Source organism: Phenylobacterium sp. FG114 (genome assembly GCF_057809855.1).
In genome coordinates this window covers 1-219,269 of the sequence record NZ_JBMDKU010000008.1, presented here as the reverse complement: position 1 = coordinate 219,269, position 219,269 = coordinate 1, and the positions used below count along the sequence as shown (strand labels likewise).

At 69.7% G+C, this 219,269-nt stretch carries 220 protein-coding genes and 1 tRNA gene (1 of these 221 running past the window's edge); 102 read left to right on the top strand and 119 right to left on the bottom strand.

The window, feature by feature from the left end; genetic code table 11:
* Window positions 1-183: the start of an FxDxF family PEP-CTERM protein gene (locus tag ACODSY_RS15755; protein ID WP_488952715.1), read on the bottom strand. 336 nt of this gene lie to the left of the window's left edge; only the first 183 of its 519 coding nucleotides appear in the window; its start codon is at window positions 181-183; its stop codon lies off the left edge, out of view.
* Window positions 184-451: 268 nt separating this feature from the next.
* Here ACODSY_RS15755 and ACODSY_RS15750 point away from each other — a divergent pair, with 268 nt between their 5' ends.
* The 4 genes from ACODSY_RS15750 to recR are packed head-to-tail and all read left to right on the top strand — an operon-like array spanning window position 452 to window position 3,600.
* Window positions 452-2,260: a DNA polymerase III subunit gamma/tau gene (locus ACODSY_RS15750; protein WP_488952714.1), complete on the top strand. Its 1,809-nt coding sequence runs from the start codon at window positions 452-454 to the stop codon at window positions 2,258-2,260.
* A 3-nt stretch (window positions 2,261-2,263) separates the two neighbouring features.
* Window positions 2,264-2,590 carry a YbaB/EbfC family nucleoid-associated protein gene (locus tag ACODSY_RS15745; protein ID WP_488952713.1) on the top strand — a complete coding sequence of 109 codons (327 nt, stop codon included), beginning with the start codon at window positions 2,264-2,266 and terminating at the stop codon, window positions 2,588-2,590.
* Window positions 2,590-2,997: a nuclear transport factor 2 family protein gene (locus tag ACODSY_RS15740; protein ID WP_488952712.1), complete on the top strand. Its 408-nt coding sequence runs from the start codon at window positions 2,590-2,592 to the stop codon at window positions 2,995-2,997. Before ACODSY_RS15745 ends, ACODSY_RS15740 begins: the two co-directional genes overlap by 1 nt.
* Complete coding sequence (recR, locus tag ACODSY_RS15735) at window positions 2,998-3,600, top strand: recombination mediator RecR (protein WP_488952711.1); 603 nt, start codon at window positions 2,998-3,000, stop codon at window positions 3,598-3,600.
* Window positions 3,601-3,816: 216 nt separating this feature from the next.
* Here recR and ACODSY_RS15730 read toward each other — a convergent pair whose 3' ends face one another.
* Complete coding sequence (locus tag ACODSY_RS15730; protein WP_488952710.1) at window positions 3,817-4,014, bottom strand: hypothetical protein; 198 nt, start codon at window positions 4,012-4,014, stop codon at window positions 3,817-3,819.
* A gap of 188 nt (window positions 4,015-4,202) precedes the next feature.
* On the opposite strand from ACODSY_RS15730, the gene ACODSY_RS15725 reads away from it, so the two are divergent.
* Window positions 4,203-5,114 (top strand): helix-turn-helix domain-containing protein, encoded by a 912-nt coding sequence (locus ACODSY_RS15725; protein ID WP_488952709.1) that lies wholly within the window; start codon window positions 4,203-4,205, stop codon window positions 5,112-5,114.
* Here the strand turns inward: ACODSY_RS15725 and ACODSY_RS15720 are convergent.
* Window positions 5,111-6,361, bottom strand: coding sequence for an MFS transporter (locus tag ACODSY_RS15720; protein WP_488952708.1), 1,251 nt, complete (start codon window positions 6,359-6,361; stop codon window positions 5,111-5,113). The two genes, ACODSY_RS15725 and ACODSY_RS15720, sit on opposite strands and share 4 nt — an antisense overlap.
* A gap of 126 nt (window positions 6,362-6,487) precedes the next feature.
* Between ACODSY_RS15720 and ACODSY_RS15715 the strand changes: the two genes are divergently transcribed.
* Window positions 6,488-7,705 carry a DNA recombination protein RmuC gene (locus ACODSY_RS15715; RefSeq protein ID WP_488952707.1) on the top strand — a complete coding sequence of 406 codons (1,218 nt, stop codon included), beginning with the start codon at window positions 6,488-6,490 and terminating at the stop codon, window positions 7,703-7,705.
* A 56-nt stretch (window positions 7,706-7,761) separates the two neighbouring features.
* Entirely contained in the window at window positions 7,762-8,271 is a 510-nt protein-coding gene (def, locus tag ACODSY_RS15710) for a peptide deformylase (RefSeq protein WP_488952706.1), read from the top strand.
* On the opposite strand, the gene ACODSY_RS15705 is transcribed toward def, so the two are convergent.
* Window positions 8,268-8,582: a hypothetical protein gene (locus tag ACODSY_RS15705; RefSeq protein WP_488952705.1), complete on the bottom strand. Its 315-nt coding sequence runs from the start codon at window positions 8,580-8,582 to the stop codon at window positions 8,268-8,270. The genes def and ACODSY_RS15705 overlap by 4 nt on opposite strands.
* 87 nt (window positions 8,583-8,669) lie before the next feature.
* On the opposite strand from ACODSY_RS15705, the gene fmt reads away from it, so the two are divergent.
* Both fmt and truA read left to right on the top strand, forming a co-directional pair.
* Entirely contained in the window at window positions 8,670-9,596 is a 927-nt protein-coding gene (fmt, locus tag ACODSY_RS15700; RefSeq protein ID WP_488952704.1) for a methionyl-tRNA formyltransferase, read from the top strand.
* Window positions 9,596-10,333 (top strand): tRNA pseudouridine(38-40) synthase TruA, encoded by a 738-nt coding sequence (gene truA / locus ACODSY_RS15695; RefSeq protein WP_488952703.1) that lies wholly within the window; start codon window positions 9,596-9,598, stop codon window positions 10,331-10,333. The genes fmt and truA overlap by 1 nt, the downstream gene beginning before the upstream one ends.
* On the opposite strand, the gene dapE is transcribed toward truA, so the two are convergent.
* Entirely contained in the window at window positions 10,330-11,475 is a 1,146-nt protein-coding gene (dapE, locus tag ACODSY_RS15690; RefSeq protein WP_488952702.1) for a succinyl-diaminopimelate desuccinylase, read from the bottom strand. The two genes, truA and dapE, sit on opposite strands and share 4 nt — an antisense overlap.
* Before the next feature lie 44 nt (window positions 11,476-11,519).
* Between dapE and ACODSY_RS15685 the strand changes: the two genes are divergently transcribed.
* The 4 genes from ACODSY_RS15685 (at window position 11,520) to ACODSY_RS15670 (ending at window position 14,326) form a co-directional block, all read left to right on the top strand.
* A complete protein-coding gene (locus ACODSY_RS15685) occupies window positions 11,520-11,984 on the top strand; it encodes a cupin domain-containing protein (protein WP_488952701.1) in 465 nt (154 codons plus the stop codon).
* Between the two features lie 109 nt (window positions 11,985-12,093).
* Window positions 12,094-12,699, top strand: a complete 606-nt coding sequence (locus ACODSY_RS15680; RefSeq protein ID WP_488952700.1) for a hypothetical protein — start codon at window positions 12,094-12,096, stop codon at window positions 12,697-12,699.
* An 11-nt stretch (window positions 12,700-12,710) separates the two neighbouring features.
* Window positions 12,711-13,553, top strand: coding sequence for a cytochrome b/b6 domain-containing protein (locus ACODSY_RS15675; RefSeq protein WP_488952699.1), 843 nt, complete (start codon window positions 12,711-12,713; stop codon window positions 13,551-13,553).
* Window positions 13,550-14,326 (top strand): molybdopterin-binding protein, encoded by a 777-nt coding sequence (locus tag ACODSY_RS15670; protein WP_488952698.1) that lies wholly within the window; start codon window positions 13,550-13,552, stop codon window positions 14,324-14,326. The genes ACODSY_RS15675 and ACODSY_RS15670 overlap by 4 nt, the downstream gene beginning before the upstream one ends.
* Here the strand turns inward: ACODSY_RS15670 and ACODSY_RS15665 are convergent.
* The 4 genes from ACODSY_RS15665 to argB all read right to left on the bottom strand — a co-directional run bounded on the left by ACODSY_RS15665 (window position 14,323) and on the right by argB (window position 17,276).
* Entirely contained in the window at window positions 14,323-14,799 is a 477-nt protein-coding gene (locus tag ACODSY_RS15665) for a MarR family winged helix-turn-helix transcriptional regulator (RefSeq protein WP_488952697.1), read from the bottom strand. The genes ACODSY_RS15670 and ACODSY_RS15665 overlap by 4 nt on opposite strands.
* A gap of 70 nt (window positions 14,800-14,869) precedes the next feature.
* Complete coding sequence (gene dapD, locus ACODSY_RS15660; protein WP_488952696.1) at window positions 14,870-15,700, bottom strand: 2,3,4,5-tetrahydropyridine-2,6-dicarboxylate N-succinyltransferase; 831 nt, start codon at window positions 15,698-15,700, stop codon at window positions 14,870-14,872.
* Window positions 15,701-15,702: 2 nt separating this feature from the next.
* The gene (locus tag ACODSY_RS15655; protein WP_488952695.1) at window positions 15,703-16,365 is read right to left on the bottom strand and encodes a pyrimidine 5'-nucleotidase; all 663 of its coding nucleotides are present in this window, start codon (window positions 16,363-16,365) and stop codon (window positions 15,703-15,705) included.
* Window positions 16,362-17,276 carry an acetylglutamate kinase gene (argB, locus tag ACODSY_RS15650; RefSeq protein ID WP_488952694.1) on the bottom strand — a complete coding sequence of 305 codons (915 nt, stop codon included), beginning with the start codon at window positions 17,274-17,276 and terminating at the stop codon, window positions 16,362-16,364. The genes ACODSY_RS15655 and argB overlap by 4 nt, the downstream gene beginning before the upstream one ends.
* Before the next feature lie 105 nt (window positions 17,277-17,381).
* On the opposite strand from argB, the gene ACODSY_RS15645 reads away from it, so the two are divergent.
* Window positions 17,382-18,647: a Xaa-Pro dipeptidase gene (locus ACODSY_RS15645; RefSeq protein WP_488952693.1), complete on the top strand. Its 1,266-nt coding sequence runs from the start codon at window positions 17,382-17,384 to the stop codon at window positions 18,645-18,647.
* Between the two features lie 41 nt (window positions 18,648-18,688).
* Here the strand turns inward: ACODSY_RS15645 and ACODSY_RS15640 are convergent, their stop codons facing one another.
* From ACODSY_RS15640 to ACODSY_RS15580, 13 genes are all read right to left on the bottom strand, one after another.
* Window positions 18,689-19,444 carry a Crp/Fnr family transcriptional regulator gene (locus ACODSY_RS15640; protein ID WP_488952692.1) on the bottom strand — a complete coding sequence of 252 codons (756 nt, stop codon included), beginning with the start codon at window positions 19,442-19,444 and terminating at the stop codon, window positions 18,689-18,691.
* An 82-nt stretch (window positions 19,445-19,526) separates the two neighbouring features.
* On the bottom strand, window positions 19,527-20,669 hold the full coding sequence (locus ACODSY_RS15635) for an acyl-CoA dehydrogenase family protein (RefSeq protein WP_488952691.1): 1,143 nt from the start codon (window positions 20,667-20,669) through the stop codon (window positions 19,527-19,529).
* Window positions 20,670-20,751: 82 nt separating this feature from the next.
* Window positions 20,752-21,462, bottom strand: coding sequence for a hypothetical protein (locus tag ACODSY_RS15630; protein ID WP_488952690.1), 711 nt, complete (start codon window positions 21,460-21,462; stop codon window positions 20,752-20,754).
* On the bottom strand, window positions 21,459-22,955 hold the full coding sequence (locus ACODSY_RS15625; RefSeq protein ID WP_488952689.1) for a tetratricopeptide repeat protein: 1,497 nt from the start codon (window positions 22,953-22,955) through the stop codon (window positions 21,459-21,461). Before ACODSY_RS15625 ends, ACODSY_RS15630 begins: the two co-directional genes overlap by 4 nt.
* A gap of 3 nt (window positions 22,956-22,958) precedes the next feature.
* Window positions 22,959-23,582, bottom strand: coding sequence for a ribosome biogenesis GTP-binding protein YihA/YsxC (gene yihA, locus ACODSY_RS15620; RefSeq protein WP_488952758.1), 624 nt, complete (start codon window positions 23,580-23,582; stop codon window positions 22,959-22,961).
* 65 nt (window positions 23,583-23,647) lie between these two features.
* The gene (gene yidC / locus ACODSY_RS15615) at window positions 23,648-25,429 is read right to left on the bottom strand and encodes a membrane protein insertase YidC (RefSeq protein WP_488952688.1); all 1,782 of its coding nucleotides are present in this window, start codon (window positions 25,427-25,429) and stop codon (window positions 23,648-23,650) included.
* Window positions 25,426-25,845, bottom strand: a complete 420-nt coding sequence (gene rnpA, locus ACODSY_RS15610) for a ribonuclease P protein component (protein WP_488952687.1) — start codon at window positions 25,843-25,845, stop codon at window positions 25,426-25,428. The genes yidC and rnpA overlap by 4 nt, the downstream gene beginning before the upstream one ends.
* Before the next feature lie 25 nt (window positions 25,846-25,870).
* Window positions 25,871-26,005: a 50S ribosomal protein L34 gene (rpmH, locus tag ACODSY_RS15605; RefSeq protein ID WP_068877158.1), complete on the bottom strand. Its 135-nt coding sequence runs from the start codon at window positions 26,003-26,005 to the stop codon at window positions 25,871-25,873.
* A gap of 74 nt (window positions 26,006-26,079) precedes the next feature.
* Window positions 26,080-26,832 (bottom strand): type I methionyl aminopeptidase, encoded by a 753-nt coding sequence (map, locus tag ACODSY_RS15600; protein ID WP_488952686.1) that lies wholly within the window; start codon window positions 26,830-26,832, stop codon window positions 26,080-26,082.
* Between the two features lie 104 nt (window positions 26,833-26,936).
* Window positions 26,937-27,917 carry an NADPH:quinone oxidoreductase family protein gene (locus tag ACODSY_RS15595; RefSeq protein ID WP_488952685.1) on the bottom strand — a complete coding sequence of 327 codons (981 nt, stop codon included), beginning with the start codon at window positions 27,915-27,917 and terminating at the stop codon, window positions 26,937-26,939.
* A gap of 4 nt (window positions 27,918-27,921) precedes the next feature.
* The gene (locus tag ACODSY_RS15590) at window positions 27,922-28,953 is read right to left on the bottom strand and encodes an alpha/beta hydrolase (RefSeq protein WP_488952684.1); all 1,032 of its coding nucleotides are present in this window, start codon (window positions 28,951-28,953) and stop codon (window positions 27,922-27,924) included.
* Window positions 28,953-29,576, bottom strand: coding sequence for a TetR/AcrR family transcriptional regulator (locus ACODSY_RS15585; RefSeq protein ID WP_488952683.1), 624 nt, complete (start codon window positions 29,574-29,576; stop codon window positions 28,953-28,955). Before ACODSY_RS15585 ends, ACODSY_RS15590 begins: the two co-directional genes overlap by 1 nt.
* Window positions 29,577-29,742: 166 nt before the next feature.
* The gene (locus ACODSY_RS15580) at window positions 29,743-31,668 is read right to left on the bottom strand and encodes a methyl-accepting chemotaxis protein (RefSeq protein ID WP_488952682.1); all 1,926 of its coding nucleotides are present in this window, start codon (window positions 31,666-31,668) and stop codon (window positions 29,743-29,745) included.
* Between the two features lie 169 nt (window positions 31,669-31,837).
* Between ACODSY_RS15580 and ACODSY_RS15575 the strand changes: the two genes are divergently transcribed.
* Window positions 31,838-32,146 carry a hypothetical protein gene (locus ACODSY_RS15575; RefSeq protein ID WP_488952681.1) on the top strand — a complete coding sequence of 103 codons (309 nt, stop codon included), beginning with the start codon at window positions 31,838-31,840 and terminating at the stop codon, window positions 32,144-32,146.
* A 78-nt stretch (window positions 32,147-32,224) separates the two neighbouring features.
* Here ACODSY_RS15575 and ACODSY_RS15570 read toward each other — a convergent pair whose 3' ends face one another.
* Entirely contained in the window at window positions 32,225-33,142 is a 918-nt protein-coding gene (locus tag ACODSY_RS15570; RefSeq protein WP_488952680.1) for an SDR family oxidoreductase, read from the bottom strand.
* Window positions 33,143-33,381: 239 nt separating this feature from the next.
* Here ACODSY_RS15570 and ACODSY_RS15565 point away from each other — a divergent pair, with 239 nt between their 5' ends.
* Window positions 33,382-34,596, top strand: coding sequence for a hypothetical protein (locus tag ACODSY_RS15565; protein WP_488952679.1), 1,215 nt, complete (start codon window positions 33,382-33,384; stop codon window positions 34,594-34,596).
* 3 nt (window positions 34,597-34,599) lie between these two features.
* Here ACODSY_RS15565 and ACODSY_RS15560 read toward each other — a convergent pair whose 3' ends face one another.
* Entirely contained in the window at window positions 34,600-35,424 is an 825-nt protein-coding gene (locus ACODSY_RS15560; RefSeq protein WP_488952678.1) for a DUF72 domain-containing protein, read from the bottom strand.
* Window positions 35,425-35,574: 150 nt separating this feature from the next.
* Here ACODSY_RS15560 and ACODSY_RS15555 point away from each other — a divergent pair, with 150 nt between their 5' ends.
* Window positions 35,575-36,306, top strand: a complete 732-nt coding sequence (locus ACODSY_RS15555; protein ID WP_488952677.1) for a glutathione S-transferase family protein — start codon at window positions 35,575-35,577, stop codon at window positions 36,304-36,306.
* 9 nt (window positions 36,307-36,315) lie between these two features.
* On the opposite strand, the gene ACODSY_RS15550 is transcribed toward ACODSY_RS15555, so the two are convergent.
* Together ACODSY_RS15550 and ACODSY_RS15545 are read right to left on the bottom strand one after the other, a co-directional pair.
* Window positions 36,316-37,983, bottom strand: coding sequence for a M28 family metallopeptidase (locus ACODSY_RS15550; protein WP_488952676.1), 1,668 nt, complete (start codon window positions 37,981-37,983; stop codon window positions 36,316-36,318).
* 60 nt (window positions 37,984-38,043) lie between these two features.
* Window positions 38,044-38,826: a TetR/AcrR family transcriptional regulator gene (locus ACODSY_RS15545; protein ID WP_488952675.1), complete on the bottom strand. Its 783-nt coding sequence runs from the start codon at window positions 38,824-38,826 to the stop codon at window positions 38,044-38,046.
* A 171-nt stretch (window positions 38,827-38,997) separates the two neighbouring features.
* Here ACODSY_RS15545 and ACODSY_RS15540 point away from each other — a divergent pair, with 171 nt between their 5' ends.
* The 5 genes from ACODSY_RS15540 to ACODSY_RS15520 all read left to right on the top strand — a co-directional run bounded on the left by ACODSY_RS15540 (window position 38,998) and on the right by ACODSY_RS15520 (window position 46,632).
* Window positions 38,998-40,416 carry an efflux transporter outer membrane subunit gene (locus ACODSY_RS15540; protein ID WP_488952674.1) on the top strand — a complete coding sequence of 473 codons (1,419 nt, stop codon included), beginning with the start codon at window positions 38,998-39,000 and terminating at the stop codon, window positions 40,414-40,416.
* An 8-nt stretch (window positions 40,417-40,424) separates the two neighbouring features.
* On the top strand, window positions 40,425-41,489 hold the full coding sequence (locus ACODSY_RS15535; protein WP_488952673.1) for an efflux RND transporter periplasmic adaptor subunit: 1,065 nt from the start codon (window positions 40,425-40,427) through the stop codon (window positions 41,487-41,489).
* Window positions 41,490-41,495: 6 nt separating this feature from the next.
* Complete coding sequence (locus ACODSY_RS15530) at window positions 41,496-44,624, top strand: efflux RND transporter permease subunit (protein WP_488952672.1); 3,129 nt, start codon at window positions 41,496-41,498, stop codon at window positions 44,622-44,624.
* Window positions 44,625-44,672: 48 nt separating this feature from the next.
* The gene (locus ACODSY_RS15525; RefSeq protein WP_488952671.1) at window positions 44,673-45,578 is read left to right on the top strand and encodes a hypothetical protein; all 906 of its coding nucleotides are present in this window, start codon (window positions 44,673-44,675) and stop codon (window positions 45,576-45,578) included.
* Between the two features lie 97 nt (window positions 45,579-45,675).
* The gene (locus tag ACODSY_RS15520) at window positions 45,676-46,632 is read left to right on the top strand and encodes a radical SAM protein (RefSeq protein WP_488952670.1); all 957 of its coding nucleotides are present in this window, start codon (window positions 45,676-45,678) and stop codon (window positions 46,630-46,632) included.
* On the opposite strand, the gene ACODSY_RS15515 is transcribed toward ACODSY_RS15520, so the two are convergent.
* The 4 genes from ACODSY_RS15515 to ACODSY_RS15500 are packed head-to-tail and all read right to left on the bottom strand — an operon-like array spanning window position 46,629 to window position 49,349.
* A complete protein-coding gene (locus ACODSY_RS15515) occupies window positions 46,629-46,913 on the bottom strand; it encodes an EscU/YscU/HrcU family type III secretion system export apparatus switch protein (protein WP_488952669.1) in 285 nt (94 codons plus the stop codon). The genes ACODSY_RS15520 and ACODSY_RS15515 overlap by 4 nt on opposite strands.
* Window positions 46,910-47,899: a flagellar hook-length control protein FliK gene (gene fliK / locus ACODSY_RS15510; RefSeq protein WP_488952668.1), complete on the bottom strand. Its 990-nt coding sequence runs from the start codon at window positions 47,897-47,899 to the stop codon at window positions 46,910-46,912. Before fliK ends, ACODSY_RS15515 begins: the two co-directional genes overlap by 4 nt.
* Before the next feature lie 44 nt (window positions 47,900-47,943).
* A complete protein-coding gene (locus ACODSY_RS15505; protein ID WP_488952667.1) occupies window positions 47,944-48,933 on the bottom strand; it encodes a threonine ammonia-lyase in 990 nt (329 codons plus the stop codon).
* Window positions 48,930-49,349, bottom strand: coding sequence for a VOC family protein (locus tag ACODSY_RS15500; RefSeq protein WP_488952666.1), 420 nt, complete (start codon window positions 49,347-49,349; stop codon window positions 48,930-48,932). The genes ACODSY_RS15505 and ACODSY_RS15500 overlap by 4 nt, the downstream gene beginning before the upstream one ends.
* 144 nt (window positions 49,350-49,493) lie before the next feature.
* Here ACODSY_RS15500 and ACODSY_RS15495 point away from each other — a divergent pair, with 144 nt between their 5' ends.
* Complete coding sequence (locus ACODSY_RS15495) at window positions 49,494-50,780, top strand: adenylosuccinate synthase (RefSeq protein WP_488952665.1); 1,287 nt, start codon at window positions 49,494-49,496, stop codon at window positions 50,778-50,780.
* Between the two features lie 118 nt (window positions 50,781-50,898).
* Window positions 50,899-51,687, top strand: a complete 789-nt coding sequence (locus ACODSY_RS15490) for a response regulator (RefSeq protein ID WP_488952664.1) — start codon at window positions 50,899-50,901, stop codon at window positions 51,685-51,687.
* On the opposite strand, the gene ACODSY_RS15485 is transcribed toward ACODSY_RS15490, so the two are convergent.
* The 3 genes from ACODSY_RS15485 to ACODSY_RS15475 all read right to left on the bottom strand — a co-directional run bounded on the left by ACODSY_RS15485 (window position 51,684) and on the right by ACODSY_RS15475 (window position 57,397).
* Complete coding sequence (locus ACODSY_RS15485; protein WP_488952663.1) at window positions 51,684-53,333, bottom strand: hypothetical protein; 1,650 nt, start codon at window positions 53,331-53,333, stop codon at window positions 51,684-51,686. The genes ACODSY_RS15490 and ACODSY_RS15485 overlap by 4 nt on opposite strands.
* Window positions 53,334-53,479: 146 nt before the next feature.
* Window positions 53,480-54,559, bottom strand: a complete 1,080-nt coding sequence (locus ACODSY_RS15480) for an alkaline phosphatase family protein (RefSeq protein WP_488952662.1) — start codon at window positions 54,557-54,559, stop codon at window positions 53,480-53,482.
* Between the two features lie 72 nt (window positions 54,560-54,631).
* Window positions 54,632-57,397 carry a CHAT domain-containing protein gene (locus tag ACODSY_RS15475; RefSeq protein WP_488952661.1) on the bottom strand — a complete coding sequence of 922 codons (2,766 nt, stop codon included), beginning with the start codon at window positions 57,395-57,397 and terminating at the stop codon, window positions 54,632-54,634.
* Between the two features lie 184 nt (window positions 57,398-57,581).
* Here ACODSY_RS15475 and ACODSY_RS15470 point away from each other — a divergent pair, with 184 nt between their 5' ends.
* Window positions 57,582-58,745 carry a S1C family serine protease gene (locus ACODSY_RS15470; RefSeq protein WP_488952660.1) on the top strand — a complete coding sequence of 388 codons (1,164 nt, stop codon included), beginning with the start codon at window positions 57,582-57,584 and terminating at the stop codon, window positions 58,743-58,745.
* Window positions 58,746-58,799: 54 nt separating this feature from the next.
* Here ACODSY_RS15470 and ACODSY_RS15465 read toward each other — a convergent pair whose 3' ends face one another.
* Entirely contained in the window at window positions 58,800-59,735 is a 936-nt protein-coding gene (locus tag ACODSY_RS15465) for a DUF808 domain-containing protein (protein ID WP_488952659.1), read from the bottom strand.
* 122 nt (window positions 59,736-59,857) lie between these two features.
* Here ACODSY_RS15465 and ACODSY_RS15460 point away from each other — a divergent pair, with 122 nt between their 5' ends.
* Entirely contained in the window at window positions 59,858-61,660 is a 1,803-nt protein-coding gene (locus ACODSY_RS15460) for a DUF885 domain-containing protein (protein WP_488952658.1), read from the top strand.
* A gap of 3 nt (window positions 61,661-61,663) precedes the next feature.
* Here the strand turns inward: ACODSY_RS15460 and ACODSY_RS15455 are convergent, their stop codons facing one another.
* On the bottom strand, window positions 61,664-64,801 hold the full coding sequence (locus ACODSY_RS15455) for a hypothetical protein (RefSeq protein WP_488952657.1): 3,138 nt from the start codon (window positions 64,799-64,801) through the stop codon (window positions 61,664-61,666).
* Window positions 64,802-65,122: 321 nt separating this feature from the next.
* Between ACODSY_RS15455 and ACODSY_RS15450 the strand changes: the two genes are divergently transcribed.
* A complete protein-coding gene (locus tag ACODSY_RS15450) occupies window positions 65,123-66,766 on the top strand; it encodes an alkaline phosphatase family protein (protein ID WP_488952656.1) in 1,644 nt (547 codons plus the stop codon).
* Between the two features lie 7 nt (window positions 66,767-66,773).
* Here ACODSY_RS15450 and ACODSY_RS15445 read toward each other — a convergent pair whose 3' ends face one another.
* Window positions 66,774-68,093, bottom strand: a complete 1,320-nt coding sequence (locus tag ACODSY_RS15445; protein WP_488952655.1) for a sensor histidine kinase — start codon at window positions 68,091-68,093, stop codon at window positions 66,774-66,776.
* Window positions 68,083-68,622, bottom strand: a complete 540-nt coding sequence (locus tag ACODSY_RS15440; protein WP_488952654.1) for a response regulator transcription factor — start codon at window positions 68,620-68,622, stop codon at window positions 68,083-68,085. Before ACODSY_RS15440 ends, ACODSY_RS15445 begins: the two co-directional genes overlap by 11 nt.
* A 198-nt stretch (window positions 68,623-68,820) precedes the next feature.
* On the opposite strand from ACODSY_RS15440, the gene ACODSY_RS15435 reads away from it, so the two are divergent.
* Genes ACODSY_RS15435 through ACODSY_RS15425 form a run of 3 tightly spaced genes read left to right on the top strand, consistent with a single transcriptional unit; the run spans window position 68,821 to window position 73,263 of the window.
* The gene (locus tag ACODSY_RS15435) at window positions 68,821-70,089 is read left to right on the top strand and encodes an efflux RND transporter periplasmic adaptor subunit (protein WP_488952653.1); all 1,269 of its coding nucleotides are present in this window, start codon (window positions 68,821-68,823) and stop codon (window positions 70,087-70,089) included.
* A 12-nt stretch (window positions 70,090-70,101) separates the two neighbouring features.
* Entirely contained in the window at window positions 70,102-70,782 is a 681-nt protein-coding gene (locus ACODSY_RS15430) for an ABC transporter ATP-binding protein (protein WP_488952652.1), read from the top strand.
* Window positions 70,783-70,797: 15 nt separating this feature from the next.
* Complete coding sequence (locus ACODSY_RS15425; protein WP_488952651.1) at window positions 70,798-73,263, top strand: ABC transporter permease; 2,466 nt, start codon at window positions 70,798-70,800, stop codon at window positions 73,261-73,263.
* Window positions 73,264-73,326: 63 nt separating this feature from the next.
* Here ACODSY_RS15425 and rpoH read toward each other — a convergent pair whose 3' ends face one another.
* Window positions 73,327-74,214, bottom strand: a complete 888-nt coding sequence (gene rpoH, locus ACODSY_RS15420) for an RNA polymerase sigma factor RpoH (RefSeq protein WP_488952650.1) — start codon at window positions 74,212-74,214, stop codon at window positions 73,327-73,329.
* A gap of 304 nt (window positions 74,215-74,518) precedes the next feature.
* Between rpoH and ACODSY_RS15415 the strand changes: the two genes are divergently transcribed.
* Entirely contained in the window at window positions 74,519-75,001 is a 483-nt protein-coding gene (locus ACODSY_RS15415) for a VOC family protein (protein WP_488952649.1), read from the top strand.
* Between the two features lie 46 nt (window positions 75,002-75,047).
* On the top strand, window positions 75,048-75,779 hold the full coding sequence (locus ACODSY_RS15410) for a CPBP family intramembrane glutamic endopeptidase (protein ID WP_488952648.1): 732 nt from the start codon (window positions 75,048-75,050) through the stop codon (window positions 75,777-75,779).
* On the opposite strand, the gene ACODSY_RS15405 is transcribed toward ACODSY_RS15410, so the two are convergent.
* Window positions 75,774-76,760 (bottom strand): RluA family pseudouridine synthase, encoded by a 987-nt coding sequence (locus ACODSY_RS15405; RefSeq protein ID WP_488952647.1) that lies wholly within the window; start codon window positions 76,758-76,760, stop codon window positions 75,774-75,776. The two genes, ACODSY_RS15410 and ACODSY_RS15405, sit on opposite strands and share 6 nt — an antisense overlap.
* The gene (locus ACODSY_RS15400; RefSeq protein ID WP_488952646.1) at window positions 76,760-77,653 is read right to left on the bottom strand and encodes a helix-turn-helix domain-containing protein; all 894 of its coding nucleotides are present in this window, start codon (window positions 77,651-77,653) and stop codon (window positions 76,760-76,762) included. Before ACODSY_RS15400 ends, ACODSY_RS15405 begins: the two co-directional genes overlap by 1 nt.
* A 163-nt stretch (window positions 77,654-77,816) precedes the next feature.
* Between ACODSY_RS15400 and ACODSY_RS15395 the strand changes: the two genes are divergently transcribed.
* Together ACODSY_RS15395 and ACODSY_RS15390 are read left to right on the top strand one after the other, a co-directional pair.
* Window positions 77,817-78,218, top strand: coding sequence for a hypothetical protein (locus tag ACODSY_RS15395; RefSeq protein WP_488952645.1), 402 nt, complete (start codon window positions 77,817-77,819; stop codon window positions 78,216-78,218).
* 59 nt (window positions 78,219-78,277) lie between these two features.
* Window positions 78,278-79,057 (top strand): ADYC domain-containing protein, encoded by a 780-nt coding sequence (locus ACODSY_RS15390; protein ID WP_488952644.1) that lies wholly within the window; start codon window positions 78,278-78,280, stop codon window positions 79,055-79,057.
* Between the two features lie 9 nt (window positions 79,058-79,066).
* Here ACODSY_RS15390 and ACODSY_RS15385 read toward each other — a convergent pair whose 3' ends face one another.
* The gene (locus ACODSY_RS15385) at window positions 79,067-79,384 is read right to left on the bottom strand and encodes a ferritin family protein (RefSeq protein WP_488952643.1); all 318 of its coding nucleotides are present in this window, start codon (window positions 79,382-79,384) and stop codon (window positions 79,067-79,069) included.
* A 64-nt stretch (window positions 79,385-79,448) separates the two neighbouring features.
* Here ACODSY_RS15385 and ACODSY_RS15380 point away from each other — a divergent pair, with 64 nt between their 5' ends.
* On the top strand, window positions 79,449-81,098 hold the full coding sequence (locus tag ACODSY_RS15380) for an alkaline phosphatase D family protein (RefSeq protein ID WP_488952642.1): 1,650 nt from the start codon (window positions 79,449-79,451) through the stop codon (window positions 81,096-81,098).
* 212 nt (window positions 81,099-81,310) lie between these two features.
* Here ACODSY_RS15380 and ACODSY_RS15375 read toward each other — a convergent pair whose 3' ends face one another.
* The 4 genes from ACODSY_RS15375 to folE form a co-directional block, all read right to left on the bottom strand.
* Window positions 81,311-81,676, bottom strand: a complete 366-nt coding sequence (locus ACODSY_RS15375) for a hypothetical protein (protein ID WP_488952641.1) — start codon at window positions 81,674-81,676, stop codon at window positions 81,311-81,313.
* Between the two features lie 121 nt (window positions 81,677-81,797).
* Entirely contained in the window at window positions 81,798-82,424 is a 627-nt protein-coding gene (locus ACODSY_RS15370) for a LysE family translocator (RefSeq protein ID WP_488952640.1), read from the bottom strand.
* Window positions 82,421-82,804 carry a phosphoribosyl-AMP cyclohydrolase gene (gene hisI, locus ACODSY_RS15365; protein WP_488952639.1) on the bottom strand — a complete coding sequence of 128 codons (384 nt, stop codon included), beginning with the start codon at window positions 82,802-82,804 and terminating at the stop codon, window positions 82,421-82,423. The genes ACODSY_RS15370 and hisI overlap by 4 nt, the downstream gene beginning before the upstream one ends.
* A 202-nt stretch (window positions 82,805-83,006) precedes the next feature.
* Window positions 83,007-83,636, bottom strand: a complete 630-nt coding sequence (gene folE / locus ACODSY_RS15360) for a GTP cyclohydrolase I FolE (RefSeq protein WP_488952638.1) — start codon at window positions 83,634-83,636, stop codon at window positions 83,007-83,009.
* 171 nt (window positions 83,637-83,807) lie between these two features.
* Here folE and cysS point away from each other — a divergent pair, with 171 nt between their 5' ends.
* The 10 genes from cysS (at window position 83,808) to ACODSY_RS15310 (ending at window position 95,117) form a co-directional block, all read left to right on the top strand.
* A complete protein-coding gene (gene cysS / locus ACODSY_RS15355; RefSeq protein WP_488952637.1) occupies window positions 83,808-85,238 on the top strand; it encodes a cysteine--tRNA ligase in 1,431 nt (476 codons plus the stop codon).
* Window positions 85,238-85,810: an SRPBCC family protein gene (locus ACODSY_RS15350; RefSeq protein WP_488952636.1), complete on the top strand. Its 573-nt coding sequence runs from the start codon at window positions 85,238-85,240 to the stop codon at window positions 85,808-85,810. The genes cysS and ACODSY_RS15350 overlap by 1 nt, the downstream gene beginning before the upstream one ends.
* Before the next feature lie 106 nt (window positions 85,811-85,916).
* Window positions 85,917-88,151, top strand: a complete 2,235-nt coding sequence (locus tag ACODSY_RS15345) for a sulfatase-like hydrolase/transferase (protein WP_488952635.1) — start codon at window positions 85,917-85,919, stop codon at window positions 88,149-88,151.
* Window positions 88,152-88,160: 9 nt separating this feature from the next.
* On the top strand, window positions 88,161-89,420 hold the full coding sequence (locus ACODSY_RS15340; RefSeq protein ID WP_488952634.1) for an aminotransferase class V-fold PLP-dependent enzyme: 1,260 nt from the start codon (window positions 88,161-88,163) through the stop codon (window positions 89,418-89,420).
* 194 nt (window positions 89,421-89,614) lie between these two features.
* Complete coding sequence (locus tag ACODSY_RS15335) at window positions 89,615-90,847, top strand: cytochrome P450 (protein ID WP_488952633.1); 1,233 nt, start codon at window positions 89,615-89,617, stop codon at window positions 90,845-90,847.
* Window positions 90,848-90,942: 95 nt separating this feature from the next.
* Entirely contained in the window at window positions 90,943-91,377 is a 435-nt protein-coding gene (locus ACODSY_RS15330) for an iron-sulfur cluster assembly scaffold protein (RefSeq protein WP_488952632.1), read from the top strand.
* On the top strand, window positions 91,377-91,667 hold the full coding sequence (locus tag ACODSY_RS15325) for a hypothetical protein (protein ID WP_488952631.1): 291 nt from the start codon (window positions 91,377-91,379) through the stop codon (window positions 91,665-91,667). Before ACODSY_RS15330 ends, ACODSY_RS15325 begins: the two co-directional genes overlap by 1 nt.
* Window positions 91,668-91,933: 266 nt before the next feature.
* Window positions 91,934-92,215 carry a membrane protein insertion efficiency factor YidD gene (gene yidD, locus ACODSY_RS15320; protein ID WP_488952630.1) on the top strand — a complete coding sequence of 94 codons (282 nt, stop codon included), beginning with the start codon at window positions 91,934-91,936 and terminating at the stop codon, window positions 92,213-92,215.
* Window positions 92,212-94,182, top strand: a complete 1,971-nt coding sequence (gene thrS / locus ACODSY_RS15315) for a threonine--tRNA ligase (protein ID WP_488952629.1) — start codon at window positions 92,212-92,214, stop codon at window positions 94,180-94,182. Before yidD ends, thrS begins: the two co-directional genes overlap by 4 nt.
* A complete protein-coding gene (locus ACODSY_RS15310; RefSeq protein ID WP_488952628.1) occupies window positions 94,179-95,117 on the top strand; it encodes a glycosyltransferase family 2 protein in 939 nt (312 codons plus the stop codon). Before thrS ends, ACODSY_RS15310 begins: the two co-directional genes overlap by 4 nt.
* On the opposite strand, the gene ACODSY_RS15305 is transcribed toward ACODSY_RS15310, so the two are convergent.
* Window positions 95,114-96,037: a hydroxymethylglutaryl-CoA lyase gene (locus ACODSY_RS15305; RefSeq protein ID WP_488952627.1), complete on the bottom strand. Its 924-nt coding sequence runs from the start codon at window positions 96,035-96,037 to the stop codon at window positions 95,114-95,116. The genes ACODSY_RS15310 and ACODSY_RS15305 overlap by 4 nt on opposite strands.
* The gene (locus tag ACODSY_RS15300) at window positions 96,034-97,713 is read right to left on the bottom strand and encodes an ArnT family glycosyltransferase (protein ID WP_488952626.1); all 1,680 of its coding nucleotides are present in this window, start codon (window positions 97,711-97,713) and stop codon (window positions 96,034-96,036) included. Before ACODSY_RS15300 ends, ACODSY_RS15305 begins: the two co-directional genes overlap by 4 nt.
* 56 nt (window positions 97,714-97,769) lie before the next feature.
* Between ACODSY_RS15300 and ACODSY_RS15295 the strand changes: the two genes are divergently transcribed.
* A complete protein-coding gene (locus ACODSY_RS15295) occupies window positions 97,770-98,507 on the top strand; it encodes a glycosyltransferase family 2 protein (protein WP_488952625.1) in 738 nt (245 codons plus the stop codon).
* On the opposite strand, the gene ACODSY_RS15290 is transcribed toward ACODSY_RS15295, so the two are convergent.
* The gene (locus ACODSY_RS15290) at window positions 98,504-98,905 is read right to left on the bottom strand and encodes an SRPBCC family protein (RefSeq protein ID WP_488952624.1); all 402 of its coding nucleotides are present in this window, start codon (window positions 98,903-98,905) and stop codon (window positions 98,504-98,506) included. The two genes, ACODSY_RS15295 and ACODSY_RS15290, sit on opposite strands and share 4 nt — an antisense overlap.
* A 212-nt stretch (window positions 98,906-99,117) precedes the next feature.
* On the opposite strand from ACODSY_RS15290, the gene ACODSY_RS15285 reads away from it, so the two are divergent.
* On the top strand, window positions 99,118-99,438 hold the full coding sequence (locus tag ACODSY_RS15285; protein WP_488952623.1) for a helix-turn-helix domain-containing protein: 321 nt from the start codon (window positions 99,118-99,120) through the stop codon (window positions 99,436-99,438).
* Here the strand turns inward: ACODSY_RS15285 and ACODSY_RS15280 are convergent.
* Window positions 99,435-99,767: a hypothetical protein gene (locus ACODSY_RS15280; RefSeq protein ID WP_488952622.1), complete on the bottom strand. Its 333-nt coding sequence runs from the start codon at window positions 99,765-99,767 to the stop codon at window positions 99,435-99,437. The two genes, ACODSY_RS15285 and ACODSY_RS15280, sit on opposite strands and share 4 nt — an antisense overlap.
* A 33-nt stretch (window positions 99,768-99,800) precedes the next feature.
* A complete protein-coding gene (phaR, locus tag ACODSY_RS15275; protein ID WP_488952621.1) occupies window positions 99,801-100,430 on the bottom strand; it encodes a polyhydroxyalkanoate synthesis repressor PhaR in 630 nt (209 codons plus the stop codon).
* 171 nt (window positions 100,431-100,601) lie between these two features.
* On the opposite strand from phaR, the gene ACODSY_RS15270 reads away from it, so the two are divergent.
* The 3 genes from ACODSY_RS15270 (at window position 100,602) to ACODSY_RS15260 (ending at window position 103,451) form a co-directional block, all read left to right on the top strand.
* Entirely contained in the window at window positions 100,602-101,777 is a 1,176-nt protein-coding gene (locus tag ACODSY_RS15270) for an acetyl-CoA C-acetyltransferase (RefSeq protein ID WP_488952620.1), read from the top strand.
* A gap of 51 nt (window positions 101,778-101,828) precedes the next feature.
* Complete coding sequence (locus ACODSY_RS15265) at window positions 101,829-102,554, top strand: beta-ketoacyl-ACP reductase (RefSeq protein WP_488952619.1); 726 nt, start codon at window positions 101,829-101,831, stop codon at window positions 102,552-102,554.
* Between the two features lie 150 nt (window positions 102,555-102,704).
* Window positions 102,705-103,451, top strand: a complete 747-nt coding sequence (locus ACODSY_RS15260) for a DUF4908 domain-containing protein (RefSeq protein WP_488952618.1) — start codon at window positions 102,705-102,707, stop codon at window positions 103,449-103,451.
* Between the two features lie 14 nt (window positions 103,452-103,465).
* Here ACODSY_RS15260 and gloB read toward each other — a convergent pair whose 3' ends face one another.
* Complete coding sequence (gloB, locus tag ACODSY_RS15255; protein ID WP_488952617.1) at window positions 103,466-104,227, bottom strand: hydroxyacylglutathione hydrolase; 762 nt, start codon at window positions 104,225-104,227, stop codon at window positions 103,466-103,468.
* A gap of 71 nt (window positions 104,228-104,298) precedes the next feature.
* Between gloB and ACODSY_RS15250 the strand changes: the two genes are divergently transcribed.
* From ACODSY_RS15250 to ACODSY_RS15240, 3 genes are read left to right on the top strand one after another with little or no spacing between them, the layout of a single operon-like run.
* A complete protein-coding gene (locus tag ACODSY_RS15250) occupies window positions 104,299-105,087 on the top strand; it encodes a class I SAM-dependent methyltransferase (RefSeq protein WP_488952616.1) in 789 nt (262 codons plus the stop codon).
* Between the two features lie 43 nt (window positions 105,088-105,130).
* Entirely contained in the window at window positions 105,131-105,475 is a 345-nt protein-coding gene (locus ACODSY_RS15245; RefSeq protein WP_488952615.1) for a P-II family nitrogen regulator, read from the top strand.
* A 22-nt stretch (window positions 105,476-105,497) separates the two neighbouring features.
* Window positions 105,498-106,247 carry a hypothetical protein gene (locus ACODSY_RS15240; RefSeq protein ID WP_488952614.1) on the top strand — a complete coding sequence of 250 codons (750 nt, stop codon included), beginning with the start codon at window positions 105,498-105,500 and terminating at the stop codon, window positions 106,245-106,247.
* Window positions 106,248-106,282: 35 nt separating this feature from the next.
* Here ACODSY_RS15240 and metW read toward each other — a convergent pair whose 3' ends face one another.
* Window positions 106,283-106,993 carry a methionine biosynthesis protein MetW gene (gene metW / locus ACODSY_RS15235; RefSeq protein ID WP_488952613.1) on the bottom strand — a complete coding sequence of 237 codons (711 nt, stop codon included), beginning with the start codon at window positions 106,991-106,993 and terminating at the stop codon, window positions 106,283-106,285.
* Complete coding sequence (gene metX / locus ACODSY_RS15230; RefSeq protein WP_488952612.1) at window positions 106,990-108,147, bottom strand: homoserine O-acetyltransferase MetX; 1,158 nt, start codon at window positions 108,145-108,147, stop codon at window positions 106,990-106,992. Before metX ends, metW begins: the two co-directional genes overlap by 4 nt.
* A gap of 89 nt (window positions 108,148-108,236) precedes the next feature.
* Here metX and ACODSY_RS15225 point away from each other — a divergent pair, with 89 nt between their 5' ends.
* The 5 genes from ACODSY_RS15225 to ACODSY_RS15205 all read left to right on the top strand — a co-directional run bounded on the left by ACODSY_RS15225 (window position 108,237) and on the right by ACODSY_RS15205 (window position 111,929).
* Window positions 108,237-108,728, top strand: coding sequence for a SixA phosphatase family protein (locus tag ACODSY_RS15225; protein ID WP_488952611.1), 492 nt, complete (start codon window positions 108,237-108,239; stop codon window positions 108,726-108,728).
* A 2-nt stretch (window positions 108,729-108,730) separates the two neighbouring features.
* Entirely contained in the window at window positions 108,731-109,063 is a 333-nt protein-coding gene (locus ACODSY_RS15220) for a DUF952 domain-containing protein (RefSeq protein WP_488952610.1), read from the top strand.
* Window positions 109,060-110,103, top strand: coding sequence for a quinone-dependent dihydroorotate dehydrogenase (locus ACODSY_RS15215; protein WP_488952609.1), 1,044 nt, complete (start codon window positions 109,060-109,062; stop codon window positions 110,101-110,103). Before ACODSY_RS15220 ends, ACODSY_RS15215 begins: the two co-directional genes overlap by 4 nt.
* Window positions 110,104-110,162: 59 nt before the next feature.
* On the top strand, window positions 110,163-111,638 hold the full coding sequence (locus tag ACODSY_RS15210; RefSeq protein ID WP_488952608.1) for a sensor histidine kinase: 1,476 nt from the start codon (window positions 110,163-110,165) through the stop codon (window positions 111,636-111,638).
* Between the two features lie 96 nt (window positions 111,639-111,734).
* Window positions 111,735-111,929: a hypothetical protein gene (locus ACODSY_RS15205; protein ID WP_488952607.1), complete on the top strand. Its 195-nt coding sequence runs from the start codon at window positions 111,735-111,737 to the stop codon at window positions 111,927-111,929.
* Between the two features lie 22 nt (window positions 111,930-111,951).
* Here ACODSY_RS15205 and ACODSY_RS15200 read toward each other — a convergent pair whose 3' ends face one another.
* Window positions 111,952-113,703, bottom strand: coding sequence for a gamma-glutamyltransferase family protein (locus tag ACODSY_RS15200; RefSeq protein ID WP_488952606.1), 1,752 nt, complete (start codon window positions 113,701-113,703; stop codon window positions 111,952-111,954).
* Between the two features lie 51 nt (window positions 113,704-113,754).
* Between ACODSY_RS15200 and ACODSY_RS15195 the strand changes: the two genes are divergently transcribed.
* The 3 genes from ACODSY_RS15195 (at window position 113,755) to ACODSY_RS15185 (ending at window position 116,376) form a co-directional block, all read left to right on the top strand.
* A complete protein-coding gene (locus ACODSY_RS15195; RefSeq protein ID WP_488952605.1) occupies window positions 113,755-114,777 on the top strand; it encodes a P1 family peptidase in 1,023 nt (340 codons plus the stop codon).
* 110 nt (window positions 114,778-114,887) lie between these two features.
* Window positions 114,888-116,192: a hypothetical protein gene (locus ACODSY_RS15190; RefSeq protein WP_488952604.1), complete on the top strand. Its 1,305-nt coding sequence runs from the start codon at window positions 114,888-114,890 to the stop codon at window positions 116,190-116,192.
* Window positions 116,193-116,299: 107 nt separating this feature from the next.
* Window positions 116,300-116,376, top strand: a tRNA-Arg gene (locus tag ACODSY_RS15185).
* A gap of 412 nt (window positions 116,377-116,788) precedes the next feature.
* Here the strand turns inward: ACODSY_RS15185 and ACODSY_RS15180 are convergent.
* The 4 genes from ACODSY_RS15180 to ACODSY_RS15165 all read right to left on the bottom strand — a co-directional run bounded on the left by ACODSY_RS15180 (window position 116,789) and on the right by ACODSY_RS15165 (window position 120,935).
* Entirely contained in the window at window positions 116,789-117,472 is a 684-nt protein-coding gene (locus ACODSY_RS15180) for a PEPxxWA-CTERM sorting domain-containing protein (protein WP_488952603.1), read from the bottom strand.
* Window positions 117,473-118,077: 605 nt separating this feature from the next.
* Window positions 118,078-118,260 carry a hypothetical protein gene (locus ACODSY_RS15175; RefSeq protein WP_488952602.1) on the bottom strand — a complete coding sequence of 61 codons (183 nt, stop codon included), beginning with the start codon at window positions 118,258-118,260 and terminating at the stop codon, window positions 118,078-118,080.
* Between the two features lie 136 nt (window positions 118,261-118,396).
* On the bottom strand, window positions 118,397-119,629 hold the full coding sequence (locus tag ACODSY_RS15170; RefSeq protein ID WP_488952601.1) for a glycosyltransferase: 1,233 nt from the start codon (window positions 119,627-119,629) through the stop codon (window positions 118,397-118,399).
* Between the two features lie 88 nt (window positions 119,630-119,717).
* The gene (locus ACODSY_RS15165; RefSeq protein ID WP_488952600.1) at window positions 119,718-120,935 is read right to left on the bottom strand and encodes a DJ-1/PfpI family protein; all 1,218 of its coding nucleotides are present in this window, start codon (window positions 120,933-120,935) and stop codon (window positions 119,718-119,720) included.
* Between the two features lie 167 nt (window positions 120,936-121,102).
* Here ACODSY_RS15165 and ACODSY_RS15160 point away from each other — a divergent pair, with 167 nt between their 5' ends.
* The 4 genes from ACODSY_RS15160 to ACODSY_RS15145 all read left to right on the top strand — a co-directional run bounded on the left by ACODSY_RS15160 (window position 121,103) and on the right by ACODSY_RS15145 (window position 122,922).
* On the top strand, window positions 121,103-121,939 hold the full coding sequence (locus tag ACODSY_RS15160; RefSeq protein WP_488952599.1) for a carbonic anhydrase: 837 nt from the start codon (window positions 121,103-121,105) through the stop codon (window positions 121,937-121,939).
* A 141-nt stretch (window positions 121,940-122,080) separates the two neighbouring features.
* Complete coding sequence (locus tag ACODSY_RS15155; protein WP_488952598.1) at window positions 122,081-122,299, top strand: hypothetical protein; 219 nt, start codon at window positions 122,081-122,083, stop codon at window positions 122,297-122,299.
* A gap of 132 nt (window positions 122,300-122,431) precedes the next feature.
* The gene (locus tag ACODSY_RS15150; RefSeq protein WP_488952597.1) at window positions 122,432-122,656 is read left to right on the top strand and encodes a hypothetical protein; all 225 of its coding nucleotides are present in this window, start codon (window positions 122,432-122,434) and stop codon (window positions 122,654-122,656) included.
* 80 nt (window positions 122,657-122,736) lie between these two features.
* A complete protein-coding gene (locus tag ACODSY_RS15145; protein ID WP_488952596.1) occupies window positions 122,737-122,922 on the top strand; it encodes a hypothetical protein in 186 nt (61 codons plus the stop codon).
* 33 nt (window positions 122,923-122,955) lie between these two features.
* Here ACODSY_RS15145 and ACODSY_RS15140 read toward each other — a convergent pair whose 3' ends face one another.
* On the bottom strand, window positions 122,956-123,801 hold the full coding sequence (locus ACODSY_RS15140; RefSeq protein ID WP_488952595.1) for a terminase small subunit-like protein: 846 nt from the start codon (window positions 123,799-123,801) through the stop codon (window positions 122,956-122,958).
* 339 nt (window positions 123,802-124,140) lie between these two features.
* Here ACODSY_RS15140 and ACODSY_RS15135 point away from each other — a divergent pair, with 339 nt between their 5' ends.
* Window positions 124,141-124,362: a hypothetical protein gene (locus tag ACODSY_RS15135; protein ID WP_488952594.1), complete on the top strand. Its 222-nt coding sequence runs from the start codon at window positions 124,141-124,143 to the stop codon at window positions 124,360-124,362.
* Window positions 124,359-124,688, top strand: a complete 330-nt coding sequence (locus ACODSY_RS15130; protein ID WP_488952593.1) for a hypothetical protein — start codon at window positions 124,359-124,361, stop codon at window positions 124,686-124,688. The genes ACODSY_RS15135 and ACODSY_RS15130 overlap by 4 nt, the downstream gene beginning before the upstream one ends.
* Window positions 124,689-125,116: 428 nt before the next feature.
* Here ACODSY_RS15130 and ACODSY_RS15125 read toward each other — a convergent pair whose 3' ends face one another.
* Window positions 125,117-125,416 (bottom strand): hypothetical protein, encoded by a 300-nt coding sequence (locus tag ACODSY_RS15125; protein ID WP_488952592.1) that lies wholly within the window; start codon window positions 125,414-125,416, stop codon window positions 125,117-125,119.
* A gap of 116 nt (window positions 125,417-125,532) precedes the next feature.
* On the opposite strand from ACODSY_RS15125, the gene ACODSY_RS15120 reads away from it, so the two are divergent.
* The 3 genes from ACODSY_RS15120 (at window position 125,533) to ACODSY_RS15110 (ending at window position 132,885) form a co-directional block, all read left to right on the top strand.
* Window positions 125,533-128,913, top strand: a complete 3,381-nt coding sequence (locus tag ACODSY_RS15120; RefSeq protein ID WP_488952591.1) for a type ISP restriction/modification enzyme — start codon at window positions 125,533-125,535, stop codon at window positions 128,911-128,913.
* Window positions 128,914-128,991: 78 nt separating this feature from the next.
* Window positions 128,992-131,793 carry an ATP-dependent DNA helicase gene (locus ACODSY_RS15115; protein WP_488952590.1) on the top strand — a complete coding sequence of 934 codons (2,802 nt, stop codon included), beginning with the start codon at window positions 128,992-128,994 and terminating at the stop codon, window positions 131,791-131,793.
* A gap of 126 nt (window positions 131,794-131,919) precedes the next feature.
* Window positions 131,920-132,885, top strand: a complete 966-nt coding sequence (locus ACODSY_RS15110; protein WP_488952589.1) for a hypothetical protein — start codon at window positions 131,920-131,922, stop codon at window positions 132,883-132,885.
* On the opposite strand, the gene ACODSY_RS15105 is transcribed toward ACODSY_RS15110, so the two are convergent.
* The 9 genes from ACODSY_RS15105 to ACODSY_RS15065 all read right to left on the bottom strand — a co-directional run bounded on the left by ACODSY_RS15105 (window position 132,882) and on the right by ACODSY_RS15065 (window position 144,092).
* The gene (locus ACODSY_RS15105; protein WP_488952588.1) at window positions 132,882-133,301 is read right to left on the bottom strand and encodes an SRPBCC family protein; all 420 of its coding nucleotides are present in this window, start codon (window positions 133,299-133,301) and stop codon (window positions 132,882-132,884) included. The two genes, ACODSY_RS15110 and ACODSY_RS15105, sit on opposite strands and share 4 nt — an antisense overlap.
* Complete coding sequence (locus tag ACODSY_RS15100; protein ID WP_488952587.1) at window positions 133,294-133,599, bottom strand: ArsR/SmtB family transcription factor; 306 nt, start codon at window positions 133,597-133,599, stop codon at window positions 133,294-133,296. The genes ACODSY_RS15105 and ACODSY_RS15100 overlap by 8 nt, the downstream gene beginning before the upstream one ends.
* 70 nt (window positions 133,600-133,669) lie before the next feature.
* Entirely contained in the window at window positions 133,670-133,930 is a 261-nt protein-coding gene (locus ACODSY_RS15095) for an EF-hand domain-containing protein (RefSeq protein ID WP_488952586.1), read from the bottom strand.
* Between the two features lie 75 nt (window positions 133,931-134,005).
* On the bottom strand, window positions 134,006-134,938 hold the full coding sequence (locus ACODSY_RS15090) for a prephenate/arogenate dehydrogenase family protein (protein WP_488952585.1): 933 nt from the start codon (window positions 134,936-134,938) through the stop codon (window positions 134,006-134,008).
* Between the two features lie 2 nt (window positions 134,939-134,940).
* On the bottom strand, window positions 134,941-136,068 hold the full coding sequence (locus ACODSY_RS15085; RefSeq protein WP_488952584.1) for a pyridoxal phosphate-dependent aminotransferase: 1,128 nt from the start codon (window positions 136,066-136,068) through the stop codon (window positions 134,941-134,943).
* A 10-nt stretch (window positions 136,069-136,078) separates the two neighbouring features.
* Window positions 136,079-136,882, bottom strand: coding sequence for a chorismate mutase (locus ACODSY_RS15080; protein ID WP_488952583.1), 804 nt, complete (start codon window positions 136,880-136,882; stop codon window positions 136,079-136,081).
* 97 nt (window positions 136,883-136,979) lie between these two features.
* Window positions 136,980-138,086, bottom strand: a complete 1,107-nt coding sequence (locus ACODSY_RS15075) for a response regulator (protein ID WP_488952582.1) — start codon at window positions 138,084-138,086, stop codon at window positions 136,980-136,982.
* Window positions 138,087-138,315: 229 nt separating this feature from the next.
* Entirely contained in the window at window positions 138,316-140,799 is a 2,484-nt protein-coding gene (locus ACODSY_RS15070) for a TonB-dependent receptor (RefSeq protein ID WP_488952581.1), read from the bottom strand.
* 431 nt (window positions 140,800-141,230) lie between these two features.
* Window positions 141,231-144,092, bottom strand: coding sequence for a TonB-dependent receptor (locus ACODSY_RS15065; protein ID WP_488952580.1), 2,862 nt, complete (start codon window positions 144,090-144,092; stop codon window positions 141,231-141,233).
* Window positions 144,093-144,387: 295 nt separating this feature from the next.
* On the opposite strand from ACODSY_RS15065, the gene queC reads away from it, so the two are divergent.
* Genes queC through ACODSY_RS15050 form a run of 3 tightly spaced genes read left to right on the top strand, consistent with a single transcriptional unit; the run spans window position 144,388 to window position 146,148 of the window.
* Window positions 144,388-145,113 (top strand): 7-cyano-7-deazaguanine synthase QueC, encoded by a 726-nt coding sequence (gene queC, locus ACODSY_RS15060; protein ID WP_488952579.1) that lies wholly within the window; start codon window positions 144,388-144,390, stop codon window positions 145,111-145,113.
* Window positions 145,110-145,742 carry a 7-carboxy-7-deazaguanine synthase gene (queE, locus tag ACODSY_RS15055; protein WP_488952578.1) on the top strand — a complete coding sequence of 211 codons (633 nt, stop codon included), beginning with the start codon at window positions 145,110-145,112 and terminating at the stop codon, window positions 145,740-145,742. The genes queC and queE overlap by 4 nt, the downstream gene beginning before the upstream one ends.
* 34 nt (window positions 145,743-145,776) lie before the next feature.
* Window positions 145,777-146,148 carry a 6-carboxytetrahydropterin synthase gene (locus tag ACODSY_RS15050; protein WP_488952577.1) on the top strand — a complete coding sequence of 124 codons (372 nt, stop codon included), beginning with the start codon at window positions 145,777-145,779 and terminating at the stop codon, window positions 146,146-146,148.
* On the opposite strand, the gene ACODSY_RS15045 is transcribed toward ACODSY_RS15050, so the two are convergent.
* From ACODSY_RS15045 to ACODSY_RS15025, 5 genes are all read right to left on the bottom strand, one after another.
* Complete coding sequence (locus ACODSY_RS15045) at window positions 146,145-146,645, bottom strand: response regulator transcription factor (RefSeq protein ID WP_488952576.1); 501 nt, start codon at window positions 146,643-146,645, stop codon at window positions 146,145-146,147. The genes ACODSY_RS15050 and ACODSY_RS15045 overlap by 4 nt on opposite strands.
* Before the next feature lie 187 nt (window positions 146,646-146,832).
* Window positions 146,833-147,951 carry a chorismate synthase gene (aroC, locus tag ACODSY_RS15040; RefSeq protein WP_488952575.1) on the bottom strand — a complete coding sequence of 373 codons (1,119 nt, stop codon included), beginning with the start codon at window positions 147,949-147,951 and terminating at the stop codon, window positions 146,833-146,835.
* Between the two features lie 48 nt (window positions 147,952-147,999).
* Window positions 148,000-148,335 (bottom strand): hypothetical protein, encoded by a 336-nt coding sequence (locus tag ACODSY_RS15035; RefSeq protein WP_488952574.1) that lies wholly within the window; start codon window positions 148,333-148,335, stop codon window positions 148,000-148,002.
* Window positions 148,336-148,424: 89 nt separating this feature from the next.
* Window positions 148,425-149,351 carry an SDR family NAD(P)-dependent oxidoreductase gene (locus ACODSY_RS15030; protein ID WP_488952573.1) on the bottom strand — a complete coding sequence of 309 codons (927 nt, stop codon included), beginning with the start codon at window positions 149,349-149,351 and terminating at the stop codon, window positions 148,425-148,427.
* Window positions 149,352-149,392: 41 nt separating this feature from the next.
* On the bottom strand, window positions 149,393-150,652 hold the full coding sequence (locus ACODSY_RS15025; protein ID WP_488952572.1) for an MFS transporter: 1,260 nt from the start codon (window positions 150,650-150,652) through the stop codon (window positions 149,393-149,395).
* 212 nt (window positions 150,653-150,864) lie between these two features.
* Between ACODSY_RS15025 and ACODSY_RS15020 the strand changes: the two genes are divergently transcribed.
* Window positions 150,865-151,374, top strand: a complete 510-nt coding sequence (locus ACODSY_RS15020) for a GNAT family N-acetyltransferase (protein ID WP_488952571.1) — start codon at window positions 150,865-150,867, stop codon at window positions 151,372-151,374.
* Here ACODSY_RS15020 and ACODSY_RS15015 read toward each other — a convergent pair.
* Complete coding sequence (locus ACODSY_RS15015; RefSeq protein WP_488952570.1) at window positions 151,371-152,156, bottom strand: hypothetical protein; 786 nt, start codon at window positions 152,154-152,156, stop codon at window positions 151,371-151,373. The two genes, ACODSY_RS15020 and ACODSY_RS15015, sit on opposite strands and share 4 nt — an antisense overlap.
* Before the next feature lie 167 nt (window positions 152,157-152,323).
* On the opposite strand from ACODSY_RS15015, the gene ACODSY_RS15010 reads away from it, so the two are divergent.
* From ACODSY_RS15010 to ACODSY_RS14985, 6 genes are all read left to right on the top strand, one after another.
* Complete coding sequence (locus ACODSY_RS15010) at window positions 152,324-152,893, top strand: DUF1285 domain-containing protein (RefSeq protein ID WP_488952569.1); 570 nt, start codon at window positions 152,324-152,326, stop codon at window positions 152,891-152,893.
* Between the two features lie 2 nt (window positions 152,894-152,895).
* Window positions 152,896-153,537, top strand: coding sequence for a CoA pyrophosphatase (locus ACODSY_RS15005; protein ID WP_488952757.1), 642 nt, complete (start codon window positions 152,896-152,898; stop codon window positions 153,535-153,537).
* Window positions 153,530-153,793, top strand: a complete 264-nt coding sequence (locus ACODSY_RS15000) for a hypothetical protein (protein ID WP_488952568.1) — start codon at window positions 153,530-153,532, stop codon at window positions 153,791-153,793. The genes ACODSY_RS15005 and ACODSY_RS15000 overlap by 8 nt, the downstream gene beginning before the upstream one ends.
* A complete protein-coding gene (locus tag ACODSY_RS14995) occupies window positions 153,790-155,040 on the top strand; it encodes a CCA tRNA nucleotidyltransferase (RefSeq protein WP_488952567.1) in 1,251 nt (416 codons plus the stop codon). The genes ACODSY_RS15000 and ACODSY_RS14995 overlap by 4 nt, the downstream gene beginning before the upstream one ends.
* Complete coding sequence (locus ACODSY_RS14990) at window positions 155,041-155,739, top strand: glutamine amidotransferase-related protein (protein WP_488952566.1); 699 nt, start codon at window positions 155,041-155,043, stop codon at window positions 155,737-155,739.
* A gap of 93 nt (window positions 155,740-155,832) precedes the next feature.
* On the top strand, window positions 155,833-156,507 hold the full coding sequence (locus ACODSY_RS14985) for a PEPxxWA-CTERM sorting domain-containing protein (RefSeq protein ID WP_488952565.1): 675 nt from the start codon (window positions 155,833-155,835) through the stop codon (window positions 156,505-156,507).
* Here the strand turns inward: ACODSY_RS14985 and ACODSY_RS14980 are convergent.
* From ACODSY_RS14980 to ACODSY_RS14965, 4 genes are read right to left on the bottom strand one after another with little or no spacing between them, the layout of a single operon-like run.
* A complete protein-coding gene (locus tag ACODSY_RS14980) occupies window positions 156,504-157,103 on the bottom strand; it encodes a GNAT family N-acetyltransferase (RefSeq protein ID WP_488952564.1) in 600 nt (199 codons plus the stop codon). The genes ACODSY_RS14985 and ACODSY_RS14980 overlap by 4 nt on opposite strands.
* Complete coding sequence (locus tag ACODSY_RS14975) at window positions 157,100-157,933, bottom strand: ChbG/HpnK family deacetylase (RefSeq protein WP_488952563.1); 834 nt, start codon at window positions 157,931-157,933, stop codon at window positions 157,100-157,102. Before ACODSY_RS14975 ends, ACODSY_RS14980 begins: the two co-directional genes overlap by 4 nt.
* Before the next feature lie 5 nt (window positions 157,934-157,938).
* Window positions 157,939-158,820: an oxygen-dependent coproporphyrinogen oxidase gene (gene hemF, locus ACODSY_RS14970; protein WP_488952562.1), complete on the bottom strand. Its 882-nt coding sequence runs from the start codon at window positions 158,818-158,820 to the stop codon at window positions 157,939-157,941.
* Window positions 158,817-159,296, bottom strand: a complete 480-nt coding sequence (locus ACODSY_RS14965; protein WP_488952561.1) for a tRNA (cytidine(34)-2'-O)-methyltransferase — start codon at window positions 159,294-159,296, stop codon at window positions 158,817-158,819. The genes hemF and ACODSY_RS14965 overlap by 4 nt, the downstream gene beginning before the upstream one ends.
* 203 nt (window positions 159,297-159,499) lie before the next feature.
* Between ACODSY_RS14965 and petA the strand changes: the two genes are divergently transcribed.
* The 3 genes from petA to ACODSY_RS14950 are packed head-to-tail and all read left to right on the top strand — an operon-like array spanning window position 159,500 to window position 162,232.
* Window positions 159,500-160,054 carry a ubiquinol-cytochrome c reductase iron-sulfur subunit gene (gene petA, locus ACODSY_RS14960; RefSeq protein ID WP_488952560.1) on the top strand — a complete coding sequence of 185 codons (555 nt, stop codon included), beginning with the start codon at window positions 159,500-159,502 and terminating at the stop codon, window positions 160,052-160,054.
* A 5-nt stretch (window positions 160,055-160,059) separates the two neighbouring features.
* The gene (locus ACODSY_RS14955; RefSeq protein WP_488952559.1) at window positions 160,060-161,379 is read left to right on the top strand and encodes a cytochrome b; all 1,320 of its coding nucleotides are present in this window, start codon (window positions 160,060-160,062) and stop codon (window positions 161,377-161,379) included.
* Between the two features lie 7 nt (window positions 161,380-161,386).
* Window positions 161,387-162,232, top strand: coding sequence for a cytochrome c1 (locus ACODSY_RS14950; protein WP_488952558.1), 846 nt, complete (start codon window positions 161,387-161,389; stop codon window positions 162,230-162,232).
* 61 nt (window positions 162,233-162,293) lie between these two features.
* Here the strand turns inward: ACODSY_RS14950 and ACODSY_RS14945 are convergent, their stop codons facing one another.
* Window positions 162,294-163,079 (bottom strand): pepsin/retropepsin-like aspartic protease family protein, encoded by a 786-nt coding sequence (locus ACODSY_RS14945; RefSeq protein WP_488952557.1) that lies wholly within the window; start codon window positions 163,077-163,079, stop codon window positions 162,294-162,296.
* A 60-nt stretch (window positions 163,080-163,139) separates the two neighbouring features.
* On the opposite strand from ACODSY_RS14945, the gene ACODSY_RS14940 reads away from it, so the two are divergent.
* Entirely contained in the window at window positions 163,140-163,607 is a 468-nt protein-coding gene (locus ACODSY_RS14940; protein ID WP_488952556.1) for a hypothetical protein, read from the top strand.
* Here ACODSY_RS14940 and ACODSY_RS14935 read toward each other — a convergent pair.
* The 10 genes from ACODSY_RS14935 to ACODSY_RS14890 all read right to left on the bottom strand — a co-directional run bounded on the left by ACODSY_RS14935 (window position 163,604) and on the right by ACODSY_RS14890 (window position 173,595).
* Window positions 163,604-164,290 (bottom strand): dienelactone hydrolase family protein, encoded by a 687-nt coding sequence (locus ACODSY_RS14935; RefSeq protein WP_488952555.1) that lies wholly within the window; start codon window positions 164,288-164,290, stop codon window positions 163,604-163,606. The two genes, ACODSY_RS14940 and ACODSY_RS14935, sit on opposite strands and share 4 nt — an antisense overlap.
* 2 nt (window positions 164,291-164,292) lie before the next feature.
* On the bottom strand, window positions 164,293-164,964 hold the full coding sequence (locus ACODSY_RS14930; protein WP_488952554.1) for a dienelactone hydrolase family protein: 672 nt from the start codon (window positions 164,962-164,964) through the stop codon (window positions 164,293-164,295).
* 24 nt (window positions 164,965-164,988) lie between these two features.
* Entirely contained in the window at window positions 164,989-166,086 is a 1,098-nt protein-coding gene (gene ychF / locus ACODSY_RS14925) for a redox-regulated ATPase YchF (RefSeq protein ID WP_488952553.1), read from the bottom strand.
* A gap of 172 nt (window positions 166,087-166,258) precedes the next feature.
* A complete protein-coding gene (locus ACODSY_RS14920; protein ID WP_488952552.1) occupies window positions 166,259-167,092 on the bottom strand; it encodes a TIGR00266 family protein in 834 nt (277 codons plus the stop codon).
* A gap of 141 nt (window positions 167,093-167,233) precedes the next feature.
* Window positions 167,234-168,979, bottom strand: a complete 1,746-nt coding sequence (locus tag ACODSY_RS14915; RefSeq protein WP_488952551.1) for an ABC transporter ATP-binding protein — start codon at window positions 168,977-168,979, stop codon at window positions 167,234-167,236.
* A gap of 284 nt (window positions 168,980-169,263) precedes the next feature.
* Window positions 169,264-170,019 carry a tetratricopeptide repeat protein gene (locus ACODSY_RS14910; protein ID WP_488952550.1) on the bottom strand — a complete coding sequence of 252 codons (756 nt, stop codon included), beginning with the start codon at window positions 170,017-170,019 and terminating at the stop codon, window positions 169,264-169,266.
* A gap of 2 nt (window positions 170,020-170,021) precedes the next feature.
* The gene (gene pth, locus ACODSY_RS14905; RefSeq protein WP_488952549.1) at window positions 170,022-170,645 is read right to left on the bottom strand and encodes an aminoacyl-tRNA hydrolase; all 624 of its coding nucleotides are present in this window, start codon (window positions 170,643-170,645) and stop codon (window positions 170,022-170,024) included.
* A 27-nt stretch (window positions 170,646-170,672) separates the two neighbouring features.
* A complete protein-coding gene (locus ACODSY_RS14900) occupies window positions 170,673-171,284 on the bottom strand; it encodes a 50S ribosomal protein L25/general stress protein Ctc (RefSeq protein WP_488952548.1) in 612 nt (203 codons plus the stop codon).
* A gap of 216 nt (window positions 171,285-171,500) precedes the next feature.
* A complete protein-coding gene (locus ACODSY_RS14895) occupies window positions 171,501-172,502 on the bottom strand; it encodes a hypothetical protein (protein ID WP_488952547.1) in 1,002 nt (333 codons plus the stop codon).
* Window positions 172,503-172,659: 157 nt separating this feature from the next.
* Window positions 172,660-173,595: a ribose-phosphate pyrophosphokinase gene (locus ACODSY_RS14890; protein WP_488952546.1), complete on the bottom strand. Its 936-nt coding sequence runs from the start codon at window positions 173,593-173,595 to the stop codon at window positions 172,660-172,662.
* Between the two features lie 180 nt (window positions 173,596-173,775).
* On the opposite strand from ACODSY_RS14890, the gene ybaL reads away from it, so the two are divergent.
* Window positions 173,776-175,722 (top strand): YbaL family putative K(+) efflux transporter, encoded by a 1,947-nt coding sequence (gene ybaL, locus ACODSY_RS14885; RefSeq protein ID WP_488952545.1) that lies wholly within the window; start codon window positions 173,776-173,778, stop codon window positions 175,720-175,722.
* Here the strand turns inward: ybaL and pgeF are convergent.
* The 3 genes from pgeF to lgt form a co-directional block, all read right to left on the bottom strand.
* A complete protein-coding gene (pgeF, locus tag ACODSY_RS14880; protein WP_488952544.1) occupies window positions 175,716-176,483 on the bottom strand; it encodes a peptidoglycan editing factor PgeF in 768 nt (255 codons plus the stop codon). The two genes, ybaL and pgeF, sit on opposite strands and share 7 nt — an antisense overlap.
* Before the next feature lie 143 nt (window positions 176,484-176,626).
* Window positions 176,627-177,676, bottom strand: coding sequence for a class I SAM-dependent methyltransferase (locus ACODSY_RS14875; RefSeq protein WP_488952543.1), 1,050 nt, complete (start codon window positions 177,674-177,676; stop codon window positions 176,627-176,629).
* Window positions 177,673-178,569, bottom strand: coding sequence for a prolipoprotein diacylglyceryl transferase (gene lgt / locus ACODSY_RS14870; RefSeq protein ID WP_488952542.1), 897 nt, complete (start codon window positions 178,567-178,569; stop codon window positions 177,673-177,675). Before lgt ends, ACODSY_RS14875 begins: the two co-directional genes overlap by 4 nt.
* A gap of 119 nt (window positions 178,570-178,688) precedes the next feature.
* Between lgt and ACODSY_RS14865 the strand changes: the two genes are divergently transcribed.
* The 4 genes from ACODSY_RS14865 (at window position 178,689) to ACODSY_RS14850 (ending at window position 181,674) form a co-directional block, all read left to right on the top strand.
* Window positions 178,689-178,937, top strand: coding sequence for an accessory factor UbiK family protein (locus ACODSY_RS14865; protein WP_488952541.1), 249 nt, complete (start codon window positions 178,689-178,691; stop codon window positions 178,935-178,937).
* Window positions 178,938-179,076: 139 nt separating this feature from the next.
* Entirely contained in the window at window positions 179,077-179,580 is a 504-nt protein-coding gene (locus ACODSY_RS14860) for a type III secretion system chaperone family protein (RefSeq protein WP_488952540.1), read from the top strand.
* 217 nt (window positions 179,581-179,797) lie between these two features.
* Window positions 179,798-180,076 carry a hypothetical protein gene (locus tag ACODSY_RS14855; RefSeq protein ID WP_488952539.1) on the top strand — a complete coding sequence of 93 codons (279 nt, stop codon included), beginning with the start codon at window positions 179,798-179,800 and terminating at the stop codon, window positions 180,074-180,076.
* Window positions 180,077-180,084: 8 nt separating this feature from the next.
* Window positions 180,085-181,674 (top strand): methyl-accepting chemotaxis protein, encoded by a 1,590-nt coding sequence (locus ACODSY_RS14850; RefSeq protein WP_488952538.1) that lies wholly within the window; start codon window positions 180,085-180,087, stop codon window positions 181,672-181,674.
* A 2-nt stretch (window positions 181,675-181,676) separates the two neighbouring features.
* On the opposite strand, the gene ACODSY_RS14845 is transcribed toward ACODSY_RS14850, so the two are convergent.
* Entirely contained in the window at window positions 181,677-183,608 is a 1,932-nt protein-coding gene (locus ACODSY_RS14845) for a S9 family peptidase (protein ID WP_488952537.1), read from the bottom strand.
* Between the two features lie 125 nt (window positions 183,609-183,733).
* On the opposite strand from ACODSY_RS14845, the gene proC reads away from it, so the two are divergent.
* Window positions 183,734-184,528 (top strand): pyrroline-5-carboxylate reductase, encoded by a 795-nt coding sequence (gene proC / locus ACODSY_RS14840; RefSeq protein ID WP_488952756.1) that lies wholly within the window; start codon window positions 183,734-183,736, stop codon window positions 184,526-184,528.
* A 38-nt stretch (window positions 184,529-184,566) separates the two neighbouring features.
* Here proC and ACODSY_RS14835 read toward each other — a convergent pair whose 3' ends face one another.
* The 5 genes from ACODSY_RS14835 to ACODSY_RS14815 are packed head-to-tail and all read right to left on the bottom strand — an operon-like array spanning window position 184,567 to window position 188,934.
* On the bottom strand, window positions 184,567-184,809 hold the full coding sequence (locus ACODSY_RS14835) for a DUF4170 domain-containing protein (RefSeq protein WP_488952536.1): 243 nt from the start codon (window positions 184,807-184,809) through the stop codon (window positions 184,567-184,569).
* Window positions 184,810-184,842: 33 nt separating this feature from the next.
* Window positions 184,843-185,631: an inositol monophosphatase family protein gene (locus ACODSY_RS14830; RefSeq protein ID WP_488952535.1), complete on the bottom strand. Its 789-nt coding sequence runs from the start codon at window positions 185,629-185,631 to the stop codon at window positions 184,843-184,845.
* A complete protein-coding gene (locus ACODSY_RS14825; RefSeq protein WP_488952534.1) occupies window positions 185,628-186,959 on the bottom strand; it encodes a TldD/PmbA family protein in 1,332 nt (443 codons plus the stop codon). Before ACODSY_RS14825 ends, ACODSY_RS14830 begins: the two co-directional genes overlap by 4 nt.
* A gap of 37 nt (window positions 186,960-186,996) precedes the next feature.
* Window positions 186,997-187,398, bottom strand: coding sequence for an MAPEG family protein (locus ACODSY_RS14820; RefSeq protein ID WP_488952533.1), 402 nt, complete (start codon window positions 187,396-187,398; stop codon window positions 186,997-186,999).
* Between the two features lie 9 nt (window positions 187,399-187,407).
* Window positions 187,408-188,934, bottom strand: coding sequence for a UbiD family decarboxylase (locus ACODSY_RS14815; RefSeq protein WP_488952532.1), 1,527 nt, complete (start codon window positions 188,932-188,934; stop codon window positions 187,408-187,410).
* Window positions 188,935-188,979: 45 nt separating this feature from the next.
* Between ACODSY_RS14815 and ACODSY_RS14810 the strand changes: the two genes are divergently transcribed.
* Window positions 188,980-189,201 (top strand): hypothetical protein, encoded by a 222-nt coding sequence (locus ACODSY_RS14810; RefSeq protein ID WP_488952531.1) that lies wholly within the window; start codon window positions 188,980-188,982, stop codon window positions 189,199-189,201.
* 55 nt (window positions 189,202-189,256) lie between these two features.
* The gene (locus ACODSY_RS14805) at window positions 189,257-189,817 is read left to right on the top strand and encodes a lipocalin family protein (protein WP_488952530.1); all 561 of its coding nucleotides are present in this window, start codon (window positions 189,257-189,259) and stop codon (window positions 189,815-189,817) included.
* Here ACODSY_RS14805 and ACODSY_RS14800 read toward each other — a convergent pair.
* The 3 genes from ACODSY_RS14800 to ACODSY_RS14790 are packed head-to-tail and all read right to left on the bottom strand — an operon-like array spanning window position 189,814 to window position 191,116.
* Window positions 189,814-190,155, bottom strand: coding sequence for an MmcQ/YjbR family DNA-binding protein (locus ACODSY_RS14800; protein WP_488952529.1), 342 nt, complete (start codon window positions 190,153-190,155; stop codon window positions 189,814-189,816). The genes ACODSY_RS14805 and ACODSY_RS14800 overlap by 4 nt on opposite strands.
* The gene (locus ACODSY_RS14795; protein WP_488952528.1) at window positions 190,152-190,496 is read right to left on the bottom strand and encodes an MmcQ/YjbR family DNA-binding protein; all 345 of its coding nucleotides are present in this window, start codon (window positions 190,494-190,496) and stop codon (window positions 190,152-190,154) included. The genes ACODSY_RS14800 and ACODSY_RS14795 overlap by 4 nt, the downstream gene beginning before the upstream one ends.
* Window positions 190,493-191,116 (bottom strand): YdeI/OmpD-associated family protein, encoded by a 624-nt coding sequence (locus ACODSY_RS14790; RefSeq protein ID WP_488952527.1) that lies wholly within the window; start codon window positions 191,114-191,116, stop codon window positions 190,493-190,495. Before ACODSY_RS14790 ends, ACODSY_RS14795 begins: the two co-directional genes overlap by 4 nt.
* 28 nt (window positions 191,117-191,144) lie before the next feature.
* Between ACODSY_RS14790 and ACODSY_RS14785 the strand changes: the two genes are divergently transcribed.
* Entirely contained in the window at window positions 191,145-191,888 is a 744-nt protein-coding gene (locus ACODSY_RS14785) for a class I SAM-dependent methyltransferase (RefSeq protein ID WP_488952526.1), read from the top strand.
* A 50-nt stretch (window positions 191,889-191,938) separates the two neighbouring features.
* Here the strand turns inward: ACODSY_RS14785 and ACODSY_RS14780 are convergent, their stop codons facing one another.
* From ACODSY_RS14780 to ACODSY_RS14755, 6 genes are all read right to left on the bottom strand, one after another.
* Window positions 191,939-193,702 (bottom strand): gamma-glutamyltransferase family protein, encoded by a 1,764-nt coding sequence (locus ACODSY_RS14780; protein ID WP_488952525.1) that lies wholly within the window; start codon window positions 193,700-193,702, stop codon window positions 191,939-191,941.
* Window positions 193,703-193,805: 103 nt separating this feature from the next.
* The gene (locus ACODSY_RS14775; RefSeq protein ID WP_488952524.1) at window positions 193,806-194,426 is read right to left on the bottom strand and encodes a terminase small subunit-like protein; all 621 of its coding nucleotides are present in this window, start codon (window positions 194,424-194,426) and stop codon (window positions 193,806-193,808) included.
* Window positions 194,427-194,498: 72 nt separating this feature from the next.
* Window positions 194,499-194,990 (bottom strand): OsmC family protein, encoded by a 492-nt coding sequence (locus ACODSY_RS14770; protein ID WP_488952523.1) that lies wholly within the window; start codon window positions 194,988-194,990, stop codon window positions 194,499-194,501.
* 72 nt (window positions 194,991-195,062) lie between these two features.
* A complete protein-coding gene (locus tag ACODSY_RS14765; protein WP_488952522.1) occupies window positions 195,063-196,349 on the bottom strand; it encodes a S1C family serine protease in 1,287 nt (428 codons plus the stop codon).
* A gap of 43 nt (window positions 196,350-196,392) precedes the next feature.
* On the bottom strand, window positions 196,393-196,746 hold the full coding sequence (locus ACODSY_RS14760) for a VOC family protein (protein WP_488952521.1): 354 nt from the start codon (window positions 196,744-196,746) through the stop codon (window positions 196,393-196,395).
* 47 nt (window positions 196,747-196,793) lie between these two features.
* Window positions 196,794-197,456, bottom strand: coding sequence for a class I SAM-dependent methyltransferase (locus tag ACODSY_RS14755; RefSeq protein ID WP_488952520.1), 663 nt, complete (start codon window positions 197,454-197,456; stop codon window positions 196,794-196,796).
* 126 nt (window positions 197,457-197,582) lie between these two features.
* On the opposite strand from ACODSY_RS14755, the gene ACODSY_RS14750 reads away from it, so the two are divergent.
* Entirely contained in the window at window positions 197,583-199,481 is a 1,899-nt protein-coding gene (locus ACODSY_RS14750) for an ATP-binding response regulator (RefSeq protein WP_488952519.1), read from the top strand.
* Window positions 199,482-199,484: 3 nt separating this feature from the next.
* On the opposite strand, the gene ACODSY_RS14745 is transcribed toward ACODSY_RS14750, so the two are convergent.
* The 3 genes from ACODSY_RS14745 to ACODSY_RS14735 all read right to left on the bottom strand — a co-directional run bounded on the left by ACODSY_RS14745 (window position 199,485) and on the right by ACODSY_RS14735 (window position 201,651).
* Window positions 199,485-200,474 (bottom strand): fatty acid desaturase family protein, encoded by a 990-nt coding sequence (locus ACODSY_RS14745; protein WP_488952518.1) that lies wholly within the window; start codon window positions 200,472-200,474, stop codon window positions 199,485-199,487.
* Window positions 200,474-201,091 carry a TetR/AcrR family transcriptional regulator gene (locus ACODSY_RS14740; protein ID WP_488952517.1) on the bottom strand — a complete coding sequence of 206 codons (618 nt, stop codon included), beginning with the start codon at window positions 201,089-201,091 and terminating at the stop codon, window positions 200,474-200,476. Before ACODSY_RS14740 ends, ACODSY_RS14745 begins: the two co-directional genes overlap by 1 nt.
* 110 nt (window positions 201,092-201,201) lie before the next feature.
* Window positions 201,202-201,651: a hypothetical protein gene (locus ACODSY_RS14735; RefSeq protein ID WP_488952516.1), complete on the bottom strand. Its 450-nt coding sequence runs from the start codon at window positions 201,649-201,651 to the stop codon at window positions 201,202-201,204.
* Window positions 201,652-201,868: 217 nt separating this feature from the next.
* Here ACODSY_RS14735 and ACODSY_RS14730 point away from each other — a divergent pair, with 217 nt between their 5' ends.
* On the top strand, window positions 201,869-202,006 hold the full coding sequence (locus tag ACODSY_RS14730) for a hypothetical protein (protein ID WP_488952515.1): 138 nt from the start codon (window positions 201,869-201,871) through the stop codon (window positions 202,004-202,006).
* Between the two features lie 5 nt (window positions 202,007-202,011).
* On the opposite strand, the gene ubiA is transcribed toward ACODSY_RS14730, so the two are convergent.
* Window positions 202,012-202,929 (bottom strand): 4-hydroxybenzoate octaprenyltransferase, encoded by a 918-nt coding sequence (ubiA, locus tag ACODSY_RS14725; protein ID WP_488952514.1) that lies wholly within the window; start codon window positions 202,927-202,929, stop codon window positions 202,012-202,014.
* A 391-nt stretch (window positions 202,930-203,320) separates the two neighbouring features.
* On the opposite strand from ubiA, the gene ACODSY_RS14720 reads away from it, so the two are divergent.
* Together ACODSY_RS14720 and ACODSY_RS14715 are read left to right on the top strand one after the other, a co-directional pair.
* Complete coding sequence (locus tag ACODSY_RS14720; protein WP_488952513.1) at window positions 203,321-205,111, top strand: ABC transporter ATP-binding protein; 1,791 nt, start codon at window positions 203,321-203,323, stop codon at window positions 205,109-205,111.
* Window positions 205,112-205,165: 54 nt separating this feature from the next.
* Complete coding sequence (locus ACODSY_RS14715) at window positions 205,166-205,318, top strand: hypothetical protein (RefSeq protein ID WP_488952512.1); 153 nt, start codon at window positions 205,166-205,168, stop codon at window positions 205,316-205,318.
* A gap of 27 nt (window positions 205,319-205,345) precedes the next feature.
* On the opposite strand, the gene ACODSY_RS14710 is transcribed toward ACODSY_RS14715, so the two are convergent.
* Both ACODSY_RS14710 and ACODSY_RS14705 read right to left on the bottom strand, forming a co-directional pair.
* The gene (locus tag ACODSY_RS14710) at window positions 205,346-206,545 is read right to left on the bottom strand and encodes a winged helix-turn-helix domain-containing protein (protein ID WP_488952511.1); all 1,200 of its coding nucleotides are present in this window, start codon (window positions 206,543-206,545) and stop codon (window positions 205,346-205,348) included.
* Window positions 206,546-206,703: 158 nt separating this feature from the next.
* Window positions 206,704-207,459: a polyphosphate kinase 2 family protein gene (locus ACODSY_RS14705; protein WP_488952510.1), complete on the bottom strand. Its 756-nt coding sequence runs from the start codon at window positions 207,457-207,459 to the stop codon at window positions 206,704-206,706.
* Window positions 207,460-207,506: 47 nt separating this feature from the next.
* On the opposite strand from ACODSY_RS14705, the gene ACODSY_RS14700 reads away from it, so the two are divergent.
* From ACODSY_RS14700 to ACODSY_RS14685, 4 genes are all read left to right on the top strand, one after another.
* A complete protein-coding gene (locus tag ACODSY_RS14700) occupies window positions 207,507-208,220 on the top strand; it encodes a 16S rRNA (uracil(1498)-N(3))-methyltransferase (protein WP_488952509.1) in 714 nt (237 codons plus the stop codon).
* Window positions 208,221-208,499: 279 nt separating this feature from the next.
* Entirely contained in the window at window positions 208,500-209,855 is a 1,356-nt protein-coding gene (locus ACODSY_RS14695) for a glutamate--cysteine ligase (protein ID WP_488952508.1), read from the top strand.
* Between the two features lie 66 nt (window positions 209,856-209,921).
* The gene (locus tag ACODSY_RS14690) at window positions 209,922-210,317 is read left to right on the top strand and encodes a GFA family protein (protein ID WP_488952507.1); all 396 of its coding nucleotides are present in this window, start codon (window positions 209,922-209,924) and stop codon (window positions 210,315-210,317) included.
* Window position 210,318: 1 nt separating this feature from the next.
* Window positions 210,319-210,822, top strand: coding sequence for a CYTH domain-containing protein (locus tag ACODSY_RS14685; protein ID WP_488952506.1), 504 nt, complete (start codon window positions 210,319-210,321; stop codon window positions 210,820-210,822).
* Here ACODSY_RS14685 and ACODSY_RS14680 read toward each other — a convergent pair.
* Window positions 210,819-211,331 (bottom strand): DUF427 domain-containing protein, encoded by a 513-nt coding sequence (locus ACODSY_RS14680; RefSeq protein ID WP_488952505.1) that lies wholly within the window; start codon window positions 211,329-211,331, stop codon window positions 210,819-210,821. The two genes, ACODSY_RS14685 and ACODSY_RS14680, sit on opposite strands and share 4 nt — an antisense overlap.
* 211 nt (window positions 211,332-211,542) lie before the next feature.
* On the opposite strand from ACODSY_RS14680, the gene ACODSY_RS14675 reads away from it, so the two are divergent.
* On the top strand, window positions 211,543-213,351 hold the full coding sequence (locus ACODSY_RS14675) for a peptide MFS transporter (RefSeq protein ID WP_488952504.1): 1,809 nt from the start codon (window positions 211,543-211,545) through the stop codon (window positions 213,349-213,351).
* 31 nt (window positions 213,352-213,382) lie between these two features.
* On the opposite strand, the gene ACODSY_RS14670 is transcribed toward ACODSY_RS14675, so the two are convergent.
* From ACODSY_RS14670 to ACODSY_RS14655, 4 genes are all read right to left on the bottom strand, one after another.
* The gene (locus ACODSY_RS14670; RefSeq protein ID WP_488952503.1) at window positions 213,383-215,398 is read right to left on the bottom strand and encodes a TonB-dependent receptor plug domain-containing protein; all 2,016 of its coding nucleotides are present in this window, start codon (window positions 215,396-215,398) and stop codon (window positions 213,383-213,385) included.
* A gap of 139 nt (window positions 215,399-215,537) precedes the next feature.
* Window positions 215,538-217,598, bottom strand: coding sequence for a TonB-dependent receptor plug domain-containing protein (locus ACODSY_RS14665; protein ID WP_488952502.1), 2,061 nt, complete (start codon window positions 217,596-217,598; stop codon window positions 215,538-215,540).
* 129 nt (window positions 217,599-217,727) lie between these two features.
* The gene (locus ACODSY_RS14660; protein ID WP_488952501.1) at window positions 217,728-218,150 is read right to left on the bottom strand and encodes a GFA family protein; all 423 of its coding nucleotides are present in this window, start codon (window positions 218,148-218,150) and stop codon (window positions 217,728-217,730) included.
* The coding region (locus tag ACODSY_RS14655) for a metallopeptidase TldD-related protein (protein WP_488952500.1) at window positions 218,147-219,269 on the bottom strand (1,123 nt) is incomplete at its 5' end. The genes ACODSY_RS14655 and ACODSY_RS14660, both read right to left, overlap by 4 nt.

Genomic DNA, 219,269 nt, shown 5'->3' with positions numbered 1-219,269 from the left:
CGGCATGCTGAAGTCGAACGTGTCGGTGAAGTTGGTGTCCGTGATGCCCGTGTTGCCGAAGGTGATGGTGAAGCCGCCGTCCGAGCCGACGGGGCCGTAGTTGATATAGGTCGCCGCCGCGGCGGCCGACGCCGAGAAGGCGACGGCGATCGAGGCTGCGATGGAACAGGCAAGCCGTTTCATACTGTTACTCCAAATGGTGGGCTTCGGCCGCGCGCCACCGCTCTTCGCCGCTCGCGGGCGGGCGGAGGAGGGCGGTGATGTGGGCTGACCGCCCGTGACGCCGGAAAATGCCTCGGCGGCGCGCAGGAGTCCAGTAATTATGAAACAAGTACTAATAAGTCAATTCTGTAAATATACCGACGTGCGGCGAACGCGGTCAGCGGCGCTTTCCGGGCTGGGCCCGGCTTTCCCCTTCCCCCGCACCGGGGCGTCCCGTTAGATGGTCGCCATGGGTGACGACGACCTCACGCGCGACGATTCTCCGCCCGAGCGCGACCCCAACACGGGCGACATGTTCGGCGGTGCGCCGCCGCCGCCGCCCAAGCCGGCCGATGACGAAGGCGCGGCCTATACCGTCATCGCGCGGAAGTACCGGCCGCGGTCGTTCGAGGACCTCTATGGCCAGGAGGCCATGGTCCGCACCCTGCGCAACGCCTTCGCCACGGGCCGGATCGCGCACGCCTTCATGCTCACCGGCGTGCGGGGCGTGGGCAAGACCACCACGGCGCGCCTGCTCGCCCGCGCCCTGAACTACGAAACCGCCACGGTCCACGAGCCGTCTTTGGACCTGCGGGAAGAGGGCCTCCACTGCCGCGCCATCATCGAGGGCCGGCACATGGACGTCCTGGAGCTGGACGCCGCCAGCCGCACCGGCGTGAACGACATCCGCGAGCTGCTGGACGGCGTGCGGTATGCGCCGGTCGAGGCCCGCTACAAGGTCTACATCATCGATGAGGTCCACATGCTGTCGACCGGGGCGTTCAACGCGCTCCTGAAGACGCTGGAGGAGCCGCCGCCGCACGCCAAGTTCATCTTCGCGACCACCGAGATCCGCAAGGTGCCGGTGACCATCCTCTCGCGCACCCAGCGGTTCGACCTGCGCCGGGTGGAGCCCGAGGTGCTGGTCAAGAACCTGGAGATGATCTGCGAGAACGAAGGCGCGCGCGTCGAGGCCGAGGGCCTGATGCTGATCGCCCGCGCCGCCGAGGGCTCGGTTCGCGACGGCCAGTCGATGCTGGACCAGGCGATCGTCCAGGCCGAGCCGGGCCAGACCGTCACCGCCGCTTCGATCCGCGACATGCTGGGCCTCGCCGACCGCGCCCAGACGATCACCCTGCTGGAACAGATCATGCGCGGCGAGGCCGGCGGGGCCATCGAGACCTTCCGCCAGCTCTATGGCTATGGCGCCAATCCCGACCAGGTCGTGATGGACCTCTTGGACCACACTCACGGCGCCTCGGTGGCCAAGGCCATTGGGCCCAACGCCCTGGTGATGCCCAAGGAACAGGCGCTGCGGCTGGCGGCCATCGGGGCGGCTGTGTCGGCCGGGACTCTGTCGCGGATCTGGCAGCTCACGCTCAAGGCCTACGACGAGGTGCGGCGCGCGCCCGACGCGGCGGCGGCGGTCGACATGGCGCTGATCCGGCTCGCCTACGCCGCCGACCTGCCCGGCCCCGAGGAGGCGCTCAGGCGGCTCCAGGCCGGCGAGAACCCGGCCGGCGGCCAGGGTCCAGGCGGTGGCGGCCCCGGCGGTGGCGGTGGCGGCGGAGCTCGCGCGAGCGTCGCCACCAATGCGGTCGCCCGTCAGCAGCTTGCGCCGGGCCAGCCGTCGACCGAGCCGGTGGCCAACCTGCAGACCTTCGAGGATATGCTGGCGCTGATCGACCGGCGCCGCGACATCCGGCTCAAGCTGGACGTGGAACGATTCATCCGGCCGATCAACTTCCGGCCCGGCGCCATCACCTACGAACCGGCGCCTGGCGCGCCGAACGACCTGGCTCAGCGTCTGGTGATGCGGCTGAAGGAGTGGACCGGCGAGCGCTGGCTGATCGCGGCCGAGGGCGGCGGCGGGGCCGAGAGCCTATGGGAGAAACAAAAGCGCGAGGAGCGCGAGGTCCGCGCCGAGGTGGAGCAACACCCGTTCGTCCAGGGGGTCATGCAGGCCTTCCCCGGAACTGAGATCGTGGGCATACGCCACCTCAAGCAACCCGAGCCGGCCGAAGCGCCGCCTCCCGAAGACGATGGTGACGAGGACTAAGGGATGAAAGACCTGGGTTCGATCATGAAGCAGGCCCAGGCCATGCAGCAGCGCATGGCCGAGGCCCAGGAGAAGATCCAGGCGCTGGAGGTCGAGGGCACGTCCGGCGGCGGCATGGTCAAGCTGGTGCTCAAGGGTACGGGCGAGCTCGCGCGCGTCGACCTGGACGAGAGCCTGATGGCGCCCGGCGAAGGCGAGGTGGTGTCCGACCTGATCATCGCCGCCCACGCCGACGCCAAGCGCAAGCTGGATGAAAAACAGGCCGAGGTCATGCGCGAGGCGGCCGGTCCGCTGGCGGGCATGAACATTCCGGGGATGCCGAAGTTCTGATGCTCATCACCGCCCTCCTGGCCGCTGCGGCGGTGGCGCTGCCGGCCGATCTCGCCAAGGCCGCGCACGACTACGACGAGGCCCAGGCGCACAGCGACAAGGCGGCGCTGGAGCGGCTGCTGGCCGATGACTACGTGCTGCACAACTCGGGCGGTCAGCGGCAGGACAAGACCAGTTTCATCGCCGACCAGATCGCCCCCGGCTACAAGCTGGAGCCCTTCGTGGTCGAGGATAAGGTCGAGAAGGTGATGGGCGACGCGGCTCTCCTGGGCGGGGTGGCGCGCGCCAAGGGCACGGCCGGCGGCGAAGCGTTCGACGTGAAGCTGCGCTTCGTCGACATCTGGCAGAAGCGGAACGGCCGCTGGGTCGTGGTGATGAGCCAGGCCACGCGGGTTCCGAAGGGCTAAGTGGCCGCCTCCGCCGGACCCGAGATCGAGCGCCTGATCGGCCTGCTGTCGAAGCTGCCGGGGCTTGGGCCGCGGTCGGCGCGGCGCGCGGCGCTGGCCTTGCTGAAGCGGCGCGACCAACTGCTGCTGCCGTTGTCGGATGCGCTTTCGGAAGCGGCGGCCCGGGTGAAGACCTGCCAGGTCTGCGGTTCGCTCGACACCCAGGACCCCTGCGCCATCTGCGCCGACAACGCCCGCGACGCCTCGCTGATCTGCGTGGTCGAGGAGGTGGGCGCGCTCTGGGCCATGGAGCGGGCCGGCGCCTTCCGCGGCCGCTACCACGTACTGGGCGGGCTGTTGTCGGCGCTGGACGGCGTGGGGCCGGACGCCTTGCGCGTCGGGCCGCTGGTGAGCCGGGCCTCGGACGAGGGGGTGCGCGAGGTGATCCTGGCGCTGCCGGCCACCGTCGACGGCCAGACCACCGCGCACTATCTGGCCGACCGCCTGGCCAATGCTGACGTCAGCGTCACCATGCTGGCCCGGGGCGTGCCGGTGGGCGGCGAACTGGACTGGCTGGACGACGGCACCATCGCCCAGGCCATGCGGGCCAGGCGGCCGGCCTGAGGCCACGAACGACAACTCCGCGTCCGCCCCCGGCCGTGAGGAAGGCCGAGGACGGCGCGGAGCGCCAGCACCCCATCGGGGTCTAAGCGGGACCAGGAGAGGTCTCTGGTCGCCGCGGCGCCGAGTTCCGCGGGAGACGGTTCGGCGCGAGCCAGGGCCTATGCGGTGCGACGTGCATGGGAGTGTCGGCGCACCACCGCCTGGCTCATTGCCCAGTCACCGGGCGATCACTTGATCGCCCTGAAGAACGCCGCCCCCGCTTCCGGGCATGCAGGGGCGTTCGAGATGGTCGCTGCGGCAGGCGGTGACGCCGCCCGCCGTCGTGGTCAGGCTGTGCGATGGGCCGTTCAGGGCGATGAGCGAGACGCCGGCCAGCGTCGCCACCGCATAGAAGATGTGCTGGGCCACTCGCATGGCTTCCTCCTGCGCCACGGTCTTCGCCGCGTTTCGTCGACCAACACGCTAGGGCCGCGCCCATGCCTCGCCCAGGTGCAGCGAACGACGCCGAAAGACGCAACCGTGGCGCCTCGTGCTGAACCGTCCGTGCAACCCGGTGCGCAACGGTTGCAGGAGGGGGTTGCATTGTGGAACAATGTTCGTCGATGATGTTATCCGCGCAGTTCCATGAGAAGCTGACGCTGGTGCTCAAGGCGCTTTCGATGAGCCGTGGGCGCCTGGCGGCTGAGCTCGGCGTGGACAAGTCTCTCGTCGGCCGGTGGGCCTCGGGGGCCGTCAGCCCCTCGGCGCACAGCCTCGAAAACCTCACCCGCCTGATCTCGCAGCATCGGCCCGGCTTCACCATGCTGGACTGGGACCGGGACCTGCCGGGCCTGGCGGGCCTGCTGGGCGTGGCGGCGGCGGTGAACGGCCATGGGGTCGCGGGGGTGCACGACGCGCCCGACGCCCTGCCGCTGCCGGTGCTGGAGATGTCGCGCCTGACCACCGAGCGGCGCGGCCATGCCTACGAGGGCTTCTGGCGCACGACGCGGCCGTCCGTGATGATGCCAGGCCGCTTCTTCCACGACCACGGCATGATCCGCCGCCACGAGAACGGGCTGCTGCAGTTCAAGGTCGGCGGCGCGGGCCTGCTCTTCGACGGGTGGTTGCTGCCGGCCGAGGGCCAGCTCTTCGCCATCCTGTTCGACACCGTAGGGCAGACCCCGATCTTCGTGATCTGGAACGGGGTGCCCCTGTCGAAAGCCTCGTTCCTGGACGGGATCGTCATGGCGGCGGCGCTGAACGCCGCGCGCACGCCCTCGGCCTACCCCATCGTGATGGAGCGGATCGACGACCTCAGCGGCGACCGCGCGGCGGATGACGCCCGGTGCGAGGAACTGCTCAGCCGAGACCCTCTGGCCGCCGAGGACAGCATCCCCGACAGCCTTCGCCACCACCTGATCCGCGACATCGGTCCTGCCGCCGCGGCGCAGGGTCTGGGCGACATGTTCCTGCTGGCGCCGATCACCTCGACCTTGTCGCGCGGCGAGACCATCGGCGGCCGGCTGGTCGGCTAGCCTGCCTTTGCCGCGGCCCAGTCGATCGGCGCGATCTTCCGGATCACCATCGCCCAACCCACCACGCCCAGCAGGACGATGCCGGCGGTCAGGGCGAAAGCGCCCCCAAACCCGCCGGTGCGGTCGACGATCATCCCGGTGACCACGGGCCCCAGGATGCCGGCGAAGTTGCCCAGTCCGTTCTGGACCCCGATCCACTTCCCGGCGGCCTGGGGTCCGGCCAGGGTCTGGGCGGTGGCGTAGATGTGCGGACCGACGGCCCCGAACGCCATGCCGACGACGAACAGGCCGACCAGCGCCAAGGTGGGTGGAGCGACCGCGCAGACGAGGAAGCCGGAGGCCCCGACCGCGTGGCAAGCGACGAAGAAGGTCTTCCGCACCCGGGTCGGTGCGCCGCCGGCCTGGATCCAGCGGTCCGAGACCCAGCCGCCCGCGAAGGACGAGGCGGCGTACAGCAGGTAGAGCGCCCCGCCGACCGTGGCCATGTGCTCGAGGGAATAGCCGTGCACCTGCACTAGGTAGAGCGGCACCCAGGAGACGAGGAAGTAGAAGCCGTAGTTGGTGCAGAAATGACCGACGCTGGCGCCCCAGGCCTCGGGCCGGCGCAGGATGTCGGCGAACGAGGGTCCTGGCGCAACGTCGGCCGTGCGTCCGCCACGCGGGAGCGTGCGGGTCGCGACGATCCAGGGAACCAGCCAGATCAGCGAGACGGCGCCGAAGAGGATGAAGGCGCCGCGCCATCCGACGTGCGCCATCAGCAGGCCGCCGAAGAAGACCCCCACGGCGGGCCCGAGGGAGAGGCCGGCGACGACGAGGCCGTTCGCGGCGCCCAACCGCTCGGGCGGCACGTGGCGGGCGATCAGGCTGGAGCTGCAGGGCAGGGCGGCGCTCTCGCCGAGCCCCAGGACCAGGCGCAGCAGCAACAGCGTTGCGAACGCCCCGGCGAAGCCGCTGAGCAGGGTCGCCGCCGACCAGACGATCAGTCCCGCGGCCAGCAGGCGGTACGCGTCGAAGCGGTCGGCCAGCCAGCCCGCCAGCACGAGGCCCGGCGTATAGGTCCAGAAGAACGCCGAAAGCAGCAGCCCGACATCGGTGGCGCCCAGTCCGAGCTCGCCTTTCAGCAGCGGCGCCGCCGTGGCGAGGTTGCCGCGGTCCACGTAATTGGCGAACACCGCCAACGCGAGCAGCGGGACCACCCACGGGCCAATGCCCGGGCGCGCAGGCGTCGCGGCGGCCCCCGTCGTCATCGTGCATCCCCTGCGCCCTCTGCCGGGGCGATGGCCGGCAAGCTGGCACGGATCGCCGCGGGCGGCCATGGGCGGCGGCCGTGCGCCGTGCTTCCGCCGACTCGCGGAGCGCGCTAAGAACGCACCATGAACGGGCTCCTCTTCCTCGCGGTCCTCTGCGTGCTCATCGCCGCCGGGGCCATAGCCTGGGCGCTGCGCGAGCGCGGCCGGGCCTCGCATGCCGAGCTGCGCATGAAGCTGATGGCGGAACAGGGCGACCTGGTGCGCGCCCAGCTGACTCAGTCGGCGACCAGCGTGGCGGAGGAGATCTTGCGCAAGAACGAGGAGGCGGTCCGCAACCGCGAACAGCTGGCGCAGGCGCGCCTCGAGGCGCAGCTGAAGCCGGTGGCCGAGAGCCTGCAGAAGTTCCAGGAGCAGGTGACCGCCGTCGAGAAGCAGCGGGCCGAGGAACAGGGCGGCCTCAAGGAACAGATCGCCCAGATGCTGGCCGCCTCCACCGCGACCCAGGACGAGGCGCGCAAGCTGTCGGCCGCGCTGCGGCGCGGGGCCGGCGTGCAGGGCCGCTGGGGCGAGCAGACCTTGCGCAACGTGCTGGAGGCTGCGGGCCTCTCGGGCCGCTTCGACTTCGAGGAACAGGCCTCGACCGACACCGAGGAGGGCCGCCGGCGGCCGGACGTGACGGTGCGCCTGCCCGGGGGCGGGCTGTTCGTGATCGATGCCAAGTGCTCGCTGAACGCCTTCCTGGAGCTGCAGGACGCCACCGAGGACTTCGCCCGCGACGCCGCCGGCCTGCGCCACGTCCAGAGCGTGCGGGGCCACATCCAGGGACTCTCGGCCAAGGCCTACTGGGACCAGTTCCAGAACTCGCCCGACTTCGTGGCCATGTTCGTACCGCTGGACTCGGCCCTGGCGGCGGCGCTGGACCGGGCGCCCGAGCTGATGAACGACGCCATGGACCGCCGCGTGGTGATCGTGACGCCGTCGACCCTGTTCGCCCTGTGCAAGGCGGTGGTCTACGGCTGGCGCGTCGAGGAGCAGGCCGCCAACGCCCAGAAGATCGCCGACCTGGGCAAGGAGCTCTACAAGCGCATCTCGGTCATGGGCGCCCACGCCGGTTCGGTGGGCAAGGCGCTGGAGGCGGCGGTCAGCCGCTACAATCAGTTCGTCGGCTCCCTGGAGACCCAGGTGCTGACCCAGGCCCGCCGCTTCGAGGAGCTGAAGGTGGACCACCAGGGCAAGGAAGTGGTGGAGCTGACCCCTGTGGAGGTGGCGGTGCGCCCGCTGGCCAAGCTGACCGCGGACGAGACGCCGCCCGTGCGGCTGGCGGCCGGCGGCGAAGGTTAGGGTGCGACGCTTCTCCTACCTTGACGCTCAGGAATAGGACCCTTACCTGCCCCGCCATGGCCCTTCGTGAGATCCTCGTCGTCCCGCATCCCGTGCTGAAGCAGCAGTCCCAGACCGTCGAGACGGTCGACGACGACCTGCGCGCGCTGATGGATGACATGCTGGAGACCATGTACGACGCCCCCGGCATCGGCCTGGCCGCGATCCAGGTCGGCGTGCCCAAGCGCGTGATCGTCATGGACCTGGCCCGCGAGGGCGAGGAGCCCCAACCCCGCTACTTCGTGAACCCGGAGATCCTCTGGGCGTCGGAGGAGACCGCCCCGTACGAGGAGGGCTGTCTGTCGGTGCCCGAGATCTTCGACGAGGTCGAGCGGCCGGCCCGCGTGAAGCTGCGCTACCTGAACTACCAGGGCGAACAGGTCGAGGAAGACGCCGAGGGGCTCTTCGCGGTCTGCATCCAGCACGAGATGGACCACCTGAACGGCGTCCTCTTCATCGACCACCTGTCGCGCCTGAAGCGCGAGCAGGCGGTGAAGAAGGTCAAAAAGCTGGTGAAGGCGGCCTAGTTCTTCGCCGCGTCGTGGGCGTCGTGCGCGGCGTCCTTGCTCTCCGCCTCGACCTTGGCGGCGCCTTCGCGGGCGCCCTCGGCCGCACCCTTGGCGGTTTCCTTGATCACCTTGCCGGCGTCGCCCGCGGCTTCCTTGATCTCGGCGCCCACCTCCTTCACGGCGGGGCTGTTGGCGGCGTCCTTGGCCGCGTCGCCGACGTCCTGGGCGGCGGCCTTCACGTCGCCGGCGGTGTCCTGCCGTTCCGCCTTCGTGCAGGCGGTGAGGGCGAACACGAGGCTGGCCGTGGCGACCATGATCGACTTGCTCATTTGATAAGGCTCCCTGCGACCTGCTGCTGCAACGGCCACGCTTGTGCTGAAGTTCCCTTGCGCCTTCCCGCCCGCTAAGACCCGCCCATGCGCCTCGCCTTCCTCGGCACTCCGGATTTCGCCGTCTCGGCCCTCTCCGCCATCGTGGCGGCGGGGCATGAGGTAGCCTGCGTCTATTCTCAGCCGCCCGCGCCGCGAGGCCGCGGGCACGAGTTGAAGCCCTCGCCCGTCCATGCCTTCGCCGAGGCGCATGGCATCCCGGTGCGCACGCCGGTGTCGATGCGCGACCCGGCCGAGATCGAAGCTTTCGCGGCCCTGGGACTGGACGCGGCGGTGGTGGTGGCCTTCGGCCAGATCCTGCCGGGCGCGGTGCTGGATGCGCCACGGCTGGGCTCGTACAACGTCCACGCCTCGTTGCTGCCGCGCTGGCGTGGGGCGGCCCCCATCCAGCGGGCGATCATGGCGGGCGACAAGGTCACCGGCGTCCAGGTCATGCGGATGACCGAGGGGCTGGACGAGGGGCCGGTTCTGGCCACGGCCACCCTGCGCATCGACGCCTTGGAGACCGCCGGCACGCTGCACGACCGACTGGCTGTCGCCGGCGCGGCCCTGATCGTGAAGACGCTCGCGGATATCGCCGCCGGCACGGCCGTAGCCGTCCCACAGGCCGAGGAGGGCGTGACCTACGCCAAGAAGATCAGCCCGAAGTTCGCGCGGCTGGACTGGACCAAGCCCGGCCCCGTCCTGGACGGCAAGATCCGTGGCCTGTCGCCCTTCCCCGGAGCCTGGTTCGAACTGCCCACCGAAAAGGGCCCGGTGCGCGTGAAGGCGCTGCTGTCGGCGTTCGAGGACGAGACCGGCGCCCCGGGCGTGACCCTGGACGATCGCCTGCTGGTCGGCACGGGCGAGGGCGCCGTGCGGCTGCTGCGCGTGCAGCGCGAGGGCAAGGGCCCCCAGGACGCCGACGTCTTCCTGCGCGGCAATCCGGTGCCGGCCGGGACGAAGTTGGGCTGATGCCCCGCTACCGCCTCCTCGTCGAGTATGACGGCCGTCCGTTCCACGGCTTCCAGGCGCAGGCCGCGCTGCCGTCGGTGCAGGGGGCGCTGGAGCGCGCGATCAGGAAGTTCTGCGGCGAGGAGCTGCGGGTGAGCGCGGCGGGCCGCACTGACACCGGCGTCCACGCCACCGGCCAGGTCTGCCACATCGACCTCACCAAGGACTGGCCGGCCGATACGGTGCGCAACGCGCTGAACTTCCACCTGATGCCCGACCCGGTGTCGGTGCTGGCGGCGGAGGTGGTCGAAGGGGACTGGCACAGCCGGTTCTCGGCGACCGGGCGGCGCTATCGCTATCGCATCCTCAACCGCATGAGCCCGCCGGCGCTCGACCAGGGCCGGGTCTGGCACGTGAAGAAGCCGCTGGACGCCGCCGCCATGCATGCGGCCGCCCAGGTGCTGATCGGTCACCACGACTTCACCACCTTCCGCGACCTAGCCTGCCAGGCGAAGTCGCCCATGAAGACCTTGGACGTCGCCAACGTCTTCCGCGAGGGCGAAGAGGTGATCCTGGAGTTCGCCTCGCGCTCGTTCCTGCACCGCCAGGTGCGGTCGATGACCGGGACCCTGGCCGAAGCGGGCATCGGTCGCTGGACGAAGGACGACGTGCGCGAAGCGCTGGAGGCCCGCGACCGCAGAGCCTGCGGACCCGTGGCGCCGGCCGAGGGGCTCTACCTGACTGGCGTCAGCTACTAGGGCGCGAAGTACCGCTCGAGGATCCGCGCGTAGACCCGCTGCAGGGTGCGGATCTCGTCGACGGGCGCGCGCTCGTCCACTTGGTGCATGGTCTTGCCGACCAGGCCCACTTCGATCACCGGGCACAGCGCGCGGATGAAGCGCGCGTCCGACGTACCGCCACTGGTGGACAGCTCGGGCGCCGCGCCGGTCACATCGGCCACGGCGGCGGCCACCAGCTCGGTGAAGTCGCCGCGCTCGGTCAGGAACGCCTCGCCGCTGATCTGTGGCGTCACGGTCACCGTGCCATTGAAACCCTCCGCGGCCTTCGCGGCCTCGGCGTCGAACCACTCCGCGAGCGACCGGCCCGTGTGGTTGGGATTGAAGCGGATGTTGAGCCTGGCCCGCGCCACCCCCGGGATCACGTTGGTGGCGGTGTTGGGGACGTCGATCCAGGTCACCTCGAGGTTCGAGGGCTGGAACTCGGCATAGCCGTTGTCCAGCTTGCGGGCCTGGAGCGCCGCCAGCAGGCGGACCAGCACCGGGGCCGGATTGGCCGCCCGGTGCGGATACGCCACGTGGCCCTGGATGCCCTCCACGACGATCTCGGCGTTGATCGAGCCGCGACGGCCCACCTTGACCATGTCGCCGAAGGTCTCGGCCGAGGTGGGCTCGCCCACCACGCAGTGGTCGATGACCTCGCCCTCCGCGGCCAGGGCGTCGACCACGAGCTTGGTGCCGTGGGTGGCCACGCCCTCCTCGTCGCCGGTGATCAGGAACGAGATCGAGCCGGTGACCTTGCCCGCTGCGATGGCGTCGGCGGCGGCCGCCGCGAAGGCCGCGATGGCGCTCTTCATGTCGACCGATCCCCGGCCGATCAGCACCCCGTCCACCACCTCGGCGGCGAAGGCGTCCTTCGACCAGGCGGCGGCGTCGCCCACGGGCACCACGTCGGTGTGGCCGGCGAAGCAGAGGTTGGGCCGTGCGGTTCCATAGCGGGCGTAGAGGTTCTCGATCTCGCCGAACTTCATCCGCCGGCAGGCGAAGCCCAGCCCGGACAGCGTCTCCTCCACGACCGCCATCGCGCCGGCGTCCGCGGGCGTCACCGACGGGCGGCGGATCAGATCGCGCGTGAGTTCGACGGGGTCTATGGCGCTCGGCATACCGTCGCCATACCTAGCAATCCCACGCGAGGCGAGAGGCAACCATGCCCAAGATCGACATCGACGCCCTGGAGGTCCGCTCGGGGTGCAACTACCCCGATCCGTTCAAGGAGATCTGCCTGGGACCGACCTGGCGTAAGCTGGGCGATGCCGTGGGCCTCAGCGACTTCGGGGTGAACCTGGTGCGGCTGACGCCCGGCAAATGGTCGAGCCAACGGCACTGGCACACCCATGAGGACGAGCTGGTCTATGTGCTCGAAGGCGAGGTCGTGTGCGTCGAGAACGACGGCGACCATGTGCTGAGGGCCGGCGATTGCGTCGCGTGGAAGGCGGGCGTCGCCAACGGCCATTGCCTGCAGAACCGCAGCGATCGCGATGCCGTCTATCTGGAGATCGGGTCGCGGAAGCCCGAGGCAGACGCCTGTGATTACCCCGACATCGACATGATCGCCCGCCCGGGCGAGCCGTTCTACCGCCACCGCGACGGCACGCCCTACCCGGAGGAGTGATCGTTCCCCTTACTCATCCCCGCGCATGCGGGGACGAGATGGAGTAATTAATTTGCATGCAAAATAACAGCATGCGAGTCTCTGCCGGCAATCTTGTCGGAGAGTCATCATGCGTCCTGCCCTGCTCCTTGCTGCAGCGCTCGTCGTCGCGGCGCCGGCCGCCGCCCAGCAGCCCGCCGCCCCGCTGCCGCTGCGGGGCGTGGTGACCCAGGTCGACGCCGCGAAGATCACGGTGAAGCCCAAGGCCGGGAAACCGGTGACCGTCGACCTGACGCCCGACTGGACCGTGCAGGTGACCAAGCCGATCGCGGTGACCGAGATCAAGGAAGGCAGCTTCATCGGCACGTCCGAGATCCCGCAGGCCGACGGTTCGGGCAAGTCGCTGGAAGTGCACGTCTTTCCGCCGGGCGTGAAGATCGGCGAGGGCCACTACGCCTGGAACCTTCGCAAGGGTTCGATGATGACCAACGGCACGGTCGGCAAGGTCACGGTGGGGGCCAAGGGTCGCGAGCTCCAGGTCAGCTATCCCACCGGCCAGCGCAAGATCGTGGTGCCGCCCAAGGTGCCGGTGGTGCAGATCACCGGGGGGACCCGTCCGCTGGTCAAGAAGGGCGTTCCGGTCTTCCTTCTGGCCTTCCCTAAGCCTGGCGCGGCGGGGAGCCTGATCACCGGCGCGGTCGCCGTCGGCGAAAAGGGCGCGGCGCCGCCGATGTAGGCGCAGCGGCCATGAAGGCTTTTCCGGAGCGTACGCGCCGAGGCGCGACGGCGGTCTACCGCCATCCGCTGGCCGTGCGTCTGACCCACTGGCTCAACGCGATCTGTCTCCTGGTCCTGCTGTTGAGCGGGCTGCAGATTCTGAACGCCCATCCCGCCTTCTACTGGGGCGAGGTGGCGCGCTTCGCCCATCCCTGGGCCGCGATCGAGTCGGCGCCGGACGCGGCGGGCGAGCTGCGCGGCCAGCTGAAGATCGGCGCGCTGCGCTTCGATACGACGGGCATCCTCGGCGCATCGCTCTCGGGTGGCGAGCAACTGCAGGCGCGGGCCTTCCCGAGCTGGCTGACCCTCCCCGGCTACCTCGATCTCGGCGCGGGCCGGCGCTGGCACTTCGCGTTCGCCTGGCTGCTGGTGATCAACGGCCTCGTCTATGGAACCTACGCGGTGGCGAGCGGTCGGGTGAGGGGGCTGATCTGGCCCTCGCTGGCCGAGTTGCGCACCGTTCCGCGCTCGCTCTGGGATCATCTGCGGCTGCGCTTCGCCCGCGATGACGAAGCGCGGGGCTACAACGTCCTGCAGAAGCTGGCCTATGCCGTGGTGATCTTCGGCCTCCTGCCCCTGATGCTGGCCACGGGGCTGGTGATGTCGCCGGCGGTCTATGCCCGGCTGCCGCTGCTGGGCGACCTGCTGGGCGGGCGGCAGTCGGCGCGGACGCTGCACTTCCTGGCGGCGTCGGGCCTGGTAGGCTTCGTCGCGGTCCACCTGGCCATGGTCCTGGCGGCCGGACCCGTGAACGAGCTGCGGTCGATGATCACGGGCTGGTTCGTCATCCGCCGAGAAGGAAAGACGCCATGAGCGGTTCCAGCTCCACGCGCCGGAGCCTCCTGGGCGCGGCCCTCGGCGCCGGCGGCGCAGGCCTGGCGGGCTGCGATCGGATCGCGAATTCGCCCGCGGTGAACCAGCGCCTGAACCTGGCTGAGGACGTCAACTTCCACGTCCAGCGACTGTTGTTGGGTCGCCGGGCGCTGGCCCGGGAGTACCCCGAAAGCGCCATCTCGCCCGACTTCCGCGCCAACGGCACGGTCAACCCCGATAGCGAAGACTACCAGGCCCACGTGGCGAGCGGCTTCAAGGACTGGCGGCTGGAGATCGGCGGACTGGTGGAGCGGCCGCTGCAGCTCTCGCTGGACGACCTGCGCGTGGCTCCGTCGCGCACCCAGATCACCCGCCACGACTGTGTCGAGGGCTGGTCGTCGATCGGCAAGTGGAAGGGGGCGCGCCTCGGTCCGCTGCTGGACCGCGCGGGGGTGAAGCCCCAGGCGAAGTACGTCGCCTTTTTCTGCGCCGACACGCTGGAGCTGACGCTGGATGGGACCGGCGACTACTACGAAACCATCGATCTGGCCGACGCCCATCACCCCCAGACCCTGCTGGCCTACGAGATGAACGACCAGCCGCTGCCCGTGGCCCACGGCGCGCCGGTCCGGCTGCGTCTGGAGCGTCAGCTCGGCTACAAGATGGCCAAGTACGTGATGCGGATCGCGCTGATCGACAGCTTCGCCGACCTGGGCCAGGGCAGGGGCGGCTATTGGGAGGACCGCGGCTATCAGTGGTACGCGGGGATCTAGTCGGGATCCGCCTCGCGCAGGCCACTGATCAGGCGCTCGACGCCCGTCTTCAGGGCCGTGACCTCCTCGACCGGCATCGGCAGCTGGCAGAACATCGCGCCGGGCACCGTGACCGCCTTCTCCCGCAGGGCGCGCGCATGTGGAGTCAGGTCGATGATGACCCGGCGCTGATCCGCCGTGTCCCGGGTCCGGGTGACCAGCCCCGCCTTCTCCATGCGTTTGCACAGCGGCGTCAGTGTGCTGGCGTCCAGCCCGAGCCGGCGACCCAGGTCCCCGATCGATTGCGGCGCATCGCTCCAAAGCGCCATCAGCGCCAGGTACTGCAGATAGGTCAGGCCCAGCGGCTCGAGCAGCGGCCGGTAGGCCCGCGTCATCAGGTTGCTGGCGGTGTACAGCGCGAAGCAGAGCTGAATGTCGAGTTGCAGCGGATCGAAGGCCGGTGCGCCCTCCGCCGCCTTGCTCTCGTCCTTCACAGGCTGCTCCCGGATCGCCCGTCGCCAGCCGCCATATGGAAGGCGCCGGCGCGCGGGCGCAAGGGCCGGGCTACTCCCGCAGCAGCTCGTTGATGCTGGTCTTGGAGCGCGTGCGCTCGTCGACCCGCTTCATGATCACCGCGCAGTAGGTGGATGGCAGGGACGGGTCGTGCGGGTTCGGCCGGTTGCCCGAAACCACGACGGAATAGGGCGGCACTTCGCCGGTGAAGGTCTCGCCGGTGCGGCGGTCGATGATCGGGGTGGTGGAGGTGATGAAGGTGCCCATGGACAGCACCGAGCCCTCGCGCACGATCACGCCCTCGGCCACCTCGGCGCGGGCCCCGATGAAGCAGTTGTCCTCGATGATGGTCGGGTTGGCCTGCAGCGGCTCCAGCACGCCGCCGATGCCCGCGCCGCCGGAGATGTGCACGTTCTTGCCGATCTGCGCGCACGAGCCGACCGTGGCCCAGGTGTCGACCATGGTGCCTTCGTCGACGTAGGCGCCGATGTTCACGAAGGAGGGAGTCATCACCACGTTCTTCGCGACGAACGCGCCCTTGCGGACCACGCAGCCCGGCACGGCGCGGAATCCCGCCGCCTCGAAGCGCTGGGCGTCCCAGCCGGTGAACTTCAGAGGCACCTTGTCCCAGTAGGGGTGCGGCGCGTCGGCGTCGATCAGTCGGTTGGCGGTGAGGCGGAAGAACAGCAGGATCGCCTGCTTGGCCCACTGGTGGGTCACCCAGGTCCCGTCGGCCTGGCGCTCGGCCACGCGGATCCTGCCGGAGTCCAGGAACTCGATGGTCTCGTGCACCGCGTCTCGCACCCGCCCTGTGGTCGAGGTGTTGATGGTGTCGCGCGCCTCCCAGGCGGCTTCGATCACGGACTTCAGGTCGTCTGACATGGCTAGGCGGCCTCTCTGAGCTTCGCCGTCGCCAGGAATGGCGCGAGCTTGGCGGTGCGGTGGTGGACGAAGTCGGCTGTGGACTGGGCGGCCCAGGACCCCACCAGCACGGTGGTCATGCCCAGCGCGGCGGCGGGCGCCAGGTTGCGCTCGCTGTCCTCGAAGAAGGCGGTGACGGTCGGGTCGATGCCGTGCGCCTGGGTGATCCGCGAGAACGCCGTGGCGCTGGGCTTGGGCTCGTAGCCGGCCGAGCCGATGTGGAAGACATCGTCGAACAGGTGGCCGAGACCCAGGCGCTCCAGCACCCGCTCGGCATGGACGTCGTCAGCGTTGGTGAAGATCAGCCGCCGCCCCGGCAGCCGCTCCAGCCCCGCCAGCAGGTCGGGATCGTGCGCCAGAGCCTCCAGCGACATGTCGTGGAAGATGGCGTGGAAGTCCCTCGGATCGACGCCGTGGTTCAGCATCATACCCTTCAGGGTCAGGCCATGCTCGGCCAGGTAGGCCTTCTGCAGCTTGAAGGCCTCTTCCCGCGGCAGGCCGGTGACCTTCTCCACGAAGTCGGTCATCCGGTCGACGATCTCGGCCATGAAGCCGGACTCGGCCGGGTAGAGGGTGTTGTCCAGGTCGAACAGCCAGGTGTCGATGTGGCTGAGGTCGGCGCTCATCGGCAGACGAGGGTGCCCGACCCGTGCTCGGTGAAGAGTTCGACCAGCATGGCGTGTGGCCGCCGGCCGTCCAGGATGACCACGGCCTCGACGCCTGACTCGACGGCGGCGATGGCGGTCTCCAGCTTGGGGATCATGCCGCCGGTGGCGACGCCGGTCTGGATGGCCGCCTTGGCCTCTGCCACCGTGAGCTGGCGGATCAGCTGTCCGTCCTTGTCGAGCACGCCCGCCACGTCGGTCAGCAGCAGCATGCGCTTGGCTTCCAGCGCGCCCGCCATGGCGCCGGCCACCGTGTCGGCGTTGATGTTGTAGGTCTGGCCCTCTTCGGACACGCCGATCGGCGCGATCACCGGGATGTAGTCGTCCTCGGCCTTCAGCAGGGCGTCGATCAGGGTGGTGTCGATCTTCTTCGGCTCGCCCACGAAGCCCAGGTCGACGACCTTCTCGATCTCGCTGTCCGGGTCCTTCTTGGTCCGGATCGCCTTCTCGACGGTGATCAGCCGCGCGTCCTTACCTGACAGGCCCACGCCGCGCACCTCGGCCTCGGCGCCGGCCAGGGTGATCCAGTTGGCGATCTCCTTGTTGATCGCGCCGGACAGGACCATCTCGGCCACTTCCATCGTGGCGTCGTCGGTGACGCGCAGGCCGTCGATGAAGGTGGACTTCACGCCCGCCCGCTCCAGCATGCGGCTGATCTGCGGGCCGCCGCCGTGCACCACGACGGGGTGCAGGCCCAGCATCTTCAGCAGGACGACATCGGCGGCGAACAGCTTGGCCACCGACTCCTCGCCCATGGCGTGGCCGCCGTATTTGATGACCACGGTCTCGCGGTCGTAGATTTGGATGTAGGGCAGCGCCTCGGCCAGCGTTTTCGCCGTCGCCCAGCCCTGCTCTTCCACGTCCTGGCTCAATGCACCGTCCTTCGAAACTTGCGGGGGTCCGATAGCGGACGAGGTCGCCCCTGTCATCCGCCGAAGCCCGTGATAGTCAAAGCGTCACAATCGAGGGAGTTCGGGATGCGGGTGGTTCTGGGGGCGGCGCTGGCCGCGGCGATGCTGGCGGGCGGGGCGCAGGCGAAGACGGTGGCGGTCACGGCCGAACGGCTGCTGGACGTGAAGACCGGCAAATATCTGGAAAAGCCCCTCATCCTGATCGAGGACGGCCGGGTCGCCTCGGTCGGCAAGGCGGGCGACGCGGTCCCGACCGGCGCCGAACGCGTGGACCTGCCGGGCGTGACCCTGCTGCCGGGCCTGATCGACATGCACGTGCACCTGACCAGCGCGGGCAAGTACGGCGGCTACCGGCCCTATGAGTTCACGGACAGCTTCTGGACGGCCGTGGGCGTGGCCAACGCCAAGACGACGCTCGAGGCCGGCTTCACCACCGTACGCAACGTCGGCACCGCCTTCTACGCCGACGTCGGCATCCGAGAAGCGATCGACGAGGGCTGGATCGTCGGGCCCCGGATCATGGCTTCGGGCTACGCGCTGGGCGCCACGGGCGGTCACTGCGACGAGACGTTCTTCCCGCCGTCGATGGACGAGAAGAGCCCGGCCCTGGTGGATAGCCCCGACGATGGCCGCAGGCAGGTGCGGACCCAGCGCAAGTACGGCGCGCGCTCGATCAAGATCTGCGCCACCGGCGGCGTCTTCTCCCGCGGCGACGAGCCCGGCGCGCAGCAGCTGACCTACGAGGAGATGAAGGCCATCGCCGACGAGGCCCACATGGCCGGGATGAAGGTCGCCGCCCACGCCCACGGCGCCCCGGGCATCAAGGACGCCATCCGCGCCGGCATCGACACCATCGAACACGTCAGCCTGATCGACGACGAGGGCATCAAGCTGGCCGTCCAGAAGGGGACCTGGCTGGGCTTCGACATCTACAACACCGACTACACCCAGGCCGAGGGCAAGAAGAACGGCGAGCTGGAGGACAACCTGCGCAAGGACCGCGAGATCGGCGGCATCCAGCGGGAGAACTACCGAAAGGCGCTGAAGGCGGGGGCTCGGATGATCTACTCTACCGACGCCGGGGTGTATCCGCACGGCCTGAACGCCAAGCAGTTCGCGGTGATGGTCCGCTTCGGCGCGACGCCGCTGCAAGCGATCCAGTCGGCCACCGTCAACGCCGCCGAGGCCCTGGCCTGGGACAAGGACGTCGGCCAGGTGAGCAAGGGCTTCTGGGGCGACCTCGTCGGCGTCTCCGGTGATCCGCTCAGCGACGTGACCGTCCTGGAGAAGCCGGTCTTCGTGATGAAGGGCGGCGAGGTGGCGAAGCGGTAGAAGCTCCTCTCCCCTCGGGCTACGCCTCGGGGGAGAGGAAGTCAGTCCGTCACTTCCGGCAGGAGCCGTGCGAAGTGGTCCTCCACGGCGCGGTAGCACTCGCAGGCCGCGCGCTCTAGGCCAGGGCGGTCCAGGATCTCCACCCGCCCGCGGTGCGTGCGGATCAGGCCGCGCTCCTGCAGGACGCCGGTCACCGCCGTGACCGTCGTGCGCTGCACCCCCAGCATCTCGGCCAGCGCTTCCTGGGTCAGGTGGACGAGGTTGTCGCCCGCGCGGTCATGGGTGGCCAGCAGCCAGCGGGCGCAGCGCTCCTCGGTGCGGTGCAGCGCGTTGCAGGCTACCGACTGCATCATCTGGGCGAGCAGGGCGTCGGCGTAGCGCGAGAACAGGTCCCCGAACCGGGGCGACCCGATCTTGGCAGCTTCCAGGTGGCTGGTGGAGATCGCCAGCATCTGCCCCGCCACCTGCACCACGGCGCGCCCGAAGGCCGGCTTGTGGCCCTCGCTCACAATGCCGCCGACCGCGCCTTCGCGGCCGATAGTGGCGGCCTCCACCTCGCGCCCGTCACGGGTGACGATGAGCAGCGAGGCCATCGTCCTCTGGCAGGGGAAGTACGTGGTCGTCACGTCGTCGCCGGGCTCGAACAACACCTTGCCGCGCGGCATGTCGATCAGCTCGAGGTGCGGCTCGAGAACCGCGAAGTCTCGCGGCGAGAGGGCGGCCAGGAGGCGGTTGGCCCGCCGGATGATCGTGCGGGTGCCGTCCCGGCGCTCGAGCGTGATCGCGGTCTTGTCCATTTGTGCGCCATCCCCGAAGTGTGACACTCCGGAAACGCCGAACGGCCGCGCTTGTTGCGTCAGCTTGACGACACGGCTCAGCTCAGACGGTGCGGGCCACCACCTCCTTCATGATCTCGCTGGTCCCGCCATAGATGCGCTGAACCCGGGCGTCCCGCCACAGGCGGGCGATGGGGTACTCATTCATGTAGCCGGCCCCGCCGTGCAGCTGCAGGCCCGCGTCGCAGATTTCCCACTGCAGCTCGGTGTGGAACAGCTTCGCCGCCGAGGCCTCGGCGGCGGTCAGCTTCTCTTCGAGGTGGCGGGCGATCGCCCAGTCGAGGTGCGCCCAGCCGGCCTGGAGCTTGGCCTTCAGGCCGCCCAGGGTGAAGCGGGTGTTCTGGAAGTCGAAGACGGTCTGGCCGAACGCCTTGCGCTCCTTCGTGAACTTCACCGTCTCGTCGAAGGCCCGTTGGGCCGCGGCTTGGGCCTGCAGGGCGATGCCCAGGCGCTCCTGCGGGAGCTGGGTCATCAGGTAGGCGAAGCCCTTGCCCTCTTCGCCCAGGCAGTTGGTGATCGGCACCCGGACGTCCTCGAAGAACAGCTCGGAGGTGTCGGCGGAGTGCTGGCCGATCTTGTCGAGGTTGCGTCCGCGCTTGAAGCCTTCCCGGGTGGCCTCGACCAGGATCAGCGAGATGCCCTTGGAACGGGCGTTGGGATCCGTCTTGGCGACCACGATGATCAGGTCGGCGTTCTGGCCGTTGGTGATGTAGGTCTTCGAGCCGTTGACGACGTACTCGTCGCCCTCGCGCCGCGCCGTGGTGCGCACGCCCTGCAGGTCGGAGCCGGCGCCGGGCTCGGTCATGGCGATGGCGGTGATCGCTTCACCCGAGACCATCTTGGGCAACCACTGCTGCTTCTGCTCTTCCGAGCCGTAGTTGGCGATGTAGTCCGCGACGATGTCCGATTGCAGGGTGATGCCGGCCGACGACCCGGCATAGAACAGCTCCTCCGAGATGACGGCGTTGTAGCGGAAGTCCAGGCCGAGGCCGCCGTACTCGGCGGGCACGCCGGGGCAGAGGATCCCCGCTTCGCCGCACGCCAGCCAGAACTCGCGGTCGATGATGCCGTCCTGCTCCCAGCGGTCCATGTGGGGCCACAGCGCCCGGTCATAGAACTTCCGCACCTGGTCGCGGAACAGGTTCAGCTCCTCGTCGAAGACGGGACGGGCGGACATGTCGATCATGGAAGGTCCCCGGGCGATTCGATCGCCAGTTAGCCGGGTGACGTTGGGGAGGGCCAGAGCGGCCGGCGCGCCCCGGTCGGCTTCAGACCTTGCCCTGGGCGGCGATCGTGCGGGCCTCGACCGCCCGATACTCGTCGGCGTAGTCGCAATCGGCATAGGCTTCGAAATAGGGCCCGCCGCGGGTGAAATGGGCGATCTTGGCGTCGGGGCTGTAGTCGTACTCGCCCACCAGCCAGTTCCATTCCAGGGGCAGCGCGCCGATCTCGGCCTCGCTTTCCAGCCAATGGAACTGGTGCAGCTGCAGGCCAGACGCCGTGTTCACGTACTCCGGCGTCAGCGCCTTGCAGCGGGCGTTGTTCATCAGCATCACGCTCGACCAGTTCTTCTTGGCGTAGCGGGTCTGCACGTGGTCGAGGAACTTCACCTCGTCGCGCGGCGTGTAGTCGTGCTGCGCCACCATCACCGCGTAGCGGTCGTCGGCCAGGGCGAACAGTTCGGCGATGTCGGCCCGGACCAGCATGTCGCAGTCCATGAACACCGACCAGCCCTCGTACCCCGAGAGATAGGGCGTCAGGAACCGCGAGAACGAGAACTCGGTCGACTGGGTGGCCACCGCCTCGCGGGCGAACAGGCCGCCCAGGTTGCGCAGGTTGATCGGGATGAACTGCACCGGCCGCGACGAGCGCTCCAGGATGCTCTGGCAGAGGGCGTGGTAGGCGATCACCTCCTGGCGATCGTAGCCGATGTAGATGGGCAGGACGCGCGGCGGCAATTCGAAGCTCCGGAGGCTCATGGGGCGGCGAGACGTTCGCGCAGCGCCGAGACGACCTGTTCGATCACAGGCTCCCAGACGCCGAGTTCGGCCTGCCGGTAGATTCGCACCGACCGGTACCACGGCATCGACCCGCCCGTCGCGCCATAGCGCCACTCGGCGTTGCCGGGCACGAGGGTCAGGCAGGTCTGACCGATGGCGCCGCAGAGGTGGACGATCGACGTCTGCACCGAGACCACCAGGTCCAGCTCGGCCACGAGGCCGCCCAGGTCCTCGAAATCCGAGAGCTGTTCGGGCGGGAAGCTGCGGATCGGAACGGGCGAGGCGGCCAGCTCGGCCGCCACGTCGCCGTGCTGAAGGCTCACGAATTCGCAGCCGGACAGGGTGAGCAGCGGGCGCAGGCCCTCAAGCGTCAGCGAGCGTTGGGTCTGCCGCGTCGAAGGCATTCCGCCCCGCCAGGTCAGGCCGATCCGCAGCGGCCGGCTCCGGGGCCCCAGGCGCTCGGCCCATTTCGCGCGGACTTCTGGACGCGGGGTCAGGTACGGCGTCCCCGGGAACGCCGCCTCGTCCGGCCGGAACGCGTGGCCGAGGCTGCCCATGGCGATGATCCGGTCGATCCCGCTGGCCGCGATGCGCGCGTTGGCCGGGTCGAGGAAGACGGAGCCGCCCAGCGGAGATCCTGAGAACAGCCCCACGAGCCGCGGATTGCAGACGCAGGTCACCGACGCGGCGACCTCGGCCAGGTCCGGGATCATGCTGGCGAACATGATCTGGTCGCCGATCCCCTGTTCGCCCAGCAGCAGCACGCGCTGGCCGGCCAAGCCTTCACGGGTCGGCGCCAGCGCGAGCTGCGGGATGATCCCGCGCGTGACGATGTGACCGGCGATGTCGACCATGTTGGGCATGCGCCAGCGCGTCTCGTAGTCGGCCCAGCCGCCGAAGTCGCGCCGGCTCAGGCGGATGCAGCCGCGCCGGAAGGGCGCGAACAGGTCCTGCGGATTGTGCGCCACGGCCCGGTCGAGCAGCTCGAGCGCCTCTTCACTGCGGCCGAGCGCGGCCAGCGCCATGCCATGCTTCGTGAGGCTGTCGACCAGCAGGTCAGCCGTCGCGGGCGCGCGCCGGTAGGTTTCCACGGCCTCTTCGTATCGGCCCTGGGCCGTTAGCGCGTCGCCGCGCAGGATCAGCGCCCGGCCGTGCGCGGGCGCTGCGGCCAGCACGCGCTCGGCCAGCGCCAGCGCTTCGGCCGGCCGTCCCCGCTCCATCAGCAGGGCGCCCAGGTTCCAGACCAGCACCTCCTGGGTCGGATGGCTGGCGAGCGCATCGCGCCAGGCGGCCTCGGCCTCGTCCTGCCGGCCCAGCGCCAGCAGGGCCGAGCCGCGGGTGGCCAGCGCCGGCAGGTAGCCAGGCTGGTCGTTGAGGAAGTCGTCGAGCAGCCCGAGCGCCTCGGCGGCGCGGCCATCGCGAAGCCGGGTGCGGGCGGCCTCGAACCGGGCGTCCGGCGCGGCAGGGCCCATGCCTCAGTCCGCCGGGGCGTCGCCGGGCCAGCCGTCCAGGCAGGAGGCCAGGATCTCGGCGCGCAGCTCGGGGATGCCGCTCCCCTTCTCGGCCGAGGTGGCGATCACGCGCGGGAAGGCGGCCGGCCGCCGGGCGATCTTGCGCACCGTCTCGGCGGTGATCTGGATCACGTCGCGCGCCTTCAGCTTGTCGGCCTTGGTCAGCACGATCTGGTAGCTGACGGCGGCCAGGTCGAAGGCCTCCATCGCCTCCAGGTCGACGTCTTTCAGGCCGTGACGGCTGTCGATCAGCAGGTAGGCCCGCTTCAGGTTCGGCCGTCCGCGCAGGTAGGCGCGTCCCAGGTTCTGGAACTTGTTCTTCTCGCCGCGGCCCACCTTGGCGAAGCCGTAGCCGGGCAGGTCGACCAGCCGCAGCGTCTCGTCGCAGACGAAGAAGTTCAGCTCGCGCGTGCGGCCGGGCGCCGTTGAGGCGCGCGCCAGGTGCGTGCGGCCGGTCACGGCGTTGATCAGCGATGACTTGCCCACGTTCGAGCGGCCCGCGAACGCCACCTCGGGCAGGTCGGCCGGCGGCAGGCCGGTCATCTGCACCGCGCCCATCAGGAAGTTCACCGGGTGGGCGAAGAACACCCGCGCCTTCTCCAGCGCCTCGGCGTCGAACGGACCGTCGGTCCCCGGACCTGGCGTGGCGTCCGTCACCCGACCGCCTTGCCCTGGCCGGTCAGCTTCCCGATGATCCGATCGATCGGGTTGTCGACCTTGAAGCGCCGCATGATCACGTACTGCTGGATGGCGGTCAGGATGTTCGACCACGTGTAGTAGACCAGCAGGCCGATCGCGAACTGCGCCATGATGAAGGTGAACAGGATCGGCATCAGCTGGAAGATCCGCTGCTGCATCGGGTCGGGCGCCGGCGGGCTCATCGAGGTCGTGAGCCATGTGGTGAAGCCATACAGGATCGGCAGGATGCCGATGTGCAGGCTCGTGGCCAGCAGGGCGCCGACGAAGGGCGCCGACGCCGGATCCCACGGGATGGCGCCGAACAGATTCCAGATGGTGGTGGGATCGCGCGCCGACAGGTCCTTGATGTAGCCGATGAACGGCGCGTGCCGCATGTCGATCTCGAGCTGCAGCGTCTTGAACAGCGCGAAGAAGACCGGGATCTGCAGGAAGATGGGCAGGCAGCCGGCCAGCGGGTTGACCTTTTCCCGCTGGTAGAGCGCGAGCAGCTCCTGCTGCTGCTTGGCGGGGTCGTCCTTGTACTTCTTGCGCAGCTCCTCCATCGCGGGCTGCACCTTCTTCATCTTCGTCATCGACTCGTACTGCTTGTTCGCGAGCGGGAAGAAGATGGCGCGGACGACGACGGTGAGGATCAGGATCGCGACGCCGAAGTTGCCGACGTAGCCGTAGATCCACGAGAGGAACTGGAAGATCGGCCGGGTGATGAACCAGAGCATCCCCCAGTCGATCGCCTCGTCCAGGTGGGCGATGCCCAGCTTGGCCTGGTAGTCCTTCAGCACCGGGTTCTGCTTGGCCCCGGCGAAAATGTGGGTGGTGTGGGTGATCTGGCGGCCCGCGCCGATGGCCCTGGCCTGGCCCACGAAATTGGCGTCCAGCAGGTTCAGGCCCGGCGTCTTGGTCAGGCGGTACTGGCCCTGGATCTGCTCGTTCTGGGCGGGGATCACCGCAGTCAGCCAGTAGTGGTCGGTCATGCCGATCCAGCCGCCGGTGGAACTGTAGCTGGGGCTGGACCCGTCCTTCTGCCACTTGGCGTACTTGATCGGCCGGCGCTTCTCGAGCCAGCCCATGCCGCCCTCGTGCACCACGCCGTTCTTGCCCAGCGTCGCCGGCACGCCCTGGCGCTGCACCGAGCCGTAGGGCGCCAGCGTGACGGGCTGGCCGGTGGTGTTCGCGACCGTGTCGGTCACCGTGAACATGTACTTGTCGTCGACGGCGATGACCCGCGTGAACGTCAGACCCTGGCCGTTCGTATAGGTGAGCGTGACCGGCTGCCCGGGGCTCAGCACCGAGCCCTGACTCAGGGTCCATACCGTCTGCGGACCCGGCAGGCCCGGAATGTTCGCGCCGGCCCAGCCGACTTCGGCGAATTGGGCGTATTGCGTGCCCTCGGGGCGCAGCAGTTCGACGGGCGGCGAATCCTTCGCCAGGGTCTCGCGGTACTTCACGAGGTAGAGGTCGTCGATCCGGCCGCCCTTCAGCGACAGCGAGCCCTTCAGGGCCGGCGTGGCGATCGGCACGCGCGGGCTGGCGGCGACGGCGGCCTGCCGGGTGACGGCGACCGGCAGCGCGGGGGCGGCCGGTCCGGCGACGGAAGCGGCCGCGGCGGGCGCCTGGCGGGCGCGCTCTTCCGCACGGCGCTTGTCCTGCGGACCGATGACGAACACCTGGTAGACCAGGAGCAGGAGGGCCGCGCACACGAAGAAGATGATCGTGTTGCGGGTGTTGTCGTCTCTCATGAGCGGGACGCAGGTTTCCGTCGAGGAGGAGAAAGGGCGGGGCCGTCTAGAGTCTGGGGGCCAGCGCGTTCGGCGGCGAGCCTTAACAGCGCGCTTTTCACGTCGTCAAGCAACCGGTCCCAGGGGCGCTTTAGCACGCCGCCACGGGCGATGAGCACATAGTCGACGCCGGGTGAGGCGAATTCGGGAAGGATGGCTCGTGCGGCCTCGCGCATCCGGCGCTTGGCCCGATTGCGCTCGACCGCGCCGCCGATGCGTTTGGTGGCGGTGAAGCCCACGCGGATGAGGGCGTTCTCGTCGCCGCGCGGCCTGGCCTGCACGACGACGGCCCCCTTCGCACACGAGGGGGCCTGAGCGCAGGCGAGAAACTCGCTGCGCTTGGTCAATTTCTGGATGAGCGGGGCGGCGTCCGTCACGCGGACACCTCAGGGTAGCCTGGGGCTAGGCGCTCAGGCGCTTGCGGCCCTTGGCGCGGCGGCGCGCCAGGATCTTCTGGCCATTCTTCGTGGACATGCGAAGACGGAAGCCGTGACGGCGCGCGCGCACGAGGCGAGACGGTTGGAAAGTGCGCTTCACGACGAAAGCTCCAGGGTCGAAAATCGAGCGGCGGTGGATAGTGGATGGCCGACTGGCTGTCAACCACCTGAGGGCTAGTCCGCCAGCGTCAGCACCATCGCTCCGTTCCGCGTGGCCACCAGCGTGTGCTCGTACTGCACCGTCGGTTCGCCGCCGGGCGGGCTGAGGGTCCAGCCGTCGTCATTTGAATCCTCCACCCAGTCGGCGCCCAGCGACAGGAAGGGCTCGAGGGTGAACACCAGGCCCTCGGTGATCCGCCGCCGCTCGCGGGGCTCGTGCCAGGTGGGGATTTCCTTCGGGTCCTCGTGGAGTGAGGCGCCGACCCCGTGGCTGGCCAGGTTCCTGACCAGGCTGTAGCCGTTCTTCCGCGCGAAGGCCTCGATCTGCCGCCCGGGCTCGGAGAGCGCCGCGCCGGGACGCACCGCCCGGATGCCGGTCCAAAGCGCGCGCCGCCCGTCGCGGCACAGGCGCTCGACGCGCTTGCTGGCCGGCGGCACGGCGAACGAGGCGCCCGTGTCGCCGAAGAAGCCGTCCAGTTCCGCCGAGACATCGATATTGATCAGGTCGCCGGCCTTCACCCGCCGATCGCCCGGGATTCCGTGCGCCACGTCGGGGCCGACCGAGATGCAGGTCGCGCCCGGGAAGTCGTAGGTGAGCTCGGGGGCGGACCGCGCGCCCGCGTCCTCCAGCATCTTCCGGCCGATCTGGTCCAGCTCGCGGGTGGTGATCCCGGGCTCCAGCGCCTCGCCCATCGCCTTGAGCGTCCGCGCCACGAGACGCCCCGCGGCCTTCAGCTTTTCCAGTTCTTCTTCGCTGCCGATGGTCATTGTTGGTCCTGGGTGGGTGGCGCCCGCACCCTATCCCGATACCTGACACGGTCGAAAGGCCCTGGCCTCCTCTCCCCTCCCACTTCGTGTGGGGGAGAGGAGTTTCACAGATCCAGCCGGATGATCGTCTTGCCGACCACCTTGCGCTGGGCCAGCGTCTCGTAGGCTTCGCGCCAGTCGGCCAGGGCGTATTCGTGGTCGACGCGGGGCTTCACAAGCCCGTCCTCGGCCAGCTTCCAGATCGCGGCGTTGTTCTCGCGCCCCTTCTCGGGGAACTGACGGCCGTACTCGCCGGCGCGCACGCCCATCACCGAGAAGCCCTTGATCAGGGCGATGTTCACCGGGAGCGTCGGCAGGCGGCCCGAGGTGAAGCCGATGGAGAGGATGCGGCCGCCGAAGGCGATGCAGCGGATGCTTTCGTCGAACACGTCGCCGCCCACCGGATCGTAGATCACGTCCGCGCCCTTGCCGCCGGTGAGCTCCTTCACCCGCTCGCGGAAGCCCCCGGTGACGTTCACGACCGCGTCGACATCGTATTCGCGCTGGATCACCGCCAGCTTCTCGTCCGAGGCCGAGGTCGCGATCACCTTGCAGCCGAGCACCTTGGCATAGTCGACCGCGGCCAGGCCCACGCCGCCGGCCGCGCCGTGCACCAGCACCCACTCGCCCGGCTGGGCGTCCGCGCATCGCTTCAGGGCGACATAGGCGGTGAGGTACGCCACCGGATAGCCGGCCGCCTGCGCGAACGACAGGCGCTTGGGCTTCTTCTGCAGTTGCGCCGCGGGGAAGACCACGTATTCGGCAAAGACCCCCCGTCCGCCGGAGCAGACCTCATCGCCGGGCTTGAAGGCGGTGACGCCCTCGCCGACCGCGTCCACTTCGCCGGCCATCTCCATGCCGCCGATGAAAGGCAGGGCAGGCTTGTGCTGATGCTCGCCTCGGGTCTGCATCAGGTCGGGAAAGTTCACCGCGGCCGCACGGACCTTCACCCGCACCTCGCCCGGGCCCGGCGCGGGCGTCGGGATCTCGCGCACATGCACGCCGGCGTAGTCCGGCAGCAGTTCCTCGACGACCAGGGCGCGCATGGGGCTATTCCTCGTAGAGGCCCCGCACCAGGGCCGCGATCTCGCGGCAGGCGGCGTCGGCCGCCGGAATCGCGCCGGTGAAGGCCGTGAAGGCGTGTGTCAGGCTGTCGTAGCAGCGGTACCGCACCGTCACGCCAGCCCGATCCAGCGCCTTGGCGTAGGCCTCGCCCTGGTCCACCAGCGGGTCGAAGCCCGCCGTGGCGATCACCGCCGGGGCGAGCCCTGAGAGATCCTTCTCGCGTAGCGGAGACAGACGCACGCCCGCGGGATCGTCGTCCGGGCCCATGTAGTGCCCCATGAACCAGTCCATCATCGGTCGGTTCAGCGGGAAGGCGTCGGCGTAGGTCGTCATCGACTCCGACTGCGAGGCCACGTCGGTGCAGGGATAGATCAACAGCTGCGCGCGCGGCTGCGGCTCCCCGGTCCGCTTCAGCTCCTGGCAGACGATGGCGGCGAAGTTGCCGCCCATGGAATCGCCGCCGACCGCCACGCCGCTCGCGCCATAGGAGGCCGCCTGGTCGCGCGCCCAGCGGTAGGCGCTCAGAACGTCCTCCAGCCCGGCCGGAAAGCGGTGCTCGGGCGCCAGGCGATAGTCCACCGACAGCACCGGCGCGCGCGTGATACGGGCCAGGAGGCCGCAGAAGCTGTGGTTCGTGTCGAGCGTGCCGATCACCCCACCGCCCATGTGCGCCCAGACCATCAGCGGCGCGGACGGATCCTGCGGATCGGGCCGGTAGAGGCGGGCGGCGATCTCGCCGGCGGCTCCGGGGACGCCGAGCGGCTCCCAGCGCACGCCGGGCTCCGGGTCTCCGGCGACGGCGGCCAGCGCGGCGGTCTCGCCGCGGCGCGCCTCGTCGGGTGCGAGCGTCTCCATGGCCGGCCCCTTGCGGGCCTGGGCGGCCAGGAACTGCAGCCGGGGATCCAGGGTGCGGCCGCCCTTGTAGACGACGCCACCGCCGGACATCAGCCGCAGCACGGGGGAAGGGAGAGAGAGGAGGGTCCGGGCGAGAAAGCGCTGCGCGGCGGCAGACGCCATCAGCACTTGCCCCCGGGCAGGCCCTTCAGGCCATTCAGGATCATCTCGGAGGCGAAGTCGGCCGCGACGCCCACGTCCATCGGCCGACGCATCAGCATCTTGTCGCAGACCTCGCGGGCGATGCCGATACAGGCGGCGGCCATGTATTCGGTGTCGGAGACCGGGCCGCGCCCCTCGTTGAGGGCGTTCTCGATGGCGTCCTTCACCTCGGCGAACACTGCGGCCATTTCGGGGGTCTCGCCGTGCACGTGCGGCTGCATCTCCCCGGCCGGCCGGCGCGCGGCCCAGCTGATGTGCTCGTCGGCCATGAACTCGAAATAGGCGCGGATGGCGTCGCGCACGAAGCCGTCCAGCGGCCCGCCCTTCCCGCGAAGGGCCTTCAGGATCGGCGCGAAGCGGCGCGCCCCATCGTCGGCGAGGGCGGCGAACACCTCCTCCTTCGAGCGGTAGTAGTTATAGAAGGTGCCGGCCGCGAGGCCGGTGCGTCGGATGATGTCGCGGACGGTGGCGGCTTCGTAGCCCAGCTCGCCGAACACCTCTCGCGCCGCGTCCAGGATCGCCTGGCGATTCTGGACCTTGGTCTGCTCCCGCTTGCCTGCGGGAAGATAAGCGACCTGCGACATCGACAATCCCAACGCCCCCGAAACTTGACGGGTGTCATATTAAGGTCGTCTTGGCCTTACGCAAACGGAAAGGGCCGACGCACGTATGGTCCCGTGCGCCGGCCCTCGTTACCAAGGCGCGTATGGTCCCACGCCCGGGTGCTGTTCAGCCGTCCCGAGGGGAGGCTTAGAACTCCGTCCAGTCGTCGTTGGCCTCGGCTTCGGGCTCGGCCTCGACGGCCAGCGCGGTGTTTCCGGCGGTGGCGAAGGTGGGCCGGGCCGAAACGCGCGGCGTGGGCGCCGCAGCTTCGCCCTGGCTGATCTGGAAGCGCGACACCAGGCCGAAGAGCTCCTCGGTCTGGTCGGCCAGCATGCGGCTGGCCGCGGTGGTCTCCTCCACCATGGCGGCGTTCTGCTGGGTGACCTGGTCCATCTGGTTCACCGCGGTGTTCACCTCGGCGATGCCGGTGGCTTCTTCCTTGGCGGAGGCCGCGATCTCGCTGACCAGCTTGGACACTTCGTCGACGTGGGCGACGATGCGGTGCAGGGCCTGGCCGGTCTCGCCGACCAGGTTCACGCCCTCTGCCACCTGGGCCGTCGAGGTCGAGATCAGGCTCTTGATCTGCTTGGCCGACTCCGCCGAGCGCTGAGCCAGCGCCCGCACTTCCGACGCCACGACCGCGAAGCCCTTACCCGCATCGCCGGCGCGCGCCGCCTCGACGCCCGCGTTGAGCGCCAAGAGGTTGGTCTGGAAGGCGATCTCGTCGACCACGCCGATGATCTGGCTGATCTCGCGGGCCGAGGCCTCGATGCCGGTCATGGACGCGACGGCGCGGCTGACCACGTCGCCCGAACGTTCGGCCTCGGTCTTGGCCAGCGCCACGGCTTCGCGCGACTGGTTGGCGCCCTGGGCCGAGCGTTGGACCGTGGCGGTGATCTCGTCGAGCGCCGCGGCGGTTTGTTCGAGGGTCGCGGCCTGGCGTTCGGTGCGCTGCGACAGGTCGTCGGCGGCGCCCGAGATCTCGCTGCCGCCCGAACGGATCGCCGAGGTCGAGCTGGCGATGGCGGACAGAGCTTTCTCCAGCTTCACGACGGCGTCGTTGAAGTCGTTGCGCAGCTTCTCGTACGAGCCCGGGAAGCCCTGGTTCAGGCGCACGGTCAGGTCGCCGGCGGCCAGGCGTTCCAGGCCGCCCGCGAGGGAATCGACCACGCGGGCCTGTTCGTCGGCGGAGGCTTCGGCGGCGGCGGCGGCGTCGCGGCGGGTCGCCTCGGCGGCGGCGCGCTGTTCCTCCTGCTCGGCGCGCATGCGCTCCAGGTGCAGCTGGTTGTCGCGGAAGACGCCCAGCGACTTCACGATGGCGCCCAGTTCGTCCTTGCGTTCCAGCTTTTCGAGCTCGACGTCGTTCTCACCGCGCGACAGGCGCTCGGTGGCGCCGGCGATGCGCTGCACGGCGCGGCGCATGTTCAGCACGAGGAAGATGGCGACGGCGCCGGTGAGCAGCAGAGTGGCGATCGACGCCGCGATCGTGGCCGCCTGAGCGGCCTTGGCGCTGTCGCCGGAGGCGGCCGCCTGCTTGTTGGTCTCGGCCTGGGTGGCCGCGACGATGGCCTCCAGGTTCGAGCTCATCTTGGCGTACTGGTCCTCGAAGGGCGCGGCGAAGCCGGCGGCCGAGGCGAAATCGGCGCTCATCATGGCGACGATGATGTCCAGCGCCTCGCGCGTCTCCTTCAGGTCCTTCAGCAGCTTGTCGTACTTCGGTCGCTCGGCGGCGGGCGCCTTGGCGCGGACGGCGGCGACGTCCTTCGAGATCTTGTCGACCTCGGCCAGCAGGGCCTGGCCCTGGCCGCCGATCTTGTCGGCGTCGATCTGGGCCGCCTGGTGCGTCAGGAGAAGATAGAGTTCCCCGTGCACACCCGTGATGCGTTCCGAGATCTCCTGCATCCGCAGGCTGTTGGGCATGTCCGTGTGGACCACGCGGTCCAGTTCGCCCATCTGCTTCTGTTGGATGAAGACGGCGCCGGTGGCCATCAGGGCCAGCATCACCAGAGCGAGTGCGGGCGCGAAGCCCACCTTTACCATCAACGGCAGATCGTCGAGTCGAAAGCGCTTCATTTGGGTGTCCCCCGCATGTTTACTTGCCAGGGGTACACCCCGCGAGCCTGGCTATGCTGAACGGAAACCCCTAACCGATTCTCACTTTTCCCATTTTGGTGGGAAGTTTAGGGTTCATTCACCGCCGGGCGGTATTCCCCCCATCATTGTTTCTCAACAGGAGGTGGGGATGCAGAAAGCTGTCTCTCTTTTCGGTGGTATTGTCCTGAGTGTTGCTCTGGCTGGCGGCGCGAGTGCTGCTTCGTTCCAGGAAAGCATGGCCAAGTGCCTGACGAAGAACGCCAACACGCGCGACGCCGCGACGGTGATGCTCCAGTGCACGGCCGCCGGCGGCAAGCTCGCCAGCTGCTCGGTTCTGTCGGACAGCGCGCCGGGCAAGGGCTTCGACAAGGCGGCTCTCTGCGTGGCCGAAGCCATGCCGATGGGCGACAAGTCGGGCGACGTGAAGATCCCGATGCGCTTCCCGGGCGGCGCGTAAGCGCCGCTTTCTTCCGGAAACCTACGGAATACCCAAAGACGCCCCTCCCCGGGGCGTCTTTTTATTTGCACCGATGCGTCAGACGGTGCGCTGCGCGCGGTCCTTTTCGTTGGTGGCGCGGATGGCGTTGCGGGCCTGCTCCCACTCGGCGTCGCCCCATTCGGCCAGGCGCGCGAACCCGCCGCCGCCCTTGAGGTGCGAGCCGCCGTCGATGGCGATGGTCTGGCCGTTCACATAGGCCGAGCCCGGATCCAGCAGGTAGACGGCCAGATTGGCCAGCTCGCGCATCTCGCCGTTCCGGTTCAGCGGGATGGTCGGGGTCGCCTCGCCCAGCATCCCGCCGCCGCCGGGGTTCAGACGGGCGCTCATGCCTTCCGTGGGGAAAGGGCCCGGGGCGATGGCGTTGAATCGCACGCCGCGGTTGCCCCATTCGACGGCCAGCGACTGGGTCATCACGTTCAGGCCGGCCTTCGACATGGCCGACGGCACCGTGAACGGGCCGCCGTTCCAGACCCACGTGGTCAGGATCGAGACCACCGACGCGTGCTTGCCCTCGGCCAGCCAGCGCTTCCCGGCGTCGAGGGTCACGAAGAACGAACCCCGGAACACGATGTTGGCGATGGCGTCGAAGCCCTTGGGCGACAGGTCCTCGGTGCGGCTGATGAAGTTGCCGGCGGCGTTGTTGACCAGGCCGGTCAGTGCGCCGCCCGACCATACCTCGTCCATGGCGTCGTGGATGGCCTCGGGCACGCGGATGTCGCAGGCGATGCCGGTGCAGGTCCCGCCGGCAACGCCGCCGTGCGCGTCGGTCAGCTCCTTGGCCGTGTCGGCGATCACATTGCCGCGCCGGCCCCAGATGTAGACGTCGGCGCCCAGCAGCACGCAGGCCTCGGCCATCACCTTGCCCAGGCCGGTGCCGCCACCGGTGATCAGGATGCGTTGGCCCTTCATCAGGCCGGGGCGGAACATCAGGTCGTCGATCGCGAGCTCGGTCATCGGGGGCGCCTTTCCTGCTCCGAGTACTGCGGCCTGCTGACGCAGCGGCCGTCAAGGCCCGAGGGCGGGGCGGCCGGGAGAGGCCATCGCTCGGCGAAGTCCGCGAAAACCTTAACCTAATCGAAGCCGTCGCCCTCTGTGATGTCCAGCTTCAGATCCGCTGGGATCGAGCGGAGAGGGTTCGGGTTGTGACGGCCGTTGCGTGCCTCCGGGTAGATGTCTCCGCGCATCGCGGCCAGATGGCGCTGCCCGCGCTGGAACTGCTCGTCCACAAGTTCGCCAGCGCCTATCTCGAGATGCGCTGGTCCTGGCCGCGCCGGTTCGCCCCGCTCACCGACGTCAGCTTCCTGCTTACCGATCCGCGCTCCGACGAACTGGACCTGGGCGAACTGCGCCGCCTGTCGGACGAGTTGCAGCGCCACCTGTTCGGCGCGGAGGAGGAGGGCGAGGTTGCGCTGCTGGTGTTCGAAGGTTCGCATGCGGCGGTCACGGCGTTCGCGGCGCTGGATCCGGCCCAGGTCGCCGAAGCCGTCGCCGACCCGGCGAAGCTGCCGCCCGGCGGCCGCCTGACCCGCATCCTGCCGGCGCACGATGGCCGACAGCCGCCGGAAGAGATCCCGACCCGCGCGCCGGAGGCGACCGAATGGACGGCGTTGGCCTCGCTCAAGCGTGAGCTGACCGCACCGCCGCCGCCCGCCCCACCCGCCTGGGAGGGCGTGCAGGGCGTCTACTTCATTCCGCGCAGCCTCTTTTACGGCGACGTGGTGATGTACATCCCCCAAAACGCCAAGACCCATCTCAGCGTCGTCGACGGACCCGAGCACATGCCGAAGGACGCCAGCGCCTTCGATGCCGACTGCATGCGCATCACCGCGCGGTTGTTGTCGGAACGGCCCAAGGGCCCGCTGATCTTCGTGCCGATCTGCTTCACCAGCCTGGCGCGGCCCACCTTGCGCGACGCCTATGTGGCGATACTGGAGACCCTGCCCACGGCGCGGCGCAGCGAGCTCGCCGCGACGATCTACGACGTGCCGCGCGATCCTGCGTTCACCGGCCTGCGCCAGGCGCGCGCGCTGCTGGAGCCCCACTTCGGCACGATCGACCTGCGCGTCACCGACCCGGGCTTCGAGATCGAGAAACTGCCGGCCGAGTCGGTGAACAGCGTCACCCTCATGCTGCCGGAGGGCGACAGTCACGTCCGCCTCGCGGCCATGCGCCGCTTCGCCGAACGCATGGTCCATTACAAGCAGCGTCGGATCTGGCCCGCGGTGACCAATGTGCGCCGCCGCGCCGAGGTGGAGGCGGCCGAGCGCCTGCGTATCCCGTTCGTCACCGGGCCCGGGATCTGCGCGCCCGTGCCGGCGCCCGTTGGCGGCCGCAGCCTGGCTGCCGATCACCTGCCGATGTCCCTGTCCGAATGGATGGACGTCCGCGACCGCCTGCTGGCCTCCTAGGGCTCAGTCGGCGGGGATCTCGAACCCCGGGTCCACGCGTCGGATGAACTCCATGGCCGCGGCTGGGGCGCGGACCTTCCCCTCGTGGATCACGAAGGCGTAGACCTCGTGCGGCGTCTCGGGCGGACCGGTGCGGTCGATGGGCGTGAAGTCCCCCGGCACCTCGCCCTTGGCGTAGCTCTGGAAGCGCGCGGCCCATGTGTCGAGCTCGGGCGCGGTGTAACCCGTCGGCACGCTGTCGTCGGCGGAGAGCAGCCGCAGGTAGACGAAATCCGCGGTGATGTCGGGGATGAACGGGTAGTTCTCGTTCTCCGAATTGCAGATCGCCACGCCGCGCTCGCGGCAAAGGCCGATGAATTTCGGGTCGTTGAAGCTCGCGTTGCGCACTTCCACGACGTGCTGGGCCTTGGTGTCGCCGACCTTGGCCGGAAGCAGGTCCAGGAAGCCCGCGAAGTCATCGTAGTCGAACTTCTTGGTCGGCATGAACTGCCACAGGATCGGCCCCAGGCGATCGCCGAGTTCCGTGAGGCCCTGGCCCAGGAAGATCTCCATGCTGGCCTTGCCGTCCGCCAGCACCTTTCGGTTGGTGCAGAACCGCGAGGCCTTCACCGCGAACTTGAAGCCGTCGGGCGTCGAGGCCTTCCACTTGGCCCAGCTGTCGGGCTTGAAGCTGGAATAGTAGGTGCCGTTGATCTCGATCGTGGTCAGGTGGCGGCTGGCGTACTCCAGCTCCTGCTTCTGCGGCAGCTTGGGCGGATAGAAGACCCCGCGCCACGGCTCGAACGTCCAGCCCCCGATCCCGCAACGGATCCTGCCAGCCCCAGCCATCGGACGTCTCCCTCGTCTTGCGCGCTCTAGGTAGCGGTCCGCCGCGTCGTTCTCAAGATGTTCCGGAGCGTCCGCCCGTTCCCCGGCGGCAAGTGGTCGACGCCCGCATACGGGGCTATGCCGATGGCCTCATCCAAGAGGACGCCACGCGTGATCGACCTCCACTCCACCACCGGTCCAAACGCCCGCAAGGTGCAGATCATGCTGGAGGAGACCGGCCTCGCCTACCGCCTGATCCCCTACGACATCGGCAAGGGCGAACTGCTCACCGAGGCGTTCCGGGCGCTGAACCCGAACGGACGGGTGCCGGTGCTGGTGGATGACGAGCCGCTCGGCGGCGGCGGCGAGCCGGTCACCGTGTGGGAATCGGCGGCCTGCCTCCAGTATCTGGCGGACAAGACCGGCCGCTTCCTTTCCACCGAGGTTCACGCCCGCTACGCCGCCCTGCAGTGGCTGGCCTGGCAGATCGCCAGCCTGGGGCCGTTTCACGGCCAGGCCCATCATTTCACCCGCTACGCGCCCGAGCCCATCGACCCCTACGCCCGCCAGCGCTTCCGGCTGGAGGCCGAGCGGCTGATGTATGTCATCGACCGCCAGCTCATGGTCCACGAGTACGTCGCAGGCCCCGACTACACGATCGCCGACATGGCCTGCTGGCCCTGGCTGAACCTGACCTGGAACGCCCAGTTCGACCGGCCCCGCGAGTCGTTCGAGCACCTGGAACGCTGGTTCCAGCAGGTGAAGGCGCGGCCAGCGATCCAGCGCGTCTACGGCGAGGCGCTCGACGAGTGGATGTATCGCACCGACCACGTCCGCATCCCCGCCGAACGCTGGACCAACAGCTTCGGCGACAACTTCCACGCCTTCCATCGGAAGGCGTGAACGCAGCGCCTATTTCCGCTGCGCCTTGGTCTTGTCGCGCTGCGCCTTGAACTCGGCGCCGGGCTTCCATTCCGGCCAGACGCGGCTGTTCGCCAGCTTCTCGCCCAGCTCCAACAGCAGGGTCCCGTCGGCTTCGAAGCCCTTGGGGTCCCAGTTCGGGTCGAACTCGTCGGCCGGCTGGTGATACTGGTTGGCCGTGTAGGCCGCGCGCCTGGCGGCCCCCGCCGCCTTGCCGCCGTCGAACAGGTCCTGGCCGCCGCCGAAGCTGATGGCCGGCACGCCGACCTTGGCGAAGGGGAAGTGGTCCGAGCGGAAGAAGCTGCCCGCTTCCGGGCGCGGGTCGGGGCTGTAGTAGCGGTCGTGGGTCTTGCCCACCGCGATCAGCTCGTCCTGCAGCGTCAGCGGGGCGTTGCCCGAAGTGGTGAAGTCGTGCGCCAGGCCGTTCGGGCCGACGCCGTCCATGTTGATCACGCCCACCGTCGTGGCCAGCGGGTAGAGCGGGGCCGAGGCGTAGTATTCAGAGCCCAGCAGGCCCTTCTCCTCGGCGGTCACCGACATGAAGACCACGGTGCGGTCGGGCTTCGGCCCCTTGGCGAAGGCGCGGCCCAGCTCTAGCAGCATCGCCGTGCCCGACGCGTTGTCGAGCGCGCCGTTGTAAATCTTGTCGCCCTTGGCGTCCGGCAGGCCCACGCCCAGGTGATCCCAGTGCGCGGTGTAGAACACGCGCTCGTTCGGATGCTTCGTCCCCGGGATCGCGCCCACCACGTTCTTCGAGACCACCTTCTGAGCGTCCACGGCGTAGTCCGTGGAGAAGCTCACGCCCTTCAGTTCAACCGGCTTGAAGTCCCGGGTCTGGGCCTGCTTCTTCAAGGCGTCGAAGTCGAGGCCGGCCGCCTTCATCAGGCTCACCGCCACGTCGCGCTGCACCCAGCCCTCCAGGGGGGCGTGGTCGGTGCGCGGATCCTTGCGGATGACGTCGAAGATCTCGTTGGTGTTGGAGTTCTTGACCGTGGCCCAGCCGTACGACGCCGGCGCCGTCTCATGGATCACCAGGAAGCCGATGGCCCCCTGCCGCGCCGCCTCTTCGTACTTGTAGGTCCAGCGGCCGTAGTAGGTCATGGCCTTGCCGCCGAAGTCGCCCCCATTCTTGGTGTCGGGGCCGGCCTCGAAGTCGGGGTCGTTGACGAGGACCAGAGCCACCTTGCCCTTCAGGTCGACGCCCTTGAAGTCGTCCCAGTTCCGCTCGGGCGCCTTCACGCCGTAGCCGACGAACACCACCGGCGCGTCCTTCACCGTCAGGTGGTCGCCGATCATGGTGGCGCGGATGGCGATCTCCTCGCCCTGGTTCCACGCGGTGGTCTGGCCGTTCACGGTGACGCTCGCGTTCACCGGTCCCTTCGTCGCCGAACGCACCAGCGGCACGTCCTGGGTCCAGGCGCGGCTGCCGTCCTTCTGCTTGTCGCCGGCCGGTTGCAGGCCCGCGGCCTTCATCTGCTCGATCAGGTAGGCGACGGTCTTCTTCTCGCCCTCGCTGGCGGGCGCGCGTCCCTCGTAGGCGTCGGAAGACAGGACCTGGATGTCGTTCATGATCCGGCCGACGTCCAGAGTCGGCGAGGCGGCCATGGCGGAGCTGGAGACGAGAACCGAGACGGCCGCGCTCAGGAGAAGCTTGTGCATTCACTTACTCGAATGGGAGGGGAAGAGCAGGGCGACCCTAGAGGCGGTTGCGCGGTCCCGCTAGGTCCTGGGCCGACGCGCCTCGATCAACGCCCCGATACCATCGAGCACCACCCCCAGCCCAAACTTGAAGCGCCACAGCGGGTCGGCCACCAGCGCCTTGTCGGCGTTGCGCCACGCCTCGCCCAGCCGCAGCACGCGCGGGAACTTGGCGGCGTCGAGCTGGGCCGTCAGCGCGGGCTCGGCCATGGCGAACCACTGCTCGTCGGTCAGACCGCTGACCCGCTCGACCTCCCGCGCCTCGCGGGCCTCCAGCAGGGCGCCGACCAGGTAGCTGTGCAGCACGTCGATGACCAAGTCCTTGGTCAGGTCGTCCAGGCCGGTCCCGTCCAGGATCTTCAGCGCCACCTCGTGCCGGGTCACCAGGTTCGGGCCCAGCGGCGGCCGGTGCAGCGCCAGGTCCAGCATCCACGGGTGGCGCTCGGACAGTTTCCAGCGCTCGCAGGCCAGGGTGGTCAGCGCCTCGCGCCACGGCTCGCCCTCGGCGCTGTCGCCAGTCTCGCCCAGTACGCGATCGAACATCAACCCGACCAGCTCGGCCTTGGACGGCACATAGGTGTAGATCGACATCGGCGACACGCCGAGTTCCTGGGCGATGCGGCGCACCGAGATCGCCTGCAGCCCCTCGGCGTCGGCGACGGCCACGGCGGCGTCCACCACCTGGTCGGCCGAGTAGCGCGGCTTCGGCCCCCGACGGCCAGGCTCGGACAGGCCCCACAGCAGGTCGATGCTGCGCTTTGGGTCTCCCCCGCCTGCGAATTCCCGCGTCATCTTCCCAGCCACATTACAGATAAAACACTTTACATCATACGGAGTTTAGGCGAGACGGCGTGCCGCACGGTGACCGCAAGAGTCGCCGGCGGAGGCGATGTCGGGAATCTGGGGCTCCACGCAAGAATTTGCGTTGGGCGTGCAAGTCCTATTCAACAACGCCGGTTCCGAGCCCTGTCGACGATGTTCCGCCGCCCTGGCCTTTTCGCCGTCCTGGCCGCCCTGTCGGTCAGCGCCTGCGCCACGCCGCGCCAGGCCGACGTCAGCCTGCCTGCGGGCTACGAGGCCCCGGCCGGCGCGCCCGCCGGCGCGCTGGCGCTCGACACCTGGTGGACCGCCTATGGCGACCCCGAACTGACGGCGCTGATCGAACAGGCGCTGCTCCGAAACCCTGACATCCGAACCGCCCGAGCGCGCCTCGACGAGGTCAGGGCCCAACGGACCGGCGCGATTCTGCAATACCTTCCCCAAGGCGACGCAAACGCTTCCGGACGTCGCACCGACACCCGGCAGATCGGCGGCACGGCGGCCAGCATCCCAGGCTTCTCCACCGACGGCGTGAGCAAGCAGTACTCGGCGAACTTCAACGTGAGCTGGGAGGTCGACCCCTGGGGCCGCGGGTTCGTCGCCTACAAGGCCGCCAATGCCGAGGTCGACCGCGTGCGGTTTGCCTATGAGGTCACCCGCGCCCAGCTCGCCGCCGACACCGCCGACGCCTGGTTCCAGGCCCGCGGCCTGGCCATCCAGCTCGCCGACGCCCGCGAAACGGCGCGCATCCAGCAATCGCTCTACGACGTGGCGGCCAAGCGCGCGCAGCTCGGCCTCGCGGCCGGCAGCGAACCCGACCGCGTGGCTGGCGACCTAGCCCAGTCGCAGGCCCAAGTGGCGGCGCTGGAGGCGCAGCTCCAGATCCAGAAACGGGCGATCCTTATCCTGGCCGGCCGCGTGGTCGAGCCGACCGCGAACATCCAGGCTCCGCCCGTGGTGGGCGACGCGCCGGCCGTCCCGGCCGCCCTGCCCAGCGACCTGCTGCAGCGCCGGCCCGACGTGCGCCAGGCACAGGCCGCCGTCCGCTCGGCCGCCGGCCAGCAGAAGCTGGCCGCGCTCGCCTTCTTCCCTAGTTTCACCTTCAGCCCCGGTCTCGGCTGGTCGCGGATCGAACAGCCCGGCTTCTCGACCGAAACCCAGAACTGGTCGATCGGCGGCTCGGTCATGCAGCCGATCCTGTCGATCCCGCGGCTGATGTCCGAGCTCAAGGTCCAGAACGCCCGCACCGAGCAGGCGGTCACTGCCTACGAGAAGACTGTGCAGACCGCGTTCCAAGAGGCCGAAGGCGCCCTCGTGAACCTCGACGCCGACCGCCAGCGCGTCGCCCTGCTGGCCGCCGGCGAGGTCCGCGCCCGCCGCGCCTACGAGGCCACGCGCACCGGCTACGACCGCGGCCTCATCGACCTCGATTCCACCCTCTCGGCCGAACAGGCTTGGCGCTCCGTGCGGGCCCAGCTGACCTCGGCCCAGGTCCAGGCGCTCCGCCGCTCCGTCCAGGCCATGAAGGCCATCGGCGGCGGCTGGCCGGCCCAGGCCTACGCCGCCGCCAAATGAGACGACGCATGAAGCTCGCGAAATTCCTCGTTCCCCTGGCCGCCGCCCTGGCGCTCGCGGCCTGCAAGAAGCCGCCCGAGAAGGTCTCCGAGAAGGACCAGGCGCGCTCGGTGCGCGTGGTGCGCGTGGAGCCGCGGGCGATCGTCGGCGCGCTGACCGCCTCCGGCAACCTGATCCCGCGGGAAGAGGCGGCGGTGATGCCGGAAGTGACCGGCTATCGCGTCACCCGCGTGCTGGCGGACGTGGGCGACTATGTGCGCGCCGGCCAGACCATCGTGCAGCTCGACCCCAGCCTGCTCGAGGCCCAGATCGCCCAGGCCCAGGCCCAGGCGGCCCAGGCCGAGGACCAGGCCAAGCGCGTCAGCGGCCTCGACGGCCAGGGCGTGCTCAGCCAGGAACAGATCGCCCAGCGTCGGTTCCAGGCGCAGGCCTCCACCGCCAACCTCCGCCAGCTGCAGACCCAGCGCCGCAAGCTCCAGGTGACCGCGCCTGTGTCGGGCCTGATCCTCGAGAAGAACGTGCGGCCCGGCGACCTGTCCGCAGGCGGCGCGACGCCCTGGTTCCGCATGGCTCGCGACGGCCAGGTCGAGCTCGCCGCCGAACTGGGCGAGGGCGACCTCGCCCGTGTCCGCGTGGGCCAGACGGCCATGGTCACCCTGCCCAGCGGCGCCACGGCCGTCGGCCGCGTGCGCCTGATCAGCCCGCAGATCGATCCCCAGACCAAGCTGGGCACGGCGCGCGTCCTGTTGCCGGTGCGCTCCGACATCCGCTCGGGCGGCTTCGGCCGCGCCGTGTTCTCCGACGCCGCCGGCCAGGCGCTGGCCGTGCCCGAGAGCGCCATCCGCTACGACGCCGACGGCGCCAGCGTGATGACCGTCGCGGCGGACAACCGCGTGAAGCGGGTGATCGTGAAGACCGGTCCGCGCGGTGGCGGCTATGTGCAGCTCATCAGCGGCCCGCCCGCGGGAACGCGGATTGTCCAGAACGCGGCGGCCTTCCTGCTCGACAACGACCTGGTGAAGCCCATCGAAGGCGCCGCGCCTCCCGCCGCCGCGCCCGCGAAGAAGCAGTAGCGTCCCATGAGCCACCAGCCCCACGACCCCCACGGCGGGCTTCGGATCTCGGCCTGGGCGATTCGCAATCCGGTGCCGGTCACCGTGCTGTTCGTCGGCCTCGTGCTGGCGGGCGTGATCGCCTACTTCGGCCTGGCGGTGAAGAATTTCCCGGACGTCCAGTTCCCGGGCGTCTCGATCACCATTACCCAGAACGGCGCCGCGCCGGGCGAGGTCGAGACCCAGATCACGCGCCAGGTGGAGGACGCCGTCTCGTCCATCCCCAACGTGCGCAACATCCAGTCGACCGTCACCCAGGGCGTGTCGACCACGATGATCGAGCTGGAGATCGGCGAGGACCTCCAGAAGAAGACCGACGAGGTTCAGACCCGGATCGACCAGATCCGGCCGAACCTGCCGCGCGAGATCGACGAGCCGCTGGTCCAGCGGATCGAGTTCGACAGCCTGCCGATCACCACCTTCGCGGTCTCGGCGCCGGCTATGTCCGACGTGGAGCTCTCGTGGTTCATCGACGACACGCTGTCGCGCGAACTCCAGGCGGTGAAGGGCGTGGCGCAGATCCGCCGCGTCGGCGGCGTGACGCGCGAGATCAACGTCGTGGTTGATCCCGACAAGCTCGCCGCCCGCGGCCTGACCGCGGCGCAGGTCAACAACGCCCTGCGCGCCGCCGACCTGGACGTGCCCGGCGGGCGCATCGAGATCGGCGGCCGCGAACAGACGGTGCGCGTGCTGGGCGCCGCCACCACCCTGGCGCAGCTGCGCGAACTCACGATCCCCACCGGAACCGGCAGCTACGTGAAGCTGACCGACGTGGCCGAGGTGGGCGACGGCTCGGGCGAGGTGCGCGGTTTCGCGCGGCTCAACAATCGCCCGGTGGTCGGCTTCCAGGTGATGAAGGTGCGCGCCGCCTCCGACATCGCGGTCGAGGACGCGGTCCTGGCGAAGCTCGCCAAGCTTGAGAAGGAACGCCCGGGGGTGAAGTTCACCCGGATTTTCACCCAGGTTCAGGAGACCCGCGACAGCTTCCGCGCCACCCAGCACGTGCTGCTGGAGGGCATGCTGCTGGCGGCGCTGGTGGTGTGGCTGTTCCTGCGCGACTGGCGGGCCACCATGGTCACCGCCTTCGCCATGCCCGTGTCGCTGATCCCGACCTTTTTCGTGATCAACATGCTGGGCTTCTCGCTCAACGTGGTGACGCTGCTGGGCCTGACGCTGGTCATCGGGATCCTGGTCGACGACGCTATCGTCGAGATCGAGAACATCGAAAAGCGGGTGAAGGCGGGCATGCGGCCTTACGAGGCAGCGATGCAGGGCGCCGACGCCATCGGCCTCGCGGTGGTCGCGACCACGGCCGCCATCGTGGTGGTGTTCGCCCCCGTCAGCTTCATGACCGGCATGGTCGGCCAGTTCTTCCGCGAGTTCGGCCTGACGGTCTGCGTCGCGGTGCTCTTCTCGCTGCTGGTCGCGCGCCTGCTCACGCCGCTGATGGCGGCGTATCTGCTCAAGGCCGCAACGCATCCTGAGGTGCGCAAGCCCCTGCCGCGCTTCTACACCAAGGCGCTGAACTGGGCTCTGGATCACCGGATCGTCGCCTCGATCCTCGGCGGCGTGCTCTTCCTGGCGTCCCTTTTCATCGTGCCGCTGCTGCCGTCCGGCTTCCAGCCCGCGGGCGACCCCGACTACCTGTTCGTCAGCGTCCAGGGCCCACCCGGCGCGACGGTCAAGGACATGGAAGACACGGTCCGTCGCGTGACCGCCGCCGTGAAGACCGACCCCTCGGTCACCGACGTCTTCGCCGAGGTCGGCTCGTCGGGCCCGGCCAATCCCTTCGCCGGCGGCGGAGGGGGCAGCGATCTGCGCTCGGCCAGCCTGAACGTTCTCCTCGATCCCAAGCGCCACGCCAGCGGCGATGAGATCCGCGCAAAGCTGCGTCCGCTGCTGCGCGAGATCCCCGACGCGCGCGTCAACTTCCTCGATTTCCAGGGCACCGCCGGCTACCAGCAGATCCTGACGGCGGAAGATCCCGCCAAGCTGCTGGCCGCCTCCACCGAGCTGGAACGCCAGATGCGGACGCTGGACGTGCTGGCCGACCCGCGCCCCTCGGTGCCCCCGACCGGACCCGAACTGGTGATCCGGCCCCGCCACGCCGAGGCCGCGCGCCTGGGCGTGTCTGCCGACGTGATCGCCCAGGCCGCCCGCGTGGCCACCGTGGGCGACATCGACGCCAATGTCGCCAAGCTGACCGCCGGCGAGCGGCGCATTCCGATCCGCATCCGCCTTCCGGCCGACGCTCGCGCCGACCTGGAGCGGATCAAGTCGCTGCGCCTGCCCACTACGGGCGGCGGCACGACGACGCTGGAATCCGTCGCCGACGTCGAATTCCAGGCCGGTCCCGCGCGGATCGAGCGTCTGAACCGCAAGCGTCAGCAGACCGTCCAGGCGGAACTGAACGGCATCGAGATGGGTCAGGCCGCCCAAGCCGTGAAGAATCTGCCGATCATGAAGAAGCTCCCCGAGGGCGTGACGCCGGCCGAGACAGGCCAGCAGGAAGCCTTCACGGAGATGATGCAATCCTTCGCGATCGCGCTTTTCGCCGGGATCGCCCTGATCTTCGGCGTGCTGATCCTGCTGTTCCGGTCGTTCTTCAAGCCGATCGTCATCCTGGCGGCCCTGCCGCTGGCCATCGGCGGCGCGTTCCTGGGCCTGCTGGTCTTCAACCTCTCGCTCTCGATCCCGTCGCTGATCGGCCTCCTGATGCTGATGGGCCTGGCGGCGAAGAACTCGATCCTGCTTGTCGAGTACGCCATCGAGTGCGAGCGCGACGGCATGAGCCAGCGCGAGGCCCTGCTGGAAGCTTGCCGCGAGCGGGCGCGCCCGATCGTCATGACCAGCCTAGCCATGGCCGCCGGCATGCTGCCGACCGCCTTCGCCCTGGAGAAGGGCTCGGAGTTCCGTCAGCCCATGGCCGTCGCCGTGATCGGCGGCCTGATCACCTCGACCGTGCTGTCGCTGGTGCTGGTGCCGGTGGTCTACGAGTTCGTCGACGACTTCGAGAACTGGCTGAAGCCGAAGCTGGCTCGCCTGGTCACCCCCCGCGAGCCGCCCCGCCAGATGGCCCCCGAGGATCGCCTCTAGGCTGTCGCGCGAATCCGCTCCTATCCTCGCGCGATCGGGGGTGGGCGGATGATCAAGATTTCGGGCCGTGAGGCGTTGTTCGCGGGATTTCGGTTGATCCTGCGGGAGCCGGCGGCCTTTCTGGTCTGGTGCGCAGTGTGCTTCGTGCTGGGCGTCGCACCGCAGATCCTGGTGTTCGGCGCCATGTCGGAGGGCTTCGCCGCCATGGTGGCGGCGGGGGGCGACCTGGGGCCGGAGGTCATGGCCGCGCAGCAGCAGGCCATGCGGTTCGTGCCGCTCACCTACCTCTCGTCGTTGGCGCTGTTGCTGCTGCTCCCGACGGCGGTGTTCCGCGCAATGCTTCGCCCCGAGGAGCGCGCCTTCATGTTTATGAAGGTGGGACCCGGCGAGTGGTGGTTCGTGCTCATCGCGATCCTCTATTTCTTCGTCTACATGGCGGGCTTCATCGCCTTCATGATCCCTTGGATGCTGTTCATCGGCGTCGGCGCGCTCTTGAGCAAATCGGGGATCGGGGCGCTACTGATGATCCCGCTCTTCCTGATCGCGCCGCCAGCGATGGTCGGCGCGCTCATCTGGTGGCTGCTTCGGTGGTCCATGGCGCCCGTGATGGCGTTCGTAGAACGCACCTTCCGCTTCACCGAGTCCTGGCGGTTCACGCGGCGTCACACCTGGAAGATGTTCCTCGTGGCGCTCGGCGTGTTCGGTCTGACGACGATCGCCTACGTGGTGATCCTGGGAGGCATTGTGCTGGCCGCCGGCCTGAACTTCACCACGATCGCGGCCGAGATGGCCAAGGATCCCCGCAGCGTGCTGGGTGCGATCGGCCTGCCTTGGCTGATGATCGGGATCCTCGCCCTAACCTTCCTCACCGGCGGCTACTACGTGATCTGGGCGGCCGCCTGGGCCGACCTCTATCGTCAGCTCTCGGTGAAGCCTGAAGATGTCTTCGCCTAGCGCAGCCGCGCTGCGCCTTGGTGCGCGGAACGCCGGCGTGCTAGGGAGCAGCTGCCGGGAGTCGTAACCGGTGGTTGAGATTTAGACGGTTCGTCCCATGTACGCCGGTCGCGAGATGTTTTCCGAAATCTCGGACCTCGCGGTGGCGCGAAGCGTCTTCGCGAAGGCCATCGATCGGGTCGAGCTCGAGACCCACTCGTACTGCAACCGCCGCTGTTCCTATTGCCCGAACGTTGTCGGCGACCGGATCGGTCCCAACCAGTTCATGCCCGCCGACATCTGGGAGAAGATCCTTAGCGGCCTGGGCGACATCGACTACCGCAGGAACCTGATCCTCAACTATTACAACGAGCCTCTGGCCGACCTGTCGATCCTGGAGCGCATCCGCGAGGCGCGCGCCCGTGTCCCGAACTCCCGGATCATGATCTACTCCAACGGCGATTATCTGGAGCCGGGCCTCATCGACCGGCTCGCCGACGCCGGCCTCGACTATCTGCACGTCTCGATCCACCTGAAGCGCGGCGACCAGTACAGCGATCTCTACGTGGTGAACCGCATCAACGAGATCTCGGTGCGCATGGGCATCTCCGCCCAGATCCATACGCTCCGGAGCCAGGAGTTCGCGATCGCCAAGGCGCCGCACCGCAAGCTCGAGATCGAGGTGCGGGGCATCAATTTCTATCGGCACGGCACCGACCGCGGCGGCCTGATCGACGATATCCAGACGCAGGCGAAGCGCACGGCCCCCTGCTTCTTCCCGTTCGCGCACTTCGTGATCGGCTACAACGGCCAGCTCGCCCCTTGCTGCCATATCCGCAGCGACCGGCCCGAGCACGAGGGCTACACCTACGGCAACCTGCGCGACTACGAGACCATCTACCACGCCTTCCTGAGCGGCCCCGGCGCCGCGTGGCGGCGGGAGCTGGTCGGGACCCAGGAAAAGCGCTCGCCCTGCGACACCTGCTCGGCCGGCAAGATCGTCGACCCCGAGGGCCTCAAGGTCCTGGCCGAGGTGCGCCACCGCTGGCTGGGTGAGGGCGCTCCCGCCGTCTAGCGGTGCGCGGCCCGCCCGGGCGTCGTCGCCGAGGCGCGCAGCAGGAAGGCGATGATCACCGCGACCGCCTCGTAGAGTTGCTCCGGGATGTGCTCGTCCAGCGGGATCGTCGAGAGCGCCTCGGCCAGGCCCGCGTTCTGCTCGACCGGCACCCCGTACTCCCGGGCCGCGTCGATGATGCGCTGGCCGACCTCGCCGCGACCCACGGCGACCACCTTGGGCGCGTCGGGCGCATCGTAGCGCAGGGCCACCGCCAACTCGGGCTTGTCGGGGGCGCTCATGAGCGGCGATCCAGCAGGCGGCCCGGCGCGGCCGCGGCGCCGGCGGGAGAGCCCGGCCGGAACGCGACGTCGGCGCCCAGTTCCGCGACCAGCTCGCCGCCGTGTTCGCTGAGCCGCGCCAGCCCCTCCGGCGTCTCGGCCCAGATGGTGACGGCGCTCCGGTCGCCGTCCATCCGCAGGTGCACATGCACGGGTCCGAGCTGGGGCAGGTCCAGCGAGAAGCGGGTGCGCCAGACGGCCGGATCGCCCGGCTCGTCGCGGCGGGGCTCGTCCTGATCGATGGCGAACTGGGCGATGGCCGCGCCCTGGGGCGTCGCCAGGGGCAGCTCGAACATCCAGCGCGCGCCCGGACCGTCGGGCAGGGAGGCGAGCTGATGCAAGGTTTGGCGCGCCAGGGCCTGGTCGACCTCGTCGCGAAGGCGGTGGGCCAGTTCGGAGGCCGGCGCGTCGGGATCCAGCGTGGCCCTCGCGGGCGGCTGGCCGGCCAGCGCGCCCTCGCGGGTCGGTGGCGCGACGCCGGGCGCGGCGGGTCGGCGTGGCGTGGGGCGGGCGGCCTCGGGCGCCAGGGCCTGTTGCAGCACCAGCAGGGCGGCCTTGAGGTCGAGCGGAGCCTCGCGGCCGGCCGCTAGGTTGGCTTCCAGGAACAGTCCGGACTGGGCGACGGCGGCCCTCAGCGCCTGGGCGGTCGGGGGCGGGTCGCTCGGCAGCTGGCGCGCCAGGACCTGGGCGATGGCCGCCTTCAGGCCGGGCGGCAGCGCGGGCGCGTCCAGCGTCTTGGCCAGGTCGGCCAGCACGGGCCCCAGGGTCGTTTGCCGGCCGGCCGCGTCGGCGCGCGCCCTGGCGACGGCCTCGGTAGGCGTCCCCTGGGCCGGAGCGGGAACATCAGGCAGGGCCCGGGCCAGCGCGGCGGCCAGCCCCGCGCGCAGGTCTGCCGGTGTCGCGGTCGGGGCGATCGGCGTCGGTGCGTTGGGGCGCAACGGGTCCATGGCGCCAGCCTAGGGCGGGCCGATGAAGCCCGCTTTAAGTCGGCTTAGAGCTCGCGGCGCAGGATCTTGGCGAACTGCTCGGGGTCGATGTTGCCGCCCGACAGGACCAGCCCCAGGGTGTTGGCGCCCTTCAGGTCGACCTTGCCCGCCAGCAGCGCCGCCAGGCAGGCCGAGCCGCCGGGCTCGACCACCAGCTTCAGCACCGAGGCCGCATAGCGCACCGCCTCCGCGACCTCGGCGTCGGTCACCACCGCGACGTCGGCCACGTGCTTCTGCAGGATCGGGAAGGTGAGCTCGCCGGGGCAGGGGGTCTCCAGCGCGTCACACAGCGTGCGATGCGTCGGCGTCATCGGCGTGCGCACGCCGGCCTGTAGCGACTTCAGCGTGTCGTCATAGCCCGCGGGCTCGGTCCCGATCAGTTTCGTCGACGGCGACAGGGCCTTCACCGCGGTGGCGATCCCGGCCAAGAGCCCGCCCCCGCTGCAGGGCGACATCACGATGTCCAGCTTGGCGCCGCGGGCCTCGGCCTGGCGAACCAGTTCCAGGCCTGCCGTGCCTTGGCCTGCGATGATGTGCGGATCGTCGAAGGCGGGCACGACGACCGCCCCGCGTTCCTCGGCGATGGCGGCGGCGATCTTCTCGCGGCTCTCGGTCAGGCGATCGTAGAACTTCACCTCGGCGCCGTAGCCGGCGGTGGCGTCGGCCTTCACCTTCGGCGCGTCGGCCGGCATGACGATCAGCGCCGGGATCCCCAACAGCTTCGCCGCCAGCGCCACGCCCTGGGCGTGGTTGCCCGACGAGAACGCCACCACGCCGCGCTTGCGCTCGTCCTCGCTGAGCTGGACCAGCCGGTTGTAGGCGCCGCGGAACTTGAAGGCGCCCACGCGCTGCAAGGTCTCGGGCTTGATCAGCACGCGCAGGCCCAGGCGCTCGTTCAGCGCGGCGCTCTCCAGCAGCGGCGTCTCGACGGCGACGCCCTTGATGCGCTCGGCGGCGGCCTCGATGTCGGCCAGCGAAACGGCGAGGGCGGTCACTTCGCGAACACCATGCTGTCGTCGGCGAAGGCCTTGAACTCCAGCGCGTTGCCGGAGGGATCCAGGAAGAACATCGTCGCCTGCTCGCCAGGCTGGCCCTTGAAGCGGATGTTGGGCTCGATCACGAATTTCGTACCGGCCGCCTTCAGCTTCTCGGCCAGGGCCTCCCACTCCGGCAGGGTCAGGATGGCGCCGAAATGGCGCACCGGGACGTCGTGGCCGTCGACGGCGTTCGTCGCCCTATGACCCACTTCGTCGGGCGACAGATGGGCCACGATCTGATGGCCGTAGAAATCGAAGTCGACCCACTCGTCGCTGGAGCGGCCCTCCGGGCAGCCAAGCAGCTCGCCGTAGAAGGCGCGGGCTTCCGCCAGGTCGCGGACGGGGAAGGCGAGATGGAAGCGCGGGATGTCCATGGCCTGCGAGATAGCGCGCACGGGTCTTGAGGGCGAGGCCCACTTCGTCTAGACCGGCGCCGCATTTTGATCTCCGCGCCTTTGCCGAGCACCTGTCGAAGGGCTTGGGCGCGTTCTCCGGGCAGGTCGGGAGATCGTATCCAGATGGCCAACGTCACCGTGATCGGCGCCCAGTGGGGCGACGAGGGCAAGGGCAAGCTCGTCGACTGGCTGAGCAATCGCGCCGATGTGGTCGTGCGGTTCCAGGGGGGCCACAACGCCGGCCACACCCTGGTGGTGGGCAACCAGACCTACAAGCTCTCGCTGCTGCCCTCGGGGGTGGTCCAGGGCAAGCTGTCGATCATCGGCAACGGCGTGGTCGTCGATCCCTGGCATCTACTGAAGGAGATCGAGGGCATCCGCGCCCAGGGGATCGAGATCGGCCCCGACCTGCTGGTGCTGGCCGACAACGCCTGCCTGATCCTCCCCATCCACCGCGACCTGGACCAGGCGCGCGAAGCCGCCGCCCTGAACAAGATCGGCACCACCGGCCGCGGCATCGGCCCGGCCTACGAGGACAAGGTGGGCCGCCGCGCCATCCGCGTGGCCGACCTCGCCGACCGTGAGGCGCTGGAGGCCAAGATCGACCGCCTGCTGGCCCACCATGCGCCGTTGCGCGCGGGTCTCGGCCTTCCGCCCGTCGACGCCGCCGCGCTGCTGGCCGAGCTGGAGGGCCTGGCGCCGCAGATCCTCGCGTACGCCCAGCCGGCATGGCTGAAGCTCGACGGCATTGTGAAGTCCGGCAAGCGGGTGCTGTTCGAAGGCGCCCAGGGCGCCCTGCTGGACGTGGACCACGGCACCTATCCCTATGTGACGTCGTCCAACACCGTGGCCGGCCAGGCTGCCGCCGGTTCGGGCCTGGGGCCGAAGGGGCCAGGCTATGTGCTGGGCATTGTGAAGGCCTACACCACCCGGGTCGGCGAGGGCCCGTTCCCCACCGAGCTGTTCGACGAGGTGGGCCAGCACCTGGGCACGGTCGGCCGCGAGTTCGGCACCGTCACCGGCCGTTCGCGCCGCTGCGGCTGGTTCGACGCCGCCCTGGTGCGCCAGTCTGTGGCGCTGAACGGCATTTCGGGCATCGCGCTGACCAAGCTGGACGTGCTGGACGGCCTGCCCACCCTGAAGATCTGCACCGGCTACCGCCTGGACGGCCGGGAGATCGGCTACCTGCCTGCCGGCCTCAAGGCCCAGGGCCAGCTCGAGCCGGTTTACGAGGAGATGGAGGGCTGGTCCGAGACCACCCAGGGCGCCCGTTCCTGGAAGGACCTGCCGGCCAGCGCGGTGAAGTACGTCCGCCGCATCGAGGAGCTGATCGGGGCGCCCGTCGCCCTGCTGTCCACCAGCCCGCAGCGCGACGACACCATCCTGATGCGGGACCCCTTCCACGATTGATGCGCAGCTTGGTCGCAGCCGCGCATCAAACGATCCTTTACTCATGAACGGGTAAAACGACCGCCGACAGGTGGGAGCTAAACCTTTGTTCGACGGCGATAAACGCATCATCGACAAGATGGCGCCTAAGCTTAAGCGGGTGCTGATCGCCGACCCGCAACCTGCGAGTGCGCGTCTGTTCAGCGAGCTGATGCGCGACATCGCCCATAGCCACGTCTGGATCGCCGGCAACACGGACCGGGCGCTGAAGATCGCGGAGACCTGCGATCCGCAGATCATCGTGGTCGAGCTGGGCGACGAACGGGTCGACGGCCTGGGCTTCGTGCGCAAGCTGCGGCGCTCGACCTGGAGCTGCCGCAAGGCGCCGGTCATCACCATCACGGGCGCGGCCACGGCGGCGATGATCCTGGCCGCGCGCGACGCCGGCGTGCACGAGTTCCTTCGCAAGCCCTACAGCATGAAGGACCTGCTGCGCCGGCTCGAGGCCGTGACGCTCCGGGACCGCGACTGGGTCGAGGGCGTCGGCTACATCGGCCCCGACCGCCGCCGGTTCAACTCGGGCGACTACGCCGGCCCGCTCAAGCGCAAGACCGACGGCTCGGAAACGCCCTACCAGCAGAAGATCAACCAGGCCCTGAAGATCATCCGCGCGGCGGCGGCCGCGGCGGAGTCCGATCCGCAACAGGCGATGCGCGCCATGCTGGCCCAGGCGACCACCCTTCAGTCCATCGCCACCGACTTCAAGATGACCCTGGCCGCCTCGGAATTCTATCGTCACCTGACCAAGGCGGCGAACGCCGGAGCCCGGCTCACCTGCGAGGACGCCGAGCGCTGGGCCGCGCCCATGCTGGCCTTCCTGCCCAAGGACGCCGACGCCGACCGCAGCAAGGACATCCTGACGGTCTAGCCGACCACGATCCAGCCATCGGCCAGCGAGGACATCGAGACGCCGACCAGGATCAGCTGGCCGCCCCCGGTCATGCTGACCACCGTGTCCGCGCCTGACTGGGCCAAGGTGTAGGTCGTCCCCGGGTCGAGCAGGACACGATCGCCCTGAGCGCGGCTGAAGTCGGTGACCCGGTCGATCCCCGCTTCGCCGAAGCTGTGGAACGTGTCGGCGCCCAGTCCGCCGGTGATCGTATCGTTGTCGCGGTCGCCCGACAGGTAGTCGTCGCCGCTGCCGCCGATGAGGACGTCGTTCTGCTGGCCGCCGCGGACGATGTCGTTGCCGTCGCCGCCGTCGCAGGTGTCGTCGCCGAGGTTGCCGTAGACCAGGTCGTAGGCGTCGCCGCCCGACAGGCTGTCGTTGTCCTTGCCGCCGACCACCCAGTCCTCGCCGAGGCCGCCCGAGGCGGTGTCGTCGCCCATGTTGCCATTGATGTCGTCGAAGCCCGAGCCTCCGACGATCCGGTCATTGCCCTCTTCGCCGCGCAGGTAGTTGACGCCACCTGGGTCGGAGATCGAGTCGTCGCCCAGCCCGCCCCACACCACGTCGTCGCCCAGCCCGCCGTCCAGCGTGTCGTTCGCGTCCCAACCGTCGAGATAGTCGTCGCCGCCGTTGCCGAATAGCTGGTTGCGCAGGACGTTGCCGATGAGCTCGTCGGCCTGCGCCGAGCCGCGGACGTCCTCAATGTCGCCCATCAGCCACGTCAGCGACTGAGGCGTGTCGAGGTCGATCTCGTCCAGCGGAACCGCCATGCCGACGTTGACCGGGTCGGTGGTCGAGATCTGGTCGTCGGGCAGGTAGATGTGCCAGCCGCGGATCGAGGCGGCGACATCGATGGTGTCGTGCCCCCCGGCGTCCCACAGGGTGCTGTAAGTGCCGTAGGCGCGGACGAGGTGGGTGTCGTTCCCCACGTTCGTCGCCATGTTCGGCCCGTAGAGCGCCCGCAGCGCCATGACGTCCAGCAGCATGGGCGTGATGGGGAAGAACTCGGGGTCATCGCCTTCGCTGGAGTAGGCCATGATCGTGCCCCAGTCGAACTCCAGCCCCTCCAGGCCGATTCCGCTGAGCGTGGGCCGGCCGGAGCCGCCGTCGTCGTGGGGATGCTTGAGCCCCACCGCGTGGCCCAGCTCGTGCATCAGCAGCAGATAGCCCGTGGCGCCGGGCACGAAGTCCACGAGCTGCGTCACGCCGCTGTTGGTGTTGAGGAACACGTCGCCCGGCACGCCAGGATAGCGGCCGGCTTCGAACTCCGAGGTCGGGAAGTAGCCGAGGGCCCAGAATTCGCTGTCGTCGCCGACCAGCCGCGTATCGCCGCTCAGGCCAACATTGATGTCGCTCCCGGCCGCGACCGCCGCGCCGGGGTCGGCGAACGTCCCCACGAAGTTGAACCGCACGTTGGCGAACGTCGCGAAGGCGTCCAACGCCGCCTGCACACCCAGCCGCACCTTCTCGGCGGAGGCGAAGCTCTCGCCTGCGAACCCGCCGGACACCGACCAGTCGATTGTCCGGTCGGGACCGAGGGTCCAGCGGTAACCGCTGGTCATGGCGTCGATGAGCGCGTCGCCGGTGAGGGGCGACGGCCCGGTGGATGGAACTGGATTGGCCACGAACGCCCCCACTTACGCGACACGAGGGCGCCTCGGAATTCTTCCAATCCGCGCACATCCCCCGCCAGCAACCTGCAATGGCGGCGCCAAGCTTGGCAATAGCGATTCCGTTCGCCCCCTCCGCCGGAGCTCGACGTGGGACAGGTCTAGGGCGCCGCAATCTCCAGCGGCGGGCCGGCCGCGGGGTCGAACGTCTTCCAATCCAGGCCCAGCGCCGTCAGCGCGGTCGCCGCGATCTGGCTGGACGAGGCGCAACCCTGCGGCGCGCGCACCTTTGCCGCGCCAGGCCCCAGCATCCCGATCCACACCGCGTCCGCGCCTTCTAACTTAGGCCCGTGGTTCCTCCAGCTCGCGCCGCCGCCCGTTCCGCGGCCGTGGTCGGTGGTGACGATGAGGGTGGTCTTGCCCGCGTAGTCCGGATCGGCCTGCAGCGCCTTCCAGATCTGCTCGATGTAGGCGTCGGCATGCCGTGCGGCTCGCAGCACCTGGTCGTAGCGCCCGTCGTGGGCGAAGTCGTCGGTCTCGCCGTAGGCCACGTACAGCACGCGCGGCTTCTGCCGCTTCAGCGTCTCCAGCGCATAGGCGTGGGTGAAGGTGTCGAGCCGCACCGTCAGCCAGATGGGCGGCGCGCCGGCCTGCATCGCGGCGATCCGCGCCTCGGCCGGCGTGCGTGCGGGCGCGTCTTCCCATCCCGCGTTCAGGGGCAAACCGCTGCGTGGCGGATTCAGAATGTCGGCCAAGACGTTCCACGAGGCGACAGCCTGCACCCGCCCCGCGAAGCCGGGGCGGCGGTTGAGCCATTCCAGGAAGGTCACGTTGCGGTTGGGGCCGTGTGCGTTGGACCTGATGTCGGGATCCGGCTTGCCGGTCAGGATCTCGTTGTAGCCCGGATAGGAGAACCACTGCTCGTTGGCCACCGCCGCGCAGCCGCCGTGGTCGCGGTCGCCGAGCAGCACGCCCTGCTTCGCCACCACGCCGTGCAGGAAGGGCATCAGCGCGGCCGCCCGGTCAGGCGTGTCGAGGAATGTCTTGCGGATCGACTCCCGCTCCGCCGTGAACTGGGGGTCGGCGGCCCGCGCCGGATCGGCGCCGCGGAAGACCTCGGTCCAGGACAGGCCGTCCAGGGTGACAAGGACCAGCCTCCGCCCGTTATCCGCCGCCTGCGCCGCCGTCGCAAGCAGCCCCGCCAGGACGACGCCAGCCAGCTCTCGCCACCGCTTCGTCATGCCGAATTCCCCCACCTATCCCGTCTGGAATGAAGAACACCCGCCACGAGGCGCCCGCAAGCGGCGTCTGGCCTACCCCCCGTCCCCCAACACGATGAACGGCGCCCAGAAGCGGGGGTGCAGGTAGGGGCCGCTGGGCGGAGCGGCCAGGAAGGCGCGCTGGGCCTCGGCGAGGGCCACCGCGGGCGGGCGGTCGCGCAGGCGCGTGAAGGTGTCGGAGACCACGGCCTTGCCGGTCTCGGAGTTGACCGGCCAGAGCGTGCCTAGGGTCGCGGGCACGCCGGCGACGGCGAAGGCCGAGGCCAGGGCCGGCAGCTCCCGGGCCATCTGGGCCAGGTCGAAGTTGGCCGTGTTGCAGGCCGACAGCGCCACGAACCGGGCGGCCAGCGAGAAGTCCGCGATCTCCGAGGCGGTGAGCAGGCCGTCGTCCGTCGGGTCGGCCATGGCGACCGGCGTCAGCACCAGGGCAGGCTCGGAGAGGCCCTGCAGGTCGTCACGGATCAGGCCGTGGGTCGCGAAAGAGAGGTAGCGGTAGCCGTGGGCGAGCTCACCGCGGACATTGTGCTCGGTCGCGTCACCCTGCAGGAGCAGCCGCGGCGCGCGGAAGCCCCGGGCCGAGATCCGCAGCTCCTCGGCGGTGTCGGGCAACGGCGCGAGTTCGGCGATCTCCTCGCCGCGCACGCCCCGCAGCAAGGCCTTGCCGCGCACCTGACCGTCGAGGGTCCGGCCTGTGAGGACCGGGTCGCCCACGCCCAGGAAGTCTGGCGCGGCGCCGGCCTCGGGCGGGCGGCCGCGGGTGGCGACGACCATGGCGGCCGAGCCCGGATAGCTGATGGCGTGGCGCTTCACGAGCCAGTCGGCCCGGGAAAGGTCCCAGCCCTCGCCGAGGCGGGGCGGCGGCGCCGGCAGCAGCGCCGCGAGCGGAACCGAGAAGTCTGCGACCGGAGCCAGCCACACGATCCGGTCGCCCGGCCTCAGGCAGCCTTCGAACGGGCGGATCAGGTCGTCGTAGAGGCGGACGGCCGTCTCGACCGGAAACTGCGCGTCGGCGTCCTCGTCGGGGGCATGGGTGGCTGTCAGGGCGACGTTCAGCAGCCGGACGTCGAGGACCAGGCGCGACAGCTCTGTGTTGCGGCGGAAGCGCAAGGTGGCGTCGCGGCGTACGCACATATAGTCCAGGCCGCCCACGGTGAGCGACACGCTGAGCGCCGTCTCGTCTGGAGCCAGCGCCGCCTGGAAGCGCTTCAGGGCCACCACATTGGCGCCGGACATGGGCGCGCCGGCCCGGATGGCCGCCCGCTCCGCCCCGTCGACGCCGTCGGCGATGGCGAGGAAGTCCTTCAGGGCGGCGGGCTCGAACCGCGCTGCGCCGGCGCCGGGCGGCCGGGAGACGACCGCCTGAATAGTGGCCCGCTCGACGCGATCGCGGCCCGCACGCAGCCGCAGCGCCTGGTGGATCGTCTCGCGTTCGGCGGTGGTCTTCGCCTGGCCCAGCGCCGTCAGCGCGTCGGAGTCGAAGGAGGGGCCGAAGCGCGAGCTCAGCTGTAGGAGGCCGAAGGCGAGGTCGCCCCGGTCCGCGCCGTCCGCATCGGCGCCGCTGAGCGCCAGGGCCAGCAGCACCTTGTCGATCGGGCTGGGTCGGTACCAGGCGCCCGGCGTGGCCGCCACCGACGCCACCGCCTCGTCGCGGGTCTGGCGCGCGAATTCGGCGAGCACGCGGCCGCGCTCGGGCCCCGAGGGCATCAGCATCAGGCGGCCGAAGTTCCGGAAGACGGCGATCTCGCGCTGTGTCGCCGCATCGCTGGCCAGGTCGTCCGGCGTCGCGGTCAGGGCGGTGAGCGCCACGGGATCCGCCTTGCGCTCCACCGCCGCCGTCAGCGCCCGCGCCGCGAGATAGGCCACCTCGTCCCGGCTCTCGGGCGTGCGGCCGGGCTGGTTGTAGAAGCGGCCCATCGGATGGGTGTCGATGGCGCGCCGCGCCGTCGTCACGTCGCCCTGCGGCGCGGCGATCGCCGCCTGCAGGCGCAGCGTCGTGCCCAGCAGCCAGTCGCGGGTCGTCTCGTCGAGCTCCATCGCCTGCAGGACCGGCGCGGCCTGGGCCAGCATCCGCGCCGCGCCCTTGAGGTCGCCCACATCGCCCAGCAGGCTCGCGGCCGTGACCGCGAACAGTCCGGCGTCCACGCTCCGGGGCGGCAGGGTGTCGCCCACGAACCCGCCAGTGGCGGTCATCAGGCCGTAGGCCCGCTCGGTCTGGCCCAGCTCCGCCAGCAATGCGATGGCCTGGGCCAGGTGCTGGGCCACCGCCCGGCGGCTGGCCCCCAGGTCCTGCAGCGAGGCCGTCAGCGCGAGCGACCGGTCCAGGAACTCCAGGGCCAAGGCGGGCTTGCCCTGGGCCATCGCCACCTTGGCGCCCAGCACTTGGCGACGGAGATACAGCTCGACCCCCGCGGGGTTCTCCGTCTGCCACGGCGCCCAGTCGAAGATCGTGGCGGTGACCTCCGGGCGGTCCAGCGCCAGGCGATAGGCGTCGAAATAGTAGCCGGCGTCCCGCGCCAGCTCGGCCCTGACGACGGGAGTCACATCGTCGGCCGGCTTCGCCGCGGCCACGTATCGCTCCGCATAGGCGATGACGCAGTCGTCGGCATAGCTGGCGATGCAGACATCCAGCAGCGCGCCCAGCACCCGCTTCTGCGCCGGGGGCGTGCGGGCGTCGGGACCGTCGGCGAGGCGGATCAGCGCGCCGCGCGCCTGGATCGCGCGCCCGTCATCGTAGAGCTGCCGGGCGGCCGCGATCCGCGCCTCCACGGTCTGCGCCCGCGCGGCGAACGGCGCCGCCACAATCAAGCTTGTGAGCCACAACCATGCCGCTAGGCTCCGCCGAAGCGAACGCGAGCGCGTCAGGCGAAAGTGGATACCGGTTTCGCCGGACAGACGCGCTCCAAAGCAACGAGATCGAGCCCGTTCATCGGGTTCAGATGAACCCATCTGAACCCGACAGGCTCTTGTGCGGGGGGTTTTGGCCATGAAGTGGCTCCGAGTCGGCGCGGCGTGCATGGCCCTGTCGGCGGCATCATACGCAAGCGCAGCGCCACCGGAAGCTGTGCTGGGGCAGCCGCTGGGCCAGGCTTCGGGCGCGCCGTCCGGCAAGGCGGCGCCCAGGGTGCGATTCGGCGCCGGGGCCGCGCGGGCCTACGACAAGGCCCTGTCCGGCCTCGCGCCCGAGGGCCGTTCGCTGACCCGCGGCGCCAAGGAGACCCAGGTCTATCAGGCGGCCTCGCCGTCGGTGGTGTTGATCGTCACCAAGGATGCGCTGGGCTCGGGCGTGCTGGTCAGCGCCGACGGCAAGATCGTCACCAACTTCCACGTGGTGGGCGACTACGCCGAGGTGGGCGTGGTGTTCAAACCCAAGGTCGAGGGCGCCGAGATCGTCGAGGCTGACCTGAAGATGGCCAAGGTGATCCGTCGCGACGAGGTGGCCGACCTCGCGTTGCTCCAGGTGTCCGAGGTCCCCGCCCAGGCGAAGCCGCTGAAGATGGCGGCGACCCAGACAGTGCAGGTGGGCGCCGACGTCCACGCCATCGGCCATCCCAAAGGGCAGTCCTGGACCTACACGCGCGGCATCGTCAGCCAGATCCGCCGCGACTACGCCTGGGACACTGAAAGCGGCCTGCAGCACAAGGCGACGGTCATCCAGACCCAGACGCCGATCAATCCCGGCAATTCGGGCGGCCCGCTGATCGACGACAGCCTGCAGGTGATCGGCATCAACAGCTTCAAGGGCCCTGGCGAAGGAATGAACTACGCCGTCTCGGCCGAGGACGTGAACGCCTTCCTGGCGCGCAAAGAGGACCGGATCACGAAGGTCGCCCAGCGGTCGACCTGCGAGTCCAAGACCCTGGCGGAGGAGGCGACGACCAAGCCCAAGGGCGTCCGCTACACGGTCGACGAGGACTGCGACGGCAAGCAGGACTACGAGGTGATGGAGCCCGACGACAAGCGCGAGGCCCTGACCTTCTACTACGACGACGACGGCGACGGCCGCATCGACGCCCTGATCCTCGACGCCGACCGGGACGGCAATCCCGACGTCGCGATCTACGACACCGACGGCGACGGCAAGCCCGACCTGCGCGGCGAATATCGCAACGGCGAGGCCGACCCGTACCGGTACGTGCGGATCAAGTAGAAGAGCTCGGCGCCTCTTCTCACCCGTAGGGGGAGGAGAGGAGGAAGGACCGCCCTAAGCCGCCTTCCGCTTCGGGATCAGGTGGAGGACGCCGACGATCAGGCCGCCCCAGACCAGGCCCACCGCCGCAGAGGCCACGGCGAAGGCCAGCCAGCTGGTCACCGCCCCGACGGCCGGGACCTGGCCGGCCCAGTGCGTCAGGGCCTCCACCGCCGGATGCACGCCCGGCACATGGAAGTGCTCCAGCCCGTGGACGATGATGCCGCCCCCGACCCAGAGCATGGCGGCGGTTCCCACCTTGGTGAGCAGGTCGAGAATGACCGGCATCGCCTTCACCAGGCCGCGGCCCAGCGCCTGGGAGCCGCGGTTGCTGCGCCCGCACAGGTGCAGGCCGATGTCGTCCATCTTCACGATCAGGGCCACGACGCCATAGACGCCGGCGGTGATGCCGACGCTGACGATCGCCAGCGCCGCGGCCTGCAGCGCCAGCGGCTGGCTGGTGACGTCGTTCAGGGCGATGGCCATGATCTCGGCCGATAGGATCATGTCGGTGCGGATGGCGCCCGAGACCTTCTGCTTCTCCAGCTCCGCCGAGCTCAGCGCCAGCTCTTCCGGTTCGTCGGCGCCGTCGTGATGGAGAAGCGCCCCGACGATCTTCTCCGCGGCCTCGTAGCAGAGGAACGAGGCCCCCAGCATGAGAAGGGGCGTCACCGCCCAGGGGGCGAAGGCGCTCAGCAAAAGGGCGCCCGGGAGCAGGAACACGAACTTGTTGCGCAGCGACCCCAGTGCGATCTTGAAGACGATCGGCAGCTCGCGGTCGGGCGTGAATCCCACGGCGTAGCCCGGCGTCACCGCCGCGTCGTCGATCACCACGCCGGCCGCCTTGACGCCCGCCTTGCTCGCGGCGGCGCCGACATCGTCCACCGAGGCCGCCGCGAGCTTGGCGATCCCCGCGACGTCGTCCAGCAGCGCGACCAGCCCGGAAGCCATACGTGTATTCCCCGTGTCCAGGCTCCTGCCTAAGGGCCGCCGCGGCCGGCGTAAAGCGCGAGCGGCTGGCGGGCCGCGGCGAAGTTGGCTACGCCTCGGGCGCAATCGTCAGGAGTGTTCCCATGCGTCTGTCCCGCCGAGATTTCGGATTTGGCCTGGCCCTCGCCGCCGTCGCGACCGGCGCCTCCGCCGCGGACGCCGACCTCACCGCCTGGCTCGACGCCCAGTTCGAGCAGGAACTGCGGATGAGCCCCGAGCGGCTGACCCGCCTGGGCCGCAAGGAGCAGTACGACAAGCTCGACGACGAGAGCCAGGCCGCCGCTGACCGGGCCCTCGCCTGGCGCCGGAAGAGCGTCGCCGAGATGAAGGCGAGGTTCCCGGTCGACAAGCTGGGGGAGGACGCCCGCACCTCTTATGACATGTGGGTGCTGGCCCTCGAGCGCGCCGAGGCCGACCACAGGTGGCGCGGCCACGAGTACGTCCTGGCCCGCGGCGGCCGGCACACCCAGCTGCCGAACCTGCTGATCAACCAGCACCGCGTCGACACGCCCGCCGACATGGAGGCCTACATCGCCCGCGTCGCCGCCATCGGTCCGGCGCTGGATCAGACCCTGGCGCGCGCCCAGGCCTCGGCGGCGGCCGGCGTGCGCATGCCCCGCTTCGCCTACGTCCAGTCGATCGAGGAGGTCCGTCGCCTCACCACGGGCGCGCCGTTCGACACCGGCAAGGACTCGGCGCTCTACGCCGACGCGACGGCCAAGCTCGCCAAGCTGCGCGCGGCGGGCAAGATCGACGCGGCGACCGAAGGCCGGATGCTGGCCGCGGTGACCGCCGCCATGACCGGCCAGATGAAGCCCGCCTACGACCGGATCGGCGCCTGGCTCGCGGCCGACCAGGCCAACACGCCGGCGGAAGCCAAAGGCGCCGGCGCCTTGCCCGACGGCGCGGCCTACTACGCCGCCAAGCTGCGCGACGAGACCACCACCGACATGACCGCCGACCAGATCCACGAGCTGGGTCTCAGCGAGGTGAAGCGGATCCGCGGCGAGATGGAGACGCTGAAGGCCAAGATCGGCTTCGCGGGGTCACTCGAAGAGTTCTTCGTCTTCATGCGCACCGACAAGCGATTCTTCCTGCCCAACGACGACGCCGGCCGCGCCGAGTACCTGAAGCTCGCCGAGGGCTACCTCGCGGGTATGAAGGCCAAGCTGCCCACCGTGTTCGGCCGCCTGCCCAAGTCGGACCTGATCGTGAAGCGGGTCGAGAGCTTCCGGGAGGAGCCGGGCGGTGCGGCGCACTATTCCTCGGGCGCGCCCGACGGCTCGCGGCCGGGCATCTTCTACGTCCACCTGGCCGACACGGCCGCCACGCCCACCTTCGAGCTGGAGGGCACCGCCTACCACGAGGGCTGGCCCGGGCATCACATGCAGATCATGCTGGCCCAGGAGATGACCGGCCTGCCGAAGTTCCGCGGCCAGTACAACTACGGCGCCTATGTCGAGGGCTGGGGCCTCTACTCCGAGCTGCTGGCCAAGGAGATGGGCTTCTACCAGGACCCCTACAGCGACTTCGGCCGGCTGGGCCGCGAGATCTGGCGCGGCATCCGCCTGGTGGTCGACTCGGGCATCCACGCCAAGGGCTGGAGCGAGCAGCAGGCGCTCGACTTCTACCGCGCCAACTCCCCGCAGCCCGAAGGCAAGATCCGCTCCGAGATCCGCCGCTACTTCGTCACGCCGGGCCAGGCCACGTCGTACAAGGTCGGCATGGTGAAGATCCTGGCGCTGCGCACCCGCGCCCGCGAGGCCCTGGGTCCGAAGTTCGACATCCGCGGCTTCAACGACCTAGTCGTCGGCGCCGGCGCCCTCCCGCTCCCCGTCCTGGAAACCCGCGTCGACCGCTGGATCGCCGCGCAGAAGAAGGCGTGAGGCCTACTTCGACGCCGGTCCGCACATCGGGCGTCCGTCGCGCATGCGGGTCGCCTGGTCCGTGTAGGCGGCCCGGAAGAGACGCGCCCCGTCGGGGTTCGTCTCGTCCAGCTTGCGTGCGAAACCCTGCACGTCCCTTGGCTCCCAGCGCAGGGTGGGTTGGTTGGGCACGTAGCGTCGCGTTGCCTTCTCGAGCGCGATCAGCTTGGCGAGCGGGAAATCCCGCCCGAGCTGTCCGTCCAGCGCGGCGCGGGCGAGGCGCTGGGCGAGCACGAACTCCTCCAGCGGGCGGACGAAATCGCCATAACTCGGCCCGTTGAGCTCGGAGGCGACGAAGCCGGGCGTGCGCCGGACGACCTCCTGGCGCAGCGCCGTGAGTTCGCTCGCCGGGAACATGAAGGTGTAGGCCGTCGTCTCATCCACTTCGCCCGTGTCGCGGACATGAACCGCGAAGGTGGTGTGGGTGATGAAGTCCAGGTTCCCCAGTCCCTGCGCGGACCCCCTTAGCCACGCGAAGTCCGGGGTCAGCGACGCCTGGCGTTCGCGCACCTGGGAGGTGTGGTCCTCTGGGTACCAATAGCGGGCCGGCAGGCTGGGAGGGTTGGTGCAGAGGCAAGTGGCCAGGCGCGCCGTCGGGCCGGTCGCGCATCGGTCGGCGTGCCGGAGCAACACCTCGCTGCCCGGCGTGGCCCGCCCCAGACCCGCCATGAAGCTGTCGATCGAACTGCGCGTGGCCGGCGAGAAGCGCACCGGCTGCAGCTTGGCCTCCTTGGCATACTCGCGGAGCTTCTCGACCGGACACGAGGGCGCGCTCGACCCGACCTCCGCCATCTTCGCGACTTCGAGCCAGTCACCCATGGCCACGCGATCCATTGTGAGCTGCCCGATCCCGGGCCGCGAGAAGCTGAAGGTGTCGACGAGCCGATCCGCCGCCACCACCCGGCAGCCCAGCGGCGTGTCGGCCAGAGCGGGATGCAGCGACGTCTGGCGGCCGACGACGCGGCCGTCGCCGGCGATGATCGTGGTGGCGACCACGCGGCGGTCGGCGGCGTAGCGGACCCCCTGGTTCAGCACCCCGGCGTCGAAGCTGCCGATGGGCCGCCATGCGGCCGCGCCGCGCGCGTCGACGATGCGGAGCGAGACCGCCACGCGATGCGGCTGGTCCGCGCGGGCGGGCGCTGCGATCGACCAACGGATGTCATTGACGTCCAGCGCGCGTCCCGTCATCGGCCGCCCGACGATCACGCCGCGCGCGCGGAAGCTGCTGGAGGCCAGGTGGAAGCTCGAGGCGCGGGCGCGCGAGAAGCGCTCGCCGCCCGCACCGCCGCCGCCGCCGCCGCCTCCTCCTCCTCCTCCGCCACCAACCGGGGGCTCAGGCGGAATTGGCGCGTTGGCCGCGGGGAACAGGTCGTCGTAGCCGGCCGGCGTCCGGGGCGGGCGGCCGGGTCCGTCGTCGGCCGCGGCCATCATGTCGGACACTGCCGAAGCGGCCTGGATCTCCTTCGAGGTCGCTGCGGAGGGCCGCCAGACCTGCGCCTCGGGCGCGCGCAGCGACACCAGCATGTCGCGCGTCGACCGGCGCGACTCTAGGAACATCGCGCGCTCCACCTCGGGCAACGCCGCGTCACTGAGGGCCAGGGTCACGAACTGCTTCGTCTGGGCGTCGACCCAGGTCTGCACGGTCTTCTTGCCGAACTCCTTGCCGAGCTTCTGGGCCTGCTTGCCCAACTCGTCGTGCGGCTTGGCGTCGAGGTTGCTGAAAACCTCGTCGATGACCTTCTCCGTCAGCTTGCCCTGGGCGTCCGCCACCGACATCGGGGTCGCGTAGCGCGCCTCCAGCCGAGCGAGCAGGGTGTCTAGCCGGCGTGGGTCGCGCTCGGCGATCTGCTGGAGGACCGGCTCGATCTGACGGCGAATGTGCGCCTCGGCGTGGGACGCGCCAGGCCCGTCGCCGGCCGCCACGGCGTCGGCCGCCGCCTGCCGGACCGCGGCGTGCGGGGTCTCCGGATCGACCGTCTCGCCCAGAAGCGCCGCGCGGACGACGTCGGCTTGGTCGTGGCTTTGCAGCGCGGCGGCGTGCCCGGGGGGCGGCGCGATGAGGCCTCGGCGGATCATGTCGCGCATCACCCCGCGCGCCACGAGCTGCGAGGCGCGCTGGACGGCCGGCGAGGCGGCCGTCGGCGGGTCGTCCTCGTCCTTCTTCGCCGTGGGCGGCGCGGGCGGTAGGCGCGACATCATCCCGTCGAGCTGCCGCTGCGCCTGATCTTGGGCGGCGCTGACGCGCATGTTGTTGAGGCTGAGCCGCAGGCTGTTAGCCAAGGGTTCCGACGACCAGCCGAGCAGCGAGACGAACAACAGTCCGGTGATCACGCGGCCGAGTGGCTTGCGGACGATGCCGAGATCCTCGGCCAGCTTGCGGCTGGACAGGACGCGGGCAAAGCGCTGCCAGGGCGCACCGGACCCCACCGGCGCCTCCTCGGGCTTGCCCGCGAGTTCGGGGATGTCGATGCGCCGGCCGGCCCACGCGATGGCGAGGGACGACATGGCCTGCCCGAGCCGATCGCGCGCTGCGTCGAGCTGCCGCGCGTTTTCGGCCGTGGGCTCGCCCTGGGCGATGATCTGCGAGATCGCCGCGTCAACCGCGGCGACCTGCGGCGCGAGCGCCGGATCCTGGCGCGCCTCCTCGATCTGGCCGAGGTCGGCCTGCAGGCTCTGGAAGGTGGCGTTCGCCTCCTTCATCCAGACCTCGACGACCCGTTGCTTGGCTCTCCGGGCGGCGAACCAGAGGGCGATGGCGGCACCGATCAACCCCAGAATCGTCAGGGCGAGGCCATAGCCTTCGGAGATCGCCTTCAGCGCCCCGTACACCGAACTCGTCGCGCCGATCACCGCGCGGGGCCAATCGGCGTTCGCGCCGCCGATCCATCCGGCGACCTGGACGAAGGTGAGCGTCGCCGCGATGGCGATCGCGCCGAAGCCCACGAGGTCGCGGCTCTTCTCCAATACGACCAGCGATCCGGCGCGCGCCATCTTCGATTTCAGGTCAGCGGCGTTCCAACTGTTCTTCGTGAGCGGCACGAGCCAGAACCGCAGCAGCGCCCAGCCGGCCGCCAGGGCCAACAACAGACCGATCGGTGACATGCACCCCTCCCGTCGCGGCGTCTCTCCGCGTCTCGGGGTCCCGATCCCTAGCGATGCGAGCGGTTCCGGACCGCGATTCGCATCCGTCGCCGGGCCCCCACCCGCGCGTCGAGAACGATGTTCTGAATAGGCCTTATCGTACAGGTTGTTTCAATCTCTTATTCCGCGAAGGTCTGATTTTGTTCGCGCTAGGATCGCATGCTGGCCAAGCGCTCCAGCCGCCGGCGGCGGCGCCAAGAAAAGTTCACTGGCCTTTCGCCGGCTTTTCCCGTCGTTGCCCGGCGACAGCGGGCGACCGCGTTCCAGTGTACGGACGGCTTGATGAAGATCGCGGGTTTGCTGCTGGCCTTGGCGCTCGGCGTTTCGGGGGGCGCGGCGGCCCGGGCCGCGCCGCCGCCGAGGGATCCCAAGCTGGTGGTCGCCATCGCCATCGACCAGTACGCCTGGAGCCTGTTCGAGCGCTACCGGCCCACCTACACGGGCGGCCTGAAGCGCCTGGCCGACGGCCGCGTCTACCTGGGCTACCAGAGCCATGGCTCGACCGAGACCTGCCCCGGCCATTCGACCCTGCTGACCGGCGACCATCCCAGCCGCACGGGCATCGTCGCCAACACCTGGTACGACCGCGACAGCGGCTCCAGCGTCTACTGCGTGTCGGTGGACGGCGTGGCCGATCCGCTGGCGAAGGGGCCCGGGAACCTCAAGGTCGACACCTTGGGCGACTGGCTGCGCGCGAAACACCCCGACGCGCGGGTGACCTCAATCTCGGGCAAGGACCGCGCCGCGATCATGATGGCCGGCCACCATCCGACCAGCGTGTTCTGGTGGAACGACGGCCTGGGTTGGGGCACGTCGAAATACGCCGGTCCGGCCGACGCGGCGACGCTGGCCCCGGCCGTGGCGTTCAATCGCGAGCTCTTCGCCGCCTGGGACGAGGCGCCGCCCGACCTGTGGCCCGCAACCCTGCCCGAGCGTTGCGCGCCGCTGGCCAGGCCCCATACCTTCGGCCGCCTCGCCCTCACGGGCGAGGTCCCGCCGCAGACCGCCAAAGGAGTCACCCAGGGGCCGAAATGGCGCACCGGCGCCGCCTTCGCGCCCGAGTTCCGCGCCTCGCCGCTGATGGACCGCACCACCCTCGACATGGCGGCCGAGCTGGTCGCCGCCCAGGGCCTCGGCCGCCGCGCCCAGCCCGACCTGCTGGCCATCAGCCTCTCGGGCACCGACCACATCGGCCACCGCTACGGTTCGGGCGGCGCCGAGATGTGCGTGCAGCAGGCTTCGCTCGACGCGGCCCTCGGCGCGTTCTTCGCGAAGCTGGACGCCCTCGGCGTGCCCTATGTGGTCGCGCTCAGCGCCGACCACGGCGGCGTCGACGCGGCCGAGCGCCTCGGATCACCCGCCCGCCGGATCGACGCCGCCAAGCTGGTGGCCGGGCTCAACGCCGAGCTGCGGACCAGGTTTGGCTTCGGGTACGACCCGATCAACGGCGACGACGCCAACCAGCTCCTGCTGGGCCTGCCGCCCGAGGACAACAAGCGCCGCGACGAGGTGATGGCCGCCACCGTCGCCTGGCTGAAGGCCCAGCCCGACGTGGCCGACGTCTTCACCGCCGCCGAAGTCGCCGCCGCGGCCCCGCCCAAGGGCAAGCCCGCGGACAAGCTCACGGTGATCGAGCGCTTCGCCGAGAGCTTCGATGCGCCGCGCAACGGCGACATCCTGGTCAACTACGCCGAGTTCGCCTCGATGGGCATGCCGTCCCAGCTCGGCCAGAACGTCGCCGGCCACGGCTCGGCCTGGGACCACGACCGGCAGGTGCCGATCCTCTTCTGGTGGCCGGGCGCCGAGCCGGCCGACGGCGGCCCGGTCGAGACGGTGGACATCGCCCCCACCCTGGCCCCGTTCCTCCACATCGCCACGCCCGACGTGGACGGCCGCTGCATCGACCTCGGCCAGGGCTGCAGCTAGGGCCGCGTCAGGCCAGCGGCAGGTGGAGCCGGAACGTCACCCCGCCGCCCGGCCGCGAGGCGTGGTCCAGGCGGCCACCGTGGGCCAGGGCGATCTGACGGGCGAGGGTGAGCCCTACGCCGGACCCGCCCGCCTTGGTGGTGAAGAAGGGCACGAAGGCGGTCTCGGGGTCGCCCTCCGGCAGGCCCGGGCCGTTGTCCTCGACGATGAGCACCGCCTGGTCGTCCTCCATACGGCAGCCGAGCCGGACCGCGGCGCCGGGCCGGCCACGGACCGCTTCGAGCGCGTTCTTGAGCAGGTTGATGAGCGCCTGTTCCAGCAGGTCCGGGTCGGCGTGCAGGACAAGGCCCGCCGGCTCGACCACGCTGCGATAGTCCACGCCCGCCTCGGCGATGAGCGGCGCCAGCAGCCCGTCGAGGCTTCGCACGAGTTCCGTGGCGGGAAGCCGGGCCTTCTCGGCGCGGGGCAGGTCGGTCAGGCGCCGATAGCGCTCGACGAAGCTCATCAGGCCGCCGCTGCGCCGGGCGATCACCTCGATGGCCTCGGCCGCCTCTTCCGGCGCCACCGGCCCGGCGCGCAGGCGGGCCGCGAGGCTCTCCGAGATCGAGCAAACGGGCGTCAGCGAGTTCATCATCTCGTGGGCCAGCACGCGGACCAGATCCTGCCAGGCCTTCAGCTCCACGGCGTCGAGATCGCCCGCCAGGTTCTGCAGCGACACCAGGCGATAGGCGCGCGCGTCTGCAGTGAACAGGGCGACCTGGGCCAGGACGGCGCGGCCGTCCCGCAGGCGCAGGATCGCCCGCGCGCCGGGCGCCAGCTCCGTCAGCGTCTGGGCGGTCTCCGGCGATAGCGCCGGCACGCTGGCGATGGGGCCGGCCTCGGCGCCCAGCCCCTGGCGCGCGGCGCGGTTGGCGTTGACGATCAGGCCCGCGCCATCGGTCACCAGCAGGGCGGCGGCGACGTTGTCGGTGAGCGCCTCGAGGTGGTCGATGCGGCGCTGGCCCTCGGCGCGGCTGACGCCCAGCCGGCCGAGGGCGGCATCGATGGCCTGCGTCGCCTGCTGGAAGCCGGGGCGGGGGGCCGGGCGCTCGTGGCCCTCGGCTGTGAGCCCGTCGACGAACTGGGCGATGAGCCGGTCCGCGGCCCCGACGCTGCGGACCAGGTCGGCCAGCACGATCAGGATCAGCGCCGCCAGCACCACCGCCGTGGCGTAGTAGTGCGCGGCCACCGCCAGCGCCGCGCCGAACGCCGCGACGCCGATGAACGTCGCCCGGACCGCGACGCCCAACCCGAGGCGCAGCTCGCCCAGGCGGCCGCTAGAGGCCATGGCGTTCCATGCGGCGATAGAGGGCCGGCCGTGTCAGGCCCAGGACGGCGGCGGCGCGCGAGACGTTCCCCTCGTGCAGCGCCAGCGCCCGCTCGATGGCCCGGCGCTCCAGGGCGTCGAGGTTGAGCGGCGCCCCCGCCCGCCGCTCGGCGGTGAGCTCGGCCGCCGCCCGCATGGCCTGGGTGAGGGCCTCGTTGCGCCAGGGCTTCAGCACGAAGTCCACGGCGCCCCGCTTCAGCGCCTCCACCGCGAGGCTCACGCCGCCAAAGGTGGTCATCAGCACGACCGACAGCGCCGGGTCCGCGGCGCGCAGGCGCGCGAGGCTGTCGAAGCCCTCGGCCCCGTCGCGCGCGCCGACGGCGAAGTTCATGTCCAGCAGGACTGCGTCGCAGTTCGGCGCCTTGGCCTCGATGCCGTGCGGCGTGGCGGCCGACTGGACCTCGACGCCAGGCCCGCTCAGGGCCATGACCGCCGCCTTGAGCACGTCCGGGTCGTCGTCGACCACGAGATAGGTGAGGTTCCGCGCCACCCTGTCAGCCTAGGCCAGCCGACCGCGGCCGGCAAAGGTCAAGCCGTTCAAGGTCTTGCGCCCGCCGCGCGGCCGATAGCCGGGCTGTCGCTGTCCATTTCCGGACACCGCGACGGCCCCTTGGCCGGCGAAGGTCGACTAAATAACTGAAATCACGACGTTTCGCTGTTTCCCGACCGCGCCGGATACTGAAGCTGCATGACCCAGCTGATGGACACTCCCGTTGCACGGCCCACCTGGCGGAGGCCTCGCCTCCTCCTGGCGGCGGGCGCCGTGGCCGTCCTGGCCGGCGTCGTGCTCCTGGGCCTGGCCCTCGCCGGCGCGCGCTCCTCCCTGCGCACGCCGGCGGCAGGCGTGGTGATCGGAACGGTGGGCCCCGGCGTGTTCCACGACTTCGTCACCCTGCGGGCCAAGGTCGTCCCCCGCCAGGTCGTCTACCTTGGTGCGCTGGAAGGCGGCCAGGTCGCCGAGGTGTTGGCCCAGTCGGGCGACGTGGTCGCGGCCGGCCAGCCGATCGTGCGGTTCCGCAACACCCAGTTGGAGCTGGAGGTGCTGGACCGCGAGGGCCGGCTCTCGGAATCGATCACCCAGCTCCAGGCCTACGAGAAGCAGCTCGAGGACGCCCGGGCCGCCAACGAGAAGGCCGCCTATCAGATCGACTACGACGTGGTGCGGCTGGAGCGCGATGCGCGCCGGCTGGAGACCCTGCTGGCCCAGGGCTACGTCCCGCGCCAGAAGTACGAGGACACCCGCGACCAGCTCGCGCTGAACCGCAAGCTGCTGCCGCTCCAGGTCTCCACCAACCGCACCCAGGACGCGCTGCGCCGCCAACAGCTGCCGCAGCTCCGCGCCGAACTGGCGAACCTGCAGGAGAGCCTGAAGGTGGCGCGCGGCAAGCTGGACAGCCTGGTCCTGCGCGCGCCGGTGGGCGGCAAGCTGGCCGACATGCACCTGAACGTGGGCGAGATCCATGACCGCGGGGAACGCCTGGGGCAGATCGTGGCCGACGGGGGCTACAAGATCGAGGCGCGGGTCGACGAGTACTACCTGGACCGCGTCCGCGTCGGCCAGACCGGCGCGGTGGACGCCGACGGGCGCGCCTGGCCGTTGAAGGTGACCCGCGTCGACCCGCAGGTGAAGGACGCCACCTTCCTGGTCGAGCTCGCCTTCACGAGCGCCCAGCCGAAGAGCGTCGCGCCGGGCCAGGCGCTGGAGGGGCGGCTGACCTTGGGCGGAGACCGCCCCGGCCTGCTGCTGCCCGCGGGCGCCTTCCTGGAACGCACGGGCGGGGCCTGGGCCATGGTCGTTTCCGCCGACGGGCGCCGGGCCGACCGGCGGAGCATCCGGACCGGGCGGCGCAACGCCGACCAGGTGGAAGTGCTCGCGGGCCTCCGCGCCGGCGAGCGGGTGATCACATCGGACTACACCGGCTACGAGAAGGTCGAGCGGCTGGTGCTGACGAAATAGCAGGAGGGGCTCGTGCTGACGCTGACGGATATCTCCAAGGTCTACCGCACCGCCGAGGTGGAGACCCTCGCCCTGAACGGGGTGTCCCTGACCATCGACGCCGGCGAGTTCGTGGCGATCATGGGCCCGTCGGGCTGCGGGAAGTCGACGCTGATGAACGTGCTCGGGCTGTTGGACAGTCCCAGCACCGGGTCCTACGGCTTCTTCGGCGAGGAGGTGGCGAAGCTGCCCGAGACCCGCCTGACCCAGCTTCGCCGCGACAACATCGGCTTCGTCTTCCAGAGCTTCAACCTGATCGACGACCTGACCGTCGCCGAGAACGTCGAAGTCGCTCTCCTGTATCGCAGCGTCCCTGCCGCCGAACGCCGACGCCGCGTGACCGAGGCGCTGGAGCGCGTCGGCATCGCGCACCGTGCGCGCCACCGGCCGCAGCAGCTCTCGGGCGGCCAGCAGCAGCGCGTCGCCGTCGCCCGCGCCCTGGTGTCCGAACCGCGCTTGATCCTGGCCGACGAACCCACCGGCAACCTCGACACCGCCAACGGCGACGAGGTGATGCGCCTGCTGACCGAGGCCGCCGCCGCCGGCGTCACGGTGGTCATGGTCACCCACAGCCTCGTCCACGCCGCCGTCGCTCAGCGCACCATCAAGCTGCTGGACGGCCGGGTGGTCTCCGAAACCCTGCTGGCCGCCTGAGCCCCGGAGGGCCCGATGTTCCGCAACTACCTGGCGGCCGCGCTCCGCAACCTGGCGCGTAACAAGCTCTACGCCGGCGTCACCATCGCGGGCCTCGCCGTGGGCTTCGCCGCGGCCATGCTCATCGGGCTCTACGTCCGCGACGAGCTGACGTTCGATCGGTTCCTGCCGGACCACGAGCGCATCTACCTGATGACCTCGACCATCGAGATGCCGGGCGCCAAGCCCATCGAGACGAAGCTGTCGCAGATCAAGCTGGCCGAGCGGCTGCCGCTGGACTTTCCGGAAATCGAGCTGGCTGGCCGGCTGACCGGCGCCTACTTCCCGCCCACCGTGCGGCGCGGCGACATCGTGGCGGCGGAACAGAACCTCTACTACGCCGACGCCAATTTCTTCCGCATCCTGCGCTTCCCGGTGCTGTCGGGCGACCTGGAGCATGCGCTCGACGCGCCGGACAGCGTGGTGCTGACCCCCGGCGCGGCCCGCAAGTACTTCGGCCGCGAGGACATCGTCGGCCAGGTGCTGCTCATCGATCGCGAGCCGTTCCGGGTGACCGCGGTGCTGAAGGCGCTTCCGTCCAACACCCACATCACCGCCGAGATCTTCGCCTCGGCAGGATCGCCGCAAAGCCCGATCTCGCGTTTCGGCGACATCAACGGGCCGGTGGACACCACGCTCTCCACCTACGTCCGCCTGAAGCCGGGGGCCTCGCCCGAGGCGCTGCACCAGCGCATGGCGAGCTTCCTGGACCGCCGCTTCCCGCTCGATGCGCTGAACCGCACCGCGCGGACCAAGCGCGACACCCACTTCCTGCCGCTGACCCGCATCCACCTGTCGCCGAGCAACCAGGAGATATTCAACTCCAAGTCGGCCGTGGAACCGGCGATCCTGGGGGCTATCGCCGCCGTCGGCGCGCTGATCGTGGTGGTGGCGGCGATCAACTTCGTCACCCTGATGACCGCGCGCGCCGCGCGCCGCGCGGTCGAGGTGGGCGTACGCAAGGCGGCCGGCGCCAGCCGTCGTGACCTCATCGTCCAGTTCATGGGCGAGGCGCTGCTCTATGTGGCCGCCTCGGCGGTGCTGGCGCTCTCGCTGGCCGAGCTGCTGATGCCGGCGGTGAACGCCTTCCTGCAGCGCAAGATGACCTTCGACTACCTGCACGACCCCGGCCTCGGTCTCTCGGTGCTGGGCGCCATGGTCGTCATCGCCCTGCTGGCGGGCGCCTATCCGGCCCTGGTGCTCTCGGGCTTCCGGCCCGCGGCGGTGCTGAAGGGCGGCCCCGTCGCCTCGGCGGGCGGCGGCGGCGTCCGCCAAGCCCTGGTGATCGCCCAGTTCACGGTGCTGATCGTGCTGATCCTGGTCGCCATCACCATCGCCCGCCAGACGCTCTACGCGCTGAACGAGGGCATGCGGCTCGACAAGGGCCAGACCCTGTTCGTCTTCTCCCAGCCCTGTTCGGCCACCCTCCGCGACGAGCTGCGCCGGCTGCCCGGGGTCAAGGCCGCCGGCTGCGCCAGCGCCGAGGCCATGAACCTGTCCACCAGCCACGACGACGCCAGCGTGGAGGGTCGCAGGCTCAACATCTCGCGCGCGCCGATCGACTTCGGCTTCTTCGAGGTGTTCGGGATCAAGCCGGTGGCGGGCCGGCTGTTCGACGAGCGCCGCCCCGCCGATGCCGCGATGGACAATCCCGACAGCTACCAGCCGGTGATCCTCAACGAGACCGCGGTGCGCCGGCTGGGCTTCAAGTCGCCGCGGGAGGCCGTCGGCAAGACAATACTATGGCACGGCTTCTGGGATGAGACCCTGCGGCGGCCGGGGCCCGTGAACTGGCCGGCCAGACCGTCCGAGATCATCGGGGTGGTGCCCGACTTCACCCTGGGCTCGGTGCGCCAGCCCATCGAGCCGTTCCTCTACGGCGTGGGGCGCCTTGCGCCGCCCAGCTCGGTCTCGCTGGCGGTGAAGCTCGACGGCGCCCGGGTCCCGGAGACCCTGGCCGCCATGGATCGGATCTGGAAGCGGGTCGGCCAGGGGCGGCCGATGATGCGGTACTTCACCGACGTGTTCACGATGCGCCTCTACGTCGACACCCTGATCCAGGGCGTGACCGTGGCCATCGCCGGCGTCATCGCCCTGGTGGTCGCCGCCCTCGGCCTGTTCGCGCTCTCGGCCTACACCACGGAGCGGCGCACCAAGGAGATCGGCGTGCGCAAGGCCATGGGGGCCAGCTCGGGCGACATTCTCAAGCTCCTGCTCTGGCAGTTCGCCAAGCCGGTGCTGTGGGCCAACCTGATCGCCTGGCCGGTGGCGTGGCTGGTGCTGAACTGGTGGCTGTCCAGCTTCGCCTACCATGTCGGGGTGGCGCCCTGGACCTTCGCGGCCGCAGGCGCCGGGGCGCTGGCGATCGCGCTCGCCACCGTCCTGGTCCATGCGCTCAACGTGGCGAAGTCGAAGCCGGTGGCGGCGCTGCGCTACGAGTGAGGCGCGCACGAAAAAGGCGGCCGGGTCGCCCCGGCCGCCTCGTTCCGTCGAACTGTTCAGCGCTTACGCGTCGACCAGGTTCTTTTCCATCGCCGCCGCCCGCATGGACTTCTGCAGCTTCTCGAAGGCGCGGACCTCGATCTGGCGGACCCGCTCGCGGCTGACGCCGTATTCCGAGGCGAGCTCTTCCAGGGTCGTCGGCTCGTCCTTCAGCCGGCGCTCGGTCAGGATGTGGCGCTCACGGTCCGAAAGCTCCGTCATCGCGGCCTCGAGCAGGCTCATGCGGACGTTCATTTCCTGGTTGTCGGCCACCACGCTCTCTTGGCTGGGCGTGTCGTTGTCGACGAGCCAGTCCTGCCATTCGCTTTCCGAGTCGGCGCGCATCGGAGAGTTCAGCGAGGCGTCGCCGCCCGCCAGGCGCCGATTCATCGACACCACTTCCTCGTCCAACACGCCCAGCTTGGTGGCGATCTGGCTGACCTGGTCCGGCCGGAGGTCGCCCTCCTGCAGGGCCTCGATCTCGGACTTGGCCTTGCGCAGGTTGAAGAACAGCTTCTTCTGCGCGGCGGTCGTGCCCATCTTCACCAGCGACCAGGACCGCAGGATGTATTCCTGGATCGAGGCGCGGATCCACCACATGGCGTAGGTCGCCAGGCGGAAGCCCTTATCCGGGTCGAACTTCTTCACGGCCTGCATCAGGCCGACGTTGCCCTCGGAGATGACCTCGCCGATCGGCAGGCCATAGCCGCGGTAGCCCATGGCGATCTTCGCCACGAGGCGAAGGTGGCTGGTGACCATCTTGTGGGCGGCCTCGGCGTCCTGGTGCTCCTGCCAGCGCTTGGCCAGCATGAACTCCTCGTCCTTGGGCAGCATGGGGAACTTGCGAATTTCACTGAGGTACCGGCTGAGGCCGCCTTCCGGCGACATCACGGCGAGCGCGTTCACGGCCATTGAAAATCCCCTTACTCTCCGGGACTTCGAGCTGCCGCGCGGCTCCGCGCTTCGGCCTTTCGCCGCCCCCTCGATGCCTAGATAGGTATGCGGTGGCGCTTCCGAAAGGTCGCTGGGAGGACGGCTCGAATGTCCGACTTCTCTAGTAGGGCTTTCTACGCCCCGAGCGTGGCGCCAACAAGGCGCCGTTTCTCATACGTTCGATAGCTGGGCTGCATACGAAGGTTGCAACGGGCGTTGTCGGAAACCGGCTTCCGGCCACGTCCTTGGGCCAGGAAACCTGAAGCCCGGAGGTAATGTTCCCATGCCCAAGATCAGCCCGTTCCTGTGGTTCGACCATGACGCCGAGACGGCGGCGAACTTCTATGCGTCGGTGTTCCCGAACGCGCGGGTGAACCGCGTCACGCGCTACGGCGCAGGCGCGCCCGGCGGGGCCGAGCCCGGCAGTGTCATGACCGTCGAGTTCGAACTGGACGGCCTCAGCCTGATCGGCCTGAACGGCGGGCCGCACTTCAAGTTCAACGAAGCGGTCTCGCTTACCGTCGACTGCGCCGACCAGGCCGAGGTCGACCGCTACTGGGCCGCCCTGTCCGACGGCGGCGAGGAAGGTCCGTGCGGCTGGCTCAAGGACCGCTGGGGCCTGTCTTGGCAGATCAACCCACGCCGCCTGGGCGAGCTCATGGGTGACCCCGACCCCCGCCGCGCCAAGGCCGCCATGGACGCCATGCTGCAGCAGAAGAAGATCGTCATCGCCGAGATCGAGGCGGCCGTCGCCGCGGTCGGCTAGGCGGAAACACTGGCGCGATGGTCTGGCAGGCGGCAGCTTGGCCGTAATGCGCTTTGTGCTCCTCCTTCTGGGTCTCACCTTGCCTTTCTGGGCGCTGGGCGCGGTGGTCCAGGCCGAGCCGTTGCCGGGCCTGCCGCTCAGCGCCTTGATGGCCTTCATGCCCGCCGTCGCCGCGGGCGTCCTGGTGGCCCGGGCCGGGGGGCGCGCCGGTCTCGCCGCCTTCGTGGCCCGGTCGTTCGACGTAGGGAGGATGCGCGGCCACGTCGCGTGGGCGGCGCTGATCCTCCTGATCCCGGCCGCGGCGGGCGCGTCATGGCTGGTCCAGGGCCACGTCCCCGCGGCCGGCCCTCCGCCGTGGGTGCTGGCCGCCATGCTCGCCGCCTTCTTCCTCGCCGGGCTGGGGGAAGAACTGGGCTGGTCGGGCTATCTCCTCGAGCCCTTGGCCCGACAGCGCGGCGAACTGGGTGCGGCGCTCGTCATCGGCGTCATATGGGCCGCCTGGCACCTCGTGCCCTTCCTCCAGGCCGGCCGGGCGCCGCAATGGATCGCCTGGCACGTGGCCATGACCGTCGCGCTTCGGGTCGTGACCGTGCGCCTCTACTTCGGCTCGGGACGCAGCATCTTCGCCACGGCCCTGTTCCACGCCTTCTGCAACGTCGGCTTCTTCGCCCTGCCGATGTACGGCGGAACCTACGATCCCCGCTTCACGGCGATCATCGTCATCGCCGTCGCCGCACTGCTCTCGATCGCCGCCCGCGTGGCGACGCCAAGGTCATAGCTTCGCCAGCAGCGTCTCCAGCCGCGCCATGTCGGCGGGCAGCGGGCTCTCGAACCGCATCGCCTCGCCCGTCACCGGATGGACGAAGCCCAGCACCGCCGCGTGCAGCGCCTGGCGCTTCAGACCGGCCTCGGCGATCGCCTCCTTCACCGGTTGCGAGGGGCTCCCCGAGCCATAGACCGGATCGCCCAGGCACGGCGCGCCCTTGCTGGCCAGGTGCACGCGGATCTGGTGGGTGCGCCCGGTCTCAAGCCGGCAGGCGACGCGCGCGGCCAGCGGCTTGGCCTGCGGGCCGAACACCCGGGCCACGGTGTAGTGGGTCACCGCGTGACGGCCGCCGGTCTTCACCACCGCCATCTTCTTGCGGTCGGCGCTGGAACGGGCGATCGCCCCCTCGATGGTCCCGCGGATCGGCGACGGCGCGCCACGCGTCAGGGCGATGTACTCCCGGTCGATGTCGTGCGCGGCGAAGAGCGCCGACAGCCCTTGGTGCGCGGCGTCGGTCTTGGCCACCACCACCACGCCGGACGTCTCCTTGTCGATCCGGTGCACGATGCCCGGGCGCGCCACCCCGCCGATGCCCGACAACGTGTCGCCGCAGTGGTGCAGGAGGGCGTTGACCAGGGTGCCGCTCTCGCTGCCCGGCGCGGGGTGCATGGCCAGGCCCGGCGGCTTGTCGATGACGATCAGGTGCGCATCCTCGAACAGCACCACCAGCGGGATGTCCTCGGGCTGCGGCTCGGCGGGCGCGGCCGGCGGGATCTCCAGCCGGTAGTCGCCCGCCTGCGCCTTGGCCGAGCCGTCGGTGACCGGCGCCCCATCCCGGCTGACCCGCCCCTCGGCGATCAGCGCCTGCAGCCGCGCGCGGCTGAACTCGGGCAGGGCGGCGGCCAGCGCCTTGTCCACGCGCCCGCCGCCCTCGAGCGTCACCACGCGAAGGCCATAGGCGTCGTTGTCGTCCTCGTCCGCCTCGGAGGCCATCAGGCCGGGGCGGCCATGACGCCGCCTCCCAGGCTGCGGGCCAGGGTGGACATCATCAGCATCTCGCCCCCGGCGGCGGCCGCGGCCGGCCCGAAGTCGCGGACCAGGTGCTCGCGCACCTCCAGGCTGATTTCCTCCGGGTCCGGGAACGGCTTGCGGGTCTTCAGCTCCTCGAAATGTCGGTCCTCGGCCGCGCGGTCGCCGGTCAGGTCGCTCAGCCGCTCGAACACCACCGGGGTCGCGATGGGCGTGCGGTTGGAATCCATCAGGGTAGTCAGGCACAGGCCGTCCAGCCGCGTGGCGCGCGGCAGGGAGACGGTGTTCAGCACCATCATCAGCGGCGTGTGGCCCCAATGGTCCAGCACGATGGCGAACAGCTTGCCCTCCGCGGGCAACAGCCAGCCGTTGTAGAGCAGGCCCGCACAGCCGCCGCGGAACTCCATCAGCCCGCTGTCCGCGCGCCGGATCAGGCCATACAGGCAGATGAACCGCGTCGGCTTTCCGGGCGCCGGCTGGATCGAGCGCCAGAACCCTTCGTAGGGCGCCGTGCGCTGCGGGATGGTCTGGCGGGCGATGTCCAGCACCGGGGCGAACAGGGCGTCCAGCACGCTGGCGGGCTGCGCGACGAGGGGTGGCGCAGCCGGCTCCACGCCGAACAGCTGAGCCAGGGCCGGCAGGTCTCGGTCCCAATCCAGCAAAGTGAACCCCGGCTGACGCGAGGCGATGAGGTTGGTCAGGGCCTCAAGGTTCAGCGCCGACGGCGTCGCTGCACCCGACGCCCAGCGGCTGACCACCGACTTGTTCACTTCGAGCGCTGCGGCCAGGCGGCCCCGGCTCATCGACAGCGCCTTCAGGGCCAGGTCGAGCTTCTCGGCGAAAGGGGACACGGACACGCGGGGGATGATTTCACACGCGCCCGGAAAAGCAACGCTGCGAGCAACGGTTGCTCACGCCGGAGGCGACCGCAGCAACTCCCGGGCGAGCGCCGGCCTCACTAAACGCCCCGCCAACGTCAACGACGCCCGGCCCCCGCTGGGTCAGACAAGGAAGACCCAGATGAAGAAGACCACTTTCGCCCTCGCCGCGCTCGCGTTCGCCAGCCTGGCCGCGACCTCCGCCGCCGCGGGCGGATACAGCACGGCCTGCGGCGCCTGGCGTTGCGGCTTCAACGGCCTGACCCTCAACGGGATCACGCTGAACAGCGCCAAGCTCAACGGCATCAACTTCAACGGCCTCACGCTGAACGGCCCGGTGCTCCAGGGCACGACGCTCAACGGTACGGCCCTGAACGGCCCCGTGCTGCAGGGCATCAACCTCAACGGCATGCGCATGAACGGCGTGGCCGACAAGGCCGTGCAGCCGCAGATCGTCGCCTGCGAGGGCAAGGCCACCCAGCCCTGCAAGCCCGGCGTGACCGCGATCACCCTGCCGTCCGGCCAGCGCCTGACCGTCGACTGACCAACGCCGCCGCCCGCCTCTCCGGGCGGGCGGCGCGCCCTGCCTGGAGCCTCCCCCCAATGCGCCGTCTCTTCCTGGCCCTCGTCGCCGCCTTCGCCGCCACCGCCGCCCAAGCCGCGCGTTTCGACGTGGAAGGCACGCACTTCGTCGTGGACGCCGGTCAGGGCCAGCGCCTGACGTCGAAGGATCTCGTCGGCGCCGTGCTCGACATCTCCGACGGCGTCGGCGGGGTGACCCGGGTCCGGATCGACGCGGTCGAGGCGGCGCGGGAGCGAGCCGACGTCCTGCTGCACACCTTCAGCGTCATCGACCCGGCCACCGGGGCCGCCTCGCCCCTCTGCGACGCCGACGCCTACGGCCGCCGGTCCGGCTTTCCCGTCCGCGGCCGCTGGGACGGTCGCCGCTTCGTCCCCGACGAGCACGCGTGGTTCCTGACGTGCGCCTCGGGCTCGCAGGGCAAGTGCGTGCTGTGGGGCTACGATCCCTGGGGCCGCGCGCCCGACGGCCGCCCATTGGCGCCGCTCTACCAGGCCTGCCAGCAGATGGTCCGCGCCGACTACGAGGGGAAGGGCGAGCCCCACACGCGCAACGGCACGCTCATCGACACCGCCGACGTCGCGGGGATCCAGACCCACGCCACCTCGGCCGACCCTGCCTTCGGGTTCGAAGCGGGGTGGGGCGTCGACGGCGCGGTCTGCGTCGCGCGCACCCGCATCCCGGCGCTTCTCACCCGCGAGACCTTGATGACCGCCGCGCCGCGCCTGGACGGAACCTGCGACGAGGCCGCGGCCCGCGCCCGCGGCGCCCTGCTCTTCACCCGGATACGCGCGCAGCCCTGAGCGCGACGCCTAGAGCCCGTGCTTCTCGCTGGCCTCTTCTTCGTGGCCGGCGATGGAGCCTTCGGTGAACAGATATTCCTTGAGCTGCTCGCCGACCTCGGCGTCGTTGCGGCGCATCCACTCCAGCACCATCGCCGCGTGCTCCAGCTCCTCGCGCGCGTTGTGCAGCAGGATCTTCTTCAGCTCCGGATCCTCGGTATCGTCGGCGCGCTGCCGGTACCAGTCGACCGCCTCGAACTCCTCCATCAGCGACGTGATCGCATAGTGCATGTCGAGGGTCTTGCGGCTGAGCTTTTCGCGGGCGACGTGAAGGACTTCGCTGGACATCGACTGTCATGCTCCTGTGGTATGGCGGCGTCATATCGGTGGGCGGAAGCGGGGAGCGACGACCATGAAGATCGACCGGCGGAAGGCCCTGGCCCTGCTCGGCCTCGGAGCGGCAACGCCCGCGGCGGCGCAAAGCTCCACGGTGAGCTTCAAACACGGCGTCGCCTCGGGCGATCCGAAGCAGGACCGGGTGGTGCTGTGGACGCGGGTCACGCCCGACAGGCCGGGCGCCGACGTGGCCTACAAGTGGAGCCTCAACCCCGTCGACCGTCGCGCGGGCGGCGCCAGGAGCGGCTCGGGGACCACCGGCCCGGCGCGGGACTATACGATCAAGGTCGACGCCACGGGCCTCGATGCGGGCCGCGCCTACACCTATGAGTTCGAGGTCGCGGGCGTGAAGTCGCCCATGGGCCGCACGCGCACCCTGCCGGCCGGGCCGACGAAGGACGTGGTGTTGGCGATCGCCTCGTGCACCCTCTACCCGAACGGCTATTTCAACGCCTACCAGGCCATCGCCGACCTGCCGCGCGTCGACGCCGTTCTGCACCTCGGCGACTACATCTACGAGTACGGCGGGCCCGGCACCTACGGCATGGACTCCGCCGTGGCGGGCGAGCGGCCGCACGATCCGCCGCACGAGTGCCTGACGCTTGCCGACTACCGCCGCCGCCACGCCCAGTACAAGGCCGACCCGCAGACCCAGGCGGCGCATGCCAAGGCGCCCTGGATCGTGGTGTGGGACGACCACGAGACCGCCAACGACAGCTACATGTCGGGCGCCCAGAACCATACGCCGGGGACGGAGGGCGACTGGACGGTTCGCAAGGCCGCGGCGCTGAAGGCCTATTTCGAGTGGATGCCGATCCGCGAGCCGTCGAACGGCGGCGCCCTGGCCGACGCGGCCATGCGCAGCTTCGACTTCGGCGACCTGGCCAGCCTGGTGATGGTCGAGACCCGCCTGACCGCCCGCGACCAGCAGGTGACGCTCGACGGCGACGCGCCCGAGGTCGACGGCAAGCGCGACCTGACCAAGCTGAAAGCCAAGCTCGCCGACCCCAAGCGGCGGATGATGAGCCCGCGGCAGGAGGCCTGGATCGGCGCCGAACTCGCCCGCTCGGTAAAGGCCGGCCACGCCTGGCAGGTGATCGGCAACGAGGTGGTGATGGCGCGCGTGAAGCCGTCCACGCCCAGCAAGGACCTGACGCCCGAGCAGTTCGCCGCCATCCCGGAATCCTCGAAGAAGCGGGTGGCCCGCTACGAGGCGGCCGCGGCCCTCGGCCTGCCCGCCGGACTGGACATGTGGGACGGCTATCCCGCCGATCGCGAGCGGCTCTACGACGTGTTCAAGGCCGCCGGCGCCCGGCCGGTGGTGGTGAGCGGCGACAGCCATTCCTTCTGGGCCAACGAGCTCAGCGATGCCGCCGGCAAGCGGGTGGCGGTGGAGTTCGGCACGACCGGGATCACCAGCCCCGGGGCCGGCGAGGTCAGCCCGGGGATCAACGCCGGCGACCTGATCGCCAAGGCCAATCCCGAGGTCATCTTCAACGACCAGGTCTCGAAGGGCTTCGTCCTGCTCACCCTCACCCGCGACCAGGCCAAGGGCGAGATGATGGCCGTCTCGACCATCACCGCCAGGGACTTCACGACCAAGGTGGTGAAGACCTTCGTGGCCGCGCCGGACGGCAAGGGCGTGTCGGGCCTGAAGGAGGCCTGAGGCGATCTCGGATCCTCGCGGATCGTTAAGACCTCCGTCAGGCGCGGTTCAGGTTCGAGGCGCCAACGTCGATCCCGAGACGACGAGGAGCCCGCCATGACCCCGGAAACCCCTGCCCAAGCCGATCGTCCGGCCTTCTGGGCGCGCGCGCTCCTCGGCGGCAGCGTCGCCTTCGCCGCACTGTCGGTAGTGCTCCTGGCCTGGGCCTGAGGTCAGGCCGCGAGCTGGGCCGCCCAGACGTTGGCCTTCAGCTCCGGCAGGATATCGATGCCCGATTCCTGCAGGCTGTGCAGGCGCACCAGCTCCGGCAGCGGGACGTCGAGCATCTGGGCGACGAACGCCTCGCCGGCCTTGAGGAACACGACGCCGCCCCGGTCGGGGAAGGAGTCTTCCAGCAGGGTGGCGTACCAGCGCGCGATGTCCGGCCGGTCGCGCTCCAGGCGCGGGTGGACACGGTACAGTTCGCAGCCCGCGGCGAGGACCTCGGTCGCCGACCTGAACGCCAGGCGCGGCATCCCGGGCGGCGCCTGCAGCTTCAGCTGGGTCCGGATCACCGCCGTGTTCAGCAGAAAGAACATACGCCACGCATCCCCGCTCGGCCGGCGCCTTCCCGTTCGCCGTTCCGTCGGGCCGATTTCACGACAGCGGCGGTTAGCGCCGCGTTGATCAGGATCGTTAGCGGACGACGACAGTCCTGCGTCAGCGCCGCTCCAGCGCCAGCCTGACCCCGAACGCCATGAAGACCCCGCCGGTGGCGCGGTCGAGCCAGCGGACGACCGCCGCGCGCTGCAGCATTCCTGCGATGGGGCGGGTGCCGGCGATCAGGGTCGCCGACCAGCAACTGCCGATGACGACGTGGATCACCGCCAGCAGGAAGATGAAAGGCGCGGCCTGGAGGCCGTCGGGTAGGAACTGGGGCAGGAACGAAACGTAGAAGACGCCCACCTTGGGGTTCAGCAGGTTGGTGAGGAAGCCGCGGCGCATCCAGACAAGATCGCCCCCGCCGCGCCGCGCACCGACGGTCACCTCGAACCGGTCCCGCGGCTTCAGCAACAGGTTGAGGCCCAGCCAGACCAGATAGGCCGCGCCCACCCACTTCAGGATGTCGAACGCCAGCGTCGAGGCCGCGAGCAGGGCGCCCAGGCCCAGCGCCACCGCCGCGCCCCAGATCAGACAGCCGATATTGATCCCCAGCGCCGCGAAAACCGCCCGCTTGGGCCCTTCGACCGCCGCCGTGCGCAGGATGAGCGCGGTGTCGAGGCCCGGCGTAAGCGTCAGCAGGCCGGCGGCGACGACATAGGCCGAGAGCGCCTGGACGACGGTCACGGCCGCTTCACCAGCTTGCCGCCCTCGATCACTCGATAGAAGCACGAGCGCTGGCCGGTGTGGCAGGCGCCGCCGTCGCCCTGCGGCCAGACCTTGAGCCACACGGCGTCCTGGTCGCAGTCGATGCGCAGTTCCTCGACGACCTGGACCTGGCCGCTGGTGGCGCCCTTGTGCCAGAGCTCATTGCGGGAACGGCTGAAGTAATGGGCCTCGCCGGTGGACATGGTCTTGTCCAGCGCCTCGGCGTTCATCCACGCCAGCATCAGCACTTCACCGGTCTCTGCGTGGGTGGCGACCGCCGCGATCAGGCCGGCGGCGTCGTAGCGCGGCGTCAGCGCCAGGCCGTTCTCGAGGATGTCGGCAGAGGGGAAGCTGGTCATGGGGCGTATATGAACTCGCGAGGAAGCTGTCGCCAGCGCCCTTCTCCCCTTGTGGGAGAAGGTGGCCCGCGAAGCGAGTCGGATGAGGGGTCGCGCCGACCTCTCAGCCGAAACGAAAAAGGGTCGACACGGATGACTCCGTGCGACCCCTCATCCGTCGGCTGCGGCTAACACCTTATCCCGCAAGGGGAAAAGGCCTCTCTTACCGGTTCACGAAGTCCAGAAAGCGCTGGCGCAGCGTGGGGTCGGTCTTGAAGACGCCGGTGAACTGGGTGGTGATCGTGCTCACGTGGCGGTGGTGCACGCCACGCGTGGTCATGCACTGGTGCGCAGCGTCGATCAGGACGGCCACGCCGGCGGGGCGCAGGCTGTCGGTGATGGCGTCGGCGATCTGCTGGGTCATGGTCTCCTGGGTCTGGAGACGGCGGGCGAAGATCTCGACCACCTTGGCCAGCTTGGAGATGCCCACCACCCGGTTCGTCGGCATGTAGGCCACGTAGGCCTTGCCCAGGAACGGAGCCATGTGGTGCTCGCAGTGGCTCTCGACCTCGATGTCGCGGAGCATGACGATGTCGTCGTAGCCCTGCACGTCCTCGAAGGTGCGCGACAGTTCCTTGGCGGGGTCGAGGTTGTAGCCCTCGAACCATTCGCCATAGGCGTCCACCACGCGCTTCGGCGTGTCGATCACGCCTTCGCGGCGCGGGTCGTCACCGGCCCAGGCGATCAGCGTGCGCACGGCTTCCATAGCCTCTTCGCGGGTCGGCCGCTTGAAGGGCTCAAGGTTTCCTTCGTCGGACCCGATGAGGGTTCGGTCGCGGGAAATAGCGTCCATGAGAGAGCGTTTCTTTCCAGGGCTGAGTTGCGCCGGGACGATGGTCCCGGAAATGACGCGTGCCACCCTTTCACGTCGGACCGGGCCTTGTGGCCTCGCGTCCGGGCGATCTGTATATGGGCGCGAGCCCGCCTTGGGCAACCGTTCCGCAGCGTTACCTTAGAAGAGCCGATGACCCTCAGCCTCTACGACACCATGAGCCGCGCCAAGCGGCCCTTCGTCCCCAAGGATCCGTCCCGGGTGACGATGTATGTGTGCGGGCCGACGGTCTACAACTTCGCCCACATCGGTAACTTCCGGCCCGTGGTGGTGTTCGACCTGCTGTTCCGGGTGCTGCGCGACGTCTATGGCGAGGCCTCCGTCCAGTACGCCGCCAACGTCACGGACGTGGACGACAAGATCAACAGGAAGGCCGCCGAAGAGGGCGTGCCGATCTCGACGATCACCGACCGCTACCTCGACGCCTACAACGCCGACGCCGCGGCGCTGGGGAGCCTGCGGCCGACCTTCCAGCCGCGCGTGACCGAGACCATGGACGCCATCATCAAGATGATCGGCGACCTGGTCCATCAGAACAGCGCCTACGCCGCCGAGGGCCACGTGCTCTTCGACACCCAGGCCTTTTCCGACTACGGCAAGCTGTCGGGCCGGCCGATGGACGAGATGATCGCCGGCGCTCGTGTCGACGTCGCCCCCTACAAGCGCCACCCCGCCGACTTCGTGCTGTGGAAGCCGTCCAAGGAGAATGAGCCCGAGTGGGAGAGCCCCTGGGGCCCCGGCCGGCCGGGCTGGCACATCGAGTGCACCGCCATGATCGAGGAGGCCCTGGGCCTGCCGATCGACATCCACGGCGGCGGCATCGACCTCGTCTTCCCGCACCACGAGAACGAACTGGCCCAGGGGGTCTGCTCTGGCCACGGCGAGCGCGAGTACGCCAGTGTCTGGATGCACAACGGCTTCCTGAACATGGGCGACGAGAAGATGAGCAAGAGCGTCGGCAACGTCGCCCTCGCTCACGACCTGCTCAAGCTCTACCCGGGCGAGGCGATCCGATGGGCGCTGCTCAGCGGCCATTACCGCCAGCCGCTGGAGTGGAACGACACTCTGATCGAGCAGGCCAAGAGCGCCCTGGACCGCCTCTACCGGGTGCTCGACGACGCGGGCCGCTTCCTGGCCGGCGAGCCGTCGGCCGACGGCTGGCAGAACGCGGCGGCCGCGGCCGAGCACGCCAACGTGCGCCATGCCCTGCACGACGACCTGAACACGCCGACCGCCTTCGCCGCGATGTTCCAGCTCGCCGACAAGGTGCGCGCGGCCGTGATGGCCAAGGACGCCCGCGCCGTCGCCAGCGGCCGCGGCCTGCTGGTGGAGGCAGGGAACCTGATGGGCTTCCTCACCGCCGACCCGCAGGCCTGGTTCCAGAGCGGCGCCGACGACGACCTGAAAACCAGGGTGGAGGCGCTGATCGCGGCGCGCGCCGAGGCCCGCGCGGCCAAGAACTGGGCCGACGCCGACCGTATCCGCGACGAGCTGGCCGCGTTGAAGGTCGAGGTGATGGACGGCCCGGCCGGCGCGACCTGGCGGATCAAGGAGCAGGCCTGATGCCCTTCAAACCCGGCCCCGACCTCAAGGCGGCCCCCTTCCAGCGCAAGGGCGGCGCACTCGGTCCCCAGACCCTCAACCTGCAGACCGAGGGCAAGCCGCCGCCGCCCAAGGGCCCCAGCGGTTTCCGCATCGAGGACCGCATCGGCATCCAGGCGCCGCCCGAGGTGATCTGGGAGATCGTCCAGGATCTGTCGAAGTGGTCGGAGTGGAACCCGACCTATCCGCGCGCGGCCGGCGAGATCCGCATCGGCAATATCCTCTCGATGGACCTCGTCCTGCCGGGCCAGGACAAGCAGGAGATCAAGCCCCGCGTTCTCGACTGGGTGCCCAACGAACAGCTCCACTGGGAGCTCCGGTTCCTGGGCGGCCTGATCAAGACCCTGCGCTACATCGAGATCACCCCGCTGTCCGAGCACGGCTGCGTGGTCGACAACGGCGAGTTCTTCGGCGGCCTGATGGGCCCGTCGCTGGGCAAGCGCATGCGCGGCCCCGTCCGCCGCGGCTTCCTGGCCATGAACGAGGCGCTCAAGACCCGGGCCGAGGCCGAATGGGCCAAGCGGCGGGGGTGATCGCAGCGCGCTGGTTGCGATCTGCGCCCTGAAACTGGGTAGTCCGCCCCTTGGACGCCGCAGCCGGCTCCACCATGGTGACCGCCGATAACGACGGGGATGGATGATGGCCGGGAAGATCGGACGGACGGTGGCGGACTCGGTTCCGGAATGGCCTAAGCCGCCGAAGCCGCCCAAGGGCGCGCCCAACATCCTGGTCATCCTGTTCGACGACGTCGGCTTCTCGGACTTCGGCTGCTACGGCTCGCCGATCCGCACGCCCAACATCGACCGGCTGGCGGCCGAGGGGCTGCGCTACGCCGGCTTCCACACCACGGCCATGTGCTCGACCACCCGCGCGGCCCTGCTGACGGGCCGCAACCATCACTCGGTCGGGGTGGGCTGCCTGGCCAACTTCGACAGCGGCTATCCGGGCTATCGCGGCAAGATCGACAAGGCGGCCGGAACCCTGCCCGAGATGCTGCGTCCGCACGGCTACCGCAACTACATGCTGGGCAAGTGGCATGTGACCAACCTGACCGAGACCGGCCCGACGGGACCATTCGACGGCTGGCCGCTGGGCCGGGGCTTCGACCGCTTCTACGGCTTCATGGACGCCGAGACGGACCAGTATTCGCCCGAGCTGGTGCGCGACAACACGCCGGTCCCGCCGCCCGGTACGTTCCAGAGCGGCTACCACCTGACCGAGGACCTGACCGACCAGGCGATCCGCTACATCGCCGACCACACCGCCGATGCGCCGGACACTCCGTGGCTGCTGTGGTTCGCGCCCGGCGCCTGCCACGCCCCGCACCAGGCGCCGGCCGACCTGATCAAGAGCTATGACGCCGTCTTCGAACGTGGTTGGGACGTGGAGCGCGAGGAACGCCTGGCCCGGCAGAAGGCCATGGGTCTGGTGCCGCCGGACACCAAGCTGCCCCCGCGCAACGACGGCGTGCGCGCCTGGGAGACCTATTCCGACGACGAGCGCCGCGTGTTCACCCGCCTGCAGAGCGCCTTTGCCGGCATGCTCGACCACACCGACCAGCACATCGGCCGCCTCGTCGGCTTCCTGGAGGAGGCCGGCGTCCGCGACGACACCCTGATCATCGTGATGAGCGACAACGGGGCCAGCCAAGAGGGCGGCCCGCTCGGCTTCGTCAACGCCATGGGGCCCTTCAACTTCCGCGGCGAGCCCATGGCCGAGAAGCTGGCGCGCCTCGACGACATAGGCGGGCCGGACACCCACTCGAACTTCCCGCACGGCTGGGCGATGGCGTCCAACACGCCGCTGCGCCGCTATAAGCAGAACACCCACGGCGGCGGCATCCGCGACCCGCTGGTGATGTCCTGGCCCAAGGGGATCGCCGCCCGCGGCGAGATCCGCCCGCACTTCGCCCATGCCTGCGACCTGGTCCCGACCCTGCTCGAGGTGATCGGCGTCGCGCCGCCGACCCACGTCAACGGCGTCCCCCAGATGCCGCTCGAAGGCGTCAGCTTCGCCGCCAGCCTGACGGACGCCGCCGCGCCCCCCCGAAGCAAGCCGCAGTACTTCGAGATGTTCGGCCACCGCGGCCTGTGGAAGGACGGCTGGAAGGCCGTTGCCTTCCACCCGCCGGGCGCGCCGTTCGACGACGACAAATGGGAGCTGTTCCACCTCGACGCAGACTTCTCCGAGAGCGACGACCTGGCCGAGGCACAGCCGGAAAGGCTCAAGGCCCTGATCGACGACTGGTGGGTCGCCGCCGAAGCCAACAAGGTGCTGCCGCTGGACGACCGCTTCGGCCCGCGCTTCGCCGAGAACTCGGCCCGCTTCCACGGCGCGCGGCGGCGCTTCGTGTTCCACAAGGGCATGGGCCACCTGCCCACCGACGTGGCCCCCGACGTCCGCGCCCGCACCTACCGCATCGAGGCCGACGTGAAGCTGAAGGGTGGAGAGCAGGGCGTCCTGCTGGCCCACGGCGACGCCACCAGCGGCTACAGCCTCTATGTCCAGGACGGCCGGCTGCATCACACCCTGAACATCGGCGGCCAGAAGACCACCGTCAGCTCCGACCGCCCCATCCCGGCCGGCGCCACCCGCCTGGGCGTCGTGTCGCGCGCCACCGGCGAGGCGCTAAACCGCACCTTCACCCTGACCATCGACGGCGAACCGGCGGGCGAGGGGCTGGCGACCACCGGCTTCGTCACCCTGATCTCCTGGTCGGGCCTGGACATCGGCCTGGACCGCGGCAGCCCGGTCGCCGACTACCCCGCGCCGTTTTCGTTCAGCGGGACCCTGCGCAAGGTTACGGTTGTCATGGACGCGGACCAGACGCTTGACGGCGACGCCGTCGGAGAGGCCGAAATGGCGCGCCAGTAGGAGCTTCCCATGGACCTGTCCCGCCGCGCGATCCTGGCCGCTGGAGCCGCCGCGCCGGCGGGCGGGGCGCTCGCCGCCGAGGTCCGGCCCGATGACGAAGCCCCCGATAACGAAGCATACTGGGCCAAGGTCGCCACCCTGTTCGACGCCCCGCCGGCCGGCGTCATCCAGCTGGAAAACGGCCAGTTCGGCGCCATGGCCAAGTCCACCCGCGCCGCCTTCGCGCAGCACACCGCCCGGGTGAACCGCGAGACCACGCTCTACACGCGCGGCCCGGTGAACGCCGATCTGCAGAACGTCCGCCTCAAGGCCGCCGCCCTGCTGGCCGTCGACCCCGGCGAGATCGCGTTCACCCGCGGCGGCACGGAATCGATGCTGACCCTGATCGGCGGCTACAACCGGCTGAAGCCCGGGGACGCCGTCCTCTACGCCGACCTCGACTACGACAGCATGCAGGCCGGCATGGAGTCGCTGGCCAAGGTGCGCGGCGTCCGCGTGGTGAAGATCGACCTGCCCGAGCCGGCCACGCGCCAGGCGCTCATCGACGCCTACGAGGCGGCGCTGAAGGCCAACCCCGACGTGCGCCTGATGCTGCTCACCCACCTCAGCCACCGCACGGGCCTGATCCCGCCGGTGGCCGAGATCGTGGCGATGGCGAAGGGCCGGAACGTCGATGTCCTCCTGGATTGCGGCCACGCCCTGGGCCAGACGCCGTTCTCGCTGAAGGCCATGGGCGTCGAATTCGCCGGCCTCAACCTGCACAAGTGGATCGGCGCGCCGCTGGGCGTCGGCCTGGTCTACATCAGGAAGGACCGCATCCCGGACATCGACGTCTCGATCCTGGAAGGTCCCAGCCCCCGCATCGACGCCCGCGTCCACACCGGCACCGTGAACTACGGCGCGGTCCTGTCCGTGGCCGACGCCATCGCCGTCCACGAGGCCATCGGTCCGCAGGCCAAGGCCGCGCGGCTTAGCTACCTGCGCGATCGCTGGGCCGAGGCGGTGCGCGACGTTCCCGGCGTCCAGGTCCTGACCCCCGCCGATCCCACCCTGCACGCGGGTATCACTTCGTTCCGCATGGCCGGCATGACCACGCCCGCCCAGGCCGTCGCCTTCCGCAAGGCGCTCTTCGACCGCTACCGCATCTTCACCGTCGAACGCGCCGGCCCGGCCAAGGGCGCCTGCATCCGGGTCACCCCCTCCTTCGTGAACACCGCCGCCCACGTCGACGCCCTTACGGCGGCCCTCAGAGAAATGGTGAAGGCCTAGCGCGCCGCAGGCGCTGTCATCTGGAACCACGAAAGACACGAAAAACACGAAAGTGGCCGCCGCGCCTTTCGTGTTTTTCGTGCTTTTCGTGGTTCGAATTGATCCGCGCTGACGCGCCTCGGGCTTGAAAGCCTCGCCCATCAAGGAGAAGGTGACGCCAGCGTCATTTTCAGAAGGGCGCGGAGGAAACGGCCATGACCGAGCGTCCCATCCCGTCGCTGTTCGAGCTGACCCCGCTCAACGAGGCCTTCCGCGTCGACCCCCACGCGCTCCTGGACGACCTGCGCGGCCGTTGCCCCGCGCACCGCGACGCCACCTCGGGCAGCCTGGTGCTCAGCCGCTACGCCGACGTCCGGTCGGTGGTGAACAACCGCGAGCTCTGGCGCGATCCGCTCCATGCGGAGGAGGGCGCCCACCTCTCGCGCCGCCTGCTCGACGACTACGACCCCACGCGCCCGCGCACCAGCCAGACCAGCATCCTCATGCTGGACGACCCCGACCACGCCCGCGTGCGCCAGCCCCTGGCCCAGGCGCTCTACGCCCGCGTCGCCAAGTTCAAGCCCGAGGTCGAGCGCATCATCGGCGAGACCCTCGACGCCGTCGCTGGCGAGGCCGAGTTCGACCTGATGGACCGCTTCTGCGTGCCGATCCCCATCGACGTGATCGCCTCGATCCTGGGCGTCGACCACAGCCGGCTGCGCGAGTTCCGCGAGTGGTCCGAGGGCATCATCCAGGGCCTCAACCCGCTCCGTACGCCCGAGCAGACCGCAGCCATGGTCGCCGCCGACACGGCGCTGAAGGCCTATTTCACCGAGGCCATCGCCGACCGCCGCGCCAGCCCCGGCGACGATCTGATCAGCGACATGGTCCAGCTCCAGGCCGCCGGCGCGGAACTCTCCGACGACGAGTTGCGGATCAACCTCACCGCCCTGCTGGTCGGCGGCAACCTCACGACGACCGACCTGATCGGCAACGCGGTGCGCCTGCTGCTGCTCCATCCGGGCGAGCTGGCGAAGCTCAAGGCCGACCCCAGCCTCATCAATTCCGTGGTCGAGGAGGTGCTGCGCTACGAGCCGCCGGTCGACATCACCGCCCGCATCGCCTCGGGCGACATGGAGGTGGGCGGCTGCCCGCTGCACGCCGGCCAGGCGATGACCGTCTCGCTGCGCGCCGCCAACCGCGACCCCGAGGTCTACGACGACCCGCACCGCTTCGACGTCACCCGCAAGCACAAGCCGCACGTGGCTTTCGGCGGCGGCGCCCACATCTGCATCGGCGCGCCCCTCGCCCGGCTGGAGGCCCAGGTCGCCCTGCTCCGCCTCTTCGAACGCTTCCCCGACCTCAAGCTCGCCGACCCCGACGCTGCGCCCGCCTGGCGCACCCTCCCGTTCTTCCGCGGCATGGAAACCCTGCGGGTCCGCCCCTGAGGCGCGTTAGCGCCAGTCGATCGTGGTTCCAGATGATTGCGCCTGCGGCGCGCTGTGCGTTTGACAACACCCCCGCCGATGACGACCTAAGGCGCATGATCGACGATCTCTACTCGGCCAAGCTCCTGCGCCTCGCGGCCGAGATGCCGCGCGCCGGGCGCCTGCCCGAGCCCGACGCCACGTCGGAGAAGGTCTCGAAGCTCTGCGGCTCCCGCGTGGTGATCGACGTGAAGGTCGAGGACGACCGCGTCGCCGACTTCGCGCAGGACGTGAAGGCCTGCGCCCTGGGCCAGGCGGCCGCCTCGGTGCTGGGCGCCCACGTCATCGGCGTCACGCTCTCGGAACTCGAAGCCACCCGTGACGCGTTCCGTTCCATGCTGAAGGCGGGCGGACCGGCGCCGGAGGGGCGGTTCGGCGATCTGGCCTTGCTGGCTCCGGTGAAGGATTATCCCGCCCGTCACACGTCGACGCTGCTGGCCTTCGAGGCGGCGGCCGAGGCGGTGCGCAATGCGGTCGAGCGGAGAGCCTGATGCCGGACTTCATCTTCCTCCATCACGACGACGCCTCGGGCGACGGCGGACTGGACTGGGAGCCCTATCTCTCCCGTCTGCGCGAAGACGGCGTCTTCCAGGGCGGCAGCAAGATCGGCCAGGGCCACTGCATCAAGAAGTCGGGGGTCGCCCCCGACCCGCTCAGCCACATCACCGGCTTCATCCGCGTCACCGCCGACACCCTCGACGAAGCCCGCGCCCTCCTACCGGGCAACCCGGTGTTCGAGGCCGGAGGGACCGTGGAGATCCGCGAACTTCCCAGCGGCTGACGGCCCCTGCTGACCGCCCTCGGGCTGCGAAAGGACGGGTGCGAGGTTCCTTCCCCCGCCCATCCGTGATACTGGCCGCGCCTCGTTTGCACTCTGGTTCGCCAATCGGTTCGCCATGTTTCGTCCGACGGACATCGCCGCACCCTTCGCCCCGGTCACGCGGCCGGTGACGACCCCGCGCGCGCGAACTACTCCCGCCGGCGCGGCTTGAACCTCTCGGGGTCCCGGCGTACGCACGGGGCCTGCAATCGCAAACCGCAGCCGGCATGAGCTTCTACGAGAGATGCGTCCGTGGGCTCCTTCGCGCCTACAAGCTGACGCTTTCGCCGCTGATCGGGCGGCAGTGCCGGTTTGCTCCGACCTGTTCGGAGTACGCCGCTGAAGCCCTGATCGGACACGGCCCCGTGCGCGGTGGGATTCTCACCGTGCGCCGGCTGTGTCGATGTCATCCCTGGGGTGGCGCGGGCTGGGACCCGCCGCCGCCTCCGCGCCAGCAGCCCCCAAAGGATAACGGGGGCAAGGCGCGCGACTGGAAGTGTGAAACATGATCGATCTGATTTTCCCCGACGGCTCGAAACGCGAATTCGAGGCCGGAACGACGGGCAAGCAGGTGGCGGCCTCGATCGCCCCCTCGCTGGCCAAGCGCGCGGTCCTGGTCCGTCTGGACGGCGAGCTGCTGGACGTCGACCGTCCGCTCGAGAAGGGCGGCAAGTTCGAGATTCTCGACCGCACGGCCCCCGACGCCCTGGAGACGATCCGCCACGACGTCAGCCACATCATGGCCGAGGCCGTGCAGGAGCTGTTCCCCGGCACGCAGGTCACCATCGGCCCGGCCATCGAGGACGGCTTCTACTACGACTTCGCCCGCGACGAGCCGTTCAGCCTGGACGATCTCGCCAAGATCGAAGAGCGCATGAAGCAGATCGTCGACCGCGACGAGCCGATCGTGCGCGAGGTCTGGGACCGCGACGAGGCCATCGCCCACTTCAAGTCCATCGGCGAGGACTACAAGGCCGAGATCATCGGCGGGATCCCCGCCGGGGAGCAGGTCAGCGTCTATCGCCAGGGCCAGTGGAAAGACCTCTGCCGCGGGCCGCACCTGCCGTCGACGAAGGCGGCCGGCAAGGCCTTCAAGCTGACGAAGCTGGCGGGCGCCTACTGGCGCGGCGACCACCGCAACCCGATGCTCCAGCGCATCTACGGCACGGCCTGGGCCAGCGAGAAGGACCTCGAGGACCACCTGCATCGCCTCGAGGAGGCCGAGAAGCGCGACCACCGCAAGATCGGCAAGGCCATGGACCTCTTCCACATGCAGGAAGAGGCCAAGGGCATGATCTTCTGGCACCCCAAGGGCTGGCAGCTCTACCGTTCGGTCGAGGCCTACATGCGCCGCCGGCTGGACGCCGACGGCTACCTCGAGGTCAAGGCGCCCCAGATCATGGACCGCGAACTGTGGGAGCGGTCGGGCCACTGGCAGAAGTTCGGGAAGAACATGTTCACCTGCGAGACGGAGGAGGGCGAGAGCCTGGCCGTCAAGCCGATGAACTGCCCCGGCCACGTGCAGATCTTCAACCACGGCCAAAAGAGCTACCGCGACCTGCCGCTGCGCATGGCCGAGTTCGGCGCCTGCCACCGCTACGAGCCGTCGGGCGCCCTGCACGGCATCTTCCGGGTGCGGGCGTTCACCCAGGACGACGCGCACATCTTCTGCCGTGAGGACCAGATCGAGGAAGAGTCGACGAAGTTCATCCGGCTGCTGGAGAGCGTCTACCGCGACTGCGGCCTGGAGCTGCATGCAGTGAAGCTGGCGCTGCGGCCCGACGAGCGGTTCGGCACGGACGAGAATTGGGACATCGCCGAGAAGAAGCTGGAGCGCGCCGCCCTGGCCGCCGGCATTCCCACCGTCGAGATGCTGCCCAACGAGGGCGCCTTCTATGGCCCCAAGCTGGAGTTCCACCTGAAGGACGCCATCGGCCGCACCTGGCAATGCGGCACGCTGCAGCTGGACTACGTCCTGCCCGAGCGCCTCGACGCCGAATATGTGGCCGAGGACGGCTCCAAGCAGCGGCCGGTCATGCTGCACCGGGCCATCTGCGGTTCGATGGAGCGCTTCATCGGGGTGATGATCGAGAACTACGCCGGGGCCTTCCCGCTGTGGCTCGCGCCCACCCAGGTGGTGGTGGCCACGATCACGTCCGACGCCGACGACTTTGCCCTGAAGGCCGCGGCGCAGCTCCGCGCGGCCGGCCTGCGCGTGGAGACCGACCTGCGCAACGAGAAGATCAACTACAAGATCCGCGAGCACAGCCTGGCCAAGGCGCCGGTGATCGCCGTCGTCGGTCGCCGTGAGGCCGAGGAGGGCAAGGTGGCCCTGCGGCGCCTCGGATCCGACGGCCAGCAGATCCTGACGCTCGCGGAAGCCGTGAACACGCTTGCCTCCGAGGCGACTCCGCCCGATCTTGCCCGGGCGGGGGACGATGCCGGCCAGGGGGCCGGCGGGTTGGAGGCTGGATGAACAGCATCGCCGCGCCGATCCTCAGCTCAGAACCTGTGGCCGCGACGGATGTGATCCGTCCGCGGCGCAGCGTGTCCGTGGTGATGGTGGTCTACATGACCGGCGAGGCTCTCGCGCAGAGCCTTGACTGCGTGCTGGCCGATCCGCTGGTGGACGAGCTGGTCGTCGTGGACAACGGCTCGAAGCCGGCCGAGGCCGAGCGCCTGCGCGCGCTGGCGGCCCGCGACGATCGGGTGGTGCTCAAGACCGGTCACGGCAACGTCGGCTTCGCGCGCGGCGCCAACCTCGGCGCGCTCACCGCCAAGGGCGATGTGCTGGTTTTCCTGAACCCCGACGCCTTCCTGCAACCGGGCTGCGTGGCGGCGCTGGCGCGCGAGATCGAGGGCCGGGCCTCGCCCTGCCTCGTCGGCGGCCGCGTGCTCAACGCCGATCGCACCGAACAGCGCGGAGCCCGGCGCGGCGAGATCACGCCGGTGAGCGCGCTGCTGTCCATGAGCGGCCTGTCCAAGGCGGCGCCGGCGCTCAACCGCTACGAGGTGCATTGGGAGGGCGACGCCCTGCCGGCCCAGGCCGTGCCGACCCCCACCATCTCGGGGGCGTGCTTCTGCATGCGGCGCGAGGATTTCGACGCCGTGGGCGGCTTCGACGAGGGCTACTTCCTCCACGTCGAGGACGTCGACCTCTGCTGGCGCGTGCGCCAGGCCGGCGGTGAGGTGCTGTTCCATCCCAGGGCCGAGGTCGTCCACATCGGCGGCACCAGCCAGACCAGCCCGCTGAAGGTCGAGTTCCACAAGGGCGTCGGCCTGGCCCGCTACTTCCGCAAGCGCGCCGAAGGCCCCGTCCAGACCGCCCTGGCCTGGGCGCTCTCGCCCCTGGTCCTCACGGCCGCCGTGGTCCGCCCGCTGCTTTGGAAGCTGACGGGCCGGGCGGGCTAGGGCACGGCCACCGGGATCGGCGGAGCCGCCGGGAAGCCGCCGGCCTTGCCGACCGAGGAGGCCACCTTCTTGCCCAGCAGGTCCGAGGCCCACTGGCCGATCTCGATGAGCTGGTCCAGGTCGTAGCCAGTCTCGAAGCCCGCCCGCTCAAGCATGTAGACCAGGTCCTCGGTGCCGATGTTGCCGGTGGCGTTCGGCGCGAACGGGCAGCCGCCCAGCCCGCCCACCGAGGCGTCCAGGATGTCGACCCCGGCCTCGACGCCGGCGAAGGCATTGGCGAGGCCCGTGTTGCGGGTGTCGTGGAAATGCAGGCGCAGCGGGATGTCGCCGGCGGCTTTCTTGGCCAGCTCGATGCGGCGGCGGACCATCCAGGGGTCGGCCACGCCGATGGTGTCGGCCAGCGCGATCTCGGCGACGCCGGCCTTGGCCGCGGCCTGGACGATCTGGACCACTCGCTCCTCGGGCACCTCGCCCTCGAACGGACAACCGAAGGCCACCGAGACCGTCACCGAGATCGGCGGGTCCTCCGGGCGACGCGCGCCCGCGATGCCGGCCATGGTGGTGATCTGCTCGTCCACCGAGGCGCCCTGGTTGCGGATGCCGAAGCCGTCGGAGGCGCAGACCACGACGTTGGCCTCGTCGCAGCCGGCGTCCAGGCAGCGCTCCCAGCCGCGCATGTTCAGCACCAGCCCGATGCGCGAGCGGCCTTCCTTGTGCGGCAGCGCGGCCATGATCTCCTCGGCGCCGGCCATCTGCGGCACGCGCTTGGGATTGACGAACGAGACCACTTCCATGCGCCTGGCCCCGGCCGCCTCGAGGCGCTGGATCATCTCGAGCTTCTGGCCGACCTCGAACAGCGTCTTCTCGTTCTGCAGTCCGTCGCGCGGACCCACCTCCACGATCTCGATACGCCGGCTCATCGTCTCACCTCGTTCAGCACCTCGGGCGCCACATAGACCCGCAAGGTCATCGGATCACCCTTGGAGTAGTTGATGCCGCTGATACGGGCGACAAGGACGGCCGTTCCCCCACGGGAGTCGAGCGCCTGCTGGAACGCGGCTTCCTCCTTCTGCTCGACGATCGCCGGCCGGCCCTCGACGATCGCCTGGGCCGCCTCGGCCGGCCCGTCCAATTCGGTGGCGGTGCCCAGGGCGAAGACCAGGCTGGGCTCGGCGTATCCGGCCACCGCCACCGGCGCCTCGGCGACGCCTTGCCGCGGCAGCAGGCGGGTCTGCTCCAGCGCCCGCTCGAGCCGCGCCGACAGCCAGAGCGGTTCGAGGCGCGGCGCGAAGGCCGCGGCCAGCGCGCCGTGAGCCAGCACGGCCAGACCCAGCGCCGCCAGGGTGGCCGCCTGGGGCGCCTGGCGCACCATCAGGTAGCCGCCGACCAGGCCGGCGGCCGCGAACAGGCCGCCCGCCAGTGTCGCCGCCCAGGCGTCGCCGGGCGTCCCGTACAGCGAGAGGAGGTAGAAGACCGCCGCCGCCAGCACGAGGCCCATCACTGTCGCCAGGCCCGCCCCCAGCCAGCGCGCGGCCGCGCCGATCGGCTCGGCCAGGGCGCGCGCCGCGAGCCAGGCCAGCGCGCCGTAGGCCGGCATCAGGTAGTGCGGCAGCTTGGTGGGCAGCGCCTCGAAGAGGATCCAGGTCGGGATCAGCCACGCGATGGCGAACCGAACGCCCGCCTCGGCGCGATGCCGCCACGCGGCCACCGCGGCCGCCGGCAGCAGCAGGGTCATCGGGAACGACAACAGCGGCGTCAGCAGCAGGTGGTAGCCGGGCGGCGCGCCATGGGTCTCCTGGCCGCCGGCCAGCTTCGGCGCGAGGTCGGATCCCACCGCCTCGGACCAGAAGCCGCCGTCGGTGGCCACCGTGACCGCGCCCGCCCACGGCCCGACGACCGCCAGCACGATGATCAGGCCACACCACCACTTGAGGTCCGCGAGCCAGCCGGCGCGACGGTCCCAGAGCACCAGCACGATCATGGCGAAGAGGGCGACCATCGGTCCGACCGGCCCCTTGATGAGGGCGGAGGCCGCCAGCGCGCCCCAGAAGATCCAGGCCACGCGCCGGCCGGCCGGCGGACCGCCGTTGCGCGCCGCATAGAGCCGGGCCAGCGCGGCGAGCGCCAGGGTAGTGGTCCCGGTCAGGGCCGAATCGGTCTTGGCTATGAAAGCCTCGGTCGAGACCAACAGGCTCGCGCCCAGCAGCGCGCCGGCCATCAGCGCGGTGCGCCGGTCGAATACCGCCGCGGCGCCCCAGGCGCAGGCCGCCGCCGCCAGCATGGCGCCCAGCAGGGAGGGCAGGCGATAGGCCCAGATCTGCCGCGCCTCGGGGCTCGATGTCAGAGTGACCGCGGCGGCCTGCAGCCAGTGGATCCCCACGGGCTTCTTGAACCGTGGCGCGTCCTGGAAGCGGATCACGACATAGTCGTTGCTTTCCAGCATCTGGGCGGTGGCCTGGGCGAAGCGCGCCTCGTCCCGGTCGAGCGGCGGCATGGCCACCAGTCCCGGCAGTCCGGCCAGGAAGGCGATGAAGGCCGCGAGCGCCGGCCCCCGCCAACCGCCGCTCCATTTCGTCAGGACCGCATCCAGCGTCATGGCGCCCTGATACCACGATCCTTTCTCCTGCCACGTTTTCCGCTATGAGCGGGGCGATGGCTCCGGCGCCCGACACTTCCCCCGACATCTCCGTCGTGGTTCCCGTCTACGACGAGGAGGGCGCGGCGCCGGCCCTCGCGCGCGAGATCGCCGCGGCGTTCGCGGGCCGGTCCTTCGAGCTGATCTTCGTCGACGACGCCAGCCGGGACGGCACCCGGGCGGCGCTGAAGGCGCTTTCGGGCGAGATCCCGCAGCTCCGCGTGCTGGCGCATCGGAAGAACTCGGGCCAGAGCCGCTCGCTGCGGACCGGCATCCTCGCCGCCCGCGCGCCGATCGTGGTCACCCTGGACGGCGATGGCCAGAACGACCCGGCCGACGGGCCCCAACTGGTGGACGCCCTGGCCGCCGGCGGTCCCGACCTCGCCCTGGTGGGCGGCGAGCGCGTGAAGCGCCAGGACAGCCAGGCCAAGAAATTCGCCTCGAGGATCGGCAATGGCGTGCGCAAGCGCCTGCTCAGGGACACCGCCAACGACACCGGCTGCGGGCTGAAGGCGATGCGCCGAGACGCCTTCCTGCGGCTCCCCTACTTCGACCACATCCACCGCTACCTGCCGGCGCTGATGCTGCGCGAGGGCTACCGGGTGGAGTTCCGGCCCGTGAACCACCGCCACCGCCAGACCGGCCAGTCGAAGTACACAAATTTCGGCCGCCTGATGGCCTCGCTCAGCGACCTGTTCGGCGTGATGTGGCTGCAGTCGCGGGCGCGAAATCCCCAGGGCGTCGACGAGGTCTAGGCGGCGACACGCCCCAGGGTCTCCTTCGCCACGGCGATGCCCGCCTCCATCATTCCGGCCACGGTCGCCGCCACCTCGTCCGGCAGCACGTCGGCGGTCCAGGTGAGGCGGCTCCTGCCCGCGCCCAGTTCCGAGACCACGAAGCTGGCGGAATGGTGAGTGAAGCGCTCGGTCCGCACGGAATACGCCAGCCGGCGGGCGTCGTGGTCGCAGCCCAGGAACAGTTCCTTGGCGACCATGCCGTTGCCGAAGGTGACCATGCGCGCGCCGGGGATCAGTTCGACGTTGGTGACGAAGCCTGGGGCGAAGCGGGTGTGCACCGCGCCGAAGTCGGCGACGGCGTCCCAGACGGCGTCGGCGGGCGCGTCGATGTCGACGGTCTTGATGATGGTGGTCATGGGCGGCTCCTTCTTCCGAGCCGCAATCTCGCCGTTCGCGCCGCCGGTTGCTGGCGGTTTCCGGCCAGGGTCACCTGCTCAGGTGAAGCAGCTCAGGATCAGCGTGACGACGGCGACGTCGACGAAGCGGGAGAGGAAGAGCAGCATTTGCCGGTCCGTAATCGCGGGTTACGAACAGGGTTAAGCAAGTCCCGCGCCAGGATGGTCCCGCGATGGCCCTCTTCTTCGACGCCGCCTGGTTCGATGGAAAACTCGAGGCGCGAGGCCTGTCGCGGGCCGTGATGGCCGCCGTGGCGGGGCTCTCCGAGGACGAGCTGGCGCTCGTGTTCAAGGACCAGAGGGAAGTTTCCGCCGGGCAGGTTGCGGCCTTTGCCGAGCTGCTGGGGGTTCCGGCCGCCGAGGTCGCCAGCCGGGCCGGCATCTCGACGCCGGCGCCGGGCGCGGAGTCGCCCGCCGACAAGCGGATCGCTTTGCTGGAACGGCGGGTGGCGGTGCTGGAAGCCGAGATCGCGCGGCTGCGCGGCGACGACTAGATGTCTTCGCGGGTCGTGCGGCCGGCGCGGGCGCGGCGGTCGTAGCTGCCGGACCATTCGGTCCGGTTGTAGGCGTCGCGGGCCCGGTCCATCAGCGTGGCTCCCGCGCGCAGGCCGCGGCGTTCGCCATGCTGTCCGATCACCTGGGCGGCGAATTCGCTGAAGCCCCGGGGGCGCTCGTCGCGGAAGCTTCGGGGCGGTTCGACCGGCGCGATCGGGACCGGCACGTTGGCCGCGCCGGAGGCCCGGGCCTCCTCGGCTCGGTCAGCATGGGCCCTGAGCGCCTTCCGCGCCGAGACCGTACGCCTGATCTGGTCAATCCGGGACATTGTGTCGCACAACCTGCAATACGCAGGCCACACCTAGCCTTTCGCGAGCTTGTCCAACTGAGCTTGCATCTCCGCCATCTGCTTCCGCAAGAGGGTTAACGCCTCATCCGACTGGGCGTCCCCTTTTGTCGCAGGCGCGGGGGCGGGCTCCTCGGCCCGCTGGGCGGTGGGGGCGTAGGCGAACGGCGAGAACATCTTCATCGCGCGGTCGAAGAGCTGCAGGTTCTGGCGGATCTGTTCCTCGTAGGCCGCGATGCCGCCCGCCTGGCCGAAGCTGGAGAGCTGGCTGCGCAGCCGCTCCTGCTGCTGGGTGAAGCTGGCGAGGCTCAACTCGAGGTAGCTGGGCAGGAAGGCCTGCATCGAGTTGCCGTAGAAGCTGATCAGCTGCCGCAGGAACTGGATCGGCAGCAGGCTCTGCCCCTGGCTCTCCTCCTCGAAGATGATCTGGGTGAGGACCGTGCGGGTGATGTCCTCGTTGGTCTTGGCGTCGTAGACCACGAAGTCCACGCCCTGCTTCACCATCTCGCTGAGGTGTTCCAGCGTCACGTAGCTGGAGGACGCGGTGTTGTAGAGGCGTCGGTTCGCGTACTTCTTGATGACGACGCGCTCGCCGCCAGGGGAGCTGCCCTGGGTCTCGGCGCCGGTCCCTTGGGTGTCGGCCATCCCTAATCCTTCACGCAGCCTGGCGATGACTCACCGGCTATTCTGCACCGCAGTATCGCGGATGCGAGCGCATAAGCAAATGGCATGAACCATTTGCACTTGCAGCCTTGCCCTCCCTTGGCGCGGAGCCGATAGAAGAGCTGGGCCGTCCCGAAAACCTCAGGATCCGTCATGAGCGACATCGTCATCGTTTCCGCCGCCCGCACGCCGGTCGGCTCCTTCAACGGCGCGCTTTCCAGCCTGCCCGCCCACGAATTGGGCAAGGTCGCGATCCAGGCCGCGGTCGAGCGCGCCGGCATCGCCGCGGACGACGTGGAAGAGGTGATCATGGGCCAGGTGCTGCAGGCCGGCGCCGGCCAGGGTCCGGCCCGCCAGGCGGCGGTGAACGCGGGCATTCCGGTGGCCAGCCCGGCCTGGAGCCTGAATCAGCTCTGCGGGTCCGGCCTGCGCGCCGTGGCGCTCGCCGCCCAGCAGATCGCCGAGGGTTCGGCCAAGATCGTGATCGCCGGCGGCCAGGAGAGCATGAGCCAGTCGCCTCACGCGCAGAACCTGCGCGGCGGCCAGAAGATGGGCGACCTGGCCCTGGTCGACACCATGATCAAGGACGGCCTCTGGGACGCCTTCCACGGCTACCACATGGGCCAGACGGCCGAGAACATCGCCGCGCGCTGGCAGATCACCCGCGAAGACCAGGACAAGTTCGCGGTGGGCTCGCAGAACCGCGCCGAAGCCGCGCAGAAGGGCGGCAAGTTCAAGGATGAGATCGTCCCCGTGACCATCAAGGGCCGCAAGGGCGACACCGTGGTCGACCAGGACGAATACATCCGCCACGGCGCGACCCTCGAGGCGATGGCCAGCCTGCGCCCGGCGTTCAACAAGGAAGGCTCGGTCACCGCGGCCAACGCCTCCGGCCTGAACGACGGCGCCGCCGCCCTGGTCCTGATGAGCGCCGAAGAGGCCAAGAAGCGCGGCCTCAAGCCGCTGGCCCGCATCGCCTCCTGGGCGCATGCCGGCGTCGAGCCCGAGATCATGGGCACCGGCCCGATCCCCGCCAGCCGCAAGGCGCTGGACAAGGCGGGCTGGAAGGTCAGCGACCTGGACCTGGTGGAATCGAACGAAGCCTTCGCCGCCCAGTCGCTGTGCGTGGTGCGCGAACTGGGCCTCGACCCGGCCAAGGTGAACGTCAACGGCGGGGCCATCGCCATCGGCCATCCGATCGGCGCCTCGGGCGCCCGGATCCTCACCACCCTGCTGCACGAGATGAACCGCACCGACGCAACCAAGGGCCTGGCCACGCTTTGCGTCGGCGGCGGCATGGGTGTCGCAATGTGCGTGGAAAAGATCTGACACCGAACGCTGCGATCAACGTGGTGACGGCGACTTAGGGAGACGGACGGAATGGCCAGGGTTGCGCTGGTCACGGGTGGAACCCGTGGCATCGGTCGGGCGATCGTCGAACGGCTGAAGGCCGACGGGATGAAGGTTGCCGCCGGTTACTCGGGCAACGACGAGGCCGCGGCCGCCTGCGCCAAGGAACTGGGCATCTTCGTCGTCAAGGGGAACGTCGGGAACTTCGCCGACTGCCAGCACGCCGCCCAGGCGGTGGAGAAGGAGTTGGGGCCCATCGACGTGCTGGTCAACAACGCCGGCATCACCCGCGACGGCGTGTTCCACAAGATGACCTCCGAGCAGTGGAGCGAGGTCATCCGCGTGAACATGGACAGCCTGTTCAACATGACCCGCCAGGTGATCGAGGGCATGCGCGACCGCGGCTGGGGCCGCATCGTGAACATCAGTTCGATCAACGGCCAGAAGGGCCAGATGGGCCAGACCAACTATTCGGCCGCCAAGGCCGGCATGATCGGCTTCACCAAGGCGCTGGCCCTCGAGAACGCCCGCAAGGGCGTGACGGTGAATTGCATCGCGCCGGGCTACATCGACACCGAGATGGTGCAGGCGGTTCCGGAAAAGGTGCTGGAAGGCATCATCGCCCAGATTCCCGTCGGCCGCCTGGGCAAGGGCGAGGAGATCGCCGACATGGTTGCGTTCCTGGCCGGCGAGCGCGCCGGCTATGTCACCGGAACCACCCTGGCCCTCAACGGCGGCCAGTACATGGTCGGCTAGCGCCGCGGCGTGGGAAGGCCGTGTGACGACCGGTGGCCTGGACGTGCCGGAGCGATGGCAGGGTGCGACCGATCACGGTGACACCTTGCTCGCGTCCAAAAAGCGCCCCGATCCCGAGGCATCTGCTAGCTTGACATGACAGGCGAGCGGATGGCGTCGAGGGGGGCAATTTGCGCGGCGCTGCTGTGCGTCGCGACGCTTGGCTTCGCCGCGCCGTCGCACGCCGGCCCGGTCGAGCGCCTGCGCGAAGGCCTCTTCAAGAACCGCAGCGCCGAGACGGCGGGGCCGCCCATAGCGCGCTACGTCTCCGAGGAAGGCCGCGTCTTCATCCTGGATCGCACCCAGCCGGTCCCGATGATGAAGTTCGAGGACAGTCCCGAGGTCTGGGCTCTCGCGCCCAATCCCGCCCCGCGCGGCGACATCATCTACAAGAACGACCTGGGCGAGCCCGTCCTGCGGATCACCCGCTTGGGCGGCTTCACCCTGTTCACCGACGCGCGGCCCAGCGGCGAGGCCGTCTCGCTGGCCGGCGGCGGTCAGCCCCTACGGCTGCCGGCGATGAGCCCCGAGGCCGTCTTCGCCCGCCTGGCCCAGGCCTCGTCGCGTGCCAGCCGCGCGGCCCGCCGGCCCATGCTGTTCGACGCCGAGGCGACGCCCGCCTCCTCCGCCCTGATCGCCGACGCCGCCGTGGTCGCCAGCGTGGCGATCGTGCGCCTGTCGCAACGCAAGGATGGCCGCGCCCTGCTGAGCCGCTTCAACCGCGTGCAGATCCAGGAGGGCCGCAAGGCCCAGGCGACGCTGAAGGGTGGTGTGCTGAACATCACTGTCGCGCCGGCCCAGGGGCTGGCCGGGCGCCCCTCGTCCGATCGCATCATCAAGGTGGCGCGCGGCAAGTAGCCGGCCGGCGCGGCTCAGCCCCGGAAGTTGTCCTTGGCCTCGCGCACCGCGCCGAACGCCTGCGCGTCCGGCTGGCCCGCGGCGCCCACCCGGGCGGCCAGCAGCGGCGCGCGCAGGAAGGGGTTGGTGGCCTTCTCCAGGCCGATGGTGGTGGGCACCGTCCACTCGCCCCTCTCGCGCGCGGCGAAGATCTGTTCGGCCCGCGCCTTGAGCGCGGCGCTGTCGTCGACCGACAGGGCGAAGCGGGCGTTCGAGGCCGTGTACTCGTGAGCGCAATAGACCGTGGTGTCGTCGGGCAGGGCGGCCAGGCGCTGCAGGCTGTCCCACATCTGGTCGGGCGTGCCCTCGAACAGCCGGCCACAGCCCAGGGCGAACAGGGTGTCGCCCACGAAGGCGATCCGGTTCCCGGCGTCGAAATAGGCGATGTGGCCCAGCGTGTGGCCGCCGCTCTCGATCACCTGGAACGTCGTCTCGCCCAGTTCCACCATGTCGCCGCCGCTCACCTCGCGGTCCAGGGGCGCGATGCGGGTCACTTCGGCCGGCCCGACGATCTGGCATCCGGTGACCGCCTTGATGTCGGCGTTGCCGCCGGCGTGGTCGGGGTGCCAGTGGGTGTTGAGGATCATGTCCAGGTCCCAGCCCAGGTCCTCCAGCTCACGCAGGATCGCCGCCGTGTCCGGCGTGTCGATGCAGGCGGTCTTGCCGGTCGCCTCGTCGCGCACCAGGAAGCCGTAGTTGTCCGAGAGGCAGGGAAACTGGTGGACGGTCAGCGGCATGGCGCAACTCCCAACGGCGTGCGGATGATTTAGGCTGGCGGCCCGCCTCCGTCGAGCTTAGCCAAGCACCCATGCGCCGCGACGTCCTGGAACTCCGCCAGTTCTACGCCTCCGACCTGGGGCGGGCCGCGCGCGCCATGGCCCAGCGCAAGATCGCCGAGGCCTGGGGCGATGTGGCGGGGCTGGACGTGCTGGTCCACGGCTACGGCACCCCGTTCGCGGGCGACCTGCGGAACCGGGCGCGCCGGGTCGTGGCGTCCATGCCGGCGCAGCAGGGCGTGGAGATCTGGCCCGCCGACGGCCGCAACCTGGCCACCCTGACGCCCGAGGACAGCCTGCCGTTCCCTAACGCCCTGTTCGACCGCATCCTGGTGGCGCATGGGCTGGAGGAGAGCGCCGATCCGGTGGGCCTGCTGCGCGAGGTCTGGCGCGTGCTGGCGCCGTCCGGACGCGTGGTGGTCGCGGTGGCCTCGCGCAACGGCCTCTGGGCCAACACCGAGAAGACGCCCTTCGGCCACGGCCGGCCCTACACTCGCAGCCAGCTCGCCGAACTGCTGCGCGAGGCCGACCTGGAGCCCTCCGGCTGGACGCGGGCCCTCTATGTCCCGCCGGTCAGCTGGATGGCGCGCTGGGCCGAGGGCTTCGAACAGGCCGGCTCCCGCCTCTGGCCGGGCTTCGCCGGCCTGCTCCTGATGGAGGCGGTCAAGCAGACCTTCGCGGTCAAGCCCCAGAGCCAGCGGTCGCGGATCCGCGCGGCGCGGCCGGTCCTGGCCCCGACGCCGGGCGCGGCGCCGGTTTCGCGGGCGCCTGGGGCTCCGGCCCTGCGAGACGGCTTGGCGCCGCCGCGGCGAAGGTCTTAGGTGTGACCAGGATTCGAGTTCCAGCGGAGGCTCCCGGCGCGGCATGAAACTGATCATCGCGGTCATCAAGCCCAGCCGCCTGGATGCGGTGCTGGATGCGGTCACCGAGGCCGGCGCCTCAGGCCTCACCGTCACGGAGGTCCGGGGCTACGGCCGCCAGCGGGGCAAGACCGAGGTTTACCGCGGCGCCGAATACGAGGTGAAGCTGCTGCCCAAGGTGAAGCTGGAGATCGCGGTGCCGTCAGACATCGTCGAGCCGGTGATCGAGGCGATCCAGCAGGCGGCCAACACCAACAAGATCGGCGACGGCAAGATCTTCGTGCTCGACCTGGAGCGGGCCTTGCGTATCCGCACGGGCGAGCAGGACGCCGCCGCCATCGCGGGCTGATCCGCGCCTGAAGGAGCCTCCGATGCGGGCCGGGCTCCTCGCCGCCGCCTTTTCCGTCCTCGCCGCCGCGCCGGCGCTCGCCGCCGACCTCACGCCGGCCCACGCCATCGACGCCCTCAAACGCCATGTCTGCTTCAGCCGCACCTGGTGGGGCGATCCCTACGTGCGGCTCGGCCAGACGGTGACGGTCGACCTGCGGATCGACGGGCGCACGGCCTACCTCTGGAGCGAAGACATGCGCGCGGTTCCGCGGGTGCGGCGCTGGGCCGACAGCTACGTGGTGGTGGCGCGATCGGCGGGTCCGGTGGTGACCCAGCGCTCGGGCTACAACATCGAACTCCTGCGCGGCGAACCGGCCTATGAGCGCGAGCGTCGCCGGGTCTATGCGGCGCAGACCCAGCGGCTGCAGGTCGACCTGCCGGCCGCGTGCGAGCCGAAGTTCGATCCGGACACCCCGATCAAGCTGGAGATGAAGGCCGTGGTGGCCAGCAGCCTCTCCACCGCCCTGGCCACCTGGGGTCGCCGCGCGCCGCGCACCGGCGTCCGAATGACCATCGCCAATTTCAACATCGACCAGCCCGAGACCTTCGCCTGGCGCCAGGACACCGGCGAAGTGCTGCGCATCGGCCTGCTGTCCGGCGACCCGATGAGTTACACGGGCGGCGCCTATAAACGCTATGTCGTGACCCCGGTCGCGCGAGGCCCCATCGCCATCCAGCTCCGCCGCCTGATCCAGCGCTACGGCGAGACGCGCGTGGTGACGGCGCGGTGAGCTCCTTCCCTCCCCATGAAGGGGAGGGAAAGGGTTCAGCGCTTCCGCCCCTTCTTCGAAGGCGCGTCGGCCTTCGGCAGCTCCACCTCTCCGAACAGGTTCTGTTGCGGCAGGGAGGCCGCGGCGGCCTGTGGCTCGGCGCGGCGGCTGAGGAGGAAGAGGGCGGTTTCGGCACGCCAGTTCTCGAGGGGCTGGCGCGGGTCGATGGCGCGGGCCGGACGGCCTTCCGAGAGCGCGGCGCAGGCGTCGATGCGCAGCTCCAGCTCGTCGCACAGGGCGGTGAAGTCCCGCAGAGTGCACAGGTGGATGTTCGGGGTCGAGTACCACGGCTCGGGCAGGGCGCCCGTCTCGGGCATGCGGCCACGCGAGAGCAGGGCCCAGCGGACCTTCCAGTGGCCGAAGTTCGGCACCGAGACCACCGCCTGGTCGGCGACGCGCAGCAGTTCGGACAGCACGTGCCGCGGCTCGCGCATCTGCTGCAGGGTCTTCGACAGGATGGCGTAGTCGAACGCCCGCGTCGGGAAGTGGTCGAGATCGCGGTCGCCGTCGCCCTGCACCACGGCCAGGCCGCGCGCCAGCCCGGCGGCCACGCCCTCGGGGCTGATCTCCAGGCCCTGACCGTCCACGTTCTTCTCGCGGGTCAGCAGCTCCAGCAGCTCGCCGTCCTCGCAGCCGATGTCGAGCACGCGGGCGTTGGGCCGCACGAGCTTCAGGATCTCGGCGAAGTCCTCGCGTATGGCGCTCAAGCGAGCCCTCGCGCCTGGGATTGCGCCGCCAGGAAGCCGCGCAGCGTCTGGTCCAGCAGCGGCTCGTCCAGGAAGAAGGCGTCGTGACCCTTGTCGGTCTGGATCTCGGCGAAGCTGGCGCGGCAGCCGGCGCCGTTCAGGGCGCGGACGATGTCGCGGCTCTCCGGGGTCGGATAGAGCCAGTCGGACGAGAAGCTGAGCACGCAGAACTTCACGTGCCGCGCGGCCATGAACGCCTCGGCCAGGACGCCGCCGTGCTTGGCGGCCAGGTCGAAGTAGTCGAGCGCGCGGGTGATGTAGAGGTAGCTGTTGGCGTCGAAGCGGTCGACGAAGCTGGCCCCCTGGTGGCGCAGGTAGCTCTCGACCTGGAAGTCGGCGTCGAACCCCCACGACAGGCCGTCGCGCTGCAGCTCGCGGCCGAACTTCCGCTGCAGGGCGGCCTCGGACAGGTAGGTGATGTGCGCGGCCATGCGCGCGACCGCCAGCCCCTTCTCGGGCCGGACGCCGGCGGTGAGGTAGGCGCCGTTCACCCAGTTGGGGTCGGCCATGATCGCCTGGCGCCCGACCTCGTGGAAGGCGATGTTCTGGGCCGAGTGGCGGGCGGCGGCCGCGATGCAGACCGCCGAGAACAGCTTCTCGGGATAGTCGGCCGCCCACTGCAGCACCTGCATCCCGCCCATCGAGCCGCCGATCGCCGCGAACAGGGTGTCGATGCCCATGGCCTCGATCAGCATGGCCTGGGCGCGGACCATGTCGCCGATGGTGATGACCGGGAACTTCAGGCCGTAGGGCGCCTTGGTGGCCGGATCGATGGAGGCCGGACCCGTCGTCCCCATGCAGCCGCCGACCACATTGGTGCAGATGATGAAATAGCGCTCGGGATCCAGCGGCAGGCCAGGGCCGACGAAACGGTCCCACCAGCCGGGCTTGCCGGTGACCGGATGGGTCGAGGCCAGGTGCTGGTCGCCGGTCAGGGCGTGGCAGACCAGCACGGCGTTGGATTTCTCCGCGTTCAGCCGGCCATAGGTCTTGTAGGCGATCTCGAGCGGCGCGAGCTTGGCGCCCGAATCGAGGCGCAGGGGTTGGCTCGCGGGGAACCGCCAGGTCCCGCCGCCGATCTCGATCCCCGCGGTGATGGGGGCCTGCGCCGTCATGGCCGCGTTGGACCGCCTCGCCCCACCGGTGTCAATGGGTTGCAGCGGGGCCAGCCTAGGCTATGGAGGATACGTATCAGGGAGCTTGCATGGATCGGTTGATCCTCCTGCGGCACGGCAAGGCCGAAGCCGATTCCGACACGGGCGAGGATTTCGACCGGCGGCTGGCGCCGCGGGGCGTTCGCGAGTCCGAGGAAATGGCGGCGCAACTGGCCGACATGGGGTTCACGCCCGACCTCGCCCTGGTGTCGCCGGCGGCGCGCGCCCGCGGCACGTGGGAGAGCGCCGGGACGGTCTTCACCCAGGCCGAGACCCGCTTCGACGACGAGCTCTATCACGCGGACTCCGGCACCATCCGCCGGGTCGCCGAGGCGGCGGGCGAGGGCTTTGCCACGGTGATCGTGGTCGGCCACAACCCCGGCCTCCAGGAGCTGACGATCCGCCTGCTCATGGAAGGCTCGGCGCCGGCCAGCCTGATCGCCCGGGCGCAACGCAACTTCCCGACGGCCTCGGCCGCGGTGTTCCTGTTCGACGGCAACGGCCGGCCCCACTTCGACGGCCTGTTCTTCCCGGAGCGCTAGCCTTGCGCATCTACAAGATCCTGCCGCGCGCGGAGTGGACGGCCGCGCAGGCCGTCGGCCGTTTCGACGGCTCGCCCATCGACCACGAGGATGGCTTCATCCACTTCTCCACCGCCGCCCAGGCCGAAGAGACCGCGCGGCGATACTTCGTCTGGCTGAAGGACCTCGTGGTGCTGGAGGTCGAGGCCGACGACCTCGGCGAGGCGCTGAAGTGGGAGCCGTCGCGCGGCGGCGACCTGTTCCCGCATCTCTACGCGTCCCTGGCCGTGGCCGACGTGCGCGCCGTGCACGAGGCGCCGCTGGACGCCGACGGCGTGCCGAGGACGCCGACATGAGCGACCTGCACGGCCTCGCGACCCGCGCGCTGCGGGGCCTCGACCCGGAAGACGCCCACACGCTGGCGCTGATGGGCCTGAAGTTGGGGCTGGGCCCGCGCGCCCCGGCCGACGACCCGATCCTGGCCACCGAGCTCGCCGGACTCGCCCTGCCCAATCCGGTGGGCCTGGCGCCGGGCTTCGACAAGAACGCCGAGGTGTTCCAGCCCATGCTGCGGGCCGGCTTCGGCTTCGTCGAGTGCGGCACGGTCACGCCTCGGCCCCAGGCGGGAAACCCGCGTCCACGCCTGTTCCGCCTGTCCGAGGACCGGGCGGTGATCAACCGCATGGGCTTCAACAACGAGGGGCTCGAAGCGTTCGCCGCGCGGCTGGCGAAGCGCGGCCGGGGCGTGGTGGGCGCCAACCTGGGCGCCAACAAGGATTCCGAGGACCGCCTCGCCGACTACACCAACGGCCTGCGCCGGCTGTGGGGCATGGCGTCCTACTTCACGATCAATATCTCCTCGCCCAACACCCCCGGGCTCCGGGCGCTCCAGACCCGCGCCGCGCTGGACGAGCTGCTCGGCCGCCTGATCGCCACGGCTGATTCCCTGCCGCAGGGCGTCGCCGTGCCGATGTTCCTGAAGGTCGCGCCCGACCTGGAGGACGGCGAGGTCGAGGCCATCTCCGACACCGTGGCCGACCACGGGCTGGCGGGGGTCATCGTCTCGAACACCACCATCGGCCGTCCGCCGTTGAAATCCGCCCACCGCGACGAGGCGGGTGGCCTCTCCGGCGCGCCGCTCACGGCGCTCTCCACCGCCATGCTGGGCCGGTTCCGGCAGGCGGCGGCCGGACGCTTCATCCTGATCGGGGCAGGGGGGATCGGCTCGGGGGCCGACGCCTACGCCAAGCTGCGCGCCGGCGCCTCGGCGGTGCAGCTCTACTCGGCCCTGGCCTACGAGGGACCGGGCCTGGTGGTGCGGATCAAGCGCGACCTGGCCGCCCGGCTGCGGGCCGACGGCTTCGCCTCGGTGGCGGAGGCGGTCGGGGCGGGTTAGCCTTGCCGTCCAGGCTCTGCGTTGCCGCGGGGGCCCCGCTGCACTAATCCGGGAGGACGATGGCGGACGCACCGACCGAAGCTCCCGAGCGGAACCGGCGCCGCCGCCTCTTCTGGCCTGGCGGCCTGTCCGCGCGCCTCCTGGTGCTCACCGTCGTCTTCGCCGCCCTGGGCGGCGCCCTCGCCATCCCCCCGGCCATGGCCGCCTACGAGCAGCAGTGGCTGCTGGACCGCGTGCGCGCCGCGGAGCTCGCCTCCCTCGCGCCCGAGGTGGCGCCCGACCGCGTCGTGTCCGAACAGCTCAAGACCCAGTTGCTGGAAGGCGCCGGCGTCGAGATCGTGGCCGTTTCTATCGACGGCGCGCGCTCGCTGGTGTTCTCGGCCGGCCGGCCCGCGCGGGCGCCCTACCTGGTCGACCTGCGGCCCCGGGCGGCGGGCCTGGCCCTGTTCGCGCCGTTCCAAACCCTGCTGGGCGATGGCGGCCGCGTGCGGGTCATGGCCGAGCCGCGCTTCCGGAAGGAGGCCGACTTCATCGAGTTCGTCGCCACCGACACCGAGCTGAAGCGGGCCCTGGCCAGCTATCTCTGGCGGCTGGTGGCCATCGTGGCGGGCGTCGCGGCCCTTGCCGGGGTCATCGTCTTCCTGGCGCTGAACCTGTTCCTGGTGCGGCCGATGCAGCGGATCACCTTCGCCATGGAGCGGTTCCGCGCCGACCCGGACGACCCCGCCGCCCAGATCCAGCTCTCGGGCCGTCGCGACGAGATCGGCCGCGCCGAGGCCGAGCTCGACCGGATGCAGGCCGACCTGCGCGCCGCGCTCAATTCCCGCGCCAGGCTGGCGGCCCTTGGCGAGGCGGTGGCCAAGATCAACCACGACCTGAAGAACATGCTGACCTCGGCCCAGCTCGCGTCCGAGCGCCTGGCGGCGTCCAAGGACCCGAAGGTCAGCCAGGCCCTCCCCCGCCTCGAGCGCGCCCTCGATCGCGCCGTGAAGCTGGCGGCCGACGTGCTCGTCTATGGCAAGACCCAGGAGGCCGAGCCCGAGGCCCATCCCGTGGGCCTGGCCGAGGCGGTGAAGGAGGCGGCCGCCGAGGCGCGGCTCGCCGACGCCGGCGTGAAGCTGGTTTCCCGGGTGGCCACGTCCGATCAGGTGCTGGCGGATCCGGACCAGTTGCACCGCATCCTGGTCAACTTGCTGCGCAACGCCCGCCAGGCCATCGAGCACCAGGAAGGGCGCGCCGCCGCCGGCCGCGTCGAGGTCTCCGTCGAGACCCAGGCCGGCGCCAGCCTGATCCGCATCTCGGACGACGGGCCCGGCGTCCCGCCGCGCATCCGCGAGCGGCTGTTCCAGCCCTTCGCGGGGTCTGGGCGGCCGGATTCCACTGGGCTGGGGCTGGCGATCGCGCGCGAGCTGGCCCAGGGCCACGGCGGCGACCTGACGCTGTCCGTCACGGGCGAGCAGGGAACGGTGTTCGAGCTGCGGCTGCCCGGCGCGCCGCCCAGGGCGAGGGCGCGGCGACCCAGGGCGACGGTCTAGGGCGCCGCGTTCGCAAAGATTTTGACTTATGTTGATTTTCGACGGCAACCGCCGCGTGCGGGAGGCGCTTCACCGCCCTGAGATCGGGGGCGCCTCATGTATCACCTGTCGGTCTACTTTCCCGGGGATCCGGTCGCCCGCACGACGCTGCACGTGGAACGGGGTGTCGAAGTCCTGGGCATCATTCCTGATCTGCTGAAGGAACACCCCGGCTGCGAGCGCATCGAGGTCCACCTCGGCGCCACCCGGCTCTTCTTCGTCGACTGCGAAGGCAACACCCGCGCCGGCTAGAGCCTGTTGGTCGCCTGGCGCTTCAGGGCGCCTTCGCCACGCCCTCGCGGCGCGGATCGGCGCCGCCGCGCAGGCCCGTCGGGGTCATCTCGATCCCGTGCAGGCCCGAGCCCTCGGCCCCGAAGCCGCTGGTCAGCTTCACGCCCCTGGCCTCCAGTCCCGCCTTCAGCTCGGGCGAGAACTTGTCGACCTCGGCCGCGTAGAAGCTGCCGCCGGCGATGAGGTTGGGCAGCGCGATGGCCTCCTGCACCGGCAGCTTCCAGTCCAGCATGCCCACCAGGGCCTTGAGGTTGTAGGCCAGGATCGAGGGCCCGCCCGGCGAGCCCACCGCGGCGACGAACCGCCGATTCCGATCGAGCACGATGGCCGGCGCCATCGACGACCGCGGCCGCTTGCGGGGCCCCACGGCGTTGGCCATCGGCGCGCCGTCGCGGTCCTGCGGGTTGAAGGCGAAGTCGGTGAGCTGGTTGTTGAGGAAGAAGCCGTGGACCATCCGGCCCGAGCCGAAGGTGCTCTCCACCGTCGTGGTCATCGAGACCACGTTGCCCCATTGGTCGACGATGACCAGGTGGGTGGTGCCGGCGACCTCCTTGGTGGCGTCCGGCGCGCGGACGCCCGCGCCCTTGGGCTTGCCCGGCGCCACCGTGGCGGCGGCCATCGGGCCGATGAGCTTCGCGCGGTCGGCCAGGTAGGCGGGGTCGAGCAGGCCCTGCACCGGCACATCCACGAAGTCGGGGTCGCCGATATAGCGGTCGCGGTCGGCGTACATCAGGCGGCTGGCCTGGCTGAACAGGTACCAGCCCTCGGCGTCGTTGCGATGCTGGCCCACCGGAGTGTGCTGCAGGATCCCCAGGCCTTCCAGCACGGCGGGGCCGCCCGACGGCGCGCCGGGCACGCAGACGATGTAGGCCCGGTAGGGGCGGCAGAGGCCGGGCTCGGACTTGGGCTTGTAGGCCGCGAGGTCGTCCAGGCTGAGCTCGCCGGGGATCGGGCCCTCATGCACCTTGGCGACGATGGCCTGGGCGATCTCGCCCTTCAGCAGCGCGTTGGGCCCCTCCGCGGCGATCTTCCTCACCGTCGCGGCATAGGCCGGGTTCTTCATGATCTCGCCGGCCTGGACCTTGGTCCCGTCGGGCTTGGTGAAATAGGCGACCGCGTCTGGCGAGGTGGCCTGGCCCTGCTTGCCGGCGGCCGCCGCGGCCATCCGGCGGGGCACGGGGAAGCCGCCGTCCGCCAGCCGCTCGGCCTCGCCGAACAGGTCCTTCCACGCCAGCTTGCCGTGCTGCGACTGCGCCAGGCTCAGCATGGCGATCGCGCCGGGGACGCCGGTCGAACGGCCCGACATGATCGCCGCCATCCGGTTCAGCGGCTTGCCGTCCTCGCCATAGAACAGCTTCGGCGTGGCGGCGGCGGGGGCGATCTCCCGGCCGTTGTAGGCGGTCACCTGCTTCGTCTTGCCGTCGTAGTAGGTCATGAACGACCCGCCGCCCAGGCCGGAGCTCTGCGGCTCCACCAGGCCCAGGGTCGCCTGGACCGCCACCGCGGCGTCCACCGCCGTGCCGCCGGCGCGCAGCACCTTCAGCCCCGCCTCGACCGCCATCGGATTGGCCGCGGCGACCATGGCCGTGGCCCTTGCGGCCTCCGCCGGCTTGGTCTGGGCGGCGGACGGCTGGGATGACGCGCAGGCCGAGAGCAGGGCGGCGACAGCGACGGCGGCGAGCGAAAACGGGGACTTCACGGGACGGGCGCGCTCCTGAACAGGTAACTTGACCATAGCGGGCCGGCCGCGTGGACAACAAACGCCCGGACGTGCGAGGTCCCTCCTATGGACGGAAATAGGCCAGGTCCAGGGCCGCGCAACCTCATCACCGACGTTCCCGGCCTGAAGGTTGGGCAATCGCAGGACGCCGGCGTGCGGACCGGCGTGACCGTGATCCTGCCGGACGAGCGGGCGGTCTGCGCCGCCGACGTGCGCGGCGGGGCGCCCGGAACGCGCGAGACCGACGCGCTGGCGCCGGAAAACCTGGTCGACGCCGTGGACGCGCTCGTGCTGTCGGGTGGCTCGGTCTACGGCCTGGGCGCCGCCGACGGCGTGGTCGCCTGGCTCGGCGCCCGGGGCCGCGGGTTCGGCCTGGTGGAGGGCATCCCGAAGTCGCCCGTCGTGCCCGGCGCGATCCTGTTCGACATGGCCAACGGCGGCGACAAGGCCTGGGGCGAGGATCCGCCCTATCGCGAGCTCGGCAAGCGCGCCGTGGCGGCGGCGGGCCTGGATTTCGAGCTGGGCACGACGGGTTGCGGCTACGGGGCCATGGCGGGCGCGCTGAAGGGCGGCGTGGGCTCGGCCTCCGTGGTGACGGCCGACGGCTACACCGTGGGCGCCGTGGTGGGCGTGAACAGCTGGGGCTCGGTGGTCGCCCCGGGCGGACGCACCTTCTGGGCCGCCCCGTTCGAACTGGGCGGCGAGTTCGGCGGCCTGGGCCCGACCGGCCTGCGGGCCGCACCGGACGAATGGGGCCTGGCCAAGCGCCCCGTGGACGTCCGCAACACCACCATCGCCTGTGTGGCGACCGACGCCATCCTGACGCCGGCCCAGGCGAAGCGGCTGGCGGTCATGGCCCAGGACGGGTTCGCCCGCGCCATCCGCCCGGTCCATGCCCCCTTCGACGGCGACGTGGTGTTCGCGATCTCGACGGGCGTGCGGCCGCTGGCCGATCCCGCGCCCTATACCCTGGCCCGCCTGGGCGCCCTGGCGGCCGACGCCCTGGCGCGGGCGGTGGCGCGCGGGGTGTTTGAAGCCAAGCCGTGGCCGGGCGCGTATGTCCCCTGCTGGCGCGACCTGCCGAGCTGAGGGCGGCCTTGGTCGCAAATCCGCAGGACGGTCCGGCGCAAAAGCGCATTTCCCTTTCGCCGGTCGCGGATTAGCGTTCGGCGGGGTTCAAGTTCAGGAGAAGTTTTCCGATGCGTCCGGGACGTAAGCTGGCTTTGGTCGCCGGCGCCGCGGCTGTCGCCGCCATCACCATCACTTCGGGCGCCACGGCCCAGCAGAAGGTCACCGGCCCGGTGGCCGTCTATTGGATGAGCGCCCAGACCCAGACGGGCTTCGGCATGCCCTCGATGGGCGCCGGCGGCGGCGGCCGTCCCGACACCGGGGCGATGATGCGCGCCATGATGGGCGGCGGCGGCGCGTCCAAGACCCTGCAGCTTGACCTGGGCTCCAGCCAGACCAATCCCGCCCCGGCCGCCGACCACCTGCCGCCCCAGGGCCTGCAGGTGGGCCCCCGCCTGCCGCTGCTGACGCCGAAGGTCGAGCCGACGGTGCGCGAGGAGAAGTACGACAACGTCCCCGAGGAGTATCGCAAGCCCAAGGGCCGCATGCTGATCTTCTGGGGCTGTGGCGAGCATGCCCGGCCGGGCCAGCCCTATGTGATCGACTTCGCCAAGATGGCCGACGGCAAGCAGAACCCGGCCAACATGTTCCGCGGCATCGACTATCGCCCGATGCAGCCGCCGTCGCCGGCGCGCAACCGCACCTACGGCGAGTGGCCGAACAAGGAGACGCGCGACATGGTGCCGTCGGCGGGCTCGCTGATCGGCGCCCACACCATCCGCGGCAACTACAGCCCCGAGATCAACTTCAGCCTCAGCGAGGACCAGGACTTCCTGGCGCCCCTGAACCTCACCTCGAACACCAAGGCTCCCGGCGGCTGGGTCAACCTGGGCTGGAACCTGGTCGGCAACGCCGAGGCCTACTACGCCAGCGCCATCGGCGGCGGGGGCGGGGACGACACGGTGGTGATGTGGTCCTCGTCCGAGGTGCAGACCTCGGCCTTCTCGAACCCCGACTTCCTGAGCCCCGGCGACATCGCCCGGCTGGTGGCCAACAAGACCCTGATGGGCCCGGCCACCAAGACCTGCGCCGTGCCCAAGGAGGTGCTCGACGCCGCGCCGTCGGCGATGCTCCAGCTCGTGGCCTACGGCGGCGAGGCCAACTTCGTCTATCCGCCCCGCCCGCAGGACCCGAAGGTGGCCTGGAACCAGCAGTGGGCCGTGAAGGTCCGCTACCGCTCGGCCACCGGCGGCATCCTGGGCCAGGACATGAGCGAGATGATGGGCGGCGGCCGTGGCCGGCAGTCGGGCGGCATGCCCGGCGCGCCCCAGGGCCAGCCCGGCGGCCAACCCGGCAAGCCGCCCAAGGCCCCCAGCGCCGCCGACATCCTGCGCCAGGGCATCCTGGGCGGCGGCCTGCCGTTCCCCCGCCGCTAGGGGGCGCGAACCGGAGGCGTCGCGGGACCTGAAAAAATCGGACGGAGGGGGACTTGCGCTCCCCTCCGCCCCCGACTAGGTTCCGCGCCCTCGCCGAAAGGCAATGCGCGCCCGTAGCTCAGCTGGATAGAGCATCAGACTACGAATCTGAGGGTCGGACGTTCGAATCGTTCCGGGCGCGCCACTTCTTCCAATAAAGACAGTCCTATATCGAGGCGGCGAGGGCGCTTCCGAAGCGGCGCCGCAACCGGCGCATTGCGGACCTTGCGGCCGTCTCGGCGGCTATTCCACACGGCCAGTTCTAGATGATCTCTAAAGCCCGAGCGTTGCGGATCGCAGAGCACGCGCTCAAAGGCATCGGCGACTCTAGGCCGCCGTACGCGGTCGGCAGGGCCGATGGGCGCCGGCTTGTCGCCCCATGCCCACTTCCACGCGACCTGCGGGGTCATGGGTCTGCAGGAAGCGACCTCAAACCTGCAGGGGTCGTGGAGCAGAAGCGCCCTTAGGGGCAATGTGACGTGTCAGCTTCGCCTGGGCTGACACGGTGGGCGGCCGCCAACGGGGAACGAGCGCCTCGCCCCGCGTTGGCGCCTCCTTCAGGCCGTGGCGTACCGCCGCCGCAGAAGGGCGCCGCTCATGCCAAGCCCGAGGATCATCATCGCCCACGTCGCGGGCTCCGGGACGGCGCCCGCGACGCCACCCGCTTCGCCGTAGATGCGAAGCTCGTTGAGGCCGTAGGCTCGAGCATTGAACGGGTAGCGCGCCGCCACCGAGGTCGGGCGTAGCTGCAGGTATCGATAGCCAACAGTGCTGTTGCTTGCGAAAGTCTGGGCTTGAAAATCATCGTCAAGCTCGGCGGCCAAGGCCCCGCTCAGCAGGCGTCGCGCATCACCTCCGAGGGTGAAACCGTCGAATCCGGCTGGCGACAGCGTGTTGCTCGCATAAATCTCGAACGCGCCGATGCCGCGATCGTAGTACTTCGCGTTGTGTGTATTGAAGAAATCGAAACTCAGATCGGTGTAGACCCCACCAAGATCGATGGTGATGAACGCCGTCGCCGCGGTGTCACTGGCCAGCCAAAACGAGCCATCAGCGACGCCCTCAGGCGCAATGGCGCCGGTCTGGTTGTCGAAGATGTTGCCGGCGCTCCAGGCGGGGGAGGCCAGCGGAGGCGTCGCGCCAATGATGTTGCTGGCGTTCATGACGATCTGCGACGCCGACGCGGGGTTGACGACAACGAGCGTGGCCGCGGCCGTCGCGGCGAGAATAAGGGTCTTCAATTCAGGGTCCTCGATACTGCGAAAACCCTCCGTTAGCGGGTGCGTCCCTCTCCGAACGCGCTTGTCGCGACAGATGCAGGGGTCCTTGCGACGAACCGTTGGATAGGTATCGTCCGCGCTGACCATGACCCCAGACTTGTGGCTTCCCGCCTCAGGCCCTTGCTCATGTGCCCTCCACAATATCCCCTGATGCATGGAGTGAGGTGTGCGAGGAACTTGCGCCTTCTCGCCGCCTGCGCAGCGGTCTTATCGCTGCGGCCGCCCGACGATATGAGCACGGTCGATGGAAAGGCGTCGGCAGCCCTCGCGTCTCCGCCGCCATGTCGTGAAGCCTATCCGGGACCTCCGGCGCCCGTCCGGTGCTTGCTCCGGCGCCCCCCGGCAGACGGCGCCATCCCAAAACCCCGGCGCCGCCGCCAAGTGAGCCTCAGCCGGTGAGGTTCGGCTCCTTTTGGCTCGCCACGAACACACCAGCGCTTGCGGAGTTGCCGGCCACGCCGCCTTTTCAACCCGGGGTTCCACGCTTTCAACCGTCCGGGGTCCTGCGGCACGCCGCGCTTCGGATCTCGAATATCGGAGTTATTTCACGGGCATAGGCCCGGCCGTCAGTCGCGGGCGGGAAGAGCGAAGGTCCGGACCATGCGCGGGCCCTGCCACAGCTCCATGGCGTAGCCGTGGTACAGGCGCGCGGCCTCCGTGGCGGCCCCGTCGTCGTCTTCGGCCCGCACGATATCGCGCGCCGCGAACCGCCCATTCGGGTGCAGGTGGTAGACGTAGTAGGTTTCCACGCGATTCCCCGACAGGCCGCGACTCTCGCACGGCGGCGCGCCCTCCATTGTCGATCACCCGACATATCGAGATTTAAAGAAGAATAAAGCTAGGGCGCAACGGCCCCGGCGCGGGCGGCGATGACGTGCGCCTGGCCTATGTCGCGGTCGGCGCGAGCTGCTCGATCAGACGTTTCGCGGCGACGGCCGCCCCATCCGGCCGGATCGTGGGTCCCACGGCGGCGGCGCGGGCGGCCGTCGCTGGCGCGAGCGCGGTGCGGAGGGCGGCTGACAATGAGCTCGCCGTCGGTGTCGGGCCATCGTGCGCGGCGCCGATGCCGAGGGCGACCACCCGGCCGGCGAAGTAGGGCTGGTCGGCGATCTGCGGGACCACGACCTGGGGCGCGCCCGCCCGTGCGGCCGCCGTCGTCGTGCCCGCGCCGCCGTGGTGGACGACGACGGCCACACGGCCGAACAGGGCCTGCTGATTGACGTCGCCTACCGCGAAACAGTCGTCCCCATCGTCGACCAGGGCCAGGCCGGCCCAGCCGTGCGAGAGGAGCACGCGCCGGCCCTGCGCACGGGCGGCCGCGATGGCCACGCCCGCGGCGTCCTTCAGCGCCGCCTGCGGCATGCTGCCGAAGCCGACGTAGACCGGCGCCTCGCCGGCGGCCAGGAAGGCCTCGAGGCTCGCGGGCAGGGGGCGTTCGTCCGGCAGGATCCACGCGCCGCTCTGCCAGACGTCGCACAGGTCGGTCGGCGTCCAGGGGCTCAGCACCGGATCCGACGCCAGCCAGGGTTGGTTCGTCACCACCTGGCCGCTCACGTCCTCCACCGGCGGCAAGCCGATCGCGGCGCGCAGGGCGCCGTACGCCTCGCCGAACACGGCCTTGCGCGCCTGGGCGTCACGCGCCCACAGCACGCGGTTGTCGGTCTCGTCCTCGGGCACGGGATGGCCGGGCCAAGGAAACGGCCGGTGATGCGTGGAGGGCAGGAACAACGGGCAGTAGGTGGCGTGGATGTGCGGCAGGCCCCGTTCCTCGGCCACGCACTGGGCGGCGGCGGCCGAGGGGAACAGGCCCGCGCCCAGGATCGCGTCGCAGCCCTCGGCCGCCGCGGAGATCGCGGCGTACTGCGCCCGCATCACCAGGGCCGCGCGTTCGGGCAGCGGCATCGGCGGCTGGTTCGCCAGCGCGTCGGCGATCCATTGGCGGACCGAGGTGAAGGCGGGCGCCAGCCGCACGCCGGCCCGGTCCGTCACCGCGGCGAACTCCGGATCGGGCGGCGCGCAGACCACCGGCTCGACGCCCAGCGCCTTCAACTGCGCCGCGAGCCCGGCCATCGGCTCCACGTCGCCCCGCGATCCAAAGGTCGACAACAACACGCGCATATCCGGCCCTCCACGGTTCAGAGGGCGCTAGAAGCTGCCCATAAATCGCGGCCCGGCAATTCTTGAACTCAACTCATTCGACCCCAGATCAGGATGGGGCAGAGACGCCCCGGGACGGCGGCGAGCGGCTGGCTTCCGCCGCTGCCACGGTCCGCACGTTCCGGCCCGGCGCGCGGCGAGGATACTCCAACTGGGCGGCCACGATGTCGGCCGTGGGCCGTCCGTAGCGATCCCCGATCTCAGTCAGCGTCGTGTCCAGTGCCTGCGACGGCCGCTCTTGCACGCTTCCGATCCGCGAACCGGCCGGCCAGTCGCCGCGCGCCTCGTCGGGCCGGATCCACAGGCCGTTGCGGCTGCGGACGGGCGCGGCCGACGCCGCGAAGCTCACCGCTCGGGACCGGTACGTCCGCGACCAGGCGTCGGCCGTCAGCGCCAGCGAGACCTCGTTCATACCGGGCGTGAGGCCGATGCCCAGCCGCTCGCGGTTCCAGGGGGCGGCGAGATTGCTCAGCACGGTGGTCGCGAACGGGCGGGAGAACGTGAAGGCCGCGCTCGCGTGGCGCGCGTCCCAGGTCGCGACCCCTAGGTCGCGGGCCGTGGCCTCGGCCTTCGCGCGGCCGCCGATCGCCTCGATCAGGGTCAGCATCATCGGCATGGAGGCCGTGATCCCCGTCGTCGTGGCGACCTTGCCATCGACCACGAAGCGCCGGTCGGCCACATAGCGGATGGTGGGGTGCGCCTTCAGAAGCCCGGGGCGCGAAAACCAGTGGGTCGTGGCGCGATGGCCCTCCAGCAGGCCGGCGGCGGCCACCACCTTGGCCCCCACGCAAACCCCGATCACCGTCGCGCCCTTGGCCGACTGGGCCTGCAGCCAGGCCATCACCGCTGGATCGTTGTCGCGGCTCATCGCCGGCACGATCACATAGTCGGCGCCCTCGGGATGCCGGCGGTCGAAGGCGGCGGTGGTCTCGTCGGGCTCCACCTGCAGGGCGGGGAACAGCCGCACCGTTCCCGCGCTGGTCGACACGGCGGTGACCTCGGCCACGTCGGCGCGGCGCAGGATGCCGTAAGACGTCACGAAGTCGGTCGTCTCGGTGCGGGTGTCGCCGCTCGCCGCCAGGACGGCGATCACCGGCAGCGGGCGCTTCGGCCTCAGCGCCGCGACAGTGGCGGCCTGCTCCTCGGCGGCGATCGGGGCGGCCGCCAGGACCGGCGGCGCGGGCGGCAAGGACGCGATCCAGATCCCGAAGCCCGCGCCGACCAGCAGCACCGCGCCCAGGGCGCCCCACAGCAGAACACGCTTCATCCGAAAGCTCCTTCAGGGCCCGGGATACGTCCGCCTGGCCCTGTCCGAAACGACAAGGATCCCGCGTTTTCCGCCATCGCCCGGGCAGACCTGCCGGCGCCTCCACCGCATCTTAGGATTTCGCTGCTCCTATCGGGCCGCTCGCAGCCGATCCGGGGGGATCACCCATGCCCGACTTCCACCGCCGCCGCCTGGTCGCCGCCCTGGGCGCGGGACTCTGCGTCGCCGTCCCGGCCATCGCCTTCGCCGAGGGCGGGGTCGAGCACGAGGCCGATGCGCCCAAGCCGAAGCCGCGTCCCAAGCCCAAGGCCAAGCCGAAGGCTGCCCCCGCCGCGCCCGCCGCCGATCCCCACGCCGCCGCCGCCCAGCCGGCCGCCCACGGCGCCGAGCCTGCCGTGCCGCCCGAGGAGGCCCTCGCGCGCCTGATGAGCGGCAACGCCCGCTACGTCGAAGGCTTCGCCGCCCGCCCGCACGCCGACGCCCCGCGCCGCCGCGAGGTGGCCGGCGGCCAGCGTCCCTTCGCCGTCATCCTGGCCTGCGCCGACAGCCGCGTGCCGCCCGAGCTGATCTTCGACCAGGGTCTGGGCGATCTCTTCGTCATCCGCGTGGCCGGCAACGTCGTGGACGACGCCGTGCTGGCCTCCATCGAATACGCCGTCATCCACCTGGGCTCGACCCTGGTCATGGCGCTGGGCCACGAGCGCTGCGGCGCGGTCAAGGCCACCATCGAGGCGCTCGCCGGCCGCGGCTCGCCCGACGACGTGGGCACCCGCATCGGCGCCCTGGCCGCGCTGATCACGCCGGCGGTGCGCTCGGTTCCCGCCGGAACCGCCGACCCGCTGGACGCCGCCGTCAGCCTCAACGCCGCCCAGGCCGCGGCCGAGGTGTTCGCCGGCTCGCGTCCGCTGCGCAACCGCGTGCTGGCCGGCCAGCTGAAGATCGTCGCCGCCCGCTACGACCTCGACGACGGCCGCGTCACCCCCACCAAGACCCAGCAGGCCTGACGCGCTTTTCGGCGCCGCAGCACGACTCGGCGCCGGCTCGGCAAAAAATCGGTGTTAGGCCATTCGGATACCCCTTTTGGGGGATGGACCGGCCCGCGGCATCCGGCATCCTCCGCCGCGAGGGCGCAAGAGGATCCGTGCATGACGTCGAGTTCGAAGTCTTATGTCGCCATCGACGTGGCCGCCGACGGGCGCACCACCATGGACACCTTCACCGCGCCGCACGACACCGCGGCTTCCCGCCGGGCCCTGTTCGCCGCCGAGGGGGTGGTGGTCTCGCTCTGGCGCGACGAACAGCTCATCGGTCGCTGGCGCCGCTCGGCCGACCGCAACTTCCGCCCCGCCCCGCGCGAGCGCTGACCCGCCCCCGGCGCCGCGCCACCGGCGCTCGGCGCGCGCCGTCCGGGAACTGACATCGAAGCTTGGCATTTTCCCCGCGCCGGCCACTCCGGCCGAGCCTGTTTCCGCGTCCCGTTGCCGAGTGCGTCCGCCATGCCCAGCCTTTCGCCCCGCGACCTGAAGTCCTACGTCGCCATCGACATCGATCCCGACGGCCAGGCCCAGAGCGACCACTTCGAGGCCCTGCACGACACCGCCGCCGCCCGCCGCGCCCAGTTCGCGGCCGAGGGCGTGCTGCTCCAGCTCTGGCGCGACGCCCGCCTCATCGGCGCCTGGCGCCGCATCGGTCCGCGAACCTTCGAGCCCGAGGCCTTCTGAGCGCGCGAAGCCCCGCAGACAGCGCCGCCGAAGCGCGGCACGCTCGCGGGCGCACAACCGCCCGTCCAGGAGCCCCTCCCATGGCCCGCTTCGTCGCATTCCGCAGCGATGGCGCCCGCATGACCTGCCTCAACGTCGACCAGATCACCCTCGTCACCGACCAGGGGCCCGACGACACCAAGATCTACGTCACCGGCGGCCAGCACGTGGTCGTCAACGAACCCCTCGCCAAGGTCATGGCCGCCCTGACCGGCAAGGAGGCCTAGCCGCCGCCGCCGCGGAGCAGGGGGAGGGGGCGGTCAGCCCGCCCCATCCGCCCCATCCGCCCCATCCGCGCCCTCCGCGTCGCGCGACGTGTCCCGCACCAGCTCGCCGGTCGCGCAGTGCTGCTTGTAGGCCACCACCTTCACCGTCCCGTCCGGCTGCGGCTCGCGCTTGAAGTGGCGCACGTAGTAGATCACCTCCCGCGGCCCCTGCGGCTCGGCCTCGGCCTCCGCCGTCGCCGCCGCGGCCAGGTCCGCCTCGGTCGCCTCCGCCACCACGGGCTTGAACCGCCCGAACCGCTTCGGCGCCAGCACGCCCGCCGTCCAGCGCAGGTGCCCCAGCTGGACGTGCGTGGCATAGGCGTTGGCCGGCGTCACCGCCTCGGCGATCTCCCAGCCCAGGTCGCAGAACCGCTCGGCCTGCACCCGCCGCGCCAGCGACACCCGCGCGTCGAAATCCGCATGCGCCTCGCGCCACAGCGCCACCGTCGACGCCGCCGGCATCGCGGGGTCGGCGCAGATGCGGGTCATCGACTCCCCCTCGCAGAGCCGCGCGTAGATCTCCATCGCCGTCGCCTCGCAATAGCTCGACCGCCGCCGGCACCGCTCGTGGTCCCACCCGCCCAGCGTCCGCGCCCGCGACAGCGCCTTGCGGATCGTCGCCCGCTCATTCGCCCACGCCGTCACCGTCGTCCGGTGCGGCATTTCCGGCTCCCTGCAGATCGCGGTCACCGTCTCCCCCGTCGCCACCCGCCGCAGGATCGTGCGCAGCAGCTCGCCCGAGAACCTCACCGCAGGCTTGCGCACCCGTTCCGCCCGCGCCGGCCAAAGCCCCTGCGCCAGTTCAGCCGTCCCAGCCGCCGCCATTCCCCCGTCCGCCATGGGGCCCGCTCCTCTCGATGTCCGGAAACGAAAAAGGGTCCCGCCGCGCCGCGAGGCGCAGATCGGAACCCTGACCGAAACCCTCCCACATTCGCGCGCAAACGTCAAGAACAAAATAAGAACTTCGCCGACTCACCCCGCTCCTCACCTGCGAAGCTGGGGAGGGGGCCATCCGCCGAAGAGCGGGTGGTGGAGGGGGCGCGAGTCTCAACCGGGACAGACCGCGCCGCCACCGCCGCCACACCCCCGTTCGCAGTCCACAGTTCACCCCCAGTTTCCCGCCCGGACTCACCTCCGGTTGCTTGAACCGAACCTCGATGTTCGCGTTATGTTCTGGTCATGCCCGAACGCCGCATCGTCCATCTCGAACGCCTCTGCGTCCACGGCCCCGGCCGCGACCGCTGGTTCATCCGCCCCGGCAGCCGCTCCCGCCCCTGGGTGTGGTTCAACGCCGACCAAGTCCCCTTCGTCGATTCCACCGCCGGCTGGTTCGAGCTCGAGCGCATCCGCGGCGGCTGGCGCGTCCTGCGCCATGTGGAACAGGAGGGCGGCCCGCGATGAGATCCCCCGCCCGCCCAGGCGAACCCCGCCCCATCCCCGCCGACGCCGCCACCGCCATCGGCGACTTCGCCCGCTACCCCGGCTGCCGCCTGCTGCTGGCCTGCGCCATGTGCGCCTGGTCCAGAACCTACAACCCCGAGCGCGTCATCCACCGCCTGCAGGAACTCCGCACCGGCGGCCACGCCACCCGCCTCGTCGACGTCGCCAAGCGCGTCGGCTGGAACTGCCCCGCCTGTTCCCGCACCCGCTGGCGCATGCAGTTCGCCTGGCCGGCCGACCTGACGGAGGGCGAGCACAAACGGCTGATGAACCGCTGGCGGAACTAGCTTTCTTCGGGCGTGGCGGCCCGCTTATTTTCCGCGGCGCTCGCGGGGCATAAGGGCCATCGCAACGGCTACGAGCGGCAGGGATATAATGTAGGGCCGCAACGTCGCTTCCATTCCCGGGCCGAACACGACGTGCCAGCCAAACCGCCAAGCGCAGAGCAGCAATGTCGCGCCGAAGATCAGGCTAACCCACGTGAAACACAGCGCCAGCGAGCGTGCGAAATGCGCTAGTCGCCTCCGCCGAACTGGCCCCATCGCGTCATCCCCGTGCGCCACGCGCACAATCTTCCCTTAAGTCTACGGCAGCCCACAAGCCCCGCCGCCTGGGCGGGTCAAGGACCGCGCGCATGCGCGGCCGCGCCAGCGGCTCGTCCTTGAGGCGTGCGGGCGGTGGGGCACACTCCGCGCCCGGACTTAATCGCCTGAGCCTAGGCGGCTTTCAGACGCTCGATTTCCTGCATGAACTCGAAGCGCAGCTGGTTCGCCTCTTCATCTGGCAGCCAATCGGCCATCTGAGGAAACACGGTCAGCCACATTCGCGCATCGCGGTCCGGCCACGGCATCGTCGTAGCTGCGCGCGCGGTCGCCAGCAGCGCATGGAGACGACGTCGGATCAGTTCGGTATCCGGCACGAACTGACGAACGGGGGGCTCCATCCGCCCTTCGCCCACGCCGAACAGGCTGAGCTGGCCTTCCTCCTCGGAATGCGGATCGGACGGCTCTGACATCTTGGCGGGCCGCCTCCAAAGCGTCCAACATCGACAGGACCTCAGCTTGCCGATTCGGTCGCCAGCGGAAAGAGTGTCGCCGCCGACTGTCCACAGAAGAGCCCGTGTAATCCCCCGTGACCGCCACCGACGCTGAAAAGCTTGCTCAGGCGGTCTCCGCATTCGGCCGGGATGCTACGGCCACGCTCAGCAATCCGGCGATCACCGGCGAGCCGGAAGACCAACTGCGCGGCCCCATCATGGCTCTGGTCAAGGCGCTGGCAGACCTGACCGGGCTGGCCGGTCACGACACCCAGCTCGTCGGTGAAACGAAGCTGTCGGATCTCACCGTTCGCCCCGACTTCGCCGTCACCCGCAAGGGCGCACTGATCGGCTTCATCGAGCTCAAGGCGCCCGGCAAGGGCGCCGACCCGACGAGGTTCAAAGGCCACGACAAGGCCCAGTGGGAGAAGCTCAAGGCGCTCCCCAACCTCATCTACACCGACGGCAACGCCTTCAGCCTCTGGAGGGATGGCGAGCGGGCGCTCCCGGTCGTCCGCCTAGACGGCGACGTCGAGACCTCGGGCAAGGATCTGAAGGCGACCACGGACCTCGTGGCGCTGTTTTCGGCCTTCTATGGCTGGGACCCGCTTCCGCCACGGACGCCGCGGCAATTGGCGGAAACCACGGCGCGCCTCTGCCGGCTGCTCCGCGACGAGGTCTCCGAGCAGCTTGACCGCAAGGCTCCGGCGCTCACCGGCCTCGCGGAGGACTGGCGCCGGTTGCTCTTTCCCCACGCGACCGACGCGGAGTTCGCTGACGGCTATGCCCAGGCCGTGACCTTCGGCCTGCTGATGGCGCGGGCGCGCAACATTTCGCTGAGCGACGGCATCGAGGAAGCGGCCCGGTCGCTCCGCCATTCCAATTCGCTCATCGGCTCGGCGTTGCGCCTGCTGACCGAAGAGGTGGACGAGAAGCACACCCTCGATACCTCGCTGAAGACGCTGACCGCGGTGCTGGACGTCGTCGACTGGGCCAAGCTCAGCAAGGGCGAGCCCGAGGCGTGGCTCTACTTCTATGAACTGTTCCTTCAGCAGTACGACACGGCGCTGCGCAAGCGCACGGGCTCCTACTACACGCCGCCTCAGGTGGTGAACGCCATGGTGCGGCTGGTGGACGAGGCGCTGCGTTCGCCCGACCGCTTCGACCTCGTCGATGGCCTGGCGTCCAGCGACGTCAGCCTCGCTGACCCCGCGGTGGGCACCGGCACCTTCCTCTTGGGCGTGCTGCAGCGCATCCGCCAGACGGTTGAGGATCGTGATGGCGCGGGCGCCGTCCCGGCCGCGATCACCGACGCGCTCAAGCGCCTGATCGGCTTCGAGCTGCAGTTCGGTCCGTTCGCCGTGGCCCAGCTCCGTATTCTGGCCGAACTGCTGGAACTGGTGGGCGGAGCGGCCGAGCGGGAGAAGGCGCTGGGCGCCGAGCTTCGGCTCTATATCACCGATACCTTGGCAGATCCGGACGAGGAAACGGCGTGGATTCCGTCCCGCATGGCAGGCGTCGCCGAGAGCCGCAGCCAAGCGAACCGCATCAAGCGCCACGAACCGATCACTGTCGTTCTCGGCAATCCACCCTACAAGGAGAAGGCCAAGGGCCACGGCGGTTGGGTGGAGGATCGCGGCAAAGGCCTCCGGGCTCCGCTCGACGATTGGCAGCCCCCGGTTCACTGGGGCGTTGGGGCCCACGCCAAGCACCTGCGGAACCTCTACGTCTACTTCTGGCGCTGGGCGGCGTGGAAGGTGTTCGGCGGCGATCCCTATCGCAGCGGGACGGCCGCAGAGGCCGCCGACGACTGGACGAAGCGTAAGGGCGTCGTCTGCTTCATCACGGTCGCGGGCTTCCTGAATGGTCCCGGCTTCCAGAAGATGCGCGCCGAGCTGCGGCGCGACGCCGACGAGATCTGGGTGATCGACTGCTCGCCCGAAGGGCACCAGCCGCCGGTGAACTCACGTATCTTCCAGGGCGTGCAGCAGACGGTGTGCATCGTCATGGCCTCGCGCCGCGCGAGTACGGACAAGGACCCGCCGGCGAAGGTGCGCTTCCGCAGCCTGCCCGAGGGGGAGCGAGACGCGAAGTTCGCCGCGCTGGCCGACATCGCGCTGGATGATGCCGGTTGGGTGGAGGCGCCGAGCGGCTGGCGCGAGCCGTTCCTTCCGGCCGGCGCGGCGGATTGGGAGGGCTATCCCGCGCTAGAGGACCTGTTCGTCTACAACGGCTCAGGCGTGATGACGGGGCGGACCTGGGTTATCGCGCCGGACGCGCAGTCGTTGAGGGATCGCTGGAAGCACCTCCTCAGTGAGAACGATCCGGCGAAGAAAGAGGCGCTGTTCCACCCTCAGCTTCGTGACGGCAAGGTCGCTAGCCGCCACATCCGGAAGGTCGTAGCCCAAGGTGTGGGGAGCGGTGCGCCCAGAGCGACTCCGATAATCTCTGAGACCGGCCCGGCAAGTGAACCGGTGCTTGTGGGCTTCCGGTCGTTCGATCGTCAATGGCTGCTGCCGGACGCACGCCTGATCAACGACGTGCGCCCTCAGCTTTGGAATCGCCACTCCGACAAGCAGGTCTATCTGACCGGGTTGCTTGCGCATTCGCCTTCCTCCGGTCCCGCAGTAACGATCTGTGGGCTAGTTCCAGACCTGCACCACTACCGGGGGTCGTTCGGTGGCCGGGCGTTTCCGCTCTGGGACAATCGAGAGGCAACCCAGCCTAACCTCACTCTCAGCCTCCTGTCTGAACTTTCGCTCGCCTACGGCCGCGAGGTCGCGCCGGAGGAGGTGATGGCTTACATCGCCGCCGTCGCAGCGCATCCAGGCTACACGGACCGCTTCCGCAAGAACCTCAAGCAGCCCGGCCTGCGCATTCCGATCACGGCCGACCGCGCCCTGTTCGACGAGGCGGTCGCCATGGGCCGCGAGGTGATCTGGCTGCACACCTTCGGCGAACGCTTCGCCCAAGGTCACCCGCCGGGACCACCACGCGTCGAGCCGGCCGCCGCCGAACCCACGATCCCGGCCGATGGGGCCCTGCCGTCGTCGCTCGACGACATGCCGCACGAGCTGGACTACGACGGGGCCCAGCGCCGGCTGAGGATCGGCACGGGATACGTCGCCAACGTCCTGCCTGAGGTCTGGGCCTACGAGGTCTCGGGCAAGCGCGTCCTGAGCCAATGGTGGAGCTATCGCCGCAAGGATCGCTCCAAGCCGCCCATGGGCGACAAGCGCCCGCCCTCGGAACTCAGCAACATCCAGCCCGAAAAGTGGCTGCCCGAATACACGACCGAATTCCTGAACGTGTTGCGCGTCCTCACCCGCCTGGTGGCCCTTGAGCATCCGCAGGACGACCTTCTACGCCGTATCGTGGAGGGGCCGACCATCAGCGCAGACACGCTAGGCGGCGCTGGCGCACTGTCGGGCGGGTCGGCTGACGGTGAGGAGGTGGCCGCAGGCGACCAGGAGTAGCGCCTGCGTCGGAATCACCGCTCGACCCACCCCCAGTTCCCCTTCCGTTCGCCGCCCCACCCGACTAACCTCCGCAAGGTGTCCGCCCCCCCGACTCAGCTGGCCCTCGCCCCCGCGCTCGTGGTCCTGCCCGGCCCCCGCTGCGCCGTCTGCACGCCCGCCGGTGACGCCCAGCCGATCCGCGCCCCCGACGCCCGCGACCTCTTCGAAACCGCCCCGGTCCTTCTCGCCCACGCGGCGATGACCGCGCGGCGCCTCGGGCTCCACGCCCCGCCGCGCAGCCCCCGCATCTTCGACGTCCTCGAACTCTTCGCCTTCGCGCGCCCCGCCCAGTTCGCCGCCCCCTCCGCCGCGGGCCTGGCCCTGGCGCTGGGCCTGCCCGAGCCCAAGACCCCCGAGGCCCAGGCCGCCACGCTGCAGGCCGCCGTCAAAACCCTCCTCTCCGACCTGGCCCTCGCCCCCACCCCCTCCCGCGAGGAGGCGCTCGCCGTGGCCGAGACCCTGGCGCGCGCCGGCTGGCCCTGGGGCGCGGCCGTCATCGGCGCCCTGCGCTCGGTCCCGGCCGGCAACCAGTTCCGCTCGTCGGGCCTCGACGTCTGGATGCGCATCCCCGAGTGGGAGGCCGAGGCCCCGCCGGGCGAGCCGGGCTCCAAGCCCATCGCCGCCGCCGACTCCGCCGCCCGCCTGCAGTCCCTGCTGCAGACCGCCGGCCTCGACGAGGCGCGGCCCGCCCAGGCCGACTATGCCGCCGAGGCCGCCCACGTCTTCCAGCCGCGCGACCGCGAGGGCGAGCCCAACATGATGCTGGCCGAGGCGGGCACCGGGGTGGGCAAGACCCTGGGCTACCTGGCGCCGGCCTCGCTGTGGGCCGAGGCCAACGGGCCCTCGGTGTGGGTGTCCACCTACACCCGCGCCCTGCAGCGGCAGATCGAGCGCGAGAGCCGCGCCATCTGGCCCGACGAGAAGCTGCGCGCGAAGAAGGCCGTGGTGCGCAAGGGGCGCGAGAACTACCTGTGCCTGCTGAACTTCCAGGAGCAGGCCAACGCCGCCCAGCTCGGCGGGTCCGACCTGGTGGGCATGGCGCTGGCCGCGCGCTGGGCCCGGGCCACCCGCGACGGCGACATGACCGGCGGCGACTTCCCGGCCTGGCTGCCGACCCTGTTCGCGGTCCAGCCGGCGGCGCAGGCCAGCGCGGCCAACCTGGTGGACCGGCGGGGCGAGTGCGTGCACGCCGGCTGCCAGCACTACCGCGCCTGTTTCGTGGAGAAGGCGATCCGCGGCGCGCGCCGCGCCGACATCGTCATCGCCAACCACGCCCTGGTGATGACCCAGGCGGCCTTCGACGGGGCGCGGGCGGCGCGCGGGTCCAAGGGCGACGCGGAGACCAGCCAGCTTCGGCGCATCGTCTTCGACGAGGGCCACCACCTGTTCGACGCGGCGGACTCGGCGTTCTCGGCGGCCCTGTCGGGGGCCGAGGCGGCGGAGCTGCGGCGCTGGATCCGCGGGCCCGAGGGCCGGGGCCGACGGGGGCGAGGCCTGGAAGCGCGCCTGCTCGACATGCTGGGCGACCGGGAGGAGGCGCGGGCGGCGCTGGACGAGGCGATCCGCGGGGCCAGCGCCTTGCCGGGCGAGGGCTGGAGCGGCCGCATCGCCAATCCGAACGGCGAGGTGAACCCGAACGGTCCGATCGAGCACTTCATCGTCGCGGTGCTGGAGCAGCTTCGCGCCCGGTCCCAGCCGTCGGAGGTGGGGATGGAATGCGCCGCCCGGCCGGCCCTGGACCTCGTCCGCGCCACCGCCCGCGAGGCGGCCACGGCGCTCGCGCGGCTGGAGGCGCCCCTGCTGGCCCTGGCTCGCGCCCTGGAGGACGTCATGGACCAGGAGGCCGAGACCCTGTCCGGCTCCGAGCGCGCCCGGATGGAGGGGGCGCTGCGGGGCCTCGACCGCCGCGCCCGTATGACCCTGCCGGCCTGGCGCTCGATGCTGCGCGCCATCGACGAGGACGCCGAGGACGACCCCGACTTCGTCGACTGGTTCGAGGCCACCATCATGTACGGGCGCGCCGTCGACGCCGCCTGCCGCCGGCATTGGGTCGACCCGTCCGAGCCGCTGACCAATGCGGTGATCAAGCCGGCGCACGGGGTGCTGGTCACCTCGGCGACCCTGGCCGACCCCACGCTTGAGGATCCGTTCGCGCTCGCCGAGATGCGCACCGGCGCCGCGCGCCTGCCCGACCGGCCGAAGACGCTCAAGCTCACCTCGCCCTTCGACTACGCCGCCAATGCCCGGGCCCTGGTGGTCACCGACGTCAGCAAGGACGACGCCCGCCAGGTGGCCGCCGCCATGCGCGAGCTGTTCCTGGCCGCCGGCGGCGGTGGGCTCGGCCTGTTCACCGCCATCCGCCGGCTGAAGGCCGTGCACGAACGCATCGCCGCGCCCCTCGCCGACAAGGGCCTGGCCCTCTACGCCCAGCACGTGGACCCGCTGGAGGTGGGCGCGCTGGTCGACATATTTCGCGCCGAGCAGGACGCCTGCCTGCTGGGCACCGATGCGGTGCGCGACGGCGTCGACGTGCCGGGCCGCTCGCTGCGCCTGCTGGTCTTCGACCGCATCCCCTGGCCGCGCCCCGACATCCTGCACAAGGCCCGCCGCGCCCGGTTCGGGAACAAGACCTACGATGACGCGATCGCCCGCGGCCGCATCGCCCAGGCCTTCGGCCGCCTGATCCGCCGCGCCGACGACAAGGGCGTCTTCGTCATGCTGGACGCCGCCGCGCCGACCCGCCTGTTCAGCGGCCTGCCGCCGGGCGTGGAGCTCCAGCGGGTGACGCTGGTCGAGGCGATCGAGCAGGTGGAGAGCTTCCTAATTCCTCCCCCCTAGGGGGAGGGGGACCGCGAAGCGGTGGAGGGGGCTTCCTCCCCGTCACGCGCGCTCCGCCTTCCTGTTCCCGTATTGTTCTTTTAACGGTCCCCGTGCTACAGCGCCGCTGCGCAACCCGGAGGACCCATGCGCCTGCTGCAACACCTGACCGCGATCCTGGCCGTTTCCTCGCTGCTGGCGGGCGCGGCCCGTGCGGACGAGACCGCGCTCAACAAGGAAGGCTACTGGACGGTCGGCCGGGGCGAGCCCACGAGCCGGACCTGCATGGCCAGCGTGCCGTCCGCCGATGGCGGGATGCTTATGCTGCAGGCCGACGGCGGCGCCGTCTCGTTCGCGGTCGGCGCGAAGTCGCCGATGCGCCGGGGCAAGCAGGGCGAACTCGTCATCGACGCCAACCGCTTCCCGTTCGAGCTGGAGCTCAACGACAAGCGCGACTTCTTCTTCCAGATCGGGACCCTGGATGAGCGGGCGGTCGCCGCGCTCAAGCTGGCGCAGGACGTCGAGGTCGTCATGGAGGGGCGGACCGTGTTCAGCGGCGCACTCGCCGGGACGGGTGTCGAGAACGCCGTCGAGGCGGTCGTGGCGTGCTCGAAGGGCGAGCAGGGGTGGTGGGGCGAAGGCGCTGTCCAGGCCACGGCCACCGCGATCCCGGGGTCGGACATGATCCTCAACAAGGAAGGGATTTGGAGCATCAAGGTCGCCGACAGCGGCGTGTGCGTGGCCCACGCCCGGATCGACGACCAGGTTTTTCTGCAGTTCCTAGGCGCCGGGGGCGGTGTCGGCCTCGCGGTCGGCGCGGCGAGCGGCCGCCTGCCGAATGGGCGCGCGGGACGCGTCGACGCCGGCGGCTACGCCTTCGACTTCGCGCCCAGCTACGATGACGACGGCGCCTACATGACGTCGGCCGACCTGCTGGACGAAACCTCCGTCGGCATCCTGCGCCGCGCGAACCGGCTGAAGATCACGGTGGATCGCAAGACGCTGGTGGACACGCCGGTGGCCGGGACCGGGTATCCGGAGATCCTCGACGCCGTGGCCGCCTGTTCGCTTGGCAAGGCCGGCTGGTGGGGCGAGGGGTCCAAGGCGCCCTAGCCCAGCGCGCGCTCCACGCTCGCCAGGATCGTCGTCCAGCCCTGGACCGTTTGCTTGGTCCACTCTTCCAGCACGCCGGCGTGGCGGAGCGTCACCACGCAGCCTTCGCCGTCGGGCCGGAAGTCCAGGGTCACCGTGGTGTCGCCGGGATCGTACTGCGGCACGGCGAAGCTGAAGACCAGGCGGCGCGGCCGGTCGATCTCCAGGTACTCGCCCACGTGCTCCACGTCGCCCATCTCGGGCCGGCGGTCCACGAAGGTGAAGCGCCCGCCCACCCGCGGGTCGGTCTCGGCGCGGATCATCTCGCCATCGGGCGTGGCGAACAGGAAGCGCCGCGCCACCTGCGGGTCCAGCCAGGCGTCGAACACCTTCTCGGCCGGGAAGGGATAGCGGTGGGAAACCGTGAGCTCAGCCATCCTTCAGCACCCTCTCCAGTTCGCCGAGGCGCCAGGCCCACAGCGTCTTCTGCTTGGCGATCCAGTTGGCCGCCTCGTCCAGCGGCTCAGGCGTGAGCGCCAGGAAGTGCTCGCGCCCCTCGACCCGGCGCCGCACCAGCTTCGCCCGCTCCAGCATGCGGATGTGCTTGGAGACCGAGTTCAGCGAAATCGGGAATGGCTTGGCCACGTCGGTGACCCGCGCCTCGCCCTGCGCCAACCGGCTCAGGATCGCCCTGCGGGTCGGGTCGGCGATGGCGATCAGGGTCTCATCCAACATATTCACCTCTAAGGGTGAATATCTGGCGAAAAAGAAGGCCGGTCAACCCGGCCTCCTGGTGGTGGCTGGCTCAGCCGCCCCGCGCGCGCATCGCGGCCATGGCGGCCTCGAGCTCGGCGGCGGTGATCTTGCCGTCCTTGTTGGCGTCCACGGCGTCGAACCGCTCGGCCGGCCGGCCCGCGGCCGTCCATTCCGCCTTGTCGACGGCGCCGTCGCCGTTCTTGTCCCAGTTCTTAATGATATCAGCGGGTTGCGGCATCTGGGCATAGGCCGCGCCAGCGCCCGCCAGCAGGGCCGTGGCGGCCGCGGCCGCGAAGATCGTCTTGCGCATCGGGTGGTCTCTCTCCGAAAGGAGCGGCGAGTACGCTCGCCGTACGTTGCGCCGATATTACCCGAATGTGGCGGATCAGTGCTTGCCGCGGTCGCGCCCGAAGTTCGGCTCGGCGCTTTCCTGTCCCATGGCCACGATCCCGCGGCGGATCTCCCGCGTGCGGCTGAACAGCTCGAACAGCTTGTCGCCCTCGCCCCAGCGGATCGCCCGCGACAGCGCCTGCAGATCCTCCGTGAACCGGCCCAGAACCTCCAGCACCGCGTCCTTGTTGGTCAGGAAGACGTCGCGCCACATGGTCGGGTCGGAGGCCGCGATCCGGGTGAAGTCGCGGAAGCCGCCCGCCGAGTACTTCATCACCTCGGTCGCGGCCACGCCCTCGAGGTCGGCGGCGGTGCCGACGATGTTGTAGGCGATCAGGTGGGGCAGGTGGCTGGTGATGGCCAGGACGAGGTCGTGGTGCTTGGCGTCCATCTCCTCGACGCGCGCGCCGATCGCGGTCCAGAACGCCCCGAGCCTGGCGACCGCCTCGCGGTAAGGGGCGTCGTCCCGCGGCTGCGGCGTCAGGATCGTCCAACGGTTCTGGAACAGCTCGGCGAAGCCCGCGTCCGGGCCCGACTGCTCGGTGCCGGCGATCGGATGGCCCGGGATGACGAAGGCGCTGGCGGGCAGGGCGGCGGCCAGCACGTCGGCCACGTGCTCCTTCACAGACCCCACGTCGGTGACCGTAGCTCCGGGCTTCAGGCCCGGGGCGGCCGCACGGGCGGCGGCCTCCATCGACATCACCGGCACGGCGAAGACCACCAGGTCGGCGTCGGCCACCGCCTCGGCCGCATCGGCGAACAGGCTGTCGGCGAGCTTCAGCGCCGCGATGCGTTCGCGCGCCGCGTCCGAGGCGTCGGCGACCGCGATGTGGCCGACCACCCCGGCCTCGCGCGCGGCGCGGATCAACGACGACCCGATCAGGCCGCAGCCCACCACCGCCATCTTCGCATAGATCGGCTGGACCATCCTCAGGCCTTCATGAACTCGGCCAGGGCCTCGACCACGGCCCGGTTGTGCTCTTCCAGGCCGATGGTGATCCGCAGGTGGTCGGGCAGGCCGTAGTTGAGGACCCGCCGCGTCAGCAGGCCGCGCGCGCTCAAGAAGGCGTCGGCGTCGGCCGCCGTCTTGCCGGTCTTCGGGAAGCCCACCAGCACGAAATTGGTCGCCGAAGGGCCGACCGGCTCCAGCCCGATGCCGCCCAGTTGCTGGGTCAGCCAGGGCCGCCACTGTTCGACGTGGGCGATGGAGCGGGCCTGGAATTCCTCGTCGCCCAGGGCGGCGACGGCGGCGCGCTGGCCGGCGATCGAGGTGTTGAACGGCAGGCGGATACGGTCAACCGCCGCCGCGATCTCGGCGGGCGCATAGCCCCAGCCCACCCGCAGCGCCGCCAGTCCGTGCAGCTTGGAGAACGTGTGGGTGACCACGACGTTGTCGGTCCCGCGCGCGAAGTCCAGGCCGTCCTGGAAGGTGGGGTCGGTGGCGAACTCGCTGTAGGCGCCGTCCAGCACCAGCACCACGCTGGGCGGCAGGGCCGCGTGCAGCCGCAGCACCTCGGAGAACGGGATCCAGGTGCCGGTCGGGTTCCCGGGATTGGCCAGGAAGACCAGCCGGGTGCGGTCGTCGACCACCTTCAGGATCTCGTCGACGTCGATCCGATAGCCCGGCTCCTTGGCGTTCTTCACCTCGGCCTGGCAGGCGTAGGCGCCGATGGCGAAGGCAGCGAAGCCGTACTCGCCCTGCACGATGTTGTCGCCCGGCTCGAGGAACGTCTGGTTCAGCAGCGCGAACACCTCGTCCGAACCGCAACCGAAGATCAGCCGCTCGGGCTCGAGACGGAACCGCTGGGCGATGGCGTCGCGCACGATGTTCGTGCGGCTGTCGGGATACATCTGCAGCTCGTGGGCGGCGCTCGCGAACGCCTCCACCGCCTTGGGGCTGGAGCCCAGGATGTTCTCGTTGGCCGAGAGCTTCACCGGCGCGGCCACGCCTTCGGCGTGCGCCTTGCCGGGCACGTAGGCGTGGATGTCCATGATCCCCGGCTTGGGGAGGGGCTTGGCCGCGCGAGCGCGGTTCACGGGGTCGGCGGTGTCGGACATGCGGCGACGCTTACACGTCCAGCGGCGCCGGCGCAGCCCCGATGACGCCGCTCAGCCGCCCCGGCGCACGGGCCAGACGCTCGTCCTCGCGCTGGTAGAAGCCGGCCAGCATGAACAGCTTCAGGCCGCCCGCCTCCGCGACTAGATCTGCCGCCACGCCGTCGCGGCCGAGCGCCTCCTCGATGGCTCCCGCCGCCCCCGGGGCGTCGGTGACCCAGAACGTCCGGTCGTCGCCGGTGGGTTCGACGTCCACCGCCGCGACCGCCAGCGCCGACATCGGCCCCCAGGCCGCGAGGCAGGGCAGGGCCGCGAAGACCTTCAGCTGCGGCTCGGCGAGCAGGCGGCCCCACCAGGCGCTGTCGGCCGCCAGCGCGCAGATCGCCACGCCGCCGGGCGTGCGGGCCGCGGCGATCGCGTCCTCGACCTTGGCGTGCTGGCGCAGCGGCGGCGCCGCGCCAAAGCGGTGGCGCGCGAGTTCCACGGCGCGGCCGGGATCCTTGCCGCCCCACACGTTGAGGTGGAACGGCCCCTGAACCGACAGGCTGTCGCCGATCATTTCGCGCCAGATGCGCACGACCAGGCTGGGGCTGGCCGCGGTGCGCTCGGCGGCGATCAGGCGGCGCAGGATCGCCGCCTCACGGCCAGGCCGCAGGGCGAACTTGTCGCCGTCACCCGCGGCTTGCTTGGCCGCCGCCACCACACGGGCGAGCGAGGCGCGTTCGTCCACCAGGCGCAGGAGTTCGGTGTCCAGCGCGTCGATGCGCTGGCGCACGGCCTCCAGCGACGGCGCCGCGCCGGTCTTGCCCTCGGACATAAACGATCCCCAAAACAGGAGCCCGCGACCTAAGGGATTGCAGCGAGGGGTGCAATAGGCCCCGTCCGCGCAAGAAAGTTGCAGCTGTAACGGGCGATTACGCCGCCGCGGCGTTGCGCGTCGGGTCCAGCGCCTGCTGCAGCGCAGTGAGCAGGTGTTCGGGCTTCATCGGCTTTTCGACGACGCCGTTCATGCCGGCCGCCAGATAGGCTTCCGCGTCGTCCGGATCGGCGTTGGCGGTGAGCGCGATGATCGGCACCACACCCACGGGGCCGGGGATCGCCCGGATGGCGCGGGTGGCGGCGATCCCGTCCATCCGCGGCATCTTGATGTCCATCAGGATCAGGTCGAACCGACCGGTCCGGGCGGCCTCCACGGCCTCCTCGCCGTCCTCGGCGGACTCGCTTGTGCAGTCGAACATCTCGACCAGCGACTGGGCGACCATTCGGTTGGTGGCGTTGTCGTCGACCACGAGGATGTGCGCGGCGCGGCCGGCGTCCTCGACGGGTTCCTCGATCGTCTCGGGGATCGGCGCCAGCATCAGTTCGAAGGCGGCGGTGTCCGAGGCTCCGGCGTTGGCCTCCTTACGGAGCTCGCCCTCCATGCCCTTCAGCACTCGGCGCGCCAGCATGGCGCCCAGCGCCACTTCAAGGCCGAGGCGCTCGGCGATCGCGCGGATGCGGCTCTCGGCGTCCTTTTCGTCCCAGCCAGAGTCGCGCGGACCGCGCACCCGGCCTTCCAGGCGCACCCCATCGGGGCCGCAATGGGCGAAGAGGCCGGCTTCCACGGCGCCGCGCGCCTGGGCGCCCACGGCCTCGCCGATGAAGCCGTCGAAGATCTGCAGCAGGCGCTTGCGGTCGGCCAGGGCGGCCGCCTCCGGGTCGCCGTCGTACGAGACCAGCAGCGTCACGCCGGCCGCCGCGGCCCGCGGTTGCCAGCGCGCCTCGATCTCGTCCATCAGCTCGCGCAGGCGGATCGGCTCGAGATTCAAATCCAGGCCGTCGGCAAAGATGTTCTTGAGGTCCAGGGCAGAGGTCAGCATTCGTCGCACGCCCTCCGCCGCCTCGGCGACGCTGGCGACGCACGCCTCTCCGTCCGGCGTCAGCCGCTGGCGGGCGAGCTGGTCGGTCAGGGCCAGCATACCCTCCATCTGCTGGCGGATGTCGGCCGTCACGCGGTCGAAAAAGAACTCGGGCAGGGACATGAGCCGCCGGGGAACGAGGAACCTTCAGGTACTCATTCTGTGGGGCGAGCGCTTGAGCAGAGGTTAAATCCGGCGAGCGGAAGCCTGCGAATCTCTTCCTGCGCGTCAAAAGGCCGCCCAATCCGCTCCCACCGGGCGCCCGCACGGGCCGCAGCCCAAAAGAAAAAGGCGGCGGACACGAGGTCCGCCGCCCGAAGTCGGCACGTAAATGGGAGGAAACGCGCCTTAACTAGAAGCGGTACTGCAGCTCCACGCCGTAGGTGCGGGGCTGAATCAGGCCGCGGGTGATGGCCGTCCGGGTCTGGACGAGGCTGCCCACCTGCGGGTTGGGCGGGCTGTCGAAGATCGCCGTGGGCGTCGTCGAGCCATTCGAGGTGAAGCCCTTCTGGTCGAAGGCGTTCTTCACGTACCCGATCAGGGTGTAGCGATCGTCGGCGTCGTTCCACAGCACGCGGAAGTCGGTGACGTCGTAGGCCTTGACCTTGTTCGCCGCGCTCTTGAACGGCTGGTAGAACGTCTCGTCTGTCCAAGTGTAGGTGGCCGACAGGATCAGCGAGCCCGGCGCGAAGTTGAAGGTGTAGTTCGCGTTGCCGGCGAACTTGTTCTCCGGCGACTGGTAGATGCGCGAGCCCTTCAGGGTCTGGAACACCAGGCGGGTGCCGTTCGAGACCACCGAACCGCCCGAAGGCGTGGCGTTCGGGTCGAGGGCGCCCGGGTCCGCCGGGTCGTAGAAGCAGCAGCCCTTGGTGATCTTGGTGTGCAGGTAGCCGTAGCTGGCCGACAGGTCGAGATTGGCGATCGGCCGCCAGATGGCTTCCAGCTCCAGGCCGTAGGCCTCGGCATCGACGTTGACGAAGTTGTTCGCCGCCGCGGTGCCGGCCGCGTTCAGCTGCGACAGGTTGAGCTGCAGGTCCTTGTAATCGTTGTAGAAGGCGGCCGCGTTGATCTGGAATTTGCGCGCGATCGTCTTCTTCAGACCGACTTCGAAGGCGTCCACCTGTTCCTGCTTGGCCTCTGGCTGCGACGACAGGGTGCCGAGCAGGAAGCCACCCGACTTGTAGCCGCGGCTGTACTTGGCGTAGCCCAGCGTATCCGCGTCGGGCGTCCAGTCCAGGTTCAGCACGCCGGTGACGGCGTCCCAGCTGTTCTTCAGCGAGCGGAAGTTCTGCACGCCCGGCGTCGTCGGGTCGATGTCGGTGGAGACGTCGAACGCCGCCGCGCCGCCCGCGATCGCCGGCGACTGGATGATCAGGCGCTGGAACTCGGTGCCGTCCTTCTTGTCCTTGGTGTAGCGGATGCCCGCCGTCACCGCGAACTGCTCGTTCAGCTCGTAGGTGGCCTGGCCGAAGACGGCATAGGCCTTGGAGTTCAGGGTCGCCTGAGTGTCGGCGTAGTTGCGCAGCGGATTCGGCGCCGCCAGCGCGCCCGTGAGGGTCAGCGGGTTGGCCAGCGCGGCCTGGTTCGGATTCCCGAGCTGGATGCGCTGACGATATTCTTCCTCGTACTGGTAGACGCCGAGGATCCAGCGCAGCGGCCCGTCGCCGTTCGAGGTCAGGTTGATCTCGTTGGAGTAGTAGCGCTTGTGCTCGTTGAAGTCGGTCGTCTGGGTCGGGAAGTACAGCTGGCCGGCCAGGATCCCGGCGATGCCGGCGGTGCGGCTGGTGCCGTCGTTGTCGCCGCCGGTCTGGTAATTGTACTGCTGGAAGCCGCCGATGTACTTCAGCGAGGCGAAGCCCAGGTCGTAGCTGACCGTCGTGGTCAGCACGTGGTTGCCGCGCAGCTGGCCGTAGCCGTCGGTGTTGGTGTTCTGGACGTACGGGTCGGTCACGCCCGGGTTGGCGGTCGTGTAGCCGAACTGCGGGTTGACCTGCAGCTGGCCGATGGGCCCGAACACACGGGTGGTGTCGTACGGCGTGACCAGGTTGGCGAGGCGGTCGCCGACGCCGGTGGTGTCGTCCCAGCTCGAGCGATTATAGCGCGCGAAGATCGACAGCTTCTCGGTGGGCTCGGCCTCGATCTGGAATTCGAAGTAGGTCCGCTTGATGGTGGCGCCGTCGTTGGCGGTGCCGATGTTCTTGATGAAGCCGTCGCGTTGGTGGTCCTGGCTGCCCCCCACCTTGAAGCGCAGGTTGTCGGCCACGGGCAGCGAGACGACGCCCTCGATGCGGGTGCGGTCATAGTTGCCGTAGCTGGCGCGGATCTCGCCGCCGAACTCGTGGGCCGGGCGCTTGGAGATCTGGTTGATCGCGCCCCCGATGGCGTTACGGCCGTACAGCGTGCCTTGCGGGCCGCGCAGGATTTCCGTCCGTTCGATGAAGAGCGGCGTCTTGAACAGCTCGGACGACGAGGCCGAGTAGAAGCCGTCCGAGTAGGACGCCACGCCCGGGTCGTTGCCGATGTAGAAGGTGTTGCGGCCGGCGCCGCGCAGGCTGACGCGGTCGGTGCCGGAGTAGTTCATCCCCGGTGTGAAGTTCACGAAGTCCTGGATGCCGGTGATGCCGGCGATGTCGCGGCGCTCGGACGTGAAGGCCGACACGGCCACCGGAACGTCCTGCAGCGATTGCTCGCGCTTTTCGGCAGTGACCACCAGCTCTTCGAGCGTGGCGCCTTCGTCGGCGGCTTGGGCCAGGGCGGGTTGGGCGAAGGCGCAGAGCGCGGCGAACGAGACGCCGGCGGCCAGAAGTGCGCGCGCGGGCGCGGATTTGCGAGACATGAAGGTCCTCCCGAGGCGCGGGCGGCGGGCCGTCCGGTCTCGTGTTTTGCATATTGTTGGAGCGGACGCGGGGAGGCGTCCGGGCGGCGGACCCTCAATGGCTTACGCGCGCGTCGTCAACTCACCAGCGATAACTTACGCCGTTATGGCGCGGCTTTTTTCATACTGTGGCGAAAAGACCGCATTTTCGAATTCCAAATGCAAAAATGAACGCCGATCGATGAACGCCTTTCCAGCTAAGGGATCGCGGCGCGGCGGAACGCGTTCGGCGCGTACCGATATGTCAAAAAAGTATGAAACCAATTGGAAATTGAAGGTTGTGGAACGGCGGAGGCGGCGAAAACGCCTCGATCTCTCCCCGCTTGCCGCCCATGAAAAAGGGGCGGCGGATTGCTCCGCCGCCCCCGAAGGCTTCCCTGGAAGGAGGGGTCCTACCAGCGCTTGGTGACCGAGACGCCGTAGGTGCGCGGCTCGGTGTAGAAGGCGTTCCGGAACAGGCCCGAGCTGTCGTCCGTCAGGTAGAAGTCGGTGATCGCCTTCTCGTTGGTGGCGTTCTTCACGAAGCCGGCCACCTCGACCCCCATGTCGCTGTTGTTGATCGTCAGCGTCAGGTTGACGTTGTCCCAGGCTTTGATCCGGTCCGGCGTCGAGTTGTAGATCCGCGCGAACGTCTTGGTCTGGTGGTAGTAGTCGCCGCGCAGCGTCGCGTCCCAATCGCCCAGCGTCCAAGTGTACTGGGCGCCCAGCGAGACCGTCCAATGCGGCGCGTTCGGCAGCTGGTTGCCGCTCAGATCGACCGGCACGCCCTCCGAGACCAGGCCGCCGAAGGCGTTGGTGCCGGCGGCGATAGCGCCCGTCCCGTTGATGTTGGTGCCCGCGCCCGCGGCCGAGGCCAGGGTGCAGACGCCGAGCAGGGTGAACGGGGTGGGCGGGACGCCCGGCACTAGGCCGCTGGAGACCGCCAGCGCGGTCGCGGCCGCCTGGGTGGAGACGACGCAGTTCGAGGCCGCGCTCGACTTGACCAGGGTCAGGGCAGGGTTGCTCTGCGTCCGGTCGAAGGTGTCGACCAGCGAGGCGTCCTTGATCTTCGTGTCGAGATAGCCGATCGCGGCGTTGAAGCGCAGGCCGCGGACCGGCTGCCAGATCGACTCGAACTCGAGACCCTTCACCTCGGCGTTGATGTTGTCGTTGGTGGAGGCGCGGTTGATGATCCGCGAGATCTGGTAGTTCTTATAATCGTAGAAGAACCCGGTGAAGTTCATCTGCAGGGAGCCACCCATCAGGGTGTTTTTCGTGCCGATCTCGTAGGCGTCGATCAGCTCGGGCTTGAAGGTCACCGAGGTCGGAACCACGCCGATGCCGGGGCTGGGCGGGGTGTTCAGGCCGCCCGACTTGTAGCCGCGCGAGTAGAACGCATAGATCAGGGTGTCGTCGGTGAAGCCGAGATCGGGCTTCCAGTCGAAGCCGAAGCGGCCCGTGGGCTTCTTGAACTTCACGTGCAGGATCGCATCCTGCCCCGGCAGCGGTCCGCCGATGCCCGACCCGGTGGTGCCCAGGACGACGGAGTGGTTCTCCACGTCCTTGGAGTCGACCGTGTAGCGCAGGCCGAGGGTCCATTTGAAGTTGTCCGACATCTGCCAGTACAGCTCGCCGAAGGCGGCGTAGGAGGTCAGGTCGTACGGGCCGTAGCTGTCGTAGTAGTTGCGGCCCGAGCGGTTGGGATCGGCGTTCGGGTCGATGGCGACGCAGGTCGGCCCGCTGGTGCAGTTGGCGTTGCCGGCCAGAAGCTGGTTGTTGATTTGGTAGAAGCCGGTGCCCGTGTTGAACATCACGTAATAGTCGCCGGTCGCCTGGAACCGCGAATAGATGCCGCCGACGTTGAAGTTGAACGGCCCGTCGAACGACGACTGGAAGCGCACCTCATGGCTCCACTGAGTGGTGTAGCCCGACGAGATGTCGCTGGTCGTGAAGCGGTTGAACGTGCCGTTCTGGGGATCCCGGATCGCGCCGTTCGGGAACAGGCTGGCGTAGAGCCCGCCGTAGAGCGCGGCGGGCACCTGCGCGGCGGGTGGGTTCGGCGAGCAGGGCGGCGCGAACAGGTTGCAGCTGTTGACCGCGGCGTTGAACGACGTGCTCGGCGTGTAGCGATTGTAGTCCTGGCGCGTGTAGAGCTTGGAGACCGTATAGGCGGTCAGCCAGTTCAGGGTCAGGCTATCGGTGACGTCGAACTGGGCGTTGAACTCGTAGATATCGGTCTTGGCCTTGTAGATCGGGTCGAAGGTCGACTCGATGTCGCGGATGCTCGGCGTCTGCATCTTGCCGGCATAGGCGTCGCCGCTCTGGAAGCCGCCCAGGGCGCCGAACAGACCGCCCAGAGTCCCCTGGCTGTTCACGGTGCCGAACGCGTCGTTGGCGTAGAGCGAGGTGGCGCGGCAGCCCTGGCTGAAGAAGCCGCGCTGGATCTGCGCCTGGTTCGGATCGGCCGACAGCGGCACGCCGCCGACGTTCGTGGCAGGACCGGTATCCTTGCTGCAGATCTGCTTGCCGATCCGCGAGCGGTTGTCGTCTTCCTCGAAGTGATCCCACATGCCCCAGGCGCGGAACTTGTCGCTGGGGTTGAACGAGATCGTCGCGCGGGCGCCGAACAGGTCGCGGTCGTCCGCGTCGTTGCCGGTGACGATGTTCTTACCGAACCCGTCGCGCTTGAGGTACGAGCCGGCCAGGCGGATGGCGAACACGTCGTTGAGCGGGATGTTGATCATCCCGCGGGCCTTCATGGTGTTGTAGTTGCCGTACTCGCCCCGGAGGTTGCCCTCGAACTGGTCCGTCGGCTTGGCCGTGACGAGGTTGACGACGCCGCCCGTGGCGTTGCGGCCATACAGGGTGCCCTGCGGGCCCCGGAGCACTTCCACCCGCTCGACGTCGTAGAACTCGGTCTCGAACAGGTTGTTGGCGATCAGCGGGGCGTTGTTCAGGTGGATGCCGGTGCCGGCGTCGCCCGAACCGGCCACCAGCTTCGAGCCGATGCCGCGGATCTGGAAGTTGTAGCCGGTGAAGTTCCCCTTGGAGAAGTTCACGTTCGGCACCGCCAGCACGAGGTTGGGGCCGCCGTCGATCTTGGATTTCTCCAGCGCGTTCTGGTCGAACGCCGAGACGGCGATCGGAACGTCCTGAAGGGCTTCTTCCTTCCGTTGCGCCGTGACGACCAGTTCCTCGATGACGTTGGACTGGCCGCCGCCTGCGGTCTGGGCGAAGGCGGGCATGGCGAGCCCGGTCAAGGCCGTGGCGGACACGCCAACGGCCAGCAAGCTCCGAAGAGTGCGGGTATCTCTCATATTGTTCCTCCCAGGGCCGCCCGGACTCTTTTTGGTCCGTGGTCGGCGTCACGCCGCTTGAGCGTAAGCCTGCGGAGAGGCGGCGCAGCCCCCCGTTCAGCACAAGTGAAGCTCAACCCGCTGCGACAAACTGTCAACGGAAGCCGAGACAGCGTAAGGGATTGCGGCCTCTACTGTGGCGCCCGGAACACCGAGTCTTACCTAGCGTCGCTTCGCGGAAAGGCGCCTTTCGCCCCCTCGGGGCCGGTGCCATATGGGGCCGATGACTGACGGCGCCCTTGTCCTCTTCTCCGGCGGCCAGGATTCCACGGCGTGCCTCGCCTGGGCCCTGGACCGCTACGGCCGCGTCGAGACGGTGGGCTTCGACTATGGCCAGCGCCACGGCGTCGAGCTGGAGGCCCGCCAGGCCGTGCGCGCCCGGATCGCGCGCGAGTTCCCCGACTGGACGCCGCGGCTCGGCGACGACCACATGATCGACATCCGCAGCTTCGGCGCCTTGGCCGAGACGGCGATGACCTCCGAGCGGGCGATCGAGATCACCGACAAGGGCCTGCCCTCCACCTTCGTCCCGGGCCGCAACCTCGTTTTCCTGACCTATGCCGCCGCCCTCGCCGACCGCCGCGGGCTGAACGTGCTGGTTGGCGGGATGTGCGAGACCGACTTCTCGGGCTACCCCGACTGCCGCCGCGCCACCATGGACGCCATGCAAGCCGCGCTGAATCTGGGCATGGAGCAGGCCTTCCGCCTCGAGACGCCGCTGATGTGGCTGACGAAGGCCGAGACCTGGGCGCTGGCCAAGACGCTGGGCGGCGAACCGCTGGTGGCCGTCACCGTGGAGGAGAGCCACACCTGCTACCTCGGCGAGCGCGGGACGCTGCACGCCTGGGGCTACGGCTGCGGGACCTGCCCGGCCTGCGAGCTGCGTCAGCGCGGCTATGAGGCCTGGAACGCCGACGGACGCCCCGAGCTCGCCGGATGAGCTACGCGGTCAAGGAGATCTTCCTCACCCTGCAGGGCGAGGGGGGCCAGGCGGGCCGGCCGGCGGTGTTCTGTCGTTTCGCCGGCTGCAACCTGTGGAGCGGCCTGGAACGCGACCGCGGCAAGGCGGTCTGCACCTTCTGCGACACCGACTTCGTGGGCATGGACGGCCCTGGCGGTGGGCGCTTCGCCGACGCCGACGCGCTGGCCGCGGCGGTCGAGGCGGCGTGGACGGGCGGCGCGGACAACCGCCTCGTGGTCCTCACCGGCGGCGAGCCCCTGCTTCAGGTAGACTCCGCCCTGATCGACGCCCTGCACGCGCGCGGCTTCTCCATCGCCCTGGAGACTAACGGCACGCTGCCCGCGCCGGATGGGATCGACTGGATCTGCGTCAGCCCCAAGGCCGATGCGCCGGTCGTACAGACCCATGGCCAGGAACTGAAGCTGGTGTTCCCCCAGGACAGGGCCCGCCCCGAGCGCTTCGAGCACCTGGATTTCGAGCGTTTCCTGCTTCAGCCCATGGACGGTCCGGACCGCGCCGCGAACACGCAGGCGGCGATCGCCTATTGCCTCGCACACCCTCGCTGGCGTTTAAGCGTCCAAACCCACAAATACCTCGGCATAGCCTGAGGCCCGCGCGGCTTCGGCCGCCCCAAGATTTGCGATGACCCAACCGACCTTCGAGATCACCAAGGCCGCGACCTTCGACGCGGCGCACTACTTCGCCGAAGGGCCCGAGCACCGGCCCTACCAGAACCTGCACGGCCATTCGTTCAAGGTGGAGGCGACCGTGCGGGGCCAGACGCAGGAGCCCGTCGGCTGGGTGGCGGACCTCGCGGACCTCGAGGCGGCGCTGAAGGCCGTCGCCGGCGAGCTGGACCACGGCCTGCTGAACGACAAGCCCGGCCTGGACCGGCCGACGCTGGAGCACATCTGCCTCTACTTCGCTGAGCGTTTGCGCGTGAAGTTCCCCGGATTGTCGCGGATCGCCGTCTCGCGGCCCACCATCGGCGAGAGCTGCGCCCTCAACCTCTAGCCGGCCTGCCTCCGGACGTCCGTGGCCCGGCGGCGCAGGCCGGCGTAGTTCGGATCGTTACGTCGGCGGCGGTCCGGGCCGAAATAGTCGTCGGTGCGTACGAACGGCCGGGGGTGCTCGATCGCCTGGTGCAGCCGCTCGATCACGCCGCGCGCCGCCAGCGGCTTGGCCAGGAACTCGCTGACCCCGGCGTCGCGCGCCTCGTTCACCCGGGCGAAGGTCGAGTGCCCCGTGATCATGATCACCGGCGCCATCTGGTTCGGGCTGTCGGGCGAATTGCGCAGCAGGCGGACGAAGTCGATCCCGTCCAGCGGTTGCATGCTGAGGTCGGTCATCACCACGTCGATGGGATAGTCCCGCATCATCTGCAGGCCCTCGGCCCCGTCGTTGGCCTCGTAGATGTGGTTCACGCCGATGGCGCGCAGGATCTCCGCCAGGAGGATCCGCATGTAGTGGTTGTCGTCCACCAGCAGGATCTTGAGGAGGTCGTAACGCACGCGGCGATCTTACCGGTCCACTGTGACGGGGTCCCGCCCGAACACACCCAATTTGTGTCGCGAGCGGGTTCTGCGGGATTAGGGTGACCCGCGCCGATCGGTCAATGGCGTATCATAGTTACTTGACTGGAAACCATTGAGCTATCAACGGCTTGGTCTCCCGAAAAGGTAGTCTGTAGATTGCTACTCAACCTTCGGATGGTCCAGGCCGGAAGGCGTCGCGGCCGGTCTGGGCGCGGTGCCGAAGGAAGGCGTCCGCCAGCACGCAGGCGACCATCGCCTCGACTACCGGCACGGCGCGAATGCCCACGCAGGGATCGTGGCGGCCCTTCGTGCGCAGGTCGATCTCGTGGCCCGCCTCGTCGATGCTCCGGCGCAGCGACAGGATCGAGGACGTGGGTTTGAACGCCACGCGCGCCGTCACGGCCTGGCCGGTCGAGATTCCCCCCAGCACGCCGCCGGCCTTGTTGGACAGGAATATCGGGCCGTCGTTGCCCATCCGCATCTCATCGGCGTTCTCCTCGCCCGACAGGGCCGCCGAGGCGAAGCCCGCGCCGATCTCCACGCCCTTGGCAGCGTTGATCGACATCAGCGCCGCCGCCAGCTCGGCGTCGAGCTTGCCGTAGAGCGGCGCGCCCCATCCGGCCGGCACGCCCGTCGCCTCGACGGCGACGACGGCGCCGGTCGACGAGCCGGATTTGCGGATCTTCTCGAGGTGCTCTTCCCACACGGGCACGATGGCGGGGTCGGGCGCCCAGAACTGATTTTCGCTGGTCACCCCGAAATCGATCTTCGCCGGGTCGACCGCGTGTGGGCCGATCTGCACCACCGCGCCGCGGATGGTGACCCCATCCAGGATCTTCCGCGCCACGGCCCCCGCCGCGACCCGCGCCGCGGTCTCCCGCGCCGACTGCCGGCCGCCGCCGCGATAGTCGCGCACGCCGTACTTGGCGAAATAGGCGTAGTCGGCGTGGCCTGGCCTGAACGCCTGGGCGATCTCGGAATAGTCACGGCTGCGTTGGTCGACGTTCTCGATGATCATCGAGATCGGCGTGCCGGTGGTCACCTGGCCATCCGTGCGGTCGTCGGCGAACACGCCCGACAGGATGCGCACAGCGTCCGGCTCCTGGCGCTGGGTGACGAACTTGCCCTGGCCCGGCCGGCGGCGGTCCAGCCACGGCTGGATGTCGGCCTCGGTCAGCCCGATACCGGGCGGGCAGCCGTCGACCACGCAGCCCAGCGCCGGCCCGTGGCTCTCGCCCCAGGTGGTCACGCGGAAGAGGTGGCCGAAGGTGTTGTGCGACATGGCGGGGTTCTCTAGCCCGTTCGCCCGCCCGCGGTAAACGGCGGCGCTCTAGACGCGGATGTCGATGTGGTTGGCCAGGTGGGTCGGGGTCGTGCGGCGGGCGGTATCGGCCAGGATGTCGGCCTCGGCCCGGATGCGCGCCTGCGGCGACATCTTGAATAGGGCCAGCATGTCCACGCCGCGCGCGGCCATCGCCTGCTGCCGGGCCTGCTCGCGAGCCTCAGCGGTGTTTTCGACCGGCGCGACGGGGCGGATGTTCGAGACCTGGAAGCCCTCGGCCGCGCGCCCGGTGATGCTGAGGCCGGCCGGCGTGTCGGCGACGTCCGCAGCGGCGTAGGCCGTGCTGCGGGGCGTTGCGCCAAAATGGACCAGGCCGACGTTCATGCGACAGCCCGTCGCAACCGGTGCGCCAGACACGAAAACGGCGGCGGACCCAAGCCCGCCGCCGTCTCGAAATCAGCGCCTGCGCGCGGTCAGGCCGGCTGCTTGGCCGGCTGGGCGCCGGGCAGGGTGGCGCGGTTCAGGTCGAAGAACTTCGGCGCCATCTTCGGCACCGCCTCTTCCAGGATCGACTGCACCGTCCAGCCCTCCTCCTTGGTCACCGTCTCGATGGGACGTGGCTGCGAGTAGAGGATGATGTTCTCGCCCGACGAGCCGAAGATCTGGCCCGAGACGTGGGCGGCGGCCGGGCTGACCATGGCCACCGAGAAGCGGGCCGGCTGGTCGGCGCGGATCTTCTCGGCCATCACCTTGCGGCGCTCGGCGGCGGCCTCGTCCTTGATCGGCACGGACTGGGTCATCCGCGTCCAGGCCACGGGCGCCAGGCAGTTCGAACGCACGTTATTGCGTGCGCCTTCCATGGCGATGATCCGCGAGAGGCCGGCGATGCCCATCTTGGCCGCGCCGTAGTTCGCCTGGCCGATGTTGCCGAACAGGCCCGACGTGGACGTGAAGAACATGTAGGCGCCGTCGTTCTGCTCGCGGAACAGCTCGATGGTGGCCCGCGCCACGTTGAACGAGCCGCGCATGTGCACGGCGATCACGGCGTCCCAGTCCGCCTCGGTCATCTTGTGGAACATCACGTCGCGCAGGATGCCCGCCGGATTGATGACCGCATGCAGGCCGCCGAATTCCTTCTTGGCCTGCTCGACCATCCCGTAAACCGCGTCCAGGTCGGTCACGCTGTCGGAGTTCGACACCGCCTGGCCGCCATTGGCGCGGATCAGGGCCGCGACCTCTTCCGCCGGGCCCGCCGAACCGGCGTCGTCGCCCTTCAGCCCCGCACCCAGGTCGTTGACCACCACCTTGGCGCCTTCCTGCGCCGCGATCAGCGCGCAGTCCCGGCCGATGCCGTTGCCGCCGCCCGTGACCAGAACCACCTTGCCGTCCAATGCGCCCATGACGTTCTCCCTGAAATTCAAAAAATCGGAATGGGCGACAGTTATTCGAGCCGGTCGGCCCGGCGCAAGTCGGGGAAGAGCCGCGCCCAGAGGGCGGTGACCATCACGGCGCCCACGCCGCCGAAGATGGCCGCGCCGACGGGCCCCAGCAGCCGCGCCACCACGCCGCTCTCGAACTCACCCAGCTCGTTGGAGGCGCCGATGAACACCGACGATACCGAGGCGACCCGGCCGCGCATGTGGTCGGGGGTGACGAGCTGCACCAGGGTCTGGCGGACATAGACGCTCAGCATGTCGGCGCCGCCCAGCACCGCCAACGCGGCCACCGACAGCCACAGCGACTTCGAGACGCCGAAGGCCACCGTCGCCAGGCCGAACACGGCGACGCCCAGGAACATGATCCGCCCGGCGTGGCGGCGGATGGGATTGGCGGCCAGCCACAGGGCCACCGCGGTCGCCCCGATCGCCGGCCCGGCCCGCAGGATGCCGAAGCCTTCCGGCCCCACGTGCAGCACGTCGCGGGCGAAGACCGGGAGCAGGGCCGTGGCCCCGCCCAGCAGCACGGCGAACAGGTCCAGCGAGATGGCCCCGAAAACGATCTTCTGACGCCAGACGTAGGACAGGCCCTCCCGCATCAGCTGCCAGCGCGACCCCGGCTTCACCTCGGGCTTGGCGTTGCCGCGGATCATGAACACCAGCACCGCCGAGACCCCGTAGAGCCCGAAGGTGGTGAAATAGGCGGTCTCGGCCGAGCGGGCGACCAGCAGGCCGGCCGCCGCCGGCCCCGCGATCGAGGCGGTCTGCCAGGCCAGGGAGTTCCAGGCGATGGCCCGAGGCAACAGCTTTCGCGGCACCAGCATGGGGCCGAGCGCGGTGTTGGCGGGGGCGAAGAACGCGCGGCTGGCGCCGAACACCACCGCGATCCCCAGCAGGAGGGCGGGGGAGGCGTGGCCGTTCACGGTGGCGAGCGCGAGGGTCATGACGCTGACGATCTCGCCGGACAGGCAGAGCAGCAGCACCTTCTTGCGGTCGTAGCGGTCGGCCGCTTCACCCGCCGGCAGGGTCAGCAGGAAGACTGGCACGAAGGCCGCGAGCCCGATCATCCCCACCAGGAAGGCGCTCTCCTCGACCGAACGCTCCAGGCGAGCCAGGGCGTACATCTGCCAGCCCATGGCCACGCTCTGGATCTGACTGGCGAAGCTGCCCGTCCAGCGGGTGCCCCAGAACAGCAGGTAGTCGCGTTCCTTCAGCAGGGCGCGGGCGGACGGGACGGGTTCGTCGGACGGGGGGAGGTCGACCATGGGGCGGGGCGGACCCTGCCCTAAAGCCGCACCGCGCCGCAATGACGTTGACGCCGAACGGCGCAGGTCCTATCTGCGCGCCCTCGATCCACGGCCCGGAGGGCCTCCCAGATGCGACGACGTCCGCTGGCCTAGCGCCAACCGAACCCGCACCGCCGTCGGGCATTCCGCCTGACGCCGAAACGTCGTCTTCCGCATCTAGAGATCGCCGCATGTCCCTTCAGCCCGTCCGGCCCCCGCCGGAGCTCATCCTCGTCAACGAAGCCCCGGCGCACGGCGCCGAGATCGAAGCCCTGCTGAACCGCGCGTTCGGGCCTGGCCGCTTCGCCAAGGTTTCGGAGCGCGTGCGCGAGTTCGCCGACTTCGCCCCCGACCTCAGCTTCTGCGCGCTCGAGCAGGGCAAGGTGGTGGGCGTGGTGCGCATGTGGCGCGTCCGGGTCGGCGACCAGCCGGTGGTCTTCCTGGGCCCCTTGGCCGTCGAGGAGAGCGAGCGCCGCCACGGCCTGGGCGCACAACTTGTGGAGCACGCCTGCCGCGCCACCGAGGCCGCAGGCGAGCCGGCCGTCCTGCTGGTCGGCGACCTCCCCTATTTCCAGCGCGTGGGCTTCGCGGTCGCGCCCAACGTGACCCTGCCCGGCCCGGTGGACGTCCGCCGCGTACTCTCGCGGGTGTTCGCCGAGGCGATGAATCTATCTGGAACCGTCAAGGCCCGCCGCGCCTAGCCCTTGGGCGGCGGCCCTGGCGGCGGAGGGAAGTCCAGCGGCGGCACGGCGGCGCCGGGCGAACCCGCGGCGACGGCGTGGTAGAGCGCGGTTCCGACAGGACTGTAGGTGAGCGCCTCGGTCGCCACGCCCATCGCCAGGATCGCCGCCACGCCCCATCCCCACGCCGGGTGGACGCGGCCGTTGCGCCGCAGATCGGCCGCCATGCCCGCGAGCGGGAAGAGCAGGCAGGCCGCGAAGGTGGCCTCCCAGGCCCAGGGCGCGATCAGCGGCATGGGCAGCAGCCGGCCGAAGCCGGGACCGAGCAGCAGCGACATTCCGCAGAAGTGCAGGCGCCGGTGCCAGTCTGTCTGCCGCCGCAGCACGATCGCGGCCACCGTCAGCCCGGCGAAGGTGAACAGCGACAGCGGATCGAAAACCAGGAATTGCAGCGGCTTGAAGAAGAATGGCACGCCCCCGCGGCGCACCATGGCGAAGGTCACCATGCACCCCAGCACGAGCATCGGGATCATCCAGGCGGCCGCCAGCCAGCCCAGGCGGCGGTGCAGCGCCATGCGGTCGGTCGCCACGAAGGTGTTCTGCAGCAGGTAGATCACCACCCAGCCCATGAACACGACGGCGTGCGCATGGACGAGCAGGGGCGACGAAAAGCTGGATCGCCCCATCGCCAATTGAATTGAAAAGCCCGCGACGATCACCGCCGTCATGGCGATGGCGCCGCCAAGGAAGAAGCCGTCGTCGCGGCTCGGCGACGCAGGCAGTCGTTCGGCGATAGCAGTCATGTTCGAATTCCCCCAGAGCGAACATTGTACTGCCAACCGCTGGGCTGGACCAGCGAGGTGGAGGCGCGGTGCGACGGAGCCCCCGATCCCCGCGACGAGGCCGGCTCGCGGCGACGGGTAACACGGCGCGCCTTGAGACACCGCATGGCGACGCCTACCCTTAGGCTATGGCGGATTCCCCCAAACCCGGTCTCGATGGCGTCGCCGCGGCGGCGAAGCAGGCGCCGGGCCGTGGCCTGCCGCCGGTTCACCTGTGGAACCCGGCGCACTGCGGCGAGATCGACATCGTCATCAAGCGCGATGGCCGCTGGTTCCACGAGGGCGCCCCGATCAGCCGGGAAGCGCTCGTGCGGCTGTTCTCCACGGTGCTGCGCAAGGACCCGGACGGCTTCCACCTGGTGACGCCCGTCGAGAAGCTGAAGATCACCGTCGAGGATGCGCCGTTCATCGCCGTCCGCGTGGACCGGACCGGCGAGTCGCTGAAGTTCCTCACCAACGTCGGAGACGAGGTCGAGGCGGGGCCCGAGAATCCCATCCGTGTCGAGCAGGGCGAGGACGGCGAGCCCCGACCCTACGTCCATGTCCGGCGCGGCCTCGAGGCGCTGATCTCCCGGCCGGTGTTCTACGAGCTCGTCGAGATGGCCGAGCCGCGCGAGACGGCGCAGGGCGAGACCCTCGGCGTCGGTTCGAACGGCGCCTGGTTCCCCCTGGCGTCGCCCGAGGCGCATCGCCTGTGAGCATGACCCTGCCGCAGAACCTGCGCGACTGGATCGCCGAGCACCTGGACCCGCTGCACGACCACGCGGTGGAAGGCGGCCAGCGCCGCTCGGACTATGACCTGACTCCAGGCGGCTGGGCCGGCGCGGAGAGCGGCCCGCTGAAGAGCGCGGCCGTCCTCATCGGCCTGGTCGAGCGGGAGGCGGGCGTGAACGTGCTGCTGACGCGCCGCTCCGACACCTTGCGCAGCCACACCGGCCAGGTGGCGTTACCGGGGGGCCGCCAGGATCCGGGCGAGCGGCTCTGGGAGACGGCGCTCCGCGAAGCGCACGAGGAGGTGGGGCTGGAGCCGCACTACGTCGATCTGCTCGGCCTCTCGACGCCCTACCAGACCGGCAGCGGCTACCTCATCACGCCGGCTGTGGGCTTCATCCGCGACGGCTTCTCCCTGCAGCCGAACCCTGGCGAGGTGGCCGACATCTTCGAGACGCCGTTCGGCTTTCTGATGGATCCCGCCAACTACGAAGAGCGCGAAGGCCAGTTGCCCTCGGGCGAGAAGCGGCGCTTCTACGCGACTACCCATGCCGACCGCTACATCTGGGGCGCGACCGCGGGTATCCTGCGGGCGCTCTACGAGCGGCTCTACGGGGCGGCCCTTGCTTAGGCAGATCCTCATCCGCGGGGCGCTGGCGGCGATCCCGTTCCTGCTCTGGTTCCTCTGGGCCGCCTGGGCGCGCCGGACGGGGCGGCCGATGGGCTCGACGCCCTGGCCCTGGCTGGTCGCCGCGGGCGCAGCCCTGGTCGGCCTGTCCTTGATGGCGACGGTGGTCTTGCATAGGGACAACCGCGGCGAGCGGTACATCCCGGGCGAGACGCGCCCGGACGGCCGCGTCACCGAGGGCTATTTCGAGCGCAAATGACCGACAGCCTGGGACAGCCGCACTGGATGACCGCGCCGGAGACCGTGGCGGTGTTCGACGCGCTCGAGGCCGAGGGAGGGCCGGATTGCGCCCGCTTCGTGGGCGGCTGCGTGCGCAACGCCCTGGTCGGGCGGCCGATCGACGACCTCGACATCGCCACGACGCTGGCGCCCGACCGGGTCACCGCCGCGCTGAAGGCGGCCGGCATACGCGCCGTGCCGACCGGCATCGACCATGGCACGGTCACCGCCGTCTCCCAGCACCGGCCGCACGAGATCACCACCCTTCGCCGCGACGTCACGACCGACGGCCGCCGCGCCACGGTGGCCTTCACCGACGACTGGCATGAGGATGCAGACCGGCGCGACTTCACCCTGAACGCGCTCTACGCCCGGCGCGACGGCTCGATCTTCGACCCCACCGGCCACGGGGTCGCCGACGCGAAAGCGGGACGCATCGTCTTTGTGGGCGATGCAGAGCAACGCCTGCGCGAGGACCACCTGCGCAACCTGAGATTCTTCCGCTTCTACGCCTGGTTCGGAAAGGGTGCGCCTGACCCCGCCGCCGTCGCCGCATGTGCGGCCCTCCGGGAGGGTGTCGAGGGCCTCTCGGCCGAGCGCGTCTCGAAGGAGCTGCTGAAGCTGCTGGCGGCCGACGATCCTCGGGCCTCGGTTCGACTGATGCACGAGACAGGGGTGCTGGACATCGTCCTGAAGGCGCCGCCGAACCTCGATCGCTTCGACGCTCTCGTCGAAGTCGAGACCGACCAGCTCTTCACCTGCGATCCCGTGCTGAGGCTCGCCGCGCTCCTGCCCGATGATCAGATCGCCGCCGGCCGGCTGGCCGAGCGCCTGCGCCTCTCGAACGCGGACCGGGATCGCCTGGTCGCCGCCCTCGCGCCGACGCCGGTGCTCAAGAGCTGGATGAGCCCACGGGAGATCCGGCGCGAGATCTACCGGTCCGGCCAGGCGGTCTTCCGCGACCGCGCGACGCTTGCCTGGGCGGCTTCGCCCCGCACGGCCACCACCATGCAGTGGCGCGGCCTGATCGCCCTGGCCGAGGGCTGGAGCCCGCCCGCGTTGCCGCTGACGGGCCAGGAGGTCATGAGCGCCGGCGTGCCGAAGGGGCCGCTGGTGGGCGAGGTGATGCGCGAGGTCGAGGCCTGGTGGATCGACAACGACTTTCTCGACGACAAGCTGTCGATCATCGAGAAGCTGAAGGCCGTGGCCCAGGGCATGGTCTACTGAATGGCGCGGATCGGCATCCTCAAGACCGGCCGCCCGCCCAAGCCGGCGATCCCGCAGTTCGGGACCTATCCCGACATGTTCATGGACCTGCTGGGCCGCGAGGATCACGACTGGCGCGTCTACGCGGCTGACGAGGGTGAATACCCGGCCGCGGCCGAGGATTGCGCCGCCTACATCGTCACGGGCTCGGCCGTCGGCGTGTACGACGCGGATCCGTGGATCGGCCAGCTGCTCGACTGGCTGCGCGCGGCGAAGGGCCGGACCAAGCTGGTCGGGGTCTGCTTCGGCCACCAGGCGATGGCCCAGGCCTTCGGCGGCCGGGTGATCAAGTCGCCGAAGGGGTGGGGAATCGGGGAGCAGGCGTACCAGGTGCTCTCCCGCGAGCCCTGGATGGACGATGCGGCCGTCATCCGCCTGCCGGGCTCGCATCAGGACCAGGTGGTCGAGCTTCCGCCGGACACCGAGGTCATCGCCGCGAGCGACTTCACGCCCATGGGCGCGCTGGCGTACCGCGACCAGCCGGCGATCTCGATGCAACTGCATCCCGAGTTCGTCCCGGACTACGCCAAGGCCCTGATCGAGGCCCGCCGGGGCAAGGTCTATCCCGACGACCAGGCCGACCGCGCCATCGCCAGCTACGGCCGCCCCGACGACCGCGCCCGCGTCGGCCGCTGGATAAACGCCTTCCTTAAGAGCTGACCCGCTCGCCTTATCCGCGAGTAAGCTTGACGGCCCCCATGCCTCCGATTGTAATGGCACATAGAGTGTCATTTGTTGAGGCGGGGCTCATCGATGCGTGTTTCCGGTTTCCTGGCCGCCGGCCTGGGCGCGGCTGTCCTGGCGGGTTCGCCCGCCTCCGCGGCGGTGATGATGGCGACCTTCTACGGCGCCACGGATTTCGGCGGCTATGACTACGCGGGCCTGTTCGGCGCGCCCGGCGCCAGCCTCGCCTACAAGCCCGTGGTGCTGACCTTCACCTACGACACGCAGCGCGGCGACCTGATCGAGAGCGGCGGCCAGACGGCGTACGGCGGCGCGACCTTCGGGACGACCAGCCCGATCCTCAGCGCCTCGGTGACCATAGGCGACGTCACCCAGTCGCTCGACCTGTCCTACTATGGCTACGCCAACTCCCAGGCCGGCGCCTGGTTCTGGCTGTTCGGCAAGCAGGAGACGCCCGGCAACATCGCCACCGAATTCTCGGCTCAGGTCTATTACGACGCCTCCGGAGACCTCGAGGCGCCGTTCTTCGCCTACGCTTATGGCAACGGCTCGCTCAGCATCTACAAGCCCGACGACTACGCCGCGCTCCTCGCCGAGACGGCCTTCGACCTGGGCGGCGTGGAGGTGACCTATCTCGGCCCATCGGCGGCGCCCGCGCCAGAGCCGTCGGCCTGGCTGCTGATGATCGCCGGCTTCGGGCTGGCGGGGGCAGCCCTGCGGAGCCGGCGGCGGCTCGCCGCCTAGGCCCCGAACGTCATCCAGACGACCGACTTCGGTCCCACGGCTTCCAGCCGGCGCCAGCCGTATCGCGTGTAGAACCGCTGCGCCCGGTGGTTGGGCGCTTGGCAGCCCAGGTGCGCGCGTCCGCCGACTGCCGCCAGCCAGCGGTCCATCAGCGCCTTGCCGACGCCCCGGCCCTGCAGGCGCGGCAGCAGGTCGATGTGCAGGTGGGCTTGGGCGACGTCGACCACCGGCTGGGGAACCCTTGGCGGATGATGGATGTGGTAGGCGTCCCACTGGTCGCGGCTGCGCTGCTCGGCGGGCACGCTGGCGGTGTCCGCGTAGCGGCCGCGGAGCGCTGGCCACCACGCCGCCTCGCAGCGCGCCTCGAAGGCCCGCGTGTCGGACGTGCCGAGGATATAGCCGGCCACGCCCTCGTCGTCCTCGGCGACGAAGGCCAGGCCGGGCTCCAAGACGGCGTAGGGCGCGGCGTAGATCTCGCCGATGATCCGCGGATCCTCGTAGAGGTGCGCGGCGTCGGCGCCGTTGTCCCCGGTCTTCAGGCAGATGTGGTGCAGGGCGTCTAGGTCGCCGGGACGATAGGGCCGGATCGTCGTCATCGGCCGGCGCGCTGGAGCGCGCGCAGGGGCGCGAAGTCGATCAGCGTCGCGCCTGCGGCGGCGATCATGCCGGACAGCTTCGGGTCCATCAGCGCGTCGAGATCGTCCACCCGGACCTGAGGGTGATCGGGGTCGTAGCCGCGCAGCTCCGCCCCGTCCTCCACCGGGTGAACGTAGACTTCGGTCACGCCGGGCCTCAGGCGGGAAAGGATGTCGGCGAGGGCGGGCCTGGCGGGTCGGCCCCAGGTCGTGGTCATGTGGTCCGGGAACAGGAGGCCCCGATCGGCCGCCATCGCCCGACCCGGAAAGCCCAGCTCGGCCTCGGCCCGGGCCCCGAACATGCGGAGCGGCAAGTCGTAGTCGGCGGCCAGCTCGACGAAGAGTTCGAAGTAGCGCCGGTCGACCTGCATCGTACCCATGTGCGCGTCGAGGTGGGTGACGTCGACGCCCCAGGCCAGCGCCTGGTCGATCTGCGCCCGGCACTCGGCGCGAACCTCGCCCAGATCCGCCCCTGCCCAGACCTCCGCCGCGGTCGCCGGCATGTAGCCCTCCGCGTCGTGCAGCGAGGCCGCGCCCGTCAGGCTGCGCCAGCGATAGCCCGGATACTCACAGGTCAGCGTCAGGTGCACCCCGATCCCGCCGCCGAAGCTGCGCGCGCCGTCCAAGGCCCAGGGGCAGGGGACCATCAGGGTGGCGCTGGTCAGCGTGCCCCTGGCGAACACCTGGCTCATCGCCCGGTTCGCCGAGGCGCTGGAGCCCAGGTCGTCGCCGTTGACGATCAGCAGCTTGGCGTCCGGCCCGTATCCGAGGCGCTCGGCGAGGCTCGCCATGCGGCTCAGGTCCAGGCCACCAGGGGGGGCATCGACGACAGGATCGTCTCGATGTTGCCGCCGGCCTTCAGGCCGAACATGGTGCCGCGGTCGTAGAGCAGGTTGAACTCGACGTAGCGGCCGCGGCGCACGAGCTGTTCCTGCCGCTCCGCGTCGCCCCAAGGCTCGACCATCCGGTGGCGCACGATCTTCGGATAGACGTCCAGGAAGGCCTCGCCGACCGCGCGGGTGAAGGCGAAGTCCTTCTCGAAGTCGCCCGTGTTGTGGCGGTCGTAGAAGATGCCGCCGACGCCGCGCGTCTCCTGGCGGTGCGGCAGGTAGAAGTACTCGTCGCACCAGGCCTTGTACTTGGGATGCCATTCCGGATCGAAGGGGTCGCAGGCGCCCTTCATTGCGGCGTGGAACAGCTTGGCGTCGTCGGCGTCCTGGCTGCGCTGCTCGTCCAGCATCGGCGTCAGGTCGGCGCCGCCGCCGAACCAGCTCTCGGCCGTGGAAAGGAAGCGCGTATTCATGTGCACCGTCGGCACGCGGGGGCTCTTGGGGTGCACGATCAGGCTGATGCTGGCGGAGACGTAGGACGGGTCCTTGTCGGCGCCGGGCATGGTGGCGGCCATCTCCGGCGAGAACCTCGCCAGGGCCGCGGAGGTGTGCACCGCAGCCTTCTCGAACAACCGGCCCTTGAAGAAGGCCCCGATGCCGCCGCCCACGCCGGTCTCGCGGGTCCATGGCTTGAACTCAAAGCGGCCGGCCGGCTCGGGGAACAGGTCGGCGGGCGCCTCGTCTTCGAGCCGCTCCAGCTCGGCGCAGATGCGTTGCTGCAGGGCTTCGAACCATTCCTTGGCGCGGCCGCGGCGTTCGAGGATCTTGGAAGGAAGGCTGGTGTTCATGCGCCGGTCTGTTCGTTCTGGGCGGTCGGAAAGGCCTTGATCTGCCTCAAGGCCTCGCCGAGCGCCAGCGTCGCAGCGGTCACCAGGTTCAGCGAACGGGCCCCCGGCGCCAGCGGAATCCGCAGGCGGGCGTCGGCCGCCGCATGCACCTCGTCGGGGACGCCCGCGCTCTCCCGCCCGAACAGCAGGATGTCGGCGGGTTCGAAGTCGAAGTCGTGGAAAGAGATTTCCGATTTGGTGGTGAAGACGACGAGGCGTCCAAGCTGCGCCGCATCGACGCGGAAGTCAGCCCATCCCGCGTGCCGTTTCACCTGGGCGATCGCCGTATAATCCATGGCCGCGCGGCGGATCGCGGCGTCGCTCAAGGGGAAGCCACAGGGCTCGATGACGTCCAGCGGAACGCCCAGGCAGGCGGCCAGCCGGATCGCGGCGCCCAGGTTTTGCGGAATGTCCGGTTGAAAAAGGGCCAAACGCATTCTAAGGCCTCTCGCCATCGGGCGTGGCCGGGGCGCAGGGGCACGAATCACGGGTGGGCGGACATGTCGTTCGCATTCCTCCGTGTAACGTGCCCGGCCCCTGACCGCTCTCGCAAACGGCCGTCCGCCAGACTTCTGGCGCGGCTGCAAGCTTTAAGGCCCTCCGGCGCGTCGCGAGGGCTCTATCGAAGGGTAGCTTCAAGGTGGCCGACACCGTCGTGGGCGCAACTCCCGACCCGCACGCTTCGGGCGATGACCCGAGCCGTCGCGATTTCATCCATATCGCTGCCGGTGCGGCGGCCGTTGGCGCCGTCGCGGCGCTGGCGTGGCCGCTGGTCGACCAGATGAACCCGGCCGGCGACACGCTGGCCTTGGCGTCGATCGAGTTCGACCTGGGCAAGGTTGAGCCCGGCCAGCAGGTCGTCGTGAAATGGCGCGGCAAGCCGCTGTTCGTGCGCAACCGGATGCCGGCGCAGATCGCCGCGGCGGTTCGCGACGACACCGCCGACATGCGCGATCCGGCCACCGACGAGAGCCGCCACAAGCCGGGCAAGCCCGAGTGGCTGATCCTGATCGGCACCTGCACGCACCTGGGCTGCGTGCCCACGGTCGGCGGCGGCGACTACGGCGGCTGGTTCTGCCCCTGCCACGGTTCGCACTACGACCTCTCCGGCCGCATCCGTAAGGGTCCCGCGCCGAAGAACCTCGTCGTGCCGGACTACGCCTTCCTCTCCGACACCAAGATCAAGGTGGGCTGAGCCTGATGAGCGGACATTCCACCTACGAGCCGAAGACCGGCATCGAGCGCTGGCTCGACACCCGCCTGCCGATCGTGCGCTTCGCGTACGACACGGCGATCAGTTTCCCGACCCCGAAGAACCTCAACTACTGGTGGACCTTCGGCGGCATCCTGGCGCTCATGCTGGGCATCCAGCTGGTCACGGGCATCGTCCTGGCCATGCACTACGTGCCGCACGTGGACCACGCCTTCGCCTCGGTCGAGCGCATCATGCGTGACGTCAACTACGGTTGGCTGATCCGCTACATGCACGCCAACGGCGCCTCGATGTTCTTCCTGGCGGTCTACATCCACATGATCCGCAACCTCTACTACGGCTCCTACAAGGCGCCGCGCGAGGTGCTGTGGATCCTGGGTTGCCTGATCTACCTCGCCATGATGGCCACGGCCTTCATCGGCTACGTGCTGCCCTGGGGCCAGATGAGCTTCCACGGCGCGGTCGTGATCACCAACCTGTTCGGCGCGCTGCCGATCATCGGCACGCCGATCACCACCTGGTTGTGGGGCGGGTTCGCGGTGGACAACCCCACGCTGAACCGCTTCTTCTCGCTGCACTACCTGCTGCCCTTCGTGATCGCGGGCCTCGTGGTCCTGCACATCTGGGCGCTGCACGTTCCGGGCAACAACAACCCGACCGGCGTGAACGTGAAGTCCGAGAACGACACCGTTCCCTTCCATCCGTACTACACGGTGAAGGACGGCTTCGCGATCGCGGTCTTCCTGCTGCTCTACGCCAGCTTCGTGTTCTACAACCCGAACGTCCTGGGCCACGCCGACAACTACATCCCGGCGAACCCGCTGGTGACGCCCGCGCACATCGTGCCCGAATGGTACTTCCTGCCGTTCTACGCGATCCTCCGCGCGGTCCCGGACAAGCTGGGCGGCGTGCTGCTGATGTTCGGCGCCATCGCGACCCTGTTCGTCCTGCCCTGGCTGGATACGTCCAAGGTGCGCTCCATGCGCTACCGTCCGCAGGCCAAGCTGTACTTCTGGATCTTCGTCCTCGCGGCCCTGATCCTCGGCTACTGCGGCGGTCAGCTGCCCGACGACCCCGTGATCTTCCAGCCCAGCGGCCTGCTGCTGCTGGACGCGGACATCAACAGCTTCGTCTGGCTGAGCCGCGTGGCCACGCTCTACTTCTTCGCCTACTTCTGGATCATCCTTCCGGTGCTCGGCCTCACGGAGAAGCCGCTGCCCGTGCCGGACTCGATCTCGGAACCTGTCCTGTCGCATCCCGCCACGACGCCCGCGGGCGCCACGGCGTCGCCTGAAAAGAGGGGCTGAGCCTAAGATGCTGCGCAAAGGTATCGCGCTCGCGGCGCTGGGGCTTGCTCTGCTGGGCAGCCCGGCGCTCGCCGCCCACCCCAAGCCGGTGGAACGTGAGGTCGCCTGGTCGTTCGACGGCCCGTTCGGCAAGTTCGACACGGCTCAGCTGCAACGCGGCTACAAGGTCTATCGCGAGGTCTGCTCGGCCTGCCACGCGATGAGCCTGCTGTCGTTCCGCAACCTCGGCGAAAAGGGTGGGCCGTTCTACGACCCGAAGTACCCGAACCCGAACGACAACCCGTACGTGAAGTCGCTGGCCAAGGACATCCAGGTCCCGGACATCGACAGCGACACGGGCGACGCCATCCAGCGTCCGGCCACCCCGGCCGACCGCTTCCCGTCGCCGTTCCCGAACGAGCCGGCGGCGCGCGCCTCTAACGGCGGCGCCCTGCCGCCGGACCTGTCGGTGATCGCCAAGGGTCGCGAAGGTGGCCCGAACTACATCTACTCGCTGATGACCGGCTACCGGAACACGCCCGCGGGCCTGACCGTGAGCACCGGCCAGCACTACAACATCTCGATGAACGGCGACCTGACCAGCGCCTGGAAGGGCGACCACCACAAGGTGCCGCCGGGCGGCGTGATCGCCATGCCCCCGCCGCTCGCGGACGGCAAGGTGACCTTCGACGACGGCAAGCCGTCGACGGTCGAGGAGCAGGCCAAGGACGTCGCGGCGTTCCTCTACTGGGCCGCCGAGCCCAAGATGATGGAGCGCAAGCAGTTCGGCCTGGGCGCCATGGTCTATCTCTTCATCTTCACGGTGCTGCTGTACTTCAGCTACCGCCGTGTCTGGCGGAACGTGGCCCACTAAGGCCGCACGCCAGTCGGAATACGAGAGGCCCCGGAGCGATCCGGGGCCTTTTCGTTTGTCCCTAGCGGACCGGCTGCACGAAGAGCCGGCCCGCCGGAAAGTCGAAGCGCAAGCGGAAGTGGGCCAGCACCTGGCCGCCCAGCATACCCACCACATCTCCGTCGGGCTTCATCAAGCCGGCCGCCACGTCCCGCCCGACCGCCCCGCCGAAGTCCACCTCGGGGAGCCGGGCCAGCCAGACCCCGTCGGGATAGAGCTCCTTGCGCTCCGCGGCGGCCGGAACCTGGGCGAGGTCGTCGGCCAGCCGCACCGGCGCGTTGGCGCCCGTGGCGATCACGAACCGGCCCGAGACCCGGTGTGCGTCATCCGACACGGCCGCTTCGGCGGTCGGACGACCCAGGTCCCAGCTCAGGTTGAAATGTCGCCCCGCGAACCGCGGCGCCCCGCCGGGCGGCGAGAGGCGGATGCGGCAAGGATCGTAGGCCACGTCGACGACGAAGCCTCTCAGCGCGTCGACGCCGATCACCCCCGCGGCGGGGGTCGGCAGGTTCCATGTTCGGACGTCGAGATCGGCCACGGCGAGCGGAAGGGCCCGGACGACGATTCCCGCGATCCGCACGTCGCCGCTGAGCTCGGTCTCGGCGATGCCTTCTGCCTGCGCCTTGGTTTCGTGCAGCGTGGTCTGCGCCGCGCCTGTATCGAGGATGTAGTCGCCAGCGATGCCCGCCACGACGGCCGGGACCGTGATAACCCCGCGCTCGAACCGGCAGGCGGCCTCGCCGGCATGGGCCGCGGGCGCCGCGAGCAGCGCCACCGCGCCGAAGGGAAGGGGATTCAAGTGGGTCACGGCCGACCATAGCGAGTTTCCGCCTTACCGCCGCCCCGTCTTGGCCCCTACATTGTGGGAATGCCCCACACGCCCGCCTGGCGGAGCTTCAAGCGCACCCAGGACCTCACCGTCGCCACCGCCGTGCTCATCTATGCCGGGGCCGTGGCGCATGCCTTCGGCCGGCTACCGAACAACGACGGCGTGCTGGTCCAGCGGACGCTGATCTTCCCGGCCATCTTCCTCAGCCTGTCGTTCACGCTGCCGTTGCTGATCGGCGCGGTGCGCCGCCCGCTGGCGCGCTACGTCTGGATGAGCTTCCGCGCCGGCTTCGGTCAGAACCTGCGCTCGATCCTGTACGGCGTCGTGTTGCTGGGCGGCGCGGCCGGGCTGGTCTACTGGCAGATTTCGAACGCGGCTGCAGGCGGACGGTACCCGGCCGGGGTGTTCTCCGGCTACGCCGCCGGCATCGGCATCCTCGCGGCCCAGGCGGCGCTGGTTCGGGTGCTCGAGAAGCACCCCGAGGTGAAGAGGGAAATCGAGCTCTAGCCGGTTTCCCCGCCGCGGCCCTGGCCGTGCCGCGCGAAGAGCGCCAGCGTCCGCAGGCGCGATAGCCGGGCCGAGTCTCCATGGAACCCGTTCGGCGCCACGAAGGCGTGGCCGGCGTCGTAGACGTAGACGGGAAGGTCTGGATGGGCCTCGCGGATGGCCTCGACGTCCGGCGGCGGGATCAGCTCGTCGGCCTTGCCCAGGTGCAGGATGGTGGGAACCTTGGGCGCCTCGGACAGGTAGTCCTTGATCTGGCCGCCATAGTAGGACGCCACGGCCGTCAGGCCGGCGCACCGGGCCGAGGCGAGCCACGCGGTCGTGCCCCCAAAGCAGAAGCCCAGCAGGAACACCGGCGGCGGCAACGAGTCGATCGCGGCCTGCACCAGGTCCAGCACGTCGGCGCCCCAATGCGTGGCGCGTGCGAAGCCATCCTGGCGCAGGTAGAGGGCCGGATCGGTGTCCTTCTCTGCGAAACCTGTCTGGAACCGGTCGAACAGGCTGGGGACCAAGGTCTCGTAGCCATCCTCGGCGAAGCTGTCCGCCAGTTCGCGTAGATGGGGCGTGACGCCCCAGATCGCGTGGCAGATCACCAAGCCGCCGCGCCGGGCGTCGGTGGGCCGGGCGCGGTAGGCGTCGAAGGCGAACCCGTCCTTCGCGCTACGCAGCTGGACGGTCTCGCCCATCCCTAGGCGTTGTCGAACAGCTCGAGGGTCCGATGGCGGGCCAGGTCGGCGGCCTCGGCGTTGTAACGCTCGGGGCTCTGGTTGTTGAACCCGTGCCCGGCGCCTTCGTAGATGTGGACCGGCACATCCGGATTGTGCTGCTGCAGCGCGGCCGCCACTTCGTCGGCGGGGATGCCGGGGTCGGTCCGGCCCAGGTGGACAACCACCGGGCACATCGGCTTCAGCTCGGCGTTCGCCTGCACCATCGAGCCGTAGTAGCTGGACGCGCCGGCCAGGCCCTCGACCTTCGCCGCCGCCAGCCAGGCCAGCGAGCCGCCGTAGCAGTAGCCGACCACGAAGACCTTGCCGCCGTGCTTGTTCAGGAAATCGCGGCAGGCCGCGATGTCGCCCAGCGCCTGTTCGATCGGCGTGCCGCGGGCGTGCGCGATCCCGGCCTGCAGCCCGGGCGGATCGTGCTCGGCGATGAAGTTGCGCTCGCGGCGGTCGAACAGCGAGGGCGCGATCGCCTCGTAGCCCATCTTGGCCCAGCGCTCGACGTCGGCGCGCACGTGGCGGTCGATGCCGAAGATCTCCTGCAGCACGATTACGCCGCCCTTGTGCGGGGTGAAGGCGGGTTCGTGGTAGGCGCTGAACTCGAAGCCGTCGGCGCCGGCCAGGGTGATCGTTTCGCCCATCTCTGAAGCCCCCTCTGAACTGTTCTAGACGTTGAAGCGGAAGTTCATCACGTCGCCGTCCTGGACGACGTATTCCTTGCCTTCCTGACGGAACTTGCCGGCCTCGCGTGCGCCAGCCTCGCCCTTCAAGCGGACGTAGTCGTCGTAGGCGATGGTCTCGGCCCGGATGAAGCCCTTCTCGAAATCGGTGTGGATGACGCCGGCCGCCTGCGGGGCGGTGTCGCCCTTGTGGATCGTCCAGGCCCGCGCCTCTTTCGGCCCGACCGTGAAATAGGTCTGCAGCCCCAGCAGGTGATAGGCCTCGCGGATGAGCTTATTCAAGCCGGGCTCGGTTAGGCCCAGGGTCTCCAGGAACTCGGCGCGCTCGGCGGGGTCCAGCATGGCGATCTCGCTCTCGATTTGGGCCGAGATCACCACATGGTCGGCGCCGTCGCGCTTGGCGCGCTCGGCCACCTGGGCCGACAGATCGTTGCCGGTGGCCGCCGAAGCCTCGTCCACGTTGGACACATAGAGGGCGGGCTTGGACGTGAGGAGCTGCAGCATGCGCCACGCCTTCTCGTCCTCGGCGGAGACCTCCGCCTTGCGCGCGGGGCGGCCGGCGTTGAGCTCCTTGAGCGCCAGCTGGACCAGCTTCAGCGTCTGGGCGCTTTCCTTGTCGCCTGTCTTCGCACGCTTCTCGAGGTTGACCACCCGCTTCTCCAGGCTCTCGAGGTCGGCCAGCATCAGCTCGGTCTCGATGGTCTCCAGGTCGGCCAGCGGGTCGACCTTGCCCTCGACGTGGGTGATGTCGTCGTCGATGAAGCAGCGGGCCACGAAGGCCACGGCGTCACAGTCGCGGATGTTGGCCAGGAACTGGTTGCCCAGGCCTTCGCCCTTCGAGGCGCCGCGCACCAGGCCGGCGATGTCCACGAAGTTCATCCGCGCCGGGATGATCTCCTTCGACGGGATGATGGCGGCCAGCGCGTCCAACCGCGGCTCCGGCACGGCCACGTCGCCGGTGTTCGGCTCGATGGTGCAGAACGGATAGTTCGCCGCCTGGGCGGAGGCGGTCTGGGTGAGCGCATTGAACAGCGTCGATTTGCCGACGTTCGGCAGGCCGACGATGGCGACTTTCAGGGCCATGGGTAGGTGCAGTTCCTTGGAATAGAAGGCGCCGCACCTAGCATGGACGCTCGTCCGCGCGAAGACACACCTCTCTGCCCGTCATCCCGGGCTTCACCCGGGGATCCATAAGGCCTGTCCGGAGAGGCCGGATGGATGGCCGGGTCAAGCCCGGCCATGACGATCACCGTTGTCAGTTATTCCCGCCGATCAGGTCGCCCAGGCCGCCGAGCACCGAACCTTCGCCGCGGTTCTGGCCGCCACCGCCCGCAGCCGCCAGCATCCGGCCGGCTAGGCGCGAGAAGGGCAGGGACTGGATCCACACCTTACCGGGGCCGCGCAGGCGGGCGAAGAACAGGCCTTCGCCGCCGAACAGCGCCGTCTTCACCCCGCCGGCCATGATCAGGTCGAAGTCGACGCTGGGCGTGTAGGCGGCCAGGCATCCGGTATCGACATGCAGCTCTTCACCCGCCTTCAGCTCACGCTCGACGATCGTGCCGCCCATCTGGACGAACACCCATCCGTCGCCGTCGAGGCGCTGCATGATGAAGCCCTCGCCGCCGAACAGGCCGGTCATCACCTTGCGCTGGAAGGCGATGCCGATCGAGACACCCCGCGCCGCGGCCAGGAAGCTGTCCTTCTGGCAGATCAGCGTGCCGCCGACGTCCGACAGCTTGAGCGGCAGGATCGCCCCGGGTGTGGGCGAGGCGAAGGCGACGCGCGCCTTGCCGTAGCCCTGGTGCGTAAAGACGGTGGTGAACAGGCTCTCGCCGGTGACGAGCCGCTTGCCGGCGCCCAGCAGCTTGCCCATGAAGCCGCCGCCCTGGCCCCCCGATCCGTCGCCGAAGACCGTGGTCATCTCGACGCTGGCGTCCTTCCAGACCAGCGCCCCGGCCTCGGCTACTGCGCTCTCGCCTGGATCCAGCTCGACTTCGAGGAACTGCAGCTCCTGGCCCTTGATCTCGAACTCGATGTCGTCGGCGACGCCGGCGCTGCGGCTGTGGTGGCTCCAAGGGCCTTGGGACATGGGTGAGGGCTCCTGACTAGGTTCGTACGTGTATGTACGGCGAGGGTAGGTTGATCGACCAGAGTCCCGCCGTATCCCGCCAATTAAATCGATGTCATCCCGGATCGGCCTGGCGGCCGTCCGGGATGACGGGTTGAGAGGTCAGATGCTCGCCTGCATCCGATAGAGTCCCGCATAGGCTCCGCCGGCGGCCAGCAGGGCGTCGTGGGTTCCTTCCTCGGCGACGCCGTCCTTCGTCAGCACCAGGATGCGGTCGGCGTGGCGCACCGTGGACAGCCGGTGGGCGATCACCAGCGTGGTGCGTTGGCGCGAGAGCGTGAAGAGAGCGTCCTGCACCGCCCGCTCGCTCTCATTGTCCAGGGCGCTGGTGGCCTCGTCGAAGACCAATATCGGCGGGTCCTTCAGGAAGGCGCGCGCGATCGTCAGCCGCTGCTTCTGCCCACCCGAGAGCTTTACCCCGCGCTGACCGATGTCGGTGTCGTAGCCGTGCGGCAGATCGACGATAAAGTCGTGGGCGTTGGCCGCCTTGGCCGCGGCGACCACCTCGTCCTGGGTCGCATCGGGCCGGCCGTAGCGCAGGTTCTCAGCCACAGTCCCGGCGAACAGGTAGACGTCCTGCTGCACCACCCCGATGCTCCGTCGTAGGGAGGCCAGCGTCACCTCGCGCACGTCCACGCCGTCGATCAGGACCTGGCCTTCGGTGACGTCGTAGAACCGCGGGACCAGCGCGCAGAGCGTGCTCTTGCCTACGCCAGAGGCTCCGACCAGCGCCACGAACTCACCCGGCTGGATGTCGAGGCTGAGGTTGCGCAGCACCGGCCTGCCGCCGTCGTAGCCGAAGCCCACGTCTCGGAAGGCGATGGCGCCACGCGGGCGGGGTAGGTCGCGGGCGCCTGGTCGATCGCGGATGTCGGGTTCGACCTCCAGGATCTCCATCACCCGGACGAAGCCGGTCCAGCCCTGCTGCCAGAGCCGCATGAAATTCGCCAGCCGCTGGATCGGATCGACCAGCACCGCCACGCACAGCAGGAAGGTGACCAGGTCGGCCACGCCCAGCCCGCCCTGGACCACCCGCACCCCGCCGATGACGATGACGACGACGGTGAGGAGCTGCGGGAAGGTTTGGGCGCCTGCCGAGAAGAACGCCTCGCTCTTGTAGCCGTCGCGGCGACTGTCCAGGAACCGGGCGTTCTCGGCCTCGAAGCGGCGGCCCTCCAGCGCCTCGTTGGCGAACGACGTCACCACCCGGATGCCCGAGAGGGAGTCCTCCACCCGCTCGTTGATCTCGCCGATCCGCTGGCGGCTGACCTTGAGCGCCTGGCCCATGCGCCGGTTGAAGTGCAGCGCGTAGAGCACCGCGAACGGCATCAGCCCGACCATCAGCAAAGTCAGCGGACCGTCTAGCATGGCGAGTATGGTCACGGCGCCGGCAAGTTTCAGGACGGCGATCGCCAGGTCCTCCGGCCCGTGGTGATAGAGTTCGCCCAGGTTGAAGAGGTCGCCGGTGATGCGGGTCATCAACTGGCCGACCCGCTGGCGATCGTAGAAGCTGAACGACAGGTTATGGCAGTGCTCGAAGAGCTCGCGCCGCAGCGCGGCCTCCATGCGCGCGCCCATCACGTGGCCCTTGTAGTCCACGAAGAGGAAGCTCGCGGTCTGGACCGCCAGCAGGGCCAGCATGAGCCCGCCCAAGGCGTAGATGGGGCCCAAAAGGGCCGTGGCGCCGTCCAGGCCCTGGAGCCGCAGGGTGACGGCCCGCGCGCAGAGCGGCAGGGCCAGCGCCGTGGCCGCGACGAGAACGGCGCAGGATATGTCCGCCGCCAGGAGCGGCAGATGGGGCCGGTAGTACGACAGGAGCCGGCGGATGCGCGCTGTGGTGCGCGCCACCGGTGTCAAACGGTCTGGATTGGCAGAGGTCGCCGCGCGGCGCGGCGGAGGCGGAAGGTCGCTAGGTTCGGCGTCGCGCGCCGGCGCCCTCCGGATTTGCGAAGGCATGCTTCATGTCCTGAAGGTGGATGGGGGTCTTCGGGTTGGACATGAAGGTTTTCATTTGAGGCTCCCCCGTCGGCATTGCGACGCCGGGACTATGGGAGGAACGCCCGCCACGCGCAACGCACCGGCGATGCTTCCCTCCTCCACCGTAGGGGGAGGAGAAGCCAAAAGGCGGTGCGTCAGAGCGCCTTCGCCGCCAGATCGCGCCAGTGGCGGCCTTCCTTGCGGAACTGGGGCGCGAGCTTGGTCAGGCGCTTGTCCATCTCGGCGACGACGGCCTGCGCTTCGGGCTTGCGGCCGTTGCGCGCCATGAAGGCGGCGTAGCGGGCCTGGCCCTCGAAGCCCGGCAAGCGCTCGGAAGCCTCCTTCAGCGCCGCGTCGGCCTCGGCGGTGCGCCCGACGGCTTCGTAGGCGCGCCCGAACGCCAGGACCGCCGTCGGCGTGTGGCTGTCCCCATCGTCGCGCGGCAGGCGCTCCAGGACCGCCAGGGCGTCGGCGCCGCGGTCCAGCTCCAGCAGGGCGTTGGCCCGGCCCAAAAGCAGGGCGGGATCCTCGGCGTGGATGCCGTGCGCGGCCTCGGCATAAAGCCGCTCGGCCTCGTCGTGGCGGCCCAGGGCGGTCGCCGCGTGCGCCAGCCGCGACTGGTTACGGACCGTGGGGGTGTCGTCGCAGGCCTGCTTGGCCTCGCGATATTCCTTCAGCGGATCGAGCGCTGCGCGCGCCGAGCGTTCCAGGCGCTGGGCCGCCGGGCCGCGCGTGAGATCCGGCAAGACGATGGCGAGGAAATAGACCAGGCCGCCCAGCGGCTGAAAGATCAGGATGATCCAGAGCCAGAATAGCTCGCGGCCCGTGCGCACCACGTGGACGGCCAGCGCGATCGACAGGATCAGCGAAAGGCCGATGAGCGGCAGCGACCCGCCGAGGAGGCCCATCATGCTCATCCTTCGCCTCGCGCCAGCTTGCGCGGGTCCATCTTCTCCGCTGGCGCCAGGCGCATGACCTCGGCCTGGTACTTCTCGTCCTCGCCGAGCGCCATGAGCGGGGCGGCGTCGGCGCAGGCCTGCAGCAGGGGCTCGACCCACTTCATGTCGGCCTTGTGGAAGTCGGAGAGTACGTGGCCCTGAACCAAAGCCTTGTCGCCGGGATGGCCAGTGCCCAGGCGCGCGCGGCGGAAGTGCGGGCCGACCTGGGCTGTGATCGAGCGGACGCCGTTGTTGCCGGCTGCGCCGCCGCCGGCCTTCATCCGGAAGCGGCCGGGCGCCAGGTCGATCTCGTCGTAGAAGACGACCAGGTCGACGGCGGGGTCCAACTTGAAGAACTTGACCGCCTCGCCGACCGAGCGGCCGCTTTCGTTGTAGTAGCCCTGAGGCTTCAGGATCAGCGCGCGGACCGGGCCCTGGGGGGTGTCGATCTGGCCCTCGGACGCGTGGCCGTGGAAACGCGAACGCGCCGCTGAGAAGCCCCAGCGGCGCGCGATCTCGTCAACGGCCATGAAGCCGATGTTGTGGCGGTTCTTCGCGTAGGTCGGACCTGGATTGCCCAGGCCGGCGATGATCAGCACATCGACCCCCGCGAAATCGCGTAGACCTTAGGCCTCGGCTTCGCCTTCGGCGGCCTCGGCTTCGTCACCGCCGGTGTCCACCTTGGCGGCGGCGATCGAGGCCACGACCACGTCACCTTCGACGGCGGCTTCCACCTTCGCCGGCAGCTTCAGGTCGGAGACGCGGATGCTGTCGCCGATTTCCTTGCCGGTCAGGTCGATCACGATCTCTTCCGGGATCGAGTCGGCGTGGCACGAGACGGTGACCGTGTGCAGCGACACGTTCAGCGAACCGCCGCGCTTCAGGCCGGGGCTTTCTTCCTGGTGAGCGAAGTGCACCGGCACTTCGATCTTGATCTGCTGGTGCTCGTCGACCCGGTAGAGGTCGAAGTGCCACGGCTCATCCGTCACCGGATGCATGTCGATGGCCTTGGCGATGACCGGCTGGGTCTCGTTCCCGTACTTCAGGGTCACCAGGTGGCCCAGCAGCTTGCCGGTGTAGAGTGCCTTGCGGAACTCGTTCGACCGGACGGCGATGGCCACCGGATCCTTGGCGCCGCCATACAGGACGCCCGGCACCATGCCGCTGCGACGGGTGTCGCGCGCGCCACCGGTGCCGGTCCGCTCGCGCACTTCAACGTTCAAAACGATCTCGGCCATGGCCATGCCTCAAAACGAAACCGCCGCGCGACTCGCGCGCGGCGACGGAAGTCAAAACCCAAAAGGTGTCCCGGAACGTGGAACACGTTTCCGAGAAGGACACCTTCCGGTCCAACCGGCTGCGATTCTACATCCGCAGAACCGCTGGCGGGTCGAAAGGGTGCGCGTAGATACACAAAAGCCCCGGCAGACGCAACCGGGCGAAGCTGCGGCGTGTCAGCTCTTCTTCTTGCCCTTCTTGGCGGGGGCTTTCTTGGTCGGCATGCCCTTGGCGATCGTCTTGGCGTCGGGGACGTAGCGGGCCTCGAAAGGCTCGGGAAGGCCGGCCGCGCGGATCATGCAGCGCCCGGTGTCCATCATCGCGTGCTGGCCCAGGCAGAAGACGTCCTCGTAGTTCGGCCGCGCGACGGCCAGGCACTGGTAGAGGTTGAGCTTGGACGTGGCCGCGCACATGCCGATGTTGGGCTCGTGGGTCAGCGCTGTCAGCTGTTCGGAGTTGGCCTCGTTCGCCTCTCCCAGCACCGCGAGGGCCGCGATAGCCAGGCCGCGGATGACGGTCGGCGTGTAGGGCGGGGCCGCGGCCGTGGCCGTCAGGCCCAGCGAGGAGACACCGCTCGAGGCCTGTTGCAGACGGGCCGTCTCGGCCACATCGCCCATCATGGCCGAGGCCGAGAGGCTCTTGGCGCCGGCCAGGCGGGCGTCTCGGCCCGCCACCTCGGCCTTGGACCAGGGCTGCTTCTGGATGTCGTACGCGGCTTGCTTCACCGCCTTGCCCTGGTCGTAGAGCCTCTGGGCGTCGCCGCCCAAGGTGGCCACGATCAGGCCGGCCGCGCTGGCGGAACCGGAGATGCCGACCGCATAGGCCGGGTCTTTCATGATCTCGTAGGCGATCTGCTTCCGCTGGACAGGGTCCTTGGCATAGACGCGCACGCCTTCGACGAAGCTCTTGTCCTGCAGCGCCACCACGGCGGAATAGGCGATCGCGCCGCGGACCAGCTGCTGGGGCTCGTAGGACGCGCCGGTCTGCAGCGAGCGCGCCACCGAGGAGCCGTCGGCGAAGTCGGGGGTGATCCCCGTGGTCCGCACGATGTAGTAGCGATAGGCCGACGCCAGCTCGATCAGCTTGGGCGACAGGCTGACCGCCGGCGCGGCCGGCGGCGGGGGCGGGGCGATGACGGGCGGCGGCTCGGCGCAGCCCGCCAGAAGCGCGGCGGCCACGGTCGCGCCAACAACGGCTTTCAGCGGAAATCGGAACGGCATCAGGCGACCTTCCCCCTCTTGCGAGTGGTGATTCTTGTTGTCCGCCCCCGGAAGGCCATGGCTTAACCGGCGCCGCACCTGCTGGGCAAGCGTCGCCGACGGAACGGCCGATAGTCTAGTCGAACAGTTTCGACACGCTCTCTTCGTTGGCGATGCGGCGGATCGCCTCGCCGATCAGCGGCGCGCAGCTGACGTAGCGGATCTTATTCGCGGACTCGACGCGGTCGGGCGGCGCGATGGAGTCCGTCATGACCAGTTCCTTGAGAACCGAGGTCTGCACGCGCTCGACGGCCGCGCCGGACAGCACGCCATGGCTGACATAGGCGCTGACCTCGGTCGCCCCGCCGTCGATGAGGGCCTGGGCAGCGTTGCAGAGCGTCCCGCCGCCATCGATCATGTCGTCGAACAGGATGCAGCGGCGGCCCGAGACGTCGCCGATGATGTTCGCCACCTCCGACTTGCCGGGACCCGAACGGCGCTTGTCGACGATGGCGAGCTCGGTGTTCAGGCGGCTGGCCACCGCCAGGGCGCGGACCACGCCGCCCACGTCGGGCGAGACGATCATCAGGTCCTTGGGCTTCTCGTAGTTCTCCTTGATGTCGTTCGCCAGCAGAGGCGCGGACAGCAGGTTATCGGTGGGAATGTCGAAGAAGCCCTGGATCTGGCCAGAGTGCAGATCCATCGTCAGAACCCGGTCGGCGCCGGCGCGGGTGATCAGGTTGGCCACCAGCTTGGCCGAGATCGGCGTGCGGCCGCCGGTCTTCCGGTCCTGGCGGGCATAGCCGAAGTAGGGCGTCACCGCCGTGATCCGCCGGGCCGACGCGCGCTTCAGGGCGTCGATACAGACCAGCAGCTCCATCAGGTGGTCGTTGGCCGGGTAGCTGGTCGACTGGAGGATGAAGACGTCTTCGCCGCGGACGTTCTCGTCGATCGTGACCCAGACCTCGTTGTCGGCGAAGCGCTTCACCTGGGCCCGGGTGAGGGGGACATCGAGGTGGGAAGCAACCGCCTGCGCCAGCGTACGGTTCGAGTTGCCGGCCAGCAGCTTCATCGGACCCCGACTCCATATGTTCGATTTCGCGCGGCTTGTAGCAGGCGAGCACAGCGGAGCAAGGGGCGATCCCGCCGTCAAAAAACCTGACCGATCACGCGGGCGCTATTGGCCAGGGCCGAGCCGGGCGGGTACGCGGGAAGCCGACGCCACGTCCCGACGCCCAGACCCCGGAGCCCGATGCCCCATCATACCCCGCTGATCGCCACCATTGTCGCCGGTCTCACCATCGCCTTCGGGCTGGGAGCGCTGGCCCATCGGTTCCGTATCTCCCCGCTGGTGGGATACCTGGCGGCGGGGGTCCTCGTGGGGCCGTTCACGCCCGGCTTCGTCGCCGACCAGGGGCTGGCGGGCGAACTCGCCGAGATCGGCGTGATCCTGCTGATGTTCGGCGTGGGGCTGCATTTCTCGCTCAAGGACCTGCTGTCGGTCCGCGCCATCGCCATCCCCGGCGCCCTGGGCCAGATGGCGGCGGCGACGCTGCTCGGCATGTCGCTCGCGCACGTCCTCGGCTGGCCGATCGTCTCGGGTCTGGTCTTTGGCCTGGCGCTGTCGGTCGCGTCGACCGTGGTGTTGCTGCGCGCGTTGCAGGAGCGACGGATCGTGCAGACCGATCGGGGGCGGATCGCGGTCGGCTGGCTGATCGTCGAGGACCTAGCGATGGTCCTGGCGCTGGTGCTGCTGCCAGCCCTGGGCGACGCGCTGACGGCGTCCGACGCCTCATCCGACATGATGAGCGGCTGGGTGGTCCCGCTGGCGATCACCATCGGCAAGGTGGTGGCCTTCGTGGCCTTCATGCTGATCGTCGGCCGGCGCGTCATTCCGTGGATCCTGCACTGGACCGCGCATACCGGCTCCCGCGAGCTGTTCCGTCTCGCCGTCTTCGCCATCGCGCTGGGCGTGGCGTTCGGGGCTGCTCTGCTGTTCGACGTCTCGTTCGCCCTGGGGGCCTTTTTCGCCGGCATGCTGCTGGCTGAGTCCGAGCTCAGCCAGCGGGCCGCGGAGGAGACCCTGCCGCTGCGCGACGCCTTCGCGGTGCTGTTCTTCGTCTCGGTGGGGATGCTGTTCAATCCGAACGTGTTGGTGGACCAGCTCGGCGCGCTGCTGGCCACCGTCGCGATCATCGTGATCGGCAAGTCGCTGGCCGCCTTCGTGATCGTCCGCGCGTTTCGGCACGACAATTCCACGGCGCTCACCATCGCCGCCTCGCTGGCCCAGATCGGGGAGTTCTCGTTCATCCTGGCCGGCCTCGGCGTCGGCCTGAAGCTGCTGCCGGCGGAGGGGAGGGACCTGATCCTCGGCGGAGCGATCATATCCATCCTCCTCAACCCGCTGATCTTCGCCGCCGTCATGAAGGCGCGGCCGAAGGTCATGCCGGAGCCGAAGACGCCCGAGCCGGCCAACGACTTCCTTCCGACGACCCTGACCGAACACGTGATCCTGGTCGGCTTCGGCCGCGTGGGTCGCGCCGTCGCCGAGGGCCTCGAGGCGGCCGGGCGGCCGTTCCTGGTGGTCGAGGTCGATGACGTCGCGCGCAAGCGCGCCCGCGACGCGGGCTTCGAGGTGCTCGCCGGCAACGCGGCCGATTCCCAGGTGCTGTCGGCGGCAGGCGTGACCTCGGCGCTGCGGGTCATCTGCACCGTGCCCAGCGGCTTCGAGGCGGGCGGCGTGACGGAAGAGGCCCGCAAGATGAACCCCGACCTGGAGATCATCGCCCGCGCCCATTCCGACGCCGAGGTCGAGCATCTGCTGAAGCACGGATGCGACACGCCCGTCTCGGGCGAACGTGAGCTGGCCGCCGCCATGCTGGGCCAGCTTCGGCCACCGAAGCAGACGCCGCCCGCCCTCGTCGCGGCCTCGGCGTCGACCGAGGCCCGCGTCCTCCTCGACGACGCCGAGTGGGCGCTGCTGTCTGCGGCGCGGTTGGACGACTTGGCGGCGGGCCTGGCGGCCGAGCGCGAGGCCCTGTTCGACGGGGCGGGCCGGATGGGTGGGTTCGACTCGGAACGACTGGCGAGCGCCGTGGCCGGACTGGTGGCCAAGGATCTGTTGGCCGACCTGGGCGGCGGGCGGGTGGCGCTGACGCCCGCCGGCGCGCGTATGGCGGCGAGCGCGCCGGTCTACTGAGGTTCCAGCATGATGGCGGAGAGCAGGCGTCCGTAATCCGGCTCACCCTGCTTGAAGGCTCGCCGGTTGGAGAAGAACCAGTCGGGCTCGGCGCAGGTGTCACGCCCGATCCATTCGCAGCGTTCGACCCCCGCCGCGCGCAGCCGCGCCAGCACGAAGGCGGGCAGGTCGAACTGGCGCTTGTCCGGCCCCGCGCCGGCCGAGAAGAAGCGCTCGTAGCCACGGTCGAAATGGGTGAAGCGGGCGACGTACTCCAGCCCCACCTCGTATGACGCGGGGCCGATGCAGGGGCCGATGGCGGCGACGATCCGGTCCTTGCGGGCGCCCAGGCTCTCCATCCGCGCGAGGGTCGCCTCCGCCACGCCTGTCAGGGCCCCCTGCCAGCCGGCGTGGGCGGCCGCGACGACCCGCGCCTCCGGATCGGCGAGCAGGATGGGCGCGCAGTCGGCTGCCAGGGCGCCGCAGATCACCCCCGGCGTGCGGGTGACCACGCCGTCGCCCTGCGGCGGTCCCGCGGGCCACGGGCCGTCCGCCACGAACGCCGTCGCCGAATGGACCTGGTAGGCGGTGACCAGCTCGCCGCCCAAGTGCGCGGCCGCCCGACCGCGGTTTTCGGCGACTGCCTCCGCATCGTCCTTCGACCCTGCGCCGACGTTCAGGCTGGCATAGAGGCCTCTCGAGACGCCGCCCTGGCGCGTGAAGAACGCGTGGCGGATCCCCGGCAGGTTCAACAGCGGCGAGGTCAGGACGGGCAGGCTCATTCGGGGTTCATCCCACAGCCCTTCCCATGCTGTCATCCCGGACGGCCGTAGAACCGATCCGGGACCCAGGGGCCGCACCGAGTCCGCTTAGGTCCCGGCTTGGCCTCCGCGGCTTCGCCGCTCCGTTGGCCGGGATGACGTGTTCATTCGGCGAAAGCCGGCGGGACCCAGCCCGGCGAATGGAGACAACAAGCCTTGAACAGTTCGCCCATCTGATCGCCGCCCACCAGCCGGTTGAGCTGGCGTCCGATGACGGCGGCTCGGTCCGGCCGCGCACGGACCAGGGCCTCGGCGCGTTCGCCGATCCCGAGGCGGGAGAGGAACTGGGCCTGGGTGAGGATCGCGGCCTCGGCGCCGGCCTTGCGAGCGGCGGCCATCACGGCCGGGAAGTCGGCGTGCACAGTCAGGTCAGCCTCACCCGGACAGGCCAGCGGATCGACCTTCTCGTGGCGCACCAGGGCCTGCAGCGTATCGCCGAACCCTGGATGGTCGCGGCCGTAGTCGATCAGCAGCGCCGCCCCGCCGTCCGCGGCCAGCCGCTCGCCCAGCACCGCCCCCAGGGCCTCCTGCGGCGCGGAAAGCTCCAGGACCGCGCCGTCGCGGGCGTCGGGCAGGGCCATCGGCGCCGGGACCAGGCCGAAGCGCAACGCGCCGTCGTCCACGCCCACCACCTGCTCGGCCCAGCCGGTGGCGGTGCGGACGAACTGGCGGACGGGCAGGCAGTCCAGCAGCTCGTTGGCGATCAGGAGCATCGGCAAGCCCCCGGGGACCTCGTCCAGCGACCGCGCCCAGCGGACGGCCTCGCCCAGGGTCTCCGCCTGCCGCGCGGCCAGCGGTTCGGAGGTCTCCACCAGCCAGACGTCGGCCGCCTCCAGGAAGGCCGGCATGACGCGGGCGGCGCGCAGCAGGTCGCTCATCAGCGTCCCGTCGCCCGGCCCCATCTCGACAAGGACGAACCGCGAAGGCGCGCCCAGCGCCTGCCAGGCCGAAATCGCCCAGACGCCGATCAGCTCGCCGAACATCTGGCTGACCAGCGGCGCGGTGATGAAATCGCCGTCCTCGCCCAGGGCCGGGCGCGTGGCGTAGTAGCCGCGCTGCGGGTCGTGCAGGCACGCGGTCATGTACTGGGCGATCGTCAGCGGCCCGGTCTGGGCGATCTGGGCCGCCAGCCGCTCCCGCAGGCCGAGGGTCACGCAGGCTCCGGCCGGCCTGCGGGCGGTTCGGTCGTGGCCGGCAGCGCCGGTGGCAGCGGCTCGCGCATCCCGCGCCAGATCAGGTACAGCCCCGCCAGCACCATCGGGATCGACAGGATCATCCCCATGGTCAGGCCGAACGGGAAGTTGGGCATCCCCGCGTCCGGCTCGCGCACATTCTCAATGGCGATGCGGAAGATCCCGTAGAACAGGATGAAGATTCCGGTGATCACGCCGCGGCGGTTGCCCAGCTTCGCCCCGTGTGTCGCCCAGCGCAGGATCAGGAACAGGATCAGTCCCTCGAAGGCCGCCTCGTAAAGCTGGCTTGGATGGCGAGGCACGTCGCCCGCCGGACAGGTCCCGAAGGTGTCCATGATCCGCTCGTTGCAGAAGCGGATCGCCCAGGGGAGATCAGGGGCGGGCCGGCCCCAGAGCTCGCCGTTGATGAAGTTGGCGCAACGGCCGAGGAAGTGGCCGATCGGATAGGCCGGCGCCACCACGTCGGCGACCCGCAGCAGGTCCAGCTTGTTGCGCCACGCAAAGAGCACCATCGCGATCGAGACGCCGATGACTCCGCCGTGGAAGCTCATGCCGCCTTCCCACACCCGGAACACGCTGAGCGGGTCGGCCAGGGTCTGCGAGAACGGCGTGTAGAACAGGACGTGGCCCAGGCGGCCGCCGCCGATCACCCCGATGGCGATCCACAGGATCAGGTCGTCCATCTGCTCGGGCGTGAAAGGCGCCGGGCGGTGCGTCCAGAGCCGCGTGTTCTTCAGCAGGCCCGTGGCATAACGCCACCCCAGCAGGATCCCGGCGACATAGGCCAGGGCGTACCAGCGGATGGCGAATGGCCCCAGCTGGACGAGGATCGGATCGAAGTCGGGAAAGGGCACGTCTCAGGCGACTCCTGCGTTCAGAACAGCGACTTAGAGGAGAAGCCATTCGCTTTCATCCCCTGAAGGGCCATATAGGCACGTTGAACGCGCCGGTTTTCCGGTCAGAGAAGACAAGAATGCAGACCCAGAACCCAATTCTCGACGAGATCGCCAAGCTCAGCACCGCCGCCATGGGCCTGGCCCAGGCCGCCGGCGAGGAGGCGAAGGCCGCCTTCCGCAGCCAGACTGACCGTCTGGTGGCGGAAATGGACCTGGTCCGCCGCGAGGATTACGACGCCCTCAAGGCGGAGGTGACCGCGCTTCGACAGGAAATCGAGGCATTGAAGGCCGCGAAAGCAGTGCGGAAAGCGCCGAAAAGCACGTGAGAACAGTGCACGCCACGCGAAAGCTGTTCGCCCGTCACAAGAACTCGCTGACACCGGGCTCGCGAAACGGTCTAGGGTCAGAGATGCGGACGATTCGGGGGCGGCGTTCCGTCCTCCGTCCGAGTCGAAAGGCGTCGTAATGGACACCTCCCAGACGGATGACAGCGTCGTCCTGACGAACGACCCCCTCGATGTTGTGGAGCATGTGCTCACAGCCGAGAACCTGCCTTTCGACCGCACAGAGGATGGCGATCTCGCCTTCACGCTTGCCGGCGACTGGAAGGACTACGAGCTCTGGTTCGCTTGGCGGCCCGAGGGCGACACCCTGCAGCTGTGCCTGTCGATGGACCTTGCGGTCCCGAAGGCCCAGCGCCAGACGGCGCAGGAACTGATCGCCACCATCAACCCCCGCGTCTGGCTCGGCCACTTCGAGCTGTGGGACGAGGGCGAGATCATCTTCCGTCACGGTATGGCGCTGATGACCGGCGAACAGCCCAGTCTGGCCCAGGCGGCGGCGATGATCGATGTGGCGGTGGAAGCAGCCGACCGCTTCTTCCCGGCCTTCGACTTCCTGCTTCGCGGCGCCAAGACCCCGCAGGAGGCCATCGCGGCCTGCATGTTCGAGACGGTCGGCGAAGCTTAAGGCTGGGCCGCCGCGCGGCATGTCGTCGCGGAGTTAAGAGGTGGATTTCGTTGAGGTTTCGATGACCGGCGCGTGGGTTCTCGCGCGTCAGTTGTCGTAGCTTGGCCTGGCGATAAACCTAAGCTTGCGCCGTGGCCATGGCGGTTAGGCCTTCGGCAAGCTCGCGCCCTGCATACCCGCCTATGTGAACAAGGCGACGCAAGACGTAGCATTGGCGATGGGCGTCAGCCTGGGCGTGGCGCTGGCGACGGCGTGTGTCCTGCTTGCGTCCAGCCGCACGCCCGACCCCCACGTGGCCGCCGGCGTCTTCCCGCCGTGGTGGCCGCGGAGCGTCGTGATCGCGGCGGCCGCTCAGGCCGGCGCGGTCCGGGATCTTGGCGCCGTCCCCTTCATCGTCGTGGTGCAAGACTCCGGCGGGCGCGCGCAGGCGCGGCTCCGGGAGGCTGGAGCCCTCTTCTCCGTAGCGCCGGCCGGCTCTGCGGCCTGTGGAATCTAGGAGTTCCAATGTTCGAGACCATCGGCCAACAGCGGCGCTTCGCGGACCGGCTCGTCGTCACCGGCCTCTGGATCCTCGCGCCCCTGGTCGCTGGGGCGGCGGCGTTCGCCGGCGGAGCCTGGCTGATGCTCGGCCTGGCGGCCGGGGGCGTGGCGCTGGGCGCGACGCTCGTGCGGCGGCTTGTCGGTGAGGGGCCCGCGGTGCGGATCACCGCGTCCGTCTCCCAGATGGCTTCGGTGTCCCTGCTGGTCGGAGCCTTCTCCGGGCACCCGTGGCAGATCGACATGCATATGGCGTACTTCGCGGCCCTCGCGGTGCTCATCATCTATTGCGACTGGCGCGCGATCGCCGCCGCGACGGCTGTGGTCGCGGTCCACCATCTGTTGCTTTCGTTCGTCCTGCCGGCGGCCGTGTTCCCGGGCGGCGGCGACATCGAGCGCGTGCTGGTTCATGCCGCGATCCTGCTGGTCGAGGCCGGGGTGCTGATCTGGGTCGGCGCCAACCTCGCCGGCATGTTCGAGCGATCCGGCGAGATGTTGGCTGTCGCCTCCCAAGCGCGGGAGCGGGCGGAAGGGGCAACGGCGGAGGCCGAGGCCGCCCGGGCCGGCGAGTCGCAGGCGGCGGCCGCCCGTGAGGCGGCTCAGCGGGCGGCGGAGGCGGAGGCGCGGACGGTCGTTGCCGCGCTGGCGTCAGCGCTGGGCGCGCTCGCCCGGGGTGACGTGGCCCATCGGATCGACACATCCTTCCCGGAGCAGTACGGCCAGTTGAAGCGCGACTTCAACCTAGCGGCCGGCCAGTTGTCCTCGACGCTTGCGGCCATCGTCGAGCTGAACGGCCGCGTGCGCGCGAGCGCCGGCGAGATCGCCAGCGCCTCGACCCATCTGTCGCAACGGACGGAGAACCAGGCGGCGACGCTGGAGGAGACCGCAGCGGCGCTGGACCAGATCACCGCCACCGTCCGTCGGACGGCCACAGGCGCCAAGCAGGCCCGCGAGGTGGTCGCCGCCGCCCGAGGGCATGCCCAGGAGTCCGGCGACGTCGTGCAGTCGGCCGTGTCGGCGATGACTCACATCGAACAGTCGTCGCGGGAGATCAGCCAGATCATCGGCGTGATCGACGAGATCGCCTTCCAGACCAACCTCCTGGCGCTGAACGCCGGCGTGGAGGCCGCGCGCGCCGGCGACGCGGGCCGCGGCTTCGCGGTGGTGGCGTCGGAAGTCCGAGCGCTCGCCCAGCGCTCCGCGGAGGCCGCCAAGGAGATCAAGGCCCTGATCGCCACGTCGAACAACCAGGTCGAGGACGGTGTCCGCCTGGTCGGGCTGACGGGCGAGGCGCTCAACCGTATCGCCGGCGAGGTCTCGGCGGTGAGCGACGTGATCGCCGAGATCACCCTGTCGGCCGAGGAGCAGGCCGCCAGCCTGCACCAGGTCAACGCCGCCGTGAACGGACTGGACGGCGTCACCCAGCAGAACGCCGCGATGGTGGAAGAGGCGACCGCCGCCACCCAGGCGCTGTCGCACGACGCCGACCGCCTGGCCGGCCTGGTGTCCCAGTTCCAGGTTGGCGCGGCCCCGCCGGCGACGAAACAGGCCGCCTGAGGCTACTTGAGTCCCAAGACCTTCTTCAGGAACACCACCTCGGTGGCCCTCACCGCTTCCTGATTGGCCTTCTTGTAGATGCCGTGGCCCTCGTCCTTGGCCAGCACGTACCAGACCTCTGTGCCCTGGGCTCGCAGCTTGGCGACCATCTGCTCGGACTCGCTGCGCGGGACGCGGGGGTCATTGGCGCCCTGGAAGACCATCATGGGCTTTTTCATCTTCTCGCTCATCGCAATGGGCGAGATCTTCTCGAAAACGGCCTTCATCTCCGGAATCCGCTCGTCGCCGTACTCCGCCCGGCGGTTGTCGCGGCGGTAGCCCTCGGTGTTCTGCAGGAAGGTGATCCAGTTCGAGATGCCGTACAGGTCGATGATCCCGGCGACACGGTCGTTGTAGTGGCCGGCCACGGCCAGAACCATGTAGCCTCCGTAGGACTGGCCGACGACCGCGACCCGGCTGGCGTCGAGGTCGGGCTGCTTGGCGACCCAGTCCAGCAGCGCGCCGATGTCCTTCACCGAGTCCTCGCGCTTCTCGGCGTTGTCGAGGCCGAGGTAGGTCTTGCCGTAGCCGCTGGAGCCCCTGACGTTCGGGATGATCACCGCCGCGCCCAGTTCGTTCACCCACGACTGTCGCCGCGGATTGAAGCTGGGCTGCTCCTGGCCCTCCGGCCCGCCGTGGATCTGGATGACGACCGGTAGCTTGCCGCCTTTCGCAGTCTTGGGCTTGTAGATGAAAGCCGGGATCTGCTTGCCGTCGAAGGTCGGGTAGCGGAACAGCGTGGGCTCCACGAGCTTCGCCGGGTCCAGGCCGCCGAGCTCGCTCTCGGTCCAGCGGAGGAGCTGGCCGCTCTTCAGCTCGTAGCTCCAGACATCGCCAGAGCTGGTGGAGGTTGAGAGGCTCAGGCCGATCTTTGACCCGTCCGGTGAGAATTTGGCCGCCGTCAGCACGCCCTGCGGCAACTTGGGGCCGGGCAGGGTCCTTCCGGTGAGCACATCGCGCAGGATGAGCTTGGAATAGCCCTCCTCGTTGACGAAGGTGGCCACGGTCTTGCCGTCGGGGCTGAGGTCGAAGCCCTCCGAGCCCCACTTGGCGCCCGGCTCCAGGTCGCGCACCGCGCCGGATTTCACGTCGATCACCACGGGCCGCGCATGTTCGGCGCCATCGTCCGAGAGCGTCAGCACGCCCGTCCCGGCCCCCACGAACGCTCCCCCCTGGTAGGCGATCTTTCGTCCCTGAGGCCCGATCGGCGTGAGCTTGCCGCTCGCGACGTCCAGGACGAAGAGCTCGGCCTGCGCCGCCGAATAGGTGCGGCTGACCAGGATGGTCTTCCCGTCGGCGGTGATGTCCTCGGGACCCATCGAGCCCGTCCCCTCCAGCACCACGCGCCGGCCGGCGGGATTGGCGGGATCGGCAACAACGATGTCGTAGTTCGGATCGCCGGGCGTCACCTGACTCCAGGCGATCGTCTTGCCGTCCTTGCTGAACACGAAGGCCTGGTTGCGGGTGTTCGGCGCGGTGATCTGCGTCTCGTGGCCGGCCAGGTCGCGAAGGTACGCCTGGTAGTACTCGGCCCCGCCCACGTCGCGCGGATACAGATAGGTCGACGTCCCCGGCCGGACCTTGGCGTTGTTGATCGGTTCGCCGAAGAAGGTGAGTTGGATTCGGGCGGCCCCCGGCTGGACGACGCGGTGGATCTGATTGGTGTCGCCGAAGCGGGTGGCGATCAGGATCGATCCGTCCGGCAGCCAGTCCTCGAACACCGCGGAGCGGGCGTTGTAGTAGGGGGCGATGGCGGCCTGCAGCGCCGGCGGCGTGGCTGGCGCGCCGTCATAGACGATATTGCCGACCTCGCGCCTGGCCGCCTGGCCCACGGCCGAACCGGCCAGGGCCAGGGCCAGGGCCGTACCGAACAGCAGCGCGCGCGACGTCTTCACCAGCAAACCCCCAAGAAATCGGAACGCGCGAGGCAAGCGCGGCCCGGCCGCCGCGTCAATCGGAGTCGGGCGATCGCCGTTCGGGGTTTTGCCTTCGCGGTCGGTCGGCTAAGGCTGGCCGCATGATCACGCCGATCCTGATGCTGGGCGCCGGGCGCATGGGCGGGGCCATGGTCGAGGGCTGGCTGGCGTCCGGCGCCTTCCAGGGCTCGGACCTGATGATCCGCGATCCGAACCCGGGGCCGGCGGCAGTGGCCGCGGAACGGGCCGGCGCGACGCTCAACCCGCCGGACGCCGAATTGGCGCGGGCGAAGACGGTGGTGCTCGGGGTCAAGCCGCAGGTCTGGCGCGAGGCCGCGGCCGAGGCGGCGCCGTGGCTTTGCTCGAGCGCGGTGATCGTTTCGATTGCGGCCGGCGTGAAGTCCGCGGACATAGCGCGCGAGTTCGGCGGCCGCTGCGTCGCCCGGGTGATGCCCACCACCGCCGCGGCGATCGGCCAGGGCACAGCCAGCCTCTACGCCGACGACCCCGACGCCCTTCGCCGCGCGCAGGCGCTGTTCGAACCCCTGGGCGCCGTGGTGGCGCTCACGGACGAGAACCTGATGCACGCCGCCACCGGCGTCTCGGGTTCGGCGCCCGCCTACCTGTACGCCTTCGTCGAGGCCCTGGAGGCAGCGGGCGCTGCGGCCGGCCTGTCCGCCGCGGACGCCCAGCGCCTGGCGCGCTCGACGCTCACCGGGGCGGCCGCGCTGCTGAACCGTACGGGCGAGGACCCGGCCGAGCTGCGAAGGCAGGTCACCTCGCCGGGCGGCACCACCCAGGCGGCGCTGGATATCCTATTGGCGGAGGGGGCGCTGCCCGACCTGATGCGCGACGCTGTCGCCGCGGCGGTGCGGCGTTCGAAGGAGCTCGGGGCCTAGGATCCCGCCTACCGCCGCCGCTGCGGCGACGATCAGGTCTAGTGGGTGTGCTCGTCGTCGCCGTGGGGGTCGAGCAGCTTGTGCGCGTGGATGATGAAGTAGCGCATGTGGGCGTTGTCGACCGTCTGCTGGGCCTTGGCGAGCCAGGCGCGGCGGGCGTCCTGGTAGGTCGGGAACGCGCCGACGAGATCGACCTTGGTGAGGTCCTTGAACTCGGGCGCGCCCTCGAGCGACTTCAGTTCGCCGCCGATGACCAGGTGGAGGAGTTGTTTGTCGGACATGATGGGTTCTTGGGGGATTCTTTTCGCGTGAGATCAATTACGCGCGCCGATATGCCCAACCCGCTCGAGAATCAATGGGGCCAGGGCCGGCGTCGCGCAGATGAGGCTGGCCTGTGACGGTCTGGCGAGGTTGTAGCGGAAACCCGCGCCTGTGTGGTCCCCCACGAAACAGCCGGCCTCGCGGGCGATGAGGTCGCCCGCGGCCACATCCCAGTCCGACTTGCGCACGGGGGCGACGGCGGCGTCGAAATCGCCGGCGGCGACCAGACACATCCGATAGGCGGTGGAGTTGCGCTGTTCCACCTGCATGGGCGGCCAGGGCGTCGGCCATGACCAATGGGCGAAGACGACGGGGTCGCCCACCATCCGGCTGCCTTCGAGGGCCGTGGCGACACTGGGCCGGATCGGCTCGCCGTTGCGCGTCGCGCCCAGGCCCGCGGCCGCGGCGTAGGTCTCGTCGACCTCCGGCGCGTAGACGGCGGCCGCCACCGGCAGTCCATCCTCGACTACCGCGATGGCCACCGACCACCAGGGCCGGTCGCGCAGGAAGGCCCTTGTGCCGTCGATCGGGTCGACGACGAAGATCCGGCGGCAATCGAGGCGATCGCGTGCATCCGCAGTCTCCTCGGACAGCCACCCATACTCCGGCCGAGCGGTGCGCAGACGTTCGGTCAGCAGCTTGTCGGCGGCGATGTCGGCGTTGGTGACCGGGGTGCCGTCAGCTTCCTTGTATTCGATCTCGAGACCCTGCTTCCGGAGGGCTCGGGCCAGGTCGCCGGCCTCCTGCGCAGCATCGAGGATGAGTCTCAGATCGTCCTTCATCGACCCGCGATGGCGAGGGCGTCGACCAGCAGTGACGGCGCGTTGGCGGAGCCGCGGATCTCCAGGTCGGAGCCGGGCACGATGCGGCCGAAGATGTCGAGCAGGTTGCCGGCCACGGTGATCTCGTTGACCGGGTAGGCCAGCTCCCCGTTCTCGAACCAGAAGCCCGAGCAGCCCACCGACCAGTCGCCGGTGTTGCCATTCAGCGAGGGGCCGAACATCGAGGTGACCAGTAGGCCCGCGCCCGCGTCCTTCATCAGTCCGGCCTGGTCCTTGTCGCCGGGCTGCAGGGTCAGGTTGGACGTCGAAACGCCGGGCGGGCCTGCGAGGCCACGCGAGGCGTGGCCGGTGGTGACGAGACCGAGCTGGCGGGCCGAAGAAGAGTTCAGCAGCCAGGTGGTGAGCACGCCATCGTCGATGAGGTCGCGGCGCTGGTTGGCCACGCCCTCGTCATCGAAGGGCGAGGAGCCCAGGCCGCGCGGCTTGTGCGGGTCGTCGGTGAGGAAGATCCCCTTGGCGAAGATCTGCTGGCCCAGCTTGTCCTTGAGGAACGAGGTGCCACGGGCGATGGACGGGCCCGATATGGCGCCGATCAGCGGGCTCATCAGCGACCCGGCCAAGCGGTTCTCGAAGATCACTGGTGCTGTGGTCGAGGCGATCTTGCGGGCGCCCAGGCGCTGAGCGGCCCTGCGCCCGGCTTCGGTTCCCAGGCTCTCGGGCGTCGGCAGGTCGGACTGCCAGCGGGTGGAACGGCCGTCGTAGCCGGTCTCCATCGTCTCGCCGTCGCCCGCGATGGCCGACGCTCCGATGGAGAAGCCCGACGCCCGATGCACGCCGGCGAAGCCTGCGCTGGTGACGATGGTCCAGTGCGACGACGACCAAGAGCCGCTGCCGCCGTCGGAATTGGTCACCTTGGGCACGGCGCGCGCCGCCGCCTCGGCGGCGCGGGCGCGCTCTTCCAGGCTTTCCGGGCTAGGCTCAGCGGGATCGTAGAGATCGAGGTCCGGGCGCGGCCCGCGAGCAAGCCGCTCGGGATCGGCCAGGCCGGCATAGGGATCCTCAGGCGCGAGGCGGGCCATGGCGACGGCGCGCTCGACCAACTTGGCGCGGGCCTCGGGCGAAATGTCCGAGCCGGAGACGGTGGCCTGGCGCTGGCCGACGAAGACCCGCAGGCCCAGGTCGCGGGATTCTTCGCGCTCGACCTCTTCCAGGTCGCCCATACGCACGGAGATCGAGAGGCTGCGGCGCTCAGCGCCGACGGCTTCGGCGGCGTCGGCCCCGGCCCTCAGCGCGGCGGCGACGACGTCGTTCAGCAGGTTTTCGTCCATCGAGGGGATATGGCCGACGCGGACGCTCGGAACAACCCTACGGGATCGCGTAGAACAGTAGCGCCGCGGCGATGGCGATGTAGCTGATCCAGGTGGCGAGGACGCCGGCGGCGCGGCCCCAGGTGAGGCCGGTGGAATGGGAGAGGCCGACGGCGTGCAGCACGCGGCCCACGAACAGGATCAGCCCGACGGCGTGGATCAGCAGCGGCGGCGCGCCGACCAGCGCCAGCAGACCCAGCCCCACCAGCGCGGCAGGCACGTATTCCGTGGCGTTGCCAAAGGCGCGGATCGCCTGGTTCAGGGCCGGCACGCCGCCGTCGCCGATCTCGACGTGGTGCTTACGCCGCTGGCGGGTCACCAGCACCGAGAGGACGAGCAGAAGGATCAGGCAGAGGCCGGCCCAGAGAGCGGCGGCGTGGGCGGAAGCGGCGGGGTCCATGCAGCGACCTTAATCGACTGGTGCGCCGCTGCCCGGCAACCCCAGCCTGGCCCACTTCTCCGTGACCTTCGCGACGGTCTCGGCGTCCATGCCCAGCTTGTCGCCCCACTCCCGGTGGGTCTCGGGCGGCCACTTGTTGGTGGCGTCCAGACCGATCTTCGAGCCCAGGCCGCTCTCCGGACTGGCGAAGTCGAGATAGTCGATGGGTGTGTTCTCGATGACGGTGATGTCGCGCGCCGGGTCCATGCGGGTCGACATCGCCCACATGACGTCCTTCCAATCGCGAGCGTCGATGTCGTCGTCCACGACGATCACCCACTTGGTGTACATGAACTGGCGCAAGTAGCTCCAGACGCCCAGCATCACGCGCTTGGCGTGGCCGGGGTAGGCTTTCTTCATCGAGACCACGGCGATGCGATAGCTGCAGCCCTCGGGAGGCAGCCAGAAGTCGACGATCTCGGGAAACTGCTGCTGGATGAGCGGGATGAAGACCTCGTTCAGCGCCTCGCCCAGCACTGAGGGTTCGTCCGGCGGGCGTCCGGTGAAGGTGGTGAGGTAGATCGGATCCTTGCGCATGGTGATCGCGGTCACCTGGAACACCGGGAAGCGCTCGACGGAATTGTAGTAGCCGGTGTGGTCGCCGTAGGGGCCTTCGTCGGCGTACTCATCGAGGTGGACGTAGCCCTCCAGCACGATCTCGGCGTGGGCCGGGACCATCAGCGGGACGGTCTTGGCGGGCACGAGGTCCAGCTTGGCGCCGCGCAGCAGGCCGGCGAACTGGTACTCGGAGAGGGTGTCGGGCACAGGCGTGACGGCGGCCAGGATCGTGCCGGGGTCGGCGCCGATGACGGCGCAGGCGGGCAAGGGCTCGCGCTTGCCCTCGGCCTTCCAGCGCCGGTGGTGCTGGGCGCCGCCGCGGTGGGCCAGCCAGCGCATGATGGTCTTGTCCTTGCCCAGAACCTGCATGCGGTAGATGCCGAGGTTGTAATCGTCCTCGCGGCTATCGGAGGGGCCCTTGGTGACCACCAGGGGCCAGGTGATCAGCGGCGCGGGCTCGCCCGGCCAGCAGGTCTGGATCGGCAGCTTGGTGAGGTCGATCTGGTCGCCTTTGAGCACCACCTCCTGCACCGGGCCGGACTTCCGCACCTGGGGCCGCATGCCCATGACGGTCTTGGCTAGCGGCAGCATGTCCCAGGCGTCCTTGAGGCCGCGCGGCGGCTCGGGCTGGCGCAGGAAGGCCAGCAGTTCGCCCACGCTGCGCAGCTCGCCGGCGGTGGTCCGCTCCACGCCGTCCAACGTGACGCCCATCGCGACGCGTTTCACGGTGCCGAACAGGTTGACCAGGCAAGGCATGGTCGAACGCTCGCCGTCGGCGCGGGTGACGTTCTCGAAGAGGACGGCCGGGCCGCCGGTCGCCAGCAGGCGGCGCTGGATCTCGGTCATCTCGAGGACGGAAGAGACGGGCTCGGTGACGCGGACCAGCTCCCCGGCCGCTTCAAGCTTGGCCAGGAATTCGCGGAGCGATCGGTATGCCATGGCGGCGGTTTACCTGCGGCCCGCGATGCGGTCTAGGATCGGGCGATGGCCAACCTGGACCTCGACGACCTGCCGCCGAAGATCGCCGCCCTGCTGACCGGGCTGGCCGAGGGCGAGGAGCTGACTGTGGTGCAGCACGGCGCGGTGGTGGCCCGGCTGATGGCGGGGCCGTCCGCGGCGGCCGCGGCGGTGGCGCTGGTCGAGCCCGATCAGAATGCCCGCGAGGTGTTCGAGAACTTCCGGGCGGCGATCGAGGACGAGTTCTGACCGGCGGCGGAACCTGCGGCGCTTAACTCGGTTCCGCACGGGCCTTGGAGCCCACATGAAGCCCAGAACCCTAGCCCTCCTGGGCGCTGCCGCGATGCTTGTCGCCGGATGCGCCTCTATGACCGCCGCGCGCCAGACCCGGGCGCCGGAGCCCGCCAAACCGATCGCGGTGGCCAGCCATTTCAGCGGCCGCTGGTATGAGATCGGCCGCACGCCGATGCGGCTCACCGACGGCTGCGTCGCCAGCTATACCGACTACCTGCGCGAGGGTGGGCAGCTGATCCAGCGGGACGCCTGCCGAGACGGCGCCCCGACCGGCAAGGAAAAGGTGGTGGCCGGACCGTTGAAGATCCTGAACCCGGGGCTCAACAACAAGGTCCACGTCAATTACCGCCTGTTCGGCTTCCTGCCGGTCGGTCGCACCTATTGGCTACTGGATCACGGCGACGGCTGGTTCATCATGGCGACGCCGGACCTGAAGCTGGTCAACATCTACACTCGAGACCCTCGACCCGACGCGGACACTCTCGTGCAGCTGATCGCTCGCACCCGCGCGCTGGGCTACGACGCGGGCAAGCTCGAGTTTCCGGAAACCTTTCCCCCGGGCGCCGGCTAGTTCCGCCTGACGTCCCACGCCTTGATCACCGCCTTCCTCGCCACCTGTCGGAAGCGGCGCTCGATGAACGATCGCGCGACCCGCGGCGTCAGCGGCGCCAGGCGGGCGACGACGCAGCGGGCGTTCCGGTAGTGGCCGTCCGCCCAGAAGGTGTCGGGCTCGGCCTCGACCAGCATCTCGATCTCCTCGATCGGAACGCCGGGAAAGTAGCAGCGCTCGGCGTCGAGGAGACGGGCGAGGTCCTTGCCGTTCGCCTTGAAGAACGTGGAACCCATGTTCGAGCCCTCGACCACGTCCGGCAGAGCGAGGCAAAGGGCGCGGAACTCGGCGTCCGTCATGTCCGCGCGGCCTCCCAGGCCTTCACACCGGACTTCTTGGCCACCTTGCGGAAACGGCGAGCCAGGAAGTTGCGGAACGAGCCCGGATCGAGGCTGGCCATGCGCGCCAGGACGCTTGGGTAGTCCTTGTAGTGCGGGGTGAAGAAGAAGGTCTCGGGCTCGGCCTCCATCAGCATCTCGCGCTCGTCGAACGAGACTTCGAGCAGGACAAGGCTCTGGTCCTCGGCACGCAGGCGGGTGAAGAACTTGCCATTCACCTTGAAAGACGGCTGGCCGTAGCTCGTGCCCTCCTCGGCGCCGGGGAAGCTGAGAGCGATGGCGGTCATCTCGTCCTGGGTCATCGGTCGTCCACCTGGGTCGGGGATTTCAGTCTAAGCCCCCTCGCCGACGCGTCGATCAGGATGTCGAGGCGTTTGGCGCGGGTGGCCTCGCCCTTGGCGATGACGACCCGATGGACCGCCACCTTGCGGTAGCTGGGCGGAAAGGCCTGAAAGTGAGCCCAGGCCTTGGCGTTCGCCTGGAAGCGCTGGACCTCGTCGGGGGCGAACGCGGCGTGGGGGCGCTCGTGGGGATATACCTTCGTGCGGTCCTTGCCGATGTCGTAGGCGGCTTGGCCGGCCGGGGCGATCCGGCCCTCGGCCTTCAGCTCGGCGAAGCGCCTGATGTTCACCTGGCTCCAGATTCCGCCGGGCTTCCGCGGCGTGAAGCGGATGCGGTAGGCTTCGTCGTCGATCCGGTGGCGCACGCCGTCGATCCAGCCGAAGCAGAGCGCTTCGTCGACGCTTTCGGGCCAGGTGATCGACGGCTTGCCCGAACCTCTCTTCCAGAATCCGACCGAGAGCTCGGTCACGGTGGCGTGGTGCGCCTCCAGCCAGGCGCGCCAGTCGGCCGGGGTGGCGAAGAAGGTGGGGCCGCTCATACGGCCGGCCGCAAGGTGGACGGGGCGGACGCGGGACGCCATGGTCCGCCGCGAGTGAGAGGATGGGTCATTGCGTTTGAGATCGATGGTCCGGGCGGGCTACGAGGCGGTGCGAAAGTGGGCATTGTCGATCACGGCGCCCAGGCTGGACAGGGCCTATCTGGCCCCCGACGTACCGACCCCGGTGCGCGCGGGGCACAACACCCTGGTGCAGGAACTGCTGGCCCTGGCCGACAAGCCCGGGTCCCGCATCCTGGAGATCGGCAGCCGGCAGGTCAGCAGCAGCTACGTCCTGCCCGACCTGCTGAAGCACGCCAGCTATGTGGGCTTCGACTACTATGAGGGCCCGAATGTCGACGTGGTCGGCGACGCGCACCGGTTGTCGGAACTGGTCGAGGGGCCGTTCGACGCGGTCTATTCGACGGCCGTGTTCGAGCATCTGGCGATGCCGTGGGTCGTCGCCGAGGAGATCGCCAAGGTGCTGAAGGTGGGTGGGCACATCTTCATCGAGACCCACTTCTCGTACTCGTCGCACGAGCGGCCCTGGCACTTCTTCCAGTTCAGCGACATGGGGCTGCGCGCGCTGTTCTCGCCGGCGCTAGGCTTCGACTGCATCGAGGCCAGCATGGACAACCCGATCGTCGGCCGGTTCTCGGCCTTCGCGGCGCCCTACCTGCGGTTCCAGCGGGCGCCGGGCCTCTACTGCCACAGCCTGTTCCTGGGCCGGAAGGCGCGCGAGGCGCGGGACTTCGACTGGCGCGAGGTCGACGTCGCCAAGGTCGTCGGCGGGACGACGTACCCCCGACGTCAGTAGGTTGGAGCGTGACGGGCGCCAAAGCCGCTCACACCTTTGGCTGTCACGCTCTAGTAGGCGAGCGCCACCCCGTCCTTGCGCATCTCGGTGGCGGCGGCATAGCGGCCGGGGTGGCGCTGAATGGCCTGATACCCGCCGTAGCCGCCCGGAGCGGGCTTCATCACCCAGCCGAGCTTGGCGAGCGCCGCTTTCGTGGCCTCGGGCACGCCGGTCTCCAGGTTGAGCACGCCGGGCTGACCGAGATCCTCGCCCGTCGGCTCCATTCCCCCGTCGTGGTGCCAGCGGGGGCTGTCGCCGGCCTCCTGCAGGCCCAGGCCGAAGTCGACGATGTTGGACACGATCTGGGTCTGGCCCTGGGGCTGCATGTCGCCGCCCATGACGCCGAAGCTGAGCATGGGCTCGCCGCCCTTGGTCGCGAAGCCCGGGATGATGGTCTGGAAGGGCCGCTTGCCCGGGGCATAGAGATTCGGGTGGCCGTCCTGCAGCGCGAACAGTTCGCCACGGTCCTGGAACATGAAACCCAGGCCGTCGGGCATCAGGCCCGAGCCCATGCCGCGATAGTTGGACTGGATGATCGAGACCATCATCCCGTCCTTGTCGGCGGTCGTGAAATAGGTGGTGTCGCCGTGGCTGGGCGCCTTGCCGGGGTAGTAGATCGGCGCGATGGCGTCGGGCCGGATCAGCTTCGCGCGTTCCCGGGCGTACTCCTTGGAGAGCAGCCATTCGACGGGCTGCTTGTAGAAGGCCGGGTCGGCGTAGAAGCGCGCGCGGTCCTCGAACGCCAGGCGCTTGGCCTCGACGGCGTGGTGGATGGCGGCGGCCGACTGGAAACCCATGGCCTTCACGTCGAACTCGGCCAGGATGTTCAGCATCTGCAGCGTGACCAGGCCCTGGCTGTTGGGCGGCAGGGCCCAGACGTCGACGCCCCGATAGTCGATGCTGCGGGGCTCGACCCATTCGGACCGGTGTGCGGCCAGGTCGGCCTTGGTCATCCAGCCGCCGATGCGCTTGAAGTAGGCCTCGATGGTCTCGGCGATCTCGCCCTCGTAGAACGCGCGGCCACCGCCCTCGGCGATCCGACGGTAGGTGCGGCCCAGCTCGGGGTTCCTGAAGATCTCGCCTTCGCGCGGCGTCTTGCCGTCGCGGACCCAGACCTTGCGGAAGTTGTCGAGCTCCTCGATGGCGCGGTTGTTCGAGAAGTTGCGGTTCGAGGCCTCGACGTAGAAGGCGGTGTTCTGGATGACCGGGGCGCCCTCCTCGCAGTGGGCGATGGCGGGGGTGAACAGGTCCTTCCAGGGCCGTTTTCCGTAGCGCTGGTGCAGGCTCCACCAGGCGTCGACGGCGCCCGGCACGCTGACCGAGACGGCGCCGTGGCTGGGGATCATGCCCTTGTCGGTGGCGCGCTTGCGGACCGTCTCCAGGCTGAGGCCCCTGGGGCTGCGGCCCGAGCCGTTGAGGCCGACGACCTTCTTCGTCCTGGGGTCCCACAGCATGACGAAGCAGTCGCCGCCGATCCCGCACGAGATCGGCTCGCCGTAGCCCAGCACGGCGTTGGCCGCGATCGCCGCGTCCACTGCCGAGCCGCCAGCCTTCAGGATGTCGATGGCCGCCTGGGTGGCCAAAGGGTGCGCCGTGGCGGCCGCGCCGTGCAGGCCCCAGGCGGTGCTGCGGCTGGCCCAAGTGGCGCCGTCGATGCGGTCGCCGGCGTGGACGTCGGGCCGGTCGCGGTTGGGGTTCTCCTGTCGCGCAGTGGCGAAGGCCGGTCCGGTGAGCGCGGCGGCGGGCAGGGCGGCGAGGAAGCTGCGACGGCGCATCTGGAACTCCGACTGTACGCTGGCGCCGAAGGTGTAGCAGATGTGACAGGCCGGGCGAGTGGGCGGAAGGAGGCGTGGCGGCCCGCGATCGCGGGCCGCGGGATCAGTCCCACCATCGCCACAGGTCGGGCCGGAGGGCCGCGGCGCGGGCGTTTCGGGCGTCGACCTGGGCGCGCACGGCATAGCCATGGGTCAGGGCCAGGTCGATGGCCCCCTCGGTGAGGACGAAGTCGCGGTAGGCGGCGGCCGTGACGTACATCTCGCGAAACTCCGGGTGGCCGCGGAGCCAACGGTGGACCATGGCGACGCTCGGCATGCCGGGACGCGCGGAGGCTTCGCGCTGGGTCAGGCCCTTCGAAATGAGCGCGCACCAGGCCTCGCCGACCTCGCGGGTGTAGGTGCTCTTGCGGCCGCAGGGCTTCTTGGTGGCCCGTCGGTATTCCGTCGCGTCGAGGCGGCGCTTCGCCTGGTCGCCGCGCAGCTCGTCCCAGGCCTCGCCGAAGCCGGGCTCATCGCGGATCCAGTCGTAGAGCGTCCGACGGCACGGCATGTTGGGACCGGCCAGGATCGCCGAGATCGTCTCGCCCCGCTCGACCCGGCCGAGAATGATCCGTGCGGTGTCGACGCTGAATTGCCGTGGCTTGGGACCGCCCACCCCGTGGTCCATCGGCGGCGGGGTGAGATCGGCCCACGCCTGCCAGCGGGACGGCGGGTTGTGGAACATTGAGACAGTGTACCGTCACTCAGGGCGCACTGCGAACATTTAGCGAACGTTCGGGCGCGTCGGCCCGAGCGCCTAGCCGGCGCTCAGCGCCTCCATGTCGCGCATGTGTTCGGGCTCGCCCTCCGCCGCGATCGGCGCCTCGTCGACCGCGCTGAGCACCGTGACCACATCGGAGCCGCGCTCGAAGGTCCGGTGCACGGGGCACTGTTCGGCGATCTGCAGCAGCCGGGCGCGTTGTGCGTCGTCGAGGGGACCTTCGAGCAGGATGGTGCGGTCGAAGCGGTCGCGTTCCTTCAGCGAGGCCCGGTGATGGCGCACGCTGACCTGGACCCGCTTCAGCGGCCAGCCCTTGCGCTCGGCGTAGAGGCGCAGGGTGATGGCCGTGCACGAGCCCAGCGCGGCGCTGAGCAGGTCGTAGGGCGTCGGGCCCGACCCCAGGCCGCCCACCGAGACCGGCTCGTCCACCAGGAAAGCGCCGGTGGCGGCCCGCGCGGCCACCTGGTAGCGGCCGAGGCCGGTCTCGGCGACGAGCACGCCTTCTCCGAGGGGGGCGTCTTGGGTCATGGGCTGGCTCCTGGCGAAAACGGCGGCGGGAGGTTCCGTCTTAGCCGCAAGGAGGGTCGCGGCGCGATGGTCTTAAGGTATAGGCGTCAGGGCTAGGGCCTTGAGCGCGTCGCCGATAGGGATGAAGAAGTTCACCCCGGCCGGCGCCTCGCCGAGCTGCACGCCCCACATGGTCACGCCGATCACCGCGCCGTCCTCGTCGATGAGAGGGCCGCCACTGTTGCCGTGGTTGACGGTCACGTCGCTCTGGATGAAGGGCTGGCCCTCATAGGTGCGGGTTGCCGAGACGATGCCTTTGCTGACCGACCCCTGGAACTTGGCGTCGATGGGTGTGCCGATGGCGTAGACCGCCTCGCCGAGGGTGGCGGCAGTCGCGCGCAGCGCCAGCGGCTGGCGTGCGCCAGGCTCGGCCTTCACCAGGGCGATGTCGCGTCGGCGATCCGAGCGGACGACCTCGCCGATGGTCTCCGCGCCGTCCGACCAGCGGACCTTCACGTACTTCGCGCCAGCGACGACATGGTGGTTCGTCAGCAGATAGCCCTCCTTGGAGACAAGGAAGCCGGACCCAAGCGCGTCCCCCGAGAAGATCGCGGCGACCGCGGATGTCGAGCTGGCGACCGCGCGCTTGCCGGGCGCGCCGGGTGCGAAGCTGATCGGACTAGCGGTCACCGTGGGCGTCGCGACCTGGGCGCCGGTGACAGCTTGCCGAAACACCTCGGACGCCAGAAGCGCCCGCACGTTCTCGCGAAATGCATCGAACATGACGGCGGTCGCGTTGCCGTCGACCGCTTTGCGCCAGGTCGCTCCGGTCGACGTAGTCAATCGCCCCACGACCTGTGACCGCAGAGTCGAGTAAATTTCCCACCGCGCGTTCATGGTCACGACCGCGGCGATCTTGTCCCTCTGGAAGAGGTTCGGACAATCGCGGCAGAAGCGTCCCTTGATGTCATCCACGAGGACGCCGACCTGCAAATCGGTCGCCGTGGCCTCCTCGAAGAGGCTGCCGCCTGCAGCCGTCTTGAAGCCGGCTGCCCGCAACTCCTCATCGAAAATGCGCTCGAACGTCGCCCGGTCACCCTCCATTCGCGAGTCCTGCCAGGGCAGGAGTTCGTCCTTGGGCGGCGGATTATCGGGATCGCTGACCAATATCGATCGGTAGATCAAGGCCCAGCTTTCGCCTTGCCGCGGCTGAAGCACGACCTTGCTTAGCCGGATTGGGTCGGCCTTGGCGTCGGCGGGCAAAGGGGTGACGGTGACAGGCGGCGGCGCCTGCAGGTTCCGCAAAGTTTTGAAGTCTGCAGCCGAAACCTGACTGCTAATCAACATGGCCGCCATAGCGGCGAACACCTCCCGTTTCACGCCCAGTCCCCCAATTCCAGGCCCGCACCTTCCGCGCGAAGTTTTAACCAGCGCCTACCTCGCTCCAAACCGCCAGCTCGTTCCCGGCCGGGTCGGCGAAGTGGAATCTCCGGCCGCCGGGGAAGCTGAAGATGGGGCGGGTGATCTGGCCGCCGGCGGCGCGGACCTTGGCTTCCATGGCCTCCAGGTCGTGGGCGTAGAGGATGACCAGCGGCTTGTTCACCGAGCCCTCGTCGTCGCCGGACTGGAAGCCGCCGTCGAGGCCCTGGTCGAAGGCGGCGTAGTCGGGGCCGTAGTCGACGAAAGTCCAGCCAAAGGCCTGGCCGTAGAAGGCCTTCACGGCCCCGAGGTCGCCGCCCGGCAGCTCCACATAGTCGACCTTGCCGTCTTCGCGCATGACCGCGCCTCCTATATGTTCGTAATTTGTTCCAAACTAGATCTCGCTCACGGCAGAGTCCAGACCGAGGACTTCTTGACCTCCATGTCCTCCAGCTCGCGCGTCGTCTGGACCTGGTACTCGGCGAGCTTCACGAGGCCCGAGCGGGGAAAGTAGCTGCGGCCCGGGTCTCCGATCAGCACCGTGGCGCCGGCGGCGCGGGCGACGGCCAGCCAGGCCATCACCTGCTCGGCCATCGGCTTCTCGTAGCAGATGTCGCCGGCCAGGATGACGTCGGCCCACGGCGGCGGCGGCGCGTCCAGCAGGTTGTCGCCGGTGAACTCCACGTCGACGCCGTTGGCGGCGGCGTTGAGGTCCAGGGCGGCGCCGCAGAAGACGTCGATGTCGGCGGCCAGCACCCGGGCGGCGCCAGCGCGCTTGGCCGCGATGGCCACCAGCCCTGAGCCGGAAGCGAAGTCGACCACCGCCTTGCCCGCCACGAGGGCGGGATTGTCGAGCACGTAGCGGGCCAGGGCTTGGCCGCCCGCCCAGGCAAAGGCCCAGAACGGCGGAGGCAGGCCGATCTCGGCCAGCGCCTCCTCGGTCATGCGCCAGATGGGGGTGATCTCGTCCGCCAGGTGGAGCTCGAGTTCGGGCGTATGGGGTGGCCGCTGCCGGCGCGTGTGCTCGAGGATGAAGCCGCGGCGGGCCTCCGGCGTGGGGGCGATCATCTGCGACTCCTTGCCGCATCACCCGGAATGGGCGCCACGGTCTTGGCGGGATTTGCCGGCGATTAACATCTGAGGGTCAACGGTCCCTACTGTCGGGAACCTGACCGGGAGGGCGGGGGCGGTAGTATGGGCGTGGTCGGCCGAACGCAGAAGCGGGGCCGCGGGACGACGGGCGCGAGCCTGGAAGCCCGCGTGGTCGCCGTGGCGCTGATCTCGACGGTCACCGCGATGCTCGCCGCGTTCTCGGTCTATCAATACAGCAACTGGCGCGACGACCGCGCGGACCTGGCCGCGGATTCCGTCCGCCTGGCCCATGCCATCGGAACGATCGCGCACAAGGGCGTGACGGCCGGCGACGCCGGGGCCGTGCTGGCCGCCTCGCGCCTCCTGGATGGCAGCGAACACGGCGTGGCCGCGGTCTATTCCGATTTCAAGGGCCGCCGGGTGCAACTCGGCAAGGTCAAGGGCCTGGGCGAGAAGCTGGCCTTCAAGGGCGTGCGGTCGGTGCAGACCCGGTTCTGGCCCACGGGCCTGGAGGTGCGCGCGCCGCACTATGTGGCCGGCCGCCAGGTGGGCGAGGTCGTGCTGTGGGTCGACGACCATGAAATCCTGGCCGAACGGATCACCAACATCGGCGTGGCGCTATCGCTGTCGCTGCTGGCCACGGCTATCGCCGGGCTCGTGGCCCGCCGCCTGGCGCGCCGGGCGCTGGCCCCGATCTATGCGCTGAACGCCGGGATGGAGGCGGTGACCGCCTCGCGCGACTTCAGCGCGCGCCTGCCGGTCGCCCGCGACGACGAGGTGGGCCAGCTGACCCGCCGCTTCAACCGACTGCTGGGCGCCCTGGGCGATTACGACAGGAGCCTGCACGGCGCGCTGAGCGAGGTGACGGCGGCGCGCGACGCGGCCGAGCGGGCCAATGTGATGAAGTCGCAGTTCCTGGCCAACATGGGCCATGAGCTACGCACGCCGCTGAACGGCGTGCTGGGGATGAGCCAGGCCTTGCTGCTGGGCGACCTGACGCCGGACCAGCGCGAGCGGGTCGAGGTGATCCTCAATTCCGGTACGGCGCTCCTGACGGTGCTTAACGACGTGCTGGACGTGGCCGACATGGAGCGCGGCACCGTGCGCATCGAGACGGCGCCGTTCGAGCTGGAAGCCGTGGTTCGGCAAGCCTGCGAGACGGCGATGACGCTGGCGGAGTCGAAAGGCCTGTCGCTATCGATCGACCTGGATCCCTCGGTACAGGGCGCCTGGCTGGGCGACGCGGTGCGCCTGCGGCAGGTGCTGTACAACCTGGTGTCCAACGGCCTGAAGTTCACGGCGGAGGGCGGTGTGACCCTCCACGCCGGCGGCGGGTCGGCCGGCCTGGTGATCTCGGTGGCCGACAGCGGCATCGGCATCGCCAGCGACCTCCTGCCCCGGCTGTTCGAGAAATTCCAGCAGGGGGAGGGCGGCTCGACGCGGCGCTATGGCGGCGCGGGCCTGGGCCTGGCGATCTGCCGCCAACTGGTCGAGCTGATGGGCGGCACGCTGGCGGTGGAAAGCGATCCCGGCCGGGGCAGCGTGTTCACGATCCTGCTGCCGCTGGAGCGCGCGACGGTGGACCGCCAGGCGGACGGCGTCGCCCGCCATGTGGCCGACCTGCGGGTGCTGGTGGCCGAGGACAACGAGACGAACCAGCGGGTGGTGCGCACGGTGCTGAACGCCCTGGGGGTCGACCCCACCGTGGTGCCCGACGGCCGCGCGGCCGTGGAGGCCTGGGGCCGCGGTGAGTGGGACCTGGTGCTGATGGACATCCAGATGCCGGTGCGCGACGGGGTGAGCGCCACGCGCGACATCCGCCGGATCGAGGCCGAGCGCGGGCTGCCGCCGACCCGGATCGTGGCGCTGACCGCCAACGCCATGCCGGCCCAGGTGGACGAGTACGCCGCTGCGGGCATGGACGGCGTTGTGCCGAAGCCGATCCTCATCGAGGACCTGCACGCGGCCCTCGTGGACGCCCGGGTGACACGGGCCGCCTAGAACCTACTGGATCGCGGTCTGGCGGACGCCGCGGGCTTCGGGGGTAGGGCCGCGGGTGTCGTCGCGGGCGGCCCTGCTGGTCGCCAGGCGCAGCACCTCGAGATAGCCGTTCGCGGTCAGCATGCCGGGCAGCACCCCCTTGGCCTTCAGAAGGCGGTGGGTGCGGGGCAGGTTGTAGCAGGGCACATGCATGAACATGTGGTGCTCGCAGTGGTAGTTCACCCAGTAGGGCGCCAGGAGCGCCCGCTCGAGGATGTTGGCGTGGGTGGTGCGCGCGTGTCGCAATGGGTCGGGCTCGTCCTTCCCCACGCAGGCGTGCTCGGCGATGTTGCGTAGGCGGGTGATCATCGGCAGCCAGGTGGCCTGGGGCAGCAGCCACAGCACCGGCCAGGCCCACCAGAAGCCGAACGGCGCGGTGACGGCGATCGTCAGCACCATGCCGGTCAGGAAGCGCTTCCGGGAGACGATGGCGTCCTTGAGGATCGGGAGCAGCGGCTCGCCGGCCTTGCGCTCCGCCAGCCGCTTCACGAGGCCGGCCCAGCGCTGCTTGTAGTAGGTCTGGCCGGTCAGATCGCGGACGATCTTGCGGCGTAGCGACAGGCGGGTGATCGGGAACGGCGCCGAGAGGCCCAGGTCGGGGTCCTCGGCCTGCTGGGCGTACTTGTGGTGGCCCAGGTGGTAGGTGCGGTAGTTCGCTAGGCCGCCCGGCGTGAGCTTGTCGCCCAGGAAGTCGTTGACCTTCAGGTCGCCATGCAGGGCGCCGTGGGCGGCGTCGTGCATCAGGATGGCGAGGCCCAATTGGCGGGCGCCGATGATCATCACCGCCAGCGGGGTGGTGATCGGGAAGGCCATGGCCATGGCGGCCGCGAGACCGATCACGGCCCAGGCGTGGGCGATCAGGGCCGGACCTTTCCACGACGACTTCGTCGCGAGTGGGCTCCACTCCTCGGGCGTGAAGTAGTCCTTGGGGGCGACACGGGCGGCGGCGGCCATCAGCGGTCTCCGGTGGTGCGAACGTCGTGGCGGAGCAGGGCGACCATTTCCTCGACCGCCTGCGCGACGGTGGCCTCTGTGGCGCCTTCGCGCAGGGCGACGCCAAGGGCCAGGGTCCAGAACCGGCGGGCTACGGTGGCGGCGTCCTCCGCCTCCGACCACCCGCGTGCGTGGCGGGTGTCGGCATAGGCGCGGTCACCCTCGGCATGCAGGCGCTCGAAGGTGCGCTCGACCAGTGGGCTGAGGTCCTGGCGCCGGCGCGTAAGCGACAGCGCCTCGACAAACAGGGCCAGCCCGGGCGAGCCGATCACGGTCTCGACCAGGCGGCGGTTGTAGTCCGAGCCCGAGCGCGCGCCGGCGGCCGCCCGTTCGGCCTGGCGGGCGACGTACAGAACCTCGCGACAGGCCGCCTCGACGAACAGGGCCTCCTTGGTGCGGAAATAGTAGGTGACCTGACTGGGGAACGCGCCGGCTGCGGTCGCGATCTCGGCGACGGCGACGCCGGTCAGGCCCTTGGCCTTGAACAGCTCGACCGCCGCATCCAGCAGCCGCGAGCGCATGCGCTTGCCCGGCTCACGCGTGGCGCGCACCTCCGCCAGGGATCGAACCTCCGCCATGCCCATATTTGTATGGCATACAATAACGAGAGTCAAAGACGTGCGCGCGCCGCCTCGGCGCGCGGCAGCGTCAGTTCCAGGAGCGTGGTGAAGGCGCCGCCGCGCCCGCGCTAAAAGCGCGTGGCGTCGCGCTGGCTGGCGATCGGGTTGCAGACGCCGGAGAAGGTTCCGAACGTCGCCGCGCCGGTGCGCCGGTCGATGGTCAGGCGATAGCGGTCGAGGCGGGAGAAGTTGAGCCGGCCCCGGATCGAGAACTTGTCGACGGAGGTCTTCTCGAGCGCGTACCAGCCGTCGCTCGGCTTCTTGGCGTAGACGGGCGCCCAGCCCGCCGGCGGCTTGATCCGCATCGCGCCGTCCTCCAGCACCACGACGATCTGCGAGGGGATCCGCATGTCGCGGGTCGGCGGACCGTAGGCGTAGCCCGCGTAGGGAATCATCGCCACGTCTGCGCCCTGGCACAGGAGGGTGAGGTTTTCCGACGCGCCGTCGGCGGCCAGGGCGCCAGATCCCGTCAATGCGACCGCCGCTCCGGACAGCGTCCCAAGAACCAACTTCAGCACGGTGCAACCCTCATCTGCCCTGAAGGCCGAGCCTAGCGTGCGTCACGGCGACAGAGAAGGGAGACGCCAGCAGCGCCGCCGACCACGCCGAACGCTGCTCGGCGGATGCAACCTGCGCGCTTTTGTCACCCGTCATTGGTGCATCGGTCGCAGGCGTTGGTAACGGGCTCGCCACAGTCGGCCGTCAGCCTATGGCGGAATAGGAACCGGTGAATCCATGACTGTGATCGAAGCCCTGTTGGGCAAGAAGGGCGCGCCGCCGTCCGGGCTGGCCGCAATGTTCGCGCCGCGCAAGAAGCGTCACAAGCTGCCCGCCTGGGCGGCGCAGAAGGCCGCGACGGCCAAGAAGGACTGAGGCTCTTAGAGGCTTCCCGCCGCCAGCGCCGCGAACAGGATCAGGCCGGCGCCGGCGTTGGATTTGAAGAGCTTGAGCGCCAGGGCGGGGTCGTCCACGCGCACCCGCCGCGCCTGCAGACCCAGGTGGATGGCGAACAGGACCAGCAGGATCGCGAAGCCGACCTCGAGTCGCGCCAGCGTCCCAGCCGCGAAGGCGAAGGCCAGCGTCCCCAGGTAGAACCCGCCGATCGCCCGGGGCGCCTTGTCGCCCAGTCGCCGCGCCGAAGACTTCACCCCGGCCAGGGCGTCGTCCTCGAGGTCCTGGATCGCGTAGATGGTGTCGTAGCCCAGCGTCCAGGCGATGCCCGAGGCATAGAGTAGGATGGCCGGTGCGGTGAGCTCGCCGCTGGCCGCCGCATAGCCCAGCAGGGCGCCCCAGTTGAACGTCAGGCCCAACCACGCCTGCGGCCACCAGGTGATCCGCTTCATGAACGGATAGGCGGCCACCAGACCCAGCGACAGCACGCCCAGCAGCCAGCAGAGCGGCGGCAAGCTCAAGAGGATCAGCAACGAGACGAGGCTGCATCCGACCACGAAGGCCCAGGCCTGCTTCACGCTGATCTGCCCAGCGGGGATAGGCCGCAGCGCCGTCCGGGCGACCTTGGCGTCGATGTCCCGATCGACGATGTCGTTGTAGGCGCATCCCGCCGCGCGCATCAGGGCCGCGCCCAGGAAGAACAGCAGCAGCAGGATCGTATCGGGCAGGCGCCCCTGGACGGCGCAAGCCAGGGCGATGCCCTGCCACCCCGGCAGCATCAGCAACCAGATCCCCGCCGGCCGGTCGAACCGCCCCAGCTTCAGCCACGGCCGCAGTCCCGGCGGCGCATGCCGGTCCACCCAATTGCTGGGCGCGGCGTCGGGCAAGGGCGCGGTGTGGCTCATCGGGCGGGGCTTAGCAGAACCGGCGGTGTTGCCGAAATGCCGCTCGCGGCCGACACGCGTTAACCTTCCGCGGCGGTTTCCTTGACCGGCGATATCGGCCCGCCTAGCTTCCCGGCCTTCGAGGCTTTTTCAGGGAGGCGCCGGAATGACAGCTGTTGTGACGCACGCCTTCCCCACGCGCCTCGGGCCGCCGCCGAAACGACACCGGTAACTCGCCCGACCCGCTTCGCGTCCTGGCTCGCGCCAATGCGAAGCGATACCGCGCGCCCGTGGCCCGCCGAGCCCGCCTCGGCTCGCAAGCCCCGCTGAATCCATTCCCTATTTCTGCGCCGGACCGGTGCGCGCTCCACGCTCGGAGTCCCGGTCCCGGCGCCCGTATCCGAGACCTGTCATGACCGACCACTACGAGGACGACGAAGAGACCAAGACCAAGCGGGTCCTCTCGAACGCCCAGGTGCTGCGCTTCATCGGCGGCTTCTGGCTGCGCCGGCCGCTGCTGTTCTGGACCGCGGTGGTGCTGATGCTGGTGGCGATCGGCTTCGACCTGATGCTGCCCTGGGCAGCCGGCCGATTGGTCGACGTGGTGGCGACCACGCCGCGCGAGCCGCCCGCCGCCTGGAGCGCCTGGGCGATCTTCGTCGGCGTCTACCTGGCCTTCTCGCTAGTCAGGAACCTGGCCTTCCGGTTCTGGAACCCGATGGCCGCGGGCAACATGAAGGAGATGACGGACGAGGGCTTCAAGCGCGTCCAGGCCTTCTCCGCCGACTGGCACGCCGACCACTTCGCGGGTTCGACGGTGCGCAAGCTGTCGCGCGCCATGTGGGGCTACGACATGGTGTCGGACGCCGTGGTGCTGTGGCTGGGGCCGGCCATGGTGGTGCTGCTGGGCCTGTCGGTGACAATGGTGGCGCGGTGGCCGAGCGTGGGGATCTTCTCCCTCGCCGTGGTGGTGCTCTACATCGCGTCCAACCTCTTCCTCACCGTGAAGTGGGTCCGGCCGGTGAACCTGAAGTCCGTGGCGCTCGACACGCGCATCGGCGGGGCCCTGGCCGACTCGATCTCGTCGAACCCCACCGTGAAGGCCTTCGGCGCCGAGGCGCGGGAGGAAGAGCGGATCGGCGGCATCACGGCCATGTGGCGCAAGGCGACGCTGAAGACGTGGACGCGGTTCATCGACGTCTGGCTGGTGCAGAACATGATCCTGGTCGTGTTGCAGGCCGGGCTGTCCGGCCTGCTGGTCCGATTGTGGGCGCGCGGCGAGGCGAGCGCGGGCGACGTGGCCTTCGCCGTCACTTCGTTCCTGCTGATGAGCGGCTACCTGCGCAACATCGGTGAGAACATCCGCATGATGCAGAAGGGCCTGGACGACGCCGAGGACGTGGCCGGCTTCGCGATCACCGACGCCCAGGTGGCGGATGCGCGCGAGGCGACGGGCTTCCGCGGCGAGCTGGGCGAGATCGCCTTCGACCGGGTGACCTTCCGCTACAAGTCGGCGGACGAACCCCTGTATCGCGACTTCACCCTGATCATTGCGCCGGGCGAGCGCATCGCGCTGGTGGGCCCCACCGGCTCGGGCAAGTCGACGTTCGTGAAGCTGTTGCAGCGGCTGTACGACGTGGACGGCGGGCGGATCCTGATCGACGGCCAGGACATCGCCAAGGTGACCCAGGGGTCGCTGCGCCAGGCCATCGCGGTGGTGCCGCAGGATCCGGCGCTGTTCCACCGCACGATCGCCGAGAACGTCGCCTACGCCCGGCCGCAGGCCACGGCGGAGGAGATCGCGCTCGCGGCCAAGCGGGCGCGGGCCGACGACTTCATCCGCCGGCTGCCCAAGGGCTACGACACCCTGGTCGGCGAACGCGGCGTGAAGCTGTCGGGCGGCGAGCGGCAGCGGGTGGCGATCGCCCGCGCGTTCCTCGCGGACGCGCCGATCCTGGTGCTGGACGAGGCGACGTCGTCGCTCGACGTCGAGACGGAACGGCAGGTGCAGGCGGCGATGGAGGAGCTGATGGTGGGCCGCACCACCATCGTCATCGCCCACCGCCTCTCGACCATCCGCGGGGCCGACCGGATCCTGGTCTTTGACCAGGGCCGCATCGTCGAGGAGGGCCGCCACGCCGACCTCGTGCAGAAAGGCGGGGCCTACGCGCGGCTGCACGCGGTGACAGAGGGAGCGGCCTAGGCGTTTGGAACCTCGGCTGTGGGGTGCTGTTCTCTTGCCGAAGAGGAGCACCCCATGGCCGAGAAGCCCACCGAAGCGCCACACACCGTCCCGGCCGGCCTGATGGACGAATGGCTGGGCAACAAGGGCCCGAACGGCGAGCTGATGCACAACGGCAAGCCGGCGCTGGTGGTCGACGTGCCGGATGATGATGAGGACGAGGACTAAGCTTCGCCCCCTCCGTCACGGCGCGGCTCACAGCGCATCCTTTAGCGCCGTCGCCAGGTCGCCCTTCCGTTCCACCCGCACGGTTTCCAGGCCCAGCCAGCCGGCCATGCGCTTCAGTTCGTGGGCCAGCTTCACGGGCGTCTCGTCAGAGGCCCAGGGTTCGGCGTGGGCGGACTGGGCGATGAGGACGCCGGCCTTGCGATCGGCCTTGAGGTCGACGCGAGCGGTCAGCGCGTCGCCTTCCAGGAAGGGCAGGACATAGTAGCCGTGCTGACGCTTCTCGGCTGGCACGTAGATCTCGAGCCGGACCTTCACGCCGAACATCCGCTCGGCGCGGTCGCGGAACCAGATCAGGTTGTCGAACGGGGAGAGCAGGGCGGTGTGGTCGACCTTCCGCGGGCGGCGGGCGGTGGGGTCGAGGTAGGCCTGCTCGCGCCACCCCTTCACGGCGACCGGCGCCAGGTCGCCCGCCTCGACCAGTTCGGCGAGCCGGTCCTTGGCGCCCTCCACCGGCATGCGGAAATAGTCGCGAAGGTCGCGGGCGGTGGCGATCCCCATGGCGCGGGCCGCGATCCGGTAGAGCTGGCGCTGGGCGTCCTCGCGCGCAGGCGTGGGCATGTCCTGGATCGCCTTGGGCAGCACCTTCTCGGGCAGGCCGTAGACCCGCTCGAACGTGCCGCGGCGGGTGGCGGTGGTGAGCTCGCCGGCCCAGAACAGGCATTCGACGGCGCGCTTGGCCTCGCTCCAGCCCCACCAGCCTCCCTGACCCTTGTGCCCCATCTCCAGCTCAGAGGCCGAGAGGGGGCCACGCGTCGCGATCTCGTCCAGCACGCGGTCGATGAAGTCGCGCCGGTCGCGGAGGAACTTCGCGATGCCCTTCCAGGTGCCAACGCCGTTCCGGGCGTCCTCCATGCGCCAGCGGAGCAGAGGCTGGCTCTCGAGCGGCAGCAGCGAGGCTTCGTGCGCCCAGTATTCGAAGAGCGGTCGCTTCTTCGCCCAGGCCACTTCCTCCAGCAGCTCGCGCGGATAGGCGCCGAGACGGGAATAGGCCGGCAGGTAGTGGGTGCGCGACACGACGTTGACCGAGTCGATCTGCACGACGCCGAGCCGCTGGATCAGCGTCACGAGCTGGCGCTTGCCGACGGGCGCGTCTCGGTCCGCGCCGAAGCCTTGCGCCGCCAGGGCGATCCGCCGGGCCTCGCCGGCGGTAAGGGTGTCTCGGGTCATGGGGTCTCGCGAGTCGTCGCCGTCAGGCTACTGGCGGAACGAACGACGAACAAGCTTGGTGAATCTATGGTTAACAGCTTGGCCTCTGCTCTCGGAAGTTGCGAGAACAGAGGCGGAAAATTCTACTCAAGCTTGTGACCGATCGTCGCGGCGCGCTCCTAGCGCTCGAGCCGACCGTCGGTGAGGGCCGCCATCTCGAACGGGAACAGCACGTCCGGGTCCGGCGGCGGCACGCCGTCCAGGAGCTTGCCGTCGGCCAGACCGTGGGCCAGCAGGCTGAGGACGGCGAGGCGGGCCTCCTTCTTGTGGTCGGCCCGCACGCAGATCCAGGGCGCGCCCGGGGTGGACGTGCGACGCAGCATCTCGTCGCGCGCCTCGGTGTAGGCGTCCCATCGTTCCTGCGCGGCGTCGTCGAGGGGCGACGATTTCAGGATCTTGAGCGGATCGGTGTGGCGTTCTTCCAGCCGCTTGGCCTGCTCCTTCTTCGAGACGTCGAGCCAGATCTTCACCAGCCGCAGGCCGCTTTCCAGCAGCATGGCCTCGAAGGCCGGAACGTCGCGCAGGAAGATCTCCTGGTCCTCGGGCGACGAGAAGCCCATCACCCTCTCGACGCCCGCGCGGTTGTACCAGGACCGGTTGAAGATGACGGTCTCGCCGCAGGATGGGAGGTGGGCGACGTAGCGCTGGAAGAACCACTGGCTGCGCGCCCGGTCGGAGGGCTTGGGCAGGGCGACGACGCGGGTGGCCCGCACCGACAGGTGCTGGGTAAGCACCCGGATGGTCCCGTCCTTGCCGGCCGCGTCGCGGCCCTCGAAGATGACGGCGACCTTCTCGTCGCTCTGCATGGCCTGCTGCTGCCAGCGGACGAGGGCGAGCTGGCGAGCCTCGAGGTCGCGGTCGTATTCTTTGGACATCGGGGCAGCCTATCCCGAGATGCCGGCGCGGCGCTACAAACCCCGCCATGATCCGCCTCTTCGTCCCGCATGACCTGACCGCCGGCGCCAGCCTTGAGCTGGATGAAGGCCAGAGCCGCTACCTGGCCGCGGTGATGCGCCAGGCGGTGGGCGACGAGGTGGCGGTGTTCAACGGCCGCGATGGCGAGTGGCGGGCGCGGCTGGCGAAGGTGGGCAAGCGCGCTGTCGTGCTGGACGTCGAGGCGCGGACGCGGGCGCAGGAGGCCGGACCGGACCTGGACCTGGTGGTCGCCCTGGTGAAGCGGGCGCGGCTGGAGACCATCGTCGAGAAGGCGGCCGAGCTGGGCGCGCGGCGGGTGCGGCCGGTGGTGACCGAGCGGACCAATGCCGACCACACGCGGGTGGACCGCCTGCAGGCCATCGCCGTCGAGGCGTCGGAGCAGACCGGCCGGCTGGACGTGCCCCAGGTGCTGGAGCCGGTGAAGCTGGAAAAGCTGCTGGCCACCTGGGACGTGTCGCGCCAGCTGCTGTTCTGCGACGAGGCCGGCGATGCGGCGCCCGTGCTGGGCGCGGTGAAGGCGGGCGGGCCGTGGGCGGTGCTGATCGGGCCGGAGGGCGGCTTCTCCCCGAAGGAGCGGGAGACGCTTCGGGCGCTCCCCTACGCCGTGGCCGCGACCCTGGGCCCGCGCATCCTGCGCGCCGACACCGCTGCGATCAGCGCGCTCACTCTGTGGCAGGCGGCGGTGGGGGACTGGCGGTAGCCCGCCGCGGCACGCCAGCGCCGAAGGATTCAACCACGAAAGACACGAAAGGCACGAAAGGGCCGTGCGACCCGAGTTTCGTGTCTTTCGTGCGTTTCGTGGTTTCAAACGAGCGCGCTTGCGAGGCGTAGAGGGCCGAACCTCCGCTTCCGTCGATGCAGTAAAGCTAAGCCGCCCTTGAGCTTAGCGGATTTGCGCCCACCTATCCTGACGGCGTAAAGACGCCGAAGCGTGGGACCCGCTTCCCCGCGCACGGCGTTGAGGCCGGGGAGGATTTTCATGGCCGACGTCGTGTGCGACGACCGCCCGCTCGTGTTCGAAGACCTGGTCGGCTGGATGGCCGACGGGGCGAAGCCGGCCAGCGAATGGCGATGTGGCGCCGAACACGAGAAGTTCGTCTTCCGCCTGGCCGACCATGCGCCCGTTCCCTACGAGCCCCGGGGCATCAAGGCGCTGCTGGACGGCCTGACCCGCTTCGGCTGGACGCCCGTCTACGAGGGCGAGAACGTCATCGCGCTGGAGCGCGGCCTGGCCAACGTCAGCCTGGAGCCGGGCGGTCAGTTCGAACTGTCGGGCGCGCCGCTCGAGACCGTGCACGACATCTGCGAGGAGACCGGCCAGCACCTGGAGGAGGTCAAGCAGGTCGCCGATGAGCTGGGCCTGGGCTTCCTGGGCCTGGGCTTCACGCCGGAATGGACCCGCGAGCAGATCCCGGTGATGCCCAAGGGCCGCTACAAGATCATGCGCGAGTACATGCCGAAGGTCGGCAAGCTGGGCCTCGACATGATGTTCCGCACCTGCACGGTGCAGGCGAACCTCGACTTCTCGTCCGAGGCCGACATGGTGGCGAAATTCCGCACCTCGCTGGCCCTGCAACCCATCGCCACGGCGCTGTTCGCCAATTCGCCCTTCGTCGAGGGCAAGCCGACGGGCCTGGTCTCCAGCCGCGCCAACGTCTGGACCGATACCGACCCCGATCGCACGGGCATGCTGGACTTCGTCTTCCAAGACGGCTTCGGCTTCGAGACCTACGCCCGCTACGCGTTGAACGTGCCGATGTACTTCGCCAAGCGCGACGGGAAGTACATCGACCTGGCGGGGCGCTCGTTCGTGGACTTCATGGACGGCAAGCTCGCCGAACTGCCGGGCGAGCGCCCGACGATCAAGGACTGGGCCGACCACACCACCACGATCTTCCCCGAGGTCCGGCTGAAGAAGTACCTGGAGATGCGCGGCGCGGATTCCGGGCCGTGGAGCCGCCTTTGCGCGCTGCCGGCCCTCTGGATCGGCGTGCTGTACGACGACGCGGCGCTGGCCGCAGCCTGGGACCTCTGCAAGGACTGGAGGATCGAGGACCACGAGACCCTGCGCGCCGACGTGGCCCGCCGCGGCCTGCAGGCCGAGATCGCCGGCCGCAAGGTGCAGGACGTGGCCAAGGACTTGCTGGCCATCGCCAAGCAGGGCCTGAAGAACCGCAACCGCCTGTCGGGCGGCCTTGTGGACGAGAGTGGCTACCTCGCCGAACTGGAGCACATCGCCGACACCGGCGTGACCCCGGCCGAGCGTCTGGTGGAGCTCTACAACACCCGCTGGAAGGGCGACGTGGGGCGGGTGTTCGACGACTTCGCCTACTAGCCCCCAGAGCCAGGACCGGCGATCTGCACCTTGCCGCAGGCGACAGGGCAGGCTCAAACGCCCGCCATGCCCACCTGGACTGGATCCTGCCACTGCGGAGCCGTCCGCTTTCGCGTCGATGCGGAGATCGAGGAGCTGACGCGGTGCGACTGCTCGCTGTGCCGGCGCAGGGGCGCGCTGATGGCGAAGGTCCATGAGCGGGGGTTGACCATCGAGGCGGGCCGCGACGAACTCACGCTCTACCGCTGGAACACGGGCGTGGCCCAGCACTGGTTCTGCCGGACGTGCGGCATCTATCCGTTCCACAGGAAGCGCGCCGCGCCGGACAGCTATGGCGTGAATGTGGGTTGTCTCGAAGACTTCGATGTGGCCGCCTATCCCTACCGGCTCGCCGATGGGCTGACGATGAGCGTGCGGCCGCAGGGCGCACGGCCGGAGTGGACGGGACCGCGCGAGGGATAGGATGCCAGTCAAGCTGCCGAAGTACGCCCATTGGGTGGCCGAGCGGCGATTCCTCGTGGACCCGGCCAACATGCCCAAGCTGGACGAGGCCGGGGCGCGGCGGATCGAGGATCTCTACATCGACGGCGGGCGGCTGCGGCTGCGCCGGATCACGCACCTGGCGACCGGCGAGCAGGAGTTCAAGCTGGCCAAGAAGTACGCGCCCGACAATCCACTGATCGGGCCGATGACCAACCTATACCTCAGCGCCGAGGAGTACGCCGTGATGGCGAAGCTGCCCGGCGAGCGGATCTCCAAGCGTCGGCACAAGGTGGGCGGATTTGTCGTCGACGTGTTCGAGGGGCCGCACGAGGGGCTGGTCACGGCCGAGTGCGAGGCTGCCAACCGCATGGCCGCCATGAAGGTGGAAATCCCGGACTGGTGCGTCCGGGAAGTGACCAACGAGCTGATCTACACCGGAGGCGAGCTGGCGCTGGCCAAGACCGCGCCAGCCTTCTCCCACTAGCGCACCCCGCCTTCGATCGGCGGCTGGCCGGCGTTGGGGGGCCAGTGCTCGCGCTGGCTCGTGCCGTCGCCGGAGTCGGTGTGCTGGACCACGGCGTCGACCGCGCGCGGCTCCTGCGGGGCGTCGACGTGGTGCGGGTTCACCGCGGCGTCGTCGACCTCGTAGAGCTCCACATGGTTCGGATAGAACGCCACGCGATTGGCGATCAGCTCCATGGCCGGGAAGGGCGTCTCGTAGGTCCAGACCGCGTTCTCGGCGAAGTGGCCGTCCATCAGGAGCGTGTAGTAGCTGGCGTCGCCCTTGTAGGGGCAGTGCGTGGAATGGGCCGTGCGCGACATGTACTCCATCGAGACGTCGTCGCGCGGGAAGTAGACCACCGGCGGATAGCTCGCCTCCTGCAGGATCAGGGCGTTGGCGCTGTCGGCGACCACGTGGCCCTGGAACTTCGCGCGCCAGCGCTTGGTGGCTGGGGTGATCGTGATGGGATGGTCGGGGCCGGGAATCTTCATCGGGGTCCTCCTCGGACCACAGAACGCGCCGCGCGCGTTCGGGCTGCGTGGGATATTGGGGGTCGCCTTTCGCTGCGCCAGGGGCCTGCCCAGGCGCAGCCTTGCTTGTGCTGGCCGGACCTAAGTGGTTTTGTGCCCGCAGGAATACGCGTAGCGGGAACGGGGGCGATCGCCCGCGCGCGAGCTTCGGGAAAGCGGAAACCCACTCCACATGAATCCAATCTTGCTCATCGGGATCGTCGTGACGCTGGTCACCGGCCTCCCGGTCCTCATGCAGCTGCTGCGCAACCACCCGCGCGGGCTGATCATCCTGTTCTTCGCCGAGATGTGGGAGCGGTTCTCGTACTACGGGATGCGGGGCATCCTGATCTTCTATCTTACCCAGCACCTGCTGTTCGACGACAGCACGGCGGGCGCGCAGTACGGCTCGTATACGTCGCTGGTCTATCTGCTGCCCCTGATCGGTGGCCTGCTGGCCGACCGCTATCTGGGCACGCGCAAGGCGGTGGCCTTCGGCGCGCTCCTGCTCGTGGCGGGCCACGGCATGATGGCCGTGGAAGGCTCGCCCGCGAAGCAGACCCTGGTCTACGCCGGGCAGAGCTACGACGTGTCGATCCAGGGCCGGATGGAGGAACGGCAGGTCCGGGTGATGATCGCCGGCCAGCCGCACGCGTTCCAGGCGACCGCCGACGGCGGCCTGGAGGTCAAGGACATGGCGCCCGGCGGCCCGCTGCCGGCCGTGATGCCGAAGGGCTCGTACGAGCTGAAGAACCAGGTGGACCCGTTCGGCAAGAACGCCTTCTACCTGGCGGTCTCACTGATCATCATGGGGGTCGGCTTCCTGAAGCCGAACATCTCCACGATCGTGGGCCAGCTCTATCCGCAGGGCGACCCGCGGCGGGATTCTGGCTTTACCCTCTACTACTATGGCATCAACCTCGGGGCGTTCTGGGCCTCGGTGCTGTGCGGGTGGCTGGGGACGGACTTCGGCTGGTGGGCCGGCTTCGGCCTGGCCGGCGTCGGCATGGCGGCGGGCTTCGTCGTCTTCGTCCTCGGCAAGAAGCACCTGCTGGGCAAGGGCGAGCCGCCGAACCCCGAACTGCTCCGGCAGAAGATCGCGGGCCCCATCAGCCGGGAATGGCTGATCTATCTCGGCGGCCTCGCGGGCGTGATCCCGGTCTGGTTCCTCGTGCAGTCGAACCAGCTCGTCGGCTGGGCGCTGGGGATCTCGACCGTCGCCGCCCTGCTGTTCATCGCCTGGTTCATCGTCGGCCAGTGCAACAAGGTGGAGCGCGAGCGGATGCTGCTGGCCCTGGTGCTGGTGTTCGGCTCGGTGGTGTTCTTCACGCTGTTCGAACAGGCCGGCACCTCGCTGAACCTGTTCGCGGCGCGCAACGTCGACCTGATGGGCATCGACGCGGCGCAGACCCAGTCGTTCAACGCCGGCTTCATCCTGATCTTCGCGCCGGTCTTCGCCGCCATGTGGGCCTACCTGGGCGCGCGCCGACGGATGCCGAACCCAACCCTGACCTTCGGCCTGGGCCTGCTGCAGGTCGGCCTGGGCTTCCTGGTGGTGGTTTGGACGCAAGGGTTGGCGGTCGAATACAAGATGCCGCTCTACATGCTGGGCCTGCTCTACATGCTGCACACCACGGGCGAGCTGTTCCTATCGCCGGTGGGCCTGTCGCAGATCACCAAGCTGAGCGTCGCCAAGGTGGTGTCCTTCATGATGGCGGTGTGGTTCCTGGCCTCGTCGATCGCCCAGTACGTGGGCGGCCTGATCGCCGGCGCCATGGGCACCGAGACCGTGGGCGGCCAGGTGCTGGACCCGGCCGCGGCCTTCGCCACCTCGATGGACGGCTTCAACAAGCTGGGCTGGGCGGGCGTGGCTTGTGGCGCGGTGTTCGTGGCCCTGAGCTTCTTGATCAAGGGCTGGGCGCACGGCGCCGACCAGCCGCCGGTCGAGCCGGCGCTGATCACCCCGACCGTCGACGGCGAGCAGCAGGCGGCGCGGGTCTAGGTTGGGTGGGCGGGGCTTCGCGCTCCGCCCATCAGCCGCCCAGGGTCTTGCGGATGCGCAGGTAGACCATGCGGCCGGGCTGGTAGTCTCGGTCTTCCAGCGATGCCAGCGAGGTCGCCGCATTGCGCGGGCCGGAATAGTTCACCACCGTGCGGTGGAAGCCGCGGCCTGTGACGTTCGGAAGTTCCAGACGCACGTTGATGTCCGGCCTGGGGCGATACTCGGCGAACGGTCGCACGTAGGTGCGTAGCTTCGCGGTGCGCACGCGGTTGAAGCTATAGGAAGTCTCGCGCCAGCCGCCGAAGGCGTCGACGCCGTAGCTCAGCTTCCAGGCCGGGAGGTCTTGAGTGTAGGTGGCGTTCCAGTCGACGGGGTGCAGGTCCGAGATCTCGCGCCGAAGGTGGGTGGTGGGATCGGTGACGCTGGACCAGCGCTTCGTCAGGTCGCCGCGCAGCACGCCGCCCTTCACGCCGAGCCGGTCGAGGGGCACGCTGTACTGCAGGATCAACTCGTCCTTCGTGCCGTCGCCGATGTTTTCCGGACGGTCGAAGATGCTGCCGTCGCTTGCGGTCACGGGCCCGCGGTCGACGACGTCGCTGAGTTCGGAATGGCGGAAGGTGAGGCTGACCGAGCCGGACCGCCAGAATCGCTGCTCCACGGCCGCCTCGGCCACCCACGCCTGCTCGGGGTTCAGATCCGGGTTGCCGGCCGAGACGCCGCTCGAATCCGAGAAGTTGGCGTCGGCGACGAAGTCGTCGAAGTCGAGCTGACCCACCTGGCGCTCGCCGCGCAGCCGCACCTGTGTCGAGGACGTGGGCGCCCAGGTGACGGCGAGGCGCGGCTTCAGGTAGCGCAGGGTCTTGCCGAGGACGACGTCCCCGTCGGACTCGATCTTCGAGTTCTCGAACCGCAGCGTGCCATCAAGCGTCAGCTGGTCGGTGGCCCGCCAGACCGCCTTGCCGAACAGCTCGATACGGTCCTCCTGCACCTGGACGTCGGCCGCGGGCAGGTTCTCGGGCGCGCCGTTGGTGAACAGGCTGGTCGCGCTGTCCAGCTTGTTGATGGCGTATTCGCCGCCGGCCTCGAACGACAGGCGGTCGGTCGCACGATGCTTGAGGACCGAGCGTCCGATGGTCTCGCTGGACTCGCGCCGGAGGGCGAAATCGCTGGCCACGCCGCTCCGGAAATCCGAGTCGATCGCCTGGTCCCGCGTCTGGCGCAGTCCCACGATCTCGAGCGTCGTCCTGGCCCCGAGGCGGCGGGTGAACGTGCCGCCCAGTTCGGTGTCGTCGGTGCGGATCACGTCGGTGTTCAGCTCGCGGAGGGCCACAGGTCCCCGCAGGATGCTGTTGTCCTCCTCCTTGTACTTCTCGGAGAAGACCCGGCCGTTCAGCCGCACCTTGCCGCCCAGGATCGGGGTCTCGTAGACGCCGGTGAGCTGGCCGTTCAGGCCGTCGGCCTCGGACTCGACGTCGAAGGGCGTGACGACGCCGCTGCGCGAGATGCGTTGGCCGGGGCCATCGCCGTTGCCGGCGTCGATGAAGCCTCCGGCCAGCAGGCCGAGCTCCCACTTTCGCGGGCCGATGTCGCCCGAACCCTCGAGGCGGACGCTCGGCACATGGCGGCCGTCCCAGCTGTTGTTCAGGGCCAGGGCGGCGACCCCGCGGAAACCCCCGCCGGGTTTGCGGACGATGTTGGCGATGATCGGCTTGCCCTGCATGTCGATGCCCGGTGCGCCGCCGCGGATCAGGTCGATGCGCTCGATCCGGCTCGCCGGGATCCGCCGCAGGACCTGGTCGAGGTCTTCCGACTTGGTGGCCGGTCGCTCGCCGTCGATCAGGACGTTGCCCGCCGAACCCTCGTAGCCGCGGACGGCGTCGCCACTTTCCAGGATGAACCCCGGGACGCGGACCACCATCTCCGAAGCGTTCGCCGGCGCAAACGCCGCGAAGAACGACGGGGGGTAGCTGATCACCGCCTGCTCCTGGGCAGGGGCGATCGCCGGCGCAGCGGCAGCCGCCGCCTGCGCGAGGACGTGGATCAGCATCGTGGAACTCTCCCTTGGAGCCAGAACTGGCCCAAGGCGACGCTTCCGGGCGAGTTAAATGCCCGTAACGTGGATTAAATTGCCGAAATCTTGCTGCTGATCAGATCCGCGTTACGGGAGTTGGTCATTCCTCAGCCGCCTACCCCCCGAACGTGTGGCGGACGCGGATGTAGACGCTCTTGCCCGGGATCAGGTCGCGGTCGTCGGTGTAGAGCAGGGGCGCCGCGCCGCGCGGGCCGGCGTACTGCTGGGTGTTGAAGCGGATGCCGCGGCTGGTCCAGTTCTGGACCTCGACGCGCAGCACGGTTTGCGGCTGCAGGCGCTTTTCCACCCAGGTGATCAGGTAGCCGTTATGCAGCTTCACGTCGGAAACGTAGGTGTAGCGGTACGAGGTCTGCGACCAGCCTGAGTAGTAGTCGGCGCCGACGGCCAGGCCATACCGCGGCAGGTCCTGGCTGTAGTGGACTTCCCATTCCAGCGGCCGCAGCTTCGAGATCGTGCGGCTTTCGAAGGTGGTGGGGTCGGTGACCTTGGACCAGCGCCTGTTGAGCTCGCCGCGCAGCAGGCCGCCCTTCCACCCCAGGCGGTCGCTGGGGACGGTGAAGGTGGCGATCAGTTCGTCCTTGGTCCCGTCCCCGATGTTGGTGGGCTGGTCGAACACCAGGGTCTCGGGCAGGCCGGTTGCGGGATTGGTGCGGACAATGCTGACGGGACCGCGGTCGACGACGTCCTGCAGCTCGGAATGCCGGAAGGTGAGGGTGACGGCCCCGCTCTTCCAGAAGCGCTGCTCGATGGCGGCCTCGCCGACCCACGCGCGTTCGGGATTCAGATCCGGGTTGCCGGCGCTGACCCCCGTGCCTGCGGTGAAGTCCGAGCCGGCAACGAAGTCGTCGAAATTCAGTTGGCCGACGGTGCGCTCGATGCGGGCGCGAAACTGGGTGTCGCGGGCCACGTCCCAGCTTACCGCCACGCGGGGCTTCCAGAACTGCAGCTTCTTCTCCAGCAAGACGTCGCCGTCGGACGAGATCTTGGAGGCCTCGAAACGCAGGCTCGAATCGACTGTCCAACCCGCCGTAGGCCGCCAGACCGCCTTGCCGAACACTTCCCCGCGCTTCTCCTCGACCGTCACGTTGGCGGCGGGAAAGGGGACGTCGACACCATTGTGGAACGTCTTGGCGCGGCTATCCAACTCGTTCAGTGCGCCCTCGCCGCCCAGTTCGAACGAGAGCGTCGGCGACCGCTGATGCTTCAGCACCGCGCGACCGATCGTTTCGGCGATGTCGCGCTTGTTGCGATATTCGTCCGTGTCGCCCCCGAAGGTGAAGAGGTCGAACGTGTGGTAGTCCCGGTCGGTGCGCAGGGCGATGAGCTCGAGCTTCGTCTTCGGCCCGAAGTCGCGATTGAAGCGCATGCCGAACTCGCGCTGGAAGTCGTCGTAGGGATTGACGTCCCTGGCGACGCCCGCGTCCACGGGTGCGGTGTAGGTGGTGGTGTCCTCGCTCTTCCAACTGTCCCAGAACAGACGACCGTTCAGCGACACCCGGCCGCCAAGAAACGGCTGCGAGTAGGCCCCGGAAATGATCTGCTGCAGGCCGTCGGACTCCGACTGGTGGCGGCCCGCGCGGATGACCGTGCCGTCCGGGCGGAAGCGGACGCGAGGGCCGAACTGGCCGCCGTCGTCGTTGCCGTAGCCGTAGCGGGCCAGCGCCTCCCACGTGCGGGTCCCGTCGCCGCCCGAGAGCTCGAGGCGCATGCCGTGCATATTGCGCCCGTCCCAGAGGTGGTTGTTGGCGACCGCGTAGAGGCCGCGCCAGCCGCCGCCCGACTTCTTGATGACGTTGGCGATCACCGTCTTGCCCTGCATGTCGATGCCGGGGGCGCCGCCGCGGATGATGTCGATGCGCTCGATCTGGCTGATCGGGATGCGGCGCAGGATCTCTTCGAGATTGTCGGTCTTGCTGGTGGGGCGGGCGCCGTCGACGATCACATTGCCGGCCGCGCCCTCGAAGCCGCGCACCGAGTCGCCGGTGTCGAGGGTGAACCCGGGAATGCGGGCCAGCATCTCGGCTGCGTTGGCCACCTGCTGGCCGGCGAAGAAGCTGGTGGGATAGCCGATCACCCCCTGGGGCGGCTGAGGCGCGACCGCGGCGGGCGGCGCAGCGGCGACGGCCGCCTGGGCCAGGATGGTGGTGATCAACATGTCGAACTCGCTCCCCAGAACTAGGGGCAGAACTGGCCGCGCGGCGGCCCCGGAGCGAGTTAAATGCCCGTAAGGTGCATTAAATCGGGGACAGATTTGTCACCGGACGGTCAACGAGCCAATGCGCAATCAGCCCTGCGGCCAGCTCTCTGGAAACTGGGGCGCGTCGTCGCCGATCACGGCCCAGGCGGGCTTGTCGGCGACGCGGATGTGGCCCGAGATCAAAAGCTCAGGCTGGCCGTCGAGGCTGCCCGCGGGCACGAACCAGCGGCCGTGCGGACCGAGTTGCGGCGTCGGGCAGCCGCACCGGCCACAGAAGGTGTTGCTCCAGCCGGACGGCAGCGCGTAGGTGCGCCGCGCGTCTTCGCCCGACAGCCAGACCAGCCGCTCGGCCTTCACATGCATCACCGCGTTGGAGCCCGTCCCCGACACGCGCCGGCACTGGGAGCAGTGACAGAACCCGACAGGGGGTAGGCGGCCGGTCACGCCCCAGCTCACGTCGCCGCAGAGGCAGCGGCCGGTGGCGCTGAAGGGCTCGGCCGCCGGGCTCAAACCGCCGTGCCGCCCACCGTGAGGCCGGTGATCTTCAGCGACGGCTGGCCCACGCCCACCGGGACGCTCTGGCCTGACTTGCCGCAGACGCCCACGCCCGGATCGAAGTCGAAGTCGTCGCCGATCATGGTCACGCGGGTCAGGGCCGAGGGGCCGTCGCCGATCAGGGTGGCGCCCTTCACCGGAACGGTGATCTTGCCGTCCTCGATCAGGTAGGCCTCGGTGCACTGGAAGACGAACTTGCCGTTGGTGATGTCCACCTGGCCGCCGCCGAAATTGGCGCAGTAGAGGCCGCGCTTGGTCGAGGCGATCATCTCCTCGCGCTTATGGTCCCCGCCCAGCATGGCGGTGTTGGTCATCCGCGGCATGGGCATGTGGGCGTAGGACTGGCGGCGCGCATTGCCGGTGGGCGCGAGCCCCATGAGCCGGGCGCTCATCCGGTCGTGCATGTAGCCCACGAGGACGCCGTCCTCGATCAGGACGGTGCGTTCGGTGGGCGTGCCCTCGTCGTCGACCGTCAGCGAGCCGCGGCGGCCCAGCAGGGTGCCGTCGTCGAAGACCGTGACGCCCGGCGCGGCCACCCGCTCGCCGATGCGGCCCGAGAAGGCCGAAGTGCCCTTGCGGTTGAAGTCGCCCTCCAGCCCGTGGCCGACGGCCTCGTGCAACAGCACGCCGTTCCAGCCGGGGCCCAGGACCACGTCCATCTCACCGGCCGGGCAGGGGACGGCGTCCAGGTTGGTGAGAGCCTGACGCAGCGCCTCGTCCACCTGCGCCTGCCACTTGTCGGGGCTGATCCAGGCCTCGAAGCCGGCGCGGCCGCCGGCGCCGGTGAAGCCGTTCTCGCGCTTGCCGTCGCGCTCCACCGTCACCTGGACGTTGATGCGGCACAGCGGGCGGACGTCGCGGATCAGCCGGCCGTCGGCGCGCAGGATCTCGACCGTGCGGCGCTCGCCGGCGATGGAGGCCATTACCTGGACGATGCGGGGATCGCGGGCGCGGGCCCAGGCGTCGATCTCCTGCAGCAGGGCGACCTTGTCCGAGAATTCGGGCGAGGCGAGGGGGTTCTCCTCGCCATAGAACTTGGCGTTGGTGGCTCGGGGCGCCTCGGCGGCTACGTCG

Excerpts from the sequence above, each read along its gene's own strand:
- ACODSY_RS15750 (WP_488952714.1), top strand. The coding sequence starts at position 452 with ATGGGTGACGACGACCTCACGCGCGACGATTCTCCGCCCGAGCGCGAC.
- ACODSY_RS15745 (WP_488952713.1), top strand. The coding sequence starts at position 2,264 with ATGAAAGACCTGGGTTCGATCATGAAGCAGGCCCAGGCCATGCAGCAG.
- ACODSY_RS15740 (WP_488952712.1), top strand. The coding sequence starts at position 2,590 with ATGCTCATCACCGCCCTCCTGGCCGCTGCGGCGGTGGCGCTGCCGGCC.
- ACODSY_RS15730 (WP_488952710.1), bottom strand. The coding sequence starts at position 4,014 with ATGCGAGTGGCCCAGCACATCTTCTATGCGGTGGCGACGCTGGCCGGC.
- ACODSY_RS15725 (WP_488952709.1), top strand. The coding sequence starts at position 4,203 with ATGATGTTATCCGCGCAGTTCCATGAGAAGCTGACGCTGGTGCTCAAG.
- ACODSY_RS15720 (WP_488952708.1), bottom strand. The coding sequence starts at position 6,361 with ATGACGACGGGGGCCGCCGCGACGCCTGCGCGCCCGGGCATTGGCCCG.
- ACODSY_RS15715 (WP_488952707.1), top strand. The coding sequence starts at position 6,488 with ATGAACGGGCTCCTCTTCCTCGCGGTCCTCTGCGTGCTCATCGCCGCC.
- def (WP_488952706.1), top strand. The coding sequence starts at position 7,762 with ATGGCCCTTCGTGAGATCCTCGTCGTCCCGCATCCCGTGCTGAAGCAG.
- ACODSY_RS15705 (WP_488952705.1), bottom strand. The coding sequence starts at position 8,582 with ATGAGCAAGTCGATCATGGTCGCCACGGCCAGCCTCGTGTTCGCCCTC.
- fmt (WP_488952704.1), top strand. The coding sequence starts at position 8,670 with ATGCGCCTCGCCTTCCTCGGCACTCCGGATTTCGCCGTCTCGGCCCTC.
- truA (WP_488952703.1), top strand. The coding sequence starts at position 9,596 with ATGCCCCGCTACCGCCTCCTCGTCGAGTATGACGGCCGTCCGTTCCAC.
- dapE (WP_488952702.1), bottom strand. The coding sequence starts at position 11,475 with ATGCCGAGCGCCATAGACCCCGTCGAACTCACGCGCGATCTGATCCGC.
- ACODSY_RS15685 (WP_488952701.1), top strand. The coding sequence starts at position 11,520 with ATGCCCAAGATCGACATCGACGCCCTGGAGGTCCGCTCGGGGTGCAAC.
- ACODSY_RS15680 (WP_488952700.1), top strand. The coding sequence starts at position 12,094 with ATGCGTCCTGCCCTGCTCCTTGCTGCAGCGCTCGTCGTCGCGGCGCCG.
- ACODSY_RS15675 (WP_488952699.1), top strand. The coding sequence starts at position 12,711 with ATGAAGGCTTTTCCGGAGCGTACGCGCCGAGGCGCGACGGCGGTCTAC.
- ACODSY_RS15670 (WP_488952698.1), top strand. The coding sequence starts at position 13,550 with ATGAGCGGTTCCAGCTCCACGCGCCGGAGCCTCCTGGGCGCGGCCCTC.
- dapD (WP_488952696.1), bottom strand. The coding sequence starts at position 15,700 with ATGTCAGACGACCTGAAGTCCGTGATCGAAGCCGCCTGGGAGGCGCGC.
- ACODSY_RS15655 (WP_488952695.1), bottom strand. The coding sequence starts at position 16,365 with ATGAGCGCCGACCTCAGCCACATCGACACCTGGCTGTTCGACCTGGAC.
- ACODSY_RS15645 (WP_488952693.1), top strand. The coding sequence starts at position 17,382 with ATGCGGGTGGTTCTGGGGGCGGCGCTGGCCGCGGCGATGCTGGCGGGC.
- ACODSY_RS15640 (WP_488952692.1), bottom strand. The coding sequence starts at position 19,444 with ATGGACAAGACCGCGATCACGCTCGAGCGCCGGGACGGCACCCGCACG.
- ACODSY_RS15635 (WP_488952691.1), bottom strand. The coding sequence starts at position 20,669 with ATGATCGACATGTCCGCCCGTCCCGTCTTCGACGAGGAGCTGAACCTG.
- ACODSY_RS15630 (WP_488952690.1), bottom strand. The coding sequence starts at position 21,462 with ATGAGCCTCCGGAGCTTCGAATTGCCGCCGCGCGTCCTGCCCATCTAC.
- ACODSY_RS15625 (WP_488952689.1), bottom strand. The coding sequence starts at position 22,955 with ATGGGCCCTGCCGCGCCGGACGCCCGGTTCGAGGCCGCCCGCACCCGG.
- yidC (WP_488952688.1), bottom strand. The coding sequence starts at position 25,429 with ATGAGAGACGACAACACCCGCAACACGATCATCTTCTTCGTGTGCGCG.
- map (WP_488952686.1), bottom strand. The coding sequence starts at position 26,832 with ATGACCATCGGCAGCGAAGAAGAACTGGAAAAGCTGAAGGCCGCGGGG.
- ACODSY_RS15595 (WP_488952685.1), bottom strand. The coding sequence starts at position 27,917 with ATGCGCGCCCTGGTCGTCGAGGAACTGCTGCCGGACTACGCCGGCGTG.
- ACODSY_RS15590 (WP_488952684.1), bottom strand. The coding sequence starts at position 28,953 with ATGGCGTCTGCCGCCGCGCAGCGCTTTCTCGCCCGGACCCTCCTCTCT.
- ACODSY_RS15585 (WP_488952683.1), bottom strand. The coding sequence starts at position 29,576 with ATGTCGCAGGTCGCTTATCTTCCCGCAGGCAAGCGGGAGCAGACCAAG.
- ACODSY_RS15580 (WP_488952682.1), bottom strand. The coding sequence starts at position 31,668 with ATGAAGCGCTTTCGACTCGACGATCTGCCGTTGATGGTAAAGGTGGGC.
- ACODSY_RS15575 (WP_488952681.1), top strand. The coding sequence starts at position 31,838 with ATGCAGAAAGCTGTCTCTCTTTTCGGTGGTATTGTCCTGAGTGTTGCT.
- ACODSY_RS15570 (WP_488952680.1), bottom strand. The coding sequence starts at position 33,142 with ATGACCGAGCTCGCGATCGACGACCTGATGTTCCGCCCCGGCCTGATG.
- ACODSY_RS15565 (WP_488952679.1), top strand. The coding sequence starts at position 33,382 with ATGGCGCTGCCCGCGCTGGAACTGCTCGTCCACAAGTTCGCCAGCGCC.
- ACODSY_RS15560 (WP_488952678.1), bottom strand. The coding sequence starts at position 35,424 with ATGGCTGGGGCTGGCAGGATCCGTTGCGGGATCGGGGGCTGGACGTTC.
- ACODSY_RS15550 (WP_488952676.1), bottom strand. The coding sequence starts at position 37,983 with ATGCACAAGCTTCTCCTGAGCGCGGCCGTCTCGGTTCTCGTCTCCAGC.
- ACODSY_RS15540 (WP_488952674.1), top strand. The coding sequence starts at position 38,998 with ATGTTCCGCCGCCCTGGCCTTTTCGCCGTCCTGGCCGCCCTGTCGGTC.
- ACODSY_RS15535 (WP_488952673.1), top strand. The coding sequence starts at position 40,425 with ATGAAGCTCGCGAAATTCCTCGTTCCCCTGGCCGCCGCCCTGGCGCTC.
- ACODSY_RS15530 (WP_488952672.1), top strand. The coding sequence starts at position 41,496 with ATGAGCCACCAGCCCCACGACCCCCACGGCGGGCTTCGGATCTCGGCC.
- ACODSY_RS15525 (WP_488952671.1), top strand. The coding sequence starts at position 44,673 with ATGATCAAGATTTCGGGCCGTGAGGCGTTGTTCGCGGGATTTCGGTTG.
- ACODSY_RS15520 (WP_488952670.1), top strand. The coding sequence starts at position 45,676 with ATGTACGCCGGTCGCGAGATGTTTTCCGAAATCTCGGACCTCGCGGTG.
- ACODSY_RS15515 (WP_488952669.1), bottom strand. The coding sequence starts at position 46,913 with ATGAGCGCCCCCGACAAGCCCGAGTTGGCGGTGGCCCTGCGCTACGAT.
- fliK (WP_488952668.1), bottom strand. The coding sequence starts at position 47,899 with ATGGACCCGTTGCGCCCCAACGCACCGACGCCGATCGCCCCGACCGCG.
- ACODSY_RS15500 (WP_488952666.1), bottom strand. The coding sequence starts at position 49,349 with ATGGACATCCCGCGCTTCCATCTCGCCTTCCCCGTCCGCGACCTGGCG.
- ACODSY_RS15495 (WP_488952665.1), top strand. The coding sequence starts at position 49,494 with ATGGCCAACGTCACCGTGATCGGCGCCCAGTGGGGCGACGAGGGCAAG.
- ACODSY_RS15490 (WP_488952664.1), top strand. The coding sequence starts at position 50,899 with ATGGCGCCTAAGCTTAAGCGGGTGCTGATCGCCGACCCGCAACCTGCG.
- ACODSY_RS15480 (WP_488952662.1), bottom strand. The coding sequence starts at position 54,559 with ATGACGAAGCGGTGGCGAGAGCTGGCTGGCGTCGTCCTGGCGGGGCTG.
- ACODSY_RS15470 (WP_488952660.1), top strand. The coding sequence starts at position 57,582 with ATGAAGTGGCTCCGAGTCGGCGCGGCGTGCATGGCCCTGTCGGCGGCA.
- ACODSY_RS15465 (WP_488952659.1), bottom strand. The coding sequence starts at position 59,735 with ATGGCTTCCGGGCTGGTCGCGCTGCTGGACGACGTCGCGGGGATCGCC.
- ACODSY_RS15460 (WP_488952658.1), top strand. The coding sequence starts at position 59,858 with ATGCGTCTGTCCCGCCGAGATTTCGGATTTGGCCTGGCCCTCGCCGCC.
- ACODSY_RS15455 (WP_488952657.1), bottom strand. The coding sequence starts at position 64,801 with ATGTCACCGATCGGTCTGTTGTTGGCCCTGGCGGCCGGCTGGGCGCTG.
- ACODSY_RS15450 (WP_488952656.1), top strand. The coding sequence starts at position 65,123 with ATGAAGATCGCGGGTTTGCTGCTGGCCTTGGCGCTCGGCGTTTCGGGG.
- ACODSY_RS15445 (WP_488952655.1), bottom strand. The coding sequence starts at position 68,093 with ATGGCCTCTAGCGGCCGCCTGGGCGAGCTGCGCCTCGGGTTGGGCGTC.
- ACODSY_RS15435 (WP_488952653.1), top strand. The coding sequence starts at position 68,821 with ATGACCCAGCTGATGGACACTCCCGTTGCACGGCCCACCTGGCGGAGG.
- ACODSY_RS15425 (WP_488952651.1), top strand. The coding sequence starts at position 70,798 with ATGTTCCGCAACTACCTGGCGGCCGCGCTCCGCAACCTGGCGCGTAAC.
- rpoH (WP_488952650.1), bottom strand. The coding sequence starts at position 74,214 with ATGGCCGTGAACGCGCTCGCCGTGATGTCGCCGGAAGGCGGCCTCAGC.
- ACODSY_RS15415 (WP_488952649.1), top strand. The coding sequence starts at position 74,519 with ATGCCCAAGATCAGCCCGTTCCTGTGGTTCGACCATGACGCCGAGACG.
- ACODSY_RS15410 (WP_488952648.1), top strand. The coding sequence starts at position 75,048 with ATGCGCTTTGTGCTCCTCCTTCTGGGTCTCACCTTGCCTTTCTGGGCG.
- ACODSY_RS15405 (WP_488952647.1), bottom strand. The coding sequence starts at position 76,760 with ATGGCCTCCGAGGCGGACGAGGACGACAACGACGCCTATGGCCTTCGC.
- ACODSY_RS15395 (WP_488952645.1), top strand. The coding sequence starts at position 77,817 with ATGAAGAAGACCACTTTCGCCCTCGCCGCGCTCGCGTTCGCCAGCCTG.
- ACODSY_RS15390 (WP_488952644.1), top strand. The coding sequence starts at position 78,278 with ATGCGCCGTCTCTTCCTGGCCCTCGTCGCCGCCTTCGCCGCCACCGCC.
- ACODSY_RS15385 (WP_488952643.1), bottom strand. The coding sequence starts at position 79,384 with ATGTCCAGCGAAGTCCTTCACGTCGCCCGCGAAAAGCTCAGCCGCAAG.
- ACODSY_RS15380 (WP_488952642.1), top strand. The coding sequence starts at position 79,449 with ATGAAGATCGACCGGCGGAAGGCCCTGGCCCTGCTCGGCCTCGGAGCG.
- ACODSY_RS15375 (WP_488952641.1), bottom strand. The coding sequence starts at position 81,676 with ATGTTCTTTCTGCTGAACACGGCGGTGATCCGGACCCAGCTGAAGCTG.
- hisI (WP_488952639.1), bottom strand. The coding sequence starts at position 82,804 with ATGACCAGCTTCCCCTCTGCCGACATCCTCGAGAACGGCCTGGCGCTG.
- folE (WP_488952638.1), bottom strand. The coding sequence starts at position 83,636 with ATGGACGCTATTTCCCGCGACCGAACCCTCATCGGGTCCGACGAAGGA.
- cysS (WP_488952637.1), top strand. The coding sequence starts at position 83,808 with ATGACCCTCAGCCTCTACGACACCATGAGCCGCGCCAAGCGGCCCTTC.
- ACODSY_RS15350 (WP_488952636.1), top strand. The coding sequence starts at position 85,238 with ATGCCCTTCAAACCCGGCCCCGACCTCAAGGCGGCCCCCTTCCAGCGC.
- ACODSY_RS15345 (WP_488952635.1), top strand. The coding sequence starts at position 85,917 with ATGGCCGGGAAGATCGGACGGACGGTGGCGGACTCGGTTCCGGAATGG.
- ACODSY_RS15340 (WP_488952634.1), top strand. The coding sequence starts at position 88,161 with ATGGACCTGTCCCGCCGCGCGATCCTGGCCGCTGGAGCCGCCGCGCCG.
- ACODSY_RS15335 (WP_488952633.1), top strand. The coding sequence starts at position 89,615 with ATGACCGAGCGTCCCATCCCGTCGCTGTTCGAGCTGACCCCGCTCAAC.
- ACODSY_RS15330 (WP_488952632.1), top strand. The coding sequence starts at position 90,943 with ATGATCGACGATCTCTACTCGGCCAAGCTCCTGCGCCTCGCGGCCGAG.
- ACODSY_RS15325 (WP_488952631.1), top strand. The coding sequence starts at position 91,377 with ATGCCGGACTTCATCTTCCTCCATCACGACGACGCCTCGGGCGACGGC.
- yidD (WP_488952630.1), top strand. The coding sequence starts at position 91,934 with ATGAGCTTCTACGAGAGATGCGTCCGTGGGCTCCTTCGCGCCTACAAG.
- thrS (WP_488952629.1), top strand. The coding sequence starts at position 92,212 with ATGATCGATCTGATTTTCCCCGACGGCTCGAAACGCGAATTCGAGGCC.
- ACODSY_RS15310 (WP_488952628.1), top strand. The coding sequence starts at position 94,179 with ATGAACAGCATCGCCGCGCCGATCCTCAGCTCAGAACCTGTGGCCGCG.
- ACODSY_RS15305 (WP_488952627.1), bottom strand. The coding sequence starts at position 96,037 with ATGAGCCGGCGTATCGAGATCGTGGAGGTGGGTCCGCGCGACGGACTG.
- ACODSY_RS15300 (WP_488952626.1), bottom strand. The coding sequence starts at position 97,713 with ATGACGCTGGATGCGGTCCTGACGAAATGGAGCGGCGGTTGGCGGGGG.
- ACODSY_RS15295 (WP_488952625.1), top strand. The coding sequence starts at position 97,770 with ATGGCTCCGGCGCCCGACACTTCCCCCGACATCTCCGTCGTGGTTCCC.
- ACODSY_RS15290 (WP_488952624.1), bottom strand. The coding sequence starts at position 98,905 with ATGACCACCATCATCAAGACCGTCGACATCGACGCGCCCGCCGACGCC.
- ACODSY_RS15285 (WP_488952623.1), top strand. The coding sequence starts at position 99,118 with ATGGCCCTCTTCTTCGACGCCGCCTGGTTCGATGGAAAACTCGAGGCG.
- ACODSY_RS15280 (WP_488952622.1), bottom strand. The coding sequence starts at position 99,767 with ATGTCCCGGATTGACCAGATCAGGCGTACGGTCTCGGCGCGGAAGGCG.
- phaR (WP_488952621.1), bottom strand. The coding sequence starts at position 100,430 with ATGGCCGACACCCAAGGGACCGGCGCCGAGACCCAGGGCAGCTCCCCT.
- ACODSY_RS15270 (WP_488952620.1), top strand. The coding sequence starts at position 100,602 with ATGAGCGACATCGTCATCGTTTCCGCCGCCCGCACGCCGGTCGGCTCC.
- ACODSY_RS15265 (WP_488952619.1), top strand. The coding sequence starts at position 101,829 with ATGGCCAGGGTTGCGCTGGTCACGGGTGGAACCCGTGGCATCGGTCGG.
- ACODSY_RS15260 (WP_488952618.1), top strand. The coding sequence starts at position 102,705 with ATGGCGTCGAGGGGGGCAATTTGCGCGGCGCTGCTGTGCGTCGCGACG.
- gloB (WP_488952617.1), bottom strand. The coding sequence starts at position 104,227 with ATGCCGCTGACCGTCCACCAGTTTCCCTGCCTCTCGGACAACTACGGC.
- ACODSY_RS15250 (WP_488952616.1), top strand. The coding sequence starts at position 104,299 with ATGCGCCGCGACGTCCTGGAACTCCGCCAGTTCTACGCCTCCGACCTG.
- ACODSY_RS15245 (WP_488952615.1), top strand. The coding sequence starts at position 105,131 with ATGAAACTGATCATCGCGGTCATCAAGCCCAGCCGCCTGGATGCGGTG.
- ACODSY_RS15240 (WP_488952614.1), top strand. The coding sequence starts at position 105,498 with ATGCGGGCCGGGCTCCTCGCCGCCGCCTTTTCCGTCCTCGCCGCCGCG.
- metX (WP_488952612.1), bottom strand. The coding sequence starts at position 108,147 with ATGACGGCGCAGGCCCCCATCACCGCGGGGATCGAGATCGGCGGCGGG.
- ACODSY_RS15225 (WP_488952611.1), top strand. The coding sequence starts at position 108,237 with ATGGATCGGTTGATCCTCCTGCGGCACGGCAAGGCCGAAGCCGATTCC.
- ACODSY_RS15215 (WP_488952609.1), top strand. The coding sequence starts at position 109,060 with ATGAGCGACCTGCACGGCCTCGCGACCCGCGCGCTGCGGGGCCTCGAC.
- ACODSY_RS15210 (WP_488952608.1), top strand. The coding sequence starts at position 110,163 with ATGGCGGACGCACCGACCGAAGCTCCCGAGCGGAACCGGCGCCGCCGC.
- ACODSY_RS15205 (WP_488952607.1), top strand. The coding sequence starts at position 111,735 with ATGTATCACCTGTCGGTCTACTTTCCCGGGGATCCGGTCGCCCGCACG.
- ACODSY_RS15200 (WP_488952606.1), bottom strand. The coding sequence starts at position 113,703 with ATGGTCAAGTTACCTGTTCAGGAGCGCGCCCGTCCCGTGAAGTCCCCG.
- ACODSY_RS15195 (WP_488952605.1), top strand. The coding sequence starts at position 113,755 with ATGGACGGAAATAGGCCAGGTCCAGGGCCGCGCAACCTCATCACCGAC.
- ACODSY_RS15190 (WP_488952604.1), top strand. The coding sequence starts at position 114,888 with ATGCGTCCGGGACGTAAGCTGGCTTTGGTCGCCGGCGCCGCGGCTGTC.
- ACODSY_RS15170 (WP_488952601.1), bottom strand. The coding sequence starts at position 119,629 with ATGCGCGTGTTGTTGTCGACCTTTGGATCGCGGGGCGACGTGGAGCCG.
- ACODSY_RS15165 (WP_488952600.1), bottom strand. The coding sequence starts at position 120,935 with ATGAAGCGTGTTCTGCTGTGGGGCGCCCTGGGCGCGGTGCTGCTGGTC.
- ACODSY_RS15160 (WP_488952599.1), top strand. The coding sequence starts at position 121,103 with ATGCCCGACTTCCACCGCCGCCGCCTGGTCGCCGCCCTGGGCGCGGGA.
- ACODSY_RS15155 (WP_488952598.1), top strand. The coding sequence starts at position 122,081 with ATGACGTCGAGTTCGAAGTCTTATGTCGCCATCGACGTGGCCGCCGAC.
- ACODSY_RS15150 (WP_488952597.1), top strand. The coding sequence starts at position 122,432 with ATGCCCAGCCTTTCGCCCCGCGACCTGAAGTCCTACGTCGCCATCGAC.
- ACODSY_RS15145 (WP_488952596.1), top strand. The coding sequence starts at position 122,737 with ATGGCCCGCTTCGTCGCATTCCGCAGCGATGGCGCCCGCATGACCTGC.
- ACODSY_RS15140 (WP_488952595.1), bottom strand. The coding sequence starts at position 123,801 with ATGGCGGACGGGGGAATGGCGGCGGCTGGGACGGCTGAACTGGCGCAG.
- ACODSY_RS15135 (WP_488952594.1), top strand. The coding sequence starts at position 124,141 with ATGCCCGAACGCCGCATCGTCCATCTCGAACGCCTCTGCGTCCACGGC.
- ACODSY_RS15130 (WP_488952593.1), top strand. The coding sequence starts at position 124,359 with ATGAGATCCCCCGCCCGCCCAGGCGAACCCCGCCCCATCCCCGCCGAC.
- ACODSY_RS15125 (WP_488952592.1), bottom strand. The coding sequence starts at position 125,416 with ATGTCAGAGCCGTCCGATCCGCATTCCGAGGAGGAAGGCCAGCTCAGC.
- ACODSY_RS15110 (WP_488952589.1), top strand. The coding sequence starts at position 131,920 with ATGCGCCTGCTGCAACACCTGACCGCGATCCTGGCCGTTTCCTCGCTG.
- ACODSY_RS15105 (WP_488952588.1), bottom strand. The coding sequence starts at position 133,301 with ATGGCTGAGCTCACGGTTTCCCACCGCTATCCCTTCCCGGCCGAGAAG.
- ACODSY_RS15100 (WP_488952587.1), bottom strand. The coding sequence starts at position 133,599 with ATGTTGGATGAGACCCTGATCGCCATCGCCGACCCGACCCGCAGGGCG.
- ACODSY_RS15095 (WP_488952586.1), bottom strand. The coding sequence starts at position 133,930 with ATGCGCAAGACGATCTTCGCGGCCGCGGCCGCCACGGCCCTGCTGGCG.
- ACODSY_RS15090 (WP_488952585.1), bottom strand. The coding sequence starts at position 134,938 with ATGGTCCAGCCGATCTATGCGAAGATGGCGGTGGTGGGCTGCGGCCTG.
- ACODSY_RS15085 (WP_488952584.1), bottom strand. The coding sequence starts at position 136,068 with ATGTCCGACACCGCCGACCCCGTGAACCGCGCTCGCGCGGCCAAGCCC.
- ACODSY_RS15080 (WP_488952583.1), bottom strand. The coding sequence starts at position 136,882 with ATGTCCGAGGGCAAGACCGGCGCGGCGCCGTCGCTGGAGGCCGTGCGC.
- ACODSY_RS15075 (WP_488952582.1), bottom strand. The coding sequence starts at position 138,086 with ATGTCCCTGCCCGAGTTCTTTTTCGACCGCGTGACGGCCGACATCCGC.
- ACODSY_RS15070 (WP_488952581.1), bottom strand. The coding sequence starts at position 140,799 with ATGTCTCGCAAATCCGCGCCCGCGCGCGCACTTCTGGCCGCCGGCGTC.
- queC (WP_488952579.1), top strand. The coding sequence starts at position 144,388 with ATGGGGCCGATGACTGACGGCGCCCTTGTCCTCTTCTCCGGCGGCCAG.
- queE (WP_488952578.1), top strand. The coding sequence starts at position 145,110 with ATGAGCTACGCGGTCAAGGAGATCTTCCTCACCCTGCAGGGCGAGGGG.
- ACODSY_RS15050 (WP_488952577.1), top strand. The coding sequence starts at position 145,777 with ATGACCCAACCGACCTTCGAGATCACCAAGGCCGCGACCTTCGACGCG.
- aroC (WP_488952575.1), bottom strand. The coding sequence starts at position 147,951 with ATGTCGCACAACACCTTCGGCCACCTCTTCCGCGTGACCACCTGGGGC.
- ACODSY_RS15035 (WP_488952574.1), bottom strand. The coding sequence starts at position 148,335 with ATGAACGTCGGCCTGGTCCATTTTGGCGCAACGCCCCGCAGCACGGCC.
- ACODSY_RS15030 (WP_488952573.1), bottom strand. The coding sequence starts at position 149,351 with ATGGGCGCATTGGACGGCAAGGTGGTTCTGGTCACGGGCGGCGGCAAC.
- ACODSY_RS15025 (WP_488952572.1), bottom strand. The coding sequence starts at position 150,652 with ATGGTCGACCTCCCCCCGTCCGACGAACCCGTCCCGTCCGCCCGCGCC.
- ACODSY_RS15020 (WP_488952571.1), top strand. The coding sequence starts at position 150,865 with ATGTCCCTTCAGCCCGTCCGGCCCCCGCCGGAGCTCATCCTCGTCAAC.
- ACODSY_RS15015 (WP_488952570.1), bottom strand. The coding sequence starts at position 152,156 with ATGACTGCTATCGCCGAACGACTGCCTGCGTCGCCGAGCCGCGACGAC.
- ACODSY_RS15010 (WP_488952569.1), top strand. The coding sequence starts at position 152,324 with ATGGCGGATTCCCCCAAACCCGGTCTCGATGGCGTCGCCGCGGCGGCG.
- ACODSY_RS15005 (WP_488952757.1), top strand. The coding sequence starts at position 152,896 with ATGACCCTGCCGCAGAACCTGCGCGACTGGATCGCCGAGCACCTGGAC.
- ACODSY_RS14995 (WP_488952567.1), top strand. The coding sequence starts at position 153,790 with ATGACCGACAGCCTGGGACAGCCGCACTGGATGACCGCGCCGGAGACC.
- ACODSY_RS14990 (WP_488952566.1), top strand. The coding sequence starts at position 155,041 with ATGGCGCGGATCGGCATCCTCAAGACCGGCCGCCCGCCCAAGCCGGCG.
- ACODSY_RS14985 (WP_488952565.1), top strand. The coding sequence starts at position 155,833 with ATGCGTGTTTCCGGTTTCCTGGCCGCCGGCCTGGGCGCGGCTGTCCTG.
- ACODSY_RS14980 (WP_488952564.1), bottom strand. The coding sequence starts at position 157,103 with ATGACGACGATCCGGCCCTATCGTCCCGGCGACCTAGACGCCCTGCAC.
- ACODSY_RS14975 (WP_488952563.1), bottom strand. The coding sequence starts at position 157,933 with ATGGCGAGCCTCGCCGAGCGCCTCGGATACGGGCCGGACGCCAAGCTG.
- hemF (WP_488952562.1), bottom strand. The coding sequence starts at position 158,820 with ATGAACACCAGCCTTCCTTCCAAGATCCTCGAACGCCGCGGCCGCGCC.
- ACODSY_RS14965 (WP_488952561.1), bottom strand. The coding sequence starts at position 159,296 with ATGCGTTTGGCCCTTTTTCAACCGGACATTCCGCAAAACCTGGGCGCC.
- ACODSY_RS14955 (WP_488952559.1), top strand. The coding sequence starts at position 160,060 with ATGAGCGGACATTCCACCTACGAGCCGAAGACCGGCATCGAGCGCTGG.
- ACODSY_RS14950 (WP_488952558.1), top strand. The coding sequence starts at position 161,387 with ATGCTGCGCAAAGGTATCGCGCTCGCGGCGCTGGGGCTTGCTCTGCTG.
- ACODSY_RS14940 (WP_488952556.1), top strand. The coding sequence starts at position 163,140 with ATGCCCCACACGCCCGCCTGGCGGAGCTTCAAGCGCACCCAGGACCTC.
- ACODSY_RS14935 (WP_488952555.1), bottom strand. The coding sequence starts at position 164,290 with ATGGGCGAGACCGTCCAGCTGCGTAGCGCGAAGGACGGGTTCGCCTTC.
- ACODSY_RS14930 (WP_488952554.1), bottom strand. The coding sequence starts at position 164,964 with ATGGGCGAAACGATCACCCTGGCCGGCGCCGACGGCTTCGAGTTCAGC.
- ychF (WP_488952553.1), bottom strand. The coding sequence starts at position 166,086 with ATGGCCCTGAAAGTCGCCATCGTCGGCCTGCCGAACGTCGGCAAATCG.
- ACODSY_RS14920 (WP_488952552.1), bottom strand. The coding sequence starts at position 167,092 with ATGTCCCAAGGCCCTTGGAGCCACCACAGCCGCAGCGCCGGCGTCGCC.
- ACODSY_RS14910 (WP_488952550.1), bottom strand. The coding sequence starts at position 170,019 with ATGATGGGCCTCCTCGGCGGGTCGCTGCCGCTCATCGGCCTTTCGCTG.
- ACODSY_RS14900 (WP_488952548.1), bottom strand. The coding sequence starts at position 171,284 with ATGGCCGAGATCGTTTTGAACGTTGAAGTGCGCGAGCGGACCGGCACC.
- ACODSY_RS14890 (WP_488952546.1), bottom strand. The coding sequence starts at position 173,595 with ATGAAGCTGCTGGCCGGCAACTCGAACCGTACGCTGGCGCAGGCGGTT.
- ybaL (WP_488952545.1), top strand. The coding sequence starts at position 173,776 with ATGCCCCATCATACCCCGCTGATCGCCACCATTGTCGCCGGTCTCACC.
- pgeF (WP_488952544.1), bottom strand. The coding sequence starts at position 176,483 with ATGAGCCTGCCCGTCCTGACCTCGCCGCTGTTGAACCTGCCGGGGATC.
- ACODSY_RS14865 (WP_488952541.1), top strand. The coding sequence starts at position 178,689 with ATGCAGACCCAGAACCCAATTCTCGACGAGATCGCCAAGCTCAGCACC.
- ACODSY_RS14860 (WP_488952540.1), top strand. The coding sequence starts at position 179,077 with ATGGACACCTCCCAGACGGATGACAGCGTCGTCCTGACGAACGACCCC.
- ACODSY_RS14855 (WP_488952539.1), top strand. The coding sequence starts at position 179,798 with ATGGGCGTCAGCCTGGGCGTGGCGCTGGCGACGGCGTGTGTCCTGCTT.
- ACODSY_RS14850 (WP_488952538.1), top strand. The coding sequence starts at position 180,085 with ATGTTCGAGACCATCGGCCAACAGCGGCGCTTCGCGGACCGGCTCGTC.
- ACODSY_RS14835 (WP_488952536.1), bottom strand. The coding sequence starts at position 184,809 with ATGTCCGACAAACAACTCCTCCACCTGGTCATCGGCGGCGAACTGAAG.
- ACODSY_RS14830 (WP_488952535.1), bottom strand. The coding sequence starts at position 185,631 with ATGAAGGACGATCTGAGACTCATCCTCGATGCTGCGCAGGAGGCCGGC.
- ACODSY_RS14825 (WP_488952534.1), bottom strand. The coding sequence starts at position 186,959 with ATGGACGAAAACCTGCTGAACGACGTCGTCGCCGCCGCGCTGAGGGCC.
- ACODSY_RS14820 (WP_488952533.1), bottom strand. The coding sequence starts at position 187,398 with ATGGACCCCGCCGCTTCCGCCCACGCCGCCGCTCTCTGGGCCGGCCTC.
- ACODSY_RS14815 (WP_488952532.1), bottom strand. The coding sequence starts at position 188,934 with ATGGCATACCGATCGCTCCGCGAATTCCTGGCCAAGCTTGAAGCGGCC.
- ACODSY_RS14810 (WP_488952531.1), top strand. The coding sequence starts at position 188,980 with ATGGCCAACCTGGACCTCGACGACCTGCCGCCGAAGATCGCCGCCCTG.
- ACODSY_RS14805 (WP_488952530.1), top strand. The coding sequence starts at position 189,257 with ATGAAGCCCAGAACCCTAGCCCTCCTGGGCGCTGCCGCGATGCTTGTC.
- ACODSY_RS14800 (WP_488952529.1), bottom strand. The coding sequence starts at position 190,155 with ATGACGGACGCCGAGTTCCGCGCCCTTTGCCTCGCTCTGCCGGACGTG.
- ACODSY_RS14795 (WP_488952528.1), bottom strand. The coding sequence starts at position 190,496 with ATGACCCAGGACGAGATGACCGCCATCGCTCTCAGCTTCCCCGGCGCC.
- ACODSY_RS14790 (WP_488952527.1), bottom strand. The coding sequence starts at position 191,116 with ATGGCGTCCCGCGTCCGCCCCGTCCACCTTGCGGCCGGCCGTATGAGC.
- ACODSY_RS14780 (WP_488952525.1), bottom strand. The coding sequence starts at position 193,702 with ATGCGCCGTCGCAGCTTCCTCGCCGCCCTGCCCGCCGCCGCGCTCACC.
- ACODSY_RS14775 (WP_488952524.1), bottom strand. The coding sequence starts at position 194,426 with ATGTTCCACAACCCGCCGTCCCGCTGGCAGGCGTGGGCCGATCTCACC.
- ACODSY_RS14770 (WP_488952523.1), bottom strand. The coding sequence starts at position 194,990 with ATGACCCAAGACGCCCCCCTCGGAGAAGGCGTGCTCGTCGCCGAGACC.
- ACODSY_RS14760 (WP_488952521.1), bottom strand. The coding sequence starts at position 196,746 with ATGCGCGAAGACGGCAAGGTCGACTATGTGGAGCTGCCGGGCGGCGAC.
- ACODSY_RS14755 (WP_488952520.1), bottom strand. The coding sequence starts at position 197,456 with ATGATCGCCCCCACGCCGGAGGCCCGCCGCGGCTTCATCCTCGAGCAC.
- ACODSY_RS14750 (WP_488952519.1), top strand. The coding sequence starts at position 197,583 with ATGGGCGTGGTCGGCCGAACGCAGAAGCGGGGCCGCGGGACGACGGGC.
- ACODSY_RS14745 (WP_488952518.1), bottom strand. The coding sequence starts at position 200,474 with ATGGCCGCCGCCGCCCGTGTCGCCCCCAAGGACTACTTCACGCCCGAG.
- ACODSY_RS14740 (WP_488952517.1), bottom strand. The coding sequence starts at position 201,091 with ATGGCGGAGGTTCGATCCCTGGCGGAGGTGCGCGCCACGCGTGAGCCG.
- ACODSY_RS14730 (WP_488952515.1), top strand. The coding sequence starts at position 201,869 with ATGACTGTGATCGAAGCCCTGTTGGGCAAGAAGGGCGCGCCGCCGTCC.
- ubiA (WP_488952514.1), bottom strand. The coding sequence starts at position 202,929 with ATGAGCCACACCGCGCCCTTGCCCGACGCCGCGCCCAGCAATTGGGTG.
- ACODSY_RS14720 (WP_488952513.1), top strand. The coding sequence starts at position 203,321 with ATGACCGACCACTACGAGGACGACGAAGAGACCAAGACCAAGCGGGTC.
- ACODSY_RS14715 (WP_488952512.1), top strand. The coding sequence starts at position 205,166 with ATGGCCGAGAAGCCCACCGAAGCGCCACACACCGTCCCGGCCGGCCTG.
- ACODSY_RS14710 (WP_488952511.1), bottom strand. The coding sequence starts at position 206,545 with ATGACCCGAGACACCCTTACCGCCGGCGAGGCCCGGCGGATCGCCCTG.
- ACODSY_RS14705 (WP_488952510.1), bottom strand. The coding sequence starts at position 207,459 with ATGTCCAAAGAATACGACCGCGACCTCGAGGCTCGCCAGCTCGCCCTC.
- ACODSY_RS14700 (WP_488952509.1), top strand. The coding sequence starts at position 207,507 with ATGATCCGCCTCTTCGTCCCGCATGACCTGACCGCCGGCGCCAGCCTT.
- ACODSY_RS14695 (WP_488952508.1), top strand. The coding sequence starts at position 208,500 with ATGGCCGACGTCGTGTGCGACGACCGCCCGCTCGTGTTCGAAGACCTG.
- ACODSY_RS14690 (WP_488952507.1), top strand. The coding sequence starts at position 209,922 with ATGCCCACCTGGACTGGATCCTGCCACTGCGGAGCCGTCCGCTTTCGC.
- ACODSY_RS14685 (WP_488952506.1), top strand. The coding sequence starts at position 210,319 with ATGCCAGTCAAGCTGCCGAAGTACGCCCATTGGGTGGCCGAGCGGCGA.
- ACODSY_RS14680 (WP_488952505.1), bottom strand. The coding sequence starts at position 211,331 with ATGAAGATTCCCGGCCCCGACCATCCCATCACGATCACCCCAGCCACC.
- ACODSY_RS14675 (WP_488952504.1), top strand. The coding sequence starts at position 211,543 with ATGAATCCAATCTTGCTCATCGGGATCGTCGTGACGCTGGTCACCGGC.
- ACODSY_RS14670 (WP_488952503.1), bottom strand. The coding sequence starts at position 215,398 with ATGCTGATCCACGTCCTCGCGCAGGCGGCGGCTGCCGCTGCGCCGGCG.
- ACODSY_RS14665 (WP_488952502.1), bottom strand. The coding sequence starts at position 217,598 with ATGTTGATCACCACCATCCTGGCCCAGGCGGCCGTCGCCGCTGCGCCG.